We start from the raw sequence: 174,992 nt of genomic DNA on the forward strand, positions 1-174,992 counted from the left end.
GCCGGCTTCCACTTCGGATCCGACGGATCGACGATCACGGAGTGAGTGGAATCAATCGAGAGCGCGATCGAGTTCGGATCGGTGACGATATTCTCCCGAACAGTGTTCGCGAGCTTGGTTTCCTCTGTCTCCGGACGCACCGCAGAACCCGGGATGTAGACCTTCACCTTGAACTGGTAGGGCCGGTTCACCCAGCTGGAATCGCCCGTGATCGTCCACGAACCATCCGCCTGGCGCTGCATCTGATGCTCGACGCCGGTGCCCGCAACCTTCTGGCCCTTCGCGGGCTCGTCGAAGAGGAGCAGATCGACGTCCTTCGCCGTCGGCGCCCACAACGAAATCGTTGGGTTACCGGCGTCGAAACTCACGCCCTGAGTGCGCTTGGAGGCGCCTGCCGCATAAAGCGAATCGAGCACGCGCGGGATCTGCACGCCGGCAAAGTACAGCGGAGTACCGGCGCGATCGCGGTAGACCACCGCAACCTGGCCCTTGAGGATCTCGTGCACGTCCGCCGCCGGCGTCAGGTCTGCGAAGGACTTCGCCGGATGCAATGCCACGAAGTTCTTCAACTGCGGGTCGGTCTGCTTGAGAGGACGCGACAGGCCCAACGGGTCCTTCGTCAACTCAACCGAACCCTGCTTCTTGGAAGCAAAGTTCTTCTCGTCCATACCGCCGTCGGCGGCCCACACGAGCTCCCAGGAACCGTCGGAAGGCAACGAATCCGGCCACGCAAACGTGTTCTCCTCGAGCCAATGCGTGTTGAACTGGACGTACTTCGTGGGATCCACGGAGTTCACCGTGAACGTGTGATCGTTCATGTTCAACGTGAAGACGGTGAGCATGCCATCGGTGACCGTGAACTGGCGGTTAGTGTCCTGGCGGCTTGGGTCTCCGTAGCTCTCTTTCCAATCGAAATTCCCCAGAGCCTTCGCAAGATACGTACCGGCAGGGATATTCATCGTAGAAACGGTGAAGATATTGTCGTTCTCCGGATCCGACATCATCAGACCCTTGTAGGTCTGATCCCAGTTCTTTCCTGGATTCTTCGTCAGCTTATCCAGGAAATCTCCCGTGACCGACCATGGCTGGCGCTGGACACTGTTGTAGAACTCGTGAGTGACCGGGTTGTAGTAGAAGGTGACGTCCTGCTCGCTGGAAAGATCGTAGTGCGAGTTGACCTGGGAGTTCAGTGCCGAACGTTCACCCTTCGGGCCCACACCATAGCTCTCCGCCCACGTGCCACCCACGGCCACCTTGTAATCGTAGGAACCGGCCGCGATCTTGAATGTGCCCGTGTACCAGCCGGAAACCGGATCGAGCGTGAGCTCCTGCTTCGCACAGGCCGGATCCCAGTTCTCCGCGCAGCCGAGCCACTGGCCGTGCGTGCCCGGAACCGTCACGCGCCCAGCCATGTCATTCTTCGTCTGAGTGTCGAGCATCGTCGTGTCCAAGCCGACGGTGGCGTACGAGGAGTTCGCCGTCGTCGTCCCTGCCGCATCCTTGCTCACTGCACGGTACTCAACCAACGTTCCTTTCTTCAGGCCCGTGGTGTCGTGGAAGACGCGCGGGTGCGGGCCGGTGGCCGTGCCGAGCGGCTGCCAATCGGTCTCACCCACCACGCGGAATGCGAAGGAGGTCTCAGCCCAGCGGTTCGCCGCGACGTCGGCACTGACCGGAACCAAGGTGTTGGTGTGCTTCGGTTGGCCCTCGAGATGGCGCGTGTCCGCTGTCGCAGCGGCCCCCTTCGCGGGAGAAACGTTCACTCGCGGAGCCGACGTCGGCGCCACCTGCTGGTTAGCCTGGTAGACAACCGCCGAGTAGGCCGGAACCTTCACCGTGAGGGAATCGGTGGCTTTGAGCGTATCGTTCGCGCCGAAAATCCCGGTGTAGGTGGCGTTCGGGGTGAGGGTAGCGAAGCTGGCCGACTTCTCGGCGCCCGTGTTGTTCACGGCCACCACGTACTCAATCTTTTCCTCGCGATCGACGCGCGAGAAAGCGTAGATGCCCGGGCCGTCGTCAGCGTAGAGCGAGATCTGTGCGCCCTGCTTGAGGCCCTTGTGAGCGGTGCGCAGCTTCGATACCGCAGCGATGTGGGTGTACATGTCGTACTTCTCGTCGAAGCGATCCACCGAGCCAGCGTTGTGGCCGTCCACCAGTGGCTGGTTGACGTAGGAAGGCACCTTCGAGGCGAACAACGACTGGCGGGCCGCCTTGTCGTCGCCCTTCGTGCTTCCCGGCGGAAGACCGACGAAGCCCTGCTCGTCGCCGTAGTACACCACCGGCTGGCCGCGCGTGAGGAACATCAGCGAATGCCCGAGCTTCGTGTTCTCCACCTTGTGGGCCGGATCGGTGAGCATCGAGGCGATACGCCCCATGTCGTGGTTGCCGAGGAAGGTGGGCTGATCGAGTGCGGACGAATGGGACGTGGTGTAGTAATCGTCCGCATCGAACAGACCGCGCAGATCCGAGGCCTTGCCGTTGTTCAGGTAGCCCTTGGCCGCCGACTGGAACGCGAAATCGAGCGTGCCACCCATATTCGAGTTGCGCGAGTACGGAGCCAGATCCTTCACGTCCGTGTTGTAGACCTCGCCGAACATGAAGAAGTCCGGCTTGTTCGCAGCATCAGTGTGATCCGTGATGCGCTTGGTCCAGTCTTTCCAGAAGTCGAAGTTCACATGCTTGGCGGTGTCGATACGGAAGCCGTCGATTCCGAAATCCGACCAGAAGTTGTAGATCTCCTCCATCGCCTTGATGACGGTGGGATGCTCGGTCATCAAATCATCAAGACCGTAGAAATCGCCGTACGTGAAATCTTCGACGTCGGAGCCTTCGAAGTTTCCGTTACCACGGTTGTGGTAGAGGGTGACGTCGTTGAGGACGTCCGGAACGAGCTTGGGAACGTTCGGGCGCGGCACTGGCGTGTACGGGAACGACGTATCCGCGCTCAGTTTCGGGAAGTCTGCCGCCCCGGCTTTCGCTGCCAGATCGACGACGTTGCCGTCGACGTCGGTGAGAGGCTTGTCGGCAAACGACTTGTAGGTTGCCGAACCGCTCTCGCCAACCTCCTTGTAATAGGTGAGATCGGCCGTGTGGTTGACGATGATATCGAAGTACACCTTGATGCCCTTATCGTGTGCTTCGTTAATCAGCGCCTTGAGCTCATCGTTCGTGCCCAGGTGCGGATCGATCTCTTTGAAGTTCGTGATCCAGTAGCCGTGGTAGCCGGCCGAGGCATCGTTACCCTTTCCCTGCACCGGGATGTTGGTGAACGACGGCGAGAGCCACAGCGCGGTGGTGCCGAGGTTCTTGATGTAGTCGAGCTTGTCGCGCAGGCCCTGGATATCGCCGCCGTTGTAGAACGCCTCGCTTGCGGGGTCAAAACCCGTTGTTTCACGGTCGCCGCTGAGAGTGCCGTTATCGTTGGAGGTTTTGCCGTTCTTGAAACGGTCAGTGAGGACGAAGTAGAAGTTCTCGGAGGTGCCGTTCTTTGCAGGCGCCTTTGCGAGCGCCGCATCCGCAGTTGCGTCGGCGGAAGCGAGGGTGCCATCCTCAAGGCGCAGACCGATGTGCTTGGTGACGGTATCGATCTGGAAGATCACCGGGGTGTCCTTTGCGACGGTGATCTGCATGTCGTTCTCGCCGTCGTTGGAGAGCCACTGGCCGTCCATGAGGATCTTGTATTTCCACGAACCTGCGGGCACGGTGAGTTTCTTCTCGTACACCTCGGGCTTGAGCGGCGCCGGATCCATCTCGGTATCGGCACAGGCTTTCGCCCAGTCGCTACACACGCCACTGGTTGCTTCGCTCAGGAAATCGCCGGTGACGATCACCGACGCCGGGGCTGCCTGCGCCGCGATCGGCACAAGGATGGTCAGACAAACCGCGAGCGCGGCTGCGAGCGCCGCGAGCGGACGCGAGAAACTTTGGGCAATTCGCTTCATCGTGAACTCCTGTTGTGGGGTGGAGGCAACTTTGCCTTCGGGTGGAGGCGCCTGCTCAGCGGTGAGATGCACGCCACCATCGCCCATCATACGGGAGAAAAACCGCCCTGAAAAGTGTTGCAAAAAGTTACAGGCGTGTTGTTTTTACGGCGGGCGCTGGCGGCGGGTAGCGGGCGGGCGCGGGCACCTCGCAACTGGAGCACCGACGTCGGGAAACGCGACGGAGGGCCGGCTCTTTCGAGCCGGCCCTCCGCTTTCGCTTAGCAGCAGCGCGCTTGGACGTTGTTCTCGTCCCAATCGGCGCGATCCCGCCAGAATTCACGTTTCGTCATCGGGGGATGATCGGGGTGAAGGCGCTTGTGCCTCTCGACGTAGCGATCGTATGCCGCTTCGCCTGTAAACGAGCGCCACATGTAGCCCGCCTTCGCAACAGCTTCGCGAACCTTGATCAGATTTTCGCTCATCGCCCTCTCCTTTCCTTGTGACGAAACACTAGCAGCGAATCAGTGGCCGTGCGGCTTCTTGATGCCCGGGATCAGATCCGGATCACCGACAACCGCGTACTCAGCTTCGATCTTCTTTTCGAGCTTCGAGGCAACCAGCTGCGTGGGTGCGTAGAAGTTCGACTCCTGGAACGGATCCTCCGAGTTGGTGAAGTTCTTCGTCGAGATGGTCTTCCAGACGCGGATCGCCGCGCAGACCACCACGAACGCCACCGCAAGGACGAACACAATCGAGAGAGTGCCCTGAATGAAGGTGTTGCGGACAACCGCCTCCGTGTCTTCAATCTGCTTCGGATCGGTCAGTGTCGGCAGGAGCGCACGAGCCTGGCGCCACTGCTCCCAGTAGCCGATCTTCGGATCCGTGGAGAAGATCTTCTCGAACGATGCCGCGAAGGTGACGAGCAGGTCGAACAGGAACGGCACGAGCGGGATCCAGATGTACTTGACGAAGCCCTTGCGTGCCACCACGACCACGCAGATCAGCAGCGCCAGAGCCGCGATCAGCTGGTTAGCGATACCGAACAGCGGGTACAAGGTCTGGATTCCGCCTCGAGGATCAGTCACGCCCATCAGCAGGAGCGAGCCCCACGAAGCGACCACGACGGCGGTGGAGAACCAGGCGCCGACCTTCCAGTTCGGATCGTGGAACTTCGGCCAGATTCCGCCGAGGGCCTCAGAGACCTGGAAGCGTGCCACACGGGTCACGGCGTCCACGGCGGAGAGAATGAATAGGGCCTCGAACATGATCGCGAAGTGGTACCAGAAGCCCATCATCGCGGTTCCACCGCCGACCTTGTGGAGAATGTTGGACATTGCCACGGCCAGGGTTGGTGCACCACCAGTACGGGAGACGACGTGCGGTTCGCCGACGTCTTGTGCCACCTGCTTGAGAGCGGCTGCGCCTTCGACGCGGATCTCGTTGCCGTCCTTGTCGAATGTGTTCCACACTGGGTTGATCTTCTCACCCTTGGTAGTGGTGACGCCGAGGTTGTGAACAGCGACGTTGGTGATCTCTTCGCGATCAGCCTTCGTCTTGTCCCCATCCGGGGTGTACTGCTGCACGACGGCGGTGCCAGCGAGCTTATCGACCGTTGCGGCCGAGGTGTTCATACCGAAGTAGATTCCCTGGTTAAGGGAGGCTGCGGCCGCGAGGGCCATGATCGCCACGAAGGACTCCATGAGCATACCGCCGTAGCCAATCATGCGGGCCTGGGATTCCTTCTGAATCATCTTCGGGGTGGTTCCCGAGGACACGGTTGCGTGCATGCCCGAGAGCGCACCACAGGCGATGGTGATGAAGAGGAATGGGAAGAGGGTACCTGCGAACACCGGGCCGTCCGTGTTGGTGGCGAACTCGGTGACTGCCGGCATCTCAAGGGTGGGGCGAACCCACACGATACCGAGGGCGAGGATGGCGATGGTGCCAACCTTCATGAAGGTCGAGAGGTAATCACGCGGGGTGAGGAGCACCCACACCGGCAGAACTGCGGCGAAGAAGCCGTAGATCACCATAACGATCACCAAGGTAGTGGGCGAAACGTGGAGGTAGGCGCCGAGCGAGGACTCTGCCACGTAACGGCCACCGATGATGCAGATGACGAGGCCGATGCAGCCTGCGATCGACACCTCGGTGATGCGGCCCGGGGAGATGTAACGCAACCACAGGCCCATGCAGATTGCGAGCGGGATCGTCATACCCACCGAGAACACGCCCCAGGGCGACTCGGCGAGAGCGTTCACGCAGACCATGGCGAGCACGGCGAGCACGATCATGAGCATCACGAGCACGGCGACCGTGGCAACAGCGCCACCGATCTTGCCGATTTCATCCTGAGCCATCTTGCCGAGCGAGCGGCCGCCGCGACGCATGGAGAAGAAGAGCACCAGCATATCCTGGACAGCGCCGGCGATCAGCACGCCGAAGATGATCCACAAGGTGCCGGGCAGGTAGCCCATCTGAGCTGCCAGGACCGGGCCGACGAGCGGACCAGCGCCTGCGATAGCTGCGAAGTGGTGACCGTAAAGAACCACTCGGTTGGTGGGATCGTAATCGCGACCGTTGTTGATTCGCTCAGCCGGGGTGGCGTTGCGATCGTCCGGGATCATGATCTTCTTTTGGATGTACAGCGCGTAGAAGCGGTAACCGATCGCATAGGTACAGATCGAGGTGATCACGAACCAGATCGAGTTCACCTCTTCTCCGCGGATGATTGCGAGCATGGCCCAACCGGTTGCACCGAGGAGAGAAATGACTACCCACAGGGCAATCTTGGCGGGGGTCCACTTGTTGTGGGGCTTGACGCCGACGGGCACGCCTTCCCTGTTACGGATGACGTACTTCTCTTCTTCAGGTGTGTAGGTGGGAACTTCAGTGGTTGACATGGGTTCCTCCGATCCACATTGATCGCGCGGGATTGCGCTTGCGGACGCGTTTTCCGACTTCCCGTCTTCGGGACATGCACTGGAGGGGGACGCGTCCACCTCGAACACAACTATCCTAGGCATGTGGCCCAACCAACATTCAGGGCAGAAAAAGAATAGCGGCGTGACCTCTCTCACGTTGAATATTTTTCATCCTGGTTTCTTTAAAGAAACAGTAAAGACCTCAATTTTTACGCCAATTTTTCACAATTTTCATTACTTTTCACCGTTGAGCTCACCTGAAACATCCTGCAAAAATGCCCGTCTCACTCTTTGAGACCAAATCCCAACACTCAAAAACACCTTGGCGACACCATTTTGGACTAGCTCATCAGGGTATTTCCCCAGCACAAAGCCGTTTTGTAATAAATATGCACAGACTATGAGAAAGAAAATGAGGCCGATCGTCCACACTGAAAAGCGTTTCCGACCACCGATTTCCTCCCTCCCGATAGAATCGAAAAGCACATTATTATGCACCTATTCGGAAGGAATCCCATGAGGAAAACCTCGCGCGGGATCGTCGCAGCCCTGGGAGCTGCCAGCGTCCTCCTCACGCCGGCACTCGCCAATGCCGCACCAAACGATCCAGCAGGTCAGCAGCCTGCATATACCTCATCGACAGCTAGCGTTTCGACGCAGGCAACCACCGACGCCGACAAGGCCCTGATTGCGGCCGCAATTGCACACGCAGCCACCGCGAGCGAAAAGGACGCCACACCAGCACCCGCCGCGACCACCGATCCGACGCCGGCACCGCAGCCAAGCGCGACCCCAACTGCCGAGCCAAGCCCGTCGTCGTCGGCAAGCCCGAGCGCCGACCCAACCACAGCGCCGTCGGCGCAGCCGAGCGCCACCCCGGCGCCTGAGCCGTCAATCACGCCGACCACCGCGCCAACCACGGACGCGACTGCCTCGCCGTCGGCGGAACCCAGCCCGTCGGCTAGCCCGAGCGAAACTCCCGCTCCAGCGCCGAACGCAGACCCGACGCCGTCGGCTAGCCCGACCTACGATCCGGCACCGAAGTGGGACTCGTTCGCGAAGGATAAGCCGGAGTACCCGGAGTCGGCCAAGCAATTCGACCCGGACGGCGACGGCAAATACGTGATCCCCGAGCCAGTCCAAGGCGGCAAAGGTGCCGGCGCGGTCCCGGCGGGGCTCGAGAAGTACTACAACCAGAAAATCCAGTGGGGTAAGTGCGACCTGCCCGACCTCATCACCGACGACAACGGCAAGCAGTACACCGCAAACGACGGCGCGACCGTCAGCCCGGAAGGCGTGAAGACAACCCGGATCGCACGTAACGTCGAGTGTGGTTACGTGATCGTTCCGGTGGACTACTCCAAGCCCGACGGCGAGCGCATGGCCGTCTACGTCTACCACGCCGCCGCTCGCGACGTGAACTCCGACGTCTCCGGTGATCTTTCCGATCCGAACCGCGCCACGAACGGCCTCCTGTTCGTCAACCCGGGCGGTCCGGGCGGCGACTCGACGACGTTCGCAAACGACCTCGCCTGGGCAGGCATGCGTATGCTCACTCAGGAAGTGGACGGCAAGGTCACATACCTGGACGATCCGAGTAACCCGTATGCGCCGCTGTCGCGCTTCGACATTGTGGGTGTGGCGCCGCGCGGCACCGCACACTCGATGCCATCGATCCTGTGCAACTCGGTGGAAACCGACCGTCTCGCCGATTCGCTCAAACTCTCGCCTGCCGATTACGGCGACTTCACGAAGTTCGTCCACAACGACTGCGTGACCCAGTCGGTCGCCCAATTCCCGGGCATGGACGGCGAAAACTACGTCAACCACGCCGGCGTGATCAACACGGCGCGCGACATGGACGTGGTTCGCGCGATCCTTGGCCAGGAGAAGCTCTCCTACTACGGCGTTTCGTACGGCACGCGCCTGGGCAACCAGTACCGCTCGCTGTTCGAGAACAACATCGACCGCATGCTGCTCGACTCGTCCACCAACCAGTTGGTGAACAACTACCCGCTGCTCAAGCCGTACCAGGACGAGGCCATCGCGCCGGCCGGCTACTACGACGGCGGTCTGGCGCAGCACCGTGCGATCGACCAGACGTTCCGCCACTTCCTCGCGACCTGCCTGACTTCGGGCGAGTGCGCACTGGCAGATAACGCGAAGCTCGATCCGAAGTCGGTCACCCCGGAGCAGATTCAGGCCGTGCTCGACAAGTACACGGAGCTGATGCGCGGGGCCGCGAAGGACAGCTCCTACGTGGCGAAAGCCTACGAGGGCCGCGATTTCACGTTCGACGACATGACGATCGGTACGATCCAGGCGATGTACGCCACCTCGCTGTGGCCGAAGCTCCAGGCGGCACTGAACGCACTCGTTGTTGAGAAGGATCCGTCGGGCTTGCTGGAGCTTGGCGACCAGTACTACTCACGTACGTGGGATCCGGACAAGAAGAAGCTCGTCTACGACGTCGACTCCTCGAAGCCGTACCGTTTCCAGACGCTCTCCTGCCTCGACGAGCTTGCGCAGAAGGAAGCGTACTCTTCGAGCGAGCTGAGCAAGCTTGCGTACGAGGCTGCGCCGTGGCGCTACTCGAGCCCTGAAGCCGCCTCCGGCGACGGCGTCGAGTACCCGGACTACTGCGCCCAGTGGACGGCGTCCGAGAAGGCACTGTCGGTGGTTTCGCAGACTGTCAAGCCGCTTGCGACGCTCGTGCTCGGTAACGCGTTCGACTTCGCGACCCCGTTCTGGCAGTCCGTTGTGCATGCGAAGCTCAACCAGGGTTACCTGATCATCTCGCCGAACCCGACCCACGGCGTGTACTTTGACACGAAGTGCGCCATGAACATTGTGGGCCGCTTCCTCGATGTTGGCCCCAAGCAGTTCGATCTCGACTTTGCAAACGGGCTGTTTAAGGACGCGAAGTACACCGGTGCGCAAGGCGTGGACACGGTAGACATTTACTCCAAGCCGACCGTGGCCACCGAGTGCCAGTTGATCTCGTTCCGTCCGGCCAACCTGTTTGAGCCGGAAGGTACACCGCTGATCAAGCTCGTGCCGGCAACGAAGATCGCGGACAAGAAGAATAACGCGCCGACACCGCAGCAGAAGGCGAAGCCGCAGGAGAAGAAGAACTCCCAGGGTGGTCACGCCTCGGCCGTGAAGCCGAACGCGCCGATGGCTCAGCACAACGCCGCGCCGATGGCACAGCAGGGCGGCCTCGCACACACCGGCGCGAATGTGGCCACGCTGGCCGCGGTTGCCGCGCTCACGATGATCGTGGGTGGCGCCTCGGTGGCGATGCGTCGCAAGGAGAACTGATTCTCCCCGGTGTTTGACCGAAAAGGGGTTGGGCCCGCAGATCAAAGATCTGCGGGCCCAACCCCTTTCGGTCATGCGCGAGAGGTTCATCTCATGCAAGTCAGCCCCGGCATTCATTTACTCATTCGAGCGCGCACAATGAGAGCCGAACCGGCGCCGGCGGGGCTACTTCACGATCGGGGCGAGCGTTGCACCCGTCAGCTCCACAAGATCTTTCGGATCGAGCATCACCTGCGCGCCACGCGCACCACCCGAGACGAGCGCCTTCTCGAGCTCGAGCACGCCAGAATCGATCACCACTGGCATCGGGGTTTGCATCGCGATCGGGCCGATTGCGCCGATTGCGCCGAGCGGGCGGCCCGTGAGCTTTTGCGCTTCTTCAGCCTTCTCCTTCCACTTGCGTCGGTTGCCGACGACGCCTGCGGGCGCCGCGCGTCCGAACGCGACTTGTTGCTCGCTACGCAACTGCGGTGACCGGCGTCGGGAGTACGGCAAAATACTTGCGCTCTCAACTATCTCGTCCCATAATAGATGGCAGATATTTAATTTTCAATGAAAGAAGTTGCCATGGACTCCCCCGTCAACGCGATTGACATGCACGCACACATCTACCCCGCCCGCTATCTCGATTTCCTCGAGGAAATCGGCGTGGACCCCGCAACCACCGCGATCGCCCGCAACATCAACGCGGACGATACCGAGGCCGATATGGCCAAGCGCCTCGAGTGGATGGACAGAGCTGGTGTTGCCACACAGGTCCTCGCCGCTACTCCGCAGATCCCATCCGTCGCTGATCCAGACAAGTCCGCGCAAGCCGCGCGCATGATCAACGACATCTACGCCGACGTCGTCGCCCGCTATCCCGGCCGTTTCCTCGCGCTCGGCTCGCTCCCGCTCCCCCACGTTGAAGAATCCATCGCAGAGATCGGGCGCATTTTCGACGAACTGCACTTCCACGGGATCGCGTTCCCCACAGTCCTGCCCGGCGGGCTCTCGATCGCCGACCCGCAACTCGACCCGATCTGGGAAGAACTCGACCGACGCGGCGCGCTCGTGAACATCCACGCCACCGGCTCCGGCGCGCATACACCCATGATCACGGATTTCTGGCTCACCTGGGTGAACGGCGCTCCGATGGAGGATGCGATCGCCACGCTGCAGCTCATGAAGAAGGACCACCCGAACCGGTTCCCGCACGTGCGCCTGCATATCGCACACTTGGCTGGCGACCTCGCTTTCCTTTCCCAACGCATCGAAGATAACTACACTGACTGGGATTCGTTCGCCAGCTCGCCGCGCGAGATGCTGCACCACATGTATTACGACGCCGCGAACTTCCATGAGCCGTCGCTACGCCTGGCGGTTGAAACGTACGGCGATAGCCAAATCATGGCCGGCTCCGACATCCCCTACTTCCAAGAAGATAAGTACGTGCGCGCGTTTGATTACATTCGCACCGCCAAGCTCGACGACGACGTGAAGGCGAAGATTTTGCGCGGGAACGCCCAGGCTCTGCTTGGTCTGTAGTTACGGCGCACAGCGTTGTACAGTGAGCGGTAGCACAAATAAGAAAGGACTTCTCCATGAGCGTTTCCGACATCCCAGAAGGGTACAAGGCCTACGACGCCGAGGGCATCAGCGTGCTGTGGAACCCGCCGATCTGCCAACATTCGGGGAACTGCGTGCGTGGGAATGGCGACGTGTTCAGCAAGAACCGCCGCCCCTGGATCGATCCGGCCGCCGCTGACGCCGAAGAGATCGCCGCGATCATCGACACCTGCCCCTCCGGCGCACTCAAATACATCCTGCATAAGGAAAGCTGAACGTTGCACGAATGAACGGTGGGGCTCGGAAGCTCATGCTTCCGGGCCCCACCGTTCGATCTGTGCGGTTTTCTTTTTGTTTGGCTGACGCCCGCGTACCCGTTTCCCGACGACGCCGGGGCGTGGCACACGCTGTTCGCTAGGCGGCCGTGGGCGCCAGGGCTTCGTCTGCCGGGAGCTCAGCGCGGTGCGAAAGACGAACCTTCGAGGCGAACAGCGAGATCGCGAACGCCACGATTGTCCACATCACCAGCACCAACACCGTTCGGCCCACGATTCCATCCACCCCAGAGCCTGCGATCATCGAACGGAATGCAAGTTGCGTATCGCTCATCGGCAGGAACGGATGCACCCATTGGAAGAACGCCGGGGCAGTTTCGATCGGGAAGGTTGCACCCATCGTGGTGATCTGGAGGCAGAGCAGGACGATCGAGAGGAAGCGACCACGGAACGCGAACGCCGCCACACACGCCTGGTTGATGGCCATGAAGCAGATCGAGGAAAGAATCGCGAGAGCAGTGAGCCCGACAATGTTGGAAGCGTGGAGCTCACCCATCCAGTTCACTACGAGCATCATGACGGCGGCCTGCACGATCGCGATCAGTGTTGCGGTGGTTGCCGGGCGGGTAACCGCCGCAACCCAACGCTTCGGACCCATCGCCTTATCAAGGGCCGGGAGCACAAGGAACAGCGCGATCGTGCCGATCCATAATGCGAGCGACATGAACATCGGCGTGAAGCCGGCGCCATCATTTGCCACAGCGTGGCCGCGGATCGGATCGACCTTCACAATATTCGAGGCCGTATTTGCCACGTTATCGCGATCCGATTGACTCAGCGCGGGGATCTTGTCCGTCCCTTCGCGTAGTCCATCGGCAAGCTTCGTGGCGCCGTCGTCGAGTTTCGCAGCTCCGTCCTTCGCCTTCGTGGAACCATCCGCGAGCGCAGATGCGCCGTTCACCGCCTGGAGGGTTCCGTTCGCCAGCGTCTCCAGCCCGGTGGCGAGCTGGTTTGCCGCGCCAGCTGCTGTAGCAGAACCCGCCTTCAACTTTCCAAGGCCGTGCGAGAGTGCGCCCGCGCCCTGATTAAGCTGGGTGGCACCATCCTTCAACACGCCGACGCCCTGTGTGAGCGCAGGCATATTGCCGTTCAGTTGCCCCAGCCCGCCACGGAGCTGATCTGCGCCAGCGGTGAGCTCGCCCGATTTGCTCGACAGCTCACTCACTCCGGTACGGAGCGCGTTGAGCGCACCGGCAAGAGTGTTTGGATCGGTCGAGTTCGCCGCACCAACCGAGGCTGCGAGCTGATCGATGCCCCCACTGAGCTTCACTGCACCTACACCAAGTTGATCCGCGCCAGCGGACAGCTTGGCCGCGCCATCGCCTGCGGCCTGTGCACCAGCAGCGAGCTTGGCAGCGCCTTGGTTGAGCGCCGCGGCACCCTTCCCTGCCTCACCGATTCCTGCCTGCAGTTTCTTCGCCCCAGCCGAGAGCTGATCGACGCCTTGGCTTAATGTGCCGAGCTGTTCTATCCCCTGACCGGCGGCCGTGAGCCCTCCAGCGAGCTGCGTCGCTCCAGCGTTCAATTCACCATTCTTTGCCGCAAGCTGTGCGAGCCCTGCACACACGAGACCCTTGTCGCCAGTGAGTTTGCACAGGCCGGCAAGCTTTTCCACGCCGCCGGTGTAATCAGCTACACCCTTCTGGAGTGCGGCGGCACCCTTGACTGCTTCCCCGAATTTCGCAGTATCGATACCGTTCACTCCCGCCTGGAGCTTCGCAAGCCCATCAACGAGAGCACTGCTGCCCTTCGCCAGGGTTTCTTTTCCATCGCCGGCGATTCCGGCCTGGAGCTTATCGGCTCCCGCGGCCAGCGCCTGGGCGCCACCCGCGAGAGTCTCCTGGCCACCAGCCAGCGAACCCGACAGCTGCCCGAGCCCCGCCTGGAGCCCCGCGATTCCGGCAGCAAGCGAGGTTTGCGCGCTCGCAGGATCCGACGGCGAGAAATCGCCTGCCGTTCCGACGCCGGCTTTAAGCTGCGCAAGCGCCGCCGGGAGGCCCGGCTTCTCGCCGCCAGCGATCGCATTGTCGTAAATCTTGAGCACACCAACGCCCGCCTGGCCGACACCGTCGGTGTACTTTCGCACGCCATCCGCGAGAGTTCCCGAACCGGTAGTCAGCTTCCCGACGCCGGTGGCGAGCTCGCCCGCCTTCGCATCGAGTTCCGAAGTCCCGGCAGTGAGCCGACCAGTACCATCTGCGAGCTTGGCCGCGCCAGCATTCGCATCTGCAACCCCGCCGTCGAGCGTACCCAGGCCATCTGCAAGCTTCGACGAGCCGTTCGCCGCCTTGTCCGCGCCGGTTCGCAGCGCGGTGATACCGGTTTCCAGCTTGACAGAGCCATCCTCAAGATCGCCGATTCCCACGGTGAGCTCGCCCGTGCCGTCTGCGAGCTTCGCCGCGCCATCACTCGCATCACTCATGCCACTACGGATCTCATCCACGCTCAGCAGAACACGGCCCAAGATGCGATCCGCACCGCGCGCGTTGATCCGCTCCGTCATCTGCGACGCCACCGACTTGGCAAGCGTCCCAGCCAAATAGTTCACGCCGTCATCCGTGACCAGCCGCAACGTCTGCGTCGAAGCCGACGTGGGTTGCGTGCCACCCACGCGAGCGACCTCGCGCGTAAACCCACTCGGAATATAGAGGATCGCGCGCACGCCTTCGCGGGTGATCTCGCGTTCAGCCTGTGCCTTATCCATCCGCTTCCACGTGAAGCCCACATCCTCACCCGGCTTCGGATCCGTGAGTGCATCCGTCAGTTCCTTGCCGAGGTTCAGCTCCTCACTCTTCCCCGTAATCAACGTGGCGATATACGCCTGATCCTCGTTCACCACCGCGGCCGTGATCTTGTTCAGACGATGTGTGGGGTTTTGGTACGTCATCGTGAGCAACCCTGCATAGAGCAGCGGAATCACAAAAACCGCGATCAACACGATCGTCGTGGCCAAACGAGGCCCCTTCATGCGCGTCATCATCAGTGAAATTCTCCTTGAACTCATCAACTGAAGAACACGATATACCTGTGTATCCTTTCAATTCAATACACCCCTGTATCGAGTGATGAGGTAAACTTTCATCCCAGAGAATGACCGGGCTCCCACCCCCAGGAGCCCATCGAAAAGCCGCCCACACCGGCGTCGGGAGGCAACAAGGAGGCAGAAAGTGACACAGTCCGCCCGTCAAAGCGCAGTCGAACAGCTCCTCGAGGGCGCGCTCTCGCAGCGCCGTCTCAACACCCGCTCGCGCCTGCTCGAGGCAGGCGCACGCCTCGTCGTGACCAACGGGATCCTCGGCACCTCCGTCGGCGATATCACGAAAGAGGCCGGCTTTTCGCGCGGCGCGTTCTACTCCAACTTCCGCGATATGGACCACTTCGTCCAGACCCTCGCGAAGGAGCAATGGGATCAGATTTTGGGTGCGCTCGAGGAGGCTTTCAAGGAACCCGCCGGCTCCGTTCCTGCCACGTCTTCCGACGACGCCGAAGCGCGGGCCCGTCTTGCGGAGCTCGGCGCGCGCATCGTGGCGGCAATCCCACTTTCGCGCGAAACCTCACTTCTGCTCACCGAGTTTTCCACATACCTCGCACGCGCAGAAAATAAGGACACCCCGCTACGCGCCGGCGCAGACGCCTTCGCCGCCCAGCTCGCCGAGATCATCGACACCCGCCTCTCCACCATCGGCCGGCGCGCAACGCTCTCCACGCAAGATATGGTGCAAGTGATACTCGCGGTGGCCGAACGCTCCATCACGCAAGCCCTCACGCGTGGCGAATCGAACTACACGGACCTGCTCGTGCGCACGCTGCCCGAAATTTTGGTGAGATTGACGAAACCAACTACGGAAGAAACACTCACTTCCGCACAAGCATTCACCAAGCGCGCTCGAGCGCGAGAAACGCTCGACCCACGCTCTGCAGACGAAATCTTCGGCTACGACGCCGACGGCCTCCCATCGTAGGAGGCGCTAGCCGCGCCTCCACTCCCATTCCTCGACGGCGTCGGCGAGGAACGGGCGTAGAGATTCTTTCACACGCGCCCATGAGCGCGTGCCAAGCCCGGCAAGCCAGCCATGGAACGTGCCAGGAAAGGCATGCAACTCAACTTTCGCACCGGCGTCGGCGAGGGCGGTGTACCAGGCGATACCTTCGTCGCGCAGGGTATCGACCGGATTCACGCCGATCCACACGAGCGGGAACCCAGCGCTGACCTGCGAAATCGGCGGCTCAATCACGCCCCGATCCGTACCTGGCGCAAAGTACGCGTCCCAGGAAAACTCTGCGGCCTCGCGGCTCCACGTTGCCGCACCCGCGTACGTTTCAAACGAGCCCGTGTCCATGCGCGCACTCAGGCACGGCTCAAGCGCAATCACGCCGGCGAGCCGCGCCAGCTCGGCGTCGGACAGGCGCGCGAGCAGCTGGCGGATCATGCCCGAGCCCGCCGAATCGCCATACAGCACCACAGGCACGCCCTCGAACCACTCGAAAACCGCGCGCAGCGCCGTCGCCGTATCCTCAAGGCCGCCCGGATGCGGGTAATCGGGCGCGAGCGCGTAGTCCGGCGCGGCCGTGACCAGCGCTTTCTCGCCGCCTGGCCACAGGTACTCACTGAACTCGGCGATCAACTCCAGGCAGCGCGCGTCCTCGAACTTCGCGCGCCCAGCGACGTAGCCGCCGCCGTGGATCACGAACATCACGGCACCGGCAGGCACGCCCTCGCGCGCGATCACTCGCACTTCGACGTCGCGCCCGGTCGGCTCCGGCTCGCTATGCGCCGCCGGCTCGGCGGGCTCGGACGCGCCTTGCGGCGCCGACGTCGGGAGCCGGAAACTGGCCACGTACCGCGACTCGCGCACGTACCCGGCCGGCAGCGGCGGCTCCACGAACGCCGCCTCGCTCGCCTCGCGCCAGACGCAAAAGTCCGCGTTCACGTCCGGCGGGTTCGCCTCCACCAACGCCGCAAGCTCCGGATCCACGTACGGGCGGGCGTCTCCCCCAATGCTGACCATGCGCAACTCCTTAAAAAGACGCGCCGACGCCGATGCGGAGAGGAATGCACCGGCGTCGGCGAAAACTGTCAGCGGTTAGCGACCGCGTCCACGAACCAGCTGGTAATCGACGTGGGATGGGTGATCCCCGTGCCGACGACGACGGCGTACGCGCCGGCGTCCATGACGGCGGCAGCGTCGGCGGGCGTGTGAACGCGACCCTCGCACAGCACCGGAACGTCAGGGAATGCCTCGACCATCTGGGTGAGCAGCTCGAAATCCGGGCCTGTCGACTTCTCGCGCTCGCCCGTGTAACCGGCAAGCGTCGTCGAAATAATGTCCGAACCCGCTTCTACTGCCATTTTGGCATCCTCGAACGAACCACAATCGGCCATCACGAGCGTGCCGTCCTCGTGCAGTGCCGCCACTGTTTCAGCGTAGGTGCGCCCATCGGGGCGCGGGCGGCGGGTGGCGTCAATCGCCACGATATCCGAACCGGCGAGGCGGCAGGCGCGGGCGTGGTGCAGGGTCGGCGTGATAAACACGCCCTCGTGCCCTTCCTTCCACAGGCCGATCACGGGGATCTCCACGCGGCCCTTGATTGCCGAAATGTCGGCCAGGCCCTGGCAGCGGATCGCGGCCGCGCCACCAAGTTCCGCCGCGCGCGCGATCTGCGCCATCGTTTCCGGGTTGCGCATCGGTTCGCCCGGATAGGCCTGCACGGACACCACGAGCTTTCCGCGAAGCTGTTCAATGATCGGATGCATGTTTCCTCGATTCTGCCGGGGTTTCCGGCGATTCTCCGTTACGAGAGAGCTTCTGTTGTGTCAACAGACGTTCGTGCCATGAAGTTCTGGTAGGCGCCAAGGAGCGGGGCGTCGTCGCCAAGTTCGCCGCCGACGAGCGGCACACACGCGACGCCGTCCATCGCGGAGGCTGCGTAGCCGGCGCGAACATTATCCCACCAGTCTTCTCCGTTCTTGTTCGCCACCGACCCGGAAATGACGATCACGTGCGGATCGACGCAGTTCGCGAGCGAGCCAAGCACCTCGCCGACGGCGTAAGCGGACTCACTGAAGCAGGCGAGCGCGAGGTGGTCACCGGCGTCGGCGAGGGCGCGCAGCTCGGCGCCGTTCGCAACGTGAGCCTCATCGGAGCGGTGGTTGTACCAGGTGGCGAGCCCGGAGCCGGAGGCGAAGGCTTCGAGGTGGCCGGCGCGCCCGCACGAGCACGGGATTCCGGTGCCGAAGTGGTGGTGGACGTGCCCGAAGTGCCCGGCGAGGCTGTGGGCGCCAAAGTCGATTTCTCCGGAGCGGATGAGTGCGCCGCCGATTCCGGTTCCGACGGCGATGGACAGGACGACGTCGGAGCCGCGGCCCGCGCCGAGGCGGGCTTCGCCGAGGCCGTGGGCGTGGACGTCGTTGATGATCCACACAGGTTGGCCGGTGGCTTCGCGCAAAATCTCGCCGAGCGGTGTGCCACTCCAGCCAGGAAGAGTGTCGGTTGCTGAGATAATCGCGCCGGTTTCAGGATCGACAACGCCGGCGCTCGCGACGGCAACTCCAACGCAACCGTGTTCTTCAACCTGGGCGGCCGCGAGCTCGGCAACCCGGCGAGCAAGATCCTCGCCGCCCTTGGGGGCATCGGTCGGCATCACGCCGCGCGCAAACATTTTGATGCCGCTACTCGCACCCGTGTTCTCGCGCGGATCAAGCACGCGATCCTCGCAACCGAGCACCGCCCAGCCAACCTTCGTGCCGCCAATATCGAGCGCGAGCACGCGCCCATCGATCTCGCTCGCCATTGAACTCTCCCTTGTGTTAAATGCCTGGAGGGGCGGGCGCTTGCCCGCCCCTCCAGGGTTGTCTCACGCGAGCAATCCCGCTTCGCGGAGCTTAGCGGACACCCATTCATAGTTCTCGCCCTCGAGCGGGAGAACCGGAGTCGGCATCTCGTTGGTCTCGAACACTCCGAGCGCCTTCAGCGCGGCCTTGAACGCGCCAACACCAGCGCCGAAGCCGGCAACGCCCTTGACGAACACCATGGTCATCAGGTCAGCCAGGCGATCCTGCTCAGCCTTCACGGTCGCCCAATCGCCCGCCTGAGCGGCCTTCCACATGCGCACGTAGCCGTCCGGATCCACGTTTGCCAGGCCCGGAACCGAGCCGTCAGCACCGCCCAGTAGTGCGCCGTCCACAACGACCTCGTGGCCGGTGAGCAGCTGCAGCGGGTGACCCGCGGCCTCGTTCATGCGAACGAGCCAACGGAAGGAGACGTCGTCGCCGGAGGAATCCTTCACGCCAGAAAGAATGCCCTCGGAGGCGAGGCGCATGAGGAACTGCGGCGAAAGCTTCCAGTGCACGCACACCGGGATGTCGTAGGCCCAGATCGGCAGATCGGTGGCCTCGTGCAACGCCTTGAAGTGGCGGTACACATCCTCCTCGCCCTGCAACACGTAGAAAGGTGCGGTGGCAACGATGCCGTCCACGCCGAACTTCTCGGCCTGCTTGATGTGCTCGATCACGCGCTCGGTCTCGGTGTCGATCACGCCAGCGAGGATCGGCACGCGGCCAGCCACGATACGTGTGGCCTCGCGCAGGATCTCCTCGCGGCGAGCCGACGTCGAGAACGCCACCTCACCCGTGGAGCCCAGCACGAACAGGCCATCGATGCCTGCCTCGATCATGCGATTGATCGAACGCTCGAGCGATGCGACGTCGAGTTCCTTGTTCTTGAGCGGGATTGCCAGCGGCGGCACAACGCCGCTAATCGGCTTAGTCATTGCTCTTTCTCCTTAAAGAGTGGGGTGAAGTAGAGAGGGGGCTGCGCCAAGAAGCTTCTTGGTGTAGTCGTCCTTGGGGTTGGTGAGGAGCTCATGGGCGGGCCCCTCCTCCACGATCTGGCCGTGGTTCATCACCGCGATGCGATCGGAAATGTACCGGACGGTCTGGATATCGTGCGAGATGAAGACCATCGCGAGGCCCAGTTCCTTCTTGAGGTCCATCAAGAGGTTGAGGATCTGTGCGCGAACCGAAACGTCGAGCGCCGACGTCGGCTCATCCGCGATGATCGCTTTCGGCTCGAGCGCAAGCGCACGGGCAATCGCCACGCGCTGGCGCTGGCCGCCGGAGAGCTGGCCGGGCAAGGCATCGAGCGCCGACGTCGGCAAACCCACCACGGAGATGAGCTCGCGGACGCGAGCTGCACGCGACGTTTCGTCGCCGATACCGTGCACGCGCAGCGGATCCGCGAGCTGGTCGGCAACCGTCATGCGCGGGTTGAGCGCCGTGGCCGGATCCTGGAAGACGACGGAGACCACGCGGCCAATCTTGCGGCGATCAGCTGCGCTGCGCTTCGTCACCTCCTCGCCGTTGAAGAACACCTTGCCGGCGGTTGCCGGCTGCAGGCCGATCATCACGTTCGCCATGGTGGACTTGCCCGAACCGGACTCGCCCACGATGCCAACAGTCTGGCCGGGCATCACCTGGATGTTCACGCCGCGCACCGCGCGCACCTTGTTCGGGCGGAAAATCGAGCCCGTGCGGGTACGGAACGTCACTTCGACGTCGCGCAGGTCAATGATCGGAGTGGTCATCGTGCGTCCTCCTTCGAGTTGGCCGCCAACGTTGCCGCGACGGCGGCGTCGGCACTATCCGTAACCCCCGGCTTGGGCGGGATCGCGGCGTACACGTGGTGGTTGCCCACCTTCGTCAGGACCGGACGAATCTCTTCGCCGTAGCCTGGGTGCGAGGAGCGCGGAGCGAATCGGTCGCCGTCTGGGAAGTCCTTCGGGCTTGGAACCGTGCCGGGCACCTGGTGGAGGCGGCCCGAGCCAGCCTCGATCGAGAGAACAGCGCCGAGCAGGCCGCGGGTGTACTCGTGGGTCGGGTGGATCAAGAGCTCCGACGTCGGCGCCTGCTCCACAACCTGGCCCGCGTACATCACCGTGATCTTGTGGGCGACTTCCGCAACCAGCGCGAGATCGTGGGAAACGAACACCATCGCGAAGCCGAGCTTCTCGCGCAGGGAGTTGAGCAGTTCAACAACCTGCTTCTGCACGGTCACGTCGAGTGCCGTTGTCGGCTCGTCGGCGATGATCAGCTTCGGGTCGCGGGTCAAAGCCATGGCGATGAGCACGCGCTGGCGCTGGCCGCCCGAAAGCTCGTGCGGGTAGGACTCGAGGGTGCGCTTCGGATCCAGGCCCACCAGCTCGAGCAGTTCCTCGGCGGAGCGGGTGCCGCCACGCGAGGTGAGCTGCTTCATCTGAGCCTTGATCAGCATGGCCGGGTTCAGCGAGGACAGCGCGTCCTGGTAGATCATGGCCAGCTCGTTGCCGAGGAGCTTCTGGCGCTCGTCGGCCTTCATCTTCAAAAGGTCCTTGCCCTGGTAGAGGATCTCGCCTTCGAACTTGGCTCGCGGATCGATCAGGCCCATGATTGTGAGAGCGGTGATCGACTTTCCACAGCCCGATTCGCCCACGAGGCCCATCGTCTCGTTCGGGGAGACCGAGAACGAGACGTTGTCCACCACCGCGACGTCGCCGTGGCGCGGGAAGCGGATCGAGAGGTTCTTGACCTCCAGGAGCGGGGTCTTGGTGGGATCGTACTGGAAACGATCGTGGCGTTGCGTTTCGATTGCGGCGAGCGCGTCCAGGCGCTGCTGGAGCGACTCGGCTTGCGCCTCGTACGCCTTGCGCGGGTCCAGCAGAAGACGGTCAGCTTCGCGGTCCGAGTTCTTCGACACCAGCTCAACAGCCGCCGACGACGGCGACGCCACCATTGCATCCGTGATACCTTCCGAGAGAATGTTCAGGCACAGCACCGTGATCATGATGAGCACGCCCGGGAAGAACGCCGTCCACCAGTAGCCGAGCAGAACCGACAGGTTCGACGATGCCTCGGAAAGCACGTTGCCCCAGGTCGGAACCATCGTGGCCTGGAGGCCGGAACCGATGAAGGTCAGCGATGCTTCGAGGATGATCGCGTCGGCCACAAGAACCGTGGCGAAAACGAGCACCGGAGCCGCGGTGTTGCGGGCCACGTGGCGGATCAGGATCCACGGTGCGCGGGCGCCAGCCACCACAACTGCACGAACATAGTCCTCACCGTAGGCGGCCATCACGTTTGCACGAACAATACGTGCCAGCTGCGGGGTGTAAACGAACGCGATCGAGCAGATGATCACTGTGACCAGGCCCCACACGTTCTTCGGATCGAAGATGCGCGAGAACACGAGCACCGTGACCGCAGCCATTGCGATACCCGGAACAGCCATGATGATGTCCAGGATTCGCATGATCACTTCAGAGATCGACTTGCGAACAACCGCCGCGATCGAGCCGATGATCGTGCCAAGCACGAGGGCAATGAGCATCGCGAAAATACCGATCGCGAACGAGTAGATTCCGCCATTGAGGATGCGGGAGAACACGTCACGGCCCGCGTGGTCCGTGCCGAACCAGAACTGACCCGACGGCGGCTGCCACTTCTGCCCCACCGGCGTCGCCGGATCGTACGGAGCAATCGGGAACAGGTAGGCGATCACGGAAATCGTGGCAACGACTGCCAGCACAACCATCGAGATTCGTGCCCCCACCGACATGTGGGAGATGCGTGAGAAGCGGGCCTTCTTTGCCGTTACTTTCTCAAGCTTTTCTTTGTTGGTCATCATTTTGCCTCACACCGACCTAATACGCGGGTTAATGAGCAGGTAAAGCACGTCCACGATCACGTTCACCACAATGAACGACACCGCCACAACGAGCGCTCCACCCTGGACCAGGCTCACCCAGTTCTGCTGGATGCCCTTAATCAGGAGCTGGCCCATTCCGTTAATTCCGAAGATGATCTCGATGACCACCGCGCCACCCATGAGGTATCCCACTCGCAGGCCGAGAACCGTGACCGGCGTGATCAGCGCGTTGCGTAGCACGTTGCGGGAAATCACCACAGCCTTGGGGATTCCAGCGCCGAGAGCGGTACGCACGTAATCGCGGTCGAGTTCCTCCACCATCGAGGTACGAACAACGCGGGTCATCTGGCCGATTACCGGAACAGCAAGCGCGACGGCGGGGAGCAGCAGGCGAAGGAACCAGCCGCCGAAATCGACCGTCATTGCGGGTAGCGCGCCCGAAACAGGGAGTGTACCCACGAAGGCGATCACGAGGAGGGCAGCGAGCCAGAACGACGGCGTACCGATGAAGATTACCGACAGCACGCGGATGAGCTGATCAGGCCAGCGATCGCGGTAAAGTGCCGCGAGAACGCCAAGCGGGAACGCAAACACGACGGCGATGATCAGACCGAGGAACGTGAGCTGGAGGGTGACGGGGAGCGCCTGTGCTACCCAGTCCGACACATGGTTAGCGCCGCCAACACCGTACGTGCCGAGATCGCCCTGGACCATTCCCGCGAGGTAGCGGAAGTACTGAACAAAGAACGGATCGTTCAAGCCGTTGGCAGCTCGGTATGCTTCGAGAGCATCGGGGGTAGCTGTTTCACCGAGGGCCGAGTAGGCCGGATCGATGGGCGAGAGCGACATGATGAAGAAAACGAGGAACGACACGCCAATCACCATGATGGGGAAGGCAAGGAGGCGTCGTCCTAAAAGCCTGAGAAGGTTATTCACTGAAATACTCCTTGACCGCAGGAGGGCCATGTGCCGAGGGGCGGGCGGAGCGCCCGCCCCTCGGGCTTAAATGGTGCGCGGCTTACTTGAGGCCGACGCCGATGGTCTGAAGACCAGTGGATGCAATCGGCTTGAATCCGGTGATCTTGCCTTCGTTCCATGCGGTGAGCATGTTGCGGTGGAAGAGCGGGTAGGTCACAGCCTGCTCGGAGAGCAGATCCTGAGCCTCACCCCACTTCGCCTTGGCGTCATCACCAGTTGCCTGGTTCGCAGCCTTGATCAGCTCCTGGAGCTTGCCCCACGAAGCCGGATCCGACTCCTTCCAGTGCGAGCGCTTCTGGGTCCACACGTTGTCGGCGTTCCACCATTCGATGATGATGCCAGGATCGGTGCCGAACACGGACGGATCGCCCGGTGCGAGAATGACGTCGTAGGTCGGGTTATCCACGTCTGCAACGTTCGCGTAGACGTCTGCCGATGCCATCGACTTCACGGCAACCTTCACGCCAGCAGCCTCAAGATCCTGCTTGATCTGCGGGATGAGGTTGGTGACCCACGGGTGATCCGTAGTGGTCAGCGTGATCGAGAGATCCTTCACGCCGTTCTTGGCCAGGAGCTCCTTGGCTTTGTTCACGTCGTAATCGAACTGGACCTTCGCCTTCTTGTAGGCCGGGTTAGCCTCCGGAAGGAACGAGGTGGCCGGCTTTGCCTGGCCGTCCATTGCGGTATCCACGAGCTTCTGGGTGTTGATCGCGTAGTGGAGTGCCTGACGAACCTCAGCCTTGTCGAACGGAGCCTTGGTGGTGTTGAACATCAGGAACGGGTTGCCGTAGCCCGGAACCGCCTCAACCTTCCAGCCAGCGCCCTCGAGCTGGGCCTTCGCCGACGCCGGAACGGCTTCCATCGCATCGATCGTGCCGCCAACAGCAGCGGAGAGGCGTGCTGAATCGTCCTTCAGAGCCTGGTACTTGAGCTCGGCAACGGTGGCCTTCTTATCGCCGTTGTAGTTCGGGTTCGGAACGAGCTTAACTTCGGTGGGGGTGACCGAATCGTACATGTACGGGCCGGTACCCACGGGCTTTGCCTTCAGCGCTTCTTCATCCGAGCCATCCGGAACAACCTTCACGGAAACGAAGCGAGCCTTGAGGTTCTCGAAGGGGTACTTGAGCTTGACGGTGACCGTCTTCGGATCCTTCTCCGCAACCGAATCCACGAAGCCGAAGAACTGCTTGTAGATCGACTTGTCAGCCGTTGCACGCTTGTAGGAGGACACAACATCCTTCGAAGTGACGTCCTTGCCATCCGAGAACTTCGCACCATCACGCAAGGTGATTTCGTATTCGGTATCCGAGACCTTTGTCGGATCCCCAGCTGCGAGCGCTGCTCGGGTGGAGTAATCCGACATGTCGAACTCGTACAGACCCTCGAGGACCGACCAGTTCACACCCATTGCGAGTGCGGAGGTAGTGATCGGGCCGTAATCGGTGGTCTCATATGCGGCACCAACCGTGATCGCGCCGGAAGCTGCGCCACCAGAACCTGCGGCTGCGCCGCCGCCGTTCGAGGTAGTGCCGCCGCCACATGCCGACAGAGCGAGCGCGGTTGCTGCAAGTACTGCGGAAGCCTGAGCCGTACGCTTTGTAATACGCATAGGTTTCTCTTTCCTCTCCATTGAGTCTGACGGAGACATCCTCCATCACGTATACTCAGAGTATGTTGTCAGACAAATCATTGCAAGCCGCAGTCGATGCAATTTCGACCACTTCCAAAGAACGCAGTGAGCAACAGCCCTCTGCACAGAATCGGTCAACGGAGACCATGGATTCGATCAAGGCCTACATCCTGTCCCACCGTCTCCAGCCGGGTGACCCACTCCCCACCGAAGCAGAGCTGTGCTCCTACCTCGGCGTCTCACGCTCCTCTGTCCGCGAAGCGCTACGCAAACTCGAAGCGCTCGACATCATCGGCGTGCGCCAAGGCCGCGGAACCTTCGTCGGGAAAATGTCTCTCCAGCCGCTCGTCAACACGCTCGTGCTCCGAAACGCACTCGAAAACACGGATACAGAACGCGGACGCAACGCCCTGTCCGACGTCGTCGCCACCCGGCGCGCACTCGACCGCGGAATCGCCTCGGAACTCGTTGCGGCCCTCGCCGGCACCCACAACCCCGAACTCCACGACATCGTCACGCAGATGGAAGAAAAATCCGCCCGAGGCGAGCGCTACCTCGAAGAAGATATCGCCTTCCACTCTGCGCTCCTCGAAACTGTCGGAAACGAACTCCTTTCCCAGCTCACGTCCGCGATGTGGCTCGTCCACCAGGCGATCATCCCGCACCTGTCGGCGCCCACCAGCCCCGAGCTACTCCACACCGCTCACGCCCACGCGCTCATGCTCGACGCGGCCGAAGCCGGCGATGTCGAAGCCTACCTCGAGGCACTCGAAGCGCACTACGCGCCACTGGACAAGCTTGTGCACGAGGAGCCGCGGGCCGCCGACGAGCCAGAAGAGGCGAAGTAGTGGGCCCGTGGCTGGCAGGAACACGGCCGCCGGTTCGGCGGGAACCCGTGAACGTTTGGTGAGTCTGCTACTCGGCCAGCACCACTGTGACCTGCCACAATGCGGCGTCGCGCTCGAACACCACAAGGAGGTGGCCGCTCGGCAGCCAGGCCGCGTCGCAATAGCCGAACGGGCTATCGCCAAGATCAAGGACGCGCTCCGCGCGCCAGCCACCAGCGTTCGAAATCCGCTCAATCGCGCCATTTTCTCGGGATGAGGGCGAGCCGGGGTGAAGGAACAGCTCGCCAAGTTGCTTGGCGTTACACCCCGGGTCGGGAAGTTCAAGTGGCGCTGGCTCACTGAAGCGAACACCGTCGCGCGAGCGCGCCAGAAAACGCACGCCCGAACCACGCCCCGCGAAACCCTGCACCCGGAAGTTCGCCCACACCTCATTGCCGACCACAGCGAGGGTCGTTTCGTCGAGCAGGACACCCGGCGCAGTGATTGGCTCAGCGATGTGAGCGATGCGCGTGCCATCGAAATGCACAATCACCACGCCTGTTCGCTCGCCCCATCGCGCAACGTACGGAACCAGGACACGGCCGGCGAACTCGATTGTGGAACCAGAAGTGGCAAAGATCGCGTCCGCGCCGGTTGCCGCATAAAGTTCGGCCGAAATGTTGCGATGCTCGAGGACATCCGGCGTCGCACCGAATGCAACCCACGGCTCGAGTTGCTCGCCGCCGGCGCGCGATTCGAAGTAGCCCACGGACTCGGTAGAACCGTATGCGAGGAAAATTCCGCGTGATGTGGCGCAAACGGCGGCGTCCGAGGCGATCGGCGCAGGCATCGAAACTGGCTCCGGATCGGACCACAAACCGGCCGATACTTCACTTCCCTGCAATTTCGCCAACTTATTTCGGCCTTTACCTCTATATAGAGGGTGAGAAGCGAAAAAGGTTGGCGAAAAATCATCCACGCTGAGTACACCGCACTCATGGGATGGGAATTGCGATAACTGCGGAGCCGCTTGATGCGAAATTTCGGCGCTCATGTGGGCGATCCAATTGGGGTTCGGCAGATCTGAGGCGAGCGTAGTGCCGATAAAATCTGCGCCCGATCCGCTCGCCGGAGCTGGACGGACGTCGAAAAACAGGTGAGCTCGGCCGCCTACAACCGCGAGCGCGGGGATCCTCAGCTCGCCAATCCGTTCCCCCGCTACAGAGCCCTTCCAGGGCGCAACGATCTGCGCCGGCTCGCTCACAATCCGAAACTCCACGCCAGTTCCCTTTCTTCGAATACGATGTGGCACCACCGGGGTCGGTACCACCCGCCGTACACACTGAGCGACGCTCGGCATACCGACCACTGAATACACACGTCACACCGCTGGTCAGCCTGCGCAACTCCCAACCGATGGTCGCGATCCCCGTTCATTCCACGGACTTGCGCCGGCTCCACAACCCTGCCAGCGCGTAAGCCCCTCCTGAAGCCACCAGTGCCAGCGGGATAATCCACAGCGGCGCAGCCGCAAGCTCCCATGCCATCACAGCGCCGAAGATCCATCCGTTTTGAACGATACCCAGCACGGCTGCTCCAAAAATCAAGGTAATCGGCGCAGCGGGAAGTCCGCACGCGATCGCGATCGCCGCACCCACGGCAGCCCCCACAGCCAACGACGGCGTGAGGACACCGCCATCCGCTCCGGCACCGAGCACGATGGACGTGGCCACGAGTTTGGCCACTGCGAGCCCAAGGAACAGCCACACGGCTTCCACACCGATGACCGTCCCAGCACCCGGACCTGGCCCGGCACCAGCACCGGCCACCGCCTCGACTCCCGCAACTACCGCCGAGTAGCCGTCTTGCACGATATCCATACCGTTGCCCGCGATCTGCGGGAACGGATATGCCAGCCCCGCGGCCACTACCGACGCCACTGCGATCGCCGCAGGCAGCCGCCAGGACGGCCCCGGCCTGAACTTCTTGCACGCCTGAACACACGCCTGGAATACCACTGCGATCGCCGCACACACCGGCACCGCCAGCGCCGCGAACAACACATACACCCAGGAAAACTCGACGTCCGGGAAACGGTAGATCGACCCCGAACCCACCACTGGCCGAGCCACAAGCATCGACACCACGCACATCGCACCAGCGCCCGCCACCGACTTCACACTCAAGCGATGAAGGAGCAGCTCCAGCGTGAACACCACGCCGGCGATCGGCACGTTATACACGGCACTCAAACCAGCACCGGCAGCGCAGGCCAACGCAAGTTTCGCGTCGGCATCGGACATGCCCACCCATCGCGAAATCTGCTCCGTGGCCGCGCTCGACGCCTGCCGGGGTGCCGCCTCGCGCCCGATCGGCGCGCCCGTCGCCACAACGAGAATCTGCGTGAATGAATCGGCAACCGGACGCCAAAAACCCATCCGCCGCCCCGTCGTCAGGGCGGAGTCCACACTGATCACCGGCCCACGCCGGCGCAACGCCCACCAGGCCAGGCCCGCCACAATGCCACCCACCACTGGGACGGCGAGGCGGCGCCACAATGTCGCCCTGCCAACGTCGCCAGAAATGGTGCCCGTATGTGCACCGAAGGCCCATCCTTGGACGGCGTGAAGCATAAGTGTCATGGCGGCGGCGAACAGCCCGGCCGCCACGCCACCCACAACAATCACTACCGCCCACCGGGCGGCACGGCTCCGCAAAACTAAGGAAAGGCTCACACGAAAACCATACGTGCCATGCCGCTCGAGCGCGAACAAATAGCGTATGCTCATGCCGACGTAACGGAAGGAGCGGCATGGCCGACGAATCACACGAGCCGAACGAACTGCCCGAATCGGGCGCTCCAGACGCGGCAGCGGAACCGAACGAGCTCAAACGCGGGCTCGAAGCGCGCCACCTCAACATGATCGCGATCGGTGGCGCGATCGGCACCGGGTTGCTAGTGGCATCTGGCGCCACGATCTCGCAGGCGGGCCCGGGTGGCGCGCTCGTGGCCTACGTGGCGATCGGTTTCATGGTGTATCTGCTGATGCAGTCGCTGGGCGAGATGGCCACGTATCTGCCGGTGTCGGGTTCGTTCGGCGAGTACGCGAGCCGCTTCGTGTCGCGCTCGTTCGGGTTCGCGAACGGCTGGAATTACTGGTTTAACTGGGCGATCACGCTGGCTGCCGAGCTGGTGGCCGCTGCGATCGTGATGCAGTACTGGTTCCCCGACGTGCCTGGCTGGGTGTGGTCGGGCGGTTTCCTCGCGGTGTTGTTCGCGGTGAACGCGGTTTCGGTGCGCGGCTACGGCGAGAGCGAGTTCTGGCTGGCCGCGATCAAGGTGACCACGGTGGTGGTTTTCTTGGTGCTCGGGGTGGCGATGATCTTGGGCGTGATGGGCGGCGCGAGCCCTGGATTTGCGAACTGGACAGCGGGCGAGGCGCCGTTCGCCGGCGGTTTCACCTCGATCCTGGCTGTTTTCATGATCGCGGGCTTTTCCTTCCAGGGCACGGAGATGCTCGGAATTGCGGCCGGCGAAACGAAAGATCCGGAGAAGAACGTTCCGAAGGCGATCAAGTCCGTGTTCTGGCGCATCCTGCTGTTTTACGTGTTTGCGATCGCGGTGATCGGCTTCCTGGTGCCCTACACCGATCCGACGCTTCTGAACCCCGATGGCGACGTGACTCTTTCCCCGTTCACCCTCGTTTTCGAGCGGGCGGGTATCGCTGCAGCTGCGGCCGTCATGAACGCCGTGATCTTGACGGCCGTGCTGTCGGCCGGCAACTCCGGCCTGTACGTTTCGACCCGCATGCTCTACGCACTGGCGGAGGCCGGGCAGGCGCCGAAGGTTTTCACGAAGGTGAACGCTCGTGGCGTGCCGATGCCGGCTCTGCTTGCGACGACGGCGGTGGGCGCGGTTGGTTTTGTGCTCTCACTGATCGGGAACGGGGTGGCGTACACGTGGCTGGTGAACGCTTCGGGCTTGGCCGGGTTTATCACGTGGATGGGGATCGCGTGGAGCCATTACAAGTTCCGTCGCGCGTTTGTTGCGCAGGGACATTCGGTGAGCGAGTTGCCGTTCCGTGCGCGCTGGTTCCCGTTCGGGCCGATCGTGGCATTGGTGATGTGCGCTGTGGTGATCGTGGGCCAGAATGTTGAGGCTCTGACTGGGCATTCGTCTTTCTATGTGCTGTTGTCTTCCTACATCGGGCTACCGTTGTTCCTGGCGCTGTGGTGGGGACACAAGTTGGCCACGGGTTCGCCGTCGATCGCGGCGGCCGACGCCGATCTGTCGCGTTCGCACTGAGGCTGTGGGTTTCCGGCTGTTCGCGTTTTCGCGGACAGCCGGGATTTTTTATGCGCGATACAGTGTGTTCTGCGGGGTTGTGCGCGGTGGAGCATTTTTCATGGGCGTTTGCGGCGGACAGCTAGTTGACACGCTCCCAGTCTTCGATCGGCCCGTCGACGACGGCGAACATGGGGTGCGCTGGTATGGCCAGTTGCGTGGGCAGTGTGCTGTCTGCGCGGCTCGGATCCCATTCATTTCCTGCGGAACCAAGCCTGCGCGCCAGCGACGGTAGCCAGCTAGGGTTGCGCTTTTCTACCTTGGTGATCAGATGCGTGAGTTCGTAGGCAAGCTGGGAATCCGTGACGGTGATCGTTCCTGTGTAGCGTTCGACAGGGTCGATGCGCGTGGCGTCGAAGTTGTAGCCGCGGGCGGTGGCTTCGGTCTGGATCGCGTCAAGGAATGCTGCGATTGCTCCGCGGGGATCGGCTGATTTGCGGAACCGGCTGAGCTGCGGATGGTTCGTGTAACCGCGTGTGCGGCCTGCGAGTACTGCTTGCGCAAGTAGAGCTTCTCTCCAGCCTGCTACTAGGGCAGCGCGGTCAAGTAGGGAAGGGTGAAGGCTCCATAAACGCATTGGTTCTCCTCGGACATAGCGGCCAGTTCTCACACCCAAACAGCATATTCATCAGACAAAAACACCGATAACTGCGTCTGGAAACTCAATTATTACGCCTGAGGTGAAGAAAATGAAATAAAACCCAACCAGGGGTGAAATTGGCGACGCACACGCGTAGCATTGTTCCAGGTAAGCACCCAACCTGGGTGTGGAAGGAGAATCTCATGGGAAACATCATCGGAACGATCATTTTCGGCGCAGTCATTGGCGTTCTTGCACGCTTCTTCAAGAAGGGTGACGAGGGCATTGGCGTTCTGTGGACCGTGCTGCTTGGCATTGTCGGCGTGGTTGTTGGCAACCTGATCCTCGGCGTGTTCGGCTACCCGACCAACACTCCAGGCATCGACTGGATCCGCTGGGTCGTGTGCACGATCACCGCGATGGTTGCAATCGGCATCTACCTTGGCGTGACCAACAAGAAGAACTGATCTCACAGTTGCTTGAACTGGGGGCGCTTCCCGATGGGAAGCGCCCCCAGCGTCATTCTTTTCGCGTTCGTTCTTATCGCGAGCCTGAAAACCTGGGGGCCTCGAAGTCCGAAAGCTAATGCCTCAAAGAGCAGTACGAGGTTTAAGAGCAAAACATGGGGGAGCACAACCACAACACTGGGGTTGGGGGCCTAAACTATCGGGCCGAGAAAAAACAAATTGGCGGAACCCCCGGAAATGCACGGAGGGCCGGGAGCAAAGCTCCCGGCCCTCCAATCGCGATTGCCGAGGTCACTACTCTCAGCAAGAATTGATCGGTCGGCCATCCACGCATTTGGCCGCCCGATCCAACGGTAAAGCTACTTAACGGGGCACAACTCCCTTTCACACTTACCGCTATTCACTTGTCCGCTAGGCGGATCATTCAGGAGGAGAACACTCAACTCCTTCGCGATATCTCCAGTATCGCACACCGAACCTTGGAATAAAACTGTGCAACACTGGGAATTTTCTGGAAATTTGAACCGCGTTTCCGCAGGTCACAGCGAAATCCTCCCATTCTCATCGCGATCAAAAAATGGGGTAGTCTTCCAGAACGTCGGACGGATGCCAACCGACCATTTCACGATCCACCACAGAGCCTCAATCAGCCCCGCCCCCAGTAGACCAAACCCTGCGCCAGTGAGCATCATCGAGGCATTCGACGAATCCAGCGAGAAGAACCACTGCGCCGGCCCCCAGAAAAAGAACACACCATACCCCACGAGCGGCAGAACAATCAGCGTGATCTTCCACCATGTCCACGGCCGTGCCACGCACGCGAGCACCCAGGTGGAGGCGATAATCAGCGCCAGCAGCGCCGCCGTCGACTCGCGCATATGCTCCTGCGGAACGTTCCAACCACCCGACGTCACCAGATACGTCGTAAACGACACCGCACCCACAATAAAGCCCGCCGGCAACGCAAACCGGATCGTCCTCTTCACGAACCCATCACGCGCCCGCGAATTATTCGGGGGAAGCGAGAGAATAAACGCGGGAATACCGATCGTAAACCAGCCCGTAATCGACACGTGGATCGGAAGGAACGGATACGGTACCTGCGCGAGCACCACAAGGATCGCAAGCATCGCCGAATAGATCGTCTTCGTCAAGAACAGGTTCGCCACACGCTCGATGTTCCCGATCACGCGACGCCCCTCGGCCACCACATACGGCAACGTTGCAAATTTGTCGTCAAGCAACACAATCTTTGCCACCGACCGGGTCGCCGAAGCACCAGAACCCATGGCCACGCCGATATCTGCATCCTTCAAAGCGAGCACGTCGTTCACGCCGTCGCCCGTCATCGCCACAGTGTGGCCTTCGCCTTGCAAAGCCTTCACCATGGCCTGCTTCTGATCTGGGCGCACACGCCCAAACACGCGGTTACCATTGACAACCTCGGCAAACTCGTCGTCGCCAATCTCACGGGCGTCAACTGTGGTACCAGCGTCGTAACCGAGGCGCGAGGTCACAGCACCAACCGAACGCGCGTTGTCACCGGAAATCACCTTCACCTCGACATCCTGCCGGGCAAAGTAATCGAGCGTATCGCCAGCGTCGGGACGGATCTTCTGCACGAACGTGATCAGCCCAACCGGCTCAAGCTGACCCGGCGCGTCTGCAGCCGTCACCGGCACCGATGCGCGGCCCACCAGCAGCACACGTAGCCCCGTATCCCCCAGCTCGGTAGCACGGCGCTCCACGTCCGTCCCGGATGCCAGCACGTCCGGCGCACCCATCACCCAATGCTCGCCATTTGCAAAGCTCACACCAGACCACTTTTTCGCCGACGTGAAGGGCTGGCGCTCCACCACCTCCCACAATCGCTCCGGTGCGCCAAGCTCGTTCGCCACAGCCTTCATCGTCACGTTCGGATCCGGATCCGCGGCAGCGAGCTGCGCCAACCCCTCGCGTGCCCGCTCCTCGCCGAGCGCGCCAACCAGCTCAAAATCACCAAACTCGAGCGTATTTTCCGTCAGCGTGCCCGTCTTATCTGCACACACCACATCCACACGGGCCAAACCCTCAATCGCCGGCAACTCCTGAACCAGGCACTTGCGCAAGCCGAGCCGGATCACACCAAGCGCGAACGCCGTCGTCGTGATCAACACCAGCCCCTCCGGAACCATCGGCACCAACGCGCCCGCGATGCGCAGAACCACATCCGAATACGTTTGCGTGCCCGGCTGACGCACCTGCGAAACCACAATCAGAATGCCAACCGGGATCAACACCCACGTAATAATCTTCAAAATCTGGTTAATCCCCGCCTGGAGCTGGGACTTTGCCAGCGAATACTTTGACGCCTCGGCAGTCAGCTTCGCAGCATACGAATCCGCGCCCACTTTCGTCACCTGGTAATCGCCCGAGCCCGACACCACAAAACTACCGGACATGACCGTATCGCCCGGCGCCTTGTGCACCGGATCCGACTCTCCCGTGAGCATCGACTCGTCAACATCCAGGTACTGTGAATCCAGCACTTCGCCGTCCACCACGATCTGCGCGCCGGCGCCGATATGGAGCACGTCATCGAGCACAATCTCGCTTTGCTCGAGCTCCACAAGCTCGCCGTCGCGCCACGCCTGCGGATGCTCCTCGCCAAGAATCGTGAGCTCAGAGAGCGTCTTGCGGGCACGTAGCTCCTGGATAATACCCACCACCGAGTTCACCACGATCAGCCCGCCGAACGTAGCCTGGATCCAATGCCCAGTAGTGAGCACCACGGCGAACAGCACACCCAAAATCGCGTTAATCCGCGTAAAAACGTTGGTTCGGATGATGTCCCAGGTGGTCTTCCCCGCGCTTGGCGGCAACACGTTGCGACGCCCATCCGTCATGCGCTCAGCCACCTCGGCGCCACTCAGCCCCAGAATTTCACGAGTCTCCATGCACTCCCTTTCGTCTGGGAATCAGGTTACCGCGCACCTACGACAGAAAACCTCAGTCACTGGGCGGATTCCGCCATCCACAAATGACGACGCCGGTGCGCGGACCGCAACGACACAGGTGCGCGAGAAGCGACCGACCGCGCAACGTGCGCACCAACGTCGGGAACAGGCAGGCCCCACCGCGCCTTGCCGTCGATTACGCCACAAATCCCCAGCTATTTGCGAGTGAAATTCATTGCATCGGTAGAATTTTTGCGGCACAAGTCCAACTACTGAAAAGAAGTGTTCACAAAATGAAGAAGATTTTTGCAGCGGCAGCCGTGTCGCTCCTCGCACTCGCAGGCTGCTCTGCCACCCCGACGTCGTCGTCGAGCTCCGCAGCCGCCACCGACGAGGCCGTCAAGCTCGACGGCACCTACAACTCGGTCGAAGAGCTCCACAAGGCCGTCGTCGACGCCGGCTACACATGCGACGCCTACTCCGACAAGATGAAGAGCAAAGACGAGGCTGGCAAGGAAACCGAAGCCGAGATCGGCTACAACAAGGCCACCTGCAACGGCATGGACATCCTTACTGTGACCGCGAACCGCGGCGGAAACACCGCCGACATCCACATCGCCGAAGCCGACACCCCCAAGGGCGAGAAGATGTACTTCCTCGTCGGCGACAACTGGAACGTCAAGGGCGAGAAGGCCGATCTTGAAAAGATCGCAGAGAAGATGAAGGGCGAAGTCCAGGAAGTGACCGGCACCTCCGTTCCGGATCCGTCGGCCGCACCGGCCAAGTGATTCTATTCACCGGGTAGCTCACCCGAGTTTGAATACCAAGAGGTGGAAGCAGGCATCCTGCTTCCACCTCTTATTCGTTGGTACGCGCTTGGTTAAGCGCGGCCCTAAAAGCGATTTCCCCGGTATCCACTTTTTGGCGGAATACCGGGGAAATCTGGTGGCGGTGACGGTGGGATTTGAACCCACGGTACGGGGTTACCGTACACAGCATTTCGAGTGCTGCACCTTCGGCCGCTCGGACACGTCACCTCGGCAACCAATAGTACGTGCATTTGGGTGAACAGGCAAAATATGCTCCTGTTACCCACGCCACGTCCAACAACTATCGCAAACGCTCAAACCACTCGCCAAGCTGGCGCGCCGCCGTCTCTTGCTCAAGCCCACCGATCACCTCGATGGGAGCACCAAGTCGTGCATCACGCAAGACATCACGCACCGAGCCAGCAGCCCCAGCCTTCTCGTCCCACGCACCAAACACCACGCGCGATACCCGTGCATTCACAATCGCACCCGCGCACATCGTGCACGGCTCGAGCGACACCACCAGCGTGCACCCACTCAAGTTCCACCCACCGAGCACGCCAGCCGCCTCACGCATCGCGTTGATCTCAGCATGACCGGCAGGGTCGGCGTCGCGCTCACGGGTGTTGTAACCGCGGCCCACCACCTCGCCAGAAGGCGAAATAACCACAGCACCAACAGGCACATCACCGGCGTCGCCAGCACGCCGCGCCAGCTCGAAAGCCTCGCCCATCCAAACGCGCTCAATCTCATACATATTGCCCATCGTATTGAAGGGCTCTCCCCCTGCGCACGCGGTAGATTTAAAGCATGGAGATTAACGTCATTGAGCACCCGCTTGTTTCGCACAAGCTCACGGTGTTGCGCGATAAGGAAACGCCGTCCCCGATCTTCCGCCAGATCGTGGAAGAGATCATCATGTTGCTGTCGTACGAATCCACTCGCGACGTGCTGGTGGAGCCCGTTGAGATCGATACCCCGGTTGCTCACATGACCGGCTCTGCTCTCGCGACGCCCGGCCCGATTGTGGTGCCGATCCTGCGTGCGGGTCTGGGCATGCTCGAGGGCATGACCCGCCTGATGCCCACGGCCGAGGTTGGCTTCTTGGGGATGAAGCGCGATGAGACCACCTACGAGGCCGTCACGTACGCGAACCGCCTGCCAGATGATCTGTCGGGCCGCCAATGCTTCGTGCTCGATCCGATGCTGGCTACCGGCCACACGCTGATCGCGGCGATCGATTATCTGCTCGAGCGCGGCGCTCGCGATGTTACGGCGATCTGCATCCTGGCCGCTCCGGAGGGCCTGAAGGCCCTCGAGGAGCACCTGGCCGATCGTGCAGATGTGCGCATCGTGCTTGCCGCTGTGGACGAGAAGCTCAACGAGCACGGCTACATCGTGCCGGGCCTGGGCGATGCGGGCGACCGCCTGTACGGCGTGGTTGACTGATCCCTCACTACTTTCCCGACGCCGGTGCGCATCTCGCGTACCGGCGTCGCTTTGTGTTCACCGCGCAGCGCGTTCATTTCGGGGGACCTCACGCGCCACCTCGCCATATATGGCAAGAGTGACCGAAAACGCCCCCGAAATGACACTCACCGGATCTCGCCTCGCTCCCATACCGCGCGGGAGCGGCCTTGCGTCCGCACTTTTGCTAGTCTTGGTAAGCGAAAACTGGCGCACCGGCGTCGGGAACGAAAAACGTAACGACGGCGGGCTTCCGCCGGCAAAAAGGAGAATCATGGGCAAGAAGAGCCGTCGCGAGCGCGAGAAGGCGCCGAAGAAGAAGCGCGTACAGTTTGTGGATCGCCCGTTTAAGGGGCTCGATTTCGAGGCGCGCCTTGTGGCGATGCGCGAGATCGTGCCGGCGGCCACCCTGCGCGTGAAGCTGAATGAGGCGCATGGCGGCGAAGATGCACTGATTGTGTCGGTGCTGCCGGGCATGGCGTCGGCGGCGCGCCGCGAGGATGGCGTGGCGATGGCTGCTGCTCAGACGGTGATGAATTCGGGCGACGCCTCGCTCGATATTGCTGATCGCCTGCTGGCCGCTCTCGAGCTGGAGGCTGGCGAGACCGCCGCCGCTTCCGAGCTTCCGGATGCGGACGGCGAGCGCCTGGCTGACGTTCTGGATCTGAGCTTCGAGCCGGAGTTTACGGCGTACTCGAACTTCGCTTTCTGGGTTTCGGAGGATGAGCTTGCCAAACCGGACGTGAAGGCTGCTGTTGAAGAGACCGCCGGCCAGATGGTTCCGACCGTTGAGGTTGAGGGCTTCGAGGGTGCCTTCTGGTGCCGCATGCAGCGCGAGTTTGTGCGTTGGGTGCGCCCTGAGGCGGAGGCCGAGATGCTCGACGCGCTTGCTCGCCTGCAAGCCAAGCGTGAGCTGAACTTCGACGGCGCCGTATTCAAGGGTGCGTTCCGCACGTCGGGCATGTTGATCCCTGTGTGGGAGTTGGAGGCTGGTACGGAGGCTGAGGAGCTCGTGGGCCCGCTGGGCGAGTTTGCTCCGAAGCTTGAGGCTGCGCTCGCTGAGGATACGGCGTTGACGCCGGAGGAGCGCCGAGCTCGTAACGGTATCGTTTCGCGTCAGCTCACGTTGCGCTGATTTTTGGGAGTTTTCCGCCGACGCCGGTGCGCTTTTTGCGTGCCGGCGTCGGTTTGCATTCTGTATAGATTGGCCTATAGATACGCTGAGGGTGGACACGGTTTGCTCCACGAATTGCAAGGCTGCGACGGTGGAGCGGATAGAATGGCCAGGGTGAACGACTGGGAGGTACCGTGAGCGACGTTGAATCTGAGGGGCGCGAGGCCCCGATCCATGTGGCTGTGATTATTCCGGCGAAGGACGAGGCAGAGCGTATCGGCGCAACGGTTCGTGCGGCTCGCGCGATCCCTGGGGTGGATATGGTGATTGTGGTTGACGACGGCTCGAGCGACGATACTCAGGGTGTGGCTCGCGCGGCTGGCGCCTCTGCAATCCGGCACAGCGTGAACCGCGGGAAGGCTGCCGCGATGGAGACGGGCGCGTCGGTGGTTGCGATGCGCGACGCCGATGGGCAGGTTCCGCGGGCGCTTCTGTTTATCGACGCCGATTTGGGTGATTCCGCAATTGAAACAGCCCCGCTGATTGATCCTGTTTTGCACGGTTCGGTGGATTGTACGATCGCCTATTTACCTCCGCAGGAGGGTGCGGGTGGCCATGGTTTTGTCACTGGTGCCGGGCGCAAGGCGATCGAGAACGCGACGGGCTGGGTTCCGTTGGCTCCGCTTTCGGGACAGCGGTGTATTACGCGTGATGCGTTTGAGGCTGTGCGCCCGCTGGCTCACGGTTGGGGCGTTGAGGTTGGCATGACGATCGACCTGCTTGTGGCCGGTTTTACTGTTCAGGAGGTGCCGTGCAACTTGCGGCATCGGGCAACGGCGAATGATCTTTCGGGGCAGTTGCACCGTGCCTCGCAGTATAAGGATGTGCTGCGCGCGGTTGCCGCGCGCAAGGCGAAGCGGATGCGTGTGCCGGCTGATGTACGCGGCCCGAAGGGCGAGGATTTGGCGCCGTATAACGCCTTTGGGCGTTACTGATTGATACTTACGCAGATGAGCGGAACGCCAACGAAGATCGCGGCCATGGGAAGCACGAGGCCGGAATCGTTGAGCGCGAATCCGACGATCGCAAGGGCGCAGATCGCGATCGCCGCCTGGCCGAATGGATTCAGGCTGGCGATATCCAGGCGCCAGCCGCTTCGCGCCTGGCGCCACCCAAACCACGCGGCACCGAAAACGAGCGCGAGGATCAGCACCCACACGATTACCGGCACGGAGCCGAGTAGGAACCCGAGTTTCCTCACCACGATCTGCCAGGCATCCCCATGTACGACGGCGTCAAAGAATTTCCCGAGGTGTGTGCGCGATTGCGCAGGCCGAAGCCAATCGATGAACGCTGCAACGACGGTGACTCCCGTAGCTACCGCCAGCATAGCGATCACGTTCCGCACGCGCAGCGCCTTGCCCGCAACCATCAGCGCGAAAAGCGAGAATGCCACGACGAGTGCCGGAACTCCGCCAAAATCAGCGCCGATGTCCGACGAGCCGTCGATCACCACGGAAGCCACACCGAGTGCAACGATTCCACCAACAGCAACGCCACGCCACTTCACTGCAAGTATCACATATGCCCCCGCTGCTGCGAGCACCAGCATTGATACCGCAAACACGGTGAATGGCGCATTCGACAACCCGTAGAATCGGCCGCCCGACTGTGGCTGATCACCGAGCACCGACGGCGAATGCAAGGCGGATCCGTAGATTGCGTCCAATCCGATCACACAAGCCGTCACAAACGCAACCACCGCCGCACTGGTAGCTCCGTTCCGGCTCACTGGGCTGACAGAGCGAACCACCGCCGGCTCAACACCGGCCGGTTCCTGGCTGGCGGCATCTATCAGCCGACCAGAAATCACGCCGACAACCTCCGCGCCGACGCCGATCACGCCCGCAATTACAACCACACCCACGACGAAGCCCACAACCGGAACAGAGGAGTTCCACCAGGCCACCAAATTGATCAAGAACGATGCCACGGGAAGCGATGCGACGCTGAGCAAAACCTGCACGAGCCAGCGTGGCATACGCATGGCCTTCGCGTGTTTCTTCCGCCACCGCCATAACAAAGCAAACGCTCCAAGCGCGCTGATACCCCATAACGTGTAGAACACACCGACGACCGAGCGAGTCACTGCTCCGTGTTTTTCCGCGTCTTCAAGTCGGGACGCCGTATTGGGAGATTCCGCCAGCGAGCTCCACACCTCGGAACCGATCTGACGCGCTCCATTCGGCGCCTTGACACCCACAGCACTCAGGATCGTGGGAACAACGTCGGTCAGCTGGATCAATCCGTGCTTGCGGGTTGACCACGAGCTCGCATACTCGCCTGAACCCGCAGTTGCAGCCTCGCTGCCACCCCACCTCTTTGCCAGTTGGGCGACTCCAGCATCCCTCGAGCCGCCTGCCGGATCGGGAAGCACTAAACTTTCCGGCCCATAGGAAAACACGTGGAGCCGCGCCCGCGAACCGGTATCGCCCAGCGCAATGAGCATCACACGCGCATCCCCAGCGGCTTTAACTAGTTCACCGAATGCGCGGTCGACTGCGCGAAGACGCGCCTGATCAACGCTCTCGCTCTCACCTCCACCGAACACCACACGAAGCTTCGAAGCGAAACCGCCACTCGAATCCGACGACGGGTACCCGATCGGCCCCAGATCCGCGAACACAACATCAGCATGTTCGAGGCCTTCAGCCTCGTACACCTGCGCGGCCGTTCGCCCCGACAATTCATAGTGTGCACCCGCGGGAACGCCATGCTCATCCGCAGAAGCAATCGCTCCCCCGCGCCCGATTGAGACCACTTTCTTCCCACGAAGCGCCTGTGCCAACACTCCAAATTCCGGCTCAAACGGGTTCGCCACATTCACTTCCACCAGGGAGGCCCACTGATCACGACTCAGCCCCTGCTCCCCCGCTTTGCTCGACAATGCCCCCGCTCCGGCTCCGCACGCAGGCGCCTGCGCGATCGTTCCAGCATTCAATGTGAGCCACCCGGCATCCGGGCACGCTGTTTCTCCACGCGTGACCACACTGAGATTCGCATTCACACCCCAGCGCGTAAAGCTTTCAATTTCCGGCGTCACCCGATCATCCACTTGATCCCAGCGCAGCCCCGGAATCCCGACCACTAGGAGCTGCCCACGGCCACCAAAATCCCGCCGTTCGGCGTCGAACGCGGTTTTCCACGCAGGTAAAGCGAAAACGGAAACGAGCACGAAAAGCACGGCCACCGCCACAGCGATCGCCGCGCTTTTACTCGCTCGAACCCTCATGCCACCAACCTATACCCCGCCTACGACAAAATTTCGCGATCACTTTTCGCGCCCGCAGAATTCTCCCGACGTCGGGCCCCGAAAACGGACTCAGTTCCCTACGCGAACCCGCAACACAGCCGGGTCGATCCGAGCACACACGCTACGAGCGTAGCCGTAAGCATCGCCGTCGGCCTGGATCTGCTGGAACGTGCGCGTCTCAACGGAAACTTCGCGAATGCGATGCATGTCCATCGAGCCGATCTGCCCAGACAAACTCTTGTTCTTCGGCGCACGCATACCCGTGCCCAGTTTGCTCGCCAGCGCAGCCCAGCCGAAAATACCGCCGCGAGTATCAAGGACGGCGAGTTCAAGCCAGCCGTCGTCGGGCTTCGCATCCGGATCGAGCACAAGCCCGCCCGTAATCTCGCCGCAGTTCAGGAACATCACGGAACGCGCATCGGTTTCTACCACTGCGGTCTCGTCGGCCGCGCCAGAACCCACACGCAACGTCAGGTGCATGCGCTTCGCGAACGCCGCAGGGATCGCCGCACGCACGTACGCCAACCAGCCAATCTGCTCCTTGAGCTGGGAAGACGTACCGCCCATAATCTCCGCATCGAAGCCCACACCCGCGATCACGAGGAACGGGTAATCGCCCGGCTTGGCCAGCTCCGCACTCGTATGGTCGCGCTTCAACGCCGCCGCGAGCTCCGCTGCGTCCGCATCCTGCTCCGGCACGATCATATGCCCCAGATCGAGTGCGCGATCGCGGCCCGTCAATGCGATCACAGCCATATCGCGCTCCGAATCGAGCGGAAGATTCAAGTTACGAGCCAGCAGATTTCCGGTACCAACCGGAAGCAGCCCCATCGGCACGCCACTGCCCGCGAGAGCCGCACCCACTTCGGTGACCGTACCGTCTCCGCCGGCAGCGATCACCACGGAGGCACCCATCTCGATTGCCTGCTTCGTCTGGCCCGTGCCAGTATCCTCCGCCGTCGTCGCGAGCCACACCGGCTCAGGTAGCGACGCATCCGCCGCGACCCGCGAAAGAGTCTGCTTCAGGTAGTCAAAATCCGCCTTTTTCGTGGGGTTATAGACCACGACGGGAGGGCCGTCGTTCTCCGCGGCGGCGCGCGCCGCCGGCGTGTGTTGCCCGCGCGAAAGCCGCTTCTTGTATGCGGCCAGCGCGGCCTGATTTTTCCACGCGGTGAGAAGCGCGAACACTGCAACTCCCAGCGCAATAAGCGCCACTAACATGCTCCAGGTCATACCTCCAAGGGTACCGCCGCACGCGGCAAACGGTCACGTTCTGCGGTAGTACCTGCCCGCGCCGCCGACGCCGGTGCTCGAGCAAATCCACGGGTGCAACTTTCCGCCCCTCGGCGCGGGTAGGCGAACGCTCCACAAAGCGCCTATTCTTATACCTATGATCGACATTCGAATCCTGCGCGAAAATCCTGAAATCGTCCGCGAGTCCCAGCGTCGCCGCCAGGCGAGCGAAGAAGTTGTGGACGCGGCTATTGCGGCCGATGAGGCCCGCCGCTCTGCCCTCGCCTCGTTTGAGGAGGCACGCGCGGAGCAAAAGCTCGTCTCGAAGTCGGTGGGTAAGGCGTCGCCGGAGGAGCGCCCCGCGATCCTCGCCCAGGCGAAGGAGCTTTCCGCAAAGGTGAAGGAACTCGAGGCGGCGGCTAACCAGGCCGACGCCGATTTCTCCGCCGCAATGTACGCCATCCCGAACCTCGTTGAGGCGAACGTGCCCGAGGGTGGGGAAGACGATTATGAAGTGGTCAAGCACGTAGGCGAGATCCGCGATTTCGCGGCCGAAGGTTTTGAGCCGAAGGATCACCTGGACGTTGCCGAGGGTATCGATGCCCTCGATATGGAGCGCGGCACGAAGGTCGGCGGCTCGCGTTTCTACTACCTCAAGGGCATGGGTGCCCGCCTCGAGTTGGCGTTGCTGACCATGGCTGCCGATCAGGCACAGGCCGCCGGATTCACGATGCTCACCACCCCCACGCTGGTCAAGCCCGAGATCATGGCCGGCACCGGGTTCCTTGGTGCGCACTCTGACGAGATTTACTACCTGCCCGCAGATGATCTGTACCTCACGGGCACCTCGGAGGTGGCACTCGCTGGCTATCACAAGGACGAGATTATCGATCTGTCCGGCGGCCCGTTGCGCTACATCGGCTGGTCGTCGTGCTACCGCCGCGAGGCTGGCTCGTATGGGCGCGATACGCGCGGAATCATCCGCGTTCACCAGTTCAACAAGGTGGAGATGTTCTCGTTCATCGATCCGGCTGATGCGGCCCAGGAGCACGAGCGTTTCCTGGGTTGGGAAGAGGAGATGCTGGCGAAGGTGGAACTCCCGTACCGCGTGATCAACACGGCGGCGGGCGATCTGGGCTCCTCCGCTGCGAAGAAGTTCGACTGCGAGGCGTGGCTACCCACCCAGAATCGTTTCATGGAGGTCACCTCAACCTCGAACTGCACCACATTCCAGGCGCGCCGCCTGAACATCCGCCAGAAGGTGGAAGGCAAGAACGCGCCGGTGGCAACGCTCAACGGCACGCTTGCTACCACGCGTTGGCTTGTGGCCTTGTTTGAGAATCATCAGCAGGCTGATGGCACGTTCGTGATCCCGAAGGCGCTGCGCCCGTACATGGGCGGCCGCGAGGTGATCGAGCCGGTCGGGCGCGCTTAGTGGGCGGCCGCCGGGAACCGGTGGGGCCGCTCCCCACCACGCCGTGGCGCGAGGCGCTGGAGGCGGCGGGGCTGCCGAAGGCAGGCCCGCCGCTGATGGTTGCGCTCGATATTGATGGCACGATCATCCACCACGACACCACGCTCTCACCGCGCGTTGCTCAGGCGATCCGCGCGCATCTGGACGCCGGCACCCACATTATGGTGGCCACCGGCCGTTCGATTGGTGCTGCAGACATCGTGATGGAGCCGCTCGGCATGGACCGCGGGTTTGCGGTGCTTTCCAACGGTTCTGTGGTGACGGCGGTGGGCGACGACGCCGGTGCACTGGGCGGGCTGGACGTCTCGGGCCTCGAGCCGGTTCCGGCGCAGTACCGCCTGGCGAGCACGCCGATGCATTTTTGGCGCACTCACACGTTTGATGCGTCGAAGGAGATGCGTCTGATTTCCCAGAACGTGCCGGGCGCGATCATCGCGTTAGAAACTGTGGGCGGCCCGATCCGCCTCACGGAAGAGTTCCCCGACGGCGAGCTTGCGGGGGTCACGCAGGTTACGTCAATCGAGGATCTGCTTGCGAATCCGATCACGAGCCGGCTCACGGTGCGCGTTCCGCAGATGAGCGCGGGCGAGTTGCTCGATCGCGTTGAAAAGCTGGGGATTTCCGGCGTTGAGTATGCGGTGGGCTGGTCGGCGTGGATGGACATTACGCCTGCGGGGGTCTCGAAGGCCTCCGGCTTGGAGGACGTACGCAAGGCGCTTGGCATTCCGCGTGCTCACACGCTCACGATGGGCGATTCGGGCAACGACTGCGAGATGCTCGAGTGGGGTGGCCTCGGCGTCGCGATGGGGAATTCCTCGGATTACGTGCGTTCGCATGCGAACACTGTGGGCGAGTCGGTTGACGACGACGGCGTCGCTCTGGTTCTCGAGCAGCTCCTGTAGCCTTCGGCGCAACTCGCGCCCCGACGTCGGACCCGATCTTTCGCTGTGGGACAAACGTCCCCCATGGGCGAGTGTTGTGTGTTACATTCCAAGGGAGTCTACAAGGAGGTAGCCCTAATGAAACGAGCAACATCGCTCGCCGCCCTCGTGGCGACAACTGCACTTCTCGCCGCATGTGGCGGAACCGCTCCGAACACCACGTCGTCAAGCGCGAGTGGAGCACCGGCAACCGAGGTGAAGGGTGACTACCCGGATCTGACGGGTGAAACGATTTCGGTGGCGTCGGATTGGTCGGGCGCGGAGCAGGAGAACTTCCAGAAAGTTCTCGACGGCTTCGCGAAGGCCACGGGCGCGAAGGTCACCTACACGTCGCTAGGCAACAACGTTGCCACGGCGCTCGGCACACAGATCGAGGGCGGGAAGCCGCCGAGCGTGGCGCTAATTCCGCAGCCGGGCCTGCTCAAGCAGCTCGCGGCGAAGGGCTCGATCAAGCCTCTGTCCGCGGAGGTTAGCGACGCCGTCGCAAAGAATTACGCCCAGACTTGGGCGGATCTGTCCACGGTGGACGGCAAGAACTACGGCGTGTGGTTCAAGGCCGCGAACAAGTCCACGATCTGGTACAACACGAAGCTTTACGAGGAGGCCGGCGCTACCGCGCCCGCCACCTGGGAAGACTTCACAAAGACGCTCAAGACCCTCTCCGATTCGGGCTACGCCGGCATTTCGATCGGCGCCGACGTCGGCTGGCCGCTAACGGACTGGTTCGAGAACGTCTACCTGCGCACCGCTGGCCCTGAGAAGTACGACCAGCTCACCGAGCATAAGATCCCGTGGACGGACCCGTCGGTGAAGGAGGCACTGGATGTGCTCTCGAAGCTGTGGGGCGATTCGGCGCTCATCCAGCCCGGTGGTGCTCAGCGCACGTTCCCGGATTCGGTGACGGCGGTGTTCGGTGAGAAGCCGGCAGCTGCCACCGTGTACGAGGGCGATTTCGTGGCGGGCAACATTACCTCACAGACGAAGTCGAAGGTGGGCACGGACGCGAAGCTGTACCCGTGGCCGTCGATCAACGGCTCGAAGCCGTCGGTGATGGGCGCTGGCAACGTGGCCGTGGCATTCGACGAGAACAAGGGCACGCAGGCACTCATGAAGTACCTCGCATCGCCGGAGGCCGCGAACACGTGGATCGCGCTGGGCGGCTTCACTTCGCCGAACAAGAATGCTGATATGAACCTGTACCCGGATGAGATCTCCCGTCAGATCGCCGACGAGCTGGTGAACGCGGAAGTGTTCAAGTTCGACATGTCCGATCTGGTTCCGTCCGCGTTTGGCGGTACTGAGGGCCAGGGCATGTGGCAGATCTTCATCGATTTCTACCAGAAGCCGGCTGATGTTGAGGGCACGATGGCTGCTCTTGAGAAGGCAGCCACGGAAGCATACAAGTAACGCCTGAGCGTGGGCGGCCTTCGTGGCCGTCCCGCCACCAACTCGAACGCGGGGAGGGGCCACTCGCCCCTCCCCGCCCATTTTCATATTTCACAAGGAAGTGACAACATGACAGCCCACACCCAGGGCGAAACTCACTCACCGGCGTCGGCAGCTGGGGCGACGCTGGCGCCGCAACGGCGCAATGCGCGCAGCGGCGACTCCTCAATCCCGGCCAATATCGCGAGGTTCCTGCTCCCAGCAGCCCTCCTGCTGGTGGTGCTCGTGATCTATCCGGCCGTGTATTCGGTGTTCCGCTCGCTGTTTGACGATTCAGGAAACTTCGTTGGCCTGGCAAACTATGCCACGATGTTTTCGGCGTCGGCCACGCAGCGCGCGATCCAAAACAACCTGATTTGGGTGCTGGCCGCGCCGCTGATCACCACGGTTCTCGGCCTGATTTTCGCGGTGCTGATGGACAAGATCCGCTGGAAAACGGCATTCCGCCTGATCATTTTCATGCCGATGGCGATCTCGATGCTCGCGGCCGGCATTATTTTCCGTTCGATCTTCCAGCAGAACCCCGAGATTGGCACGGCGAACGCAACGATCGTCGCGGTGCAGTCGATTTTCGGGGATTCGTCGCACTATCCGGGCGCCCGCCCGCGCGATCCGGAGGCGATTTCCGTGGCCGACGACGGCGCGATGACCACCAGCACGGTGCGTGCCGGCGAGCCTGTGCTCATCCCACTTGTGGGCGTTAAGCCGGCAGACCAGCCGAAAGATGCCCCGCCCGCCGCCCAGCCCGCCACCGACGCCGGCGCGATCACCGGAACCGTGTGGCTGGATTTCGCCCGCGGAGGCGGCGGCGAATCCGGCGTGATTGATGCGAATGAAATCGGCTTGGGCGGCATGGAAGTGAGCCTTGTGTCCGCAGACGGCCAGGTTGCAGCCTCCACCGCCACCGCCGACGACGGCACGTTCACGATCACTCCGCCCGCAAGCGGCGAATACCGCATCACGCTGCCAGCAACGAATTTCGCGAAGGGGCCAACCGGCTTCAATTGGCTCGGAACGTCGCTGATCACGCCCGTGATGATCATCGCGTTCGTGTGGATTTGGGCCGGTTTTGCGATGGTGATGATCGGCGCGGGCCTGTCTGCCACCGACCGCTCGCTCCAGGAAGCTGCCCGTGTTGACGGCGCGAACGAGTGGCAAGTGTTCCGGCACGTCACGGTGCCGCAGCTCATGCCAACGGTCACGGTTGTGCTCGTGACCCTCACAATCAACGTTCTCAAAATCTTCGACCTTGTCTACGTGATCCCGCCCGGCCAATCCAAGGAAGCCGGCACCGTGGTGGCGGTGGAAATGTGGAAGCACTTCGGCAACTACTCTTACGGGCTCGGCTCGGCGCTCGCCGTGCTCCTGCTGCTCATGGTGTTGCCGTTCATGCTGTGGCAGGTGCGCAACTTCAGGAAGGGGAACTGAGATGGGGAACGAAACGTACGCACCGGCGTCGGGAAAGCACTTGGCGCCACCAGCCCAGCCCACGGCGTCGCCCGCGCAGCCGACGCCGACCGCGCCAGCCCAGCCCGCGAAAAAGCCGTCGCTCGGGTACCGGATCCAGCGGGCGCTATCGCACTCGGTGGTAAACGTGATTTTGCTGCTCGTGGGCGCGATGTGGCTACTGCCTACGGTTGGCCTGTTCTTCCAGTCCGTGCGCTCGCCGCAGGATAACGCGCAAACAGGCTGGTGGAACATTTTCGCCAAGCCTGCGCAGTTCACGTGGGAGAACTATCAGTCGATCCTTGGCTCGCAGTCGATGGTGCAGTCGCTGATCAACACGGTTCTGATCGTGGTGCCGTCCACTCTGCTCGTGGTGTTGCTCGGCGCGATGGCCGGATACGCGCTGGCGTGGATCGAGTTCCCGGGCCGCACGGCCGTGCTCGTGATGATCGTGGCGCTGATGGCGGTGCCGTTGCAGGTGGCGTTCATTCCGCTCGCGCAACTGTTCGGCGCGATCGGGATTTTCGGCACGCGCCTGGCGGTGATCTTGTTCCATACGGCGTTCGGGTTGCCGTTCGCGATCTTCCTGATGCGCAACTATTTCCGGGCGATTTCCGAGGAGACGTTCGAGGCGGCACGGCTCGACGGCGCCTCCGAGTGGCGTATTTTCTTCCAGATCGCGTTGCCGCTGGGTATGCCGGCGTTGGCGTCGCTGACGATCTTCCAGTTCCTGTGGTCCTGGAACGATATGCTCGTGGCGCTGATTTTTGCTGGTCCGAACGACAAGCCGATCACCGTGGCGCTCGCCGAGCAGTTGCGCCTATTCTCGGCGAATATTGATCTGCTCGCAGCAGGCGCATTCATCTCGATGGTGATCCCGCTTGTGGTCTTTTTCGCGGGCCAGAAGTACTTCGTTTCGGCTCTCCTGCAGGGCTCGACGAAGTAGTTTCCTCCCGACGTCGGTGTGCTGGCTACGTACCCGGGCCAGTTTTCCTCTACACTGGGGAAGTCGGTGTTGGGCGCGTGGTGCGCACCGGCGTCGGCGAAGGAGAGTTGTCAGAGCGGCCGAATGAGACGGTCTTGAAAACCGTTATGTAGTGATCCTGCATCGGGGGTTCGAATCCCCCACTCTCCGCGGATAATCCCGCTGGCATGTGACGCCAGCGGGATTCGCTTTCTGCTACCGGCGTCGCACTCGACTTCGAGTAAAAATTCGACAAAAACGGTCACATAGCGGTACCACCAATTTTTCTCGCATTTCATGGAGCCTTGCAACGACGTCGTCCACTCAACGAGTTTTCGTTTGGCGCTTTGGGACGAATGCCGGTATTCTGGGTGGGTCTGGAGATGTGGCAGAGTGGTCGATCGCGCACCCCTGCTAAGGGTGTAAGGGTCTTAAAGCCCTTCGAGGGTTCAAATCCCTCCATCTCCGCTCGGTAAGAACCCCGCTAAATCAACGATTTAGCGGGGTTCTTACCATATTCAGATTCTCTCGAAGGCTATGCTCACGCCTTTTCGCGCTTCGCGCGATCCTGCATTCGGCGCCACGTCATCTGCTCGACGCGCAACTCACCCGCGCGCACCGGCAGTGGCCACTCGTTGCCCGGCAGTGGCATCGGGCAGGTACCCCACGGCGTGAATGCTGCCGGGAAGTTCATCGAATAGTTGAAATCCACCTCAACCTCGGCTGTGCGCTCCGAAAGCGGCTTCTTGCCTGCGATCCACGGGGATTCCACCGGCACGAAACGCCAATCCGCGCTCTCCTCACCGTTCGTCGGATCATGGAACGTGAAGTGGAACCCGCCCTCCGGCGAGCCCTCCAACTGGAAATGCCGAACCTCGCCGTCGACCTCCACCGCGAGATCAGCAGTCACCTCGTACGGGCTATGCACATCCTTGCGGGCGGTTGCGCGCTCGCCGCGCACCGGCTCGTCCAGCAGCGTGATCGTGGCCGGGTAAACCTCGCGGGCCGTGTACGTCCAGCTGGGAACGCCCTCGAAACGGGTCCGCACCGGCGAATCCGAGCGGCGCACGCGGATCGCGTAACGGTTCGAGCGGCGAATCACCTCGGCACGCCACAACGTGGTGTGCAGGCTCATGTCCGACTCCTCGTTCTCGAGACGGAAATCGACCTCGCCAACCACCGGTTCGCCGTCGCGGAAAACTGAATCCTTCTCGGTGAGCATTGCACGCAGGAAATCGCCGCTCTCATCCGACATCACCTGGTACATGCCCGGGAAATCGCGGATCGGCGTGGGAACCCAATCAATCCACTCGTAAGAAATCAGCGTGAGCCACCCGAACTCCTCGGCAAGCTCCTCATTGCGCTTATCGTGCCAGTTCTGCCATTTTTCGGCTCGAGGATCGCGAAGCGTTTCCTCCACATTCATCTCAGTCATGTCCCCTATCTTATCCGCCCACGCGTCCGCATCGCCATGCGCTCCCACATATCACCAAACGGATAAATGAGCGCTACGCCACGTTCTGCGAGTTTGGATTTTCACCGCGACGGACGTAAGCTTTTATCTGTTCGCAGAACGGATCGTTTTGAGAACATGCGCCCGTAGCTCAACGGATAGAGCGTCTGACTACGGATCAGAAGGTTGGGGGTTCGAATCCCTTCGGGCGCGCATTTGGCTCGGTGGTTGAATTTTCCCGCCGAGCCATTTTTCATGCCCGGCAACTTTCAGTACCTAAAGAACCCAAGGGCATGTCGGCTTAAATGCCAAAAGCGTGTCTGAGCCAGGCATGTCACTGGTTAGTCCTGACGACACGCCCGGCCCAGAATTTTTGGTGCTTAAGCTACAATTCGTCACTTCTTATCAGCCATTTTCTGACGTAGACTTTCAATGAACACAAAATTCTCTGCGACCGAAGGCGCAGCCGATGAAAATCTATCAAGATCGTCTTGCGTAACTGCACTCGTACCACGCGACGCAAGATCACGGATAGCCGAGCGAAAAACGTCTGCTTTCTCAGTACCTTCGATCAAGGTTAATGCGTCGAGCAACTTTGCAAATCCCGCACTCTCCTCAGCCGTAATCTGGTGTCCGCCAACAACATCCGCCGTAACAAGCGGTGTCACCCGTGAGATATAGGCCGACACGTTGTCTACAGAAAGTTCACCAAGATCCGTTAGCTCTTGCGCACGGGAAATTTCTTTCTCCAACCTACCTACGACATCATGGACGCCCTCGGCAACATCCTTAAAGTAAGTGGGGCCCTGCAACCTGAAGGATTCCCCCTCCAAAGACACAACATAGTCCTCTGTCGCAACCTCTCCCCCGAAGTCAGATTGCGCGTGAGTAACCGATTCCTTATTAATACTTAATTGCTGTTTACTAGAGACGAACAACCATATACTCAGCGCTGCCAAAATAGCAACAATGACAAATAGGGAAACATAATACTTTTTCATGGCGTTACCCATTTCTCCACATTCAACCAATTTCGAGCGTGATTTTGCTTTGCATTCTTCAGCCATCCCACATAATTTCCCGAGTGTTGAGCAATTTTCAAATCAGTGATCGACCTCCCTTGATGGTAATACCGACCACCTTTCGCGACAACAAACCCGACATGCTTTACTGTGGTTCCAGATTTGAAACCAACCGGCCACCCCTTGGCTGCGTATTTGGTAAAATCCGCCGCGTTGCTCCAAGTCCTTGTAATGCCAAACCGATTGGCAAAATCGTTTGCGACAGACCAAGAACGAGTGGGGCGACCATTTCCGGAACGCCATTGATCATTCTCAGTAAAACCCCCTGCTTTCATGATTTGCGAAACAAAGTTCGCACAGTCATTACCAGCAAAATAACGATATGTTGGGTTGGGGTTTGTCGCATGCCTTTCCGCGTAGCTAATCGCCTTTGTGATCGAATAACCTCCTGCGCTACCGCCATCAATACGGTGAATAATTCCATAAGGGTCAGATTGTGCAAGGACTCGCCTCACAAAATACGAATTTTCAGCAGCCAACGCCGGTGCAGTACTGGAGAAATTATGAATCGCTTCACGAACGCCAGGCTGTCCCACGCGTTTGCGGTCCATCTGTTTCAGAATACTTTTAAATGTCGAAGGCGCATAACTCTCTTCCAATGCTCCGACAAACTCCAGCACTGTCGAAGCATCACGCGACTCCCACGCCTCAACACGGGAGCCACGAAAGGAATCCGCAGTAACGAAAGGAATCAAGGCCTGTTCATAAACGTCGGCATTATGTATCCCCAATTCAGGTAACTCTAAGCGCTTCTGCAAATGTGATAGAACTGCCGAGTTCTCCTGAGAGAACCGTTGAAGAGCCTTCTCTGGCTCGACGTAACGAAACTCGCTAGCTACATCGAATTTATTTTTCTCAAAAACCACGGAACCTTTATTCCGCACCATTTCCAATCCAATTCGATCTTTCAAATATTCATCTTTAACACCAATCACACTAATCAGTGACTTTCCCCTTGAAGGTACCTGTGACTCAGTAAGGATCGGAGACATCGATAAGCTACTTCCACTAATCAACGCCAGCACTCCTACGGCCATTAGTTTGCGTATCATCTTGGTACTCCTTTCGACTTCGTTGTCAATAAAATTGAAACAGAAAACTTAATCACAAAAAAACTCCAATTGTTTCGGCAAAACATACTCCGCGCCCTTTTAAGACCATTTATCCAGGTCATCTAGTTTTCGAAATCGCGCCGGCGTCTCACCTTTTGGACACCGTTAGTCCGCCGCCCCCAAATCCCGCTAGTTTTGCTTTCACCTTTTAACAAACAAGGAGGCACAACAATGGCGAAGGACCACACGGAGGCGTCTACCTCGTCCACGTCGGCCCCACACCGCGAACAGTGGACCGGTCAATTCGGATTCATCATGGCGGCAGTCGGCTCGGCGATCGGCCTGGGCAACATTTGGCGTTTCCCGGGCGTAGCATTTACCAACGGCGGCGGAGCGTTCATGATTCCGTACATCGTGGCACTACTGACCGCCGGCTTCCCATGCTCCTTCTCGACTACGCGATCGGCCAGCGCTACCAAGGTTCCGCACCGGCAGTATTCCGCCGTATCCGCGCCAGCTTCGAGTTCATCGGCTGGGCCAAAGTGCTCGTCTCCTTCGTCATCACCGCCTATTACGCGGTGATTCTCGCGTGGGCACTGCGCTACGTGTTCTTCTCCGTGAACCTCGCGTGGGGCAAGGACCCCACGGGCTTCTTCGTGAAAGACTTCCTGCACTTGTCCGATCCCGGAGCGCCGACGTCGGTGGTTCCGGGGATCTTCTGGCCGCTAATCGCGATCTGGGCCGTCGTCGCCATCATCATGGCAATGGGCGTTGCTGGTGGCATTGAGCGCGCCAACAAGTTCTTCATCCCCGTGCTCGTCGTGATCTTCGTAGCGCTCGTGGTGCGCGCACTCACGCTACCCGGCGCCGCGGAGGGCCTGAACGCGCTCTTCACCCCGAACTGGGCAGCGCTCGCTAACCCGCAAGTGTGGCTGGCCGCTTACACGCAGATCTTCTTCTCGCTCTCAGTGGGCTTTGGCATCATGCTCACCTACGCAAGCTACCTCAAGCGCAAGTCCAACATCACGCCCACCGCACTGGTCACCGGTTTCGCGAACTCCTCCTTCGAAGTGCTCGCAGGCATCGGCGTTTTCGCCACCCTCGGCTTCATGGCACACCAGCAGGGCGTGGGCGTGGACAAGCTCGAAGGCCTCACCGGCGTGGGCCTGTCGTTCATGACCTTCCCGAACATCATCTCCCAAATGCCCGGCGGCCCTCTGTTCGGCGTGATCTTCTTCGTCTCGCTCGTGGTTGCTGGCCTGACCTCGATCCTTTCCCTCACGCAGGTGATCTCCGCAGCGATCCAGGAGAAGTTCAACGTTGGTCGCCGCACGGCGTCGCTTCTGGTGGTTCTCCTTGACGGCCTGATCTCCGTGTCGGTGTTCTCGACCACCGGAGGCCTCAACGCCCTGGATGTGGTGGACAAGTACATCAATGAGATCGGCATCGTCACATGCGCGATCCTCACGTGCGTGCTCCTCGCCTACGTTCTGCGCCGCCTGCCGCTGCTGCGCACTCACCTGAACTTCAACTCGCGCCTCAAGCTCGGCACATGGTGGGACGCCGCAATCTACGTGGTGATCCCGATCGTGCTCGGCGTCGTCATGGTGCTCACCCTGTACTCGCTGCTCGTGGACGGGTACGGCGGTTACCCCGAATCGTTCCTCTACCAGTACGGTTGGACGTTGATCTTCGCCGTCGCGATCGGCTCGTTTGTACTCGCTTCGATTCCGTGGCGCACGCCGGTGGACGATTTCGACCCGGTGGCCTACCACGGCCTGGAAGCCTCCGGAGGCATCGTGGACACCCCGCAAGGGGCTCACGGCAAGTACACCGCGGAGAACTTCCGCAACGGCAGTATCACCAACTTCAACCCCGCAAAGGAGATGTGACATGGGCGCTTCTGCAGTTGCACTGCTCGTCGTGTCGATCGGCGTGATCTGGGGCGGCCTGGTTGCCGCGTCGGTGTACCTCTACACCCACCCGATGTCCGACGAGGACTAAGTATTCCCGACGCCGGGGCCCGCCTTGCACTCGAACGCAAGGCGGGCCCCGACGTCGGCGTTAATCTGACGGCTCTTCCCCGTAACCGATATGCAACTCTCGGTTCCGCAGCGGATGCTCCCCTCCGAGCAGCAGATTTTCAAGAAATAGCTCCACAAACTTAGTGGTGGCATACACGCCGTTTTTTAGATCGTTGTAATTTGCCCGCACCAAAGCGTTGCGGAAATACCATGCGTGGTGAGCAAAAATATCGTTCGTCACGTCGAACCCGAGGGTGCGCAAATACTTGATGACGAAAACCGCGGTGGTCCGCGTATTCCCCTCACTGAACACGTGGATCTGCCACAAACTCGAGATAAACTGGGCAAGATGCGCGATCACTTCGTTGATCGTCATCCCTGTGTAAGAGAATTTTTTCTCTTCTGAAAGGTCGTACTCCAACGTGGCCGCTAGCTCTGAAGCGCTACCATACAGCACTGTTGCACCACCGAGAACCCACTCTTTTTTCGCGATGTTGTAATCCCGAAAGCTCCCAGCATCCGGATAAATCCCTGCAAATAGCTTGCGGTGAATGGAAACATACTCGTTCGGGGTGAAGCTAAAAGCCCCCTCGGCCAAGAGCGCGGCGATCCTCACTGATACTTTGTCGGCTTCTTCAGTGCGATCTCCAGCCTCGCTAGAAGGATTTTCCTCGTAGTAGCTGTGGAGCAAGGCGGCGGCTTCGTCGAAAGTAATCTCACCCTCAACGCTACGCACGGCCGTTTCCCTCAAATATTCGGACGTCGTGAGCCCATCAACGGCTTGCAAGCCAATCGCCGTCTGCCACGCGTAGCCTTTGCGTCGCTTGCCAGGCTCATCGCGTAAATACTCGCGAAACGGATCTTCGTTCATTCCGCACCTCCCACTGCTCTACACCACGCGCTCGAGGAGCACGATCGTTTCAAAATGCGGGGTGTGCGGGAACATGTCCAGCACCTGCGCTTTCGCCACGCGGTACGACGGCATCGCAGCCAGATCCTTCGCAAGAGTATCGACATTGCAGCTCGAATACAGCACGCGCCCCACGCCCGAACCCTCGAGCCAGTTCGCGAGCTCGCCGATTCCGCGGCGCGGCGGGTTCACCACCACGGCTTCCGGCAGCGACGTCGGAGTTCCCGACGACGCCGACGCGCGATTTTCGTTGTTTCCACGGCTGCGTGCTGTGGGCGCGTTGGGCTCAGACTTCTCAGCGTTGGCCCTGCTCGCGGCACTAACCTCACGAACCCACGCACCGGCGTCGGCGGTAACGAAACGCACCGACTCGCTCATGCCGAGGGCGGCGGCGCCAGCCGCGCCGGACGCGACGGCTTCCTCGGAGGTCTCTACCCCAATGCCGTTAAACGGCGTGCCCGCGCGCTTCGCGGCCGCCGCGAGAGCGAGCAAAAATCCGCCCACGCCGCAGTACAGATCCCAGGCGCTCTCCACGCCGCTGAGCCATTGCACGGCGCGAGTATAGAGCGCTTCAGCGATGTCGGTGTTCGTTTGGAAGAAGGACCGCGGACGAAGTGCCAGCTCAACAGGGTGTTCGGCCCATTGCTCACCCACCCACAACCGCATCGGCAGTGTGCCGTTTTCGGAGATGAGGATTTCTTCGGCGCCTTCGATGATCGCTTTGCGCTCGGGTTGCACGTTGAGCGAGAGCACGGTCATGTTCGGCAGGGCGGCTTCGAGCTCGGCGCGGAGCTTGAACAGGATGCCTTGCACTCCGCGGCGGCGCGCCACGAAACGCACCATGAGCTCTCCGGTGGGCGCCTCTTCGAGGATCACGTATTTGAGGGCGCCCGTGTCCGACGCCGGCGAATACGGTTCCAGCCCGGCGCGCGTAATGAACGCGCGGATCGGCTCGATCGCGGTGCGGATCCCCGCCGATGGTAGCGGGCAATCCGCGAGGTCAACACCAGTGCCGTCCGGCCCGAGGATGCCGAGCTTCGGCAAGCGGGCCGAACCCGTCACCACAAGTTTGACCTTGTTTCGGAACGCTTCCTTGGCGCTCGCCACTGGTTCGAGCCATTCGGCGGCGTCGATGAGCGTGCGGGCGCGCGCATCCTTCGCTTGGAGTTGCGCGCCGAGCGGCTGTTCGATCCACGAACACGAGCGACACAGGCCGTCGCGATAGTAGGCGCAATCCAGGAGCTGAAGGCGAGTAAGCTCGTCGGTTGGCACGGCCGCGCGGCGGATCGGCCCGCGGGTCAGATCAGTTCGCACCGGCGTCGCCTTCAGGCAACGAGCCGTCTGCAAGGAACGCCTCGAGCACTGGCTTTGCGTCCTCGATACCCACGAAGTGGTGCGCGTTGAAGCCGGCCGCGCGGGCCGCCTCGACGTTCTCCACAGTGTCGTCGAAGAAGAGCACGTTGCTCGGCTCCTCGCCCAGCAGCTCGGCCGCGATCGCGAACGCCTCCTTGCGCGGCTTGGCCGCACCGATCACCGCGGAGAAAATGCGCGGACGGAACTTCAGCAGCCACGGCTGATCCTCCCACAGCATGTTCAGCGTTGCCATCGGCACGTTCGACAGCAGGCCAACCTCCAGCCCGCGCTCCGTGAGCTCATCCAGCCACGCAACCATTTCCGGATCCGGGCGGTTCCACGTCTCGTAATCGGCGCGCGTAAAGCCATCAATATCCGGGAACGCCATCCCCAGATCCGTGCCCATCACCTCGAGATACTCGGGGAAACCCCACTTGTTCGCGTCGAGCGGCTCGCGAAGCTCGCGGTACTTCGCGCGGAACTGCTCCGGCGTAACCCCGTACTTCTCGATCTCCACGTACTCCTCGAGGGCAACCTTCTGCTCCTCCGACTGCACCTGCATGAACAGGCCCCACAGGTCAAACAAAATCTTTCGCATGAGGAAAGTCTACCGGCTGGGCGGGCGCGAGCCGACACCGTTCCGCTCGCCGGGGAAGGCTGGCCGCACGGCGGGCAGGAGCCGGAGGAAGGTGGCGGCGGAAAGCCGGGCGACGTCGGGGCGCGGCTGACGCACCGGCGTCGGCGTTACTTTCGCCATTCCCCTCTCTCACTGTCCAACAAGCTGCGCAGATCTCGGCCCATATAGATGAAACGACGAACCTCCATCACACCCTCAAGGAGCACCTACAACACCGCGTAATCCCCACTACGATGGCATAGTAGGGAAACGGCCGATCATCGTTCGTCGGTAACGGCTGGTGTGAGGCAGGCGCTTGCACTCGTTTCAGGATCGCATTCTCAACGCTCACCACCAAGCGGCGGGCCGCCTGCGGGCTCGAAAGGTTCTCACTGATGTAATCGAGCACGCCATTCAGATCCTCTTGAAACAGAGGAAGATAGGTGAGGCGATAGTGATTATTGAGCATCCGTCGGGATCCGAGCCTTCGCGGCAGCGAATACCTCCTCGTGTGAGAGGCGCACAGTGGTGCGGCCCGCCTGGCGATCCGCTTCATCGAGCTTCGACTCCAGAGGCTCCGTGAGCTGCGCATACTGCTCCAGACTCATCAGCACCATTGACCCGTAGCCATTCTTCGTGAGAAACACGGGCTGGCCAGTTTCGTGAACAATACGCTCAATTTCCGGGTAGCGATTCCGTAAATCCGAGACGGGTTTTATCGTCAGCATCATTCTCTCCTGATAACACGTTATCAAAGTACTATCACACTATTATCAACCGAAAGCGAAAAGTCAGCAAATCTGGCGGCAGCGCCGCAGATAGCCGATGCGATTCCGTTCGCAGGGGAAGGCTGGCCAGGCGGCGGGGGCAACGGGCGACGTCGGCACGGCAAGGCTGGAAAGCCGGGCGACGTCGGGGCACGGCTGGCGCCTCGCACAACCGGACAGGGAACGCGGGCCGGCGCACCGGCGTCGGCGCTACTTGCGCCAGAAAGATGTTATCCCCGCCTTTTGAGCGATCTGGAACTCGATCACATCCCGGAGCAGATCCCAGGGAACGGGCGCGTCCCAACGCATACGAGCCAACCGCGATCCATGGGTGAGCCCCGCCTGGGCGAATGCTGATGCGAAGTGCTCAATCCCTTCCTTCTCGGGCGCGAACGCGAGGTGTTCGCGTGCCGGAGAGAAGCCAATAATGAACGTGCCATGGTCGGTAAACATCGGCTGGCGCCACGCGAACCGGAAGCCGAGCTGGGGAAACTCGGCGCGCACCCACTCGAGGATGCGCGCGGCGCGCTCACGGTTTTCGGGCACGGGGATGGTAGCGAGCCAGTCGGCGAAGAATTCCCTAACCGGCTCGTGGCCATCGGCGATCACGGTAGCCATCGGCGCTCCTTTCGATTGTGGGGCGCCCAGCGCGGCGCGCCCTGTTTCGCGCAAGCGTACCGGATTGCGTGCACGAAAAAGTGGGTGGCTCGCTGTCGCGAGCCACCCACTGGTGAGTTGCGCGGGGAGGGTAGTGACCTCCGTTGTGGCGCACCGGCCGACGTCGGACGCACAACCGACGTCGACGGCTACGTGAGCCGTCAGCTCAGCGAGCCAGGCGATCAACACGTCCCAGTGCTACCTTTGGCAGATCGTTAGCGGCGGTTCGCACACTCACCACACGCCAACAGTGACGATTCGTTGCTAGCGCTCAGTACTCGAGGCGGTTGTAGGCAGCCTTGAGCGCGTCCCAGTTGGTGCGCTCGCCGCGGACTGCGTCGACAGCTTCCATTGCCTTCACGGAATTGTCCGCGGCCTGCTTCAGGTACACCGAGTATTCATCCGGGTTTCCGAGTACCCGCTTCGACGGCACCTGGTAATCCTTGAGCTTTCCAGCCTTCGCGGCCTTCGACCAGTGTGCGAAGTGCTTCGCAATATTCTTCGCGATCTGGAAGTGGCCCTCGCGGTTCGGGTGGTACCACTCGTTGAGATCCAGGGTGAAATCGGAATCGATGTACGCCTTGTTCACTTCACCTGCTGAGAATCGGCGGCCGTTCATCTCCGAGAACTCGTTGATCCAACGGTTGGGGTTATCCGCGTCGAACTCCGGGTTCGGCTCGTGGCCGGCGAACACCTTCGCGGTGTCATCCACGTACTTCACGGTAAGGTTTGACTTCGGGTGGTTCTTTGCCCACTTCGCCACTTCCTCAGCCTGCGCCTTGTTCGCGAGGTTGCCGAGGTTGCGCACGTGCCAGGCGGCATTGTAGGAGCCGAGGTTGTACTGAACGTCGGTGGAAAGCTGCGGGTACGACACCAGCACGAGCTGGGCCTTGCGACCCTTGAGACGATCGGCCACCTTTTCAAAAATCTTGGTGGTGTTTGCGCGTACTTCCGAGATCTTCGATTGGGCGTCGCTGATCTGGCTCGAGCAGCCCGTTGCGCTCTGGATCCCTGGCACGAAGCAGTTCATGACGATCTTTTTGAAGTTGGTGTCGTTGCCGCCGATCGTCATCATGACGAGGTCGGTGTCGGTGGGGATGTTCGGCACCTGGTATTCGAGCACTTCCTTCGTGGTGTCGCCCGAGTGAGCGAGGTTAGTGATGACCGTATCCACGTTGATCTCGTTCTTGAGGATGCGCGCGAACTCGTGGCCCCAGTTGCGGCCGGAGCGGTAGGCCGAGGCCTGGTAGTATTCGCCCGCGCCGTTACCTGCGGTATAGGAATCGCCGAGGAGCGTGAGGTTCATGTGTGTGTGTGGAGGTACATGTCGCGCTGTTCCTTGGACAGCTCGCGCCACGTGCGGGGAGTGAACTTTGCCAGCTCTTGCGCTGTGAAGTAGTTGCCCTTGTCGCGGGGAGCAGCATTGGCGGCGGTTGCGCCGACAGCGGTGAGGCCGGTGGCGAGGAAACCCGCGGCGAGCACTGCCGAGGCGACCTTGCGAATCATCGTGCGTCGAGTCATGGTTGTTCTCCGTGTGTCGTGAAATTTACCTGGCCGTGCGTGGCCGATGGCATGAGATTAGCGCCCCGCATTTACGCAGGTAAAACCGGATTTTCAGGACAGGGGAGGTGCAGATTTTATCTAGTACTCACAGTATTTTCGGAGCTGGCGTCGCGATGTTGGCGACATACTCCCACAGGCGGAGCACAAATTTCCACCCAGGCGCGTACGGGTATGACCGAGCAGGTCACGCCGGAATGGAGGGCGCGCCAGCACGGGGCGGCCCCCTACTTGCGGGGTTTGGCGCGCCGGGTGGGTTGCGCTTCGAGCGGGTTTTCGGGCCAGGGGTGGCGCGGGTAGCGCCCGCGCATTTCGGCCCGCACCTGCGCGTATGGCCCGGCCCAGAACGAGGCCAAGTCCGATGTGACGGCGAGCGGCCGTCCCGCCGGCGAGAGCAGTTCGAGGGTAACGGGAACCGCCGCCTGCCCACCGACTCGCGGCGCGGTGGTCCACCCGAAGGCTTCCTGCAGTTTCATGCGCACGGTAGGGCGGCCGGTTTCGTACGAAACCCGGGCGCCCCCGAGGGGCGTTGCGATACGTTCGGGCGCGAGCTCGTCAAACTGGGCGGCCTCGGGCCAGGGCAACAGGTTGCGGAGCCCAGCGGCGACGTCGGGGCGCGCAGCGCCCACATCCAGCCAGTTCTCGAGGCTCGCGGCGAGCGCCTCGTCCGAGACGTCCGGCCATGGTTCCCCGAGCACCTCGTGGAGGAAGGCAAGCCGGGCGCGCAGCACACGCGCGTCCCCGCTCCAGGGGAGTTCGCCGACGCCGGTGCGCCGGATGTGGGCCAGCCGCGCCTCGCGCATGATCTCCGGGGAAGCGGGGACACTGCGACGCTCGAGCTCGATCGTGCCAAGAGATCGCACTTCCCACGCACGCACTTTTCCACCGTCGGTTGCGGTTTCGAGGCGTGTTTCGATCATGGGCGCGCCAGCAGCCAGCGCAAGTTCCGCACTGATGGGAGCGGCGGAATCGATGATGGCGTCGGCGCGGCCCTGGCCGCGGCGGAGTGCACCGATCGCCAGCCATTCCTCACCCGCAAGCGGTGAAGGTGTAGGGAGAATGGCTCCAGTTCCGCCAGCGGCCACAAAGCCCGCGCCGCGAGCGCGCGCAATCCACCGCGGGTTCGCGAGCGCGAGGACTCCGGCGACGCGCTCGTCCGCGTCCGCCCGAGAATCTGAGCCGTACCCGTTGCCGTGTGACGAACCGGAGACCTGGGCGGGGTGGTACGCCAAATTTTGGCGTAGTGCACCCGCCACAACCCCACCACGTTCGACCATGCGCAGTAGCCGTTCAACTTCGCGCTCAAATTCGCCTGCATTCACACCTGCGACGCGGGCGCCCTTGCCCGCGCGTCCGAGCGCGGCAAGGGCTGCGGGGAGATCGGCGCCCTCCGGGCGCACCCCGAGGCTGAGGGCGGCGGCGGTCCGCGCCGCCGCCCTCCCGCCGAACATCGAGGCACCATCGATGAGTGCGCGAGCAATCGCAGGCGAGGCCGGCACCTGCGCAAACGCGCGGCCACGTTCAGTTGCGTGCCCCTCCTCGTCCACGGCTCCGAGCGCCCGAAGCGTGGCGAGCGCCGCCGCAAGATTCGCCTCCGGAGGCTGATCCATCAGCGCCAGTCCCTCAAACCCTGGCGCGCCCCAGCATGCGGCCATCAACGCTGCACCCGAAACATCGGCGATCGCGATCTCCGGTTGGGCGAAACTTTCGGCGGTGGCGAACGGCAGACACCGATATGCCACGCCCGGCCCGAGCCGCCCGGCACGGCCCGCACGCTGAATCATCGCGGCACGATCCGCATGGACGGTCACGAGCCCACCGATCCCGCTCGCCGCATCGAACCTCGGCTCGCGTGAGAGCCCACTATCGACCACCACACGCACGCCCGGAACAGTGAGCGCAGACTCCGCGATCGACGTCGCCACGATCACGCATGCCTCGCCACCGGCCAGTACCCGATCCTGTTCGCGTGCATCGAGCCCACCGTGTAGCTCGTACACGGGTAGCTCGCCGCTGGGCCCAACCGCAGGTACCGACCGCAGCATCCCCGCGATCTCGGCCACCTCGCGCACCCCTGGCGCAAACACCAGGATCGACACTCCTTCGGCGTCGTCATTCGCAAACTCAGCTGCCGCTTCACGAACGACCCCGGCAACGTGTGCCAAAAATTCGCGTTCCACCACGATCGCGCCGCTGCGCGTGGCGCCGAGCGCCCGCGGCCCCACGCGTTCTTCCATGCGCACCTCGTGCACAGCGCCGGGAACTTCCACGAGTTCACCGCCCACAAGCTCGGCAACGCGCTGCGCGTTCAGGGTGGCGGACATGATCACCACGCGCAGATCCTCGCGGAAAACCTCCTGCGAATCCAGCACAAAAGCGCACGCGAGATCAGTATCGAGATCACGTTCGTGGAATTCGTCGATCACCACTGCCCCCACGCCCTCGAGGGAAGGATCGTCCATGAGGAGGCGCAACATGACGCCCGGGGTCACGAATTCAACACGGCTTCCCGCCCGCGTCTCCCCGCGCACGCGAAAGCCGACGCTCTCACCCACGTGTTCCCCCGCGAGCGCAGCCACACGCCGTGCGCTGGCACGCGCCACGATCCGGCGCGGGGAAACAACAAGCACCCGCCCGGCAACCATCGCGCTCAGCAGCGGCGGCACCAGCGTGGTTTTACCGGATCCGGGCGGCGCACTCACCACGAAGTTGCGCACGGTGGCACGCATCCGCGCCAGCCCCTCCACAACGGGCAGCGACGGCGGGTTGGCAATGAGTTTTTCGAGCGAGTTCACGCCGGCTGAATAATCGCCTCGGCCGCGGCGAGCACCGAGTGCGTGACCGCTGAAAGCTCGCATCCTTCATCGAGTTCGCCCATGCCGGCCCGCAGGAGCGCGGTGAGCAATGGCACCGCTACCGCAGGAGTGACGCCTTCCATCTTCCCCACCGGCTCAGTGATCGAATCGGCGAGCATCTTGTGGAAATCGCGCACCACCTCCGGACCGTACACAACATCGCGTGGCGAGCCACCCTGGACGCGGTGCTTGCGGCCACCTTCCTTGGCTACCGTCCCCTTCGCACCGGCACCCTTCGCGGCCGCCTCAGTGCCCTTAGCTTTGGCGTTTTTTCCGCCCTTGTAGCCCATCACGCCGATCAGCCAGCGGTGCCCTGTTTCCTCGGCGAGCTCGAGCGCCACACGCAGGTAGGTGAGCAAGCATTCGCGCGGATCCTCAACGCCTTCGAGTGCCTCGCTCACGGCGCTCTGCCAACGCGGAATGTAACGCGAAATCACGTGTTCGCGCAGATCATCAACCGATTCGACATACCGATAGATCGAGTTGCGCGCGATCCCGGCGCGCTGGGCTACGGCGCCCGCGGTGAGTTGCGCAACCCCGTGGTGGCGGAGAACGTCTTCAGCAGCATCGATGAGTTTTTCGAACATGTTGTCGTGGTGCTCTTTGACGGTCGGCGCCGCAATTTTTGGCGACACAATAGCCTCCTTTCCAGTTTTCTACACAGCCAGGATATACGAATTTCGGCGCTCCTGCGCGGCTTTCCAGCTACGGACACCCTAACGACGCCGGTGCGTGATTCACGCTCGACGCCGGTACGTAAAGTGGCGCCCGAACACCCTGTCCACGCTCAGCGCACCCCACGCCCGAGAACCGGCGTGCCCTAGATCTGCGTGTCAGTGTTGGCTTCGTATTCTTTGTCGAGCAAGGCAACGTCGTCGGGAACAACGAGCTGGGAGGCGACGGCGTATTCGACGAGCCGGGAACGCCGGTGGGTGGCGTTTCCGGTGGAATCGCTCTTCAGCCCGCGCACGCCGATGCCGGCGAGTTTGTCACACACGTTATCGAGTTTGCGGTTGAACTTGGTTTGAGTCCAGCCCAGGCGCGCGGCGGCTGCGGCCGACGTCGGAATGTCGGACGCGCCGGTACCGATGCGGGTGAGCCACGGCTCGGCAAGCGCCACGATCAGGAGTTTCTGCGACGGCGTGAGCGCCACCTGCCCGACGGTGGTCTGACCGACCTCGTCCTTGCCAGTGTTGGTGGTCTGGTAGACAGATTCGGGGATCGTAAGATCAATTTCGTAGGTGGTGGGGCCGGCCGTGAACACGAGGGACATGTTCTGCATGACGAGCGGCAGGCGCGTGCCGGGCCCAACCCACGATTGCATTTGCCCGGATGATTCCGCCACGGTCACTGCGATACGTGAACCAACGTTGGCAACCCACCACAGGCCGTCCTGGTAGGACAGTTCGAGGAAGTGGCGGTGGAGGAACGGATTGTCGTCGATCGCGAGATCGCCGACACGCCCGATCACGAAGACTTGCCCGGGGGTGACGTGGTAATACTCCCCGGCGAAGTCGATTTCCAGAGATGGACGAGTGTGCATTCCATCTGCTCCTTTCATTTCCCCTCACCGGCGACGCAGAGCGACGCCGGTGAGGATTCTTGCCCGCTGGGCGCGAGCGCTGTCACTTCCACACAGGTTGCGGCCTGCATAGCTGCGACGGTGGCCGTTTTCTCTTTGACCGTTTGCAGTTTTCCTTCGCCTTGCGGTTTGACGAGGAACGAGTAGCCCGCCTCCGGGTATTCCCATGTGAAGGTGACGTGCGTTCCATTCAGTTTACCTTGGAGGTTAGCGACGGGCACAACGTGGGTTGCAATTGGGTCTGCCCCTGTTGTGTACGTTTGGCTCGGCTGGGGTTCTACTGTACCCCCTCCGCGGGTAGAGAAAGCAATACCCGCGACGACCGACACAATGGCGAGCGATCCTGCGACGGCGGCGCTCACGCGGCGCCTGAGTTTGCGGTCTTTTGCTGTGAGCGGGCGATGCGTGGCCCGCGGCGAGGGGCGCGTGTCATGTTCGCCGGCGCGCGTAGGAACGGGCACAGTTTCGGGGCCGAAGTCGATTCGGTGGACGGCGGCGCGAGTGGCGTCGGCGTCGACGTCGGTGCTGCGGTTCGTGGTGACGGCGGACTGCGCGTAGCTGGGCACCTCGATCGGGGTGGGGACTTCGCCGAGCTTTTCTTGGATCGCGCCGAGCGCGTAGGCAAGTTCGAGCGCGGAGCCGAAGCGCGAGGCAGGGTCTTTCGCCATCGCGGTGGCAAGCGCGCGGGAAAGCTCGGGTGGGACGTCGCTACCGAGCGACGGTACAGGCGCACTGAGCACGCGCTTCATCGTGGCGACTTCGGAATTATCTCCACCGACGAGCGTGAACGGCGCATGCCCGACGAGCGCCGTATAGATCGTCGCCGCGAGGGAGTACACATCGCCTGCCACTCCGACGTCGCCTTCGCCGAGCGCCTGTTCCGGCGGCGCCCACGGCACGGAGAAGCCGACGGCGGGCGTGGCGGGCTCGTCGAGGACGTGGGCGATACCAAAATCGGTGAGTACAGGCGTGCCGTACGAGGTGAAGAGAATGTTCGCGGGCTTAATGTCGCGATGGACGACGCCGGCGCGGTGCATCGCTTCGACCGCTGCGGCGAGCTGGATCCCGAGTTCGAGCGCTTTGGCGAGTGAGAGTGGCTTGTCGGCGACGATCTCTGCCAGCGACGGCGGCGGGCAGTATTCCATCATCATGTACAGGCGCCCGTCGTGGGTTTCGCCAGCCCCGAACACGTTCGCGATATTTGGGTGGCCGGAGACTCGCGCCTGAATATCTGCTTCGCGGCGGAATGCGGCTTTGCGTTCCGGTTCGAGCCCGCGTTGGGTCACTTTGATGGCGACGCGACGCCGGGGCGTGGTCTGCTCGTAGAGGTAAACGTCGGCGAATCCGCCCGATGCCACGTACTCGAGGTAGGTTGCGCCTGGAATGATGGGCGCGGTTGCTGGCTTCCTCATTGGATTCTCACCTCGATTCGTACGCCGTCACCGAGGTCGAGGACGTCGCCGTCAAGCAGGCGCGTAGCGGTTGTGGTGGAAACGCGGGCAGGCTGCTCGCCTGGGCGCAACAGGTAAGTTCCGTTTCCGCTTTCAAGATCGATCACGCGCATCGCCCAGCCGGTGACGATCACGGCGGCGTGTGTGCGCGAGACCTGCTTATTTGGACTAGTCACGGGCAGGAGCGTGGGATGCTGGCCAGCTTGCCGCACAGGATCACGCCCGATCACAATGTCACGATAGACGGGTACAGACGTGCCTGTGTTCGTGATGAGCCGCCCAAGCACGGGCGGGTCGATCCACTCAGTTTCTTCCCCAACGGTCGCGCCACAGATCCGGCAGTAGACGGACGTGGGCGAGTTGGGGTGGCCGAACTCGCAGCGCGCGGCGAGCACCTGCCCTTCGTGGGCCTTGTGCACCGAGTCTGCTTCCGCCGACGTCGGTGCGCGGCGGGCGCGGACAGGTTCTTCTTTCTTGGCCCGATACTCTTCGAATTCGTCAACAAGTTCCTCGGCCGCTTCCGGGTCGAGTGTCATCGCGAGGTTATCGGAGGTCGGCACATCGAAATCGACGCGAATCGTAGGAGTAAGCGTGAAATCAATATCGATCGCACCGGCCGGCACCACGCCCGAATTCACAGGAAAAGCTCGCTGGGTTGGGGAGCCGAGCGTGAACGAGCCAACTGCCAGGCGATCCTCGGCCCACAAGGCCACGTGTCGCGAAGCGCGCACCACCTCACCGGCGTGCATCACCGTGATTCCGCCGCGCACTGCCACGCGCACGTCGTTTCCTTCGTGTACGACCAGCGCAAACGCGGGCATCACGGTGCTCGACCACCGGCGTCGGAGCAGATCCAACACACGGTTGAAACTCGCTCCGCCTGCAAGCGCGTGGTAAAACTCGGTCACATCCACGTCCGTCGCGATCAGCAATGCACCCGCCGGCGCAACCGCCGCCAAGTATCCTCCCTCATACCAGCGCGCCCGCATCAGGCCACCCCCGCCTCGGACACCGGGGAAACGCCGACAATGTCCACAACAACCGCCGAGGCATTGTCGAGCGAGCCAGCCGCGAGCGCCGCCGCCACGAGAGCTCGGGCCGCCGCCTCGGCGTCGGTGCTATTTTCGAGGATCTCTCGGATCTGGTTCGGAGGCAGAGTGCCGCACACGCCGTCAGTACACACCAAGAACCGATCGCCGATCGCCACTGACACTTCGAAATAGTCCACACGGCGGTCCGGCGAGCCGGCGCCGATCGCGCGGGTAATAATGTTGCGCCGCCCCGAAACGCGGGCCTCGTCGGAACTCATCACGCCCTCGTCCACCAGCTCCTGGACGAACGAATGGTCCTTCGTCACCTGCAGGAGCGAGCGGGCGCGCAACAGGTAGGTGCGCGAATCGCCCACGTTGAAGATGAATGCACGCGCCGGATCCGTATCCGACAGCACGAGGCCGGACGCCGTCGAACCTGGAGCCTTCCCGCGGAAACCCAGGTGTTCCACGGCGAAACGTGCCTCGTCGAGGGCATTTTGTACGTCCTCAAGGCGCTCGGCCTGGGCGATCTTTGCAAGGGCGCTCACCACGGCGGACGACGCTTCGGCCCCACCAGCGTGCCCGCCAACGCCGTCGGCGACGGCGAAAACCGGCCAGTGTGCGAGCACCGAATCTTCGTTCACTTCACGAACGCCACGATCCGATGCCACGCCGTGGGTGGTGTCGATCATTTTCGCCTCCTCAAACCTGCTAATGAGATCGCTCGCCGGATCCGACTCCTGCGCGAATTCGCGGCGAGGCGCTCCTTGGCAGCCTCGTTCAACGTCCAGGCGCCATCCACCTCTGTTTGCGACATGTCGTGACCCGAGAATATTGCGGCGTCGGCCGCACGTGCAAGCGCACGGAACGTCCCAGCCTCGCCGTCGGGGGTGTATTCCTCGAGTTTCTCGGCGACGTTGGTACGCGTTCCGATGGCGATCGGGAAGCCGGCGTCGCGTGCGAGCGCGAGCGTGTCTTCCCACGCGCCGACGATACGGCCGCCGACGTCGGGCCGGTAACGCAGCCGTCTGCGCGCAAGCCGCTTTGCCACGCGAATCGCCACAAACGGGGCGAGGAGCGCGATGAGCACGAACAGCGAGCCGAGGACTGTCCACAGGATCGTGGGCTGGTCGGTGTGCTCGTCGGGGGTTTGCGGATCAGCAACTTCCGGCTGGAACTCGGCCGGGTTCTTTTGCGGCGACGGCGGCTGGAGCACTCGCGGCGCCGGGTCCGGATCCGCCATCGGGACGGCGGTGCGCAACACCTGATCGCGGTTCGGGGCCGGATCAAAAGGCACCCAGCCGGATTCGGCGAACGCGATTTCTACCCACGCGTGGGCGTCCGTTCCGCGGATTTCGAACGTTCCGCCTGGGTTCTTTTCCGGATAGAAGCCGGCAACGACGCGGGCCGGGTAGCCGAGCGAGCGCGCCATAAGCGCCATGAGGACCGAGTATTGTTCGTCGTCGCCGATCAGTTCGGGGGCGTTGAGCATGTCGTTGATGCGCGCGGCACGGTGGCCGGGGCGGCCCAGGCGCGGGCTGGTTGGGTCGGAATAGTAGCCCTCTTCGTGGAGATATTTTTCGATAGTGCGCGCTGCGGTGATCGCGTCGGGTGCGTCTGCGGCGATCTGGCGGGCAAAGGCTCCAACTTTTTCGGGCACGCCAACCAGCGGCGGCATCATAATGTCGGCTACTGGTTCGCCGGCGAGGACCTTATCTGAAGCGGGCGTGGAAACGAGGCTGGTTGTGGTGACACGGTCGCCTTTGGTGAGACCTTCCATCACCACTGCGGTGTGCGCGGAGGCAGAGTACATGAGGGAGGCGTCGAGTTTCGTGGCGTTCGGGGATTCGAACGCCACGTCAAGGAGCTCGCCGCCAGGAATCCACACACCACGATAGCTCTCGACGTCAATCGTGATTTTCTCGGTTTCAGCTCCCGACGGCGCGGTGGCAATCGGCTCGTGCGGATGCATGAAGCCGGTGCCGCCCTTCGGCGAACCGATCGAATAGATGATGCCGTCGTACTGGTCGAGCGCAGCCAGGCGCACGCGTGAGCCGACTTTCAGGCCGGAAACTTTGAACATCACCTGATCTTTGTTGGTGTCGACGTATGAGCGGAAGTTCGCAAGCGGGGTGGGCACATCGTGGAGGTCGATCTGCGGCTGAATATAGTTGCGGGCCACGATGCGCGGGCCAGTGAGTGCGGGCGCCGCCACGAGTGCGGCGACGAGAGCGAGCACGACCATCACAGTGCCGCCGGCGAAACCGCGGCGCATGAGCGCGCTCGGATCACCAACCGACAACTCGCCCGCGATGGTTTTGCGGCGGAAAGAGAGGTAGGCGGCCCAGACCATCGCGATTCCGCCACCGACGGCGCCGATCACCGGGTGCTCTCCGGCTCGAACGCTGAAGGCCATGCCGACGAGGGCGTGCGCGGCGATCGGCATCAGCGCCCACTCGCTGTGGTGGAAACGCAACGTTGCAGAGATCGCAGCGAGCCCAGCACACAGGCCAACAATATAGGGCAACACGGAGGGGCCAACATAGTTGGAGGCGGGCGGGATCAGGGTCAGGAGATCCTTCCACGAGGTCACCGCTTGAACCGCCAACGTTTTCAGCGACAGCGGGGTGGGGATCACCGCGTAAATCCCGAGCTGTGGAAGGGCGAGCGCGGTGCCGAACAGGAAATAGCCTGCGGTGGCCATCATCAGCGTCGGAAAGAAACCTGCGGCGATCAGATAAGAAATCCAGGCCGCCAAGGCGCCCACCGCGGCGCCGCCGAAGGCGGCGCCGAATCCGGTTGCGCCACCAAAAACATCTTCGTGGAACACCGACGCGAGGGCCAGAAGAACCATCACGACGAGAGCATTTTGTACATTACGTGGTTTCGGTTTCATCGCACCGCCTTCGCTGCAGCAAGCGGAGCGATCTGAAGGTTCTCGATGCCCAACACGGGCACCCCCACAAGATCCGACAATTCAGTGTGAGCGCCGGCACGCACCACCACGGCTCTGGCGCCGGCTGGCACCGTCGCCAGAGCCGCACGAACCTCCTCGCGCGCCGTATTCTGGCCCGTCACAAGCACAATCACAGATGCGCCCGGAACGTGCGTCACGGCGTCGGAAACGCCAGCGACAAATGTGGTTGCAGGCGTGCGTTCCACCATCGTGAACGAATCCATCAACCGCATCGGAGTGGGATCTGCGAGCAGTTCGCCAGCAAACGCCACCTGCGCGATACGTTCCTCGTTAATCTCCGTTGCCGCGATCGACGCCGCCAGCGATACACCAAGCTCGAACTCGTCGTCGCTGGCCCAATTCTGCGGCGCAGAATCCAACACAACCAGCATGTGTGAGCGGCGAGTATCGTCGAACTCGCGCACCATCAACGTGCCCTTGCGCGCTGACGTCTTCCAATGGATCGCCCTGCGCGGATCGCCGGGAACATATCCGCGAAGCGCACGGAATGACACGTCGGAACTGGACAGTTCACGGCTCGCGCGCCCTTCGACGTCCTTCAAAAAGCCGAGCGCACGCAACGCCACCGCGGCACGCTTGGGATGCACAAAAAACTCTTCGCTCCCCGACAGCGGCTCGCGCGTGTACACCAAACCGATCGGATCGGAACGCACCGAACTCACCGGCCCGATCTGCACCATGCCGCGCCTCGTCGTCGGGATCGTGAACACGGCGTCGTGGCTCTCTCCAGGGGCCAGACGCGGGATCGCGAACATGGACGAGCCCTGCCCCACGGGCAACTCGAGCCACACTGCGCGCGACTTGCGCGAACCCGTGTTGCGAACCTTCAACTCGCCCACGCCGCTCGCGCCCGCAACCACGCGCACCGTTGCCAACTCGATCTCGGCCGCCAGCGAGCTGCGCCCCAACGAGGCAACCCAGGCCAACACAAGCAAAACGAGGGTGAAGACTCCCATGCCGATCAACTCGACCCAGCCCAGCGCCCAGCCGGCAACCCAACCGAACACTGAAGCCAACGCGACTCCCCACCCCAGCGGGGTCAGTCTTCTCACGGCGCCGGCACCTTCGCGATCGCGCGCTCGAGCACGCCCGCCGCCGTCGCGCCCGAGAACTGGGCGTCCGGATCGAGCACAATCCTGTGCTCCCACACGTGGGAGACAAGCGCCAAAACGTCGTCAGGGATCACGTAATCGCGCCCCTCAACGCCGGCCCACACTTTCGCGGCCCGCACCATCGCGAGCGCGCCACGGATCGACACGCCCAGGCGCGCCTCCGGATCCTCACGGGTGGCCTGCGCCAATGCCCACACGAATGCGAGCAGCTCATCGGAGGCGTGAACGTTTGCCGCTGCGTCGATCATCGTATTCACAGTATCCGCATCCACCACCGGGGAAAGCTCGCTCGCACGGTCGGCGATATTTGCGCCCGACAGCACCGCCACGCCCACGCTCGCCGGCGGGAAACCCACCTCGATCTTCATCAGGAAACGATCTAGCTGCGCTTCGGGCAGCGGGTACGTGCCCGCCTGCTCGATCGGGTTCTGGGTGGCGATCACCATGAACGGGCGCGACGCCGGATAGGCGGTGCCGTCCACGGTGACGTGACCTTCTTCCATCACTTCCAGCAGCGCCGACTGTGTTTTCGGCGAGGCGCGGTTAATTTCGTCCGCGAGCACCACCTGGGCGAAGATCGGGCCAGGATGGAACTCCCACTTGCCGGCGAGCTGGTCGTACATGGTCACGCCCGTAATATCCGACGGCAGCAAATCCGGGGTGAACTGGATACGCGAGGCGGTGGAATCGATCGATGCGGCGATCGCGCGGGCGAGCGCCGTCTTACCGGTTCCTGGCGCGTCCTCGATGAGGAGGTGCCCGCGCGCCATCATCGCGGTGAGCGCCAGGCGGATCACGTCCTTCTTGCCGAGCACGGCACGCCCCACGTTGGCGGCGATCTCTTCGAAGGTCTGCGCGAACGTTTCTGCGTTCATCTGTTCGTTCATCGTTTTTCCTTATTCGATAATCAGCGGGCGCGAAACCGCCGGTGCGGAGGCGCCAATAGCGTTGTACAAAATCACTTGGAACTGGTGGGAGCCCGGGGTTCGTGCGGGCATGCGGCACACCTGGCCTGGCACGCACTCCACCGAGTCGCCTTGGTTGAGGTCGGTGATCACCGCGGAGGTCAGCGAGGAGCCACCGAGGCCACCTGGCGTGAAGCTCACGGTGGCCGTGTTGCCGTTCAGCTGGGCGACCACCTGGCGCGGGGCGTCGGGAACGTCCACGGAATCGACATACACCACGGAGGAGACGTCGCGGGCGGAATCCCCTGTGGCGTCACGCAGGGTGAACTTCACCTGGAACTGGCCCACCGCGATCGGGGTGATCACAAGGCGGGTGCCGCGCACGGACACGCGCACGCCGTTGCCGCCGTTCGCGGCGACGATCGTTGGCGCGGTGGGGAACGGGTTCGACACCAGCGAGTTCACGTCCACCGTGACGGACTGCCCGCGGCGCACCTGTTCGGAGGCTGTGCCCACGCCAAGGCGCGGCTTTTCTTGCTCGAGGACGGTGACGTTCACGCTTCCCGACGACGTCGACGTGCCGTCGGAAACGACCACGCGGATCGCGCCGCTGCTGGCACCTTCCGCGGCCGAGATTCGCAACGTCGAACCGTTGAGCTGGGCGTTCACTCCGGCAGGCACGCCTTCCACGCGGTACGTGAGGTTGTCCGAATCCGGATCGTTCGCCATCGAGGTCAGGTTAAGCGTGACGGGATTTCCGCCGCCCACCACCTGCGCGGTGGCCGTGCCGACAACCGGTGGCCGGTTCGTTTCTCCCTCAGCTTCCACACGCACGGGGATCGAGATCGTTGCACGCTTGCCAGCAGCGCTGACCACGCCAACGCTCACTTGCGTTGTTCCCGAGTAGCCGGCGTCGGCACGCACCGTCAGCGACGCCCCGGTGCCCGAGGCCGTGATGCCGTTTCCAGCGCTGACCTGACCGTCGATCGTCACGTCTGGGTCGATGTAGACGTTGACGTTCGAATCGATGCTCTGGCCTGCACGTAGCACAATCACGGCGCCGTCGACGAGGCGCGGAGTCGCTTCCTCGTTGACCTGTGGTTTCTCGGCGACCAGGCCTGGTACCCAGACCACGGCCGAGCCGGTGAGGCCGTCGACGTCGGTGACCGTGTAGACCACCGGGCGCGGCTGAGCCTGGAGGGTGATCACGAGCGAGCTGCCATCCACGCGGGTGCCCTCATCCTTACTCGCCACCGTCAGTTGTGAGGCAGCACCGTCCGGATCGAGATCGTTTTCCAACACTTCGACCGTGATTTCGGTGGGCGTGCCAGTGATTTGTGGGAAATCGTCTTGTGGGCGCGGAGCGAGCTTGGGCGCGTTCGCGCTGACGTTCACGGTGAGCACGCCGGTGGCGCGCCCGCCACGCGCGTCCGCAATCTCGTAACGCACCGGGTAGGAGCCTTCCTCCTTCGGTGCAGTAAATGCGAGCCGGCCGCCCGCAATCTCCTTCACCGTGAACCCTGCCTTGCCTGAATTCGCCCCACCATTGACCAGTGCGATCGGATCCAGATCCGGATCGACGTCGTTGACGAGGACCGGAGCTTCCACGCGCGCACCCGGGCGCACGCTGACCACGTCCGCTCCCGCAACCGGCGCCTGGTTTTCGTCCGACGCCGGCGCCACGCCAACTCGCACGTTCGCCGTTGCGCTCTTGCCACGGCGGTCTGTCACCTCGTACCTGAACGTGTCAGTGCCGAAAGCATTACCGTTCGCCGCATACGTGATCGTGCCGTCCGCGTTCACTGTTGCCCGACCCTTCGTAGGATTCGAGACGATGCGCGACAGTTGCACCGAATCGCCGTCGGAATCAATACCGGAAAGCGGAACCCTAATCGCCACCTGGCTACCAGCGCGAGTACGCGCCACCAGATCCACCGGCGTCGGCGCGGCGTTGTCGTTCGCGTCCAGCACCGTCAGCGCAACCTTCGCCTTCGCGCGCCGGCCACGCTCGTCCGCCGCCGTGTACGACAACTCGTACTGACCAGCCTTCACGGCCCTCACACGCACGTCGTGCTCACCCGAAAACAGCTCCCCGGCGTCAGCGGGCAAACCCTCCACTGCCGTGACTTCCAGCGGCAGGCGCGAAATATCGTTCGCTACCACGTTCACAGCGCCGACGTCGCCGGCGCGAACCGTCAGCGAATCCGGCAACGCGATCGGCGGCTCGTCCGCACGCGGATCGCCCGGAACCACAACGATCATGCCCTTGGCGCTCTGGCGCCCATTCGACACCGTGTACTCCACGCGAACCGGACCCGTGAGCGGTTTATCAGAACTCACCCGCACAAACTGCTGGCCCATCATCTGCACGCGTACACCATCGGGTGCGTTCACGCCCGTCAGCGTGAGAACGCCCGCCGTCGGATCCCAATCGTTCGCCAACGGATCGACCACAATCGAATCCTCAGACAGGACCGCTAGGTCCATCTCTGGAACCGGGGCACCCGCCTCTTGCGGATCGAGCGCATCCACGCGCACCTTGCCCGTCGCCGACGATTTCCCGTCCGTCATCGAATACGTGAAATAGAACGTGCCCGGCCGTTCTGCGCTCACGCGCAACGTTCCGCGCGCCGGATCCAGGTTCGCCACAAGGCCATCCGGGAGCGCCCCCAGCGACACCACACGCAACGTATCGCCGTTCGGATCGGCATCGTTCTCCAGCGGCGAGAACGTGGCCGGAACGCCAACCGCAACCTGTACAGCGTCCGCGTTCGCCGTCGGCGCGTTATCGCCACTCAACATTTCCAGTGCAAGGCTACCCGTGCCTGTCAGCGTGCCGTCAGAAACGCCAAGCGGAATAGAGACAGTGCCGGGGGCGTGTCCGTCGTCGGCGAGATCCACCGAACCCTCGCGGCTCCACATGATCGTGAGCTTCTCTGCTGGGCCGGCACTCGCCAGGTAGATCGGATCGCCATCCGGATCGATCCAATCGTCGAGCACCGACGCCGAAGCGCGACCACCGGAAGCCATGCGGGTCGCCGTGTTCACCACCTGGCGCGGAGGTAAGTTCTGCTCCGGAGGATGAACCGTCAGCGAGACGGTGGCCTGCGCTTTCCCTCCGCGCCCGTCACTGACCTCATACGTGAAGTTCGTTGCACCACTCGCGTCTGCCGGCACCTCCACCTGGAAGGCACGGCTGCCACGAATCGGCATCACACGGCCGAAACTCGGCTCCTTCTTCAGTGCCACCGACAGCACATCGCCGTCCGGATCTGAATCGTTGAGCAACACCGGCAGCGTGGCCACCTGGCCCGCGCGCACTCCGAACGCGTCCGGCTGTGCCTCTGGCGCCCGGTTCTCCTCCTGCTGCTTGGGATTCACGGCCTCGTTCGACGTCGAATTCGAGCGCTTCTGGGAACTCTCCGAGTTGTCTTTATCGGTTTCGGTGGTGTCCCAATCGTCGACGATCTGCATGTTTTCGTCTGGGAGCCACACGCGCCCCGTCGTCGTATCGTTGAGTACGATCGCTTCGCGGTTCGTGCGGAACACGGCTGCTTGCGAATCGCGCAGCGATTCCGCCGCCTTCGCCTGGTCGTCGTCCGCACCCGGGCAGTCGCGAACATACACGCCCGTTGCGCCCCACGCGCCGTACGCGCAGCCCCCGTGGAACACGGGGCGCGTTGGAACGCCCGGTTTCGCGGGCGTATCGTCCGCCGACGCCGATGTGGCGAGCACCGTTCCCGTGGCCACCTCGACCTTCAGTAGCGCACTATCGGAGGCAACCAGCACAGTGTCCGAATCCGGGCCGGGCTGTTGGAGCGTGAGCTTCGAGCCACCAATACGCACCTCGCGCTTCCCGCCGTCCAGGTATACCGAGCCAGTGGTCTTATCGAGCACCACCGAATGCTCTCCAACAGCGCTCACTTGAAGATCGTGGTTGTAGCGCACTTCGCTGGGTAGCTGGTAGGTTTTCTCGCCTGCCACCCACTTGCGGGTGATCGGGGACGCGCCGTGGAGCTCGCCGTCGGCGGTGATCACGACGTCGCCTTTGGGGAGGGCCGTGGCCGCAACTGTCGCCTCGCTCCCCAAGCTCGCTTGGGCGCCGAACGGCGCCTTCCACACGGTTCCCGACGTCGGGTTGTAGGCCGCGACCTGCCCGCCGCCGAGCATCGACACCGGCGCCTCGCCCAGCCCGCTCGACGCTTTGAACGTGGCCGACGCCGGATCCACCGCCGCCACCGAATTTGCCGCCAAATCCTGGAACAACACCTGATCGCCCTGCTGGGCCACGTCGAATGTTCCCGACGGCGTACGTAGCTGTGCGTCCAACGCCATCGACGGATAGTTCACGTGCCCCACCATCTGGTTGCGGGTGTTGGTAACCCACACGCCAGAATCCGCCAAATCGACCTGCTGTGCGGGGATACCGCCATGCCAGATCGCGGCCACCGCCCAGGTAGCGAGAACAGCGCCACCCGCAACGAGTGACGCGATCTTCTTTCCAAGCTGGTTTTTACCAAGCATGCGTGAAACCTGGATGAGTGTGCATAAAGTCTAATTTTAGCGGGCGGGTGGCCGAAGTTGAACTACGTGAGACCTGCTTAACGTGAGACAATAGGCGTATGGATTTCATGGAATGGGCTCACCAGTTCGCGACGATGCACCCTTCCCTCGCCGGGGCGCTCGTGTCTTCACACGGCGAGTGGCTCGACGTGCTGTTATCGGACGGGCGCACGTTCCGCTTCCGCCCGGGCTCCATGATCAAAGCGGACGCGCCTCTCGAGGTGCGCCAGGCTCTCCTTTCGCGCCTGATCGATATTGGTATTTCGCAGGCGAAAGAGCCCCAGGTTTCCGAAGATTCTCTCGATCGCGGCGACAATCCCGACGACGCCGGTGCACCCGGGGCGCGTGGGCCGCACAGTCCTCCTGTGCTCGGCTTTGGCGGTGCACGCAACCATCCGGGGCACCCCGCAAACTTTTCCGGCGACGAAACAGACGCTTCGGCGTCGGCAGACGAGGACGAAATCACGCCCTCCACGCCGATCGTGCCGATCGTGCGAGCCGCGGACTATTTCATCAACCCGTCCACGCAAGCCGATCCTCTGGTGCACGTGCCGCTCACCGATTTCGTGGCTGTTGGGCTGGCCTATGATCTGCCGAACTCTATCCACCCCGTCTACTATTCGGGTCTGTCGGATGACGATCGCCCCATCGGCGAGATTCTCGCCGAATCCGTGGTGACGCTTCGCCACCTCACCGGCTCGCTGCGCGGCACCGTGGAAATCGCGATCACTGAGGTTGCGGGCGCGCAGGTGCTCGCGTTTATGGCGCCCATGAACTACGAAGTGTCGTGGTTTTCGGATTTGGACATGATGCAGGAGGTCGCCGATCGTCTCGCCTCAGAGCGCCCGGGAGACATCCCGCTCTTCGTGCCCGCTTCGCGCACCAAACTCTACATCGTGTTCGCGGACGATCCGCACCTTCACGAGTTCTTCCGGCTCTTGTTTGAGCAGCGCGAATCAGGTGACGCCGTCTACCCGCTACCGCACACCGTTGCGGCAGACGGCTGGCGCGAATGGGTGCCCTTCCCCGGCTCCGACGTCGCCAACGTGCTCGCTGACCTGCGTGGATACTTCCGCTCCCGCATCTATGCCGGCCAGGTGCGCGCGATGCGCGCCTGGGGTGAGCTCGGCGAACTCGTCGATTTTGACGTGCGCCGGTTGCGCGGCGGCAGCGCCGTGAGCGAAGCCGTGTGGGATGCGGGCACCGGCGTCGGGTCTATCCCCGAAACGGACTACATCACCTTCGCCCGCGAGCGCGGCCCGATGCCATGGGACGAAACGCCGGCCGTGCGAGTATCAGTGCCCGCGCACGTCGCCCGCGACCTGTGGCCCGACGGCTTCCGACGCGTGGAGAACGTGTGGCCCCCACGCTGGGAAAAGATAGGCTTCCCCTCCGACGAGGTCCTCAAGGCGATGGCCGAAGCCGCCGGAAACAGCCCGTTCTAGCGAAACTCGCGCCCCGACGTCGGGCGGGCTCCGCCGGCGCATCTCCGGCGACAAGTGGGGACCCCGCGCTCGAGGCGCGTGTCTGGCGCCACGCGCTCGCTAACCCCAAGTCGCCTGCGACGCGCCGCCTGCGCCCGTGACTGCAGGCAACTGCGTTACGCAGCTACTGGCTCGAAAAACTCCTTCACATCGACCATGGTAATTTCTCTGCCGAGACCCCACAGGCGAATCAAGTCGCCATGACTCTTCCCAGAACCGGGATAACCCTGAATCAGCCTGATCCACGGCATGATTCCGATCCCTGACCCGTGTGCTTCACTTCGCTCGATCACGCTGGCTAAATGCGCTTCAAATGCTGAAGCAAAACCTCCAGAGATATACATGAATACATCAAGATCTTCGTAAGCCGGGATGTAGTTGGTAATCATCCGCAACTGATGGTCAGATGCGAGATCGTAGGCCGAATACGCCTTGGTATCAATAATTCCCGTGAACTTGCCATCACTAAATTCAACATCGGGGACCGTGCCTTGTTGGCCAATATGCCTGGATTTAAAACCGAATACCTTCTCCATGATCTCTGAGGTTGCTGCCTCGAATTCAATCGCCTGGTCTGTTCCAGAAAAGGCCATCGAACGATACCTCGACAAGAACTGTGAAAGAGCTTCAGCACGCGTGGGTAACATCGCATGCAGAATCTTCGATAGCTCAGCCCGTTCAATACCCGTATGCGCATAGACACGATCAATTACTTGATCGTCAACTTCGACAACGTAGGTTGCGCTGTAAAGCGTCTGCATCGCTGCGGAAACCATCGCAGCTTTCTGGTTCTCCATGCTTTGAGTAATGACATTTTCAATACGTCGGTTGTCTCGTTTGTGGTTCGGCCCGAGGCCAAAAGTTCTTTGGAATGCGGCACACTCTTCAACTGACGGCCTTTCGGAAATCGTCTGCAAAGGTTTACTTCCCCAAACTCGGATTACCTCATCGATCGCCTCGATTTCCGCTAACACCAGCTGAGTCACTGTCTTTTGGGAGTCACGACCAACCGATGTTCCGGGGACTGCAGAAACAAACCCCGTATACTGCAACCACTTCATTGCCGTGTTTGCGATATCCCCAAGACGTTGACCAGATTTAATAGCTTCTATCGCAGGCTTAGTGGAACCCGTGCGGCTGTCCAGATCACTCGGCAACTGGCCATCCTGTCGATATTTTTTGATCTTGTCAGCAATCTCCTGGACCTTATTATCTGAATGACTCGTTGCGTAGGGAACAACAAAAGCTGCTACTTCCTCGTCGGCTAAGTAATGATTCAGTGTAGGAAGTTTGAGAAGCTTCAATAAAAAGACGAATGGGCGAACCTTAAATTCCGACGAAATCTTGATGCTTGTTGAATACGGTGAAGGAAACTGAAACGCCAAGACTTGGCGAGTCAAGATCGGTTGAGCATCTTTTTGATCAACCAAATCTTGACCAGCCCACGTCAGATAAGTGAGACCGTCTTTATTTGTGAAATAAAGGCCAAGCGAGGACAACAGAGCCGCATGTGTTCGCCCACCAGAGCCGCCCTTGCCACGACTGCGCTCAATGTAATCACCATTCAGTTTGAGGCTTGCCTGATCGAGGGCGTCTTCGAAATCCATCTGAAGCGGCCGATTGCCTGACCATTTCTTACCTAGAGCAACCGACGCGAACCTCGCGAGCGTTAAGGGAACCCGGTATAACTTCCGGTGGGGACGCGGAAACATCCATGTCGAGCTTGGGGCTACCATCTGTGTTCTCTCCTGCGGTTGTGCTATTCGTTTTCAGAATAGCCTAAGCTCAGGCAGAGTTTCGACAATTCTCCTGTCCAGGTCAGGCTGGTTGCACAATTGGGAATGAAGAATCGACCGACGGGTAGTCAATCCCTGCAAACGTATTCAGAATTGCCTCGAAAATAATCTGAGATCCACGGGCCGGAACGGCCATTCCGATTTGTTTGCGAACCGATTCTTTACTTCCGGAAAAATCGAAAGTATCAGGGAATGTCTGTAACCGGGCACGCTCACGGTTCGTTAATGCACGAGGCTCATCCCAGTGGTAAATGTGGGTACCGCCGCCACCCGACCCCGTAACTGTGTAACTCGGCTTATCAGGGCGAAGCCGGCGGTAAATTTGGCTGATTTTGGTACGCGTCTTGATCTGAAGTTCTTCGGGCAGATCGGCTGTAAATGCATTCTGACCAGGCTTAATCAGTTTTAACCGCTCAACAACGCGAGCACTCTGCCGAGTCCTCTCCTGGCCGGTTGCCCATTGCGGAATATCTGAAAGCGCCTTTTTCGCTGTATTATCAATGTTTGCGTACGGCGCAGGACTCGGGACACGATATGTCACGTCCAAATCCGAGCGAATCCCGACAATGATGATGCGATGTCGAGCCTGAGGAACTCCGTACTCTTCAAATTTATAGAGGTGTGGAGTCAGCACATAGCCACAGGCTGACAAGTCTTCAAGGATTTGCTTAAACGCTTGCCCTTCCTTATTTGAGGAAAGGCCAGACACATTCTCTGCAACGAAGAAGTATGGCTGGAACCTTTGCAAGATCGGCAGGCCGTAGGAGTAAAGAGGGCCATACGTACCCTCCATACCTTTCCGCTCTCCGACAGTTGAGAAATCATTACACGGGAATCCGTATGCGAATGCATCAATCCCACCAAGTTCCTCGAAGCGCGAAATGTCGAGCTCTCTAATGTCTGCCTGGATTACAGATGCAGAATCATCATCACCAACAATATTGTGGCGATAGGTCGCGACAGTATCAGCATCCCAATCGGTGGCCCATTGGTGGACAACCTTGAAATTTGGGTCGTCGATGCGAGCGCTCATCGCTCCCTGAGCGAGACCACCTGGACCGGAAAACAGTTCTCCAAGACGAAATGTTGTTGGTCGTTCCATCACCCCACACCTTCCTCCGAAGTATCGTACACACGTTCGAGGAAAAACCGTGCTTCACAGATCACTATTCGCTAAATCCTTATCAAACCCCTCAATGCAACCTACTCTTGGGCGGAGGCGGCGCGTCGCAGGCGACTTGGGGTTAGCGAGCGCGTGGCGTCAGACACGCGCCTCGAGCGCGGGGTCCCCACTTGTCGCCGGAGATGCGCCGGCGGAGCCTACGCAACTCGCGCCCCGACGTCGTTGGCTCAGTTTCCGTAGAAGCCGGCCAGGAACTGCTCCTTGAAATCCCAGTACGAGCCGTCGGCCATCGATGCGCGGATCTGATCCACGAGGTGAACCGTGAAGTACTCGTTGTGGATCGTTGTGAGCGTGTTGACCAGCATCTCCTTCGCCTTGAACAGGTGATGGATATAGGCCTTGGAGTAGTGGGTGCAGGTGTAGCACTCGCAGCCCTCGACGAGCGGGGAGAAATCGCGCTTGAACTGGGCGCGCGTGATGTTGAAACGGCCGGTGGGCGAATAGATCGCGCCGTTGCGGGCCACGCGCGAAGGATTCACACAATCGAAGGTGTCCGCCCCGGCTTCCACGGCGTTGAAGAAATCGTCCGGCTCCGAGATGCCAAGCAGGTGGCGGGCCCGATCCTCCGGGAGCTCCTCGCACACCCAGCCCACGATCGTGCCCAAGTTTTCCTTCTCGAGCGCGCCGCCCACACCGAAGCCGTCGAAACGCTGGCCGTCAACCTCCATTGCGCCCAGATCGCGGGCCGCCTTGCGGCGCAAATCCTCGTATTGCGCGCCCTGGATCACGCCCCACAGCTGCTGGTACGGCTTGCCGGCGCGCTCCTCGGTGAGCTGCTTGTGAGCAGCAAGGCAACGCTGTGCCCACAGACGCGTGCGCTCCAAGGACTCTTCCTGGTAGGCGCGCGAGTTCATGAGGGTGGTGAGCTCGTCGAACGCGAAGATAATGTCCGCGCCGAGCTCGTGCTGGATCCGCATCGAAATCTCGGGCGTGAAGCGGTGCAGATCTCCGTTGATATGCGAACGGAACCACACACCGTCGTCGTCCACGTTCGCCAGGCGCTCCTTGTTCGGGGCCACGGCGTCGTCGGCGATCTTCTTGCCGGAAAACTCCTCCGAGAGTACCTTCTTGAAGCCGGATCCCAGGCTCATCACCTGGAAACCGCCCGAATCCGTGTACGTGGGCCCAGGCCAGTTCATGAATTTTCCGAGGCCGCCGGCTTTGTCCACAATGTCCGAGCCTGGCTGAAGATAGAGGTGGTAGGCGTTAGAGAGCACCGCCTGGCCGCCGACCTGCGCGATCGATTCCGGGAGAACAGCCTTCACTGTGGCCTTCGTGCCCACCGGGATGAAAGCTGGCGTAGCGATCTCGCCGTGGGGCGTGGAAATCGTGCCAGTGCGGCCAATTGTGCCAGCGAGCTGGGACTTTACCTCAAACATTCGGTTCTTCTTTCTGCGTGGGTTGCGGGACGCCGACGTCGGTGCGCGCTCGCGTCGAACAGGTGGGCTGGGCAGGTGCGCTAGTAAGCGATGCGGATCACCGGATCGCCGGCCGCCGACTGCGCCTGCGTGAGCGCGAGATCCGCACCCGACCAGCCGAGCGTTTGGCCTGGCAGGAGGAAAGCGCCGCCGGTCACGATATAGTTCGCCACCCCACCAACCAAGGCGAAAAGCTCCTCGGCGGTGTGCGGGGAATCCGCCACCTCCACATCGAGGTGGCCGAAGATCGGAAGGCCGAGGGTGCGGGCGCGGTGCAGATCCTCGCCCGCCACGCGCACGGACAACCACAGCGGGAGCGGAACCTCGCCCTGCGTGAGCGATTCGGCGAGCTCGGTCACCATTGGAGCCGGGTGCACCGCGCCGAGCTCCGGGCGGAACACGCCGATCGCGGCTTCCTCGCGCATGAGCGCATCCGCGAGCTGGGTCATCACAATGTTCGCCGAGACCATGCGCCCGCGACGCTTGAGCTCCGGGAGCTGCTCGGCATCCGCCGATTCGCCCGCGAGCTCACCCTCCGGCGCCGCATCGAGGGGCGCGTAGAACGTCATCGCCACATGGAAGTTATGCTCCGGGAGCGCACCTTTTTCCACGTCCAGGCCGCCCGAAACCGGCGTGAGCAACACTTGCACACCTTGGAGTGAGAAATGGAAAATCGCATCCTTGCCGGGGGTGGCAGGCTCGCCGTCGACCCCAACCCATTCTCCACGAGCCTCAATATTCCACAGTTCCTTCAAACGTGCCGTCGCCTTCTCGAGGTCAATCGGGGCCGTGAACAGGGCGAACGCCGTGAGCACTTCGGGGGCCGTGGGATGAATTGCGCTAACTCCAAGTTGATCCATACGGCGCATTCTACCGGGTGGGCTGACAGCCGGCGCGGGCGCACATCACACCCGCGCCACCCCGCCCAGGAGCCGCGCACCGGCGTCGGGGCCGCGCTTCGACGTCGGGCGTACGAGCAACGTGGGCCGCGAACCTGCGTCGGCGGACACCGTGACGCGAGCCCTTACGAAAAGTGGTCGATCGCGAGCGGAAGGGGGATCTTCTTCAGGATGCGATCGTGGATATCAGGGATCACTTTGCGGATGCGCTCCCAAGACTCGAGGGAGCGGAACTCGGACGGATCTCGAAGTAGCACCTTCGTCAAATCGTCGCGGGTGATCGTATAGGACGTGGTGTAGGAATCAAACGTCACGACGGAAGTGCGGAAAGAGAACGCCATCAGGGCGGTTGCAGAGTAGACGAGGTCCTGCTCAAAATCGAGATTCTCCACCCTCGGCTTGACCCACACCTTCACGTAGCTCTCCTCGCCCCAGCCACCGTCGATCGTTGCACCGACCGGCATTCGGCGAAGGAAGCCAACAGCGAGATCGCCAAGCTGCTCGTTCGGGTCGATGTCGGCGACTTTCTCCAATGGCTTCATATCGTGTGCGCGCCACTGGGCGGCGTCACTCGTGGGGAGGGGGAGTTCATTGAAGGGAACGCGCACGTCGTCGCGTGTGAGCACATACCCGCCAACCAGCAGGGCTGTGAGAACGAGGCAGATGAACACCGCCAACCACGACACTTTTTTCATAGTTCCTATTGTTGCAGGTTCTGGGCATGGCCTACGAATGTTGCCTCTCAGGCTCGTGCGCAACTCTGTCAATTCGCGTAGGCGTTGCTATATACGCAACGCCTCGCCCGATTGATTGAGTTATGCACGTGCTCGTGCACAACTCAATCGCTCCCAGGCAACGCCACGAGTGCGAACTCAGCCTCCCAGCTAACGCCAAGGGTACGGACGTGGCGCTCCTCGGGTGCGCCGCGTACTCTAGAAGACAAGTTGTTAAGCAAAGGAGCATCCATGGCCACACCGTTCGTGATTGGCGCTTACGCCGCACTGCCCGCCGAGCGCGCGCAGCAAGAGGAGTTTTACGGCTCGCTAGCGCAGGCGGCCTGGGTGAACGGGCTTGAGATCCCACTTCGCGCAACGATCACCGACGATCTTCCCTGGTTCGCGCAGCAGATCGCGCCATCGTTTACGACGAATGTGCTCACGCCCATCCCGGGCACGATGGGCAAGTTGGGCAAGAACCCGGCCTTCGGGATTGCCTCGCCGGATGAGGCGGGGCGCGCGCTCGCTCTCGAGTTCCTGATCGACGCCGTCAACCAGGTCAAGGCCGTGAACGACGCCGTCGGGCGCCAGGTTTTCACACATATTGCGTTGCATACGGCTCCGACGGCAACAGCGCAACGCGAGGCGCTCGTGCGTTCACTGGCCACGATCGAGCAGTGGGATGCGGACGGCGCCAAGTTCGTGATCGAGCATCAGGATGCGTTTATTCCCGAGCAGGCGCCGCAGAAGGGCTTCCTGTCGCTGGCGGACGAGATCATCGCGATCGAGGAGGCGGACGCCGAGCGCACATTTATTTCGCTCAACTGGGGCCGTAGCGCGATCGAGGGCCGCGGAACCGAGTTGCCGCTGGAGCACGTGAAGCAGGCGGCGGCGAGCGGAAAGCTCGAAGGGCTGATTTTCTCGGGCGCTCATGACGTGGACGGCGATTACGGCCCTGCGTGGACGGATGCGCATGTGGCGCTTCACCAAGATGAGCCGAGCTCGATTATGACCAGCTCGCTGGTGGCGAGCGCCGCGCAGGCCGCTACGGCCGCGAAGGTTCAGTACTTGGGCGCGAAGCTCACGCTCGATGGCCGCTACTCGGTGGCCGAGCGCGTGGCGATCCTGCAGCGCGTGGCCGCGGCGGCAGGCCAGCCAAACGCCTGATCCTCACTGAGAGAATTTGGGAGGGCGCGTGCCCGCGGGGAAACTTGCGGCACGCGCCCTGCGCAATCACTCCCCCAGCGGGCGTAGGTAGATCAGCTCGCGGCCGTCCCACTGGAAGAACATGTTGTGCGCAGATCCGGAGCCCACGATCCCCGTGGTTCCTTGTGCATTGGCGGGCTTTCCGCTGGTCAGATCCACAATGTTTTTGCCAACCATCGCGAACGGCGCACCTAGCGGGAGCGCGTCGCCGCCCGCTTTCCACTGCGATTTTGGCAACCACTTTCCGTCACTCAGCACGGCCGCCTCGCCGGTCTCCGCCGGCTCGACACGCTCGAGCAGCGCCGCCTTGAGCTCGCGGCTGGTCACGTCTGCGTTCACGCCCGCGAGCGCATAGCCGAGCGCCGCCGAACCGACCGGCGCAGCCGTCACCGACACCGCGTGACCGGAAGAGTTCCACTCCACCACCACAACACCTGAGCTTTCCGGGTTCAGCCCCACCGCGTCGCCCGACGCCGGGGTTGCACTTTCGCTCGTTGCCGGGCTCGCGCTGGCACCGGGCTTCGCCGTCGGGTTACCCGGCTGCACTGAAACTGGCGCCGACGGCGTCGCGTCCGCGCCCGGCGTCGGGTCCGTGTGTTTGCCGCCAGCTTCAACATGAAGCGACCCTTCAGCTGCCACGCACACCGTGCCATCCGTTGCGGCCCAGCACTCGTTCCCCTCGGCGCGCCCGAGCGACGGAAACTGCACAAACTCGCCGTTTCCCGACTTGTTAGTTTGCAGACGAACCAGCCCCGGACTCACTTGCGGCTCGAGCGTGAGCGTGGGCGGGAAGTAGGTGCGCACGGAGTTTTCCACGGTGCCGCTGGCCCCGACGAGTGCCGCCACCGACGACGTTCGCCCGACGCCCACCACGCCGAGGCCCGCCTCGCTCGCGCCGACGATCGCCGGCACGTCGCCGCCCAGCGAATTGTCCGTTGACCAGGTGAAACTCGCGCTTCCGGTGCGCGCGGAGAGGATGACGAGATCGGAGCGGGAGGCGCGGCCATCCCCCGAGGCGGGTTCGCTCGCAGGGGCTGCGCTGGCCGTTGCGTCCAGGCTCTGGGATGCGCTCGAGGTTGCGCTGGGACTCGCAGGCGGGCTCGGGCTGGTACTGGGACCGCTCGAGGACGCCGACGGCGAGGCCTGCGTGCTCGCAGCACCCGCGCCGTCACTGGCCGTGCCGGCGTCGTTACTGGCCGCACCGGCGTCGGCAGCGTGTTCGGCGTCGGGGCCGATTGTTAAGTAGACGGAGCCGGCGGCAGCGTCGAGGCTGGTAGCCGTGGAGCCTTGCGGCAGGTAGTAGCGCCAGGTCGGGAGGGCGCGGTTTTTGCCGGTCACCGCGTAACCGGTGAGTCGGCGCAGAGAGTTGTGCGTGGAAAGGACGACGAGAGTTTTCGTTGTGTTGTCGAAGGTGAGGGCTTCCGGAGCTTCAGGGAGTTTCGCGCGCCAGGCCGGCTCCGCGCCCGCCTGGTAGGGGTTGCGCGTGGGCGCGACGGCGCTCGCGTGCGGCTTCGGCGCTGGTTTCGGCGGGTGCGCCGGCGAGCACGCCACAAGCGCCGCGAGGGCGGCGGTGGCGACGGCGACGGCTTGGAACTTCACGTCCTTAAGGCTAGCAGGCGCCGACGACGACGGTGCGGCGGTGTGGAGTTTCGCGGGTGAGCGAAAGTGGTCCCGATTTTTTGTCATACCCCCATGGTTAAATGGTGTGCGAGAACAAAGGGCAACGAAATATAAGGAGGAGCCCAATGTCGGAACCGAACCAGAACACGTTCCCGCCCCAGCGTGAGCTCGAGGATGATGCCGTAGCGCAGGGAGCCGTGCCGAACATGCCGGCGTCGCGCACTAGTCGCACACCGAAGACGGGCCGAAATGTGATGATCGCACTGATTTCCGTGCTCACCGTGGTGGTGATCGCGTTCGTGGTGATGCTGTTCGCCTGGAAGGGCGGGGCAGATAAGCCGCAGATGATGAGCTCGCAGGCAGCGTCGGCGTCGGCGGGCGCGCAAGCCTCGGCGTCGGCGGGTGCGCAGGATTTCCAGCCCGTGGAGCAGAGTGCGGAAGCGAAGAAGCTCATCGCCTCCCAGCAGCGCCGCGAAGAGGGGGATCCGATGGCGCTGGGCAAGGTGGATGCGCCCGTGGTGATGAGCGTGTATTCGGATTACATGTGCCCTCACTGCCAGGATTTCAACGTGAACACGCTGCCGAAGCTGCAAAAGTGGGTGGATGATGGCGTGCTGCGCATCGAGTACAACGAGCTTCCGATCCTGGGAGAGAAATCAAACCTCGCAGCTCAGGCCGCATATGCGGCTGCGAACCAGGGGAAGTTCTGGGAGTTCCACAAGGCGATCTTCGGGGCGTGGGCAAATGGCCGCCCCGATTACACGCCGGAAACCCTCACGGCTTTCGCGAAGGAGGCCGGCGTTGCGGATCTGGAGAAGTTCGCCACGGATCTCACTGCGAAGGAAACGGTAGCAAAGCGCGAAGCCGGCTACGATCTGGGCATTAAGAAGCTCGGCTTCCAGTTCGTGCCGTCGGTACTTGTGGGTGATCAGTTCCTCGATAAGCCCTACCCCGTGGAAACAATCGGTAAGATCATCCAGGGTGAAGCCGAAAAGAAGGGGGCTATGTGAAGCACGCGGCGTCGAAACTTTTCCAGAAGGTCTCTCGATGGACTTTCGTCCACGAACCGTTGCCTGAAAAGGCGGTGGTGATCGGGGCTCCTCATACCTCGGTCTGGGACGGCATTTTCATGGCCGTAGCTTTCTGGGATTTGCGCCGCGATTTCAAATTCCTCGTCAAGGATTCGCTCACGCATGGGCCGGTTGCGCCACTGATTAAGTGGGTTGGCGGGCTCGGCGTGGATCGCAAGCATCCCCACGGGATGGTCGGCTCCACAGTGGAGAAGGCGAAGGAAACCGAGGGCTTCACGCTGATTATCGCGCCGGAGGGCACCCGAAAGCAGCGTAAGTATTGGCGTTCGGGTTTCTACCACATCGCACTCCAGGCGAACGTGCCGGTGGTTTTGGGCTTCATCGACGCAAAAACCCGCACCTATGGCTGGGGTCCGAGCATCGAACTGACCGGCGATGTGAAGGCAGATATGGACGTGATCCGCGCGTTCTATGCAGACAAGGTAGGCATGCGCGATGGGCGCGTGTCCGCCCCGCGCCTGCGTGCAGAGGATGAGCCGGAGGCGGCCGGGGCCGCTGGCTCGGCAGATAGCTCGGCAGATGGCACCGGCTCGCACGATCGTGCCGGTGAGGCCGATCGCACCGATTCTGAGGGCGGCGCCGCGTGAGCTTCAACCTTGGCTACCCTCGTGCATACGACGGCGTGGATCCCACGCCGTCGGAAAGCGCGCGCAGTGAGGTGGCCAAGCTCGTGGTGGATTCACTTCAGGTTCCGGTGGCCACAGCGATCACCATGATCGAAAACCAGTCTGTGCTCCTCGATGCGATGCGTGAGGAGCTCGAAGAACTGCGCAAAGAACTCGCTCAGCGGCCGCCGGCCACTAGCGTTGTCACCGAGGAAGGCCAGCCAGAATCCATCGCAGGCTCCACCTCCGCGAGCCTCCCTACTGCCACCGGCCAGCCCGGCGTCGCGGGCGCAAGGCGAACCCTGGCGTCGGCGGGCGCTGGGCACACTGGAGCTCCGGCGTCGGCGGGGTCTGAGTTCGCTGAAACTCCGCAGCCGGCAACGGATTCGCAAAGCGCGCCGCTGAACGTGTTCCCGCAAAATCCTCAGCCGCACAGCGTTCCGGCCACACACCGGCCGCCGCGTGCCGCGGCGGCCGGCCCAGCCCTCGCCACGGCGTTCCGCTCGCTGGACGGCAAGAAAGTTTCGGAGGATCTCACGGCCCTCGCGCACCCGATCCGTCTGGAAATCCTCGAGTTCACAGCCGAGCGCGCAATGACGGTTCGCGATCTCGTTGAGGCACTCTCCACCGGCACTACCGGCCAGGTGTACCACCACATGAAGGCCCTCACGGCCGCCGGCTGGGTGGAAGCCGAGGGCGGCGAATACCGTGTGGCGCCGGAGCGCGCGCCGCAGCTCGCCGCGATCCTCGCCGCCCTTCGCTAGCGAGACATTTCACCAACCACCCCTTCCCGGAAGCCAGCACGCGCTAACCTAACTACAAGAGAAACGCCCGCCGCCTCACCGGCGTCGGGGGCGGCTCACCCCAACACAGCGGTGGCTTTACTCAAAGGAGCGTGAAATGACCACCCGTAACCTGAGCCTGGGCTCAAACGTCACCCACGACGCCTCCGATTTCTACGTGGAGCGCTACTGGGAAGGCGAGGTGGTGCACCTTGTTCTTCGGATCCGTTTCGCCGCGGATCTCGCGATCCGGCAGGTCCGCCTTCGTACCCTGATCGACGGTGAGCCGCGCTTTATCGACGCCTACCGCACCGGCGTCGGCGAGTGCGCGCAGTGGTGGCAGGTGGAGGTTGCGAGCGTACTGGACGTGTTCGCCTACCGCTGGATCGTGACCCTCGGCGACGACGACGTGTGGGTGAACGCCGAGGGCGCCTGGAACCGCACGGTCCCCGATCATGCAGATTTCCGCTGCCAGCTGCGCGGACTCGCGCCCGGCTTCCACACGGCGTCAACGGTGTACCAAATCTTCCCGGATCGTTTCGCACGCTCGGCGAAAACGTTCGAGCGCGGGCTGCCTCAGTGGTCGCAAGGCTGGCTGCCTGAGGACCCGGCCGAGTGGCACGACGATGCCCACCAATCCCATCTGTTCGGCGGCGATTTTTGGGGCGTGATCGACCACCTCGATGACCTGCAGGAAATGGGCGTAACAACGCTGTATTTCACGCCGTTTTTCGAGGCGCGTTCGAGCCACCGGTACGACGCGCACTCCTTCGACCACGTCGATCCGGCGCTCGGCGGCGACGAGGCGCTGATTGCGCTGGCGAAGGAGTGCCACGCCCGCGGGATGCGGCTGATCGGCGATCTGACCACGAACCACACCGGCGTGACCCACGAGTGGTTTGTGCGCGCCCAGGCGAACGAGCACGCGCTCGAGCGCGAGTTCTACTACTTCTCACCCGACGGCACCTACGCATCTTGGCTCGGCGTGCCCAGCCTGCCCAAGCTCAACTACTCCTCGCGCGTGCTGCGCGAACGGCTCTTCGGCCCGAACGGCGTGGTGCGCAAATACCTCCAGGCGCCGTTTAACCTGGACGGCTGGCGGATCGACGTAGCTAATATGACCGCGCGCCACGACCGCTACGATTCCTACCGGTCCGTGATGAAAGAGCTGCGCGCGGTGATCGGGCGCGACGGGGAGAAGGTGCTGATCGCCGAACACGCACACGATTTCTCGGGCGATATCGACGGCACCCAGTTCCACGGCTCCATGAACTATGCGGGTTTTACGCGCCCGATGTGGGAGTGGCTCGCGCGCGGCACGAACACTCCGGCGCTTATGGGATCGCCCGCGACAATCCGGCGGCGCTCGGGGCGCGAAGTGGTGGCAACGATGGAGGATTTCAACGCGCAGATCCCGTGGCAGGTGCGAACGGCGTCGTTCAACCTCATCACCTCGCACGATACGTGCCGGATCACGGACATCACCGGCAGCGCCGCCCGCAACCTTCTCGCGCTCGCCGCCTGCTACCTGCTTCCCGGCGTGCCGATGGTGCTCTACGGCGAGGAGCTCGGCCTGGCGAGCGAGGGCGCGGGGCTGAATTCACGCGTGCCGATCCCGTGGGAGCGGATCGATCAGACGCCGGTTCACCTCCAGGGCGCGCTGGCGAAGCTGGCACGGCTGCGTGCCGAGGAGAAGGCCCTCGCCTACGGCGCGCTGCGCTGGGTGGCCGTGAGCGACGACGTGCTCGTTTTCGCGCGTGAGCACCGCGAGCAGACGGTGTACGTGTGCCTCGCACGCGATCTTCGCGAAAGCGTGGAGTTCGCGGACCCGTTTGTCCCTGCCGGTTTCTGCGACGCCGTTGTTGGCAGCTCCGCCGACGCCGAGGCGAGTTCCGACGCCGGGGCGGCCGGTTCCGCCGGCGCTCCCGCAGCCGACGGCGGTTGCCGTGCCGTGATCGGCGCCGTGACCGCGAGCGATGACCCACGAAAAGTGAAGGTCACACTGGAAGCCGGAGTCGCCGTCGTCGTCTGGGAAAATTAGCGCGGGCGCAAGGCCCACGCTAGTTCACGACACGAAATCTGGCGATTACGCTAAATAAATAGCCAACTCGCTAACGGCAACGAATAGCCAAATCAGGCCCACCGCAAACTCGATGATTGGCCTCCATCGACTAGCTATCAAGATGTCCCTCAACGCGACGGGAGCAGTGCGTTTATCGCCTTTGGCTCGCGATAGCGCCGTTACGGAAGCGTCCACAATAAAACTCACACCCGCAATCAAAATTATCAAAGGCAAAACGTAAGACAATTCATTTCCCTCTCACTAAGGACACACAAGATCCGAGACCGAATACAGCAGTGATTGCCCCAGACGCTTCTCTCACGAATATCAGGACATTCCTCGGACGTGAATTCTTCTGCGCCTCAGCAATGCCTTGATACCCTTTCGAGGTAACCTTCTTTCCAATTTCCTTAAGCCCACCATATAGCGCGGCGAATCGCGCCTTATCATTTTTCCCCATCCTGAGCCATACTTTATATGCGCGCCCCAAGGCGGAGTTAGTCTTCGCCGCTCGCATCATCTTCGCGAGCTTTGCAACAGAGATCGCAGTTTTTGCCCAACCTAACAACCCCAATGTTGCAACAGCGCCACTACACTTAGCACTCTCTTTCAACCACCACGTCCACGAAGGGTCAGCAACAACAGGAAACTGAGTTTTTTCATCAGTTATAACGACTTGGGTAAGTAGGTTGCCGGATAGTTCGTAATGAGTTGGGATATCAACGCCTCTGGCATCAACACCCCAGGGCTTATCGATCATTCCCAAAAGAGAATTACTTCTGCGGTCAGTAATTGCAATACTTCCATCACCGCTAATCTCCATCTCCGCATATTTAGGCAATTTTAATTCATATTCATGACGAAAAGATGAGTTTTCATCGGACATTACTGCAATGATTTGTCCTCGGGATTCGCTAGCCCTCTCAACAAGATGCAGGCGGCCCCGCGCCATTTGATGAATCGCCATTCCCGAGGAGTTCTCAACAGAATCGCTCCCCTTAGGAGAAATCATGGTGGTGCCGCTCTGACCAAGCCCCAAATTTAGAGGGCTCGAATTTGCTGGAAGTTCCGACTCTCCAGCTTCTGAGTTCTCAAGAACCAATTCGTTAGCCAGTTCTGCTAGTTGAACAATAGACTCGTCCCTCTGCGGATTGTATTCCTCTGCCGCCGACTTAAATTCTTGCCTCACCGAAAGCGACCCACCTTGACCACCGGCCCCCGCCGGGCTGATACCGAACGAGAAAAATAGCAAAGTTGCCACCAGTAGAACGATACTATTTTTAATTTTTTTTCATTTTGACACCCAATTTATGTTGTTTTAGGAAATTTTGTCGAGAAATAAAGTATCTAGATTTAACTAATGCATCAAATAAATAAAACATAGTTTTTGTCTCTTATTTTCGGAGCGCGATCCAGAATGCTCATATTTGTCTCCACCACCAAAGCATCGTTTCACTTTCACAAACCACAGGACGAAACAGACCGACAACTAGGCGAGCTCCGGCGTCGTCGTCTGGGAAAATTGGCGCGGGCGCAAGGCCCACGCTCGTCGGCACAATGCGAGCGGAGCCAGGGCACAGCCGAGCCCCCGGCGTCAGGCGCGAGCCGGGCCCCGAAGTCGGGTCCTCGCCACGCCCTCCGACGGGCGCGATTCCGCACCCACCCGCCACCCGCGCTAGGGTTAACCCTATGCAGACCACCTCGTTTTCGATTCCAGGCCACACCACGTACGAGCACCGCATTGAGGTGCCGCTCGATTGGGACGGCTCGCTCGCTGCCTACGCGGCCGCCGGCGTCGCCGCAACTTTCCCGCGCACCATCAGCGTTTTCGCGCGCGAGATCGTGCGCGAGGGCCGCGAGAACGCGCCGCGCATGGTGTACTTCCAGGGCGGGCCGGGTTTCCCGGCGAACCGTCCTGCCCCGATCGGCGGCTGGATCAACGAGGTGCTGGACGACTACCGTCTGGTGTTGATCGACGAGCGTGGCACGGGGCAGTCGCATGCGTTGGACCAGGTCACGGTGCCGATGGTGGGCGACGCCGTCGCGCAAGCCGCATACCTGGCGTGCTTCCGTGCGGATTCGATTATTCGCGACGCCGAGGCGTTGCGCCGCGAACTCCAGGGCGACGAGCCGTGGGCGGCTCTGGGCCAAAGCTTCGGCGGTTTCTGCGTGACCTCCTATCTTTCGCTCGCGCCCGAGGGCCTGAGCGCAGCGATGATCGTGGCTGGTTTGGTTTCCACGCACCGCCACGCCGACGATGTTTACCGCCTGACCTGGGCCTCTACCGACCGCCGGAACGCCGAATTTTTCGAGCGCTACCCGGGCGATGAGGAGACCGCCTGGCGCGTGGCCGAGCATCTCGCAGCCGGCGCGGCTACCGCCCTCGAATCGGGCGACCCGCGCGCCGCCGAGCTTCTGCCTACAGGCGAGATCCTCACGCCGGGGCGTTTCCGCATGCTCGGCATCAACCTCGGCCGCAGCTACGGCCTGGAAACCTTGCACGGCCTGCTCGAAAACCCGTTCGTGGAGGTGGGCGGGCGCACGCGCCTGACCCAGCGCTTCCTCACGCAGGTGGCGGACCAGATTTCGTACGCCAGCTGCCCGATGTATTGGGCGCTGCACGAGTCGATTTATGCAGCCCCGGGGCTGGCTACGCGCTGGTCTGCGCAGCGGATCCGCGGCGAGTTCGAGCAGTTTGAGTTGCCGGAGCTGCGCGGCGGCGCCGACGCCGAACGCGCACTTCGCGCCCGCGGCCACGGTTTCCGCTTCTCGGGCGAGCACGAGTTTGATTGGATGGCACAGGTGGATCCGGCGCTGCGCGCGCTGGGCGAGGGCGTGAACGCGTTGCATGAGCGCGACGATCTGCCCTCCCTTCACCGCCCGGACGTGCTCGCTGGCAACGAGGTGCCGGCAGCCGCGTGGATGTACGAGCCGGATATGTTCGTGCCGATCGAGATTTCGCGCGAAACGGCTTCCGAGATCCGCGGGCTCAAGCGCATCGAGCATCCGACCTTCCACCACGACGGCATTTCCACCGAATCGAAAACCATTATCGACGGCTTCCGCCGCGAACTGAGCGACGTCTGGGGCAAGCGCGCCTGACCTGCCGGCCACCGGACCCACGGTTACTGAACTACCGGTTACTGGACCTACGACGTCGGTGCGCACCGACGTCGTGAACTCACCTGAAGGAGCATCATGGCAGACTTTTTCGAACGCGACCGCGCCGGTAAATGGGCGTGGGTTGGCTGGGCGTTTTTCGCGTACGGCGCGGTGATGACGTTCATCCTCGCCTGGTTTGCCCTCGCGTGGCAGCTGCTCGCACTCACCGCGGCGGGCCCGCTGGCGGTGTGGGCGGTGTGCATGCTGGTTGCGTGGCGTCTGCGCCGTCGCGCCCGAAAGTGAGCAATCACGGAAGGTGATATGTCGTCGTGCGATCTCCCTGACCGCCGTCTCTGATAACAAATCCTTCGGCAATAAGCTGGCCAATGGCATACCGTGTTTGGGCAACCGTCAAAGACGCCCCCTGAGCAATCTCGGAGATCTGAGCCGGGCGCCCAATCTTCCCTAACGTCATCATGATGACGGGAGCATTTCTGGTCAGGGAGCGCAAAGACTCTTCATGACCTTCTGGAGAGCTTTTCCCTGACCCCACTCTCGCAAGGCCACCTTGGTTCTTTCCCGAAGCTCCTCTCGGGAAGATAACCGTTACTTTGACTCCTGTATCGACAATAGTGGGCCGAGGAATTCCCCACTTGTCCATCTCGCGCATCATTGCTTGGACTCCACCACCCTCACCTTCAATAATGCGGTTTCCAGAAGAATCGGTTATATGTTTAGCAATTCGGTAGAGATGCTGATTCACTTCAACCCTGGTCAGTTCCTCACTCAGCAACTGAGTAACCGTCAAAGATTTCAGACCACCCGGCGAAGAAATAATTAATTTCTCCGGTTCTATCCAGATGTCGATACTTTTACCTTCCTCGACCGTGTCCGGCCCAAGGTCGCGGTGAACCAGTGCATTCGCAACCGCTTCACGAATTGCATTTAAGGGCAACTCAGGAACCGACGTCATATCGCCGCTTGGTGTATAGCTCTGGTACGTGTCGATATTCTGGCGAATCCAGTCCATCGTCTGATCAAATAACTCTGGAAGCGGACCGTAGAAAGTTTTAAGGTTCTTGGTGCGTGCTCCAACTTGCTCGCCTGGATAACGCACCGCAACCGTCACACCAAGGGATGGATAAATCCCCTGGGGGAATGTGCCGAGCCCGTAGAGCCCTGCGAGTGAGAGGGAACCTTCTTGCGTGACACAGGTCCGTTCAAGAATCTGCTCATCAGAATCGTCTCGAATCTGCGAAACTGCCCGGCGCATTGCTCTGACGTAGTTGTCAACATAATCGGAATTCAGATCTGTTCTTCGGCTACCGGGAACCTTACGCATCTCAAATCGGGCAACTTCTCGGTCAACCAACTTCGCAATCTCAATCATTCGTTGTTCCGAAGCTGGCATGATGTAGTCGCCGTCGGCTTGGCGAAGATATGGGTTGTTGCCGTACATCGCGGGCTTAAACATCACCCCGAGCGAATGAACATACGCCACAACAACCGACTTGCCGTCCACGTAAAGCGTGTTCGTCACAACGGTCGGGGAAGGCGATACCGCATTTTGGGCGACACTCGCTATACCTGCTTCAATCTCGGCCAGTTTTGTCAGTCCAAGGATCTTAAAGTCTGGTTCCGCGACTCCAAGTATGATCGTCCCACCTTCAGGCATATTTGCAAATGCACATACAGTCATCCCAAGGTTCTCCGGCAACCCGCCTTGCGCTGCCTTCACCTCAATATACGTGTGGTCACCACAGTGCCTGCGTAGTCGAGAAAGAACTGAGTCAAGCTCAGACTCAGATGAGATTCTTAAAGCCATACTGCCAGACTAATAATTAGACTGATAAAAATCGAGCACACTTCTAACAATTTATCAGTCTGAAAATGCTTTTATCAGTGTGACTGCCACTCTGAACATTTCACGTAGCCTCGGCTTCGATTAGGGGTCTCGACACTGTAGCCACGGCCCCGACCTAGCGCAGCGCGAATTTCGCCCCGCGACCCCAGACCGTTAGGCGCGAATTTTGCACTCAAAAATCTGCAACTTCCAGGTTACAGACCCTGCAACTTCCAGGTTACAGACCCTGCAACTTCCAGGTTACAGACCCTGCAACTTCCAGGTTAGACAGCCTGCAACTTCCAGGTTAGACAGCCTGCAACTTCCAGGTTAGTTTTATGCTTTCCGCATGAAATCAAAGAAAAGTCGCCACTTCCATAAAGTCCGCAAGCTGTGGATTCACTGGTTGCTACTCGCGAGAAAACTGGCTGCTCACTTGCCCTGTGATTTCGGATCCTCACCAAAGTTTTACCGATCCACCACCAAAATTTTACGGATCGTGGAGTGGCCTAAGAATTAGGTCCAGTCGGTTTAAGCGTTGACCGTGTTTTCTTGTCTCCATTGTTCCGCGTATTTCCGTGGGCTGAGGTAGCCCAGTGATGAGTGCGGATGGAAGTTATTGTAACGTGATGACCATTGGGCCACGAGTAGGCGGGCATGCTCGAGATGCTCGATACTGTTGTCCTCGAGGAGTTCGTCTCTCATCCGGTTATGGAACGACTCAACAAACCCGTTATGCCATGGCTGACCTGGCGGGATAAACGCTTGAATCGTCTCATCCTCGGCCGCCCAGGCCTCGAGGGCGTGGGCTATGAACTCAGGTCCGTTATCCATCCGGATCACCCTCGGGCGACCGCCGTGCTCCAGACAAGCCACGTCAAGCAGTTCAATCACCGAGCTTGCGTCGACCTTCTTGTCGACTGTGAAGGCAACGTGTTCGCGTGTGTATTCGTCGATGATGTTGCAGATCTTGATCATCTTGCCGTGCCAGGTCGAGTCGAACTGGAAATCCAACGCCCACACATCACCCGGGTATTGGCCTGCAGGAACATTACGATGAGTGCCGGCAGCTAGACGCTTGCGCTTCTTCCTAGGTAAGACGCGCAAGCCCTCTTCACGCCAGATCCTTCGGAAGGTCTCGCGGCATACCCCATAGCCCTCGGCGAGGGCGTTTCTCCAGGCGCGCCAGTGTCCCCACCGGCGGTGATCACGCGCGAACTCGTGCATCCACTCGCGCAGATCCGCGTATTTATCCGGCTTGCTTTCACGGGTCCTAGCGCGCCGGTAAGCACTACGAGAGAGCCCGACGATCTGGCAGGAAAGTCTTTGGGAGTAGCCCAGCCCAACGAGATGCCAGACGGCATCGTGGCGGCGAGCTGGGCTTAAAAGTTTCCCTCCGACAATTCTTTCCACGCAGCCTTTTCCAGCTCTGCCTGCCCAAGGAGACGTTTGAGGCGCGTGTTCTCATCGCGCAGTCGCTGGAGTTCTTTGGCTTCGCTCTTGGTCATCGCCCCATACGTCGCCTGCCACCTATTCAACGTGGCTTCGCTAATCCCCAGCGTGGTGAGGATCTGAGCCGTCGTCGAGCCTGATTCCTTCATCTCCCGCGCCTTATCGAGCTTACGAACAATCTGCTCGGGAGTGTGTTTACTGAATTTCTTCACCATTCATCCATTCTCCCCACCTGCAGGCAGGGCATCAATGGACAACACTCAAGTCACCTGGACCTAAAAACTTAAGGCACTCCAATCGGATGCAACTTTTGTGGCTGGCTCGGCTTCGTCGCCGGAAAGCCGAGCCAGCCACAAGCGGTTCCATGGACTATTTCTTTCTCTCGCGGCGCTTCTTTACTTCCTGCGCGTGATCACAAATGTCGCGCCGAATCTGGCGACGAAGCGTGCGAGTTCCCGCACGCGCGACAATCGATGAGACAGCCACGGGAACCGAGCCAGCGAAGTACCGCCGACGACGGCGAACCAGCCTGTCCTCCAGCAGTGAGGCAACCAACTGGGCCGGGAACTCCGCCGCGTAAATCCACACCGACTCAGCGAAACTTAGCCGAGGCAAACCTGCCACTGTCAAGAGCACCCAGGCGACGACTACAGTCAAGAGCCAAAGCACGACGGCCGTCAACAAGTGTCCAACAAAACGAGTCTGCAAGGGAACAGGAGCCCAGCGGGATTCGTCTGCCATGGTTACACCTCCGATCGATCATCAAGATTTTCGAGGCCTAAGTGATAGAACGATCCTCTGTGAGGATCAATCCTTCGTCTTGTAATAAACCGTAGCTAAAGTGAGGATCATCGATGAAATAGCCGCATAACCCCATGTTGGAAGGTGATACCAGAGCTTCGCGTCAAACGGAGAAAATCCAGCAACGATCCCATCGATCACTTTGAAAACAAGTACGCCCCAGAGAAAACCGAAGAATTCGTCGCGCTTCTCATTCTTCGACATTACAGCTCTCCTCGGCACTTAAACGCACCCCACGCCAATGAAGCTACGATCCCTACTGGTCCACCTAAATTACCAAGAAACAGACTCCCCGACATTACAAGTCCTACGGTTGTCAGAGCGATCTTCATCTTTCACCCTCTCGTCGAGATTGTTCAGCATCGTTTTCTTCGATGCGAAAACTATTCAACCGAGGCTTGCTCGTTTTCAACACCCTCGAATGGGGGGGCAATTCAACCCCCACATTTGTTGGCATTGAGATACCCACATTTGGGGGTATGACACCCATATCGCACGATTTATTCTGATTTCACTCACAACATGTCCATCTATTCACAAAGGGATCTTTCCATGCGATTTCTCACGGCCATTCTGTTGACATTCTCTGTTCTAACTCTCGCAGACCTCTCAACTACTCCATCGTTACTCGATGGAAACATGACAACACCAACAATAGAAAATCTTCAGCACTACTCTAACCAAGGGAAGAGTTCGCCCCAATTTCTATGCAACAATTCTTTGTTCAGTTGGTCCTGGTGGTGCAAAATTAAGAAGTGAAAAATCAACTGATTTCGCGCGAAAAAACCACTCACCGCCATGAGAAATTCCGGGGCACTCTCACTCCCAGCGCGATAGCTTATTCCATAGTTGCCTTCGCCGTCGGCATCCCCGATTTGACAGCTTCACTCATTCACGAGCTGGGAATATTTTCAGCTGCAATCAGCATGTTGTTACTCATCCTGGCTGGTTTCTACGGCATAATATTCGAATATATTTTCTTACTTTCCGCTGCAGTTGCCATCCCTCTCTCCCCTGGCGGTCTGCTACCAACATACGTTTTCGGCACGTACGCGATCGTAGTGAGATGGATCGATACCGATTTCAAAGTCCGCGCAATAGCGACGCTTCTGATCGCCCAAGTCGGTTTTACTTATTTTGACCCCGACCCAAACACGCTTGCACGCGTCGTATTTTTCGTGCTACCGATCATCTTTTGCATCACTCTCGGATTCTTCCTGCGCGGGCAACATCACATGATTCATTCACTCGAAGCCGAGAACAAAGAGATAGAGGCGCGAACAAAAGCGGATCTTGCATCACTCTTGCACGACACCACAGCGAAAGACATCGCTCACATCACCGTGATCGCCGGCGATCTCCTGAGGAGCAACACACTTTCCTCTGCCGCTCGCGACGCACTAGAAGACATCGCAACAATTGCTGGGCGTTCCTCCCGTAACCTGCGCCCGATGATTCTCGATCTCTCATCGACAACAGCGAACAAGCCCCTCGACGTTGTCCCCACGGAGACCACGCGCATGCTCGCCACCCGTTCGATCACTCTCACCTGGAATTGCGCCGACGCCGAAGGTGAAGCCCTCTCCACGCCAATGCGAACCCTCCTCCCGATCAACATTGAACGGCTTCTCAGCCTCGCTGCGCGGGAGGGCGCAACCAACATCCTCAAGTACGCCCCGGAGGGTTCGACAGCAACCGCCACGATCGCCGTCGGGAACGGGAACGCTTCCCTCACTCTCACCAACGCAGTCGCAGAACAACCTGTACCCACCCCCGATCTCACTGGCGGGTACGGACTCGAAAACCTTGCCGTTCGAGTAGAACGCCACCACGGGACCCTCGACTACGGCCAAATTCGAGACGAATGGATTTTTAACCTGGAGGTACCCATTGGATAAGACAATCCGGATCATCCTCGCCGACGACGACGAGTTCTACGTCAACACTCTCGCCAAAAACTTCAACCACGAACCAGACATGGAAGTCATCACCATCGCCTCCGATGGCGCCACCGCGATGGCCGCAGCCGCTGCCCACCTCGCGGACGTGATCCTCCTCGACGTCGACATGCCCGGAATCGACGGCCCTTCAGCCGCGAAAGCAATCCAGCGCATCAACCCCAAACTCCCCATCATCATCCTCACCTCGTTCAAACACCCGAACGCGCTCGATTCGTGCCTCAAACTTGGGCTTTCCGGTTTCCTCACTAAAGACACACTCCCCCAACAGCTTGCAGAACAAATACGACTCGCCCTCACCGGGCAAATTGTGCTCGGACCCACCCCCACCAAAATCATCACCGCCTCCTACCTGGCCAGCAAGCAGGGGCGTGACAAATTCCCAGAGTTCGCCACCGCGGTAGATAATCTTCCACCACGCCTACGGCAAGTATTCGAAGACGTCATCCTCGCCTACAACAACAAAGAGATCGCCGAGCGGCAAGGACTGAGCGAAGTGACAGTGCGCGGTTACGTCAAAGACCTCATGGCCGCCACACACATGCATTCACGCGGCAAACTCATCCTCACCGCAGCCAAAGCCGGATACGTACACGACGGCAAATAGTTCCGATTCCAAAGAGCGAAGCGCCCGGGGATGCACCGCCTACGCCACTCGGCCGATGCTTAACTGGAGCTCGCAACGCGCCGCCACTTCGGCGTCGTGCGTCACCACAACCAGCGCCTTGCCATACTCGTGGCACAGAGCGAAAAGTTCATCGAGTACCACGCTGGCGAGGTGATGGTCGAGCGCTCCGGTGGGTTCGTCAGCCAAGATAAGCTGACCGGGCTTGAGCATGCACCGGGCTATCGCTACGCGCTGCTGTTCGCCACCAGAGAGGGTGAAGACTTTCGCATCGATTACGTCCCGAAGCCCGAGCCGTTTAAGAACACGCCTCACCTCTGCCTCACGGTCCTTTTTCGGCAGCTGCGAGTACTTCATCCCTAACAGGACGTTTTCCAACGCGGTGTGTGATTCCAACAGCGCATACGACTGGAACAGATAGCTCACTGTATTTCTGCGCAGTTTTGTGGCAGTTGCCGAGTTAATTCCCGGCGCATTGTTACCGGCGATCTGAATCGTTCCCGACGTCGGTGGCTCAAGCAAGCCAATCATGTTCAAGAGCGTCGATTTTCCGGCGCCGGATTCGCCCATGATCGCCATCGTTTGGGTGGGTTCAAGGCTAAAACTCAGGGAATCGATGATCGTGCGGTTACCGTACTTTTTCGTCAGGTTGTGGACTTCGAGAAGAGCCATGATTACTCCTTAGTTTGCTTTGAGAAGATGGGAGACGTGAGTAGTTGCGGCGCGACTTGCGACCACGAATACCAAGGCAAGCTGAATGAGCCCGAGGATCGGCATGAAGGCGATGATTGAGTCTGACCCTAGGGGTATTCCTGCAAGCGTTGCAAGTATCGTGGCCCCCAGGACGACAGCGAATGGCGCTCGGAAAATATGCACCAAGGGATAGCCCATGAGCCGTAGCACGGCGACCCGTTTTGCGTTCGCTTTTGCGTAGAGTTGTACCAGTCCGACGATGAGCATCATGTCAATGACTGCACCGAGGGCGACGGCGGTACCGAAAAGTTCAAGCAGGCGCGTAAAGGTTTTATGGAGCCCGGCAAGGAAGTTCGACACGGGGATAAATTGTGGCTCGTTGTCGTCAATCTGATACTTTGCGAGGTAACTCTTCGCCGTGTATTTCTCCTTCGCCGAGGCTTCGAGCTTAATGTAGCTACCCTGCAAGCCAGGAGCCGAAAGGCTCTCGTTTTCAAAATAGGTCATGTTCGCGGCCGTAGCGAGATAGATAACCGGATCCTTCGTATGGATATTGTTGGGGCTTTCTTCGTTCCAGGTGAAGAACGATATGTCCGGAGTATAAGTGCGGAACTCATACCGAGGATTCTTAGTGAATCGGGTAGCGATTGCGGAATCCACGTGCCTCCGAGCATCCTCGGCAAGCCAATCACTCATAGTTTCACTCTCATCCTTGCTCAAGGTATCGGGCAGGTAGTACACGCGAACTCCATCAAGGGCGAGGGCGCGATCACGATCGGCCACCGGGAAACCAACACTACGCAAATAGTTGGCCGAAGCAGAGAAATACCAAAATGGCTTCTTTGGAACGTTCTCGTATACTTGGCTGTTTCGCCAGTTATCAAGGGTTGCTACATCGTGGAATGTTGTATTGATGAGGCTCACTCCAGGCTTGTCTTCGATCGATTCGTACCATGCGAAGTATTCGCGCTGCCTCGTGTCGCTTAACCCAGTTTGGCCGTCTACTTGGTTTGAACCAACCCCGTCTCGGTGAAGAATCTGGTGATCTTCAACTTCGTGCCAGGATTTTTTGAGAGTCTGAACTTTGGTGATTTCTCCGAGTGGGCCGTCCATGGCCCGCAAGCCAATAACGCATACCCCACTGGTCAGAGCGAATAACGCCGCGAGAACGAGCACCATGCCTCGTTGAGAGACACGGTTTCGGATCGCGTTAACGGGTTTGGCGAGGTAGACCGCAACAATTGCCGGTAGGCAGGCCCCAGCCAGGAGGACAATGTAGAGGGTAGCGTATTGCGCCAGGTGAACAAACGTTTGCATGGTGATCGGGAAGTCGCGTCTCACCCAAAGCATGCCTCCAACCAGTGCCATCAGGCCCACGCCTATACCGATGCCGAAGCGCCAGTTTTTCGCTAAAAAGTGGCACTTCGTCAGCCCCAGAAGGAGGAACATTCCGAGCTGCCGCACCGACTGGTAGACATTCACTGTCAACAATGCTGCGATCATCACCACGGTGATTGCTAAGAAGCCGAACAGGAGAGTGAGGAAGACTGCCCCCGTTTCAGCTGCTCCTGAGAGGGCGGAGGTCATTTTGCCTGATGGAATTGAGGTTGCCTGCGAAATCTGCTGAACAAGATTCGTAAAATCCGCGCTTGTAAGGCCGATCACCCGGTATGTGCCACGAACATTGTGGGAGATATCCACGAGGTTACTCAACTGCATGCCGATTGGGCGCGCAGAGAGCTCAACAGAAGGAAGGTACGCGATTGAATCAGCCTGGACGCGGTCTAAACCGAGGGTTGACTTCGGGTTGGCGCTAGCAAGGAGGGCAAGATTTTCTTTCGAAAAAATTTGTGTGCCTGCGAACTCCAAGAGAGCGCCGGCGGGAGCATCGGCGAGGTTGCCGTCGAAGCCGTAACGATATCCTTCGCTCGATCCGTCGATATTCGACACCACGAGGTCGCGGCGAATAATGATGCCACCTTTTTCTTTCACGATCTGCCGCGCAATGTCCAGTGCATTTCGCGCCAACCGGTCATCGTTGATGACTGAGAGGTTCAGCACCTGCCCTGTCGAGGGATAGTCACTCAACACACTTTGGTACTGCTGCCCAAACGTGACAGCAGAAATTAGCGAGAGCAACACACCAACCACTACAACTAGGGAGCTTAAAGTGATTTTCAAAAACTTTGACATCATTATTCACCGCAATCCCGGAGTCACTCAGCCTCGGCAATCCCAGTAGGCTCGGGCCGTGGTCCAAGGGCTGATCTTCTGTGACGCATATGCTCTAACACCAGGACGCTGCCAACCTGAGTTTGTCGTATTCGCGGTGGCACGATGATCAAAGTGCCCCGACATGACGTCCGAATAGGAGACCACGCCAAGAAAGCGCCCATGGTCCCAGCTGACCGGAGTGCGCTTATAATAAACCGTCCCTGCATACGCGGCACTCACACCACCAAGAAGCATCATCGATGCTAGCGATACCGTGCCGAGAGCACGTTTGATCGATTTCTTCATCATTTTCTCCTTTATTGATACTTTCGCACCCTTCTTCGGATCCGGCACTATTCAATCTAGATCGGTGAGTCCGCAACACCCCCATTTGTAGGCAAAATGACAGCCTCCATATTCGTTCCTCCCAAAGACGAAAACGCCCAAAGTGGGAGCACGAACTCGGGCAAACTTCGCTTCACGTCCCGGTAGGTTCTTGGGGTCAATGCACTATCTGATTGGGGTGTGTTGGTATGGCCGGGAAGTGGCTTTGTGTGAAGCCTGTGGTGTTGGAGTGTATTCGGGGTGGGGAGAGCGCGTCGAGTCTTTCTCGCCGGTTGGGAATGTCACGGGAAACGATCCGCAGGTGGTGTCGTGAGGCGGGTCTAGTCCTCGCGACGGGCCCGCATGGGTCTCTTGCCCAGGTTCGTGAGCGTGATCGTCAACGTGCGATCGAGTTGATTGGCCAGGGATGGACGAATACTGATATTGCGCATGAGCTTGGGTATTGCCGTGAATGGGTCCGTCAATGCAGGGTAGCGTTAGGCGACATGGAAAATGCGTTACGACGAGGCCGCCGTGGCGGGACTCGTCATCTTGCAAGTGTGGACCAGGTTGGTAGCGGCAACGTTGGGCGCGGGCGTCGTATCACGAGTAAAGAACGTGTCGCGATCGCGTTGCTGTTAGACCAAGGATACTCTGGCCGGCAGATCGCGATCCGCCTCAAACGCTCCCCGTCAACGATCACGCGTGAGATTAACCGTTCCCAACGCGTGGATGGGTCCTATGATGCGGGTGTGGCTTCACGCAAAGCATTCGAGCGTAGGGCACGTCCTAAACCATTGAAACTCCAGGCCAACACGCGTCTTCGGGAGGTTGTGGTGGGGTTGCTCAATCAACGGTATTCACCCCAGCAAGTCGCGGTACGGTTACGACACTTGTATCCAGATGATAGGGAGATGCACGTGAGTGTCGAAGCGATTTATCAAGCCTTATATGTTCAAGGGGTAGGTTCACTCGCGCAGGAACTGAAACGTGAAAAAGCGTTGCGTTCGGGACGGAAGAATCGTATTCCTCGGTCGCGTCTTGCAGGGCTTCCGGGGCGTGGGAGGAAAACATGGGTCGAAGGTGCCCAGATCTCGATGCGCCCTCCCCAGGCCAGTGATCGGGCTGTTCCTGGGCATTGGGAAGGCGATCTGGTTGTTGGTGGTGGTAAGGATGGGCATGGGACAGCGTTGATCACGCTCGTTGAGCGGCGTTCACGGTTTGTGTTGATGCACCGGCTCGGAGCGGGACGTGACTCGAAGACTGTGGTCGATGAGTTGGTCACGATGGTGAAGTCTTTACCCGGGAAGTTTGAAACGATCACGTGGGACCAGGGCTCGGAAATGGCTCAAACCCCGTCCTTCACGATCGCGACGGGAGTGAAAGTGTTTTTCGCTGACCCCCACTCTCCCTGGCAGCGGCCCTCGAACGAGCGACTCAACCGTGACATCCGCGAGTACTTCCCCAAAGGAACGAACTTCGCCACCATCACCGATGCCCAAGTCCAAGAAGCCCAAGACGAACTCAACAACCGCGCCCGCGTCGTCCTCAAAGGCGCCACCCCACATGAGACACTAGCCCAACAACTAAATGATGCATTGACCGCCTGAACCCCCCTCCCAAAACTTTCACCTACAACAACAAAGAGATCGCCGAGCGGCAAGGACTGAGCGAAGTGACAGTGCGCGGTTACGTCAAAGACCTCATGGCCGCCACACACATGCATTCACGCGGCAAACTCATCCTCACCGCAGCCAAAGCCGGATACGTACACGACGGCAACTAGTGGTCACACTAAAGAGCGTTCCGTGAATTCACCGTCATCGCAGTAGTAACCGCCCCGCTCGGCCTCGCAGCCTGCTCAGGTAGCCGCGGGCAGCCGTTACTCGCGAGGAAACTGGCGCTCACAACGCTGGGTGCGTCCACAGTGAGGAAATTGGCATCAAGTATGTGTTGTTCGAACGACGCTGGAATTGCTCGCCGAGGTACACGATCACCCGAGCCGCCACCCGGTCATCAGGAATGAGCGTTGAGATCGTGTGCCACGCTTTCGGTTGCACACTCAACCCGGCCTTCACCTCAACCACAACCAGGCGGCCGTCGAAAAGTTCGATCACGATATCGATCTCGTCGTTGCGGTTGCGATAGTGGAACAAATTGAACCGTTCTTCACTCCATGTACGTTGCTTGCGCAATTCAGCCACAACGAATTGTTCAGCGAGCGCTCTGAAATACTCTTGACCCCCAACCATGCGAGTTTTTTCGGCAGTCATTCCTGAGAAATAGGCGGCGAGGCCCGTATCGAGAAGCGCCATCTTTGGCTTGCGCACAGCTCGCGAATTGAGCCCCAGACCCCAGGCAGGAAGCTCACTGATCAGATACATCTGCTCTGCGAGCCCTAGATAACGGCGGGCACTCCCCTCAGATACGCCCACTTGGCGTGCAAATTTCGAATACACCATCTCGGTTTGCCCCGACGAGCCAAGCATTTTCAGCATTCGTCCGAGTGCTACTACAAATTCGCCAGCCGACAGCTCAGCAGCATCTCGCGACGACACCTCGCGTACATACGATTCGAACCAGCGATTGCGCGCCCGAATCGTCTGCCGTTGAAGGGGAACAGGATATCCACCTGCGAGAATCGCTTCACGCGTGCGCTCTGGCGTGAAACTCTCCAGATCACCAGGCGCACCATTGACCACCCAGTTCACCCAATCCTCAGGCGTGTCACGTTCATGAAGCTCACCAATACTCAATGGTTCCAATGAAAGGATCTCTGCCCGCCCAGCAAGAGAATCGCTTGCGCCGCGAGTCTTCAAAAAATCAGCCGAGCCTGTCACAAGGAAGCGGCCGGGTGTGCGATCCTCATCGACCAGCTGTTTCATCGCGAGCACCAGCGACGGTTCACGCTGTGCCTCATCAACCACAAGCAGCCGCTCCCCTGCCTGTCGAAGAAAACCTAGCGGATCATGAGCAGCGAAATCAGCAACTTCTGGATTATCCAGCGTCAGTTCCAGTGCCTCACGTTCTGATGCGACACTCCGAGCCAGAGTCGACTTCCCAACCTGGCGCGCACCTTCGAGCACAACAATTGGCGACTCTGAAAGCATCTCATTCAGCAACGGCTCCGCATGCCGTTTTACTTCATTTTCCAGGTAAAACATGCTGTCATTATACGTGAATATTACGGATCCACCACAATAATTTTGCGGATCCACCACAATATTTTGACGGATCCACCACCATATTTTTACAGTCAGTTCGACGTCGTCGAAAAGCCACGCCTCCGCCGTCGGCGAAACCTTCGGAAGAAAACCCACCCGCAACCCGTTCAACGAGTATTGCTGGAAATATCGCGGCTATGTGCCGCGCGAATTAACCGAAAGGGATGAGGATGTCCGAGGAGAAGTTGTACGGCGAGGGCTCGCCGCAGAAGGCGCCCTACACGAAGGATTTTTGGCCGCAGTTGCTGGATTTGCGGGTGCTGGCGCAGAACAACAACAAGCGCGATCCGCTCGGCGAGGGGTTCAACTATCGCGAAGCGTTCGAGGCGCTCGATCTTGAGGCTGTGAAGGCGGATATCGCCGAGCTCCTCACCACCGAGCAGGAGTGGTGGCCGGCTGACTTCGGCAACTACGGCCCGTTCTTTGTGCGCATGGCCTGGCATTCGGCCGGCACCTACCGCGCGATGGACGGCCGCGGCGGCGATACGCACGGCCAGCAGCGCTTCGAGCCGCTGAACTCGTGGCCGGATAACGTTTCACTGGATAAGGCTCGCCGCCTGGTGTGGCCGATCAAGAAGAAGTATGGCCGCGCGCTCTCGTGGGGCGATCTGATGGCGCTGGCTGGCACAGTCGCGCAGGAGCAGATGGGGTTGCCGGTGGTCGGTTTCGCGGGCGGCCGCACCGACGAATGGGAATCGGACCGCAGCGTGTACTGGGGCGCCGAGGGCGAGATGCTTGGCCGCGCCGAGCGCACCGGCTCCAGCGCCGACAAGCTTGAGAAGCCGCTGGGCGCCACCCACATGGGCTTGATTTACGTGAACCCGGAAGGCCCGGGCGGCAAGGGCGATCCACGCGGTTCCGCGGCGGAAATCAAGGAAACCTTCCACCGTATGGGCATGAAGGACGAGGAGATCGTGGCGCTGATCGCCGGCGGCCACACCTTCGGCAAGGGCCACGGCGCCGCAAACCCGGAGAAGTACGTGGGCCCGGACCCGTCGTCGTCGCCGATGGCGCAACAGGGCCTGGGCTGGAAGTCGAGCTACAAGAGCGGCAAGGGCGCAGACACGATCGGCGGCGGCCCGGAGCTGGTGTGGACGCAGCACCCCACCCGCTGGGATAACGAGTTTTTCCACAATCTGCTCGACTACGAGTGGGAGCAGGAGACGGCCCCGAGCGGCTTCGTGCAGTGGGTTGCCAAGGGCGACCACGACGGCGAGATGCCGAACCCCGACGGCGTTGGCGGGCGCCGGCCGGGCATGATGACGTCGGATATCGCGTTGCGTGAGGACCCTGAGTTCCGTGCGATCGCGGAGCGTTTCCGCGACGATTTCGACGCGTTCACCTCGGCTTACGCGCGCGCCTGGTTCAAGCTGACCACGCGCTCGGTAGGCCCGCGTAGCCGCTGGCTCGGCGCAGACGTACCGGCGGAGATTTACGATTGGGAGGATTACCTGCCCGCTCACGAAGGCGAGTTGATCACCGCCGACGACGCCGACGCGATCAAGCAGCTCGTGGCCGCAAGTGGGCTTTCGGTTCAGCAGCTCGTGAAGGCCGCGTTCGCGGCGGTCGGCTCGTTCCGCGGGTCGGATAACCGCGGCGGCGCGAACGGCGGACGTATCCGCCTCGAGCCGCAGCGCTCGTGGGCTGTGAACGATCCGGCGAACCTCGAGGCCGTGATCCCGGTGCTTGAGAAGATTGTGGACGAGTTCAACGCGGGCTCGCCGCGCAAGGTTTCCTTTGCCGACGTCGTCGTTCTCGCTGGTAACTGGGCCGTGGAGCAGGCGGCGAAGGCCGCGGGCGTGGAGGTTTCGGTGCCGTTCGCGCCGGGCCGCGTGGACGCCACCGCCGAGATGACCGACCAGATGAACATGGAGGTGCTCGAGCCGCGCGCGGACGCGTTCCGCAACTATGTTGCCGAGGGCGAAACGATCCCGGCCGAGTATCTGCTGGTGGATCGCGCGCAGCTGCTCACGCTCACCGTTCCCGAGATGACGGTGCTACTCGCGGGCATGCGCGAGCTCGGCGCCAACTGGGACGGCTCCGACGCCGGAGTGTTCACGGATCGCGTGGGTGTGCTCAGCACGGACTGGTTCACGAACCTTTTGGATATGCGCTACGAGTGGAACGCCAACGACGAATCGGAAACCACGTTTACCGCGCGCGATCGGGGCAGCGGCGAGGAAGTGTTCCACGGGACCCGCGCGGATCTGGTGTTCGGCTCGAATGCGGAGCTTCGCGCGATCGCCGAAGTGTACGCCTCCGATGATGCGGCCGAGAAGTTCGTTCTCGACTTCGTCAAGGTGTGGGTCAAGCTCGCGAATGCCGATCGCTTCGATCTGAAGTAACGCACACTGAATGCGGGGTTGCATCACTGCAACCCCGCATTCGTTTATGCTTGGAGCCAACGTATTGTTTTCGCACGCAAAAAGGAGGCGCGCATGTGGCCCAGTATTGTTGGGATCCTCGCGATCGTGGGCGCCGTGGTTGGCGTGAAACACTGGATGGGTAATAACGAGTACAAGCAGCGCGAAGCCCAGCGCGAACGTGAAGAGAACCAAGAGTTCTCGGAGTAAACGCCGGTGGCGGGCTCTCGCGCACCGGCGTCGTTATTTTGTGCACTGCTCGCTCTACGCGAGCCGCGGCGCTTACTTCGTGTGCAGCTCCACGTGCTTGACGAAGCGCTCGATCGCCTTGCCAAGGAAATCCTGGGTGCCCTGGTTGAGAACGCCGTCGATGTAGAGCGTATCGACCTTGGCCAGGTACACCTCCGGCTGCGCGACAACCGGCACGTCCATGAACATGAGAGTCTGGCGCAGGATGTGGTTTGCGCCAAATGCGCCATACTGGCCGGTGGAGGCGGTGGCGATGAACGCGGGCTTGCCCTTGAGCAGCTGCGCCGACGGCGGGCGCGAGATCACGTCGAGCGCGTTCTTGAGCATGCCCGGCACGGAACGGTTGTATTCCGGGGTGACGAAAATGAGGGCGTCAGCTTCCTTCGCCTGGGTGCGAAGATGTGCAGCCTCGGCCGGGATGTTCCCTTCCGAATCCCAATCCTCGTTGTAGAACGGAACGTTGCCGATCTCGATAAACTCGGCCTCGTAGCCCTCGGGCAGATGGGAGACGAGATCGTTCGCCACCTTCTTGTTCCACGAATTTTCACGCAGGCTGCCCACGAAAACCGCGACTTTCACCATCGTTTGTCCTTTCATATGACACACATTCAACCTCTATAGTTTAACATTCAACGAACGTGTTGTCTGCACCTATTTTCCTGCGCAAATACACCCGCCCCAAAACACCCCCGCAGGCCATGCGCGAGGCGTATTATAGTTTCAGCGCCTCGCCTGAGGCACGATCGCCCAGCACGAAGCCGGGCGCCGCATACGGCACGCGGGGGTGCCGTCCCCCTGAAAATACAGCATTTCCAGGGTCACCAGCCCAGAGAAAAGGCAAGGAAAGGGAGCAAGGATGCTCGCAATCCGGAGCGCTTATCTTAGCTTTCGCGCGAACCCATTCGAGGTTCCGTTTGAGGAAGCGACCGAGTACACGTCGGACGCGCTCATCATGATCGACGACGCCGGTCGCGTCACCAGCGTCGGTAGCGCGCCCGAGCTCCTCCCGCAACTCCCGCCAGGCACCGAGATCCACCACTACCCCCACCACCTGGTAATCCCGGGCTTCGTGGACACACACGTGCACTACTCCCAAACTCAGATGATCGCGGCTTACGGCGAGCAGCTCCTGGATTGGCTGCGCGAATACACGTATGCCACCGAGCTCCAGTTCGAAAACCCGCAGCACGCGGCCGCGGTCGCCCGCGTTTTCTTGGACGAGCAGTTGCGTAACGGCACCACGACCTCGGCGGTGTATGCCACGGTTTTCCCGCAGTCGGTGGACGCAATCTTCAAGGAGGCCCGTGAGCGCGGGATGCGCCTGATCGCGGGCAAGGTGGCGATGGACCGGGGCGCGCCGGCCGGTTTGCTCGATACTCCGCAGCGTGCCTACGCCGAGAGCGCCGAGCTGATCGCGCGTTGGCACGGTACGGACCGTCTCGAGTACGCGATCACACCGCGTTTTGCGCCAACGTCCAGCCGTGAGCAGCTCGAGGCGCTCGGCCAACTCGCACACGAAAACCCCACGGCGCTGATCCAAACCCACGTTTCGGAGAATCCAGCCGAGGTGGCACTGGTGGCCGAGCTCTTCCCCGAGCGCGCCGGCTACCTGGACGTTTACGACCACTACGGCCTCGTGCGCCCGCGCGCGATCTTTGGGCACGGCATCCACCTCACGGACGCGGAGCTGGCCACGCTCGCCGAGCGCGGCGCCGCGATCGCGCACTGCCCCACCTCGAATTTCTTCCTCGGCTCGGGGGCGTTGAACGTACAGCGTGCCGCCGACGCCGGTGTGCGTCTCGCGCTCGGAACAGACCTGGGCGCGGGCACGAGTTTTTCGATGATACGCACGCTCGGTGCGGCGTATTCTGCGGCGCAGGCGAACGGGGTGGCTCTCGACGCCGGTCGGGCTCTGTACCTGGCAACCCGCGGTGGCGCAGAGGCTCTGGGGTTAGGCGAGAAAATCGGCCAGATCGCGCCTGGTTTCGAGGCGGATTTGGCGGTACTGGATCTGCATTCCACCCCGATCATCGAGTATCGGATGCAGTTCGCGGATACCTTGCGAGAAGCACTGTTCATTCAGATGACAATGGGTGACGACCGCGCAATCGCCGCCACCTATGTGGCCGGCCGCCGGGCGTACACACGAGAGTGAGAATAATTATTCAAACCATTGCATACGCGAGGCAAAATATGGAACCATACGCCTCCGCCGTCGTCACGACGAACGGCACCGAGCCCCAGAACCCGCTAATCCCCACGAACACGAATGAGGTTGGCGGCGGTAAGGTGCTCGACCTCATCTTCGAGGGCCTCGTCTACTACGACGAGAAAGGGGCGGTTCACAACGGCGCGGCCGAGTCGATCGATACCACCGACTCCCAGAACTACACCATCAAAATCAAACCGGGCCTGAAGTTCTCAAACGGCGAGCCACTCACGGCGAAGTCGTTTGTGGACGCCTGGCAGTACGGCGCACTCCTGAAGAACGCGCAGCTTTCCTCCTACTTCTTCGAGCCAATCGAGGGCTTCTCGTACGAGAAGGATTCCCCGCTCACGGGCCTGAAGGTTGTGCCGAACGAGACCTACGCCGGCGATCGCAAGCCGGCCGCGATCTTCCAGTCCTTCACATTCCCGAAGTCGATGCCGCACTTCCAGGGCGAGGAAGGCAAGCTGCGCCGCGCGGCCCTGTCGTACGCGATCAACCGCGACGAGATCACCAAGGTGATCTTCCAAGGAACCCGCACCCCGGCGTCGGACTTCACCTCCCCGGTGATCGACGGCTGGTCGAAGGACGTGCCAGGCAACCAGGTACTCACCTACGATCCGGCGAAGGCGAAGGAATACTGGGCGAAGGCGGACGCGATCTCGAAGTGGGACGGCACCTTCAAGCTGGCCTACAACTCCGACGGCGACTACTCGAACCCCGAAGTGGACGCCCTGCTCAAGAAGGTCGCAGCGACCACCGATAAGGAGGCCCAGAAGGCCGACTACGCGAAGGTCCAGGAGATCCTCTTCGCGGATCTTCCGGCGATCCCGCTGTGGTGCTCGAACGTGGTGGGTGTGAAGCTCGGCTGGCTCAAACCGACCGTGGGCGGCACCCTCTTCCAGGCGATCGTGCGAGGCGAGGCGCCCACCGTCGTTTCGCTCACTACGGTTTTGGTGCTCGTCTATATTTTCGCCAACCTGCTCGTTGACCTCCTGTACGCCGTTCTTGATCCGAGGATTCTCTATGAAAACTGAACACTTTGTTGCCGAAACTGACGAGACCGGCCGGGTTCCTGGCGCTCACCGTTCTCGGCTTCATCATGATGGGCGACGCCGTCCGCGACGCGCTCGACCCCAAGGCCCGCAACCGTTAGGACGAACCATGAGTGAGAATACTTTTCCGACGACGTCGGGTGCAACCGATTTTCCAAAACCCGTACACTTCGCTGGATCCGATGTATTCGATCTACCGCGTGATCGAGGAGCCGATGCGTGTCCATAGCGTGGGGAGTAAGAAGGAGCGGGCTGCGCGCGTGGCCGAGCTGCTGGACATGGTGGCATTGCCGAAATCGACGATGCGCCGCTATCCGAACGAGCTCTCGGGCGGGCAGCGCCAGCGCGTGGCGATCGCGCGTGCGCTTGCGCTGAACCCTGATCTCGTGGTGTGCGACGAAGCAGTGTCTGCGTTGGACGTGCTGGTGCAGGATCAGATCCTTCACCTGCTCACGGATCTGCAGGCGGAGCTGAACCTGACTTATCTTTTCATCACTCACGACTTGGCGGTGGTTCGCGCGATCGCTGATGATGTGGCCGTAATGGAGAAGGGCAAGATCGTGGAGCATGCACGCACGGACGCCGTGTTTGCCACTCCCCAGATGGAGTACACGCGGGCGTTGCTTGATGCGATCCCGGGCGGGAAGCTCGGCTTCTGACCACGCCCAGACAGAACTTCAAATTCACCGTGTGCAAGCGCATGAAAAATTGTCATGCGCTTGCACAATGCTTACATGTTTTCAAACGCCATCAAATTCGTCAGACATCTGTGTTACCTTCGTGATGTGTTCCCCCAACACACGCGTGTCCCCTGGATGCGCTTCTCAACGACGAGGAGAAACGATGACACATCGCAAACACTGGCGGACACTGTCGTCCGCCCTAGCCGCGAGCGCCTTAGCGTTCACATCCGTCGTTGCGGCAACACCCGCAACCGCAACTCCCGAAGCTCCATCCCCAGCAACACAGGCCCCGACGTCGCCAACTGGCCCCCAAACGCCAGCCGAGGCTCCGACGTCGGAGACGCTCGTTGCGCCGGAAGGCAACGGCACGTCGTCGGTGACGGTTCCTGGCCACATCACCGTCTCTATCGCGCCAACTACCCCCGCCGATCAGCCCGCGTACGTTGGCGAAACACTCACCTGGAAGGTCGCGCTGACGTTCCTGTCCGAGAACCAGCCAACGAACGAAGCTCAGTGGTGGCGTCTGGAAAGTTCCGGGGCGAACGTCACCGGTAACACCACCTGCAACTACACCCGCAAGAATGGCGACACTCGAACATCCGCATCCTGCACAGTCAGCGCGAAGGTGACTGAAACAGGCACCTTCGCACCTGAACTCAGATTCGGCGTGCGCCAGGATCCTCGAGATAAGAGCAGCCGCGCGCCGATCAGCGAGCAGTTCACTGTCCGCGGGCAGGCAGTCAACGTACTGCCGGCGTCGCAGCGGCCGGCAGCACCGGGCGTCGAAGCGGTCAAGGATCTGGTAGAGATTTCCCTGCAACGCGAGAGTGCCGACGAGCTCACCGAATTCCACATGGGCGATCCAGTGCTCTACAAGTTGCGCTACAACTTCAAAAAGTCCGGCGTGACCGTCAAGCCAGTGCAGGCGAACCTCCAACACACGGCACCCGGCGGCCCTGTGGGTTGGGCGAATTGCGAGCGCAAGTATAACGACGCCGACGCCGGCTACTGCGATCTTCCGCAGGTCACTCTCACACCAGATAACATCACCGACGGAACCTTCACGCCTCGCATCACGTTCGATGTGAGCAGCTCCGCTGGAACAAAGCGCGTTGAGCTCATCGGTGAGCCGTTGAAAGTCTCCCCCACCCCACGTGACATCGCCACCGACGTCGCCTCCTCGCGCACCGGCGTCGTCACAGGCAAGTCCGTTCTTCTCGCCCGCCCGGGCGATCTCGGGTTCACCTGCAGCCGGATCGTTGCACTCACCACCGCGCCCGACGGCACGATGCTCGCCGCGTGGGACGGCCGCCTCGGCGGTAAAACCCCAGGGAGCCACCAGTGCCCTGATTCGCCCGGCCCGAACTCAATCGTGCTGCGCACATCCGCAGATAACGGAGTCACATGGTCTGCTCCGCGCGTGATCGCTGCCGGCCACGAGAGCACTAAGGGCAACGATCTGCTCGGCTACTCCGACCCAAGCTTCGTCGTTGATCGAGAAACCGGCAAGGTGTTCACGTTCTTCGTGCGTTCCCTCGACGCTGGCTTCGGCTCGTCTGTGGCTGGAACCGACGCCAACCAGCGCAGCGCCATCCACGCGGCCGTGATCGAATCTTCCGACAACGGAAAAACCTGGAGCGAACCGCGAACGATTACCGCAGATATCACGAAGGGCATTGGCGAGAAATCACGCTTCGCCGCCTCGGGCGAAGGTATCCAGCTCAAGTACGGCCCACATAAGGGCCGCCTAGTTCAACAGTTCACGGTCCGAAAGATCGACAACCAAAACTACGCACGCTCCGTATTCTCCGACGACGGCGGAAAGACTTGGGTTCCGGGCGAACTCTTCGGCCCGGGCATGGACGAGAACAAGGTTGTCGAACTCTCTGATGGCCGGCTGATGGTGAACTCGCGCTCGAGCGGCAGTAATTCCAACCGCAAACTGTGGATCTCAGCAGACCAAGGAGCTACTTACCAGCAGTTCGATGGACCGACGCTGAACGATGCAGTCAATAACGCCGGCTGGACCCGCGCGTTCCCGAACGCGCCGCAGGGCGATCCTCGTGCGAAGATCCTGCTGTTCACGAACACTCCTGTCAAGGAGATGCACAAGCATAATCCTCGTCCGAATGGCACGTTGCGCGTTTCCTTCGACGATGGCCGAAACTTCACTGATGGCAAGGTTTTCAACGATGGCTGGACTGGCTACTCCACGATCACTCCTCTCTTCGCGGGCGGAGCATTCGATTCCGGCACGTACGGTGTACTCCATGAGGGTCCGCGCTCGGATTGGGGCGTGAGCTACATGCAGCTCAGCTTCGACTGGCTCGGCGGCAATCTCCTCGTCCCAGGCGGTTTCGACCGCGAGGTTCACCCGGGCGGCAACCTCGTTTCGCTCACTCTCGACAACCTGGGCTCGGCAAGCAGCTCCGCGACAGTGAGCGCAACGCTGCCAAAGGGTTGGGCGCTCGCCCCGGCGTCGACGTCGGCGGCGGACGTCACTGCCACCGACAACGCGACTTTCCCCGTGCAGTTCCCCGCGAACGTCGCGGGCGGCAAGCGTGCGCAGACCACCGCGAAGCTGGTGGTTCCTGAGGGTACGAAGCCGGGCACGTACACGATCGGCCTGACGTCCACGAGCAGCAAGGGCGAGGTGACGTCGTCGTTCGTCGTCACGTTGCCGGAGGGGAGCGTTTCCGGCGACGAAACTCGCGTTGAAGGTTCCACTTCCATAGCCGACGCCGACGTCGACTATTCGCAGGTGGAGGGCAAGGTTGTTCAAACCCAGCCGCTCACGCCGTTAACACCCGCCGAACCGGTACCGGGTAAGGACATCACGATCGAGGGCGCCCGCCCGCAGATCGATATCCACGGAACTGTTCCCGAGATCGATATTCAGGGCGCTCGGCCGGAGATTACGATCGAGGGCGCTCGGCCGGAAATCGACATTCACGGAACGGCACGTCAGGAGCTCGTGCCGGTACGGATTGTGGTGAAAGTGGTTACGTCTCAACTCTTGCCAATCTGGTTCCCACAGCCCCCGCGCATAGTGTTCCCGATCCCCGCGCGCCATGCATGGCATGCAGCGCCGTGGCACCACGTGAACATGTGGAACCCGGTGAGCCGGGTCCGTGTGACCAACCCGCTGTCCGGCGTCGGGCGGTGGCATCAGCCACAGCGCCACGCGCCGGCGTTCGGTCAGTGGCACGGGCATGCCCCGTTCACACACAACTGGTTCGGCCAGGCGCGGTTCATCCTGCCGTGACACACCGAGGTTCTGACAAACGCATTTAATCTCGCGCGCCGACATGTGGGGTGGCGGGTTGCCGTAAAAGGCAACCCGCCACCCCACATGCGCCTCAGCACAATCTGTGGACGTCTCGCCTCCGAGACATAACCACAGTCACGCGGAACAAGAGACCGTTGCTGAGGAGAGACACGACACTCCACCACGCCCCACAGTTCGGCGATAATTGGCCCATGAGCATTCTTTATGTGCCATTGCGCGCGGTCGGCGAGTGGGTATTGCAGGTGACGACGGAGCCGGGTGGCGTCGTCGGGGCAGAGTTCCTGCGCCCCTTCGGCCCGCTCGCAACCCCCGACGCCTCGGCGGAATTTAGCGGCGAAGAGGCAACAACGATGAGCTCTGTCGATTTCGACAGTTCCAGTACCAACTCTCACGCCTCTCCCCTCGCTTCCGTTTCCACAGAATCGCCTTCTGTTCCCCACAAATCCGCCTACGAGAAGGACCTTGACCGCCATTCGGGCTCGTGGGTGTATGTTGAGGCGGCGCACGGTGGTGGTTCGGGGGCATTCGTGAGCGTGGACGAATTGCGCGGGATTAATCGAGTGGCCACGGAGGCTGTACTCGCGTGGGAGGCCGGCGATTTCGCGGCCGCGAGCGAGGTGCCCGTCGTCGGGAAACGTACGGAGTTTCAGGCAAAGTTCGTACGCACGCTTCGGGAAATCCCGGCCGGCGAGCTGGTCACATATTCGTCGCTGGCGGAACTCATGGGACACCCACGGGCAGCACGCACCGTGGCCACATGCTGCTCGCACAACCCGGTGCCGTTCTTCGTTCCGTGCCATCGGGTGATCCCGATGGCCGTGGAAAATTCGCTCATGCGTGGCGTATGGCCATCAGATTTCGGGAAGTTTATGGGCAAGCCGGCGCTCAAAACCGCCCTCGTCGAAAAAGAGTTCGGCCGCTAGCCACACACCCGGCACCCAACCCTCGCCCCAGCGTCGGGACACCCGCCGACGTCGGGAATCCCGTGCACAACTCCGTCAATCCAGCCAGGCGTTGCTCCATGCGCAACGCCTCACCCAACTGATTGAGTTATGCACGAACGGGTGGGAGGAAAGCGCACTGCTTTCCTCCCACCCGTGATTTCGAGGTGAGGAATCTTCCCGCACGGGGAAGCTTTGTGATCAGTCGAAAATGAATGCCTTTTCGATGATCTCACGGTCGAGATTCAGCTCTTTGGCTGCGCGCACAACGAAGCCTTCGTGGTTATCCGCCTTGGCCTTGGCGTAATCATCGTGGTACTTGCCGCCAACCTTCGAGAACGCCTCGTGAACCTCATCGGTGGTCTTGCCAGAATCATCGGCGAGACCCTTCAGAGTCTCCTCGCGCTCGCCAAAGCGCGGGGTGTACGACTCCATCGTGTCCACGTCGATACCGAGCTCAGCCGCCATTTCCTCAATGAACTTTGCGTGAACTTCGTTCACTGCCGGATCGCCCACCTTATGAGCCTCAACGCCAGCGGCATGCAAGCCGGGGACCAGCTCGTCAGCGTTCTTGCCGGTGATCTCCATCAGGTTAGCAAGAAGCTTCTGGTGCATTTCTTCGGTGCTCATCATGAGTATTCACTCCTTCACATTTATCGAAAACGCAGGGACTGAAGCCTGTGCTCCATCCGGGCCCGCGGGCCGCGTTTTCTGTATGAATCCAGAATACACCCATTTAGTTAAATATCAAATTATTTAAATCTGGACTTTTTATGGACAACTGCCGCGCCACCGATATAGCCACCCCGCACACAAAAAACCGACGCCGGCACGCAACTTGCGCACCGGCGTCGGCAGAAAAACCAGCCCTCACTCCGACGGCATCAAAATCATCACCGGCTCTCCCGAGCCCGCCTCAAGATTCGGCTCCGACGCCGCGTAGCTCACCAGCGACGTCACCACCACGGGGGTCAGCATCGAAACCGCACGCTGCGCAACAGTCTCATCAATACGCAACACCGGATCGCCAGCCTCAACCTTCTGACCCAGCTCAGCAACCGCGCTGAAACCCACGCCAGCCAAAGCAACCGTGTTCACACCAATGTGCACCAGCACCTCAGCGCCACCCTCGCTGCGCACCGTGAACGCGTGATGCGTGCCAGCGATCATCGTGATCTCACCCGAAATCGGTGAACAAAACTCGTTCCCCTCCGGCAGCACCGCAAAGCCCTTGCCCATGTGTCCACCAGCAAAAGTCGGATCCGGCACATGCTCAAGCGAGCTCAACTTGCCCGCCACCGGCGCAAAAACATCCACCTTGTGCGCAAGTGGGCCATCACCATGCTTCTTGAAAATATTGAACATCGTTGTCCTTTCAGAAAATTTGAGCCCCGAAGCGGCGCTCAACACACACCTAAGCATACCGGCACAACACCGGATTTGAAGAATTCTTAAGCGGCCAATATAGCATGGGTTACGCGGTCCACCGAGACCCGCCAAGCGACGCCAACCACGCAACTTTCGCCCAAAACCCGCCGACGCCGGGGCACGGCTTGCGTGACGACGTCGGCGCGCCAGACCGCCCGCGAAACCGCCGTCGGCGCGTCACGAACGCAACGTACCGCGCCCACCGAGCTCAACAACGCCACTGAAGGCGACATCGGCGTCGAAGAACCACTCGCCGGCCACCACGAAACGCTCACACTCGCGGATCGACGGGAAACGCGAAAAATGGCGTTCAAAATCCGCAATATACGCGTAAAACTGCGGATCTAGCCGCACCACGGGCGCCTCATCGGTAGTCAACACGAGGCGGTAATCAGCGTCGAACTCGTACGCATCCGAACGGAGCAACGCCAAGTCGTTCGTGGTCTTCACCGGGAGGAAGCGATCGCGATCAACCACAATCGGCCGCGAATCAGCGAACTTCTCCACGATCGCACCCATCGCGCTCTCGATCTGGATCACGCGCGGGGAATCCGCAAGAGTCGGATCCACAGTCTTCTTATTGCGAATCAGCGGCAAACCCACCACGCCCTCAGTAGCGCGGAGCAGATCCCGCAACGCCTCCAAATCAAACCACATCGTGTTCGTGTTGAAATACATGTGGCGGTCCAGATCCGCGAAAGCCTCAAGATCCTCGATCGGGGTCTGCGCGCGATCACGCAAAATGATCCGCCCGTCCGAACGACGCACCGCGAAATGGCCACCCTTCACATCCGCCAACGTTCGACGGCACACCTCCGGTGCGAAATCAGCACCCGACTGCGCGAACCAGCCCGCAATCGCCCCCGACGGATACGCCCCCAAATTATCCGAATTCGCACAATTCAAATACCGGTAACCAGCGTCGAGAAGCCGATCCACGATCCCCGACTCGTAGAAAGTCGTGAACAAATCACCATGCCCAGGCGGACACCACTCCAGCTCCGGATCCGCCTCCCAAGAAATCGGCTCGAGGCTCTCCTCAAGAATCTTCGGCTCACGGTTTTGCACCACATCCACCGGAAGGTCCGTGGCAAGGCGCGAATCCATGGCCGCGAGCGTGTCCTCACGCGTGCGGAAAGAATTCAGGAACATTAGCGGGATCACCGCGCCCGTGCGCTCACGGGCGCGCAGCAACTGCTCGGTGGTGATCTCGAGGAACGACTTTCCCTCACGAACCGTGAGCAGACTCTTCGCACGATCCAACCCCATCGACGTGCCCAGCCCGCCGTTGAGCCTTAAGAACACTGTGCGGCCAAGCGCCTCGCGAGAAACCTCCGGATCCAAATCCAGATCCGACACGTGCTCCACGTCGCGCAACGGCTCAATCTCATCCTCAGCAATCAGCCCCGTAGCGCCATTCGCGACCTGCACAAAATACTGCTCAAAAACGCGCATCGCGGTTTCGCGAGCGCCGTCGGCGCGCATCTTTTCCAGGTTCGCATCGAGGGCGGCCTGCTGCTGTTTCGAGAGTGTGTGCGTTCCCATATTCTCCTCCACGTGTAACGGCGCTGCGCCGACGAAACGGGCGCGGTTACCTGAACGTTCCGTTTCCTGCGCACCGACTGGCGTCGTTGCCTACTGGCTCATTGTAGCCTGTTAGCGGCCGCCGACGTCGGGGTTCGGCCCGGACGGAACCTACGCACCGGCGTCGTTCGCACCGGCAAACGAGCATACTGATCCACCTGGATCTCACACAGCCATATGCGCAAATCGCACTGCAACGAAGGTGGCATCGTCGCCCGGTTTAAACCGGGGGAAAGCTTCGAAATCGGGGTCAGATTTTTCTGCGTCCCGGAGGCTATTGAGAATATCCGCACCTTCTCCAGCCAGCGTTCGATTCGCGAGTTCCTCAACGCTTCCAACCACACCGTAGGAAACAGCGGCAGCATACCCATCCGAAAATGCAACAACACCTCGAACACGGCCGGCAGGATAATCTGCAACAATAGCGCGCTTAGCCTCCGTTGAACTGATATCCGCAACCCAATATCCGCCATCACGATTTCGAAGTTCCCGATTTCGACGAAGCGTATCTTGGATGGATTCGCGTGCTTCGCGGGGAGGTACCCCTAGCTCACGCGCATGAGCGACCATCTCCCCAAGCGCAGAATCATCAAGACGCGACAGCTTGTCGTCATAGATAACATCGCTCTCTCCGTCGTCAAAAAGAACAACCAGATATTCATCCCCTAGACTCAGAACGCTGAGCCTCGGCAACGACGAACTCTCACGAGAATCCCAACGAAAAGCAACGACACCCGCACTCGGTTCATCAATACGTCGATATTCATGGCCCGCAGCGAGCGCGTAGTACTCATCGGCCGTTGCCTTGGCAGCGCTGTCCACTGCTTGCTGGAGTTCGGAACACCCAGAAAACTTGTTGCTCTGCGCCAATCGTTCGACAAGATGCGCGCCAAGCGTTCGTGAATACCACGCAGGATCCGAAGGGCCGGGAGTGATATCCAGGCTCGTCAGACCACTCGCTCCGTCGAGCACTACTCCGACGCCAGCTTGGGTATCTAGCGCCGCAAAATCTTCGTTCGCTTTTCCTGAACCGCGATCGCTCACCACTTCGCTCATCACTGGAACTACATTCTGTGTGCTCGCCGCACCAGTAGCGTCAAATGGCTCGGGCATCGATCAGCCTTCCGTCGGGGTGTGTAACAGCTCTTTACTCTAGCCAATAATAACTAGACCAGCCGCAACAGCCGCTACACCCAATCCTCCCATCGGAACAGCCTTCTTCAAAATACGATTCCATGAATTCTGAACGATGAAGGAGAAACCCGAAAAAGCAATCAGTAGCGCCCCTGCCAGCACAACCATTGTGCCCGCTGTTTCTTGCGCACTGTACTCCTTACCTAGTTGTAAGGTGCCGATCGTGAATGAGATAAGCCCTGCGAAAAAACCAAGGAATTCAAGGTTGTCACGTTTAGCATCGCCGAGCGCATCGACATCCGCCTTCAACGAATCAATCATCACTACTGTCTGAGCCGCTCGCCCATCAATCTCTTGGACACGAGATTCCATCGCAACGGTTTGCTGATCAAGTTCTTGCGCTCGAACTTCCATCATTGCAGCCTGATAGCCGCCAATCCGAATTGGGTAATCATTGCGGTAAGAATCTTCCGAATCGATTGCCCGAGATATCCACATCTTCGCTTCGCCGAAGTTCCCACGCAACGCCTCAAGTCTGCCTCGGGTAGCAAAAAATTTGGGATAGTTCGTACGAAGGCGATCCGCCTCGTCCAGCGCTTCAAGGGCAGGCTCCAGCCATTTCTCTTTGATCTCCAGAGAAAACTCGGGTGTGCGAGTCTCACATAGCGTCGCCACCAGATCAGCAAACAGATGGGCGTATCCCGCATTTTCAGGTTGACCTCTAAAATTTTCCTCCGCTTGCCTCAGTAGTTCACGGGCGGTCTCGCGGTTCGCAGTAGAAAGCTGCGACGAGAGTGCATGGAGCAACTTGAGGTGAATGAAGGCCGGGGATTCTATAGGAAAAACGCCACGACCAAGGCGCGCGCCATCTGCAAGTAAATCCTCCAATAGGCTTGTGTCGCGCCGATAGCGATAGTAAATGTTCAAGCAGTAGAAGATTGCAAACCGGATATCCGGCGCAAGCTGAGAATCTTGCCAATCTTCTTTCAAGCGTTGAACAAAAATCCCCGGACGATCCGTGCTCCGCGCAATCCGCGCCAACGCGTTCTCAAATTCTTCGCTTTCAGGAGTGCCCAAATGTCCGAAAAGCTGATCGGCTACATGCGAATCTATGTACGCATCAATCGCAACTTTCATGTCAGGAGGTGACATCTCGAGAATTTCCTGAGGACGAGTCTTCATTGACCTTCTCCATCCATTTAATATTAATTATACATCAAAACAATACTTTACTACATAAAAAGTATCTACATGTTCCTTAAGTGAATAGTAATTTTTAACACACTCGAACCGCCAACCGTCATTCGCTCCAATAAATACCGATCAAAACATATCGTCCATCCGCCCTTTCGATCGCATCAACATTGGACTCAAGCTGGGTTGCCCTGGCAGGGCGCGATATTCGGCCCCTGCCACAACGCTCCCGCCGCCGATTTCGGCACGCCTGCGTTCATGTCGTTACGCTCACCTGTCCCTTCGCCGCATTTAGCGAAGCAACACGAAAACACCCTCCACATGAACGCGCTAGTCTGACCTGCCGGCGCCAGCGCGGCCGCCGACGTCGGGGTTCGGCCCGGCCGTAACCTACGCACCGGCGTCGTTCGGCCCGGACGGAACCTACGCACCGGCGTCGTTCGCACCGGCGTCGCGACGGCGCTTCCACACACGCATCGTCGCCAACCGCTGGCGAAAGTGCCGCTTGCGGCGGCGTCTCCACGGACGCACCGGGTGCGCAGCGAAGCGGGAGTTAGTGGTGAGCGCGCGGACGCCGTCGAGCGCAAGAAGCGCAACTGCCGCCCAAATCCCGCCATACGTCCAGATCTGGCCGGGCGCGATGGACTCGCCGAGCGCGAGCGCCGCAAACGTCACGAGCACCGGCTCGACGTAACTGAGCAAGCCAAATAGGCCATACGGAAGCATCCGGGCCGCAACCACGTAACCGATCACACCCAAAACGCTCATCACTCCCACGCCGAGCATGACGGCGAGAAGCCGGGCGTCGGTGACGATCCGCAAAAAGGTGTGGCTCCCCGACGCCATCCACAAAGCCACCGGAAGAGCGAAGGTCATCTCCCAGGCGAGAGCAGAGACGCCGTCGGTGTGAAAATAGCGGCGCACCACGAAATACGCGGGATAACCGAGCGCGATGAACAGCGCCACCCCGCCGAGGCTGCCCGTGCGGATCACCTCGAACACGACTGCCGCCGCAGCGACGAGCGCCGCAACCGCGGTGAGCGGGCTCATCTTTTCTTTGTAGAGTACGCGCCCGATCACCACCATCACGAGCGGCATCAGGAAGTAGCCGAGCGCAACCTCCAGCGCGCGGCCCGCCTGCGGCGCCCAGCCGAATAGCCACATTTGGGCGGCGAGCATCGGCGCACAGAACGCGTAGGCGATGAGGCGGCGCGGGTTCGTGCGCATGCGTTTGAGCTCGAGCCAATAGCCGCGGAGTTTGCCGACCGCCGCGAGCGCGATCAGCACGCCCGGCACCGTCATCACCATGCGCCATGCCCACAGCTCGATGCCGTTCAGCGGCGCGGCGAGCGCGGCGAGGTATGAGAACAGCGCGAACGAGAGCGAGGTTACGAGAGAAATTAGAGTGCCCATCCATTCCAGACTATCGGGGGCGACCGGCTGGCCCCAAAAGATGGGGCGAGCACCGGCGTTGGCGTGGGAGAATTGGCGCATGGATATCACGTTGAATACTGGATCGCCGATCCCGCAGCTCGGCTTCGGCACGTACAAGATCGACGACGGCGGGGCGCCTGAAGCGGTGGCCGGTGCGATCGCGGCCGGCTACCGGCATGTTGACACCGCACAGATGTACGGCAACGAGGCCGGCGTGGGCGCGGGGATCGCGCAGTCGGGCGTGGCACGCGAGGATATTTTCTTAACGACGAAGCTGGACAATCCGAATCATCGGCCTGACGACGTGCGGCGGACGTTGGGAGAGTCGCTGGAGCGTCTGGGCACGGATTACGTGGATTTGTTCCTCATGCATTGGCCTCTTCCGGGCGAATACGACGGCGATTTCATCTCCACGTATCGCGTGATGGAGGAGTTTGTGGCGAGCGGTGAGGTGCGGGCGATTGGCGTGTCCAACTTCCAAACTCACCACTTGGAGAAGCTGATGGCCGCAACCCAGATCGTGCCGGCCGTAAACCAGATCGAGATTCACCCGCGCTTCCAGAACCGCACGGTTGCCGCGTACTGCCAGGCGCATGGGATCGCCGTGGAATCATGGAGCCCGCTGGGGCGTGGGCGCTCGCTGGAGTTGCCGGCGATCGTGGAGATCGCGGAGCGTCTGGGGGCGAGGCCGGCGCAGGTGGTGCTGGCGTGGCACCTGGCGAAGGGCTTCGTGGCGATCCCGAAGTCGATCACCCCGGCGCGCCAGGTGGAGAATTTTGGCGCGCTTGAACTGGAACTTTCGGCGGGTGATGTTGCCGCGATCGACGCCCTCGATCTGGGCGAGCGCGGGCGCGTGGGCATGAACCCGGATACGATGGAGCGCGGCGAAGGCGCTGCGGAGTAACAAACTTTCTGACTGTGAGGGAGAGCCAGCTCGGCTCTCCCTCACGTTTTCGCGGATGTCCCCCGGTTTCTCTCTTTCTGCGTGAAACAATATGGGCAGCTGTGAGGTAGTCGAGGGAGAGGAGACGAAAGTGGAGAACGCTCAGGGGGCGACGGCGCCGCGCGAGATTCGCTCGGCGGCGGAGATTTTGCCCGAGGCTCGCGAGTTTGTGCGCGAACATTTGGCGGGTGCGAAGGCCAGTGAATATGGCCGGCGCTACCGCTACGAGCATTGTCTGCGCGTAGCACGGATCGGGCGCGAGATCGCGATTGCTGAGGATATGGATCCGGATCTGCTCGAGCTCGGGTGCCTTCTCCACGATGTCGGAAAGTATGACGCCGAGGTGCCGGTGGATCACGGACGCGCGGGCGGTCTGGTTGCGCTCGAGTTTTTGCTGGCGGAGGGCCTGCCGGCCGTGCAGGCCGAGGAGCTCGCGCAGGGAATCGCAATGCACACGGACGGTTTGTGGAATGCCCGCAGCGATGATGAGGGCTCGCCGCGCGATGCCCGCGGCCGCGAGTATTTGAGCTTCGATCGGGAGCCGAGCCTGCTGGCGCGTTCAATTGGCGACTGCGACAATGTGGATCGTTTCTCGCTGTATCGCGTGGCCGATACGCTGCGATATGTGCGCTTCATGGAGAAATCCACGCACGAGCAACGCGTTTGGATCGCCGGCAACCTTGAATACCTCGATTCACAGTATTCTTACCAGTGTTCAACCGCAGCGGCCCAGGCCCGCTGGGAGCGGGCACTGGCCCGCCAAATTGAGTTCTACCAGGGCCTCGCCACCGAAATCGGTGAGTAATTTCCGGAGTGATACTTGGCAAGTGTGCAATTTCGCCAACCTCAATCGCTTTTTAGCCGTATATACGCCCAAGAGTCGATTGAGGTTGGCGAAAAAGTAGGTTGACCGAGTATCACCTTGGCCTGCGGCTGACCATCAGCACAAACTACTGCACGGAGGTGTGGCGTTCGATCGAGCGCACGCCCCACCAGGTCACGCCGCCAAGAAGTACAAAGTTCGCTGGGATGAAACCTAATCCGAGCACATTCGGCTGTCCTCCTGTCCGAAGAGCCTCAACGAACTGCGGGAGCATGAACCCCCAGCTCAGGGAACCACTCTCGAGATTCATCACTCCTGGAATCGCCAGCATCCCCACAACGGACACTACCTGCGAGGCTACGTAGAGGACCACCAGCGCACTCACAAACCCGCCAACGCCGAACTTCTGATACTTCTCCTGAGCCGTGATCGAGATGAGCGCCGCAACAGCTGCCACATCGAGGAACAAAACCACGAGCGTCAGCACAAGGCCGGCCACGAAGTAGCCCGTTCCCATTGCCGTCAGAGTATTCCACAGGGGTGCCAAAGCTTGAGAAAAACTGATTCCTGCTTTACTGCCGTAGTGCCACATGATCGACAGAACGGCGAGGAGGACGATCAGGATCGAGGCAACCAGCACTAGGTATGCGAACACCACCTTCGCCCAGAAGATTTCGCGGCCCCTCGCCGGCACTGAGAAGGTGAAGTAGGCGCGCGGCCCACGCATTGTGCGCCAGTACCCAATCGCAAGTATCACAGCCGTGGCAACAACAGCCGCGCCCGCGCCTCCTACGGCGGCGCCCGATGCCATCCCCGAAACAACACCGATTCCAAGCATCTGCAAGGGGAACGAGAGCGCCACAATCACGAGCGCTACGGTAAGCGTCCCCAGGACAACCGTTTTCTTGTGATCGATCCATTCCTGCGCAAGAAGTTTTCCAAACATCAGCGGTATTCCTTTCGTGCGAGGGAGTCGATGGAGAGCCCGGTTTGTGCGCGGAGGTCGTCGGCGTTGCCCGAATAGAGCACGCGTCCGTCTTTGATCATCACCACATCGTCGAAGATGGTCTCGACGTCGGAGACGAGGTGGGTGGAAATAAAGAGCAACGCATCCTCTGGGAAATCCCGCAGGATCCCTTCGAGGATCACGGTGCGGGCACCCGGGTCCACCCCGGAGATCGGTTCGTCGAGGAGGTAGGCTTTCGCGCGGCGCGACATCACGAGCGCCACTTGCACTTTCTCGCGCGTACCCTTGGAGAGTTCCTTGAGTTTCGCGCCAGGTTCGATGTGAAAGAACTCGAGCAGGCGCAGGGCTTTCGGTTCGTCGAAGTCGGCGAAGAAGCGCGAGTAGAGGCGCACGGCGTCGGCTACCTTTTGTTCTGTGTTCAGGAACTCGTCACTGGGCAAGAAAGCGACCTGCGCTTTGGTGGCGAGCCCGGGCGCACCCCCGGCGATCTGCACAGTGCCGGTGTATTCCTGTATCAGCCCGGCGAGGATCTTCAGGAGCGTTGTTTTGCCGGACCCGTTGTTGCCGATCAGTCCAACAACGCGCCCCGGGTAGAGGTCAAGCCTGATCGTGTCGAGGGCGGTGAGTTTTCCGTATTTCTTTGTCAGCGAGTCAACGTGAATCAAAGGTTCCATCGTTGTTCCTTAATCTGTGGTGGTCCAGCGCTGCGCAAGGAGTTTCGTTGCCCCGTCGAGCGAAAGACCGAGGCCGCGAAGCGAAGCGATGTGACGGTCAGTTTGCTCGATGGCTACGGCTTCCCGACGTCGGGCGATCACCTTTTCGTCGGTTGTCACGAAGCGCCCTTGGGTACGTTCCGCGACAGTGAGCCCGTCGTCGTCGAGTGTGCCGAGCGCTCGCTGGATTGTGTTGGGGTTTGCTCCCGCTTCGAGCGCGAGTTCGCGCACGCTGGGGATTTTCGCGCCTGGTTGCCATTCGCCGGAGATGATTTTATGGCCAAAGTTCTCCGCCAGCTGGATCCAGATGGGGCGGGAATCGTCGAAACTCATCATCACCCTTTCCTGTATCACTGTATTAATACACTAATACAATCTCACGTCGGTCCGGCTGTGTCAAGCAAGTAATACAGAGGCGCAAAACTCATCGCCAGCCGAAGCAGAAATCCCGCGCATCATTCCCCGAACTGAACATCGCGGCGTTCCAATATCCCCACACCAAAACCCAAACAACACCCGAAACACCCTCATGCCAATGAAGTCAAAATCCACACAGCCTGTGGATAACTGTTCGTTCTGTTTGACCTATTTTGATTTAATTTTCTTGCCTCCACCCAAAGCGGGAGATATACTGCGAAGCAAATTTAGATATATCGAGGAGGTGAAAGCGATGAAGACATTGATTGATATCGACGAAAAAGTCCTCCAGCAAGTGATGGAGATGACCGGCGCTCCCACAAAGAAGGCTGCTGTGAACGAGGTGCTCGCAAACTATGTGCGCCAGCAAAACATGTTGAGGTACATTGACCTCCTGAAAACCGGAATCCTCAAAGATCTTGACGATCCCGAAGTGATTCGCGAGGCTCAGCGATGAACACTTATTTCTTGCTCGACAATTCTGCCCTGCAACGAATCTACCGAAGTGACGCCGTCCTCATAGCCATCACCGATCTGAGCAAATCAGGACTCGTCGCCTCATGCCTCACGCAATCGCTCGAGGGTGGCTACAGCGCACGTTCCCTACGAGATTGGACATTGAAACGACAGGCCGAAGCCGCATCAACTCGCTTCCTCCCGCCGATTCCCGACGTCGCGGCCATCGCCTTGCGTATGCAGGAGGCGCTTTTCGCGGCTGGGTGCGGACGCGCAGTTGGAGTGAGCGATCTGCAGATAGCGGCGACGGCGGTGGCGCACTCGAACGAGAAACAACGAGTGATCGTGGTGCACTACGATTCGGATTTCGAAACCCTCGCGGAGGTTTTCCCCGAGTTCAAACAGCGCTGGATCGTGCCGCGCGGAACCGTCGATTAAGTCCGCCCGCTACGCTCACTTGGCCGGTACCGGCAACGAGACAGCACCGGCAGGCGAGATGCGCACTCACACTACATTCACAAAGCCAGTCCAGCGCAAGAATCAGTGCCCATCTGTCTTATTCGCCGCCGATATCCATTCCGCCGAAGTTCGAGAAGCGCGCAAAATGGCCCTGGAACGCAAGTTCCACCGAGCCGGTTGGCCCGGAACGATGCTTGCCGATGATAACTTCAGCGGGCGGCGCTTCCATTCCCGCTTCTTCAGCATCGGGGCGGTTGATGAGGATCACGACGTCCGCATCCTGTTCCAGCGATCCCGATTCACGAAGGTCAGAAACCTGCGGGCGGCGATCGTTGCGTTTCTCAGCATCACGGTTGAGCTGGGAAATCGCGATGATCGGGATCTCGAGCTCCTTCGCCAGAAGCTTGATCGAGCGCGAGAACTCCGAAACTTCTTGCTGGCGAGATTCCGGCGAGCGCCCGCCGCTCGTGAGGAGCTGCAGGTAGTCGATCACCATCAGCTCAATACCTTCCTGCTGGCGCAGGCGGCGCGCCTTCGCACGGATCTCGCTCATCGTGAGGTTCGGCGAATCGTCAACGAACATAGGCGCATCGCCGATCCGCTCGATTGTCTGTGCGATGGTTTCCCAGCCCTTTTGATCGACGTTGCCGCGAATCAGATCCCTCAAGAACAGTGAACCCTCGGCGGCGAGCACACGCATCATCAGTTCGTTTCGGTTCATTTCGAGAGAGAAGAAGGCAACCGGCTTGTTCTCCCGAATCGCAGCATGGCGGCAGAAATCCATTGCGAGAGTGGATTTACCCATGCCGGGGCGCGCGGCCACAATAATCATCTGCGACGATCGCAAGCCGGAGAGCACGTTATCCAGATCGGTGAAGCCAGTAGACAACCCTGCAAGCCCACCGTTACGCGCTGCGTTGGCTTCGATCTCTTCGATCAGCCCGGGCACCACTTCGCCGATCGCCGCATAATCCTGGGAGACACGCGAGGAGGTCATCGCGAACATCTCTGATTGCGCCTTGTTCAGCAGTTCGGCAACATCACCGCCCTCAGTGCTGTAACCGAGTTGCGCGATACGCGTGCCTACCTCGACCAGCGAGCGCAACTGCGCCTGCTCACGAACGATCTGCGCGTAATACGTGGTGTTTGCGGCGGTCGGCACCCCGGCAACCAGTGTGTGTAGGTAGGCGCGTCCGCCGATCTGCTCAAGTTTTCCGCGGCGATCGAGTTCGCCGCCAACCAGCACCGCGTCGGCCGGTTCACCTCGCGAGAAAAGGTCCATGACCACTTCGAAGATGGTTGCGTGAGCCGGGCGGTAGAAATCGTTCGCCCGCAACACTTCCACGACCTCGGCGATCGCATCCTTGGACAGCATCATGCCGCCAAGCACGCTCATCTCTGCCTCAAGATTCTGCGGCGGTGTGCGCTCAAAGCTCGAGTTTGCAACGACTTCGCTCACGGGGTACCTCTTTCTCTCGGCCCCCATCATATCCGCCACCTACGACAGTTTTTCCGGTTCACTTTTTTCTCACATTCCCGACGCCGGAGCCCGGCGATTTTGGTCCGGTACCCGACGTTCACCAGTCACTTGGTCAGCTTAAAAAGTTTTAAGTACACTTCATATTTTTCTATTTTCGAGCAAAATTTTAAGTACGTTCAAAATTTTTCATTCCCGACGCCGGTGCTCGGCGCACATACGCAGGAAGAGGTGTCTCTCCAGGGCTACTACTCGGGCGAAGCAGGGCGCGCTTCGGGCGACTCGGGGTTAGCGAGCGCATGACGCCAGACACGCGCCTCGAGCGCGGGATCTCCGCGCGAGCTCGTACGCCTCCGGCGGAGCCCACCGAATGCGGACGCAGCCGCCCCCTCCCCACCGGCGTCCGACGTCACCCTCCCCACCGGCGTCCGACGTCACCCTCCCCACCGGCGTCCGACGTCACCCTCCCCACCGACGTCGGGAGCGCCACACCACCCACGCCGCGAGCGCCCTTAATTTCCGCCACAAATCGGCGTAAGCTGGAAAGAACTGTTTACACGCGCCACCTTGAGGAACCGTATGTCGAAAACCTTCCATTCCCTGCAATTTCCGAACTACCGCCTGTGGTTCACGTCGAACTTTTTCTCGGCGACGGCGATGTGGGTGCAGCGCGTGGCGCAGATTTGGATTGTGCTGACGATTCTGACGGATAATTCGGCGATCGCGGTGGGTATCGTGACGGCGTTGCAGTTCGCGCCGCAGATTTTCCTTGGCCCGCTCGGCGGCGTGCTCGCCGATCGCGGCAATCGCCGGCGCGTGATCCAGATCGGCCAGATCATCATCGCTACGCTCTCGCTAATCCTCGGAATCCTCGTGGTGACGGAGGCGGCGCAGCTGTGGCACGTGTATCTGCTGGCGCTGATTGCGGGCACGTCGGACGCACTGACGTCGGCCACGCGCAACACATTCGTTTCGGAGCTGGTGCCGCCGGAGTCGCTGCCGAACGCGATTTCGCTGAACTCGACGGCGTTCAACATTGCGCGCCTGATCGGCCCGGCAACCGCTGGCGTGATGATCGACTGGTTCGGCGCCGGCTGGGTGCTGATCGTCGATTTCGCCCTGTTTTTCATCCCTGTTGCCACGCTGGCCGTAATGCGCGCAAAGAACTTCTTCCCGTTCACGGCAGTTCCGCGCCACAAGGGCATGATCCGCGAGGGCTTCGCATATATCAAAAAGCGCACGGACATCCAAGGCATCCTGATCTTGGTTGGCGTGATTTCGGGCCTGGGCTTCAACTTCCAGATGACACAAGCACTCATGGCAACCCAGGTTTTCGGGCGCTCCGCCGGCGACTACGGTCTGCTGGGTTCCGCCCTTGCGATCGGTTCGCTTTCGGGCGCTTTGCTTGCGGCGCGCCGGGCGGCTCCGCGCTTTTCGTACATTTTGTTCGCGGGTTTCGTTTTCGGTTTCATGTCGATCGGCGCGGCTTTCGCCTCCAACTATTGGGTGTTTGCCCTGCTCATGGTGCCGTGTGGTTTCCTCATGCTCACGTTCCTCATCGGCTGCAACACCCTGATCCAGACCTCCGTTCCGCCCGAGCTTCGCGGGCGCGCGTTGGCGATCTACTTTGCGATCAACTTGGGCACGACGCCGGTGGGCGCGATTCTCGTGGGCTGGGTTGGCGAGCATTTCGGTGCGAGGTGGTCGCTGGCGATTGGCGGTATCGCGGCACTGATCATTTCACTGATCGTGTTCGTGTGGACGAAGTCGCATTGGGACGTGGAGCTTCATCGTTCGCGCCACTGGCCATTCGTGTCGATTAACGGTCCGCGCGAGCGCGCGCACCTGACCGATCAGGAGAAGGCGGATCTGGCGGCGCAACGCGTGCGCCGCGGCGACGAACACGCCACCGAATCCTGAGTTTGGTTACAACCCCATCCAGGCTTCGCCGCGCACGCGCCACAGCATCGTGGCAGCGCGAGCGCCCATGAACACGAGCGCGTAGCCGCCCCACAGCAGCAGCATGCCGAGCGTGCCGGCGTCCCAGAACAGGAACGCGGCGGCGATCGGCGCGAACGCGGCCAGCGCGAACACCATGTAGCGGGCAAGGGCGCGCGTATCGCCGGCGCCGATGAGCACGCCGTCGAGGATGTAGGCCACGGCCGCCACGGGCATCGCGGCGGCGGTCACCCACATGGCGTTGCGGGCGACGGCCTGCACGGCGCCGTCGGCGGTCATGATCCACGGCACCACGAACGCGAGCGCCACGTAGGCCGCGCCCACCGCGATCCCGGCGCGCACACCCCACGCTTCGCAGCGGCGCAGGATGCGGTGCACGTCGCGCGTATCTCCGCGCCCGAGCCCTTGGCCGGTGAGGATCTGCGCGGCGGTGGCCAGGGAGTCCATGCCGAAGGAGGCGAAGTTCCACATGGTCATCACGATCTGATTTGCGGCGAGTTGTACGGTCCCGAGGCTGGTGGCGGCCGAGATTTGGAGGATGAGCGCGGCTCGCAAGCACAGGGTGCGGATCACGAGCGGGCCGGCGTCGCGCAGAGAGCGCAACACTCCGCCTCCCGACGGCGTCAGCGCGGCCTGGTGTGTGCGCGCGAGTTTCACGACAGCCCACGTGAGGTATGCGCCCATCGCGGTTTGCGCGATTGCGGAGCCGGCGCCCGCTCCGGCAACTCCCCAGTCGGCGCCGTAGATGAGGGCCGCGTTGAGGGGGATGTTGGCGAGTGCGCCGGCGGTGGCTGCTTTGAGCGGGGTTTTCGCGTCGGCGAACCCGCGCAGGGTTCCGTTTGCGGCGAGCACGAGGAGCATTCCGGGCAGGCCGGGTGCGGAGGCTCGCGTGTAGGCGACGGCTTGTCCGGCGACGTCGGGGGCCGGGTTGAATAGGCCGATGAGCCCGGGCGCGAGCGCGAACAGGGCGACGCCGAGGCCCGCTCCGAGTGCGAGGGCGAGCCACATACCGTCGATTCCTTGGCGCAGGCCCGCCGCCGGTTTGCCGGCGCCGACGAGGCGCGCGGTGGCGGCCGTCGTCGCGTAGGAGAGGAAGATGCAGATCCCGACGAGCGTGCCGAGCACGGTGAATGCGAGCGAGAGGCCCGCGAGCTGCGCGGTGCCGAGGCGGCCGACCATCGTCGAGTCGACGGCGATGAGCAGCGGTTCGACGAGGAGCGTTGCGAGGGAGGGTAGGGCGAGCGCGAGGATTTGGCGGTCAAGTTCGCGGCTAGAGAGCGGTTTGTGTGTCATCGTCTCCACCCTACCGCGTTCGCTGGTTTTCGCTCGGTGCGCGGAGCCGTGGGTGTTCGGGACCGGGCGTTCACTGCTGGGTGTTCGGGACCGGGGTGTTCGGGACCGGGCGGGCCTGCAGAGCTAGAGCATCCGCACGAAGCCGGGCGGGGCAGACAAGGCCAGCTGTCCTACCGCACGAAGATCAGCTAGCCTACCGCACGAAGAGCGGGATCAGCAGCGTGGCGAAGTATCCGCCTGCCATGAATGGGCCGAAGGGAATGTGTGTTTTTCGGGTTGCGCGTTTTGTGAGGATGAGGATGATTCCGCAGGTGGCGGCCACGAGGTAGCACGCGATGGTGGCCACGATGACGTGCCCCCATGAGAGGTAGCCGAGGAGTGTTCCGAGACTGAACGCGAGTTTGACGTCGCCGAGGCCCATTCCTTTCCCCCACGAGATGATCACTTGGGTGAAGTAGAGGGCCGTGAGTGTGAGGCCGGCGAGGAGGGCTCGCCCGATCGCGTCGGAGTCGGCTTCGAGGATCCCGACGAGCACGACGGCGATCGCGCTTGCGAGCCCGAGGGGGTAGGTGATGGCGTTGGGGAGCCGGTATTCGGCGATGTCGATGGCGCAGAGTGCAACGATCGGTGCTGTTGTTGCGATCAGCGCGACGGCAAAGGCTGGGCGACCGTTCCAGGTGATGGCGAGGAGGGCCATGATGCTGGCCGAAGCGAGGAGCACCCCGAGGTTTCGTCGATTCGCTCGTGGTTGCCAGGAGCGGGCCGTCAACTGGGTGTTCGAGTTGGCGTGATCGTTCGGCGCCTGTTTATTTCGTGAGGTGGACATCGAATTGCTTTGCGATCTCGGATGGTGTTGAGAGGAGGTCGATAGAGCCGTCGTCGTGGAGGCGCACGTTGACGGAGACTTCGCCGCACATGATCTCGCTTTCCACTGTCAGTTCGTCGTTATTTTTTGCAGCGTCGACTGGCGGTTGATCCAGAAATTCGCTGTCGTCACCGGCGTTGTTTTCCGCGTCGTGCTTTGCCTGCTCGAGTTGTTGGGCTCGTTCATCAACACGTTCTTGAAGCTTTTGGGAGACGGTGAGCAGGTTGCAAGTGCCGAGCGTTTTCCCTGTTGTTGCGGCGGCTGTTGCTCGCTCGTATTGTCCTGATTCGAATTTCTGTGTGCTTTGCACTGTGACGCTCACGCGGTTGCCGTTCATGGAGAGATTGGTGAGGTGAGCGTCGTTTTTGGCTGCGAACTGGGCAGCTGATTCTTTCGGCGAATCTACTGCGCCGCTGGTGAGTAGGTGGCCGTTGAGGTCCGCTTCGATGGTGGGCACAGCTTGATCGACGATTGCTTTTGCACCGGCTAATGCCGACGAGTCCGCGGCCGCTTGCAGCCGATCCATCTGATCTCCCATGGTGGCGACACGTACGACGTAGAAGAAGCCGAACGCGAGGAACAGGAGCGACGCTCCTATCACCATGATGATCATCCCGCCGCCGCGTTCACTGCGAAGCTTCGTACACTGCATCTTCTCGGTTCGATTCATCCAGATATACCTAGCTTCCCCTTGATACGCCTATTTTCCACCCAAGATCCGAATTGACTTGCCAACCTTGTCAAGATCCCCCTTGCGAGACTCTTCAAAAATCGCAAGTACAGTAATCACTCTCTTATCTGAAACAGGTATGAACCAAACGCGTCCAGGCACATCATCAGCGCTCACTTTAATGTCCCAAAGATCAACCTTAACTCCGTCGATCACCGGATAAGTGAAATGGGTATCTTTTACCCCATAACGTGAGAAATCGGTGAGAAATTGCGCTTGCGCCATCTCGAGTGTTCGCATCATTTTATCGCTTTTGACCATAACGTAATTTGACGACCCCTTCAATCGAGAAGGCGCTTGATGCACGTTCGCCCATGTGGAGACTTCTGGCGTGTTCTCTAGATCCTTCGGATAAGCAAACTCCACCAGGTTATCAACTTGATCCTTCACCCAACCGTCAGGAACCTTCGGTTCCGTACCTCCACCTTTTTCACAGCCGGTAGCAAGCATGAAACACAACGCCACAACAACACACCACAACTTCTTATTCCTCATTCGACAACCTCTATTCTAATAACACCATAATTAACTTTGGAGGATCATTTCGAGTGATTTGCTTTCGGAACGTAAGGTACTAGTTCCCTTCGACCGTTACTTATATTACTAAGCGCCAGTGCACTACCCGCCACCTGGTCTTGCTGGTCAATCTGGGTCTGATTATGAACAACCCACCAATCGAAGTTCCAACCGTTCCCTTCTCGACTCGACCGCTCAGTACTTAATTCTTGAGTGTAAGCAGAGCCATGCAGATAGAGCGCGCGAGCAAGGGGATTGTCTCCTTCTGGGAGCGACTCATAGATGCCGCCATGACGCAAAACGTCGTACATCATCATAGGGTGTTCGATCAACATACTCGTCTTCACATTCATCATCTTCTCCAAATCTGAACGAAGTTTGGCGTCTTTGATCTTCGAAAGGTCAATTGTGGCAGTCGTGACAAGCGTCTTCCGTTTTGTGTCGCGATCCCCAACCCCCGCGTCAGTAAATAGCTCACGAGAAGTGACCACACGCAGAGATATCGCCTTACCAGATTTATCCCAGACAGGCTCGACCATAAAACCCATATCAGCTGATGCCTCCGCAAATACTTGCGGAAGGTCTTTCGGCTTCGTTTTTATCGAAGTGCTACGACCGTTTTTCCCATTATGCGTGAGCTTTCCTTGGATTTTAGACTTGACTGAAGCCTCCGCCGCAGCACTCAACATACCCGATTCCATAGTCTTGAAATTCCCCGAATTTTTCTCTCTCAGCCAAGAAACTGAAGCGTCAACTTTCGCTTTTGCTACCGCTTTCGCCTCATAAGGAATTCCCACCTCAATTTCGACATTCTTGCCAATTTCCGCATTCTTAGTCAGGGAAGTGCCCTCGGGTGTCTTCAGTTCTAATTCGATGTCTGCACCAACTTTGCCTCGACCACCACGCCATTCCTGTCGGACATCGCTATGCCTATTAATAACCTCTTGAAGCTTCGAGGAATCAGGATTCGCTTTGTAGTCTTTGTAAGCTTCCTCAACGTCGCTCAAACACCGAGAGTCTTCCGATTTACATTCAAGGACTTGCTGGGACACATAGCCACCACCGGCGGCCACATTCCCCTCAAGTTGCTGTTCGATAGCTTTAGTCTTTCCCAGCCCCGGGCCCAGCTCGAGTTCAACGCCCTTTCGCATGATATAGAGGAGAGTGGCCGATCCATCGCTATGACTCTCAAACCCAACCTCATCCGAGGATTTATAGTCCGCGGAGCCATTAATCACTCCCGTCTTCCCAGATAAGCCGCGAGTTGCACTATCTGTTGTTATTTCTTTATTTACAACAACTTTATCGGGCGCGAGATCCTCTGCAACGGATGTTGCACATACGGCGTTGTCGCCGGTGATGATATTGGAGAGCATGCACCCGAGCTGGCGGCCAACGCCCGTCGCCGCAACCACCATCAAGGAAATAAGCAGCGCCGCAACAACAAACATGCCCACGTAGCCAAGCGCAGACGCACCACGCTCACCACGCCACGACACCACCCCACGCCACCCCCGGCAACTCGCTTCACCAATCACGAGCATGTTTACTTTCCACCCCAGCTGATCGCTACGCGACGATTCAACGCACGCCCCTGCTCAGTATCATTCGACGCAACAGGCTCCTTCTCACCCTTACCACTCGCCGTAATCTCGACGCCAGGGAGGGCTTGACGTAGAACACCCGCAACAGCACTGGCTCGAGCCTCAGAAAGCTTTTGGTTATGAGCATCATCAGCCACAGAATCCGTATGACCCACAACCTCAACCTTCGCCGTACCCGCAGCCTTAATCCGAGCAACAGCCCTATCAATAATCGCCTGAGCCTTACTTGTGAGTTCAGCCTGATCCGGAGCAAACAACACCGACGCATCCAACTCCACACCCGAACCCGTCTCAGTCACAGCACCCTCAGACACCGCAAAATAAACATTGTCTACAGGCTGCTCAATAGCACCAATATTTCCAATTTTAGTTTTCTCATATGAAATAGATTCATCTATTTTTTTGAGCCGTTCAGGCGAGAAAGTAGCAGGATCTTGCCATCCCTCACCCAGCTTCACAAAATCACCATGAGCAAGCTTCTTTCCCGCAGGGAACGAATCGCTAATCGGAACATCTTGAACGAGCTGATTATCAGAAAGCTCAATATCCACACTCGTCGTTGTTTTATCAACAAAAGGAAACAGTGCCCAACCCGTATACGCGAACTTATTCTCCGACACCTCAGAGGGCAAACTATCCGAGGGAGTGTTTAATTCATTCACAGTCAAATGGTATTTCTTCGCCTGCATATCAAGGATAGAAAACCCCCGAGCAAGAGACAACCGCCAAGGGCTGGGGCGCCCAGCACCACTCGAGAACATCCCCAAATCGTCCAGCCCACGCGCCCCTTCAGGCAACACAATCGAATAATGCAACAACACACCACGATCCGTCCGAGTCAACCCATGAATCGTGGTGATCAGCCCATCCTTATGCTCGAAATTTGACACATCCAACGCCACATTACGCGCAAGAACCGGCACATCCGCCGTCCCCGTCGGAGCTTTCTCCGGACCACGGTCAACCTTGACCTTGACCGTCTGGTCACTCAACGGTGACACCACCTCCACCTCAGAAATACCCTTCGGCAACGGCGGATACGCCACAAAACTCGGACGCGGCTCAGCAAACATCGCAGTAGGCACAGCATCAACAACGCTCCCCGGCTTACCAGCGACTGAACTGTTTAGCGCTAGCGGATGGTATATTTTCCCATCGGCACGCAAAACGGGAGCATCATCATAACTCAACCGATCTCCGACATAATTATCCACACTTGGATGCGTAAAAGCGAGATTCACCCGTGTCGAATTCTCACCGGCCCGTACAGAGTAAACATGGATCTTCCCACCATTAAAACTTCTCTTCCTGCCCTCAGCCTTCGTGATCTCCATCGACCCCACAGGCTCTTCCAACTTCGGCAAATCAGAGCGCACCAACGCCGTCGCCGCCCCCGCATCCAACGCGCCACCAGCCTCGGAAGAGGCAGAACCCGAAGCAACAACAGCACTGCCGGACCCTTTCGAGCTAGCCCCTGCAGAACATCCTGCAATAAGTGCGGCTACCGCAACTCCTGTACATAACGCTAATTTCAACCGCTTTACCATCTTCCACCTTCACGAGCAGATGACTAAGTTCATTAATACGTACGGCGGTGCCCATCAAAATCAAATCTCCGTAGACACCGCCGCATGTAATAGCTGCTACTTATTTCGCGCCTATACCCTTGACAGCATCTGTGATCTTACTAACTAGAGACTTACCGATCTCCGTGTCCACAGCGGTAATAATCGCAGCAACAATCGCCGCTGCAACGAGGAACATACCGACATATTCGAGAGCGTCGGCGCCGCTCTCTCGGCGGGCTTCCAAGCGATCTAGCAGGGAATTCTTTGCAATGGTGGCCTTCACCGAAGCACGAATAAGAGCGTTATTCATATAACACCTCCAAGGATTGAAAACAGTCGCAGCATCACGTTTCCGCTCTACCGCATCTTGCACTGGCACAGTAGCACTAATCCGCCGAACAATATAAAGAAGAATCAAAAATAATTGTCACACAACGGATCTGCCAGGCAATTTCGAAATAATTACAGGCGGCACACAAGAAACACTCAGACTGATGCGTAATATATGTACGAAGCGCATCTCATGCGTTCATACTCTTGCACACTCACCAGTGAGAGAAAGCGAATGTCAGCGGATCTACTTACATCACCAATTCACCACTCCCAAATATCAGACTTTCCAGTCTGGATGAGTGGAGAATCACAACACCCATTCACGGTATTGAACACCACACAGTCACGGTATTCAGCCATGGTGGGGGCAAACAGCGCACTCCCGCTCCTCGCCTATATCCAGCAACAACACCTCCCACGGATCATTCTTCTCTATAGCGCGCACCAATCAGTTCCCGCACACTACGTTGCGTCGATTCTCGAAACACAGCTCACACACGTAGACATCGTCTTCCTCAAAACCCGCACGCCAGCGTCGACGTCGCTGACTTTCCTTAACCACGCACTCGATTGCGCAACGAGCACAACACAGGCACTCGACTACTACAACCAAATCGCCAGCTCAAGCATCTCCGGAACGCTCACTCGATCGTTGTTCCACAAGGCAGACCACGGGTTCAACGTTCCCACCCTGCTGAAGTCACTCGTCTTTCGCAAGCACGTCATCCTCAACGGCCCGCCACAACAAATCCAAAGCGCATCCCAAGTTTTAGCGTCCGTTGATCCGTCGCGTGTCACGCTCACCTACTACACACACGACTCGGCACTTCCGGCTGCCTACCGACAATTCATCCAATCGTTCCCGAATTCGCGTCAGCTCCCCGCCGTCGCGGAACACAACCAGCGCAACACAACTCTCGAATTCTTCATCGTCGGACCGGAACCACTCAAATTACGCCAGCCGATCGCACAGTGCCCCCGCTGCCATCACGCTCTCTACAGCGAATACTGTCCCATCTGTCACACACGCCCACACCCACGTCGGAGGTCATGAGCACATACTGAACCGTGCACGAAGCCAACAATCCGAGAAAAACCCTCGGAAAGTCAAAGGCATCCTTTTCCTTATACTCGCCGCCGTGCTCGCCGCGCTGGTGTTCGGGGCTATGTCGATCTACGTCAAAACAATCCAATCGCAGGTCGGCGATTTCATCACCATCTACGAAGCCAAAGACGAAATCCCGCCGTTCACCTCCCTCGACGAAACACTCCTCGCTAAAAAGCGCGTCCGCAAACGTTGGGCATCGGAAAGCGCCCAGGTATCACTCAACGCACTCCAAGGCCGGCGCATCGGATTCACGGTTGAGGCTGGCACAACGATTAGCGCGACATGCTCGTTCCCAACTCTGACATTGACCCGAACGAACGCGAAATCGCGATCAACGTCGATTCAGTGACCGGCATCGCCGGCCGCATCCACACAGGCGACCACGTTGACGTCTACGCCGTTTTCGGCGACGTTCCCGGCCTGACAAAACAGGTACAAGTGATCGCTCGCGATATCCGCGTGGTCTCCGTCAAAGGCGAAAAGACAGTACAGGCCGAAAAATCCGGCAATGTCTCCGAACAGAACGTCATCCCCGTCACCGTCGCGGTTCCAACGAACACCGCACTCGCAATCACATACGCAGCGAATTTCGCGAAAGAAGTCCGCCTCGTTGGGCTCCCTCAAGACGGAGTCATTAACCGCAAGGGCGACAAGAGCCTATTCGACGCCCAAAATCTCGGTGGCAAAAAAGTGGAGGAACACCGCTAATGTACAAAGCGATCATTGCCGTTACTGACACACATGTTGAATCCGACCTTCGCGGCATGCTCAGCGAAATCGCGAGCGTGGGGATCGCAGGGATGGCGAAAACCCCTGGCGAATTACGCGATTACTCCCAGCGTTTCCAGCCCGACCTCCTCTTCGTTCCCGAGATCTTCGGATCCGCACCCAGCCTCCCGCTCGTCAAGGAACTGGCAATCCGCCACCCCGCCACTGCGATCATCGTCCTGTCACAAGACCGCACGGAAACCGCGCTCGTCAAGGCACTCGAAGCGGGCGCGAAATCGGTAGTGAGCTTCCCCATCGGCTACGAGGATTTCCGGTACAAAGTGAACACAGCGCTCGACTGGTCATCGCAAATGCGCGAAGTGATTCACGGCGCCACCGAAACCTCCGCCCGATCTCGCGGGCGAATCCTCACACTCACCGGCGCCAAGGGCGGGGTAGGAACCACCACACTCGCCACTCACATCGTGACAAGCATCATCAACGATTACCCAAACCTCAGCGTGTGCCTCGTTGACCTGGATCTCGAGAAAGGTGACGTCTCCTCAGCACTCGACGTCAAGCACACCACCTCAATCGCCGATCTCGCAATCGTCTACAAGGATCTGTCCTCGGCCACTGTGCTGGACGCGGTGATCGACCACGAAAGCGGCGCGCATCTCCTTCTCGCACCCAGCGACGTACGCCAAACGGAGCTGATCTCCCCTGAAGCAATTCGCACCATCCTCGCGTTACTGCGCCAAGAGTTCGACGTCATCGTCGTCGACGCCGGCGGATACGTTTCGCCCGCCCAAGCAACGGCAATCGAGGTTGGCGACGTCGTCGCTACCGTCACCACTGCCGACGTCCTGTCGATCCGCACGATGAAAAAACGCGTTTTCGCATGGGAAAATCTCGGGGTCTGCCAGGAACGCGAGCTCAAGGTGATCGTGAACAAGACCGACCGGGGTTCGTCGTTTCCCGTCGAATCGGTGGAGAAGCTCACCAGCGCAGCTGTGCTCGCGCAGCGGATCCCGCTCAGTGCGCGCACGATCGAGCCGGCGCTCGTCAGCCGAGATCCTCACGCCGTCACCGACACGAACTGGTGGAAGTTAATTGCAAACATCCGCAACTCCCTCTTCGACACGCACCTGCGCACGCTCAGCCTGTCGGCGTCCGGGCACGCTCGCACCGACGGTCTTCCCGACGCCGGAACACCGGTTGCGTTCAACACCAACCGCCAGCCCCGACGTCGGTGGCTTAGCCGGGTGCAGAACCAAACGAGCGAGTCCGGCGCCATCTCCCTCGAATTCGCGGGAGTATTCACAGTCTTTCTCATGCTCCTTGCCGTCCTGTGGCAAGGAGTGGTCGCCGGCGTCTCGCACCTGTGGCTTGCCCAAGCCGCAACAGAGAGCACGCGCGAATACGCGATCTCTCAAAGCGTGGGCCGGGCCGAGGCAGCGGCCCGCAACACAATGCCAACCGCATTTGCCGACCATCTGTCCGTCACACAACTCGGCGCCGGCGCCCACGGGCAAAAGCTGAAAATTCAGATCAATTTGCCGCGCTCCATGTCTTTTATCCAGACGTTCAGCACCGAACGCGACGTCGTCACGGAGTAAAACGCGATGAGGAAATCAATCAAATCCGCCACACGAAAAAGCCGCGAGCGCGGAGCATCGTCCCTCGAATTCGTCGGCACATTCATCGGGTTGCTCCTCGCAACGCTCGTCGTCATCCAGCTTGGGATTGCGGGATGGGCGATCATGCACGTCACCGACGCCACACGCGACGGCGCGCGCCTCACCGCCATCGGCCACAACGGCGAATTGTTTATCTCGAGCAGACTTCCGAACTCAATCGCCATAACACGCATCGAATGTTCCTCGAACACCACCGAAGCGCGATGCGTTGTGCGCGCAAAAGTTCCCTCTCTCCTTCCCCAGGTTTCGTTCGGTGAATTCACTCGCACCGTAACGATGCCGCAACTGCACTAGGACTCATTCATGTCAGCACGTAGCTACCAGACCTTCGTCGGGAAAAACCAGATCGTTAGCACACGGCCCGACAACACCGAATCAGAAAACCTTGTCACCACCTTTCACCGCATGCTCCTGAGCGAAGTAGATCTTCGCGAGCTGAGCAAACTCGAAGTAAATCAGAGGCGTGCACGCCTCGAGCGCGTCCTCGCCCATCTCGTCTCACGCGAAGGGGTGATTCTCTCCACCTCGGAGCGAACACGGCTGATTCGCCGAGTTGTTGACGACACGGTGGGCCTGGGCGCTCTCGAACCGATCTTGAACGACTCAACCGACAGCGAAATCATGGTGAATGGACCCGACACCATCTATGTGGAACGCGCCGGCGTGCTCCAACGCTGGGAGGGGTCCTTCGCGAACGACGAACAGCTGCGCCTCACGATCGACCGCATCGTCTCCGCCGTCAACCGCCGAGTTGACGAGTCGAACCCAATGGTCGACGCCCGCCTCCCAGCCGATGCCCGCCTGCCGCGAGGCGCGCGAGTCAACGTGATCCTCCCGCCGCTGTCGCTCAACGGCCCCATCATCGCGATCCGCCTGTTCCCCGAGGCGATTTCCTTAGCGAAACTCATCGAATGGGGCTCGCTCAACCGCATGACCGCCCACTTCCTGGAAATCTGCGTCAAAGCGCGTCTCAACATCGTCGTCTCGGGCGGAACCGGATCCGGCAAAACAACGATGCTCAACGCCCTGTCCTCCTTCATCGGTCACGGCGAACGAATCATCACCGTTGAGGACGCCGCCGAGCTGAGCCTCGACCAGCCGCACACGATTCGCCTCGAAACCCGCCCCGCCAACGTCGAAGGAAAAGGCGCCGTCACAATCCGCGACCTCGTCCGCAACGCGCTGCGCATGCGGCCGGACAGAATCGTCGTCCGCGAGTGCCGCGGAGGCGAAGCCCTGGACATGCTGCAAGCGATGAACACCGGCCACGAAGGGTCCCTCACAACCGTTCACGCCAACTCCGTGACCGACGCCCTCGGCCGGCTCGAAACCCTCGCCTCGATGTCCGACGTCGACATCCCCTTCGAAACGGTGCACTCGCAGGTCAACTCCGCGATCGACGTCATCGTCCAACTCGAGCGCGCCTCCGACGGGCGCCGGCGCGTCACCAACGTCAGCTACATCGATTCCGACGGTAGCGCAGAATTCCACGCCGTCCCCATCGGGACATGGGAACGCACGCCGCTCTGCGAGGGGTTCATCACGCAGCCGATCCCGGAACAACTCCGCGAACGTCTCCTCCTCGTGGAACCGGAACTCGACAGTTGGTGGAAATGATGGTAATCCTCCTTTCGCTTGCCATCACGGGCATACTTCTGCTGGCCACCCTCGGCATCTACCAGTTCATCGCGCTCGTTTTCGACCGAATGTCCGCGATCTCCGCGGCCACGATCGTTGACACTTCGGGATCACCAACCGTATATCAGGTGATCAACAAGCGCCTCGAACGCACCAAGCTCGGGGCCTACATCGGCATCGAACTCGAACGCGCGGGCTCGCGGCGCACCATCGTCGACGTCGTCGCCGCCGCCATCGGGCTGACCATCGTTTTTACGGCAACCATTTGGGTGCTCCTCGCTCCAACTCTCGCCGTGCTCGGGCTCGGCGCAGCTGTAATGACGATTCGCCTGTTTCTTCAACGCCAGCAGCAGCGCCGGCTGACGAAAATCATCGCGCAAATGCCCGAAACGGCGCGCGTGCTCGCGAATGCCTCGCAGGCCGGGCTTTCCCTTGCCACGGCGATCGAATTCACCGCTTCCGAGATTTCTGAACCCTCACGTAGCGAGATGCAGAAGATCGCCGACCGCCTCACATTCGGCGTTTCGGCCGAGGACGCCCTCGAGGAGTTCCAGCAGCGCATCGGCTCCCGCGAAGTCGGGCTGCTGATTTCTACCCTCATCGTGTCGGCGCGATCCGGGGGTCACCTCGTTTCCGCGCTCCACGATATTTCGATGAGCCTCGAGCAGCGCAAAGAGATCCGTCGCCAAATGAACACGATCCTGTCCGAATCGAAGACGACGGCGAATTTCCTGGTGCTCGTCGGTATCGTCGCGCTACTCGTTATCAACCTGATGTACCCCGGGACTGTCCAAAAAATGACGACAAATATTATCGGCATCGTCGCGCTGCTGGTGAGCGGCGGGCTGTTCGCGTTCGGCTGGGTACTGATCCAAAGGATGGCGCGAATCGATGCTGAGTAATGACCTTTTCCCGTTAGTCATTGGGCTCGGTGCAGCTTGTGTAGTCGTTTTCACCCTGATCGGTGTCCGTCTGTGGGTGGTGCAGCCGCTGACGACGACGGCGCTGGAGCTCAGTATCGAGGGAGACGAACTCGCCAACTCGCTCAAGCCCAAGGAATCGTTTCTCATCCGCATCGGGCGACCATTCGTTGCGTATCTGCGTCGGCTGCTTCCCTATTCCGCGATCGCGGCAATCCAGCGCAAGATCGACCTTGCGGGCCGCCCGAAGGATGTATCCGTCGATTCGGTGTTAACCACCTACGCGGGGTTGGGAATCCTCTCGCTTCCATTAGCCACCATGTACCTCCTGCAAGGTAGCTACCTGCTAGCGGCGTTACTCGTGGCACTCGTAGGAGTCTTGCCGATGATGCGGCTCACGACTGCGGCGCGCAAGCGACGCGAAATGATCAACCGCGACCTGCCCGATTTTATGGATGTTCTCGCCGTGACCGTAAGCTCCGGGGTGGGATTCCGAGCCGCGCTCGCCACCGTCGCCACGCGTTTTGGAGGGCCGCTCGCCGAGGAACTCGCGATGACCTTGGACCACATCAATAACGGCTTCTCGTTGCGCGTGGCGTTCAGCGCGATGCGCGCGCGGACCGATTCGGAAGCGGTGAACGAATTCGTGTCTGCCTATATTCAGGCGGAGGAGCTCGGCATTCCCTTGGGTGCGACGCTACGGCAGATCGCGTCCGATATGCGCGACGCCTCAGCGCAGCGCAACTTACAGAGGGCGCATAAGATGACGCCGAAGATCACGCTGATTTCCACTGCGATCCTAGTGCCCGCGGTCATTATCCTCATCGTGGTTGGCATGTTCCTGGGGATGGACATCGACTTCGGGAACCTGTTCGGGAAGTGAGCGCCGTCAACCCTTCGATCCATAACTTGAAGTTTTTGGTGTGTCCCGGGCGTGTACCGAATGTATGGAAAATGCTTTTTATCCACAGGTGTGGAGAACGCTGTGCGCGGAATGGCGGGGTTTTCCCACCGAGTTATCCACCATTGTGGGTAACTGTGTGCAAAATTGTGGATAACTTTCCGAAAGTTTCCACAACTTGTCCACGAAACTCGCGGAATAATCCACAAAAAACCTTCAAGTTTCCACAGGGCCTGTGGATAACTTTTCGTAGCGTTCACGTGATCTCACTGCGATCACCGTTTATGGTTCGCCCGCTCACGCACTCCAACGCTGATAAAAAACTGTCCGCGAATATTCGCGGACAGTTTTCATCTCGTCATTGTAACGCCGTGGGTTCTTCCCAGGGGCGCCGATTGAGCTTGCGAGAATAGATCACGTAGGCAACAACGAGGACGAGCACAGCCAGCCGGGCCCAGCTGGAATGCCAAAACGCCAGCAGACCCATCGAAATCAGGAGTACACCGAGCACGAGCCCAACACTCTCGCGGCCCTTCCCGTACTCGAGCGCACGCGTCACTGACCAGCCAGCGAACAGCACGAGTAGTGCAGCCTGGATAAGCAGGATCCAAAAATCGGTGCTCGGATCGGCACTATTCTGTGTGAACGAAATCCCCAGCCCCGCCCACGCGAGCAACGGGAAGTAATCCGAGATCGCCGTCGTGGTTGTTGTGGCATTGTTCGGTGAAGTCATTGTGCGCTCCTCAAGTTGGCAGAACGATCTCAAAGCGGCGGGTGGAACTTTCCCCTCGCGATGAAAGAGACGCATCGGCCGTGCCTGCCGAATTGTCCCCATCAAATGAGCTGTCCTCATAATAAGCCAAACGGGCCGGCGGAGAGGTTTCCCTCTCCGCCGGCCCGCGTTGAATTTCAGCCGGATTACATCAGGCAGCGACAACGGTGATGTTGGCGCGTGCCTCGATGTCCTCGCCGAGCTTCACAAGTGCGGTGTACTCACCAACCGACTTGATGTGCTGCGAGAGGTTGATCGAGCGGCGATCAACATTCTTGCCGGTTGCGGCGTTGATTGCCTCGGCAACATCGGCGGTGGACACGCCACCGAAGAGGCGGCCGTTCGCACCGGCGGTCTTGACGATCTCGAAGGTTGCGCCCTCGATCGCCTCGCGTGCCTCGCGTGCAGCCTCGATCGATTCCGTCTGGCGCTTGCGGCGCGACTCGGTGATCTGATCGATCTGACGCTGAGCGCCCTTGGTCCACACGGTGGCGTAGCCACGCGGGATCAGGTAGTTGCGTGCGTAGCCATCCTTAACGGTGGCCACTTCGCCGGCGTCGCCCAGGCCCTTCACTCCGTGAGTCAGAATAATCTTCATAATCTGTTACTCCTCTCAGCGGTTCGAGCTGGTGTAGGGGAGCAGTGCCATCTCGCGTGCGTTCTTCACGGCGCGAGCAATCTGACGCTGCTGCTGGACGGTGACGCCGGTAACGCGCTGCGAGCGGATCTTGCCGCGGTCCGAAATGAACTTGCGCAGGGTTGCGGTGTCCTTGTAGTCGATGTTCTCGATCTTCGCAGCCTTGAGGGGGTTGCCCTTCTTCTTCGGCTTGCGCAGAACTGGCTTTGCCATTTTTCCTCTTCTCTATACGGGGCGCGTGGCCCCAAAAAGTTCATGAGTTGCGGGTTTCCCCGCGTTCGCCGTGGCGCGGTCTCCCGACGCCGGTGGCAGTAAAAAGATCAGAACGGCGGGTTGTCGTCGAAAGACGAGCCGCCTGCCGGTGCCTGGCCCCACGGATCACCTGCCGAACCACCCTGGGGAGCATCGTAGGATGCGCGCCCCTGGCTGTATCCGCCCTGGTTTCCGTAGTTGTTGCCTCCACCGAAGCCGGAGTTTCCGCCGCGGTTTCCTCCACCGTTGCCGGCGCGCTTGGACACCTGTGCGGTGGCGTAGCGCAACGACGGACCCACTTCATCCACCTGCATCTCAACGGAGGTTCCCTGGGAACCATCGTTGCGCTGGTAGGAGCGGACCTGAAGGCGGCCGGTGACGATCACGCGCATCCCCTTGGAGAGGGATTCGGTGACGTTTTCCGCGTAGTCACGCCAAACCGAGCAGCGAATGAACATCGCTTCGCCATCTTCCCACTCATTCGTGGACCGGTTGAACGTACGCGGGGTGGACGCCACGGTGAAGGAAGCAACAGGCGTACCAGAGCCTACGTACTTGAGTTCCGGATCAGCCGTGAGGTTGCCGGTGACGGTAATAATCGGTTCGCCTGCCATGTTCTTCTCCTTAGTTCTTTGCCTGCTTGGGCTCGAAGCGGAGGAGCTTGGTGCGCAGAACGGACTCGTTGAGTCCGAGCTGGCGATCGAGCTCCAGCGCAGTTGCCGACTCGGCGGTCATGTAGACGACCACGTAGACGCCTTCCGACTTCTTCTTGATGTCGTAGGCGAGGCGACGGCGGCCCATCACGTCCGTCTTGTCCACGGATCCGCCTTCGGCGGGGACGACGGCGAGCAGCTTCTCGAGGTAAGACTGCAGGTTACGCTCATCAACTTCAGGATCGAGGATGATCATCATCTCGTACTGACGCATGGTGTACCCACCTCCTTTGGTCTAAAACGGTTACGGTCCTTCCGTAACAGGAGGGTTCATGCTTGTGCACCAGCCACGGGTGTGACACGTGCACCCGCACTACTTTACCGGATTTTCCTGGATAAGTCGTTGCGTTTTGGGCCACATGTGGATAACTGGCCGAGCGAGGAAAACGCCCGCCGGTGGGCACGAATTTTTCGTCCCCACCGGCGGGCGGTGATCTTCCAGCTACTTATTGTTCCCCGCTGGCGCAGGATTTTGCTGTGTCGGCGAGGGCGCAGGCTTGGGCTGTTCCTTCGGCGCTTGTTTCGTCGGCGACGGCGCAGGCTTGGGCTGTTGCTTCGGCGCATCCGACGTCGGCGACGGCGCTTGCGGCTGCTCTTGCTTCGGCGCCTCGGTAGTCGGCTCCCGGGTCGGTTCCGGCGACGGGGGTGCCTTGTACTTCGGCGCAGGAACGTACGGTTGCGGCGGTGGCTCTTTACCCTCAGGGAGGGGGAACTTCACTGGATCCATATCCGCGAGCGCAATACTCATGTATTCGTGCATGACGATTCCGGGGAGATTGCCGCCGGCCACCTGAGTCTCACCACCGAAAGGCGTGAGCCGTTCTTCTTCGCCCTTCGGGCCAACCTGGATCATGTCGACAACGGTTGCAAGTTGCGGAGTGTACCCACCGATCCATGCAGACCACGGACCGGAGGAGGTGCCCGTCTTTCCGGCCATCGGGTGATCTTTGACGCCTTTCCCTTCGGCGGTTCCGCCCCAGTCGTACACGCCCTGCATCATTTGGTTCATTGTCCGAACCTGGTTGGCATCGACCGCCTGGTTAGCGGTGGTGGGCCCAGAGTAGACAACGTTTCCGTCGCGATCACGCACTTCGCGAATGATGTGCGGGGTGGCTTGCTTTCCGTCGTTTGCGAGGGTTCCGAACACCTTGATCATGTCGATCGGCCGCGGGGAGGCGGAGCCGAGCACGTTACCAACTCGCGAATCCAGACCCGGCGTGTTCTCGGGGAGCCCGAGATCGATTGCGGCCTGCTTCGCCTTATCTGCACCAACTTTCTCGTTCATGATGATGAAAGGAGTGTTGATCGATTGCGCGGTTGCACGCGACAGTGAGACGATGCCGTGGTCGCGACCATCGACATTGTTAAAGGTAGTGTTCCCCACTTTGTACGACGCCGGCGCAGGAATTCGCGACGTTGGCCCCCAGCCTTCGCGGACCGCGGCGAGCAGGCCGAACACCTTAAATGTGGACCCGCCCTGGCCACGATCCTGAGTGACGAGGTTGCGCTGACGCTTCGAGTAATCGGCGCCTCCGTACAGTGCCACAATCTCACCATTCGTGGGGTTCATGGAGACCGCCCCCACGTAGTTATTCTTCGGGCGATCCGCAGGCAATTCGGCCACTGCGATCTCAAGCGCCTTTTGCATGCGCGGATCGATCGTGGTGGTGATGGTATACCCGCCACGGTTCACTTCTTCTTCCGTGAACCCCGCCTGGTTGATCATCTCGGCCTTCACGGTGGTCACCAAATATCCGGTGGTTCCCTTCAACGATTCATTCGTGGCCGTGGGGATGGTCTGCGGCATCGTCTTATCGGCGGCGTTGTACTGCTCGGCCGTGATCCAGCCATCTTCCTTCATGATGTTGAGGACGCGTTCGTATCGCTGTTGTGCCCGCTTGGGGCTAATCTCTGGGTCCCACGCAGAGGGAGCCGGAATGATGCCCGCAATGAGAGCCGACTGCTCCAAGGTGAGATCCTTTGCGCTCACGCCAAAGTATGCCTTGGCCGCAGCCTCGATTCCGTAGGTTCCGCGCCCGAAATAGATCGTGTTGAGGTACTTTTCGAGGATCTGTTCCTTAGATTGGTTCTGATCGATCTTCAGTGCCAGGAGCGCTTCCTTCGCCTTCGACACGAGCGTGGCATTAGTTCCCGTGTAGTAACGCTCGGCGTACTGCTGTGTGAGGGTAGAACCGCCCTGTGTGGGCAAGCCACGCACATTGTTCCAGAACGCACGCGCAATACCCTTCAGATCCACGCCGTTGTTCTGGAAGAACCGGCGGTCTTCACTAGCAATAACAGCATGTTGAACGAAGGGTGACATTTTATCGAGCGTAACGGAATCACGGTTCACTTCAGAAAACGTGCCGAGCTTCGTGGTGCCGTCCGAGTAGTACGTCATCGTATTTTGGGCCAGCGCGAAATCCGCTGGTTCCGGGATCTTCGTGGCAACGTACAGGCCGACGACGCCACCGATCGCCAGCGCAACGAACGCCAGGAACGATCCGACAACCACTCGCCAGGAGGGAACCCAACGATGCACAGGGCCGTACCCCGCGCGGGGATAGTTCCATCCCTTCACGCGCTTCGGCTTACCACTTGCTGTCGACGTGGCCATACTTCCTCACTTGTCGTTATTGATGTGCTTGCGCGGAGCTTTTAGCTGCCGCGTCAGCCCGGAGAGACGGCGATGATCCCGTTTCGGTTCCTCAGCCGACTCCTCATTTTCCGATCCTCCGAAGGGATTGCGGAATTCGATGAATTCGTCTTCCACCTCGGCGTCGATATCGTAAAAGCCTTCACGCCGGCGCGATTTCGCTTCCTCTTCGGAAATCAAGAAAGCATCGATCCACCGGCTTCTGGGGTCAGAGTCTACTAGCAGCGCCTTGAAGAAAAGTGTGAGAGGCACCGCAAGAATCGAGCCGAGCCATCCCACAACAACCGTCCAGATGGTCAGCGAGATGAACGTAACCGACGTTGACAAGCCCACACGATCGCCTGTGAACTTCGGTTGGATGAAGTTCTGGATCACAACGTTCGACACCACATACAGCACTGCCACCCACACCATGGCCTGCCATCCCTGATCGAGAAGCGCCATAAGCATCGGCGGTACCACGCCGATAAAGAATCCCACATTCGGGATGTAGTTCGTGATGAAAGCCCACACGCCCCACGTCCATGCCAGCGGAACCCCGAGCATCTGCATGCCGATCGCGTCGATCACGGCCACGATCAGTCCAAAAACGGTGGAGATGATCCAGTATTGGCGCACGCGCCGCTCGAAGTTCCCCAGCGCGGACGCCAGGTGCGAATGCGACATGCGCATAATCGTGTTGCGCGAGCTCATAATCATGGTGTCCACAGTGATGAAAATCAGTGCCACCACCACGATCATGATGAGCCCGCCCACGGACGAGACATAATCGAACAAGCTCCACGCCCACCCCACGATCGAGTTGAAGTTGAGCTGGTTGAGATACACCGAAAGATCCTGAGTTTCGATGCCCTTTTCCTGCGCGAACTGCAGCACCGTTTGCACGATGTTTTCGAAATTGTCCGAGTATTGCATCAAGGTGGCCGGAAGCGGGGTCAAGCTGAGTACCGTAATCCCGACAACGATCAGGATGAACCCCACCACCGCAACGATCACGGCGGTCGCAGCCAACCACGACGGCCACCCCTTCTTCAAAAGCCACTGCCCAATCGGCCGGAAGGCGAGCACAACCGTGAACGCGAGGAAGACCGGCCCGAACACGTTTTGTATCGCGAAAAGCCCCGCACCGACAAGTACGAGCATCGCACACACCGCGAGGATAGACAGGCCGTTGATCTGGCCACTGGCCTGCGCCGGCTCCTCGCCCGCATCGGCCGACGGCTGCTGACTCACCGCCGAGCGCGGTTCCGCCGGCTCGCTAGCCGCAGCCTCCCCCGCATCGGCGGGCGCCGGCGTTTCGACGGCGTCGCTCGCACGCTCAGATTCGAATGGGTTTTCCTTCTCCACGGCAGTCTCCTTCTTCCACGGTTTATTCTGCCTGATAGGTACGACAGTTTTTGCCGAACACTCTCACCCGTGGCAGATTTCCCGCTCAGCGTGAGTTTCGATTCCCGACGTCGGTGCGCGCGTATGCGAGCGCCAGCAGGCAGTACGCAACCCCGGCGACGACGAAGACCGGCCGGCTCCAGCCCGACGTCGGTAGCACGAGCGCGGCAACAAGAGCCGCACAAATAAAAGCCGTATTGAACGCCATGTCGTAGAAGGCGAAAGCGCGCCCGCGGTAGCGGTCTTCCGTCTCTGCCTGGACAATCGTGTCCACCGCAATCTTCGAGCCCTGCGCCGAGAACCCTAAGATCACAGCGGCAATATACAGCCACGGCGTGTGCCACGTGGTGGCGATCATGAACTGAGAAACTGCCGCGATCGCCAGACACCAGCGCACCCACGTCGCCGCGCTCATCACCGTGTTCGCCACCGGAGTTCCCACAACCGCGAGCGCGTTGCCCACGAACGACACCCCGCCCACGATCGCAAACTGAGCGAATCCGGCAGCAGCGTCGGACGGGTCGGCAAGCAAATGGCGCGAAATCACGATCAGCGCCACAAAATTAAACCCGTAAAAGAAACGGTGAGCGGCGATCGCACCAAGAGCATGAACTGGGCTGCGACGCCGGTGAAGATACCGAGCGCCCGCAACCATATCGCCCACCACTTTGCGCACGTCGCGCCAGGTGCTACCCGCATGCTGGTGGTGCGGGCCGAGCGCACCGGCGTCGAAAAACATGGCCGCGAGCGCAGACGCGATCCCGAAAACTGCAGCGGACGCGACGAGGGTGCCGCCGGAGGTCCAGCCCGCCGGCAGGACCAGCGCGAGTAGCGCGCCGAGTCCACCGCCGACAGCCGCCATCAGGGATCCGAGGGTGGGCGTGATCGAGTTCGCAATCAAGTACAGGCGAAGCGGGAGCGTGTGCGGCAACGACGCCGAGAGCCCGGCCAGCAGAAAACGGTTCACTCCCAGTGTGGCCAGGGCAAACACGTACACCACGGGGGTATCACCCACTGTCTCTACAAGCACCGCGAGCAGACCAGCGAGCAGCAGCCGGATCGCGTTGCCCCACACGAGCACGTTGCGCCGACGCCAGCGGTCCAGCAGTGGGCCCGCGAACGGACCCACGAGCGTGAACGGTGCCAGCAGGATCGCGAACGCCACCGCGATCTCCCAGGCCGTGGCCTGCTTCGTCGGGTTGAAAATCAGGAGCGTCGCCAAGCCCACCTGGAACAGGCCGTCGCCGGTTTGAGAAACCAGCCTTACGGCGAGCAAGCGCCGAAAGGCCGAATACCCCAAGCTCTCGCGCAGTTTCACTGCTGCTCGTTCCACCACGCGAGCAGGCGGCGCGTGGCCTCCTCCTCGCCGAGTGGGCCCTCTTCCATACGAAGATCGAGCAGATACTTGCGGGCGCGGCCCACCTCGCGGCCGGGTTCAAGGCCGAGGATCTCCATGATTTGCGCGCCGTCTAGATCCGGACGGATCGCATCCAACTCTTCTTGCTCTTTGAGCGCCACGATCCGGGCCTCGAGATCGTCCATCGCGGCCGAGAGCCAGCGGGCCTTGCGCTTGTTGCGCGTGGTGACGTCGGCGCGCGTGAGGCGATTGAGGCGCTCGAGGAGCTCCCCGGCGTCGGTGACATACCGGCGCACCGCCGAATCCGTCCACGCCTGCTCGCCATACCCGTGGAAACGCAGGTGCATTTCCACCAGGCGCGCAACCTTCTTCGTGGAGGCTTTGTCGAACTTCAGTTCCTTCATGCGGCGCTTGGTCATTCGCGCGCCCACCATATCGTGCGCGTGGAAGGAGACCGTGCCATCCGATTCGTACTTGCGAGTGGCTGGCTTGCCGACGTCGTGCATGAGAGCCGCGAAACGCAACACGAAATCAGGGCTGGGAACGGCACCGTCGGGCCCGGTTTCCAGCGCGATCGCCTGGTCGAGCACGGTGAGCGTGTGCTGGTAGACGTCCTTGTGGCGCCCGTGCTCGTCCACTGTTGCGACCAGCGCAGAAACTTCCGGGAGGACGACGTCGGCCACGCCCGTTTCGACCATCAGCTCGATCCCACGGCGCGGCGAGGCGCCCACAATCAGCTTCTCGAGCTCCGCCTGGATCCGCTCAACTGAAACGATCTCCAGGCGGGCGGCCTGATCAGCCATCGCGTGCATCACGCGCTCGGACACGTCGAACTTCAACTGCGAAGCAAAACGCGCGGCACGCATAATACGCAACGGATCGTCGTCGAAACTCTGCTCGGCCGCCACCGGCGTATCGAGCACCCCGGCTTCCAAATCATCCAACCCGCCACACGGATCCACCAGCTCAAGCTCCGGCACCCGCACCGCCATTGCGTTCACGGTGAAATCGCGCCGAGTCAGATCGCCCTCAAGCGAATCCCCATAACTCACCTCCGGCTTACGGGAGCCCGGATCGTACTCTTCCGTACGGTAGGTGGTTACTTCCACCACAAGTCCGTCTTTCGCGGCACCGATCGTGCCGAACTCCTTGCCGATGTCCCACACGCCGTCACCCCACTCTTCAAGCAGTTTTTCGGTCTCTTCGGGCCGCGCGGACGTAGTGAAATCGAAGTCGTGAATCGGCCTTCCAAGGAAGGCGTCGCGAACTGGACCTCCAACGAGTGCCAATTCATGGCCAGAACGTGAGAAAATAGATCCCAGTTGAAGGATTGCCGCAGGAAGTTGCCGCAAAGACGCAAGTCCTTGCATCAACACCTCGGCACGCCGGTTCGTGCCGGCGGAAGGATTTTGTGTAAGCGAAAGCGATTCATCGGTAGGCACCTAATAAGGGTGCCACGAAATCGGATCGAATCCCACCCCGCTTGCACCTTGAACGTACAGAAGAATCATGAGGAGAAGAGTTCCAGCGCCGCCACCCACCCCGCGCGGCGAAAAACCGCACACCCGGCTACGCTCCCGGCGTGCATCAAACCTGCCTGTCTCAAACGAGACGTCGGCGGGTGGTGTGATCATCGCCGTCCACAACGGCCACGCCTATGTGGCAGTGATCGCCCGCCGTAACCGTGGCGGCCGCCTCGAGTGGGTCCTCCCGAAGGGCCATCTGGAGGGAGTCGAAACGGCCGAGCAGGCGGCAGTGCGCGAAATCTCGGAAGAAACCGGCATCTATGGCCGCGTGCTCAAGCACCTGGCATCGATCGACTACTGGTTCTCCGGGCACGATCACCGCATCCACAAGGTCGTGCACCACTTCCTCCTCGAGGCCCTGGAGGGCACGATCACGGTGGAAAACGATCCCGATCACGAGGCCGAGAAGGCCGAGTGGGTGCGCATTGACCGGGTCGCCACCCGGCTCGCATACCCGAACGAACGGCGCATCGTGGGCGACGCCGCCGCGATCTTGCGTGGTGAGCGCGAGTGAAGCGGGCACTGCGCGCGCTCGCTGCGGCTTCCCTCGCGTTCGCTGGGCTCGCAGGCGCGGCTTTCTGTGCGCCTGCGCAAGCCTCCCCGACGACGTCGGGATCGCCCGCCGTATCCGCTATTCGCTTTGCGCTAGGCGCAACTCGCGCACCGGCGTCGGCGATTCATGCCCAAAAATCAACCGAGCCGCAGCTCACGATCACATCCGTGGGCGCGCCTGTGCTCAGCGCGGACACTCCGCTGCGCGTCACGGTGAGCGTGTCGAACCCTGGAACTGAGCCGATCACGCTACAGCGCCTTGATCTGCGCGCGGCCTACTCATCGCCGCTCACCGATCAACACATCCGCGACTGGATGGACGGGAACCTCGATTCCGCGCTCGTTACGAGGGATTCCACGCCTCTCACCGTGGCGCCTGGAGCGAGCACGCAACGCACCATCGTCGTTCCGGCCCAGGATCTGACCTGGGATACCAGCCAATTCGGCTGGGGTCCGCGCGGTATCCTCGTACGCGCATATACACAAAACGGCGTTCTTCTCTCAGACACCAGTTTCATCATCGTCGCACCGAAAGTGAACCTCGATCGCACGCCGACCACCGTCGTCGCGCCGCTCACGCGTTCGTCACAAAACATCACCCAGCAGGGCACTCTCACGGAATTCCTCGCCCAGGCCCAGCCGGTGCGTCTCGCACAGGAGCCGCAGCCCACGCCGTCGACGTCGAGCTCCGCACACGCTTCCACCGCACCGCTCGTTCCCGCGCCAAAAACGCCAGCCGGACAGGCATCCGAGCCAGGTGATCTCGCCGCGCAAGTGAGCACTTTCGTCAAAGAACCCGAAAACACGGCACAAATCACGCAAATCCTCGCGGACGCCCCCACCACCGGCGTCGAATTCCTTGCAGATCCCACACTCAATTTCTCAGAACAGATCGCGCCCGCGCTCCAGGCACGAACCTACCGCTACCTGCCAGCGTTCGATGCCTCAATACCCGCCGCGGGCGCCGCTGGAATCGCCAAAGCGACGAAACTCGCAAACGAATCCGTCACGTTCGACCTCTCCGATACCCAATCACTTAACCTCGCAAAAGCCGGCGGATACAACGAAAATATCGTCTCCTCCAACGCGTTCTACCCCAATGCGGCCCTCACCTACACGCCTGCCGCCTACACGCCCGCGCACACATCCGGCCTACCGACCGACGTCTTCCGATACGACCAGTCGCTCGCCGACGCCCTCGCTGGCGTTCTTCCCGGCACTACCGCCACCGGAACGCGGGATTCGGCCGGAACTCTCTCCGCCCTCGATTCGCGCCAGCTCGCCCTCACCGTGGCCGCTATGCAGTACCGCGAGCGCCCCAACGACCAGCGCGGAATCATCGCCGCGTTCGAACGCGGCACCACGCTCGACCTCGCCACTGCAAAAGCTCTCCTCGACGCTCCGTGGGCCAAACCCGCCTCGCTCGAGGAACAAAAAACTACGCCGTCCACCGGCGAATACGCGGCACGCAATACACGCCCTGGCGCCGACGTCGTCGCGAAAGCTGCCCTGGACTCGCTTAACCAGGCCCGAAAACACCTTGCGTCGATTGCGAAGGCTACGCCGTTCTCGGCCGACGTCACCGAGATCACTGATCTATATACGTCGCTCTCACTCGCACAAAGCGCCACCGGGATCCCGTCCGTGGCAACCCACCAGATCGCCGGGATGGACATCGCGGCCGATCCGCACCTTGCTGTAAAAGTTGCCGAAACCTCCACGATCAACATGATCTCCGAGGCGTCCTCTATCCCACTGCGCGTGGTGAACTCACTTCCGTTCCCGATCTCGGCGAGCGTGGTGTTGCGCATGCCCGATCAACGCCTCCGTGCGGATTCGCCCGCGCCAGAAATCGTGGGCGCAAACAACGCCGCAACGTTCTCGATCCCCGTCAAGGCGTACGGATCCGGCGATCTCTCTGTGGAAGCCCAGGTGCAAACCCCCACCGGCGCAGAGCTCGGCACACCCACCGAACTCGATATCCGGGTCAGAGCCCAATGGGAAAACGTCGGAACGATCGTTTTCGGCACGGTAGTGGTGCTACTGTTCGCAATCGGAGTGGTGAAGTCGGTGAAGAAGGGCAGGCGCAGCGCGCCGGTATCGGCCAATGAATTCGGCGAGAATGTCAAACGTTCATCCCACCAAATATCTGACTAGACTTGCCAATATATTGTGGAAATTGAAGGAGAGGCGAACGTGAGTAACGAATTTGCACAACCCGGCGATCGTATCGCCGAGCGCTTCGATCTGGTGTACCCGATCGAACACACGCTCGGCTCGTCGGAGGGCGTTTCCGTGTGGATCGCCCGCGACACGATCCTCTCCCGTAGCCTGCGCGCAATCCTCGTCCGCCACGGCGCGGCTCACGCCGCCGAGGTTGCCGACGCCGCCCGCCGCAGCGCACTGATCACCGACCCACACCTTGTCTCCACGATCTCCGTGATCGATACGGACTCTCTCACCGCGATCTTCACCGAGGTGCCGCCAGGGATCCCGTTCAGCTCTTACCTTGACGGCACGCCCGTCGATCCACGGATCGTGTGGGCGCTCATGGGCGAAGTTGCCACCACAGTGAACAATATTCGCCACCGCGGGGTGCGCCACCTGCGCTTGGACGCTTCCGATATTCTGATTCAAGACGCTTCGGGCGTGGTTGTGGACGGTTTCGGCATCCAGGCCGCACTCAACGACGTCGATATTTCCGTTCCGTGGGAGGATCTGGACGCGCGCGAAACCCGTGGTCTGATCGATCTCGCGGCCGCATTGCTCCTGGGCCGTAATGTTGGTGATCCGCAGGCGAGTATTGAGCATGCCCTCGAGGTCGAGGGGTTACCCGAGCCATTGCGCCAAGTGTTGCTGATGTCGTCCGAGGGGAAAACTCCGGCCGATTTCGTTCGCACGCTCGTTCCGTGGCCGGAACTCGATACGTCGTCTCTGACGATCATCAACGAACCGTCCGATTTCGGGACCCGCCGCCCGGTTCCGCCGGCAACATCCTCCGACGCCGACCGCCCCACCTTCAACGCTGGCAAGGTCGCGTTCCCGCCGCTGAACTCTGCTCAGCCGGAGCCAGAGCCGGAACCGTCGGGCCCGGCCGACGACGGCGCTCACGCCGCTGAGAGCGGTGAGGCAGATGATTTGGCAGTATCAGGCGCCGCTGGCGCGGCTGCCGTTGCCGGTGCAGCCGCGGCAGGTGCCGCTTCGAACGCCGCCGGGGCTCCGGCGTCGTCGAAGGAAGAAGCCGCGAAAGCTGTGGAGGAGGCGTTCGGCATCGACGACGCCGGCTCGGTGAGCAACGTGAAGTGGCCCAAGCCCGATGGTGAAGAGTTCTCAGCATCGTCTGTGGGCGAGCCGGGTGCCGCCGCAAGCCTCGCAAACCTCGGTGCCCTGGGTACCGACCCGAACTTTGTCTCCCCGGTGCCGCTCGCGGAGCCTGAGGAGGAAACGGAGCCAGCCGCACAGCCGGAAGAGCCAGCCGCACAGCCGGAAGAGCCAGCCGCACAGCCGGAAGAGCCAGCCCCTGCTACCGAGGCGCCGAAGGCCGCTGAGCCCGAGCCGGTTTCTGAAAGCGATCCAGAGCCTGCCGATGAGTCGACGCCCGAACCGACCACCGTCCTTCCAGCCGTTCCACCCACAGCGCCCGGGTCAGCAACGCCTGCCACTCAACTGCATGCCGTGAGTAAATCGGAGCCCACCACCGCGCAGGCACCGACGCGCCGAGAAATCGGAACCGACGAGCAACCCGTCGTCGTCCCAGAACACCGAGGGCGTGAGCATTCGAGCGTCACCCGCCGCTCTGCGTTCGATCCGAAACGGTCCGGCCACGGCCCCTCTCACGGCGTCGTCGCTGGCACGTCCAGCGCAAACGCCGTCGGGGAACTCGTGCCCCCGCGCCGGTTCAACCCGTCGAAGATCGTCGTCGGCGTATTCGCGGTCGGCGTTGTACTCGCAGCTGTCTGGGCCACCGCGTCGATCTTCCGGCCGCTGGATCCTGTCGCGCCAGCCTCAGGCCCGTCGTACCCGAGCCTGAATTCGCCGAGCGCGCCGGCCAGCGCCGCGCCAGAATCGTCCGCACCCGCGCCGACTGTCGCCCCACAGATCACATCCGCAGATGTGAAGGTGATCGGCTTTGAGAAGTTCCAGGGTGCACCGCAAACCGACATCAACAACGTCAGCGGCATTGGCGCAGTCTTCGACGGCAACCCGCAGACACGTTGGCGTTCATGGTGGTTCTCGTCGCAAGAGATGAAGCCGGCGGATTCCACTGTGATTATCCTCCAGCTCAAAGAGAAGGCCACCGTTTCCGAAGTGACCATCGACGAGGCGGGCAACGGCGGGAATATTGAGTGGTTGGGTGTCGTTCCTGATAAGCCTGCCGATGGCACCATCATCGCGCAGGGTGCCCTCAACGGCACAACCACCCTGAAGGTGAAAGAGCCGGTCGAAACCGATTCGATCACCTTGCGGGTAACGAAGCTTCCTCAGGATTCGAAGGGGAAGTTCCGTCTGGACATCGCAGAAATCACTGTCAAGTAACAACTACCGGAAAGGCCATTCATGGCAGTTCATGACGTCATCATTGTTGGATCGGGCCCCGCAGGTTGGACCGCCGCCGTCTACACGGCGCGAGCCGGCATGGAGCCGATCGTGCTCGCAGGCACCCTCGAGGCCGGCGGTGCGCTGATGAACACCACCGAGGTGGAGAACTACCCGGGCTTCCCGGATGCGGTTCTCGGCCCGGACCTGATGGATAAGATGCAAAAGCAGGCCGAGCACTTTGGGGCAGAGGTTCGCTACGAGGACGCTATCCGTTTCGAATTGGACGGCCCGGTCAAGAAGATCCACACTGATTCCGAGGTGTACGAGGCTCACACGGTGATCCTTGCGCTCGGCTCGGCCTACAAGAAGCTCGGGCTCGCTCGCGAGGCAGAGCTTTCGGGCAAGGGTGTATCCTACTGCGCCACCTGCGATGGCTTCTTCTTCAAGAACCGCGAGATCGTAGTTGTTGGCGGCGGCGATACGGCCGTCACCGAGGCCCTGTTCCTCGCACGTTTCGGCTCCACGGTTCACGTGGTGCACCGCCGCGACGAGCTGCGCGCCTCGAAGATCATGGCGGATCGCCTGCTCGCGAACGAGAAGGTCGTGATGCACTGGAACAAGGAAGTGGTCGATACGCACGGCGATGCCGCGCTTGAGTCCGTCATTTTGCGCGATACGGTGACCGGCGAGGAGAGCGAGCTTCCGGCCGCGGGCCTGTTCGTGGCGATCGGCCACGAACCGCGCACTGCCGTGCTCGATGGCGCTCTCGAGCTGGAAGACGGCGGCTACATCAAGGTTGCCGAGCCCACCACGGCCACGTCGATCCCCGGCGTTTTCGCCGCTGGCGACGTCGTGGATCACGTCTACCGCCAAGCGATCACTGCTGCTGGTACCGGCGCGCGCGCCGCAATGGATTCGGAGCGTTACCTGATCGACCACAAGGCCGAGCTGGACGCCGCGAAGTAGCATGAGCGTTCCCAGCGCCGGGGAGCCTAGAGAGGCCGGGGAGCCTGGAGAGTTTGACGAGGCCCGCATCCGCTTGCTGTTTTTTACGGCGAGCTGGTGCGGGCCTTGCGTGCAGATGAGGCCTGTGTTTTCGCAGGTGGCGCGCGATTTTGTGAGATGGGTTGCGAGAGAGTTTCCGCTCGCGCCCGCAGTTTCGGTGCGTTTCGTCGACGCCGGTGGGCCGGTTCCGCTCACGCAGTTACGCGGCTTAGGCCGGGCGCCAGCCGCGTCACCCGACGTCGACGCCCGGTCCGCGTCACCAGCCGACGACGTGCGCACGCACGCAACCGGCGTCGACGGCGTCCAGTCCGCGTCACCAGCCGACGACGTGCGTACCCACGCAACCGGCGTCGACGGCGTCCACCGGACCGGCGGCCGTTCTGTTTCACGTGAAACAGAACCCAGCGAATTCATGCCGAGCACCGACGTCACCCGCGCGGCAGCACCAACAGCTCCAGCGCTTTTACCCACAACCGAGCTGTGGATCGACGGCGAACTCGCTGGCCGCGTCGAAGGTGCCGTTCCTGCCAGTTCACTACGTGAGCGGCTTCACGCATTTTTCGAAAACTCGTGGCATGATTAGCCAAAACGTGTTTTCGATCCGAGGAGGAATTGTGAGCGGCCAAAACAGCATTTCGTCAAAGATTGCCTCGGCAGCCGCCGCAGGCACGCGCCTGGACCCTTGGTTCGATGCGTACGCCGATCGCGCGCTCGGCATGAAGCAATCGGAAACACGTTCGCTGTTTGCGGTCGCCAACCGGCCCGAGGTCGTGTCGCTTGCGGGTGGCATGCCGAATATCGTTGGCCTCCCGCTCGATTTCCTTGCGGACATGACCGCGCGCCTGATCCGCGAGCGCGGCCCACAACTGCTCCAGTACGGTGGTGGCCAGGGCGAAGAGGAACTGCGCGAGATGATCCTCGAGGTGATGCGCGCGGAGGGGATTCGCGCACATGTGGACAACATCGTTGTGACCACGGGAAGCCAGCAGGCGCTGGATCTTGTCACCCAGATTTTCGTGAACCCCGGCGATACGATCGTGGCTGAGGCGCCGAGCTACGTTGGTGCGCTCGGCGTGTTTCGCGCTTATCAGGCGAACGTGGTGCACGTGCCGATGGACGCGGACGGCATGATCCCGCAGGCCCTCGATGAGACGCTCACGCGCCTCGCCGCCGAGGGCAAGCCGGTGAAGTTCATTTACACCGTGCCGAACTTCCATAACCCGGGCGGCGTGTGCATGTCCGACGAGCGCCGCCCGCAGGTGGTCGAAATCGCTCGCCGTCATCACGTCCTTATCCTCGAGGATAACCCGTACGGCATGCTCGGCTTTGACGACCAGGTGATGCGTCCACTGCAAACCTACGATCCCGACGTCGTCGTCTACCTCGGTTCCTTTTCGAAGACTTTCGCGCCCGGCTACCGGGTGGGTTGGGCGCTCGCGCCGCACGCCGTCACGCAGCGGCTTGTTCTTGCGAACGAGAACGCGGTGCTTTCACCGACCAAGGTGGGGCAGCTGTCGATCGCCGAGTATCTACGTACCTACGATTGGATGGCGCAGATCAAGGAGTACCGCTCAATGTACAAGGGCCGCCGCGATGCGATGGTCGGTGCGCTCGCCAAGTATTTACCGCAGTGCGAATGGAACGTGCCGGAGGGCGGGTTCTACACGTGGGTGAAGATTCCGGATGGGCTGGACGCGAAGGCAATGTTGCCCCGAGCGACGGCGAAGCTGGTTGCCTACGTTTCAGGTACGGCGTTTTACATGGACGGCCAGGGCAGCGATCATTTGCGCTTATCGTATTGCTATCCACCGGAGGAGTCGATCGTGGAGGGCGTGCGAAGGCTCGCCGGAGTGATCGAGTCCGAGCAGGAACTGGTTGGCCTGTTTGGCACCGCCAACTTGCGCAAGCGCGCTGGCACGGAACGTCCGGGTACCGACGTGGTGTAGAACGCCAATGAGTGCTCTGCGGCAAACGACAATCGGAAAGCCACGCCAGCGAATCGACGGAACCGGCGCGCCTCCTCTGCTCAGTTTGCGCAGCGACACTCGAACACTTTGGCGTCAATATCGCCGCCGCCCAGCGTTCAGTCATCACGGCAACATCTCCTAGACAACTGAAAACTTACCGTCGCGTCGGCGTCGGGAAATACTCTGCTAACGAAAGGACAACCCATGGACAAGCCCCTCACAGTCGCGGTGCTCGCCGGCGGGCTCAGCCACGAGCGCGATATTTCTTTGCAGTCCGGACGCCGGATCGCTGCGGCTCTGACCGACAGCGGTATCCAGGCGAAGGTTCTCGACGTCGATTCGCAGCTTTTGCAGCGCCTCGAGGCGTTGGAGCCGGATGTTGCGTGGCCGCTTTTGCACGGTTCGACGGGTGAAGACGGATCGTTGCAGGATTTACTCTCCCTGATTGGCTTGCCGTTTGTTGGTTCTGACGCGGTGGGGTGCCGGCTTGCTGCCGATAAAGCGGTTGCGGCTTCCGTGCTGGCTGGCTCGAGCGTGCACGTCCCTGAGTCGACGGCGCTCCCGCAGTCGCTTTTCCGCGACGTCGGCGCTGGACGCGTCCTGGATTTGATCGAGGAGCGTTACGGCTTCCCGGTGGTGATTAAGCCGACGAAGTCGGGTTCGTCGCTGGGGCTCACGATCGTTCGTTCGAAGGCGGAGTTGCCGGGTGCGATGGTCGATTGCTTCGCGTATGGGGATACTGCTCTGATTCAGAAGTTTGTTGAGGGGCGCGAGTTTGGCGTGGCCGTGGTCGACTTCGGGGAGGGGCCTGTTGCGTTGCCGCCGGTAGAGGTGGTGGCGTCCGGTCCATACGATTTCGATGCGCGTTACAACCCGGGCCGAGTGCAGTATTTTGTTCCTGCTCGGGTGACAGAGAAGGAGCGTGACGTTGTCGCGCAGCTTGCGGTGGATGTTCACCGTTCGTTGGGGCTCAAGCACCTGTCGCGTACGGACATTATTCTCGACGCCGACGGCGTGGCCTGGTTTGTTGATGTCAACACCTCCCCGGGCATGACGGAGACGTCGCTTTTCCCACTCGCCGTTCAGGCCTATGCTGCCGATCGTGGCGAGGCGGTTGAGAGCGTGTATCTTCAGATCCTTGCGCGCGCGGGTGCAGACGCCGACGCGGATGAGTGAGCTGTCTTAGGCTTGAGCGCAGGCTGCTCGGGCAGTGAGCTGAGGGTTTTGATGAAATAAGCCCAGTCTGCTCGAGCAGTGAACTCAAGGTTTTGATGGAATAACCCCAGCCTACTCGAGCAGTGAACTCAAGGTTTTGATGGAATAACCCCAGCCTGCTGGCAGACTGGGCCCCGGTTGTTCGCAGGTATTCCTCGACGCTCGTGCTCGGAGCTGTGCATGACGTATACGGTGGAGGGGCGTTTCACGTGAAACGCCCCTCCACCGTATACACACACCCGGCCGATCGGCGATCACTCCCCGTGTTGCACACAGAACTCGACCGCACCATCGCCTCTGCCTGCTGTCACCGCACAGCAGCTTGGCTCGTGGCGGTACTTACTCATCCAGCCGATTCCTCGTGTTGCACGGGAAACTCGACCCCTCCGTCGCCGAGCTCACTCAAGATACGGTTGAGATCGTCAAGGGAACCGAAATCAATCGAGATCTTCCCCTTGCGTTGCCCCATATTCACCTTGACCCGGGTATTCAGACGGTCCGCCAGGCGTGTAGCCAGCGCTCCAAGTTCATCCGGGAACTGCGAGATCCTCGGGCGGCGGCGTGCCGCCGCCGCCCCTTCTTCACCCATCGCAACAATTTCTTCAACTGCGCGCACGGACAGGCCTTCGGCCACGATTCGCTGCGCGAGACGCTCCATCGCAGCCGGATCAGTCAGCCCAAGTAACGCACGGGCATGGCCCGCAGATAGCACACCGGCAGCAACGCGTCGCTGCACGAGTGGCGGAAGCTTCATGAGGCGGAGCGTATTCGAGATCTGGGGGCGTGAACGCGCGATCTTGCGGGAAAGTTCTTCCTGCGTGCAGCCGAAATCCTCGAGAAGTTGCTGGTACGCTGCCGCCTCTTCCAGCGGGTTCAGCTGTGCACGGTGGAGGTTTTCGAGGAGCGCGTCACGGAGCAGATCATTATCCTGCGTGTGACGAACGATTGCTGGGACTTCCTTCAAACCAGCACGCTGAGTGGCGCGCCAACGCCGCTCACCCATGATCAACTCGTACCGAGCATCCGGATGATCCCGATCCGGTTCAGAAAGCGGGCGAACCACGATCGGCTGGAGGACACCGACTTCCTTGATGGAATCAGCGAGCTCTTGGAGATCGTCCTCATCAAAAATCGTACGAGGTTGCGCCCGATTTGGAACGATCCACGTCACATCGATTTCGCCATACGTGGTACCCGGTATCGGAAGGAGGTTGTCATCAGCTGTTTCAGAAACGCTGGGATCACTCATCTGAACAGCACCCTCTGTGTTCGCGTCGGGCGCGCCCTTAGCCGCCTTGGCCGCCGGCGCGCCAGAAACCGTGCTCAGCTCGTTGGGTTTGCCCGACTCAGCGTTTGTTCGAGCAGATGGAGTATCGCTCTGGCCAGAGCCCTGTTCGTTCGCTAGTTCCGCTCCAGAAACTACTTGGGATGTCGTAATTTTGCTTGACGCCTTATCCACCGTAGTGGTCTTTTTTCCGCCACTCTTTTTAGAGACACTTTGGCGCGAACGGTGAGTTTTTTCGCCGCCTAGCTCAGCCGGCACCGTACCCGAGTCCACATCCGTAGCGCTGCTAGCGCTGGAGTCAGCCTCCGTATCAGGCTTCACATTCGATCCAGAGAAGAAGACGTCGATTGGGCGGTTCTTCTTCTCTTGCTGGTTGTTCGGGATCAATGAGCCAAGCCCGACGCCGAGCCCTCGCCGTTTCTCTGCCATAATCTATTTCCTCGTTTCAAACATTACGTAGTGCTGGAGTGTGACTTAAGCGCGTTATACCGCCGTTATGTTTTTACGTTTTTATTGTGCTCTGCCCGCAAGTTCAAAGGCTGCCGCCATATAAGCCACTGCTCCAGACGAACGTGGATCATACGTAATCACCGTTTGATGGAACGATGGCGCCTCAGAAATGCGAATGTTGCGCGGAATTTCCACCGACAGCGTTTCGTCGGGGAAGTAGGAGCGGACCTCAGCAGCGACATCTTGGGCAAGGTTCGTACGCTTATCGAACATCGTGAGGAGAATAGTTGAGATAGCGACGCCTTGATTCAAAGACGCCTGCACAGACTGGATCGACTTCATGAGTTGGGTGAGCCCTTCGAGCGCGTAGTACTCGGTCTGAATGGGAATGAGTACCTCTCGTGCAGCAACTAACGCGTTGAGAGTGAGAAGACCGAGGCTCGGTGGGCAATCAATGATCACATAGTGGAGTTGCACTCCACGGGAAGCAAATTCTTCCAATGCCGAATCGAGAGCATCGCGAAGGCGGTACTCACGACGATCTTCGGAGACGAGCTCAATCTCAGCGGAGGAAAGATCGATTGTGGATGGAGCAACGAACAACGAATCGAATTCGGGAGCCGGAGCGACCACGTCGACCAGAGGCATCTTCCCCATAATCACTTCGTAAAAAGACGGTGTACCGGAAGCGTGTTCGACGCCAAGGGCAGTTGAAGCGTTTCCCTGTGGATCGGCGTCGATAACGAGTATGTTGAGTCCACCGTTCGCGAGTGCCGCCGCAATATTTACAGCCGAGGTGGTTTTGCCAACCCCACCTTTTTGATTGGCTACTGTAAAAATGCGCGTTTCACGTGGAACTTTAAACTGTGCGTCTTTGAGCTTCGTCATCAGTGCGCGGTCATTCACGAGATCCGCGCCAACTGGCGTTGCCGATCCTTCAAATATCGATGCCCAGTCGTTATGTTTGCGGGTTGGCTCCAGCTGTGAAGCCTTCTTTCGGGGGTCAGACACGTGCAACACTCCTTTGTTTCAATGCATCAATTCTATCGATTTTTGCACCTAATCGACCACAGATATTTATATTTTCACAGCTACTTGTCAGTAATAAATTATTTATCCACAATCTCATTTGCGTCACGCGCTGTCCACAGATTCCCGCTGTTCACTTGCCACCGGGTTGAGAATCGGCTATCACTGCTCCACGTTTCACATGTAACGGGAATTCCAGGTTGTTAGTATCGTGCATCCATAATTTGGATTCCTATCCTCGATACTTCCATGCAGTGAGCACACCTGAGATTCGTTGTTTCACGTGAAACATCCTGTTTGTGGCTTTTCACAAATCAGTGGCGTGGGTGCTTCCGCGTGTTTTATTTTCGAGCTCGGTCCGACTCGCTTTGAATGTTTCACGTGAAACACGCTCAGCACATCCCGCCAACAGATCATCGCTTCATCAAAGTCACCGCGACGCTGAACTCAGCAAAGTTCATTCTCCACTGCTGCGCTATAAATCGGGTGCCTTGAAGTTTGTTGACGTCAAAATACGGCAAAAGTTCGAAGCAGTCGATAGGTAAATTTCGCTGTGCGCAACCTATGGCACCACCATATTTCGCACGCGGTGCCATCAGACAATTTTTGGTTGCACTCACGAAGTGCCCAGGCACTTATCTCGGCAAACTTCTTGCATAGACCTCCGATCGCCGTTCGGCAGCGTCACACGAGAAACGACACCGTGGGAGTGTAGCCAACTGGCATCGTGCGTGCCGATAATTTGCAGCATCGCCGCTCGATACCACTTTGCCGGATTATACACCGCGACATCACGTGACCCTGCCCAGCGTTTCAATGGTGCGCTAGGGGCGGACTCATCTCTTTAATCGCAAGTACCGCATCGACATGAGCTCTTCTGCGCATTTTCGCGGCACACAATCCCAACGTATCCAGTGTCTACAGTGCACCAATTTCTCACGATGTGCGTGTGTCGACTTTGACGTTAAGTGTGCGGCGAGAGGCAGTTGGAGTTGACCTAGCGATTCATCCACCGGTGCCTATTTACGTTGATTAGGATGGCGGAGCCCCCACAACAAACACACACCGCTCGTCGCCACGGCGGGACCGACTATTGACGAGATTTAAAGAAATTCGGAGGAATATACTGTGAATGGAAACTCTCATCGTTGACATCAGGTCATGAAGCATTGCTGCGGAGCATCGATCCGTTTCACGTGAAACATCAATCCTCGGTGATACTAACTTCAGCGCGTTCTCCCGCAGCCCCAGCGACGTCTTCGCCATGAAATCTGCTTCAAGTAACTAATGCATCACCGCAAGCTCTTTTGCCGCATCCGGGACGTGCTTGAACCGGGAGTACTCGGTCCCTCGGTTCGATGTTGAAACAGTTAACAACCCTGCCAGAGAAATATTCGGCGTTGTCGATTGCACGCGGTAATTCCGCCCGGTGTTCTTCGTCAGATGTGAGCGGCGTATAGAAGCCGGCAATCCTTTCAACTCAAACCACGCCGTCATATTTCCCGTAGAAAAGCACGATGCACATTGCGAAAGTAGCCGCCGTCGTCGAACGCCCAACCGCTTTCTACCTCGCGAGTGCTCACGGCGAATTGAATTCTTCGAGGGAGAGGCACATTCTTCCCTCGCCATCTCATCGTCAATAAACATGCACCTCAAGGCAATCCAAGTTCGGCGTTGTGCCTCAGCATGTCGGCACTTCAACTGAAACGTTTCACGTGAAACGCCTCCGCGAACTGGCCAAGATATGCACACGCAGTAGCGAGTTCCAATGCCCAGTGTGTGGAACAACCGCGTCGGACGAAGCGCACAGCTCCACACAAAAGTCATCGGCTCACATACCCGAGTAGTCGGGTTTCACGTGAAACATCCAAACGCGACTAACGGTGAAGTTCAGCGATGGCGCTGTTCGCGCTTCGTGATTTCGACGATCCGAGTCCCTTCCTCGGCACCCCACACATCAACATCATGGACGTCGACCCAATCCGCACCAAATTTGCGTAATTGCTTATCCGCCTCGTCGATTTCAATTTCAGCACGGTCGCCCTTGAGGGCAACAACGCGACCACCGTCGCGAACTAGAGGCATTGTCCAGGGAATCAGCTTCTTCAGTGCTGCCACCGCACGGGCGGTAACAACGTCAGCCGTGTAGTCGCCCATATCTTCCGCGCGTGAACGGATCACAGTAACGTTCGTCAAACCCAGAGAGTCTACCACATACTGCAACCAGTCTGTACGGCGTTCCATCGCCTCAATCAAATCAACATGAACGCTTGGGCGAGTGATCGCCAGAACGAGCCCAGGAAACCCAGCGCCAGAACAACATCCGCCACAGTAGTTGATTCTTCAATAAACGAGTTAATGGCGGTTGAGTTCAGAATGTGTCGAGTCCACAGTTTATCCATCTCACGAGGACCAACGAGCCCGCGAAGCTGCCCCTCATCCTCAAGCAACTCGGAAAACCTTACGAGATTCGCCCACACGGAGGAGCCGAAATGCTCGGCGCCGCCCTGAGGTGCGCGCTCAACAACGATGGGACGCTCGTCCATGTGCTTCACCATTCCTCAGAAAACCAATAGTTCAAGAGTGCCATACCACGCCGCACCGCGCCAAAGCGGCTATCAGAATACCGCATAAAACGTGGGCTTCCCCAAGCAGGGAAGCCCACGTACAAGCTCGAGTCACTCAGCCGAGCACGGTGCCGCTAGAACGGGCAGAACTTGGCGAAACGTCTGGAACACACCCAACATCGGGTGATCTTCAGACGCCAGGCCACCAGCGACATCCAGGCCACCAGCGACATCCAGGCCACCAGCGACATCCAGGCCACCAGCGACATCCAGGCCACCAGCGACATCCAGACCGCCAAGCTCCAGCCGGGCCCGCAGCGACATCCGGACCGCCCAGCTCCATCCGAAACGCTCAGCTCTGGCCCGGAATTACTCAGCAGAACCCTCGTCAGCCGAACCCGCCGAATCCGCCGAACCCGCAGACTCAGCAGGCTCCGCGCTCTCGTCGTCAGCAACCGAAATCACCACGTGGCGATCAGCGCCCTGACCGTACGAATCTGAAACGAGCCCGGCCTCGGCGGCGACGTCGTGAACCACCTTGCGCTCAAAGGGGTTCATCGGACGAAGCGAAACATCTTCGCCGGTCTCAAGGACTTCGGCGACGGCGTCGGCAGCGATCTTCGCAATCTTCGCACGGTGATCGGCACGGTAGCCGAGGATCTCCAGCATGAGGCGCGAACGCTCGCCGGTCTCCTGCTGCACCGCGAGGCGCGTGAGCTCCTGCAGAGCGTCGAGCACGTGGCCGTCGCGTCCGATGAGCCGCTTGAGACGTCGATCGTGCTCGTCGTCGGAAACGATCGCCACGGAGGCACGGTCGGCCTCCACGGAAATCTCGAGATCGCCGTCCAGATCGGCGATATCAAGCAGCTCCTCCAGGTAGTCAGCTGCGAGGTCTCCCTCTTCGGCGAGGGCCTTCTTGAGTTCAGTATTTTCTGCCATGGTGTTCCTTTATCGTGGGAAAACGGAAGTTCAATTGTGTGCCGGCCCGACGCCGGTTAGCGGCCGACGCCGGTGCGCCGGGTTCCACCGGCCCGACGCTAGTTTGTCGGTCCGCCGTCGCCGACGGCGGAGCGCCTGATGCTTGGCAGCGGGAGGCGGGTTCGATGCCCGCCTCCCGCTGGGACGTTTAGAAGTTGCGATCTTTCTTGTTGCGCGCTGCTTTCTTGGCGCGTGCGGCCTTCTTTTCCGCTGAGCGCTGGCGCTCAGCGAGACGGCGCTCGTAACGTTTTTGTGCACGCTCAGAGTCCGTCAGTCCGTCTTTTCCGATCTCCTCGCCAGCATCGTTGAACTGCGCCTCGCCGGCCGCATCTTCAGCGCCGTCGGGGAGCGGATTGCCGAACGCATCAACGTTGGATCCAGCCTTCTTGGAGCGGTTCTTGCCAAGCGGCTGAACGCGCTGACCGCCGGTGTTCTCCTCTGTACCTTCCTCGGGCGGGAGGCCAGCTTTGATGCGCTTGGCGCGATCGCGGGCGAGCTTGCGCTTGTGGGCCTCAGAGCCAGGGGTGGGGTTCGTGAGCATCAGCCAAGTCTGCTGGCCAATGTTCCAGAAGTTACCGGTGACCCAGTAGATGAGCACGCCGATCTGGAAGGCGTAACCGGTAAAGATGTAGATGAGTGGCATGCCATAGAGCATCGTCTTTTGCATGGTCTGCATCTGGTTGGCCATCGGGTTATCCGGATCCGGCTCGTGCTTGGGCATATTCCAGGTCATCATTTGCTTCTGCTGGAAGAACAAGGTCACAACCAACAGCGCAATCATCACCACGGCTACCACGGTGATGCGAGTGGACATACCGGCGAAGATCGGAAGATTCGAAGTGGCGATCGAGGAAGTGAGCGGCGCACCGAAGAGCTCTGAGCCACCGATCTGCTGGGCAATGGTCTCGTTGATCGGGCCGATTGCTGCGCGCTCGTACGTCCCCTTCGACAGCGGATCGATCGCGTAGAGCATACGGACCAGCGCAAAGAAGATCGGCATCTGGATCAGCAGTGGGAAGCAGGAGGCGAATGGCGAGGAGCCGTGATCGCGGTAGAGCGCCATCATTTCTTCCTGCTGGCGCTGGCGCGAAACCTGATCCTTGCGGCCCTTGTACTTCTTCTGAATCTTTTGCATCTCGGGCTGCAGCTCCTGCATGGCCCGGGTGGAGCGAATCTGCTTGTTGTACAGCGGGATGATGAGGATTCGGACCACCACGGTCAGGCCGATGATCGACCACACCCACGCTGAACCGGCGCCCTGGGGCAGGCCGAGGGTGGTGAGGATCGCGTGGATGCCGTACATGATCCAGCTAATAACCCACATGATGGGGTAGAGAATGCTATCCATACCTTGCTTTCTTACTTGTTGTTGCCCTCGACGCCGTGGCCGCGTTGGCCTGCCGAGGTTTCCTCACTCGCGCGCCGCGCAAGTAGTTCCTGGTACCCGAGTGGCTTTGTGGGCCATTTTCCTCGGGGTGGCACCCAATCGACGCCGCCGGCGGAGAACTGGTTGCATCGCATGAAGCGCCATACTGCTAAAAGTGTACCTTTGAACGCGCCGTGAATCTGCAGTGATTCGACGGCGTACGCCGAGCATGTGGGCTCGTAGCGGCATCTGCGCGGAAGGTGCGCGGAGATGCGCTTTTGGTAGAACCGGATGGGCGCGGTCAGCGCCGAAACGAGCGGGTTTTTCATTGCCGTTCCGTTGCGTTGACGCTCGCGTTTTCCGCCGACGCCGGTGTGCGACATGCGCCCAGCTCGCTCGCGGTTCCAGACGCCGGTGTGGGAGTGACGTCGGACGCTGGTTGCGCTGTCAGCGCCTCCTTTTCGGGTGCGAAGAAGCTGGCCGGGAGTACTCCGGCCTTAATCAGGCTTTTCACGACGGCACAGCGCAACTCCGCGCTCGACGCGGTAGCCGCGGACGGGTGAGCCCGGACAACCACGGACGATGCTGACAGAGAGGGGATCAGAGGGCGCATAATATGGCGAAGCCGCCGGTAGACTCGGTGGCGGACCACTGAGTTTCCGACGGTTTTAGCCACGACGAAGCCGACCTTGCGGTCGGCCTCTTTCGTATTTTCGCTCGCCACGACGTGGCAAACGAGAAGCTTGTTCCCCTTGCGGACGCCGCCTCGGATGGTCTGAGCGAATTCCTCAGACTTGCGCATCCGGTTGGCGGCAGACAGCATCAGGCAGAGAGCTTTGCGCGGCCCTTACGACGGCGGGCTGCGAGAACTGCGCGGCCTGCACGGGTGGACATACGCTTACGGAAGCCGTGGACCTTCGCGCGGCGGCGGTTATTCGGCTGGAACGTACGCTTGGTGGTCATTGGTACTCCCACATTTTTACTCGGCGGACACCCTCTGGCGAGGGCGTGTGTACTTCTGTTGCACACATGACCTATCAAAACTACCGGACTTTTCGGCGAAATGTCAATGTTCGGCGCGTCCGGTGACCGACGTCTCAACCGTGAAAATGTTTTCCACGGCGTTATCAACAGGTGACGATTTTCCCATCCGTTGTTCTCCACAGATGTGGAGAAAATATGGATGGATTCTTTGCCCTGTCGGCGTGCGCACTCGGTGACGTAATTACACACGTGTAATATCCACACCTGTGCACAAACCTGTGGATAACTCGAATGCATTTCCACATCTTGTGGAATACCATGGTGGATAACTCCGATGGAAAGAAGGACCG

149 protein-coding genes, 4 tRNA genes and 2 pseudogenes (1 of these 155 cut by a window edge) are annotated in these 174,992 nt (G+C 60.5%); 59 read left to right on the forward strand and 96 right to left on the reverse strand.

The window, feature by feature from the left end; translation table 11 throughout:
* The 4 genes from pulA to P8A24_RS08115 form a co-directional block, all read right to left on the reverse strand.
* A protein-coding gene (gene pulA, locus P8A24_RS08100; RefSeq protein WP_278058183.1) for a pullulanase-type alpha-1,6-glucosidase crosses the window boundary here: on the reverse strand, positions 1–3,941 show its 5' portion. The gene continues 5,374 nt to the left of window position 1, outside the view; only the first 3,941 of its 9,315 coding nucleotides appear in the window; the start codon lies at positions 3,939–3,941; the stop codon falls past the left edge of the window.
* Positions 3,942–4,201: 260 nt separating this feature from the next.
* Complete coding sequence (locus P8A24_RS08105) at positions 4,202–4,405, reverse strand: YbdD/YjiX family protein (RefSeq protein WP_278058185.1); 204 nt, start codon at positions 4,403–4,405, stop codon at positions 4,202–4,204.
* 39 nt (positions 4,406–4,444) lie between these two features.
* On the reverse strand, positions 4,445–6,826 hold the full coding sequence (locus tag P8A24_RS08110; protein ID WP_278058187.1) for a carbon starvation CstA family protein: 2,382 nt from the start codon (positions 6,824–6,826) through the stop codon (positions 4,445–4,447).
* Positions 6,827–7,081: 255 nt separating this feature from the next.
* Positions 7,082–7,333 carry a hypothetical protein gene (locus tag P8A24_RS08115; protein WP_278058189.1) on the reverse strand — a complete coding sequence of 84 codons (252 nt, stop codon included), beginning with the start codon at positions 7,331–7,333 and terminating at the stop codon, positions 7,082–7,084.
* A gap of 30 nt (positions 7,334–7,363) precedes the next feature.
* Here P8A24_RS08115 and P8A24_RS08120 point away from each other — a divergent pair, with 30 nt between their 5' ends.
* Complete coding sequence (locus P8A24_RS08120; RefSeq protein WP_278058191.1) at positions 7,364–10,168, forward strand: alpha/beta fold hydrolase; 2,805 nt, start codon at positions 7,364–7,366, stop codon at positions 10,166–10,168.
* A 165-nt stretch (positions 10,169–10,333) separates the two neighbouring features.
* On the opposite strand, the gene P8A24_RS08125 is transcribed toward P8A24_RS08120, so the two are convergent.
* Positions 10,334–10,663: a YbaK/EbsC family protein gene (locus P8A24_RS08125; RefSeq protein ID WP_278058194.1), complete on the reverse strand. Its 330-nt coding sequence runs from the start codon at positions 10,661–10,663 to the stop codon at positions 10,334–10,336.
* A 72-nt stretch (positions 10,664–10,735) separates the two neighbouring features.
* Here P8A24_RS08125 and P8A24_RS08130 point away from each other — a divergent pair, with 72 nt between their 5' ends.
* Both P8A24_RS08130 and P8A24_RS08135 read left to right on the forward strand, forming a co-directional pair.
* Positions 10,736–11,695: an amidohydrolase family protein gene (locus P8A24_RS08130; RefSeq protein WP_278058195.1), complete on the forward strand. Its 960-nt coding sequence runs from the start codon at positions 10,736–10,738 to the stop codon at positions 11,693–11,695.
* A 56-nt stretch (positions 11,696–11,751) separates the two neighbouring features.
* Positions 11,752–11,991 carry a (4Fe-4S)-binding protein gene (locus P8A24_RS08135; protein WP_278058197.1) on the forward strand — a complete coding sequence of 80 codons (240 nt, stop codon included), beginning with the start codon at positions 11,752–11,754 and terminating at the stop codon, positions 11,989–11,991.
* A 139-nt stretch (positions 11,992–12,130) separates the two neighbouring features.
* Here P8A24_RS08135 and P8A24_RS08140 read toward each other — a convergent pair whose 3' ends face one another.
* Positions 12,131–15,031: a YhgE/Pip domain-containing protein gene (locus P8A24_RS08140; protein WP_278058201.1), complete on the reverse strand. Its 2,901-nt coding sequence runs from the start codon at positions 15,029–15,031 to the stop codon at positions 12,131–12,133.
* 187 nt (positions 15,032–15,218) lie between these two features.
* Here P8A24_RS08140 and P8A24_RS08145 point away from each other — a divergent pair, with 187 nt between their 5' ends.
* On the forward strand, positions 15,219–16,013 hold the full coding sequence (locus P8A24_RS08145) for a TetR family transcriptional regulator (protein WP_278058203.1): 795 nt from the start codon (positions 15,219–15,221) through the stop codon (positions 16,011–16,013).
* 6 nt (positions 16,014–16,019) lie between these two features.
* Here P8A24_RS08145 and P8A24_RS08150 read toward each other — a convergent pair whose 3' ends face one another.
* The 8 genes from P8A24_RS08150 to P8A24_RS08185 all read right to left on the reverse strand — a co-directional run bounded on the left by P8A24_RS08150 (position 16,020) and on the right by P8A24_RS08185 (position 25,317).
* Positions 16,020–17,060, reverse strand: a complete 1,041-nt coding sequence (locus P8A24_RS08150; RefSeq protein ID WP_278058205.1) for an alpha/beta hydrolase fold domain-containing protein — start codon at positions 17,058–17,060, stop codon at positions 16,020–16,022.
* Positions 17,061–17,128: 68 nt separating this feature from the next.
* Positions 17,129–17,806, reverse strand: a complete 678-nt coding sequence (locus P8A24_RS08155; protein WP_278058208.1) for an N-acetylmannosamine-6-phosphate 2-epimerase — start codon at positions 17,804–17,806, stop codon at positions 17,129–17,131.
* Positions 17,807–17,844: 38 nt separating this feature from the next.
* Entirely contained in the window at positions 17,845–18,843 is a 999-nt protein-coding gene (locus P8A24_RS08160) for an ROK family protein (RefSeq protein ID WP_278058210.1), read from the reverse strand.
* Between the two features lie 63 nt (positions 18,844–18,906).
* Positions 18,907–19,821 carry a dihydrodipicolinate synthase family protein gene (locus P8A24_RS08165; RefSeq protein ID WP_278058212.1) on the reverse strand — a complete coding sequence of 305 codons (915 nt, stop codon included), beginning with the start codon at positions 19,819–19,821 and terminating at the stop codon, positions 18,907–18,909.
* A gap of 12 nt (positions 19,822–19,833) precedes the next feature.
* Positions 19,834–20,634 (reverse strand): ABC transporter ATP-binding protein, encoded by an 801-nt coding sequence (locus tag P8A24_RS08170; RefSeq protein WP_278058214.1) that lies wholly within the window; start codon positions 20,632–20,634, stop codon positions 19,834–19,836.
* On the reverse strand, positions 20,631–22,706 hold the full coding sequence (locus P8A24_RS08175; protein ID WP_278060244.1) for a dipeptide/oligopeptide/nickel ABC transporter permease/ATP-binding protein: 2,076 nt from the start codon (positions 22,704–22,706) through the stop codon (positions 20,631–20,633). The genes P8A24_RS08170 and P8A24_RS08175 overlap by 4 nt, the downstream gene beginning before the upstream one ends.
* A 9-nt stretch (positions 22,707–22,715) precedes the next feature.
* Complete coding sequence (locus P8A24_RS08180) at positions 22,716–23,666, reverse strand: ABC transporter permease (protein ID WP_278058216.1); 951 nt, start codon at positions 23,664–23,666, stop codon at positions 22,716–22,718.
* 82 nt (positions 23,667–23,748) lie between these two features.
* Entirely contained in the window at positions 23,749–25,317 is a 1,569-nt protein-coding gene (locus tag P8A24_RS08185) for an ABC transporter substrate-binding protein (protein WP_278058218.1), read from the reverse strand.
* A 167-nt stretch (positions 25,318–25,484) separates the two neighbouring features.
* On the opposite strand from P8A24_RS08185, the gene P8A24_RS08190 reads away from it, so the two are divergent.
* Entirely contained in the window at positions 25,485–26,186 is a 702-nt protein-coding gene (locus tag P8A24_RS08190) for a FadR/GntR family transcriptional regulator (protein ID WP_278058220.1), read from the forward strand.
* A 67-nt stretch (positions 26,187–26,253) separates the two neighbouring features.
* Here P8A24_RS08190 and P8A24_RS08195 read toward each other — a convergent pair whose 3' ends face one another.
* Entirely contained in the window at positions 26,254–27,444 is a 1,191-nt protein-coding gene (locus P8A24_RS08195) for a sialidase family protein (RefSeq protein WP_423190682.1), read from the reverse strand.
* Between the two features lie 154 nt (positions 27,445–27,598).
* Positions 27,599–28,900 (reverse strand): chloride channel protein, encoded by a 1,302-nt coding sequence (locus P8A24_RS08200; protein ID WP_278058223.1) that lies wholly within the window; start codon positions 28,898–28,900, stop codon positions 27,599–27,601.
* A gap of 77 nt (positions 28,901–28,977) precedes the next feature.
* Here P8A24_RS08200 and P8A24_RS08205 point away from each other — a divergent pair, with 77 nt between their 5' ends.
* Positions 28,978–30,471 (forward strand): amino acid permease, encoded by a 1,494-nt coding sequence (locus P8A24_RS08205; protein WP_442319919.1) that lies wholly within the window; start codon positions 28,978–28,980, stop codon positions 30,469–30,471.
* Between the two features lie 121 nt (positions 30,472–30,592).
* On the opposite strand, the gene P8A24_RS08210 is transcribed toward P8A24_RS08205, so the two are convergent.
* Positions 30,593–31,087: a pyrimidine dimer DNA glycosylase/endonuclease V gene (locus P8A24_RS08210; protein WP_278058225.1), complete on the reverse strand. Its 495-nt coding sequence runs from the start codon at positions 31,085–31,087 to the stop codon at positions 30,593–30,595.
* Positions 31,088–31,293: 206 nt separating this feature from the next.
* On the opposite strand from P8A24_RS08210, the gene P8A24_RS08215 reads away from it, so the two are divergent.
* Positions 31,294–31,557, forward strand: coding sequence for a GlsB/YeaQ/YmgE family stress response membrane protein (locus tag P8A24_RS08215; protein ID WP_278058227.1), 264 nt, complete (start codon positions 31,294–31,296; stop codon positions 31,555–31,557).
* Between the two features lie 539 nt (positions 31,558–32,096).
* Here the strand turns inward: P8A24_RS08215 and P8A24_RS08220 are convergent.
* Positions 32,097–34,493: an HAD-IC family P-type ATPase gene (locus P8A24_RS08220; protein WP_278058229.1), complete on the reverse strand. Its 2,397-nt coding sequence runs from the start codon at positions 34,491–34,493 to the stop codon at positions 32,097–32,099.
* Positions 34,494–34,786: 293 nt separating this feature from the next.
* Between P8A24_RS08220 and P8A24_RS08225 the strand changes: the two genes are divergently transcribed.
* Positions 34,787–35,281, forward strand: a complete 495-nt coding sequence (locus P8A24_RS08225; RefSeq protein WP_278058230.1) for a hypothetical protein — start codon at positions 34,787–34,789, stop codon at positions 35,279–35,281.
* 158 nt (positions 35,282–35,439) lie between these two features.
* Here the strand turns inward: P8A24_RS08225 and P8A24_RS08230 are convergent.
* Together P8A24_RS08230 and P8A24_RS08235 are read right to left on the reverse strand one after the other, a co-directional pair.
* Positions 35,440–35,530 (reverse strand) — tRNA-Ser (locus P8A24_RS08230).
* A gap of 73 nt (positions 35,531–35,603) precedes the next feature.
* A complete protein-coding gene (locus tag P8A24_RS08235) occupies positions 35,604–36,059 on the reverse strand; it encodes a nucleoside deaminase (RefSeq protein WP_278058232.1) in 456 nt (151 codons plus the stop codon).
* Positions 36,060–36,112: 53 nt separating this feature from the next.
* On the opposite strand from P8A24_RS08235, the gene upp reads away from it, so the two are divergent.
* From upp to P8A24_RS08250, 3 genes are all read left to right on the forward strand, one after another.
* Positions 36,113–36,751, forward strand: coding sequence for a uracil phosphoribosyltransferase (gene upp / locus P8A24_RS08240; protein ID WP_278058234.1), 639 nt, complete (start codon positions 36,113–36,115; stop codon positions 36,749–36,751).
* Between the two features lie 292 nt (positions 36,752–37,043).
* The gene (locus P8A24_RS08245) at positions 37,044–37,904 is read left to right on the forward strand and encodes a DUF5926 family protein (protein ID WP_278058236.1); all 861 of its coding nucleotides are present in this window, start codon (positions 37,044–37,046) and stop codon (positions 37,902–37,904) included.
* A 173-nt stretch (positions 37,905–38,077) separates the two neighbouring features.
* Positions 38,078–38,878, forward strand: coding sequence for a glycosyltransferase family 2 protein (locus tag P8A24_RS08250; RefSeq protein WP_278058238.1), 801 nt, complete (start codon positions 38,078–38,080; stop codon positions 38,876–38,878).
* On the opposite strand, the gene P8A24_RS08255 is transcribed toward P8A24_RS08250, so the two are convergent.
* Both P8A24_RS08255 and P8A24_RS08260 read right to left on the reverse strand, forming a co-directional pair.
* Positions 38,872–41,175 (reverse strand): hypothetical protein, encoded by a 2,304-nt coding sequence (locus tag P8A24_RS08255; RefSeq protein ID WP_278058240.1) that lies wholly within the window; start codon positions 41,173–41,175, stop codon positions 38,872–38,874. The genes P8A24_RS08250 and P8A24_RS08255 overlap by 7 nt on opposite strands.
* A gap of 90 nt (positions 41,176–41,265) precedes the next feature.
* Positions 41,266–42,429, reverse strand: a complete 1,164-nt coding sequence (locus P8A24_RS08260) for a diacylglycerol/lipid kinase family protein (RefSeq protein WP_278058243.1) — start codon at positions 42,427–42,429, stop codon at positions 41,266–41,268.
* A 157-nt stretch (positions 42,430–42,586) separates the two neighbouring features.
* Between P8A24_RS08260 and serS the strand changes: the two genes are divergently transcribed.
* The 7 genes from serS to P8A24_RS08295 all read left to right on the forward strand — a co-directional run bounded on the left by serS (position 42,587) and on the right by P8A24_RS08295 (position 49,168).
* Positions 42,587–43,864, forward strand: coding sequence for a serine--tRNA ligase (gene serS, locus P8A24_RS08265; RefSeq protein WP_278058245.1), 1,278 nt, complete (start codon positions 42,587–42,589; stop codon positions 43,862–43,864).
* Positions 43,864–44,805: an HAD family hydrolase gene (locus tag P8A24_RS08270; RefSeq protein ID WP_278058248.1), complete on the forward strand. Its 942-nt coding sequence runs from the start codon at positions 43,864–43,866 to the stop codon at positions 44,803–44,805. The genes serS and P8A24_RS08270 overlap by 1 nt, the downstream gene beginning before the upstream one ends.
* Positions 44,806–44,922: 117 nt before the next feature.
* Entirely contained in the window at positions 44,923–46,251 is a 1,329-nt protein-coding gene (locus P8A24_RS08275) for an ABC transporter substrate-binding protein (protein ID WP_278058250.1), read from the forward strand.
* A 108-nt stretch (positions 46,252–46,359) separates the two neighbouring features.
* Complete coding sequence (locus P8A24_RS08280) at positions 46,360–47,718, forward strand: ABC transporter permease subunit (protein ID WP_278058252.1); 1,359 nt, start codon at positions 46,360–46,362, stop codon at positions 47,716–47,718.
* Position 47,719: 1 nt separating this feature from the next.
* Entirely contained in the window at positions 47,720–48,682 is a 963-nt protein-coding gene (locus P8A24_RS08285) for a carbohydrate ABC transporter permease (protein WP_278058254.1), read from the forward strand.
* 101 nt (positions 48,683–48,783) lie between these two features.
* A tRNA-Ser gene (locus tag P8A24_RS08290) sits at positions 48,784–48,871 on the forward strand.
* 208 nt (positions 48,872–49,079) lie between these two features.
* Positions 49,080–49,168: transfer RNA gene (locus P8A24_RS08295), tRNA-Ser, on the forward strand.
* A gap of 73 nt (positions 49,169–49,241) precedes the next feature.
* On the opposite strand, the gene P8A24_RS08300 is transcribed toward P8A24_RS08295, so the two are convergent.
* Positions 49,242–50,135 carry a DUF1684 domain-containing protein gene (locus P8A24_RS08300; protein ID WP_278058256.1) on the reverse strand — a complete coding sequence of 298 codons (894 nt, stop codon included), beginning with the start codon at positions 50,133–50,135 and terminating at the stop codon, positions 49,242–49,244.
* Positions 50,136–50,293: 158 nt separating this feature from the next.
* On the opposite strand from P8A24_RS08300, the gene P8A24_RS08305 reads away from it, so the two are divergent.
* Positions 50,294–50,366, forward strand: a tRNA-Arg gene (locus tag P8A24_RS08305).
* Between the two features lie 182 nt (positions 50,367–50,548).
* Here P8A24_RS08305 and P8A24_RS08310 read toward each other — a convergent pair.
* A complete protein-coding gene (locus P8A24_RS08310) occupies positions 50,549–51,166 on the reverse strand; it encodes a hypothetical protein (RefSeq protein WP_278058258.1) in 618 nt (205 codons plus the stop codon).
* Entirely contained in the window at positions 51,151–52,287 is a 1,137-nt protein-coding gene (locus P8A24_RS08315; protein WP_278058260.1) for an amidase domain-containing protein, read from the reverse strand. Before P8A24_RS08315 ends, P8A24_RS08310 begins: the two co-directional genes overlap by 16 nt.
* Before the next feature lie 231 nt (positions 52,288–52,518).
* Here P8A24_RS08315 and P8A24_RS08320 point away from each other — a divergent pair.
* Positions 52,519–54,179 (forward strand): annotated as a pseudogene (locus P8A24_RS08320) (sodium-dependent transporter).
* 1 nt (position 54,180) lies between these two features.
* Complete coding sequence (locus P8A24_RS08325; RefSeq protein ID WP_278058262.1) at positions 54,181–54,291, forward strand: methionine/alanine import family NSS transporter small subunit; 111 nt, start codon at positions 54,181–54,183, stop codon at positions 54,289–54,291.
* Between the two features lie 60 nt (positions 54,292–54,351).
* On the opposite strand, the gene P8A24_RS08330 is transcribed toward P8A24_RS08325, so the two are convergent.
* From P8A24_RS08330 to P8A24_RS08410, 17 genes are all read right to left on the reverse strand, one after another.
* Positions 54,352–55,182, reverse strand: coding sequence for a Fic family protein (locus P8A24_RS08330; RefSeq protein ID WP_278058264.1), 831 nt, complete (start codon positions 55,180–55,182; stop codon positions 54,352–54,354).
* 18 nt (positions 55,183–55,200) lie between these two features.
* Positions 55,201–56,535: a class I SAM-dependent methyltransferase gene (locus P8A24_RS08335; RefSeq protein ID WP_278058266.1), complete on the reverse strand. Its 1,335-nt coding sequence runs from the start codon at positions 56,533–56,535 to the stop codon at positions 55,201–55,203.
* On the reverse strand, positions 56,525–57,172 hold the full coding sequence (locus P8A24_RS08340) for an HAD-IA family hydrolase (RefSeq protein ID WP_278058268.1): 648 nt from the start codon (positions 57,170–57,172) through the stop codon (positions 56,525–56,527). Before P8A24_RS08340 ends, P8A24_RS08335 begins: the two co-directional genes overlap by 11 nt.
* A gap of 476 nt (positions 57,173–57,648) precedes the next feature.
* Complete coding sequence (locus P8A24_RS08345; protein WP_278058270.1) at positions 57,649–57,921, reverse strand: type II toxin-antitoxin system Phd/YefM family antitoxin; 273 nt, start codon at positions 57,919–57,921, stop codon at positions 57,649–57,651.
* A gap of 246 nt (positions 57,922–58,167) precedes the next feature.
* Complete coding sequence (locus P8A24_RS08350; RefSeq protein ID WP_278058272.1) at positions 58,168–58,575, reverse strand: iron chaperone; 408 nt, start codon at positions 58,573–58,575, stop codon at positions 58,168–58,170.
* Between the two features lie 310 nt (positions 58,576–58,885).
* Positions 58,886–59,920 (reverse strand): SGNH/GDSL hydrolase family protein, encoded by a 1,035-nt coding sequence (locus P8A24_RS08355; protein WP_278058274.1) that lies wholly within the window; start codon positions 59,918–59,920, stop codon positions 58,886–58,888.
* Positions 59,917–60,135, reverse strand: a complete 219-nt coding sequence (locus P8A24_RS08360) for a hypothetical protein (RefSeq protein ID WP_278058276.1) — start codon at positions 60,133–60,135, stop codon at positions 59,917–59,919. Before P8A24_RS08360 ends, P8A24_RS08355 begins: the two co-directional genes overlap by 4 nt.
* Positions 60,136–60,401: 266 nt before the next feature.
* Positions 60,402–63,032: an ATP-dependent helicase HrpB gene (gene hrpB, locus P8A24_RS08365; RefSeq protein WP_278058278.1), complete on the reverse strand. Its 2,631-nt coding sequence runs from the start codon at positions 63,030–63,032 to the stop codon at positions 60,402–60,404.
* Positions 62,966–63,664, reverse strand: coding sequence for a TetR/AcrR family transcriptional regulator (locus P8A24_RS08370; RefSeq protein WP_278058280.1), 699 nt, complete (start codon positions 63,662–63,664; stop codon positions 62,966–62,968). The genes hrpB and P8A24_RS08370 overlap by 67 nt, the downstream gene beginning before the upstream one ends.
* A 185-nt stretch (positions 63,665–63,849) precedes the next feature.
* Entirely contained in the window at positions 63,850–64,572 is a 723-nt protein-coding gene (locus P8A24_RS08375; RefSeq protein WP_278058282.1) for an FHA domain-containing protein, read from the reverse strand.
* 14 nt (positions 64,573–64,586) lie between these two features.
* Positions 64,587–66,023, reverse strand: a complete 1,437-nt coding sequence (locus P8A24_RS08380) for a serine/threonine-protein kinase (protein ID WP_278058284.1) — start codon at positions 66,021–66,023, stop codon at positions 64,587–64,589.
* Positions 66,020–67,051: an FHA domain-containing protein gene (locus P8A24_RS08385; protein ID WP_278058286.1), complete on the reverse strand. Its 1,032-nt coding sequence runs from the start codon at positions 67,049–67,051 to the stop codon at positions 66,020–66,022. Before P8A24_RS08385 ends, P8A24_RS08380 begins: the two co-directional genes overlap by 4 nt.
* Positions 67,051–67,785 carry a PP2C family protein-serine/threonine phosphatase gene (locus P8A24_RS08390; RefSeq protein ID WP_278058288.1) on the reverse strand — a complete coding sequence of 245 codons (735 nt, stop codon included), beginning with the start codon at positions 67,783–67,785 and terminating at the stop codon, positions 67,051–67,053. The genes P8A24_RS08385 and P8A24_RS08390 overlap by 1 nt, the downstream gene beginning before the upstream one ends.
* A complete protein-coding gene (locus tag P8A24_RS08395) occupies positions 67,782–69,989 on the reverse strand; it encodes a transglutaminase-like domain-containing protein (RefSeq protein ID WP_278058290.1) in 2,208 nt (735 codons plus the stop codon). Before P8A24_RS08395 ends, P8A24_RS08390 begins: the two co-directional genes overlap by 4 nt.
* Positions 69,986–71,122, reverse strand: a complete 1,137-nt coding sequence (locus tag P8A24_RS08400; protein WP_278058292.1) for a DUF58 domain-containing protein — start codon at positions 71,120–71,122, stop codon at positions 69,986–69,988. Before P8A24_RS08400 ends, P8A24_RS08395 begins: the two co-directional genes overlap by 4 nt.
* The gene (locus tag P8A24_RS08405; RefSeq protein ID WP_278058294.1) at positions 71,119–72,069 is read right to left on the reverse strand and encodes an AAA family ATPase; all 951 of its coding nucleotides are present in this window, start codon (positions 72,067–72,069) and stop codon (positions 71,119–71,121) included. Before P8A24_RS08405 ends, P8A24_RS08400 begins: the two co-directional genes overlap by 4 nt.
* Positions 72,070–72,078: 9 nt before the next feature.
* Positions 72,079–76,611, reverse strand: a complete 4,533-nt coding sequence (locus tag P8A24_RS08410) for an Ig-like domain-containing protein (RefSeq protein WP_278058296.1) — start codon at positions 76,609–76,611, stop codon at positions 72,079–72,081.
* Positions 76,612–76,709: 98 nt separating this feature from the next.
* Here P8A24_RS08410 and P8A24_RS08415 point away from each other — a divergent pair, with 98 nt between their 5' ends.
* The gene (locus tag P8A24_RS08415) at positions 76,710–78,095 is read left to right on the forward strand and encodes a hypothetical protein (RefSeq protein ID WP_278058299.1); all 1,386 of its coding nucleotides are present in this window, start codon (positions 76,710–76,712) and stop codon (positions 78,093–78,095) included.
* Positions 78,096–78,250: 155 nt separating this feature from the next.
* Here the strand turns inward: P8A24_RS08415 and P8A24_RS08420 are convergent, their stop codons facing one another.
* The 5 genes from P8A24_RS08420 to P8A24_RS08440 all read right to left on the reverse strand — a co-directional run bounded on the left by P8A24_RS08420 (position 78,251) and on the right by P8A24_RS08440 (position 84,125).
* Positions 78,251–79,741, reverse strand: a complete 1,491-nt coding sequence (locus P8A24_RS08420; RefSeq protein WP_278058301.1) for an AlwI family type II restriction endonuclease — start codon at positions 79,739–79,741, stop codon at positions 78,251–78,253.
* 211 nt (positions 79,742–79,952) lie between these two features.
* Entirely contained in the window at positions 79,953–81,032 is a 1,080-nt protein-coding gene (locus tag P8A24_RS08425; RefSeq protein ID WP_278058303.1) for a DNA cytosine methyltransferase, read from the reverse strand.
* A gap of 248 nt (positions 81,033–81,280) precedes the next feature.
* Complete coding sequence (gene tgt / locus P8A24_RS08430) at positions 81,281–82,492, reverse strand: tRNA guanosine(34) transglycosylase Tgt (protein WP_278058305.1); 1,212 nt, start codon at positions 82,490–82,492, stop codon at positions 81,281–81,283.
* An 80-nt stretch (positions 82,493–82,572) separates the two neighbouring features.
* Positions 82,573–83,391 carry a DUF4261 domain-containing protein gene (locus P8A24_RS08435; protein ID WP_278058307.1) on the reverse strand — a complete coding sequence of 273 codons (819 nt, stop codon included), beginning with the start codon at positions 83,389–83,391 and terminating at the stop codon, positions 82,573–82,575.
* Positions 83,392–83,555: 164 nt separating this feature from the next.
* Positions 83,556–84,125, reverse strand: coding sequence for a hypothetical protein (locus tag P8A24_RS08440; protein ID WP_278058309.1), 570 nt, complete (start codon positions 84,123–84,125; stop codon positions 83,556–83,558).
* Between the two features lie 270 nt (positions 84,126–84,395).
* Here P8A24_RS08440 and P8A24_RS08445 point away from each other — a divergent pair, with 270 nt between their 5' ends.
* Positions 84,396–85,313 carry a DUF4862 family protein gene (locus P8A24_RS08445; RefSeq protein ID WP_278058311.1) on the forward strand — a complete coding sequence of 306 codons (918 nt, stop codon included), beginning with the start codon at positions 84,396–84,398 and terminating at the stop codon, positions 85,311–85,313.
* Positions 85,314–85,379: 66 nt separating this feature from the next.
* Here P8A24_RS08445 and P8A24_RS08450 read toward each other — a convergent pair whose 3' ends face one another.
* Positions 85,380–87,038 (reverse strand): hypothetical protein, encoded by a 1,659-nt coding sequence (locus P8A24_RS08450; RefSeq protein ID WP_278058314.1) that lies wholly within the window; start codon positions 87,036–87,038, stop codon positions 85,380–85,382.
* Between the two features lie 59 nt (positions 87,039–87,097).
* Between P8A24_RS08450 and P8A24_RS08455 the strand changes: the two genes are divergently transcribed.
* The 4 genes from P8A24_RS08455 (at position 87,098) to P8A24_RS08470 (ending at position 91,491) form a co-directional block, all read left to right on the forward strand.
* Entirely contained in the window at positions 87,098–87,982 is an 885-nt protein-coding gene (locus P8A24_RS08455; RefSeq protein WP_278058316.1) for a DsbA family protein, read from the forward strand.
* A complete protein-coding gene (locus tag P8A24_RS08460; RefSeq protein WP_307014438.1) occupies positions 87,979–88,650 on the forward strand; it encodes a 1-acyl-sn-glycerol-3-phosphate acyltransferase in 672 nt (223 codons plus the stop codon). Before P8A24_RS08455 ends, P8A24_RS08460 begins: the two co-directional genes overlap by 4 nt.
* Positions 88,647–89,432, forward strand: coding sequence for an ArsR/SmtB family transcription factor (locus P8A24_RS08465; protein ID WP_278058318.1), 786 nt, complete (start codon positions 88,647–88,649; stop codon positions 89,430–89,432). The genes P8A24_RS08460 and P8A24_RS08465 overlap by 4 nt, the downstream gene beginning before the upstream one ends.
* A 136-nt stretch (positions 89,433–89,568) precedes the next feature.
* The gene (locus tag P8A24_RS08470; RefSeq protein WP_278058321.1) at positions 89,569–91,491 is read left to right on the forward strand and encodes an alpha-amylase family glycosyl hydrolase; all 1,923 of its coding nucleotides are present in this window, start codon (positions 89,569–89,571) and stop codon (positions 91,489–91,491) included.
* Positions 91,492–91,759: 268 nt separating this feature from the next.
* On the opposite strand, the gene P8A24_RS08475 is transcribed toward P8A24_RS08470, so the two are convergent.
* On the reverse strand, positions 91,760–92,773 hold the full coding sequence (locus P8A24_RS08475; protein ID WP_278058323.1) for a hypothetical protein: 1,014 nt from the start codon (positions 92,771–92,773) through the stop codon (positions 91,760–91,762).
* Positions 92,774–93,201: 428 nt separating this feature from the next.
* Here P8A24_RS08475 and P8A24_RS08480 point away from each other — a divergent pair, with 428 nt between their 5' ends.
* Both P8A24_RS08480 and P8A24_RS08485 read left to right on the forward strand, forming a co-directional pair.
* On the forward strand, positions 93,202–94,614 hold the full coding sequence (locus tag P8A24_RS08480) for an alpha/beta fold hydrolase (RefSeq protein WP_278058325.1): 1,413 nt from the start codon (positions 93,202–93,204) through the stop codon (positions 94,612–94,614).
* Between the two features lie 96 nt (positions 94,615–94,710).
* Positions 94,711–94,917, forward strand: coding sequence for a hypothetical protein (locus P8A24_RS08485; RefSeq protein ID WP_278058327.1), 207 nt, complete (start codon positions 94,711–94,713; stop codon positions 94,915–94,917).
* A gap of 4 nt (positions 94,918–94,921) precedes the next feature.
* Here the strand turns inward: P8A24_RS08485 and P8A24_RS08490 are convergent, their stop codons facing one another.
* From P8A24_RS08490 to P8A24_RS08510, 5 genes are all read right to left on the reverse strand, one after another.
* Complete coding sequence (locus P8A24_RS08490) at positions 94,922–96,352, reverse strand: ATP-binding protein (protein WP_278058329.1); 1,431 nt, start codon at positions 96,350–96,352, stop codon at positions 94,922–94,924.
* 636 nt (positions 96,353–96,988) lie between these two features.
* The gene (locus P8A24_RS08495) at positions 96,989–97,870 is read right to left on the reverse strand and encodes an IS3 family transposase (RefSeq protein ID WP_278058331.1); all 882 of its coding nucleotides are present in this window, start codon (positions 97,868–97,870) and stop codon (positions 96,989–96,991) included.
* Complete coding sequence (locus P8A24_RS08500; protein WP_193325984.1) at positions 97,840–98,124, reverse strand: transposase; 285 nt, start codon at positions 98,122–98,124, stop codon at positions 97,840–97,842. Before P8A24_RS08500 ends, P8A24_RS08495 begins: the two co-directional genes overlap by 31 nt.
* Before the next feature lie 154 nt (positions 98,125–98,278).
* Positions 98,279–98,650: a hypothetical protein gene (locus tag P8A24_RS08505; RefSeq protein ID WP_278058336.1), complete on the reverse strand. Its 372-nt coding sequence runs from the start codon at positions 98,648–98,650 to the stop codon at positions 98,279–98,281.
* Positions 98,651–98,716: 66 nt separating this feature from the next.
* A complete protein-coding gene (locus P8A24_RS08510; RefSeq protein ID WP_278058338.1) occupies positions 98,717–98,914 on the reverse strand; it encodes a hypothetical protein in 198 nt (65 codons plus the stop codon).
* 722 nt (positions 98,915–99,636) lie between these two features.
* Here P8A24_RS08510 and P8A24_RS08515 point away from each other — a divergent pair.
* Together P8A24_RS08515 and P8A24_RS08520 are read left to right on the forward strand one after the other, a co-directional pair.
* Positions 99,637–100,608 (forward strand): sensor histidine kinase, encoded by a 972-nt coding sequence (locus P8A24_RS08515; RefSeq protein WP_278058340.1) that lies wholly within the window; start codon positions 99,637–99,639, stop codon positions 100,606–100,608.
* Positions 100,601–101,275 carry a response regulator gene (locus P8A24_RS08520; protein ID WP_278058342.1) on the forward strand — a complete coding sequence of 225 codons (675 nt, stop codon included), beginning with the start codon at positions 100,601–100,603 and terminating at the stop codon, positions 101,273–101,275. Before P8A24_RS08515 ends, P8A24_RS08520 begins: the two co-directional genes overlap by 8 nt.
* Before the next feature lie 39 nt (positions 101,276–101,314).
* Here P8A24_RS08520 and P8A24_RS08525 read toward each other — a convergent pair whose 3' ends face one another.
* Genes P8A24_RS08525 through P8A24_RS08535 form a run of 3 tightly spaced genes read right to left on the reverse strand, consistent with a single transcriptional unit; the run spans position 101,315 to position 104,509 of the window.
* Positions 101,315–101,965, reverse strand: a complete 651-nt coding sequence (locus P8A24_RS08525) for an ABC transporter ATP-binding protein (protein ID WP_278058344.1) — start codon at positions 101,963–101,965, stop codon at positions 101,315–101,317.
* 9 nt (positions 101,966–101,974) lie between these two features.
* Positions 101,975–104,182, reverse strand: a complete 2,208-nt coding sequence (locus P8A24_RS08530) for a hypothetical protein (RefSeq protein ID WP_278058346.1) — start codon at positions 104,180–104,182, stop codon at positions 101,975–101,977.
* Between the two features lie 24 nt (positions 104,183–104,206).
* Positions 104,207–104,509 (reverse strand): hypothetical protein, encoded by a 303-nt coding sequence (locus P8A24_RS08535; protein ID WP_278058348.1) that lies wholly within the window; start codon positions 104,507–104,509, stop codon positions 104,207–104,209.
* Between the two features lie 521 nt (positions 104,510–105,030).
* Between P8A24_RS08535 and P8A24_RS08540 the strand changes: the two genes are divergently transcribed.
* Positions 105,031–106,134 carry an IS30 family transposase gene (locus P8A24_RS08540; RefSeq protein ID WP_278057815.1) on the forward strand — a complete coding sequence of 368 codons (1,104 nt, stop codon included), beginning with the start codon at positions 105,031–105,033 and terminating at the stop codon, positions 106,132–106,134.
* Between the two features lie 294 nt (positions 106,135–106,428).
* On the opposite strand, the gene P8A24_RS08545 is transcribed toward P8A24_RS08540, so the two are convergent.
* On the reverse strand, positions 106,429–107,688 hold the full coding sequence (locus tag P8A24_RS08545; protein WP_278058349.1) for an ATP-binding protein: 1,260 nt from the start codon (positions 107,686–107,688) through the stop codon (positions 106,429–106,431).
* 230 nt (positions 107,689–107,918) lie between these two features.
* Here P8A24_RS08545 and katG point away from each other — a divergent pair, with 230 nt between their 5' ends.
* Together katG and P8A24_RS08555 are read left to right on the forward strand one after the other, a co-directional pair.
* Positions 107,919–110,093 (forward strand): catalase/peroxidase HPI, encoded by a 2,175-nt coding sequence (gene katG / locus P8A24_RS08550; RefSeq protein ID WP_278058351.1) that lies wholly within the window; start codon positions 107,919–107,921, stop codon positions 110,091–110,093.
* Between the two features lie 93 nt (positions 110,094–110,186).
* Positions 110,187–110,321, forward strand: a complete 135-nt coding sequence (locus P8A24_RS08555) for a hypothetical protein (protein WP_278058354.1) — start codon at positions 110,187–110,189, stop codon at positions 110,319–110,321.
* A 72-nt stretch (positions 110,322–110,393) separates the two neighbouring features.
* Here the strand turns inward: P8A24_RS08555 and P8A24_RS08560 are convergent, their stop codons facing one another.
* A complete protein-coding gene (locus tag P8A24_RS08560) occupies positions 110,394–110,942 on the reverse strand; it encodes an NADPH-dependent FMN reductase (RefSeq protein ID WP_278058356.1) in 549 nt (182 codons plus the stop codon).
* 274 nt (positions 110,943–111,216) lie between these two features.
* On the opposite strand from P8A24_RS08560, the gene guaD reads away from it, so the two are divergent.
* The 5 genes and pseudogenes from guaD to P8A24_RS08585 all read left to right on the forward strand — a co-directional run bounded on the left by guaD (position 111,217) and on the right by P8A24_RS08585 (position 118,516).
* The gene (guaD, locus tag P8A24_RS08565; protein ID WP_278058358.1) at positions 111,217–112,515 is read left to right on the forward strand and encodes a guanine deaminase; all 1,299 of its coding nucleotides are present in this window, start codon (positions 111,217–111,219) and stop codon (positions 112,513–112,515) included.
* 38 nt (positions 112,516–112,553) lie between these two features.
* Positions 112,554–113,603, forward strand: coding sequence for a peptide ABC transporter substrate-binding protein (locus P8A24_RS08570; protein WP_307014449.1), 1,050 nt, complete (start codon positions 112,554–112,556; stop codon positions 113,601–113,603).
* A gap of 149 nt (positions 113,604–113,752) precedes the next feature.
* Positions 113,753–114,280 (forward strand): annotated as a pseudogene (locus tag P8A24_RS08575) (ATP-binding cassette domain-containing protein); the annotation flags it as partial.
* 184 nt (positions 114,281–114,464) lie between these two features.
* Positions 114,465–117,569 carry an exo-alpha-sialidase gene (locus tag P8A24_RS08580; RefSeq protein ID WP_278058360.1) on the forward strand — a complete coding sequence of 1,035 codons (3,105 nt, stop codon included), beginning with the start codon at positions 114,465–114,467 and terminating at the stop codon, positions 117,567–117,569.
* Positions 117,570–117,784: 215 nt separating this feature from the next.
* The gene (locus tag P8A24_RS08585; protein WP_278058362.1) at positions 117,785–118,516 is read left to right on the forward strand and encodes a methylated-DNA--[protein]-cysteine S-methyltransferase; all 732 of its coding nucleotides are present in this window, start codon (positions 117,785–117,787) and stop codon (positions 118,514–118,516) included.
* Positions 118,517–118,735: 219 nt separating this feature from the next.
* Here the strand turns inward: P8A24_RS08585 and P8A24_RS08590 are convergent, their stop codons facing one another.
* From P8A24_RS08590 to rarD, 6 genes are all read right to left on the reverse strand, one after another.
* On the reverse strand, positions 118,736–119,167 hold the full coding sequence (locus P8A24_RS08590; protein WP_278058364.1) for a hypothetical protein: 432 nt from the start codon (positions 119,165–119,167) through the stop codon (positions 118,736–118,738).
* 237 nt (positions 119,168–119,404) lie between these two features.
* Complete coding sequence (locus P8A24_RS08595) at positions 119,405–119,899, reverse strand: PTS sugar transporter subunit IIA (protein ID WP_278058366.1); 495 nt, start codon at positions 119,897–119,899, stop codon at positions 119,405–119,407.
* A gap of 240 nt (positions 119,900–120,139) precedes the next feature.
* Positions 120,140–121,507: a UTP--glucose-1-phosphate uridylyltransferase gene (locus tag P8A24_RS08600; protein WP_278058368.1), complete on the reverse strand. Its 1,368-nt coding sequence runs from the start codon at positions 121,505–121,507 to the stop codon at positions 120,140–120,142.
* A gap of 204 nt (positions 121,508–121,711) precedes the next feature.
* Entirely contained in the window at positions 121,712–122,602 is an 891-nt protein-coding gene (locus P8A24_RS08605) for a hypothetical protein (protein WP_278058371.1), read from the reverse strand.
* Positions 122,603–122,698: 96 nt separating this feature from the next.
* Positions 122,699–123,862: a hypothetical protein gene (locus tag P8A24_RS08610; protein ID WP_278058372.1), complete on the reverse strand. Its 1,164-nt coding sequence runs from the start codon at positions 123,860–123,862 to the stop codon at positions 122,699–122,701.
* A gap of 435 nt (positions 123,863–124,297) precedes the next feature.
* Complete coding sequence (gene rarD, locus P8A24_RS08615; protein WP_278058375.1) at positions 124,298–125,287, reverse strand: EamA family transporter RarD; 990 nt, start codon at positions 125,285–125,287, stop codon at positions 124,298–124,300.
* Positions 125,288–125,366: 79 nt separating this feature from the next.
* Between rarD and P8A24_RS08620 the strand changes: the two genes are divergently transcribed.
* A complete protein-coding gene (locus tag P8A24_RS08620) occupies positions 125,367–126,212 on the forward strand; it encodes an aldo/keto reductase (RefSeq protein ID WP_278058377.1) in 846 nt (281 codons plus the stop codon).
* Positions 126,213–126,342: 130 nt separating this feature from the next.
* Positions 126,343–127,056 (forward strand): HD domain-containing protein, encoded by a 714-nt coding sequence (locus tag P8A24_RS08625; protein ID WP_278058379.1) that lies wholly within the window; start codon positions 126,343–126,345, stop codon positions 127,054–127,056.
* Positions 127,057–127,201: 145 nt separating this feature from the next.
* Here the strand turns inward: P8A24_RS08625 and P8A24_RS08630 are convergent, their stop codons facing one another.
* Genes P8A24_RS08630 through P8A24_RS08640 form a run of 3 tightly spaced genes read right to left on the reverse strand, consistent with a single transcriptional unit; the run spans position 127,202 to position 129,087 of the window.
* Positions 127,202–128,020, reverse strand: coding sequence for a hypothetical protein (locus P8A24_RS08630; protein ID WP_278058381.1), 819 nt, complete (start codon positions 128,018–128,020; stop codon positions 127,202–127,204).
* Positions 128,020–128,715, reverse strand: coding sequence for an ABC transporter ATP-binding protein (locus P8A24_RS08635; RefSeq protein WP_278058383.1), 696 nt, complete (start codon positions 128,713–128,715; stop codon positions 128,020–128,022). Before P8A24_RS08635 ends, P8A24_RS08630 begins: the two co-directional genes overlap by 1 nt.
* A 9-nt stretch (positions 128,716–128,724) precedes the next feature.
* Positions 128,725–129,087, reverse strand: coding sequence for a GntR family transcriptional regulator (locus P8A24_RS08640; RefSeq protein ID WP_278060247.1), 363 nt, complete (start codon positions 129,085–129,087; stop codon positions 128,725–128,727).
* Between the two features lie 337 nt (positions 129,088–129,424).
* On the opposite strand from P8A24_RS08640, the gene P8A24_RS08645 reads away from it, so the two are divergent.
* Together P8A24_RS08645 and P8A24_RS08650 are read left to right on the forward strand one after the other, a co-directional pair.
* Positions 129,425–129,628, forward strand: coding sequence for a type II toxin-antitoxin system VapB family antitoxin (locus tag P8A24_RS08645; RefSeq protein WP_278058386.1), 204 nt, complete (start codon positions 129,425–129,427; stop codon positions 129,626–129,628).
* Positions 129,625–130,065 carry a PIN domain-containing protein gene (locus tag P8A24_RS08650; RefSeq protein WP_278058388.1) on the forward strand — a complete coding sequence of 147 codons (441 nt, stop codon included), beginning with the start codon at positions 129,625–129,627 and terminating at the stop codon, positions 130,063–130,065. The genes P8A24_RS08645 and P8A24_RS08650 overlap by 4 nt, the downstream gene beginning before the upstream one ends.
* A 118-nt stretch (positions 130,066–130,183) precedes the next feature.
* On the opposite strand, the gene dnaB is transcribed toward P8A24_RS08650, so the two are convergent.
* A complete protein-coding gene (gene dnaB, locus P8A24_RS08655) occupies positions 130,184–131,545 on the reverse strand; it encodes a replicative DNA helicase (protein ID WP_278058390.1) in 1,362 nt (453 codons plus the stop codon).
* A gap of 597 nt (positions 131,546–132,142) precedes the next feature.
* Between dnaB and P8A24_RS08660 the strand changes: the two genes are divergently transcribed.
* A complete protein-coding gene (locus P8A24_RS08660; RefSeq protein WP_278058392.1) occupies positions 132,143–133,483 on the forward strand; it encodes an MFS transporter in 1,341 nt (446 codons plus the stop codon).
* Between the two features lie 6 nt (positions 133,484–133,489).
* Here P8A24_RS08660 and P8A24_RS08665 read toward each other — a convergent pair whose 3' ends face one another.
* The 7 genes from P8A24_RS08665 to P8A24_RS08695 form a co-directional block, all read right to left on the reverse strand.
* On the reverse strand, positions 133,490–134,815 hold the full coding sequence (locus tag P8A24_RS08665; protein ID WP_278058395.1) for an MATE family efflux transporter: 1,326 nt from the start codon (positions 134,813–134,815) through the stop codon (positions 133,490–133,492).
* A gap of 193 nt (positions 134,816–135,008) precedes the next feature.
* Positions 135,009–135,641 (reverse strand): prepilin peptidase, encoded by a 633-nt coding sequence (locus P8A24_RS08670; protein ID WP_278058397.1) that lies wholly within the window; start codon positions 135,639–135,641, stop codon positions 135,009–135,011.
* Positions 135,622–136,293, reverse strand: coding sequence for a hypothetical protein (locus tag P8A24_RS08675; RefSeq protein WP_278058399.1), 672 nt, complete (start codon positions 136,291–136,293; stop codon positions 135,622–135,624). The genes P8A24_RS08670 and P8A24_RS08675 overlap by 20 nt, the downstream gene beginning before the upstream one ends.
* Positions 136,294–136,380: 87 nt before the next feature.
* The gene (locus P8A24_RS08680; protein ID WP_278058400.1) at positions 136,381–136,905 is read right to left on the reverse strand and encodes a hypothetical protein; all 525 of its coding nucleotides are present in this window, start codon (positions 136,903–136,905) and stop codon (positions 136,381–136,383) included.
* A gap of 44 nt (positions 136,906–136,949) precedes the next feature.
* Positions 136,950–138,470 (reverse strand): hypothetical protein, encoded by a 1,521-nt coding sequence (locus P8A24_RS08685; RefSeq protein WP_278058403.1) that lies wholly within the window; start codon positions 138,468–138,470, stop codon positions 136,950–136,952.
* Between the two features lie 2 nt (positions 138,471–138,472).
* The gene (locus tag P8A24_RS08690; RefSeq protein ID WP_278058405.1) at positions 138,473–140,077 is read right to left on the reverse strand and encodes an OmpA family protein; all 1,605 of its coding nucleotides are present in this window, start codon (positions 140,075–140,077) and stop codon (positions 138,473–138,475) included.
* A gap of 100 nt (positions 140,078–140,177) precedes the next feature.
* Positions 140,178–140,408 carry a hypothetical protein gene (locus P8A24_RS08695; RefSeq protein WP_278058407.1) on the reverse strand — a complete coding sequence of 77 codons (231 nt, stop codon included), beginning with the start codon at positions 140,406–140,408 and terminating at the stop codon, positions 140,178–140,180.
* Positions 140,409–140,789: 381 nt separating this feature from the next.
* On the opposite strand from P8A24_RS08695, the gene P8A24_RS08700 reads away from it, so the two are divergent.
* The 8 genes from P8A24_RS08700 to P8A24_RS08735 all read left to right on the forward strand — a co-directional run bounded on the left by P8A24_RS08700 (position 140,790) and on the right by P8A24_RS08735 (position 147,388).
* Positions 140,790–141,485 (forward strand): hypothetical protein, encoded by a 696-nt coding sequence (locus tag P8A24_RS08700; RefSeq protein ID WP_278058409.1) that lies wholly within the window; start codon positions 140,790–140,792, stop codon positions 141,483–141,485.
* Positions 141,486–141,570: 85 nt separating this feature from the next.
* On the forward strand, positions 141,571–141,888 hold the full coding sequence (locus P8A24_RS08705; RefSeq protein ID WP_278058411.1) for a hypothetical protein: 318 nt from the start codon (positions 141,571–141,573) through the stop codon (positions 141,886–141,888).
* Positions 141,822–142,247 carry an RcpC/CpaB family pilus assembly protein gene (locus tag P8A24_RS08710; protein WP_278058413.1) on the forward strand — a complete coding sequence of 142 codons (426 nt, stop codon included), beginning with the start codon at positions 141,822–141,824 and terminating at the stop codon, positions 142,245–142,247. Before P8A24_RS08705 ends, P8A24_RS08710 begins: the two co-directional genes overlap by 67 nt.
* Positions 142,247–143,866 carry a CpaE/TadZ family protein gene (locus P8A24_RS08715; RefSeq protein ID WP_278058415.1) on the forward strand — a complete coding sequence of 540 codons (1,620 nt, stop codon included), beginning with the start codon at positions 142,247–142,249 and terminating at the stop codon, positions 143,864–143,866. The genes P8A24_RS08710 and P8A24_RS08715 overlap by 1 nt, the downstream gene beginning before the upstream one ends.
* A gap of 6 nt (positions 143,867–143,872) precedes the next feature.
* Positions 143,873–144,241 (forward strand): TadE/TadG family type IV pilus assembly protein, encoded by a 369-nt coding sequence (locus P8A24_RS08720; RefSeq protein WP_278058416.1) that lies wholly within the window; start codon positions 143,873–143,875, stop codon positions 144,239–144,241.
* Positions 144,242–144,250: 9 nt separating this feature from the next.
* The gene (locus P8A24_RS08725) at positions 144,251–145,564 is read left to right on the forward strand and encodes a TadA family conjugal transfer-associated ATPase (protein ID WP_278058418.1); all 1,314 of its coding nucleotides are present in this window, start codon (positions 144,251–144,253) and stop codon (positions 145,562–145,564) included.
* A complete protein-coding gene (locus P8A24_RS08730) occupies positions 145,561–146,487 on the forward strand; it encodes a type II secretion system F family protein (RefSeq protein ID WP_278058420.1) in 927 nt (308 codons plus the stop codon). The genes P8A24_RS08725 and P8A24_RS08730 overlap by 4 nt, the downstream gene beginning before the upstream one ends.
* Positions 146,477–147,388, forward strand: a complete 912-nt coding sequence (locus tag P8A24_RS08735) for a type II secretion system F family protein (protein WP_278058422.1) — start codon at positions 146,477–146,479, stop codon at positions 147,386–147,388. The genes P8A24_RS08730 and P8A24_RS08735 overlap by 11 nt, the downstream gene beginning before the upstream one ends.
* Positions 147,389–147,764: 376 nt before the next feature.
* Here the strand turns inward: P8A24_RS08735 and P8A24_RS08740 are convergent, their stop codons facing one another.
* The 9 genes from P8A24_RS08740 to P8A24_RS08780 all read right to left on the reverse strand — a co-directional run bounded on the left by P8A24_RS08740 (position 147,765) and on the right by P8A24_RS08780 (position 156,549).
* Positions 147,765–148,139 carry a hypothetical protein gene (locus tag P8A24_RS08740; protein ID WP_278058423.1) on the reverse strand — a complete coding sequence of 125 codons (375 nt, stop codon included), beginning with the start codon at positions 148,137–148,139 and terminating at the stop codon, positions 147,765–147,767.
* Positions 148,140–148,329: 190 nt separating this feature from the next.
* Positions 148,330–148,776 (reverse strand): 50S ribosomal protein L9, encoded by a 447-nt coding sequence (gene rplI / locus P8A24_RS08745; protein WP_278058424.1) that lies wholly within the window; start codon positions 148,774–148,776, stop codon positions 148,330–148,332.
* Between the two features lie 15 nt (positions 148,777–148,791).
* Positions 148,792–149,028, reverse strand: coding sequence for a 30S ribosomal protein S18 (gene rpsR, locus P8A24_RS08750; protein WP_278058425.1), 237 nt, complete (start codon positions 149,026–149,028; stop codon positions 148,792–148,794).
* 107 nt (positions 149,029–149,135) lie between these two features.
* Entirely contained in the window at positions 149,136–149,681 is a 546-nt protein-coding gene (locus tag P8A24_RS08755; protein ID WP_278058426.1) for a single-stranded DNA-binding protein, read from the reverse strand.
* A gap of 10 nt (positions 149,682–149,691) precedes the next feature.
* On the reverse strand, positions 149,692–149,994 hold the full coding sequence (rpsF, locus tag P8A24_RS08760) for a 30S ribosomal protein S6 (RefSeq protein WP_278058427.1): 303 nt from the start codon (positions 149,992–149,994) through the stop codon (positions 149,692–149,694).
* A gap of 228 nt (positions 149,995–150,222) precedes the next feature.
* Positions 150,223–152,397: a transglycosylase domain-containing protein gene (locus P8A24_RS08765; protein ID WP_278058428.1), complete on the reverse strand. Its 2,175-nt coding sequence runs from the start codon at positions 152,395–152,397 to the stop codon at positions 150,223–150,225.
* 6 nt (positions 152,398–152,403) lie between these two features.
* Positions 152,404–153,783: an AI-2E family transporter gene (locus tag P8A24_RS08770; RefSeq protein WP_278058429.1), complete on the reverse strand. Its 1,380-nt coding sequence runs from the start codon at positions 153,781–153,783 to the stop codon at positions 152,404–152,406.
* A gap of 85 nt (positions 153,784–153,868) precedes the next feature.
* Entirely contained in the window at positions 153,869–155,140 is a 1,272-nt protein-coding gene (locus tag P8A24_RS08775) for an MFS transporter (protein ID WP_278058430.1), read from the reverse strand.
* Positions 155,137–156,549, reverse strand: coding sequence for a CCA tRNA nucleotidyltransferase (locus P8A24_RS08780; RefSeq protein WP_278060248.1), 1,413 nt, complete (start codon positions 156,547–156,549; stop codon positions 155,137–155,139). The genes P8A24_RS08775 and P8A24_RS08780 overlap by 4 nt, the downstream gene beginning before the upstream one ends.
* A 139-nt stretch (positions 156,550–156,688) precedes the next feature.
* Here P8A24_RS08780 and P8A24_RS08785 point away from each other — a divergent pair, with 139 nt between their 5' ends.
* The 7 genes from P8A24_RS08785 to P8A24_RS08815 all read left to right on the forward strand — a co-directional run bounded on the left by P8A24_RS08785 (position 156,689) and on the right by P8A24_RS08815 (position 165,944).
* Entirely contained in the window at positions 156,689–157,219 is a 531-nt protein-coding gene (locus P8A24_RS08785; RefSeq protein WP_278058431.1) for an NUDIX hydrolase, read from the forward strand.
* Entirely contained in the window at positions 157,216–159,414 is a 2,199-nt protein-coding gene (locus tag P8A24_RS08790; RefSeq protein WP_278058432.1) for a DUF6049 family protein, read from the forward strand. The genes P8A24_RS08785 and P8A24_RS08790 overlap by 4 nt, the downstream gene beginning before the upstream one ends.
* 39 nt (positions 159,415–159,453) lie before the next feature.
* On the forward strand, positions 159,454–161,793 hold the full coding sequence (locus tag P8A24_RS08795; RefSeq protein WP_278058433.1) for a protein kinase family protein: 2,340 nt from the start codon (positions 159,454–159,456) through the stop codon (positions 161,791–161,793).
* A 21-nt stretch (positions 161,794–161,814) separates the two neighbouring features.
* A complete protein-coding gene (trxB, locus tag P8A24_RS08800) occupies positions 161,815–162,762 on the forward strand; it encodes a thioredoxin-disulfide reductase (protein ID WP_278058434.1) in 948 nt (315 codons plus the stop codon).
* 1 nt (position 162,763) lies between these two features.
* Positions 162,764–163,384: a thioredoxin family protein gene (locus P8A24_RS08805; RefSeq protein WP_278058435.1), complete on the forward strand. Its 621-nt coding sequence runs from the start codon at positions 162,764–162,766 to the stop codon at positions 163,382–163,384.
* A 31-nt stretch (positions 163,385–163,415) separates the two neighbouring features.
* On the forward strand, positions 163,416–164,747 hold the full coding sequence (locus P8A24_RS08810) for an aminotransferase-like domain-containing protein (RefSeq protein WP_278058436.1): 1,332 nt from the start codon (positions 163,416–163,418) through the stop codon (positions 164,745–164,747).
* A gap of 225 nt (positions 164,748–164,972) precedes the next feature.
* Positions 164,973–165,944: a D-alanine--D-alanine ligase family protein gene (locus P8A24_RS08815; RefSeq protein ID WP_278058437.1), complete on the forward strand. Its 972-nt coding sequence runs from the start codon at positions 164,973–164,975 to the stop codon at positions 165,942–165,944.
* 382 nt (positions 165,945–166,326) lie between these two features.
* On the opposite strand, the gene P8A24_RS08820 is transcribed toward P8A24_RS08815, so the two are convergent.
* The 11 genes from P8A24_RS08820 to rpmH all read right to left on the reverse strand — a co-directional run bounded on the left by P8A24_RS08820 (position 166,327) and on the right by rpmH (position 174,621).
* Complete coding sequence (locus tag P8A24_RS08820) at positions 166,327–167,697, reverse strand: ParB/RepB/Spo0J family partition protein (protein WP_278058438.1); 1,371 nt, start codon at positions 167,695–167,697, stop codon at positions 166,327–166,329.
* 81 nt (positions 167,698–167,778) lie between these two features.
* Entirely contained in the window at positions 167,779–168,606 is an 828-nt protein-coding gene (locus tag P8A24_RS08825; protein ID WP_278060249.1) for a ParA family protein, read from the reverse strand.
* Between the two features lie 554 nt (positions 168,607–169,160).
* Complete coding sequence (locus P8A24_RS08830; protein WP_278058439.1) at positions 169,161–169,343, reverse strand: hypothetical protein; 183 nt, start codon at positions 169,341–169,343, stop codon at positions 169,161–169,163.
* A gap of 1,294 nt (positions 169,344–170,637) precedes the next feature.
* Positions 170,638–171,003 (reverse strand): 16S rRNA (guanine(527)-N(7))-methyltransferase RsmG, encoded by a 366-nt coding sequence (locus tag P8A24_RS08835; protein WP_278058440.1) that lies wholly within the window; start codon positions 171,001–171,003, stop codon positions 170,638–170,640.
* Positions 171,000–171,293 carry an RsmG family class I SAM-dependent methyltransferase gene (locus P8A24_RS08840; RefSeq protein ID WP_278058441.1) on the reverse strand — a complete coding sequence of 98 codons (294 nt, stop codon included), beginning with the start codon at positions 171,291–171,293 and terminating at the stop codon, positions 171,000–171,002. Before P8A24_RS08840 ends, P8A24_RS08835 begins: the two co-directional genes overlap by 4 nt.
* 132 nt (positions 171,294–171,425) lie before the next feature.
* A complete protein-coding gene (locus tag P8A24_RS08845; RefSeq protein ID WP_278058442.1) occupies positions 171,426–171,638 on the reverse strand; it encodes a hypothetical protein in 213 nt (70 codons plus the stop codon).
* A 45-nt stretch (positions 171,639–171,683) separates the two neighbouring features.
* Positions 171,684–172,253: a Jag family protein gene (locus P8A24_RS08850; RefSeq protein WP_278058443.1), complete on the reverse strand. Its 570-nt coding sequence runs from the start codon at positions 172,251–172,253 to the stop codon at positions 171,684–171,686.
* A 187-nt stretch (positions 172,254–172,440) separates the two neighbouring features.
* Positions 172,441–173,640, reverse strand: coding sequence for a membrane protein insertase YidC (yidC, locus tag P8A24_RS08855; RefSeq protein WP_278058444.1), 1,200 nt, complete (start codon positions 173,638–173,640; stop codon positions 172,441–172,443).
* 11 nt (positions 173,641–173,651) lie between these two features.
* Complete coding sequence (gene yidD / locus P8A24_RS08860) at positions 173,652–173,987, reverse strand: membrane protein insertion efficiency factor YidD (RefSeq protein WP_278058445.1); 336 nt, start codon at positions 173,985–173,987, stop codon at positions 173,652–173,654.
* Entirely contained in the window at positions 173,984–174,481 is a 498-nt protein-coding gene (rnpA, locus tag P8A24_RS08865; RefSeq protein WP_278058446.1) for a ribonuclease P protein component, read from the reverse strand. The genes yidD and rnpA overlap by 4 nt, the downstream gene beginning before the upstream one ends.
* Positions 174,481–174,621 (reverse strand): 50S ribosomal protein L34, encoded by a 141-nt coding sequence (gene rpmH / locus P8A24_RS08870; RefSeq protein ID WP_278012794.1) that lies wholly within the window; start codon positions 174,619–174,621, stop codon positions 174,481–174,483. The genes rnpA and rpmH overlap by 1 nt, the downstream gene beginning before the upstream one ends.
* Between the last annotated feature and the right edge of the window lie 371 nt (positions 174,622–174,992).

Origin of the sequence: Arcanobacterium wilhelmae, from assembly GCF_029632765.1 — a bacterium.
Taxonomy (GTDB): Bacteria; Actinomycetota; Actinomycetes; order Actinomycetales; family Actinomycetaceae; genus Arcanobacterium; species Arcanobacterium wilhelmae.

Coding starts and splice junctions, on each gene's coding strand:
- P8A24_RS08105 (WP_278058185.1), bottom strand. CDS start 4,405: ATGAGCGAAAATCTGATCAAGGTTCGCGAAGCTGTTGCGAAGGCGGGC.
- P8A24_RS08110 (WP_278058187.1), bottom strand. CDS start 6,826: ATGTCAACCACTGAAGTTCCCACCTACACACCTGAAGAAGAGAAGTAC.
- P8A24_RS08120 (WP_278058191.1), top strand. CDS start 7,364: ATGAGGAAAACCTCGCGCGGGATCGTCGCAGCCCTGGGAGCTGCCAGC.
- P8A24_RS08130 (WP_278058195.1), top strand. CDS start 10,736: ATGGACTCCCCCGTCAACGCGATTGACATGCACGCACACATCTACCCC.
- P8A24_RS08135 (WP_278058197.1), top strand. CDS start 11,752: ATGAGCGTTTCCGACATCCCAGAAGGGTACAAGGCCTACGACGCCGAG.
- P8A24_RS08140 (WP_278058201.1), bottom strand. CDS start 15,031: ATGATGACGCGCATGAAGGGGCCTCGTTTGGCCACGACGATCGTGTTG.
- P8A24_RS08150 (WP_278058205.1), bottom strand. CDS start 17,060: ATGGTCAGCATTGGGGGAGACGCCCGCCCGTACGTGGATCCGGAGCTT.
- P8A24_RS08155 (WP_278058208.1), bottom strand. CDS start 17,806: ATGCATCCGATCATTGAACAGCTTCGCGGAAAGCTCGTGGTGTCCGTG.
- P8A24_RS08160 (WP_278058210.1), bottom strand. CDS start 18,843: ATGGCGAGCGAGATCGATGGGCGCGTGCTCGCGCTCGATATTGGCGGC.
- P8A24_RS08165 (WP_278058212.1), bottom strand. CDS start 19,821: ATGACTAAGCCGATTAGCGGCGTTGTGCCGCCGCTGGCAATCCCGCTC.
- P8A24_RS08170 (WP_278058214.1), bottom strand. CDS start 20,634: ATGACCACTCCGATCATTGACCTGCGCGACGTCGAAGTGACGTTCCGT.
- P8A24_RS08175 (WP_278060244.1), bottom strand. CDS start 22,706: ATGACCAACAAAGAAAAGCTTGAGAAAGTAACGGCAAAGAAGGCCCGC.
- P8A24_RS08185 (WP_278058218.1), bottom strand. CDS start 25,317: ATGCGTATTACAAAGCGTACGGCTCAGGCTTCCGCAGTACTTGCAGCA.
- P8A24_RS08190 (WP_278058220.1), top strand. CDS start 25,485: ATGGATTCGATCAAGGCCTACATCCTGTCCCACCGTCTCCAGCCGGGT.
- P8A24_RS08205 (WP_442319919.1), top strand. CDS start 28,978: ATGGCCGACGAATCACACGAGCCGAACGAACTGCCCGAATCGGGCGCT.
- P8A24_RS08210 (WP_278058225.1), bottom strand. CDS start 31,087: ATGCGTTTATGGAGCCTTCACCCTTCCCTACTTGACCGCGCTGCCCTA.
- P8A24_RS08215 (WP_278058227.1), top strand. CDS start 31,294: ATGGGAAACATCATCGGAACGATCATTTTCGGCGCAGTCATTGGCGTT.
- P8A24_RS08220 (WP_278058229.1), bottom strand. CDS start 34,493: ATGGAGACTCGTGAAATTCTGGGGCTGAGTGGCGCCGAGGTGGCTGAG.
- P8A24_RS08225 (WP_278058230.1), top strand. CDS start 34,787: ATGAAGAAGATTTTTGCAGCGGCAGCCGTGTCGCTCCTCGCACTCGCA.
- P8A24_RS08235 (WP_278058232.1), bottom strand. CDS start 36,059: ATGTATGAGATTGAGCGCGTTTGGATGGGCGAGGCTTTCGAGCTGGCG.
- upp (WP_278058234.1), top strand. CDS start 36,113: ATGGAGATTAACGTCATTGAGCACCCGCTTGTTTCGCACAAGCTCACG.
- P8A24_RS08245 (WP_278058236.1), top strand. CDS start 37,044: ATGGGCAAGAAGAGCCGTCGCGAGCGCGAGAAGGCGCCGAAGAAGAAG.
- P8A24_RS08255 (WP_278058240.1), bottom strand. CDS start 41,175: ATGAGGGTTCGAGCGAGTAAAAGCGCGGCGATCGCTGTGGCGGTGGCC.
- P8A24_RS08260 (WP_278058243.1), bottom strand. CDS start 42,429: ATGACCTGGAGCATGTTAGTGGCGCTTATTGCGCTGGGAGTTGCAGTG.
- serS (WP_278058245.1), top strand. CDS start 42,587: ATGATCGACATTCGAATCCTGCGCGAAAATCCTGAAATCGTCCGCGAG.
- P8A24_RS08275 (WP_278058250.1), top strand. CDS start 44,923: ATGAAACGAGCAACATCGCTCGCCGCCCTCGTGGCGACAACTGCACTT.
- P8A24_RS08280 (WP_278058252.1), top strand. CDS start 46,360: ATGACAGCCCACACCCAGGGCGAAACTCACTCACCGGCGTCGGCAGCT.
- P8A24_RS08285 (WP_278058254.1), top strand. CDS start 47,720: ATGGGGAACGAAACGTACGCACCGGCGTCGGGAAAGCACTTGGCGCCA.
- P8A24_RS08300 (WP_278058256.1), bottom strand. CDS start 50,135: ATGACTGAGATGAATGTGGAGGAAACGCTTCGCGATCCTCGAGCCGAA.
- P8A24_RS08310 (WP_278058258.1), bottom strand. CDS start 51,166: ATGGGTAACGCCATGAAAAAGTATTATGTTTCCCTATTTGTCATTGTT.
- P8A24_RS08315 (WP_278058260.1), bottom strand. CDS start 52,287: ATGATACGCAAACTAATGGCCGTAGGAGTGCTGGCGTTGATTAGTGGA.
- P8A24_RS08325 (WP_278058262.1), top strand. CDS start 54,181: ATGGGCGCTTCTGCAGTTGCACTGCTCGTCGTGTCGATCGGCGTGATC.
- P8A24_RS08330 (WP_278058264.1), bottom strand. CDS start 55,182: ATGAACGAAGATCCGTTTCGCGAGTATTTACGCGATGAGCCTGGCAAG.
- P8A24_RS08340 (WP_278058268.1), bottom strand. CDS start 57,172: ATGCGAAAGATTTTGTTTGACCTGTGGGGCCTGTTCATGCAGGTGCAG.
- P8A24_RS08345 (WP_278058270.1), bottom strand. CDS start 57,921: ATGATGCTGACGATAAAACCCGTCTCGGATTTACGGAATCGCTACCCG.
- P8A24_RS08350 (WP_278058272.1), bottom strand. CDS start 58,575: ATGGCTACCGTGATCGCCGATGGCCACGAGCCGGTTAGGGAATTCTTC.
- P8A24_RS08355 (WP_278058274.1), bottom strand. CDS start 59,920: ATGAACCTCACGCTCCTCGGCGATTCCTATACCGCAGGTAACGGCGCG.
- P8A24_RS08360 (WP_278058276.1), bottom strand. CDS start 60,135: ATGACTCGACGCACGATGATTCGCAAGGTCGCCTCGGCAGTGCTCGCC.
- hrpB (WP_278058278.1), bottom strand. CDS start 63,032: ATGCGAGCTTTCAGCGGTCACGCACTCGGTGCTCGCCGCGGCCGAGGC.
- P8A24_RS08375 (WP_278058282.1), bottom strand. CDS start 64,572: ATGCACACTCGTCCATCTCTGGAAATCGACTTCGCCGGGGAGTATTAC.
- P8A24_RS08380 (WP_278058284.1), bottom strand. CDS start 66,023: ATGAGGAAGCCAGCAACCGCGCCCATCATTCCAGGCGCAACCTACCTC.
- P8A24_RS08385 (WP_278058286.1), bottom strand. CDS start 67,051: ATGCGGGCGCGCTGGTATGAGGGAGGATACTTGGCGGCGGTTGCGCCG.
- P8A24_RS08390 (WP_278058288.1), bottom strand. CDS start 67,785: ATGATCGACACCACCCACGGCGTGGCATCGGATCGTGGCGTTCGTGAA.
- P8A24_RS08395 (WP_278058290.1), bottom strand. CDS start 69,989: ATGAAACCGAAACCACGTAATGTACAAAATGCTCTCGTCGTGATGGTT.
- P8A24_RS08405 (WP_278058294.1), bottom strand. CDS start 72,069: ATGAACGAACAGATGAACGCAGAAACGTTCGCGCAGACCTTCGAAGAG.
- P8A24_RS08410 (WP_278058296.1), bottom strand. CDS start 76,611: ATGCTTGGTAAAAACCAGCTTGGAAAGAAGATCGCGTCACTCGTTGCG.
- P8A24_RS08415 (WP_278058299.1), top strand. CDS start 76,710: ATGGATTTCATGGAATGGGCTCACCAGTTCGCGACGATGCACCCTTCC.
- P8A24_RS08420 (WP_278058301.1), bottom strand. CDS start 79,741: ATGGATTTCGAAGACGCCCTCGATCAGGCAAGCCTCAAACTGAATGGT.
- P8A24_RS08425 (WP_278058303.1), bottom strand. CDS start 81,032: ATGGAACGACCAACAACATTTCGTCTTGGAGAACTGTTTTCCGGTCCA.
- tgt (WP_278058305.1), bottom strand. CDS start 82,492: ATGTTTGAGGTAAAGTCCCAGCTCGCTGGCACAATTGGCCGCACTGGC.
- P8A24_RS08435 (WP_278058307.1), bottom strand. CDS start 83,391: ATGGATCAACTTGGAGTTAGCGCAATTCATCCCACGGCCCCCGAAGTG.
- P8A24_RS08440 (WP_278058309.1), bottom strand. CDS start 84,125: ATGAAAAAAGTGTCGTGGTTGGCGGTGTTCATCTGCCTCGTTCTCACA.
- P8A24_RS08445 (WP_278058311.1), top strand. CDS start 84,396: ATGGCCACACCGTTCGTGATTGGCGCTTACGCCGCACTGCCCGCCGAG.
- P8A24_RS08450 (WP_278058314.1), bottom strand. CDS start 87,038: ATGACAAAAAATCGGGACCACTTTCGCTCACCCGCGAAACTCCACACC.
- P8A24_RS08455 (WP_278058316.1), top strand. CDS start 87,098: ATGTCGGAACCGAACCAGAACACGTTCCCGCCCCAGCGTGAGCTCGAG.
- P8A24_RS08470 (WP_278058321.1), top strand. CDS start 89,569: ATGACCACCCGTAACCTGAGCCTGGGCTCAAACGTCACCCACGACGCC.
- P8A24_RS08480 (WP_278058325.1), top strand. CDS start 93,202: ATGCAGACCACCTCGTTTTCGATTCCAGGCCACACCACGTACGAGCAC.
- P8A24_RS08485 (WP_278058327.1), top strand. CDS start 94,711: ATGGCAGACTTTTTCGAACGCGACCGCGCCGGTAAATGGGCGTGGGTT.
- P8A24_RS08500 (WP_193325984.1), bottom strand. CDS start 98,124: ATGGTGAAGAAATTCAGTAAACACACTCCCGAGCAGATTGTTCGTAAG.
- P8A24_RS08505 (WP_278058336.1), bottom strand. CDS start 98,650: ATGGCAGACGAATCCCGCTGGGCTCCTGTTCCCTTGCAGACTCGTTTT.
- P8A24_RS08510 (WP_278058338.1), bottom strand. CDS start 98,914: ATGTCGAAGAATGAGAAGCGCGACGAATTCTTCGGTTTTCTCTGGGGC.
- P8A24_RS08515 (WP_278058340.1), top strand. CDS start 99,637: ATGTTGTTACTCATCCTGGCTGGTTTCTACGGCATAATATTCGAATAT.
- P8A24_RS08525 (WP_278058344.1), bottom strand. CDS start 101,965: ATGGCTCTTCTCGAAGTCCACAACCTGACGAAAAAGTACGGTAACCGC.
- P8A24_RS08530 (WP_278058346.1), bottom strand. CDS start 104,182: ATGATGTCAAAGTTTTTGAAAATCACTTTAAGCTCCCTAGTTGTAGTG.
- P8A24_RS08535 (WP_278058348.1), bottom strand. CDS start 104,509: ATGATGAAGAAATCGATCAAACGTGCTCTCGGCACGGTATCGCTAGCA.
- P8A24_RS08540 (WP_278057815.1), top strand. CDS start 105,031: ATGGAAAATGCGTTACGACGAGGCCGCCGTGGCGGGACTCGTCATCTT.
- P8A24_RS08545 (WP_278058349.1), bottom strand. CDS start 107,688: ATGTTTTACCTGGAAAATGAAGTAAAACGGCATGCGGAGCCGTTGCTG.
- katG (WP_278058351.1), top strand. CDS start 107,919: ATGTCCGAGGAGAAGTTGTACGGCGAGGGCTCGCCGCAGAAGGCGCCC.
- P8A24_RS08555 (WP_278058354.1), top strand. CDS start 110,187: ATGTGGCCCAGTATTGTTGGGATCCTCGCGATCGTGGGCGCCGTGGTT.
- P8A24_RS08560 (WP_278058356.1), bottom strand. CDS start 110,942: ATGGTGAAAGTCGCGGTTTTCGTGGGCAGCCTGCGTGAAAATTCGTGG.
- guaD (WP_278058358.1), top strand. CDS start 111,217: ATGCTCGCAATCCGGAGCGCTTATCTTAGCTTTCGCGCGAACCCATTC.
- P8A24_RS08570 (WP_307014449.1), top strand. CDS start 112,554: ATGGAACCATACGCCTCCGCCGTCGTCACGACGAACGGCACCGAGCCC.
- P8A24_RS08580 (WP_278058360.1), top strand. CDS start 114,465: ATGACACATCGCAAACACTGGCGGACACTGTCGTCCGCCCTAGCCGCG.
- P8A24_RS08585 (WP_278058362.1), top strand. CDS start 117,785: ATGAGCATTCTTTATGTGCCATTGCGCGCGGTCGGCGAGTGGGTATTG.
- P8A24_RS08590 (WP_278058364.1), bottom strand. CDS start 119,167: ATGATGAGCACCGAAGAAATGCACCAGAAGCTTCTTGCTAACCTGATG.
- P8A24_RS08595 (WP_278058366.1), bottom strand. CDS start 119,899: ATGTTCAATATTTTCAAGAAGCATGGTGATGGCCCACTTGCGCACAAG.
- P8A24_RS08600 (WP_278058368.1), bottom strand. CDS start 121,507: ATGGGAACGCACACACTCTCGAAACAGCAGCAGGCCGCCCTCGATGCG.
- P8A24_RS08605 (WP_278058371.1), bottom strand. CDS start 122,602: ATGAGCGAAGTGGTGAGCGATCGCGGTTCAGGAAAAGCGAACGAAGAT.
- P8A24_RS08610 (WP_278058372.1), bottom strand. CDS start 123,862: ATGAAGACTCGTCCTCAGGAAATTCTCGAGATGTCACCTCCTGACATG.
- rarD (WP_278058375.1), bottom strand. CDS start 125,287: ATGGGCACTCTAATTTCTCTCGTAACCTCGCTCTCGTTCGCGCTGTTC.
- P8A24_RS08620 (WP_278058377.1), top strand. CDS start 125,367: ATGGATATCACGTTGAATACTGGATCGCCGATCCCGCAGCTCGGCTTC.
- P8A24_RS08630 (WP_278058381.1), bottom strand. CDS start 128,020: ATGTTTGGAAAACTTCTTGCGCAGGAATGGATCGATCACAAGAAAACG.
- P8A24_RS08635 (WP_278058383.1), bottom strand. CDS start 128,715: ATGGAACCTTTGATTCACGTTGACTCGCTGACAAAGAAATACGGAAAA.
- P8A24_RS08640 (WP_278060247.1), bottom strand. CDS start 129,087: ATGAGTTTCGACGATTCCCGCCCCATCTGGATCCAGCTGGCGGAGAAC.
- P8A24_RS08645 (WP_278058386.1), top strand. CDS start 129,425: ATGAAGACATTGATTGATATCGACGAAAAAGTCCTCCAGCAAGTGATG.
- P8A24_RS08650 (WP_278058388.1), top strand. CDS start 129,625: ATGAACACTTATTTCTTGCTCGACAATTCTGCCCTGCAACGAATCTAC.
- P8A24_RS08660 (WP_278058392.1), top strand. CDS start 132,143: ATGTCGAAAACCTTCCATTCCCTGCAATTTCCGAACTACCGCCTGTGG.
- P8A24_RS08665 (WP_278058395.1), bottom strand. CDS start 134,815: ATGACACACAAACCGCTCTCTAGCCGCGAACTTGACCGCCAAATCCTC.
- P8A24_RS08670 (WP_278058397.1), bottom strand. CDS start 135,641: ATGTCCACCTCACGAAATAAACAGGCGCCGAACGATCACGCCAACTCG.
- P8A24_RS08675 (WP_278058399.1), bottom strand. CDS start 136,293: ATGATCATCATGGTGATAGGAGCGTCGCTCCTGTTCCTCGCGTTCGGC.
- P8A24_RS08680 (WP_278058400.1), bottom strand. CDS start 136,905: ATGAGGAATAAGAAGTTGTGGTGTGTTGTTGTGGCGTTGTGTTTCATG.
- P8A24_RS08685 (WP_278058403.1), bottom strand. CDS start 138,470: ATGCTCGTGATTGGTGAAGCGAGTTGCCGGGGGTGGCGTGGGGTGGTG.
- P8A24_RS08690 (WP_278058405.1), bottom strand. CDS start 140,077: ATGGTAAAGCGGTTGAAATTAGCGTTATGTACAGGAGTTGCGGTAGCC.
- P8A24_RS08695 (WP_278058407.1), bottom strand. CDS start 140,408: ATGAATAACGCTCTTATTCGTGCTTCGGTGAAGGCCACCATTGCAAAG.
- P8A24_RS08700 (WP_278058409.1), top strand. CDS start 140,790: ATGGTGGGGGCAAACAGCGCACTCCCGCTCCTCGCCTATATCCAGCAA.
- P8A24_RS08710 (WP_278058413.1), top strand. CDS start 141,822: ATGCTCGTTCCCAACTCTGACATTGACCCGAACGAACGCGAAATCGCG.
- P8A24_RS08715 (WP_278058415.1), top strand. CDS start 142,247: ATGTACAAAGCGATCATTGCCGTTACTGACACACATGTTGAATCCGAC.
- P8A24_RS08720 (WP_278058416.1), top strand. CDS start 143,873: ATGAGGAAATCAATCAAATCCGCCACACGAAAAAGCCGCGAGCGCGGA.
- P8A24_RS08725 (WP_278058418.1), top strand. CDS start 144,251: ATGTCAGCACGTAGCTACCAGACCTTCGTCGGGAAAAACCAGATCGTT.
- P8A24_RS08730 (WP_278058420.1), top strand. CDS start 145,561: ATGATGGTAATCCTCCTTTCGCTTGCCATCACGGGCATACTTCTGCTG.
- P8A24_RS08735 (WP_278058422.1), top strand. CDS start 146,477: ATGCTGAGTAATGACCTTTTCCCGTTAGTCATTGGGCTCGGTGCAGCT.
- P8A24_RS08740 (WP_278058423.1), bottom strand. CDS start 148,139: ATGACTTCACCGAACAATGCCACAACAACCACGACGGCGATCTCGGAT.
- rplI (WP_278058424.1), bottom strand. CDS start 148,776: ATGAAGATTATTCTGACTCACGGAGTGAAGGGCCTGGGCGACGCCGGC.
- rpsR (WP_278058425.1), bottom strand. CDS start 149,028: ATGGCAAAGCCAGTTCTGCGCAAGCCGAAGAAGAAGGGCAACCCCCTC.
- P8A24_RS08755 (WP_278058426.1), bottom strand. CDS start 149,681: ATGGCAGGCGAACCGATTATTACCGTCACCGGCAACCTCACGGCTGAT.
- rpsF (WP_278058427.1), bottom strand. CDS start 149,994: ATGCGTCAGTACGAGATGATGATCATCCTCGATCCTGAAGTTGATGAG.
- P8A24_RS08765 (WP_278058428.1), bottom strand. CDS start 152,397: ATGGCCACGTCGACAGCAAGTGGTAAGCCGAAGCGCGTGAAGGGATGG.
- P8A24_RS08780 (WP_278060248.1), bottom strand. CDS start 156,549: ATGCAAGGACTTGCGTCTTTGCGGCAACTTCCTGCGGCAATCCTTCAA.
- P8A24_RS08785 (WP_278058431.1), top strand. CDS start 156,689: ATGAGGAGAAGAGTTCCAGCGCCGCCACCCACCCCGCGCGGCGAAAAA.
- trxB (WP_278058434.1), top strand. CDS start 161,815: ATGGCAGTTCATGACGTCATCATTGTTGGATCGGGCCCCGCAGGTTGG.
- P8A24_RS08805 (WP_278058435.1), top strand. CDS start 162,764: ATGAGCGTTCCCAGCGCCGGGGAGCCTAGAGAGGCCGGGGAGCCTGGA.
- P8A24_RS08815 (WP_278058437.1), top strand. CDS start 164,973: ATGGACAAGCCCCTCACAGTCGCGGTGCTCGCCGGCGGGCTCAGCCAC.
- P8A24_RS08820 (WP_278058438.1), bottom strand. CDS start 167,697: ATGGCAGAGAAACGGCGAGGGCTCGGCGTCGGGCTTGGCTCATTGATC.
- P8A24_RS08825 (WP_278060249.1), bottom strand. CDS start 168,606: ATGACGAAGCTCAAAGACGCACAGTTTAAAGTTCCACGTGAAACGCGC.
- P8A24_RS08830 (WP_278058439.1), bottom strand. CDS start 169,343: ATGGCACCGCGTGCGAAATATGGTGGTGCCATAGGTTGCGCACAGCGA.
- P8A24_RS08840 (WP_278058441.1), bottom strand. CDS start 171,293: ATGGACGAGCGTCCCATCGTTGTTGAGCGCGCACCTCAGGGCGGCGCC.
- P8A24_RS08845 (WP_278058442.1), bottom strand. CDS start 171,638: ATGTCGCTGCGGGCCCGGCTGGAGCTTGGCGGTCTGGATGTCGCTGGT.
- P8A24_RS08850 (WP_278058443.1), bottom strand. CDS start 172,253: ATGGCAGAAAATACTGAACTCAAGAAGGCCCTCGCCGAAGAGGGAGAC.
- yidC (WP_278058444.1), bottom strand. CDS start 173,640: ATGGATAGCATTCTCTACCCCATCATGTGGGTTATTAGCTGGATCATG.
- yidD (WP_278058445.1), bottom strand. CDS start 173,987: ATGAAAAACCCGCTCGTTTCGGCGCTGACCGCGCCCATCCGGTTCTAC.
- rnpA (WP_278058446.1), bottom strand. CDS start 174,481: ATGCTGTCTGCCGCCAACCGGATGCGCAAGTCTGAGGAATTCGCTCAG.
- rpmH (WP_278012794.1), bottom strand. CDS start 174,621: ATGACCACCAAGCGTACGTTCCAGCCGAATAACCGCCGCCGCGCGAAG.